At 74.6% G+C, this 227,916-nt stretch carries 206 protein-coding genes, 1 tRNA gene and 2 pseudogenes (1 of these 209 only partly in view); 69 read left to right on the forward strand and 140 right to left on the reverse strand.

Annotation, left to right across the window (positions count from 1 at the left end):
• Nucleotides 1-1,620 precede the first annotated feature (1,620 nt).
• Nucleotides 1,621-1,995 carry an ArsC/Spx/MgsR family protein gene (locus SM577_RS00005; RefSeq protein ID WP_474582391.1) on the forward strand — a complete coding sequence of 125 codons (375 nt, stop codon included), beginning with the start codon at nt 1,621-1,623 and terminating at the stop codon, nt 1,993-1,995.
• A gap of 92 nt (nt 1,996-2,087) precedes the next feature.
• Here the strand turns inward: SM577_RS00005 and SM577_RS00010 are convergent, their stop codons facing one another.
• Nucleotides 2,088-2,444, reverse strand: coding sequence for a VOC family protein (locus tag SM577_RS00010; protein WP_474586011.1), 357 nt, complete (start codon nt 2,442-2,444; stop codon nt 2,088-2,090).
• 160 nt (nt 2,445-2,604) lie between these two features.
• Here SM577_RS00010 and SM577_RS00015 point away from each other — a divergent pair, with 160 nt between their 5' ends.
• Entirely contained in the window at nt 2,605-5,460 is a 2,856-nt protein-coding gene (locus SM577_RS00015; RefSeq protein WP_474586012.1) for an aconitate hydratase, read from the forward strand.
• Between the two features lie 103 nt (nt 5,461-5,563).
• Here SM577_RS00015 and SM577_RS00020 read toward each other — a convergent pair whose 3' ends face one another.
• From SM577_RS00020 to SM577_RS00055, 8 genes are all read right to left on the reverse strand, one after another.
• Nucleotides 5,564-6,166 carry a GTP-binding protein gene (locus SM577_RS00020; RefSeq protein WP_302920387.1) on the reverse strand — a complete coding sequence of 201 codons (603 nt, stop codon included), beginning with the start codon at nt 6,164-6,166 and terminating at the stop codon, nt 5,564-5,566.
• Nucleotides 6,147-6,533, reverse strand: a complete 387-nt coding sequence (locus SM577_RS00025) for a DUF742 domain-containing protein (RefSeq protein WP_088992931.1) — start codon at nt 6,531-6,533, stop codon at nt 6,147-6,149. Before SM577_RS00025 ends, SM577_RS00020 begins: the two co-directional genes overlap by 20 nt.
• Before the next feature lie 5 nt (nt 6,534-6,538).
• Nucleotides 6,539-6,961 carry a roadblock/LC7 domain-containing protein gene (locus tag SM577_RS00030; RefSeq protein ID WP_088992930.1) on the reverse strand — a complete coding sequence of 141 codons (423 nt, stop codon included), beginning with the start codon at nt 6,959-6,961 and terminating at the stop codon, nt 6,539-6,541.
• Nucleotides 6,962-7,053: 92 nt separating this feature from the next.
• Nucleotides 7,054-9,666, reverse strand: coding sequence for a sensor histidine kinase (locus tag SM577_RS00035; protein ID WP_302920388.1), 2,613 nt, complete (start codon nt 9,664-9,666; stop codon nt 7,054-7,056).
• Nucleotides 9,667-9,765: 99 nt separating this feature from the next.
• Nucleotides 9,766-11,409: a prenyltransferase/squalene oxidase repeat-containing protein gene (locus SM577_RS00040; protein WP_474582395.1), complete on the reverse strand. Its 1,644-nt coding sequence runs from the start codon at nt 11,407-11,409 to the stop codon at nt 9,766-9,768.
• Nucleotides 11,406-12,317, reverse strand: coding sequence for a terpene synthase family protein (locus tag SM577_RS00045; protein ID WP_474586013.1), 912 nt, complete (start codon nt 12,315-12,317; stop codon nt 11,406-11,408). Before SM577_RS00045 ends, SM577_RS00040 begins: the two co-directional genes overlap by 4 nt.
• Nucleotides 12,314-13,636, reverse strand: a complete 1,323-nt coding sequence (locus SM577_RS00050; protein ID WP_302920391.1) for a cytochrome P450 — start codon at nt 13,634-13,636, stop codon at nt 12,314-12,316. Before SM577_RS00050 ends, SM577_RS00045 begins: the two co-directional genes overlap by 4 nt.
• A gap of 225 nt (nt 13,637-13,861) precedes the next feature.
• Complete coding sequence (locus SM577_RS00055; RefSeq protein WP_302920393.1) at nt 13,862-14,779, reverse strand: GNAT family N-acetyltransferase; 918 nt, start codon at nt 14,777-14,779, stop codon at nt 13,862-13,864.
• 96 nt (nt 14,780-14,875) lie between these two features.
• Here SM577_RS00055 and SM577_RS00060 point away from each other — a divergent pair, with 96 nt between their 5' ends.
• Nucleotides 14,876-15,130: a DUF2630 family protein gene (locus SM577_RS00060; RefSeq protein WP_172899298.1), complete on the forward strand. Its 255-nt coding sequence runs from the start codon at nt 14,876-14,878 to the stop codon at nt 15,128-15,130.
• A 49-nt stretch (nt 15,131-15,179) separates the two neighbouring features.
• Here SM577_RS00060 and SM577_RS00065 read toward each other — a convergent pair whose 3' ends face one another.
• The 3 genes from SM577_RS00065 to SM577_RS00075 all read right to left on the reverse strand — a co-directional run bounded on the left by SM577_RS00065 (nt 15,180) and on the right by SM577_RS00075 (nt 17,882).
• Nucleotides 15,180-16,115 carry a serine protein kinase RIO gene (locus SM577_RS00065; protein ID WP_474582398.1) on the reverse strand — a complete coding sequence of 312 codons (936 nt, stop codon included), beginning with the start codon at nt 16,113-16,115 and terminating at the stop codon, nt 15,180-15,182.
• Between the two features lie 191 nt (nt 16,116-16,306).
• Nucleotides 16,307-16,951 (reverse strand): HAD family hydrolase, encoded by a 645-nt coding sequence (locus SM577_RS00070; RefSeq protein ID WP_302920394.1) that lies wholly within the window; start codon nt 16,949-16,951, stop codon nt 16,307-16,309.
• A 61-nt stretch (nt 16,952-17,012) separates the two neighbouring features.
• Entirely contained in the window at nt 17,013-17,882 is an 870-nt protein-coding gene (locus SM577_RS00075; RefSeq protein ID WP_474586014.1) for a carbon-nitrogen hydrolase family protein, read from the reverse strand.
• A gap of 105 nt (nt 17,883-17,987) precedes the next feature.
• On the opposite strand from SM577_RS00075, the gene SM577_RS00080 reads away from it, so the two are divergent.
• The 6 genes from SM577_RS00080 to mug all read left to right on the forward strand — a co-directional run bounded on the left by SM577_RS00080 (nt 17,988) and on the right by mug (nt 22,569).
• The gene (locus tag SM577_RS00080; RefSeq protein WP_302920396.1) at nt 17,988-18,560 is read left to right on the forward strand and encodes a TetR/AcrR family transcriptional regulator; all 573 of its coding nucleotides are present in this window, start codon (nt 17,988-17,990) and stop codon (nt 18,558-18,560) included.
• A gap of 149 nt (nt 18,561-18,709) precedes the next feature.
• The gene (locus SM577_RS00085; protein ID WP_302920397.1) at nt 18,710-19,615 is read left to right on the forward strand and encodes a TIGR04222 domain-containing membrane protein; all 906 of its coding nucleotides are present in this window, start codon (nt 18,710-18,712) and stop codon (nt 19,613-19,615) included.
• Nucleotides 19,612-20,430 carry an MbnB/TglH/ChrH family RiPP precursor modification enzyme gene (locus SM577_RS00090; protein WP_474586015.1) on the forward strand — a complete coding sequence of 273 codons (819 nt, stop codon included), beginning with the start codon at nt 19,612-19,614 and terminating at the stop codon, nt 20,428-20,430. Before SM577_RS00085 ends, SM577_RS00090 begins: the two co-directional genes overlap by 4 nt.
• Nucleotides 20,431-20,612: 182 nt before the next feature.
• On the forward strand, nt 20,613-21,047 hold the full coding sequence (locus tag SM577_RS00095; protein ID WP_474586213.1) for an SCO6045 C-terminal-like domain-containing protein: 435 nt from the start codon (nt 20,613-20,615) through the stop codon (nt 21,045-21,047).
• 86 nt (nt 21,048-21,133) lie between these two features.
• On the forward strand, nt 21,134-21,895 hold the full coding sequence (locus tag SM577_RS00100) for an SDR family oxidoreductase (protein ID WP_474586016.1): 762 nt from the start codon (nt 21,134-21,136) through the stop codon (nt 21,893-21,895).
• Nucleotides 21,892-22,569 carry a G/U mismatch-specific DNA glycosylase gene (mug, locus tag SM577_RS00105; protein ID WP_474586017.1) on the forward strand — a complete coding sequence of 226 codons (678 nt, stop codon included), beginning with the start codon at nt 21,892-21,894 and terminating at the stop codon, nt 22,567-22,569. Before SM577_RS00100 ends, mug begins: the two co-directional genes overlap by 4 nt.
• Nucleotides 22,570-22,573: 4 nt before the next feature.
• Here the strand turns inward: mug and SM577_RS00110 are convergent, their stop codons facing one another.
• The 3 genes from SM577_RS00110 to SM577_RS00120 all read right to left on the reverse strand — a co-directional run bounded on the left by SM577_RS00110 (nt 22,574) and on the right by SM577_RS00120 (nt 25,702).
• Nucleotides 22,574-24,550, reverse strand: coding sequence for an ABC transporter ATP-binding protein (locus SM577_RS00110; protein WP_302920442.1), 1,977 nt, complete (start codon nt 24,548-24,550; stop codon nt 22,574-22,576).
• Nucleotides 24,551-24,663: 113 nt separating this feature from the next.
• A complete protein-coding gene (locus SM577_RS00115; protein WP_302920400.1) occupies nt 24,664-25,431 on the reverse strand; it encodes an enoyl-CoA hydratase/isomerase family protein in 768 nt (255 codons plus the stop codon).
• 43 nt (nt 25,432-25,474) lie between these two features.
• Complete coding sequence (locus SM577_RS00120; protein ID WP_007462679.1) at nt 25,475-25,702, reverse strand: helix-turn-helix domain-containing protein; 228 nt, start codon at nt 25,700-25,702, stop codon at nt 25,475-25,477.
• Between the two features lie 291 nt (nt 25,703-25,993).
• Here SM577_RS00120 and SM577_RS00125 point away from each other — a divergent pair.
• A pseudogene (locus SM577_RS00125) lies at nt 25,994-26,512 on the forward strand (cadmium resistance transporter); the annotation flags it as partial.
• A 180-nt stretch (nt 26,513-26,692) separates the two neighbouring features.
• Nucleotides 26,693-27,421 (forward strand): VOC family protein, encoded by a 729-nt coding sequence (locus SM577_RS00130; protein ID WP_302920402.1) that lies wholly within the window; start codon nt 26,693-26,695, stop codon nt 27,419-27,421.
• 178 nt (nt 27,422-27,599) lie between these two features.
• Here SM577_RS00130 and SM577_RS00135 read toward each other — a convergent pair whose 3' ends face one another.
• Both SM577_RS00135 and SM577_RS00140 read right to left on the reverse strand, forming a co-directional pair.
• Nucleotides 27,600-28,802, reverse strand: a complete 1,203-nt coding sequence (locus tag SM577_RS00135) for an MFS transporter (RefSeq protein WP_302920403.1) — start codon at nt 28,800-28,802, stop codon at nt 27,600-27,602.
• Between the two features lie 29 nt (nt 28,803-28,831).
• Entirely contained in the window at nt 28,832-29,548 is a 717-nt protein-coding gene (locus SM577_RS00140) for an SDR family NAD(P)-dependent oxidoreductase (RefSeq protein WP_302920404.1), read from the reverse strand.
• Nucleotides 29,549-29,605: 57 nt separating this feature from the next.
• Between SM577_RS00140 and SM577_RS00145 the strand changes: the two genes are divergently transcribed.
• A complete protein-coding gene (locus tag SM577_RS00145; protein ID WP_302920405.1) occupies nt 29,606-30,124 on the forward strand; it encodes a MarR family winged helix-turn-helix transcriptional regulator in 519 nt (172 codons plus the stop codon).
• Between the two features lie 142 nt (nt 30,125-30,266).
• On the opposite strand, the gene SM577_RS00150 is transcribed toward SM577_RS00145, so the two are convergent.
• On the reverse strand, nt 30,267-31,871 hold the full coding sequence (locus SM577_RS00150) for an ABC-F family ATP-binding cassette domain-containing protein (protein ID WP_302920406.1): 1,605 nt from the start codon (nt 31,869-31,871) through the stop codon (nt 30,267-30,269).
• Nucleotides 31,872-32,117: 246 nt separating this feature from the next.
• On the opposite strand from SM577_RS00150, the gene ypfJ reads away from it, so the two are divergent.
• The gene (gene ypfJ, locus SM577_RS00155; RefSeq protein ID WP_302920443.1) at nt 32,118-33,035 is read left to right on the forward strand and encodes a KPN_02809 family neutral zinc metallopeptidase; all 918 of its coding nucleotides are present in this window, start codon (nt 32,118-32,120) and stop codon (nt 33,033-33,035) included.
• Between the two features lie 95 nt (nt 33,036-33,130).
• On the opposite strand, the gene SM577_RS00160 is transcribed toward ypfJ, so the two are convergent.
• Nucleotides 33,131-34,474: a carbohydrate-binding protein gene (locus SM577_RS00160; protein ID WP_474586018.1), complete on the reverse strand. Its 1,344-nt coding sequence runs from the start codon at nt 34,472-34,474 to the stop codon at nt 33,131-33,133.
• 210 nt (nt 34,475-34,684) lie between these two features.
• Here SM577_RS00160 and SM577_RS00165 point away from each other — a divergent pair, with 210 nt between their 5' ends.
• The gene (locus SM577_RS00165; protein ID WP_302920408.1) at nt 34,685-35,668 is read left to right on the forward strand and encodes a helix-turn-helix domain-containing protein; all 984 of its coding nucleotides are present in this window, start codon (nt 34,685-34,687) and stop codon (nt 35,666-35,668) included.
• A 159-nt stretch (nt 35,669-35,827) separates the two neighbouring features.
• Nucleotides 35,828-36,613 carry a dioxygenase family protein gene (locus SM577_RS00170; protein ID WP_474586019.1) on the forward strand — a complete coding sequence of 262 codons (786 nt, stop codon included), beginning with the start codon at nt 35,828-35,830 and terminating at the stop codon, nt 36,611-36,613.
• Between the two features lie 119 nt (nt 36,614-36,732).
• On the opposite strand, the gene SM577_RS00175 is transcribed toward SM577_RS00170, so the two are convergent.
• From SM577_RS00175 to SM577_RS00190, 4 genes are all read right to left on the reverse strand, one after another.
• On the reverse strand, nt 36,733-38,058 hold the full coding sequence (locus tag SM577_RS00175; RefSeq protein ID WP_474586020.1) for a helix-turn-helix domain-containing protein: 1,326 nt from the start codon (nt 38,056-38,058) through the stop codon (nt 36,733-36,735).
• Nucleotides 38,055-39,404, reverse strand: a complete 1,350-nt coding sequence (locus tag SM577_RS00180) for a helix-turn-helix domain-containing protein (protein WP_474586021.1) — start codon at nt 39,402-39,404, stop codon at nt 38,055-38,057. Before SM577_RS00180 ends, SM577_RS00175 begins: the two co-directional genes overlap by 4 nt.
• Before the next feature lie 86 nt (nt 39,405-39,490).
• Nucleotides 39,491-40,144: an acVLRF1 family peptidyl-tRNA hydrolase gene (locus tag SM577_RS00185; protein WP_474582405.1), complete on the reverse strand. Its 654-nt coding sequence runs from the start codon at nt 40,142-40,144 to the stop codon at nt 39,491-39,493.
• Nucleotides 40,145-40,177: 33 nt separating this feature from the next.
• Nucleotides 40,178-40,735, reverse strand: coding sequence for a TetR/AcrR family transcriptional regulator (locus SM577_RS00190; protein ID WP_474586022.1), 558 nt, complete (start codon nt 40,733-40,735; stop codon nt 40,178-40,180).
• Nucleotides 40,736-40,793: 58 nt separating this feature from the next.
• Between SM577_RS00190 and SM577_RS00195 the strand changes: the two genes are divergently transcribed.
• Nucleotides 40,794-41,771 (forward strand): DsbA family protein, encoded by a 978-nt coding sequence (locus SM577_RS00195; RefSeq protein WP_474586023.1) that lies wholly within the window; start codon nt 40,794-40,796, stop codon nt 41,769-41,771.
• 123 nt (nt 41,772-41,894) lie between these two features.
• On the opposite strand, the gene SM577_RS00200 is transcribed toward SM577_RS00195, so the two are convergent.
• The 9 genes from SM577_RS00200 to SM577_RS00240 all read right to left on the reverse strand — a co-directional run bounded on the left by SM577_RS00200 (nt 41,895) and on the right by SM577_RS00240 (nt 49,586).
• Complete coding sequence (locus SM577_RS00200) at nt 41,895-42,524, reverse strand: LysE family transporter (RefSeq protein ID WP_474582408.1); 630 nt, start codon at nt 42,522-42,524, stop codon at nt 41,895-41,897.
• Between the two features lie 304 nt (nt 42,525-42,828).
• Nucleotides 42,829-43,236, reverse strand: coding sequence for a metal-sulfur cluster assembly factor (locus SM577_RS00205; RefSeq protein WP_302921772.1), 408 nt, complete (start codon nt 43,234-43,236; stop codon nt 42,829-42,831).
• A complete protein-coding gene (sufU, locus tag SM577_RS00210) occupies nt 43,233-43,709 on the reverse strand; it encodes a Fe-S cluster assembly sulfur transfer protein SufU (RefSeq protein ID WP_302921771.1) in 477 nt (158 codons plus the stop codon). The genes SM577_RS00205 and sufU overlap by 4 nt, the downstream gene beginning before the upstream one ends.
• Entirely contained in the window at nt 43,709-45,013 is a 1,305-nt protein-coding gene (locus SM577_RS00215; RefSeq protein ID WP_302921769.1) for a cysteine desulfurase, read from the reverse strand. The genes sufU and SM577_RS00215 overlap by 1 nt, the downstream gene beginning before the upstream one ends.
• A 20-nt stretch (nt 45,014-45,033) precedes the next feature.
• A complete protein-coding gene (gene sufC, locus SM577_RS00220; protein ID WP_302921768.1) occupies nt 45,034-45,807 on the reverse strand; it encodes a Fe-S cluster assembly ATPase SufC in 774 nt (257 codons plus the stop codon).
• Nucleotides 45,807-46,133 (reverse strand): non-heme iron oxygenase ferredoxin subunit, encoded by a 327-nt coding sequence (locus SM577_RS00225; RefSeq protein ID WP_167185851.1) that lies wholly within the window; start codon nt 46,131-46,133, stop codon nt 45,807-45,809. Before SM577_RS00225 ends, sufC begins: the two co-directional genes overlap by 1 nt.
• Nucleotides 46,133-47,275 (reverse strand): Fe-S cluster assembly protein SufD, encoded by a 1,143-nt coding sequence (sufD, locus tag SM577_RS00230; RefSeq protein ID WP_474586024.1) that lies wholly within the window; start codon nt 47,273-47,275, stop codon nt 46,133-46,135. Before sufD ends, SM577_RS00225 begins: the two co-directional genes overlap by 1 nt.
• A gap of 161 nt (nt 47,276-47,436) precedes the next feature.
• Complete coding sequence (sufB, locus tag SM577_RS00235) at nt 47,437-48,867, reverse strand: Fe-S cluster assembly protein SufB (protein WP_302921764.1); 1,431 nt, start codon at nt 48,865-48,867, stop codon at nt 47,437-47,439.
• The gene (locus SM577_RS00240; protein ID WP_474580494.1) at nt 48,864-49,586 is read right to left on the reverse strand and encodes a helix-turn-helix transcriptional regulator; all 723 of its coding nucleotides are present in this window, start codon (nt 49,584-49,586) and stop codon (nt 48,864-48,866) included. The genes sufB and SM577_RS00240 overlap by 4 nt, the downstream gene beginning before the upstream one ends.
• Nucleotides 49,587-49,765: 179 nt before the next feature.
• On the opposite strand from SM577_RS00240, the gene SM577_RS00245 reads away from it, so the two are divergent.
• Nucleotides 49,766-50,731, forward strand: coding sequence for a COX15/CtaA family protein (locus tag SM577_RS00245; RefSeq protein WP_302921761.1), 966 nt, complete (start codon nt 49,766-49,768; stop codon nt 50,729-50,731).
• Between the two features lie 300 nt (nt 50,732-51,031).
• Here the strand turns inward: SM577_RS00245 and SM577_RS00250 are convergent, their stop codons facing one another.
• From SM577_RS00250 to SM577_RS00260, 3 genes are all read right to left on the reverse strand, one after another.
• Nucleotides 51,032-51,952: an ATP-grasp domain-containing protein gene (locus tag SM577_RS00250; RefSeq protein ID WP_474586025.1), complete on the reverse strand. Its 921-nt coding sequence runs from the start codon at nt 51,950-51,952 to the stop codon at nt 51,032-51,034.
• A gap of 2 nt (nt 51,953-51,954) precedes the next feature.
• The gene (locus tag SM577_RS00255) at nt 51,955-52,290 is read right to left on the reverse strand and encodes a hypothetical protein (protein ID WP_088992902.1); all 336 of its coding nucleotides are present in this window, start codon (nt 52,288-52,290) and stop codon (nt 51,955-51,957) included.
• Between the two features lie 324 nt (nt 52,291-52,614).
• A complete protein-coding gene (locus SM577_RS00260) occupies nt 52,615-53,574 on the reverse strand; it encodes a heme o synthase (protein WP_474580493.1) in 960 nt (319 codons plus the stop codon).
• A gap of 266 nt (nt 53,575-53,840) precedes the next feature.
• Here SM577_RS00260 and tkt point away from each other — a divergent pair, with 266 nt between their 5' ends.
• From tkt to pgl, 6 genes are all read left to right on the forward strand, one after another.
• Nucleotides 53,841-55,979: a transketolase gene (tkt, locus tag SM577_RS00265; RefSeq protein WP_302921757.1), complete on the forward strand. Its 2,139-nt coding sequence runs from the start codon at nt 53,841-53,843 to the stop codon at nt 55,977-55,979.
• 15 nt (nt 55,980-55,994) lie between these two features.
• The gene (gene tal, locus SM577_RS00270; RefSeq protein WP_474586026.1) at nt 55,995-57,173 is read left to right on the forward strand and encodes a transaldolase; all 1,179 of its coding nucleotides are present in this window, start codon (nt 55,995-55,997) and stop codon (nt 57,171-57,173) included.
• Nucleotides 57,174-57,231: 58 nt separating this feature from the next.
• Nucleotides 57,232-58,881, forward strand: coding sequence for a glucose-6-phosphate isomerase (locus tag SM577_RS00275; RefSeq protein WP_474586027.1), 1,650 nt, complete (start codon nt 57,232-57,234; stop codon nt 58,879-58,881).
• Nucleotides 58,882-58,883: 2 nt separating this feature from the next.
• Nucleotides 58,884-60,434, forward strand: coding sequence for a glucose-6-phosphate dehydrogenase (zwf, locus tag SM577_RS00280; protein WP_474580578.1), 1,551 nt, complete (start codon nt 58,884-58,886; stop codon nt 60,432-60,434).
• Between the two features lie 49 nt (nt 60,435-60,483).
• Nucleotides 60,484-61,500, forward strand: a complete 1,017-nt coding sequence (locus SM577_RS00285; RefSeq protein ID WP_302921753.1) for a glucose-6-phosphate dehydrogenase assembly protein OpcA — start codon at nt 60,484-60,486, stop codon at nt 61,498-61,500.
• Nucleotides 61,501-61,582: 82 nt separating this feature from the next.
• Nucleotides 61,583-62,347, forward strand: coding sequence for a 6-phosphogluconolactonase (pgl, locus tag SM577_RS00290; RefSeq protein ID WP_302921752.1), 765 nt, complete (start codon nt 61,583-61,585; stop codon nt 62,345-62,347).
• 68 nt (nt 62,348-62,415) lie between these two features.
• Here pgl and SM577_RS00295 read toward each other — a convergent pair whose 3' ends face one another.
• The 8 genes from SM577_RS00295 to rapZ all read right to left on the reverse strand — a co-directional run bounded on the left by SM577_RS00295 (nt 62,416) and on the right by rapZ (nt 69,400).
• Entirely contained in the window at nt 62,416-62,760 is a 345-nt protein-coding gene (locus SM577_RS00295; protein ID WP_474580489.1) for an RNA polymerase-binding protein RbpA, read from the reverse strand.
• Between the two features lie 136 nt (nt 62,761-62,896).
• Nucleotides 62,897-63,157: a preprotein translocase subunit SecG gene (secG, locus tag SM577_RS00300; protein WP_088992894.1), complete on the reverse strand. Its 261-nt coding sequence runs from the start codon at nt 63,155-63,157 to the stop codon at nt 62,897-62,899.
• Nucleotides 63,158-63,250: 93 nt separating this feature from the next.
• A complete protein-coding gene (gene tpiA / locus SM577_RS00305) occupies nt 63,251-64,042 on the reverse strand; it encodes a triose-phosphate isomerase (protein ID WP_474580488.1) in 792 nt (263 codons plus the stop codon).
• Nucleotides 64,042-65,241, reverse strand: coding sequence for a phosphoglycerate kinase (locus SM577_RS00310; protein WP_474586028.1), 1,200 nt, complete (start codon nt 65,239-65,241; stop codon nt 64,042-64,044). The genes tpiA and SM577_RS00310 overlap by 1 nt, the downstream gene beginning before the upstream one ends.
• Nucleotides 65,238-66,242, reverse strand: coding sequence for a type I glyceraldehyde-3-phosphate dehydrogenase (gap, locus tag SM577_RS00315; protein ID WP_302921748.1), 1,005 nt, complete (start codon nt 66,240-66,242; stop codon nt 65,238-65,240). The genes SM577_RS00310 and gap overlap by 4 nt, the downstream gene beginning before the upstream one ends.
• A gap of 264 nt (nt 66,243-66,506) precedes the next feature.
• A complete protein-coding gene (gene whiA / locus SM577_RS00320) occupies nt 66,507-67,487 on the reverse strand; it encodes a DNA-binding protein WhiA (RefSeq protein WP_076467662.1) in 981 nt (326 codons plus the stop codon).
• A 54-nt stretch (nt 67,488-67,541) separates the two neighbouring features.
• On the reverse strand, nt 67,542-68,516 hold the full coding sequence (locus SM577_RS00325) for a gluconeogenesis factor YvcK family protein (RefSeq protein ID WP_302921747.1): 975 nt from the start codon (nt 68,514-68,516) through the stop codon (nt 67,542-67,544).
• Nucleotides 68,513-69,400 (reverse strand): RNase adapter RapZ, encoded by an 888-nt coding sequence (rapZ, locus tag SM577_RS00330; RefSeq protein ID WP_088997526.1) that lies wholly within the window; start codon nt 69,398-69,400, stop codon nt 68,513-68,515. The genes SM577_RS00325 and rapZ overlap by 4 nt, the downstream gene beginning before the upstream one ends.
• Nucleotides 69,401-69,723: 323 nt before the next feature.
• On the opposite strand from rapZ, the gene recQ reads away from it, so the two are divergent.
• Nucleotides 69,724-71,577, forward strand: a complete 1,854-nt coding sequence (recQ, locus tag SM577_RS00335; protein WP_474586029.1) for a DNA helicase RecQ — start codon at nt 69,724-69,726, stop codon at nt 71,575-71,577.
• Between the two features lie 73 nt (nt 71,578-71,650).
• On the opposite strand, the gene SM577_RS00340 is transcribed toward recQ, so the two are convergent.
• A complete protein-coding gene (locus SM577_RS00340; RefSeq protein WP_474586030.1) occupies nt 71,651-72,496 on the reverse strand; it encodes an NmrA family NAD(P)-binding protein in 846 nt (281 codons plus the stop codon).
• A gap of 82 nt (nt 72,497-72,578) precedes the next feature.
• Here SM577_RS00340 and SM577_RS00345 point away from each other — a divergent pair, with 82 nt between their 5' ends.
• On the forward strand, nt 72,579-73,220 hold the full coding sequence (locus SM577_RS00345; RefSeq protein WP_302921744.1) for a TetR/AcrR family transcriptional regulator: 642 nt from the start codon (nt 72,579-72,581) through the stop codon (nt 73,218-73,220).
• Nucleotides 73,221-73,337: 117 nt separating this feature from the next.
• Nucleotides 73,338-75,650: a WD40 repeat domain-containing protein gene (locus SM577_RS00350; RefSeq protein WP_474586031.1), complete on the forward strand. Its 2,313-nt coding sequence runs from the start codon at nt 73,338-73,340 to the stop codon at nt 75,648-75,650.
• A 23-nt stretch (nt 75,651-75,673) separates the two neighbouring features.
• On the opposite strand, the gene uvrC is transcribed toward SM577_RS00350, so the two are convergent.
• The 4 genes from uvrC to rsgA all read right to left on the reverse strand — a co-directional run bounded on the left by uvrC (nt 75,674) and on the right by rsgA (nt 82,959).
• The gene (gene uvrC / locus SM577_RS00355; RefSeq protein ID WP_302921742.1) at nt 75,674-77,731 is read right to left on the reverse strand and encodes an excinuclease ABC subunit UvrC; all 2,058 of its coding nucleotides are present in this window, start codon (nt 77,729-77,731) and stop codon (nt 75,674-75,676) included.
• A gap of 150 nt (nt 77,732-77,881) precedes the next feature.
• Nucleotides 77,882-78,364, reverse strand: a complete 483-nt coding sequence (locus SM577_RS00360; protein WP_302921740.1) for a Rieske (2Fe-2S) protein — start codon at nt 78,362-78,364, stop codon at nt 77,882-77,884.
• Nucleotides 78,365-78,573: 209 nt separating this feature from the next.
• Nucleotides 78,574-81,513: an excinuclease ABC subunit UvrA gene (gene uvrA, locus SM577_RS00365; RefSeq protein WP_474586032.1), complete on the reverse strand. Its 2,940-nt coding sequence runs from the start codon at nt 81,511-81,513 to the stop codon at nt 78,574-78,576.
• Nucleotides 81,514-81,879: 366 nt separating this feature from the next.
• Nucleotides 81,880-82,959, reverse strand: coding sequence for a ribosome small subunit-dependent GTPase A (rsgA, locus tag SM577_RS00370; protein ID WP_474586033.1), 1,080 nt, complete (start codon nt 82,957-82,959; stop codon nt 81,880-81,882).
• A gap of 169 nt (nt 82,960-83,128) precedes the next feature.
• On the opposite strand from rsgA, the gene SM577_RS00375 reads away from it, so the two are divergent.
• Nucleotides 83,129-83,845 carry a maleylpyruvate isomerase family mycothiol-dependent enzyme gene (locus SM577_RS00375; RefSeq protein WP_302921737.1) on the forward strand — a complete coding sequence of 239 codons (717 nt, stop codon included), beginning with the start codon at nt 83,129-83,131 and terminating at the stop codon, nt 83,843-83,845.
• Nucleotides 83,846-83,853: 8 nt separating this feature from the next.
• Nucleotides 83,854-84,507 carry an MBL fold metallo-hydrolase gene (locus SM577_RS00380; protein ID WP_302921736.1) on the forward strand — a complete coding sequence of 218 codons (654 nt, stop codon included), beginning with the start codon at nt 83,854-83,856 and terminating at the stop codon, nt 84,505-84,507.
• Between the two features lie 308 nt (nt 84,508-84,815).
• Here the strand turns inward: SM577_RS00380 and SM577_RS00385 are convergent, their stop codons facing one another.
• Together SM577_RS00385 and SM577_RS00390 are read right to left on the reverse strand one after the other, a co-directional pair.
• A complete protein-coding gene (locus SM577_RS00385; RefSeq protein WP_302921735.1) occupies nt 84,816-85,424 on the reverse strand; it encodes a DedA family protein in 609 nt (202 codons plus the stop codon).
• A 100-nt stretch (nt 85,425-85,524) separates the two neighbouring features.
• Nucleotides 85,525-86,220, reverse strand: coding sequence for a class I SAM-dependent methyltransferase (locus SM577_RS00390; protein ID WP_474586214.1), 696 nt, complete (start codon nt 86,218-86,220; stop codon nt 85,525-85,527).
• A gap of 174 nt (nt 86,221-86,394) precedes the next feature.
• Between SM577_RS00390 and SM577_RS00395 the strand changes: the two genes are divergently transcribed.
• The gene (locus tag SM577_RS00395; protein ID WP_088992880.1) at nt 86,395-86,598 is read left to right on the forward strand and encodes a cold-shock protein; all 204 of its coding nucleotides are present in this window, start codon (nt 86,395-86,397) and stop codon (nt 86,596-86,598) included.
• A 46-nt stretch (nt 86,599-86,644) separates the two neighbouring features.
• Here the strand turns inward: SM577_RS00395 and SM577_RS00400 are convergent, their stop codons facing one another.
• The 5 genes from SM577_RS00400 to SM577_RS00420 form a co-directional block, all read right to left on the reverse strand.
• Nucleotides 86,645-87,952, reverse strand: coding sequence for an MFS transporter (locus tag SM577_RS00400; RefSeq protein ID WP_474586034.1), 1,308 nt, complete (start codon nt 87,950-87,952; stop codon nt 86,645-86,647).
• Nucleotides 87,949-88,524 carry an ArsR/SmtB family transcription factor gene (locus SM577_RS00405; RefSeq protein WP_474586035.1) on the reverse strand — a complete coding sequence of 192 codons (576 nt, stop codon included), beginning with the start codon at nt 88,522-88,524 and terminating at the stop codon, nt 87,949-87,951. The genes SM577_RS00400 and SM577_RS00405 overlap by 4 nt, the downstream gene beginning before the upstream one ends.
• A 213-nt stretch (nt 88,525-88,737) precedes the next feature.
• Complete coding sequence (locus SM577_RS00410) at nt 88,738-89,622, reverse strand: hypothetical protein (protein WP_302921732.1); 885 nt, start codon at nt 89,620-89,622, stop codon at nt 88,738-88,740.
• Nucleotides 89,623-89,780: 158 nt separating this feature from the next.
• Entirely contained in the window at nt 89,781-91,442 is a 1,662-nt protein-coding gene (locus SM577_RS00415; RefSeq protein WP_474586036.1) for a CocE/NonD family hydrolase, read from the reverse strand.
• A 5-nt stretch (nt 91,443-91,447) separates the two neighbouring features.
• Nucleotides 91,448-91,960, reverse strand: coding sequence for a MarR family winged helix-turn-helix transcriptional regulator (locus tag SM577_RS00420; RefSeq protein WP_302921792.1), 513 nt, complete (start codon nt 91,958-91,960; stop codon nt 91,448-91,450).
• Between the two features lie 162 nt (nt 91,961-92,122).
• On the opposite strand from SM577_RS00420, the gene SM577_RS00425 reads away from it, so the two are divergent.
• Complete coding sequence (locus SM577_RS00425) at nt 92,123-94,243, forward strand: MMPL family transporter (RefSeq protein ID WP_302921730.1); 2,121 nt, start codon at nt 92,123-92,125, stop codon at nt 94,241-94,243.
• A gap of 93 nt (nt 94,244-94,336) precedes the next feature.
• Here the strand turns inward: SM577_RS00425 and SM577_RS00430 are convergent, their stop codons facing one another.
• The gene (locus SM577_RS00430; RefSeq protein ID WP_474586037.1) at nt 94,337-95,740 is read right to left on the reverse strand and encodes a DedA family protein; all 1,404 of its coding nucleotides are present in this window, start codon (nt 95,738-95,740) and stop codon (nt 94,337-94,339) included.
• Nucleotides 95,741-95,876: 136 nt separating this feature from the next.
• Here SM577_RS00430 and typA point away from each other — a divergent pair, with 136 nt between their 5' ends.
• Nucleotides 95,877-97,745: a translational GTPase TypA gene (gene typA / locus SM577_RS00435; RefSeq protein WP_302921728.1), complete on the forward strand. Its 1,869-nt coding sequence runs from the start codon at nt 95,877-95,879 to the stop codon at nt 97,743-97,745.
• A gap of 239 nt (nt 97,746-97,984) precedes the next feature.
• Here the strand turns inward: typA and SM577_RS00440 are convergent, their stop codons facing one another.
• Nucleotides 97,985-98,491, reverse strand: a complete 507-nt coding sequence (locus SM577_RS00440) for a tetratricopeptide repeat protein (protein WP_474580475.1) — start codon at nt 98,489-98,491, stop codon at nt 97,985-97,987.
• A 112-nt stretch (nt 98,492-98,603) separates the two neighbouring features.
• Here SM577_RS00440 and SM577_RS00445 point away from each other — a divergent pair, with 112 nt between their 5' ends.
• From SM577_RS00445 to SM577_RS00455, 3 genes are all read left to right on the forward strand, one after another.
• Nucleotides 98,604-99,572, forward strand: a complete 969-nt coding sequence (locus tag SM577_RS00445) for an ArsR/SmtB family transcription factor (RefSeq protein ID WP_302921726.1) — start codon at nt 98,604-98,606, stop codon at nt 99,570-99,572.
• Between the two features lie 99 nt (nt 99,573-99,671).
• Nucleotides 99,672-100,604 carry a serine hydrolase gene (locus SM577_RS00450; protein WP_474586038.1) on the forward strand — a complete coding sequence of 311 codons (933 nt, stop codon included), beginning with the start codon at nt 99,672-99,674 and terminating at the stop codon, nt 100,602-100,604.
• Nucleotides 100,605-100,839: 235 nt separating this feature from the next.
• A complete protein-coding gene (locus SM577_RS00455; protein ID WP_302921724.1) occupies nt 100,840-101,541 on the forward strand; it encodes a lysoplasmalogenase in 702 nt (233 codons plus the stop codon).
• Here SM577_RS00455 and SM577_RS00460 read toward each other — a convergent pair.
• Nucleotides 101,507-102,304, reverse strand: coding sequence for a tyrosine-protein phosphatase (locus SM577_RS00460; protein ID WP_302921723.1), 798 nt, complete (start codon nt 102,302-102,304; stop codon nt 101,507-101,509). The genes SM577_RS00455 and SM577_RS00460 overlap by 35 nt on opposite strands.
• A 124-nt stretch (nt 102,305-102,428) precedes the next feature.
• Here SM577_RS00460 and SM577_RS00465 point away from each other — a divergent pair, with 124 nt between their 5' ends.
• Both SM577_RS00465 and SM577_RS00470 read left to right on the forward strand, forming a co-directional pair.
• A complete protein-coding gene (locus SM577_RS00465) occupies nt 102,429-103,526 on the forward strand; it encodes a mandelate racemase/muconate lactonizing enzyme family protein (RefSeq protein ID WP_474586039.1) in 1,098 nt (365 codons plus the stop codon).
• A gap of 59 nt (nt 103,527-103,585) precedes the next feature.
• Nucleotides 103,586-104,503 (forward strand): C40 family peptidase, encoded by a 918-nt coding sequence (locus SM577_RS00470; RefSeq protein ID WP_474580473.1) that lies wholly within the window; start codon nt 103,586-103,588, stop codon nt 104,501-104,503.
• A gap of 79 nt (nt 104,504-104,582) precedes the next feature.
• Here the strand turns inward: SM577_RS00470 and SM577_RS00475 are convergent, their stop codons facing one another.
• The 3 genes from SM577_RS00475 to pnuC form a co-directional block, all read right to left on the reverse strand.
• Nucleotides 104,583-105,581 (reverse strand): TerC family protein, encoded by a 999-nt coding sequence (locus SM577_RS00475; RefSeq protein WP_302921720.1) that lies wholly within the window; start codon nt 105,579-105,581, stop codon nt 104,583-104,585.
• Nucleotides 105,582-106,092: 511 nt separating this feature from the next.
• Nucleotides 106,093-107,313 (reverse strand): AAA family ATPase, encoded by a 1,221-nt coding sequence (locus SM577_RS00480; protein ID WP_474586040.1) that lies wholly within the window; start codon nt 107,311-107,313, stop codon nt 106,093-106,095.
• The gene (gene pnuC, locus SM577_RS00485; RefSeq protein WP_474586041.1) at nt 107,310-107,963 is read right to left on the reverse strand and encodes a nicotinamide riboside transporter PnuC; all 654 of its coding nucleotides are present in this window, start codon (nt 107,961-107,963) and stop codon (nt 107,310-107,312) included. The genes SM577_RS00480 and pnuC overlap by 4 nt, the downstream gene beginning before the upstream one ends.
• Nucleotides 107,964-108,062: 99 nt before the next feature.
• Between pnuC and SM577_RS00490 the strand changes: the two genes are divergently transcribed.
• Both SM577_RS00490 and SM577_RS00495 read left to right on the forward strand, forming a co-directional pair.
• The gene (locus tag SM577_RS00490) at nt 108,063-108,356 is read left to right on the forward strand and encodes an antibiotic biosynthesis monooxygenase family protein (RefSeq protein ID WP_088992865.1); all 294 of its coding nucleotides are present in this window, start codon (nt 108,063-108,065) and stop codon (nt 108,354-108,356) included.
• A 137-nt stretch (nt 108,357-108,493) separates the two neighbouring features.
• Nucleotides 108,494-109,255 carry an SDR family oxidoreductase gene (locus SM577_RS00495; RefSeq protein WP_302921717.1) on the forward strand — a complete coding sequence of 254 codons (762 nt, stop codon included), beginning with the start codon at nt 108,494-108,496 and terminating at the stop codon, nt 109,253-109,255.
• A 160-nt stretch (nt 109,256-109,415) separates the two neighbouring features.
• Here the strand turns inward: SM577_RS00495 and SM577_RS00500 are convergent, their stop codons facing one another.
• The 4 genes from SM577_RS00500 to uvrB all read right to left on the reverse strand — a co-directional run bounded on the left by SM577_RS00500 (nt 109,416) and on the right by uvrB (nt 113,972).
• Nucleotides 109,416-110,273: a helix-turn-helix domain-containing protein gene (locus SM577_RS00500; RefSeq protein ID WP_302921716.1), complete on the reverse strand. Its 858-nt coding sequence runs from the start codon at nt 110,271-110,273 to the stop codon at nt 109,416-109,418.
• Between the two features lie 164 nt (nt 110,274-110,437).
• Nucleotides 110,438-110,806, reverse strand: a complete 369-nt coding sequence (locus SM577_RS00505) for a VOC family protein (protein ID WP_302921715.1) — start codon at nt 110,804-110,806, stop codon at nt 110,438-110,440.
• Nucleotides 110,807-110,830: 24 nt separating this feature from the next.
• Complete coding sequence (locus SM577_RS00510; RefSeq protein WP_474586042.1) at nt 110,831-111,823, reverse strand: helix-turn-helix domain-containing protein; 993 nt, start codon at nt 111,821-111,823, stop codon at nt 110,831-110,833.
• Between the two features lie 37 nt (nt 111,824-111,860).
• Nucleotides 111,861-113,972: an excinuclease ABC subunit UvrB gene (gene uvrB, locus SM577_RS00515; RefSeq protein ID WP_302921713.1), complete on the reverse strand. Its 2,112-nt coding sequence runs from the start codon at nt 113,970-113,972 to the stop codon at nt 111,861-111,863.
• Between the two features lie 613 nt (nt 113,973-114,585).
• On the opposite strand from uvrB, the gene SM577_RS00520 reads away from it, so the two are divergent.
• Nucleotides 114,586-116,157 carry a hypothetical protein gene (locus tag SM577_RS00520; RefSeq protein ID WP_474586043.1) on the forward strand — a complete coding sequence of 524 codons (1,572 nt, stop codon included), beginning with the start codon at nt 114,586-114,588 and terminating at the stop codon, nt 116,155-116,157.
• Between the two features lie 124 nt (nt 116,158-116,281).
• Here SM577_RS00520 and coaE read toward each other — a convergent pair whose 3' ends face one another.
• Nucleotides 116,282-117,463, reverse strand: coding sequence for a dephospho-CoA kinase (coaE, locus tag SM577_RS00525; protein ID WP_474586044.1), 1,182 nt, complete (start codon nt 117,461-117,463; stop codon nt 116,282-116,284).
• Between the two features lie 480 nt (nt 117,464-117,943).
• Complete coding sequence (rpsA, locus tag SM577_RS00530) at nt 117,944-119,434, reverse strand: 30S ribosomal protein S1 (protein WP_302921710.1); 1,491 nt, start codon at nt 119,432-119,434, stop codon at nt 117,944-117,946.
• A gap of 448 nt (nt 119,435-119,882) precedes the next feature.
• Between rpsA and SM577_RS00535 the strand changes: the two genes are divergently transcribed.
• The 3 genes from SM577_RS00535 to SM577_RS00545 are packed head-to-tail and all read left to right on the forward strand — an operon-like array spanning nt 119,883 to nt 121,371.
• Nucleotides 119,883-120,695, forward strand: coding sequence for a class I SAM-dependent methyltransferase (locus SM577_RS00535; protein ID WP_302921709.1), 813 nt, complete (start codon nt 119,883-119,885; stop codon nt 120,693-120,695).
• A gap of 39 nt (nt 120,696-120,734) precedes the next feature.
• Nucleotides 120,735-120,956 (forward strand): hypervirulence associated TUDOR domain-containing protein, encoded by a 222-nt coding sequence (locus SM577_RS00540; protein WP_302921708.1) that lies wholly within the window; start codon nt 120,735-120,737, stop codon nt 120,954-120,956.
• Nucleotides 120,943-121,371, forward strand: coding sequence for a DUF3140 domain-containing protein (locus SM577_RS00545; protein WP_474586045.1), 429 nt, complete (start codon nt 120,943-120,945; stop codon nt 121,369-121,371). The genes SM577_RS00540 and SM577_RS00545 overlap by 14 nt, the downstream gene beginning before the upstream one ends.
• 36 nt (nt 121,372-121,407) lie before the next feature.
• On the opposite strand, the gene polA is transcribed toward SM577_RS00545, so the two are convergent.
• The 8 genes from polA to SM577_RS00585 form a co-directional block, all read right to left on the reverse strand.
• Complete coding sequence (gene polA, locus SM577_RS00550) at nt 121,408-124,107, reverse strand: DNA polymerase I (protein ID WP_302921705.1); 2,700 nt, start codon at nt 124,105-124,107, stop codon at nt 121,408-121,410.
• 120 nt (nt 124,108-124,227) lie between these two features.
• Entirely contained in the window at nt 124,228-124,941 is a 714-nt protein-coding gene (locus SM577_RS00555) for an ABC transporter ATP-binding protein (RefSeq protein WP_302921703.1), read from the reverse strand.
• Complete coding sequence (locus SM577_RS00560) at nt 124,928-125,866, reverse strand: ABC transporter ATP-binding protein (RefSeq protein WP_302921702.1); 939 nt, start codon at nt 125,864-125,866, stop codon at nt 124,928-124,930. The genes SM577_RS00555 and SM577_RS00560 overlap by 14 nt, the downstream gene beginning before the upstream one ends.
• Nucleotides 125,859-127,016 carry a branched-chain amino acid ABC transporter permease gene (locus SM577_RS00565; RefSeq protein WP_302921700.1) on the reverse strand — a complete coding sequence of 386 codons (1,158 nt, stop codon included), beginning with the start codon at nt 127,014-127,016 and terminating at the stop codon, nt 125,859-125,861. Before SM577_RS00565 ends, SM577_RS00560 begins: the two co-directional genes overlap by 8 nt.
• A complete protein-coding gene (locus SM577_RS00570) occupies nt 127,013-127,996 on the reverse strand; it encodes a branched-chain amino acid ABC transporter permease (RefSeq protein ID WP_474586046.1) in 984 nt (327 codons plus the stop codon). Before SM577_RS00570 ends, SM577_RS00565 begins: the two co-directional genes overlap by 4 nt.
• Nucleotides 127,997-128,058: 62 nt before the next feature.
• A complete protein-coding gene (locus SM577_RS00575; protein WP_302921696.1) occupies nt 128,059-129,207 on the reverse strand; it encodes a branched-chain amino acid ABC transporter substrate-binding protein in 1,149 nt (382 codons plus the stop codon).
• A gap of 349 nt (nt 129,208-129,556) precedes the next feature.
• The gene (locus SM577_RS00580) at nt 129,557-130,735 is read right to left on the reverse strand and encodes a hypothetical protein (protein ID WP_474586047.1); all 1,179 of its coding nucleotides are present in this window, start codon (nt 130,733-130,735) and stop codon (nt 129,557-129,559) included.
• Between the two features lie 54 nt (nt 130,736-130,789).
• The gene (locus SM577_RS00585; protein ID WP_302921694.1) at nt 130,790-131,410 is read right to left on the reverse strand and encodes an ANTAR domain-containing response regulator; all 621 of its coding nucleotides are present in this window, start codon (nt 131,408-131,410) and stop codon (nt 130,790-130,792) included.
• Nucleotides 131,411-131,516: 106 nt separating this feature from the next.
• Here SM577_RS00585 and SM577_RS00590 point away from each other — a divergent pair.
• Together SM577_RS00590 and SM577_RS00595 are read left to right on the forward strand one after the other, a co-directional pair.
• Nucleotides 131,517-131,590: transfer RNA gene (locus tag SM577_RS00590), tRNA-Leu, on the forward strand.
• A 34-nt stretch (nt 131,591-131,624) separates the two neighbouring features.
• Nucleotides 131,625-132,374 (forward strand): terminase gpP N-terminus-related DNA-binding protein, encoded by a 750-nt coding sequence (locus SM577_RS00595; RefSeq protein WP_302921693.1) that lies wholly within the window; start codon nt 131,625-131,627, stop codon nt 132,372-132,374.
• 37 nt (nt 132,375-132,411) lie between these two features.
• On the opposite strand, the gene SM577_RS00600 is transcribed toward SM577_RS00595, so the two are convergent.
• Nucleotides 132,412-133,590, reverse strand: a complete 1,179-nt coding sequence (locus tag SM577_RS00600) for a trans-sulfuration enzyme family protein (protein ID WP_302921692.1) — start codon at nt 133,588-133,590, stop codon at nt 132,412-132,414.
• Between the two features lie 83 nt (nt 133,591-133,673).
• On the opposite strand from SM577_RS00600, the gene SM577_RS00605 reads away from it, so the two are divergent.
• Both SM577_RS00605 and SM577_RS00610 read left to right on the forward strand, forming a co-directional pair.
• A complete protein-coding gene (locus SM577_RS00605; RefSeq protein ID WP_302921691.1) occupies nt 133,674-134,153 on the forward strand; it encodes an Lrp/AsnC family transcriptional regulator in 480 nt (159 codons plus the stop codon).
• Between the two features lie 46 nt (nt 134,154-134,199).
• A complete protein-coding gene (locus SM577_RS00610; RefSeq protein WP_474586048.1) occupies nt 134,200-135,204 on the forward strand; it encodes an LLM class flavin-dependent oxidoreductase in 1,005 nt (334 codons plus the stop codon).
• A gap of 210 nt (nt 135,205-135,414) precedes the next feature.
• Here the strand turns inward: SM577_RS00610 and SM577_RS00615 are convergent, their stop codons facing one another.
• Nucleotides 135,415-137,667, reverse strand: a complete 2,253-nt coding sequence (locus SM577_RS00615; protein WP_474586049.1) for a rhamnogalacturonan lyase family protein — start codon at nt 137,665-137,667, stop codon at nt 135,415-135,417.
• A gap of 221 nt (nt 137,668-137,888) precedes the next feature.
• Between SM577_RS00615 and SM577_RS00620 the strand changes: the two genes are divergently transcribed.
• Nucleotides 137,889-139,313 (forward strand): pyridoxal-dependent decarboxylase, encoded by a 1,425-nt coding sequence (locus SM577_RS00620; protein ID WP_474586050.1) that lies wholly within the window; start codon nt 137,889-137,891, stop codon nt 139,311-139,313.
• Between the two features lie 24 nt (nt 139,314-139,337).
• Here the strand turns inward: SM577_RS00620 and SM577_RS00625 are convergent, their stop codons facing one another.
• The 4 genes from SM577_RS00625 to SM577_RS00640 all read right to left on the reverse strand — a co-directional run bounded on the left by SM577_RS00625 (nt 139,338) and on the right by SM577_RS00640 (nt 142,958).
• Nucleotides 139,338-139,808 (reverse strand): RrF2 family transcriptional regulator, encoded by a 471-nt coding sequence (locus SM577_RS00625; protein ID WP_302921687.1) that lies wholly within the window; start codon nt 139,806-139,808, stop codon nt 139,338-139,340.
• A 78-nt stretch (nt 139,809-139,886) separates the two neighbouring features.
• Complete coding sequence (locus SM577_RS00630; protein WP_302921686.1) at nt 139,887-140,771, reverse strand: acyl-CoA thioesterase; 885 nt, start codon at nt 140,769-140,771, stop codon at nt 139,887-139,889.
• On the reverse strand, nt 140,768-142,216 hold the full coding sequence (gene pyk, locus SM577_RS00635) for a pyruvate kinase (protein WP_302921685.1): 1,449 nt from the start codon (nt 142,214-142,216) through the stop codon (nt 140,768-140,770). The genes SM577_RS00630 and pyk overlap by 4 nt, the downstream gene beginning before the upstream one ends.
• A gap of 376 nt (nt 142,217-142,592) precedes the next feature.
• Entirely contained in the window at nt 142,593-142,958 is a 366-nt protein-coding gene (locus SM577_RS00640) for a YciI family protein (RefSeq protein WP_302921684.1), read from the reverse strand.
• Between the two features lie 208 nt (nt 142,959-143,166).
• Between SM577_RS00640 and SM577_RS00645 the strand changes: the two genes are divergently transcribed.
• Nucleotides 143,167-143,595 (forward strand): hypothetical protein, encoded by a 429-nt coding sequence (locus SM577_RS00645; protein ID WP_474586051.1) that lies wholly within the window; start codon nt 143,167-143,169, stop codon nt 143,593-143,595.
• Entirely contained in the window at nt 143,592-144,203 is a 612-nt protein-coding gene (locus tag SM577_RS00650) for a hypothetical protein (RefSeq protein WP_474580456.1), read from the forward strand. Before SM577_RS00645 ends, SM577_RS00650 begins: the two co-directional genes overlap by 4 nt.
• Before the next feature lie 134 nt (nt 144,204-144,337).
• Here SM577_RS00650 and SM577_RS00655 read toward each other — a convergent pair whose 3' ends face one another.
• Entirely contained in the window at nt 144,338-148,585 is a 4,248-nt protein-coding gene (locus SM577_RS00655; protein ID WP_474586052.1) for a CHAT domain-containing protein, read from the reverse strand.
• A 136-nt stretch (nt 148,586-148,721) separates the two neighbouring features.
• Here SM577_RS00655 and SM577_RS00660 point away from each other — a divergent pair, with 136 nt between their 5' ends.
• Nucleotides 148,722-149,594, forward strand: coding sequence for an aldo/keto reductase (locus SM577_RS00660; RefSeq protein WP_302921680.1), 873 nt, complete (start codon nt 148,722-148,724; stop codon nt 149,592-149,594).
• Nucleotides 149,595-149,647: 53 nt separating this feature from the next.
• On the opposite strand, the gene SM577_RS00665 is transcribed toward SM577_RS00660, so the two are convergent.
• The 3 genes from SM577_RS00665 to SM577_RS00675 form a co-directional block, all read right to left on the reverse strand.
• The gene (locus SM577_RS00665) at nt 149,648-150,049 is read right to left on the reverse strand and encodes an effector-associated constant component EACC1 (RefSeq protein WP_302921679.1); all 402 of its coding nucleotides are present in this window, start codon (nt 150,047-150,049) and stop codon (nt 149,648-149,650) included.
• 14 nt (nt 150,050-150,063) lie between these two features.
• Entirely contained in the window at nt 150,064-152,226 is a 2,163-nt protein-coding gene (locus SM577_RS00670; protein ID WP_474586053.1) for a M48 family metalloprotease, read from the reverse strand.
• 197 nt (nt 152,227-152,423) lie between these two features.
• Nucleotides 152,424-153,212, reverse strand: coding sequence for an esterase/lipase family protein (locus SM577_RS00675; RefSeq protein WP_474586054.1), 789 nt, complete (start codon nt 153,210-153,212; stop codon nt 152,424-152,426).
• A 280-nt stretch (nt 153,213-153,492) separates the two neighbouring features.
• On the opposite strand from SM577_RS00675, the gene SM577_RS00680 reads away from it, so the two are divergent.
• Nucleotides 153,493-154,845: a pentapeptide repeat-containing protein gene (locus SM577_RS00680; RefSeq protein ID WP_474586055.1), complete on the forward strand. Its 1,353-nt coding sequence runs from the start codon at nt 153,493-153,495 to the stop codon at nt 154,843-154,845.
• Between the two features lie 9 nt (nt 154,846-154,854).
• Here SM577_RS00680 and SM577_RS00685 read toward each other — a convergent pair whose 3' ends face one another.
• Nucleotides 154,855-155,430 (reverse strand): TetR/AcrR family transcriptional regulator, encoded by a 576-nt coding sequence (locus SM577_RS00685; protein ID WP_302921675.1) that lies wholly within the window; start codon nt 155,428-155,430, stop codon nt 154,855-154,857.
• Nucleotides 155,431-155,643: 213 nt separating this feature from the next.
• Between SM577_RS00685 and SM577_RS00690 the strand changes: the two genes are divergently transcribed.
• The 3 genes from SM577_RS00690 to SM577_RS00700 all read left to right on the forward strand — a co-directional run bounded on the left by SM577_RS00690 (nt 155,644) and on the right by SM577_RS00700 (nt 158,135).
• Nucleotides 155,644-157,104 carry an MFS transporter gene (locus SM577_RS00690; protein WP_474580450.1) on the forward strand — a complete coding sequence of 487 codons (1,461 nt, stop codon included), beginning with the start codon at nt 155,644-155,646 and terminating at the stop codon, nt 157,102-157,104.
• Between the two features lie 95 nt (nt 157,105-157,199).
• Entirely contained in the window at nt 157,200-157,688 is a 489-nt protein-coding gene (locus SM577_RS00695; RefSeq protein ID WP_302921672.1) for an isochorismatase family protein, read from the forward strand.
• Nucleotides 157,689-157,706: 18 nt separating this feature from the next.
• Nucleotides 157,707-158,135 carry a nitroreductase family deazaflavin-dependent oxidoreductase gene (locus SM577_RS00700; RefSeq protein ID WP_474580449.1) on the forward strand — a complete coding sequence of 143 codons (429 nt, stop codon included), beginning with the start codon at nt 157,707-157,709 and terminating at the stop codon, nt 158,133-158,135.
• A 22-nt stretch (nt 158,136-158,157) separates the two neighbouring features.
• Here the strand turns inward: SM577_RS00700 and SM577_RS00705 are convergent, their stop codons facing one another.
• The 3 genes from SM577_RS00705 to SM577_RS00715 all read right to left on the reverse strand — a co-directional run bounded on the left by SM577_RS00705 (nt 158,158) and on the right by SM577_RS00715 (nt 159,178).
• Nucleotides 158,158-158,487, reverse strand: coding sequence for a hypothetical protein (locus tag SM577_RS00705; RefSeq protein WP_474580576.1), 330 nt, complete (start codon nt 158,485-158,487; stop codon nt 158,158-158,160).
• Between the two features lie 71 nt (nt 158,488-158,558).
• Nucleotides 158,559-158,870, reverse strand: a complete 312-nt coding sequence (locus tag SM577_RS00710) for a hypothetical protein (protein WP_474580448.1) — start codon at nt 158,868-158,870, stop codon at nt 158,559-158,561.
• 89 nt (nt 158,871-158,959) lie between these two features.
• On the reverse strand, nt 158,960-159,178 hold the full coding sequence (locus tag SM577_RS00715) for a winged helix-turn-helix domain-containing protein (RefSeq protein WP_474580447.1): 219 nt from the start codon (nt 159,176-159,178) through the stop codon (nt 158,960-158,962).
• A 256-nt stretch (nt 159,179-159,434) separates the two neighbouring features.
• On the opposite strand from SM577_RS00715, the gene SM577_RS00720 reads away from it, so the two are divergent.
• A complete protein-coding gene (locus SM577_RS00720; RefSeq protein ID WP_474586056.1) occupies nt 159,435-159,659 on the forward strand; it encodes a hypothetical protein in 225 nt (74 codons plus the stop codon).
• On the opposite strand, the gene SM577_RS00725 is transcribed toward SM577_RS00720, so the two are convergent.
• The 3 genes from SM577_RS00725 to SM577_RS00735 form a co-directional block, all read right to left on the reverse strand.
• Entirely contained in the window at nt 159,593-160,450 is an 858-nt protein-coding gene (locus SM577_RS00725) for a hypothetical protein (protein ID WP_474586057.1), read from the reverse strand. The genes SM577_RS00720 and SM577_RS00725 overlap by 67 nt on opposite strands.
• Before the next feature lie 4 nt (nt 160,451-160,454).
• A complete protein-coding gene (locus SM577_RS00730; protein WP_474586058.1) occupies nt 160,455-162,989 on the reverse strand; it encodes a serine/threonine-protein kinase in 2,535 nt (844 codons plus the stop codon).
• Nucleotides 162,990-163,153: 164 nt separating this feature from the next.
• Nucleotides 163,154-163,942 (reverse strand): SGNH/GDSL hydrolase family protein, encoded by a 789-nt coding sequence (locus tag SM577_RS00735; protein WP_474586059.1) that lies wholly within the window; start codon nt 163,940-163,942, stop codon nt 163,154-163,156.
• 218 nt (nt 163,943-164,160) lie between these two features.
• Here SM577_RS00735 and SM577_RS00740 point away from each other — a divergent pair, with 218 nt between their 5' ends.
• The gene (locus SM577_RS00740) at nt 164,161-165,714 is read left to right on the forward strand and encodes a M1 family metallopeptidase (protein WP_474580443.1); all 1,554 of its coding nucleotides are present in this window, start codon (nt 164,161-164,163) and stop codon (nt 165,712-165,714) included.
• Between the two features lie 137 nt (nt 165,715-165,851).
• Here the strand turns inward: SM577_RS00740 and SM577_RS00745 are convergent, their stop codons facing one another.
• The 3 genes from SM577_RS00745 to gltB all read right to left on the reverse strand — a co-directional run bounded on the left by SM577_RS00745 (nt 165,852) and on the right by gltB (nt 173,885).
• Nucleotides 165,852-167,378: an MFS transporter gene (locus SM577_RS00745; protein WP_474586060.1), complete on the reverse strand. Its 1,527-nt coding sequence runs from the start codon at nt 167,376-167,378 to the stop codon at nt 165,852-165,854.
• A 317-nt stretch (nt 167,379-167,695) separates the two neighbouring features.
• Nucleotides 167,696-169,201 carry a glutamate synthase subunit beta gene (locus SM577_RS00750; RefSeq protein WP_302921656.1) on the reverse strand — a complete coding sequence of 502 codons (1,506 nt, stop codon included), beginning with the start codon at nt 169,199-169,201 and terminating at the stop codon, nt 167,696-167,698.
• The gene (gene gltB, locus SM577_RS00755; RefSeq protein ID WP_474586061.1) at nt 169,194-173,885 is read right to left on the reverse strand and encodes a glutamate synthase large subunit; all 4,692 of its coding nucleotides are present in this window, start codon (nt 173,883-173,885) and stop codon (nt 169,194-169,196) included. The genes SM577_RS00750 and gltB overlap by 8 nt, the downstream gene beginning before the upstream one ends.
• 149 nt (nt 173,886-174,034) lie before the next feature.
• Between gltB and SM577_RS00760 the strand changes: the two genes are divergently transcribed.
• Nucleotides 174,035-174,880, forward strand: coding sequence for a GNAT family N-acetyltransferase (locus SM577_RS00760; RefSeq protein WP_474580440.1), 846 nt, complete (start codon nt 174,035-174,037; stop codon nt 174,878-174,880).
• Between the two features lie 6 nt (nt 174,881-174,886).
• Here SM577_RS00760 and SM577_RS00765 read toward each other — a convergent pair whose 3' ends face one another.
• Entirely contained in the window at nt 174,887-176,074 is a 1,188-nt protein-coding gene (locus tag SM577_RS00765; protein WP_302921653.1) for an FAD-dependent oxidoreductase, read from the reverse strand.
• A 10-nt stretch (nt 176,075-176,084) separates the two neighbouring features.
• Nucleotides 176,085-177,290 carry a prolipoprotein diacylglyceryl transferase gene (lgt, locus tag SM577_RS00770; RefSeq protein ID WP_474586062.1) on the reverse strand — a complete coding sequence of 402 codons (1,206 nt, stop codon included), beginning with the start codon at nt 177,288-177,290 and terminating at the stop codon, nt 176,085-176,087.
• Between the two features lie 101 nt (nt 177,291-177,391).
• Here lgt and SM577_RS00775 point away from each other — a divergent pair, with 101 nt between their 5' ends.
• Nucleotides 177,392-177,937: an NUDIX hydrolase gene (locus SM577_RS00775; protein WP_474580437.1), complete on the forward strand. Its 546-nt coding sequence runs from the start codon at nt 177,392-177,394 to the stop codon at nt 177,935-177,937.
• 111 nt (nt 177,938-178,048) lie between these two features.
• Here the strand turns inward: SM577_RS00775 and trpA are convergent, their stop codons facing one another.
• The 3 genes from trpA to trpC all read right to left on the reverse strand — a co-directional run bounded on the left by trpA (nt 178,049) and on the right by trpC (nt 181,006).
• Complete coding sequence (trpA, locus tag SM577_RS00780) at nt 178,049-178,852, reverse strand: tryptophan synthase subunit alpha (protein WP_474586063.1); 804 nt, start codon at nt 178,850-178,852, stop codon at nt 178,049-178,051.
• A gap of 3 nt (nt 178,853-178,855) precedes the next feature.
• On the reverse strand, nt 178,856-180,088 hold the full coding sequence (gene trpB, locus SM577_RS00785; protein WP_302921649.1) for a tryptophan synthase subunit beta: 1,233 nt from the start codon (nt 180,086-180,088) through the stop codon (nt 178,856-178,858).
• Nucleotides 180,089-180,202: 114 nt separating this feature from the next.
• Nucleotides 180,203-181,006 carry an indole-3-glycerol phosphate synthase TrpC gene (gene trpC, locus SM577_RS00790; RefSeq protein ID WP_302921791.1) on the reverse strand — a complete coding sequence of 268 codons (804 nt, stop codon included), beginning with the start codon at nt 181,004-181,006 and terminating at the stop codon, nt 180,203-180,205.
• A gap of 439 nt (nt 181,007-181,445) precedes the next feature.
• On the opposite strand from trpC, the gene SM577_RS00795 reads away from it, so the two are divergent.
• Entirely contained in the window at nt 181,446-181,703 is a 258-nt protein-coding gene (locus tag SM577_RS00795; protein WP_167178436.1) for a hypothetical protein, read from the forward strand.
• On the opposite strand, the gene SM577_RS00800 is transcribed toward SM577_RS00795, so the two are convergent.
• From SM577_RS00800 to SM577_RS00820, 5 genes and pseudogenes are all read right to left on the reverse strand, one after another.
• Nucleotides 181,696-182,277: a Trp biosynthesis-associated membrane protein gene (locus SM577_RS00800; RefSeq protein WP_302921646.1), complete on the reverse strand. Its 582-nt coding sequence runs from the start codon at nt 182,275-182,277 to the stop codon at nt 181,696-181,698. The two genes, SM577_RS00795 and SM577_RS00800, sit on opposite strands and share 8 nt — an antisense overlap.
• Nucleotides 182,278-182,332: 55 nt before the next feature.
• Nucleotides 182,333-183,886: an anthranilate synthase component I gene (locus SM577_RS00805; protein WP_474586064.1), complete on the reverse strand. Its 1,554-nt coding sequence runs from the start codon at nt 183,884-183,886 to the stop codon at nt 182,333-182,335.
• Nucleotides 183,883-184,317, reverse strand: a complete 435-nt coding sequence (gene hisI / locus SM577_RS00810) for a phosphoribosyl-AMP cyclohydrolase (protein WP_302921790.1) — start codon at nt 184,315-184,317, stop codon at nt 183,883-183,885. The genes SM577_RS00805 and hisI overlap by 4 nt, the downstream gene beginning before the upstream one ends.
• A gap of 189 nt (nt 184,318-184,506) precedes the next feature.
• Nucleotides 184,507-185,094: pseudogene (locus SM577_RS00815) on the reverse strand (phosphoribosyl-AMP cyclohydrolase); the annotation flags it as partial.
• A 160-nt stretch (nt 185,095-185,254) separates the two neighbouring features.
• The gene (locus tag SM577_RS00820; RefSeq protein WP_302921644.1) at nt 185,255-185,650 is read right to left on the reverse strand and encodes a MerR family transcriptional regulator; all 396 of its coding nucleotides are present in this window, start codon (nt 185,648-185,650) and stop codon (nt 185,255-185,257) included.
• Between the two features lie 109 nt (nt 185,651-185,759).
• Here SM577_RS00820 and SM577_RS00825 point away from each other — a divergent pair, with 109 nt between their 5' ends.
• The 3 genes from SM577_RS00825 (at nt 185,760) to SM577_RS00835 (ending at nt 187,919) form a co-directional block, all read left to right on the forward strand.
• The gene (locus SM577_RS00825; protein WP_474586065.1) at nt 185,760-186,500 is read left to right on the forward strand and encodes an ABC transporter ATP-binding protein; all 741 of its coding nucleotides are present in this window, start codon (nt 185,760-185,762) and stop codon (nt 186,498-186,500) included.
• Nucleotides 186,497-187,252, forward strand: a complete 756-nt coding sequence (locus tag SM577_RS00830; RefSeq protein WP_474586066.1) for an ABC transporter permease — start codon at nt 186,497-186,499, stop codon at nt 187,250-187,252. The genes SM577_RS00825 and SM577_RS00830 overlap by 4 nt, the downstream gene beginning before the upstream one ends.
• A 70-nt stretch (nt 187,253-187,322) precedes the next feature.
• Entirely contained in the window at nt 187,323-187,919 is a 597-nt protein-coding gene (locus tag SM577_RS00835; RefSeq protein WP_302921641.1) for a TetR/AcrR family transcriptional regulator, read from the forward strand.
• A 418-nt stretch (nt 187,920-188,337) separates the two neighbouring features.
• Here SM577_RS00835 and SM577_RS00840 read toward each other — a convergent pair whose 3' ends face one another.
• Nucleotides 188,338-189,096, reverse strand: a complete 759-nt coding sequence (locus tag SM577_RS00840; RefSeq protein WP_474580433.1) for a DUF2470 domain-containing protein — start codon at nt 189,094-189,096, stop codon at nt 188,338-188,340.
• A gap of 69 nt (nt 189,097-189,165) precedes the next feature.
• Here SM577_RS00840 and rpsD point away from each other — a divergent pair, with 69 nt between their 5' ends.
• Entirely contained in the window at nt 189,166-189,777 is a 612-nt protein-coding gene (gene rpsD / locus SM577_RS00845; RefSeq protein WP_474586067.1) for a 30S ribosomal protein S4, read from the forward strand.
• A gap of 91 nt (nt 189,778-189,868) precedes the next feature.
• On the opposite strand, the gene SM577_RS00850 is transcribed toward rpsD, so the two are convergent.
• Nucleotides 189,869-191,665 (reverse strand): ABC transporter ATP-binding protein, encoded by a 1,797-nt coding sequence (locus tag SM577_RS00850; protein ID WP_474586215.1) that lies wholly within the window; start codon nt 191,663-191,665, stop codon nt 189,869-189,871.
• A gap of 55 nt (nt 191,666-191,720) precedes the next feature.
• Complete coding sequence (locus SM577_RS00855; RefSeq protein ID WP_302921638.1) at nt 191,721-193,607, reverse strand: ABC transporter ATP-binding protein; 1,887 nt, start codon at nt 193,605-193,607, stop codon at nt 191,721-191,723.
• Between the two features lie 201 nt (nt 193,608-193,808).
• On the opposite strand from SM577_RS00855, the gene SM577_RS00860 reads away from it, so the two are divergent.
• The 3 genes from SM577_RS00860 (at nt 193,809) to SM577_RS00870 (ending at nt 197,469) form a co-directional block, all read left to right on the forward strand.
• Nucleotides 193,809-194,438: a TIGR03085 family metal-binding protein gene (locus SM577_RS00860; protein WP_302921637.1), complete on the forward strand. Its 630-nt coding sequence runs from the start codon at nt 193,809-193,811 to the stop codon at nt 194,436-194,438.
• A 125-nt stretch (nt 194,439-194,563) separates the two neighbouring features.
• Complete coding sequence (locus tag SM577_RS00865; RefSeq protein ID WP_474580431.1) at nt 194,564-195,505, forward strand: terpene synthase family protein; 942 nt, start codon at nt 194,564-194,566, stop codon at nt 195,503-195,505.
• 137 nt (nt 195,506-195,642) lie between these two features.
• Entirely contained in the window at nt 195,643-197,469 is a 1,827-nt protein-coding gene (locus SM577_RS00870) for an AMP-dependent synthetase/ligase (protein ID WP_302921635.1), read from the forward strand.
• A 52-nt stretch (nt 197,470-197,521) separates the two neighbouring features.
• Here SM577_RS00870 and SM577_RS00875 read toward each other — a convergent pair whose 3' ends face one another.
• Together SM577_RS00875 and yczR are read right to left on the reverse strand one after the other, a co-directional pair.
• Nucleotides 197,522-198,835 carry a low temperature requirement protein A gene (locus tag SM577_RS00875; protein ID WP_302921634.1) on the reverse strand — a complete coding sequence of 438 codons (1,314 nt, stop codon included), beginning with the start codon at nt 198,833-198,835 and terminating at the stop codon, nt 197,522-197,524.
• 121 nt (nt 198,836-198,956) lie between these two features.
• Complete coding sequence (yczR, locus tag SM577_RS00880) at nt 198,957-200,411, reverse strand: MocR-like transcription factor YczR (protein ID WP_474586068.1); 1,455 nt, start codon at nt 200,409-200,411, stop codon at nt 198,957-198,959.
• A 59-nt stretch (nt 200,412-200,470) separates the two neighbouring features.
• On the opposite strand from yczR, the gene yczE reads away from it, so the two are divergent.
• Both yczE and SM577_RS00890 read left to right on the forward strand, forming a co-directional pair.
• Nucleotides 200,471-201,124 (forward strand): membrane protein YczE, encoded by a 654-nt coding sequence (gene yczE, locus SM577_RS00885; RefSeq protein ID WP_474580429.1) that lies wholly within the window; start codon nt 200,471-200,473, stop codon nt 201,122-201,124.
• Nucleotides 201,125-201,207: 83 nt separating this feature from the next.
• Nucleotides 201,208-201,669, forward strand: coding sequence for a hypothetical protein (locus tag SM577_RS00890; protein WP_302921631.1), 462 nt, complete (start codon nt 201,208-201,210; stop codon nt 201,667-201,669).
• 31 nt (nt 201,670-201,700) lie between these two features.
• Here the strand turns inward: SM577_RS00890 and hisF are convergent, their stop codons facing one another.
• From hisF to hisD, 16 genes are all read right to left on the reverse strand, one after another.
• Nucleotides 201,701-202,468 (reverse strand): imidazole glycerol phosphate synthase subunit HisF, encoded by a 768-nt coding sequence (hisF, locus tag SM577_RS00895; RefSeq protein WP_302921630.1) that lies wholly within the window; start codon nt 202,466-202,468, stop codon nt 201,701-201,703.
• A 73-nt stretch (nt 202,469-202,541) separates the two neighbouring features.
• On the reverse strand, nt 202,542-203,543 hold the full coding sequence (locus tag SM577_RS00900; protein ID WP_302921629.1) for an NADP-dependent oxidoreductase: 1,002 nt from the start codon (nt 203,541-203,543) through the stop codon (nt 202,542-202,544).
• Complete coding sequence (locus SM577_RS00905) at nt 203,540-203,965, reverse strand: organic hydroperoxide resistance protein (RefSeq protein WP_302921628.1); 426 nt, start codon at nt 203,963-203,965, stop codon at nt 203,540-203,542. The genes SM577_RS00900 and SM577_RS00905 overlap by 4 nt, the downstream gene beginning before the upstream one ends.
• A gap of 6 nt (nt 203,966-203,971) precedes the next feature.
• The gene (locus tag SM577_RS00910; protein ID WP_474586069.1) at nt 203,972-204,445 is read right to left on the reverse strand and encodes a MarR family winged helix-turn-helix transcriptional regulator; all 474 of its coding nucleotides are present in this window, start codon (nt 204,443-204,445) and stop codon (nt 203,972-203,974) included.
• A gap of 47 nt (nt 204,446-204,492) precedes the next feature.
• Nucleotides 204,493-206,064, reverse strand: a complete 1,572-nt coding sequence (locus SM577_RS00915; RefSeq protein ID WP_474586070.1) for a hypothetical protein — start codon at nt 206,062-206,064, stop codon at nt 204,493-204,495.
• A 16-nt stretch (nt 206,065-206,080) separates the two neighbouring features.
• Complete coding sequence (locus tag SM577_RS00920; RefSeq protein WP_474586071.1) at nt 206,081-206,626, reverse strand: DUF3558 family protein; 546 nt, start codon at nt 206,624-206,626, stop codon at nt 206,081-206,083.
• 58 nt (nt 206,627-206,684) lie between these two features.
• Nucleotides 206,685-206,963, reverse strand: a complete 279-nt coding sequence (locus SM577_RS00925) for a hypothetical protein (RefSeq protein ID WP_302921624.1) — start codon at nt 206,961-206,963, stop codon at nt 206,685-206,687.
• 46 nt (nt 206,964-207,009) lie between these two features.
• A complete protein-coding gene (locus SM577_RS00930) occupies nt 207,010-209,760 on the reverse strand; it encodes a helix-turn-helix transcriptional regulator (RefSeq protein WP_474586072.1) in 2,751 nt (916 codons plus the stop codon).
• Between the two features lie 66 nt (nt 209,761-209,826).
• Nucleotides 209,827-210,270 (reverse strand): RidA family protein, encoded by a 444-nt coding sequence (locus SM577_RS00935; RefSeq protein ID WP_474586073.1) that lies wholly within the window; start codon nt 210,268-210,270, stop codon nt 209,827-209,829.
• A complete protein-coding gene (gene priA, locus SM577_RS00940) occupies nt 210,267-210,992 on the reverse strand; it encodes a bifunctional 1-(5-phosphoribosyl)-5-((5-phosphoribosylamino)methylideneamino)imidazole-4-carboxamide isomerase/phosphoribosylanthranilate isomerase PriA (RefSeq protein WP_302921621.1) in 726 nt (241 codons plus the stop codon). The genes SM577_RS00935 and priA overlap by 4 nt, the downstream gene beginning before the upstream one ends.
• Before the next feature lie 16 nt (nt 210,993-211,008).
• The gene (locus SM577_RS00945; RefSeq protein WP_474581269.1) at nt 211,009-211,332 is read right to left on the reverse strand and encodes a hypothetical protein; all 324 of its coding nucleotides are present in this window, start codon (nt 211,330-211,332) and stop codon (nt 211,009-211,011) included.
• Nucleotides 211,333-211,386: 54 nt separating this feature from the next.
• Nucleotides 211,387-212,019 (reverse strand): imidazole glycerol phosphate synthase subunit HisH, encoded by a 633-nt coding sequence (gene hisH / locus SM577_RS00950; RefSeq protein WP_302921619.1) that lies wholly within the window; start codon nt 212,017-212,019, stop codon nt 211,387-211,389.
• Nucleotides 212,016-212,189, reverse strand: a complete 174-nt coding sequence (locus tag SM577_RS00955; RefSeq protein WP_302921618.1) for a hypothetical protein — start codon at nt 212,187-212,189, stop codon at nt 212,016-212,018. Before SM577_RS00955 ends, hisH begins: the two co-directional genes overlap by 4 nt.
• Nucleotides 212,190-212,301: 112 nt before the next feature.
• Nucleotides 212,302-212,913 carry an imidazoleglycerol-phosphate dehydratase HisB gene (gene hisB / locus SM577_RS00960; RefSeq protein ID WP_302921617.1) on the reverse strand — a complete coding sequence of 204 codons (612 nt, stop codon included), beginning with the start codon at nt 212,911-212,913 and terminating at the stop codon, nt 212,302-212,304.
• A 35-nt stretch (nt 212,914-212,948) separates the two neighbouring features.
• Entirely contained in the window at nt 212,949-214,019 is a 1,071-nt protein-coding gene (locus SM577_RS00965) for a histidinol-phosphate transaminase (RefSeq protein WP_302921616.1), read from the reverse strand.
• A 22-nt stretch (nt 214,020-214,041) separates the two neighbouring features.
• The gene (hisD, locus tag SM577_RS00970) at nt 214,042-215,364 is read right to left on the reverse strand and encodes a histidinol dehydrogenase (protein WP_474586074.1); all 1,323 of its coding nucleotides are present in this window, start codon (nt 215,362-215,364) and stop codon (nt 214,042-214,044) included.
• Between the two features lie 107 nt (nt 215,365-215,471).
• Here hisD and SM577_RS00975 point away from each other — a divergent pair, with 107 nt between their 5' ends.
• On the forward strand, nt 215,472-216,176 hold the full coding sequence (locus SM577_RS00975; RefSeq protein ID WP_302921614.1) for an LON peptidase substrate-binding domain-containing protein: 705 nt from the start codon (nt 215,472-215,474) through the stop codon (nt 216,174-216,176).
• Here SM577_RS00975 and SM577_RS00980 read toward each other — a convergent pair.
• From SM577_RS00980 to ftsZ, 14 genes are all read right to left on the reverse strand, one after another.
• Complete coding sequence (locus SM577_RS00980) at nt 216,091-217,071, reverse strand: DUF2567 domain-containing protein (RefSeq protein ID WP_474586075.1); 981 nt, start codon at nt 217,069-217,071, stop codon at nt 216,091-216,093. The genes SM577_RS00975 and SM577_RS00980 overlap by 86 nt on opposite strands.
• A gap of 56 nt (nt 217,072-217,127) precedes the next feature.
• Entirely contained in the window at nt 217,128-218,576 is a 1,449-nt protein-coding gene (locus tag SM577_RS00985) for a MinD/ParA family ATP-binding protein (RefSeq protein WP_302921613.1), read from the reverse strand.
• A 101-nt stretch (nt 218,577-218,677) separates the two neighbouring features.
• Nucleotides 218,678-219,685: a hypothetical protein gene (locus SM577_RS00990; protein ID WP_302921612.1), complete on the reverse strand. Its 1,008-nt coding sequence runs from the start codon at nt 219,683-219,685 to the stop codon at nt 218,678-218,680.
• Between the two features lie 43 nt (nt 219,686-219,728).
• Nucleotides 219,729-220,673, reverse strand: a complete 945-nt coding sequence (locus SM577_RS00995; RefSeq protein ID WP_109899121.1) for an RluA family pseudouridine synthase — start codon at nt 220,671-220,673, stop codon at nt 219,729-219,731.
• Entirely contained in the window at nt 220,670-221,293 is a 624-nt protein-coding gene (gene lspA / locus SM577_RS01000; protein WP_302921611.1) for a signal peptidase II, read from the reverse strand. The genes SM577_RS00995 and lspA overlap by 4 nt, the downstream gene beginning before the upstream one ends.
• A gap of 61 nt (nt 221,294-221,354) precedes the next feature.
• Entirely contained in the window at nt 221,355-221,774 is a 420-nt protein-coding gene (locus tag SM577_RS01005; protein WP_088992775.1) for a TraR/DksA family transcriptional regulator, read from the reverse strand.
• A gap of 222 nt (nt 221,775-221,996) precedes the next feature.
• On the reverse strand, nt 221,997-223,499 hold the full coding sequence (locus SM577_RS01010) for a potassium/proton antiporter (RefSeq protein WP_474581265.1): 1,503 nt from the start codon (nt 223,497-223,499) through the stop codon (nt 221,997-221,999).
• 22 nt (nt 223,500-223,521) lie between these two features.
• Nucleotides 223,522-223,821 (reverse strand): DUF167 domain-containing protein, encoded by a 300-nt coding sequence (locus tag SM577_RS01015; protein ID WP_302921609.1) that lies wholly within the window; start codon nt 223,819-223,821, stop codon nt 223,522-223,524.
• 11 nt (nt 223,822-223,832) lie between these two features.
• Nucleotides 223,833-224,456: a hypothetical protein gene (locus SM577_RS01020; protein ID WP_474586076.1), complete on the reverse strand. Its 624-nt coding sequence runs from the start codon at nt 224,454-224,456 to the stop codon at nt 223,833-223,835.
• Between the two features lie 72 nt (nt 224,457-224,528).
• A complete protein-coding gene (locus SM577_RS01025; RefSeq protein WP_167178519.1) occupies nt 224,529-225,329 on the reverse strand; it encodes a DivIVA domain-containing protein in 801 nt (266 codons plus the stop codon).
• A 44-nt stretch (nt 225,330-225,373) separates the two neighbouring features.
• On the reverse strand, nt 225,374-225,679 hold the full coding sequence (locus tag SM577_RS01030) for a YggT family protein (RefSeq protein WP_088992770.1): 306 nt from the start codon (nt 225,677-225,679) through the stop codon (nt 225,374-225,376).
• 29 nt (nt 225,680-225,708) lie between these two features.
• Nucleotides 225,709-226,395 carry a cell division protein SepF gene (locus SM577_RS01035; protein WP_302921606.1) on the reverse strand — a complete coding sequence of 229 codons (687 nt, stop codon included), beginning with the start codon at nt 226,393-226,395 and terminating at the stop codon, nt 225,709-225,711.
• Between the two features lie 192 nt (nt 226,396-226,587).
• The gene (locus SM577_RS01040; RefSeq protein WP_302921605.1) at nt 226,588-227,334 is read right to left on the reverse strand and encodes a YggS family pyridoxal phosphate-dependent enzyme; all 747 of its coding nucleotides are present in this window, start codon (nt 227,332-227,334) and stop codon (nt 226,588-226,590) included.
• 249 nt (nt 227,335-227,583) lie between these two features.
• Nucleotides 227,584-227,916, reverse strand: partial view of a cell division protein FtsZ gene (gene ftsZ, locus SM577_RS01045; protein ID WP_302921604.1) — the 3' portion only. The gene runs 783 nt beyond the window's last position; only the last 333 of its 1,116 coding nucleotides appear in the window; its start codon lies beyond the right edge, outside the window — the gene reads right to left on this strand; its stop codon occupies nt 227,584-227,586.

Here is a 227,916-nt window from a genome sequence, read left to right on the forward strand (position 1 = left end):
CACCAAACGGGGGGCGGTGTGGGCCGCGCGCAAGGAAAGGTCGTGCAATGGAAGGGGGGTCGCTTCCGGCGGCCAGGGGCCTGCTCGGGCGTCCCGGGGTGTAACCATCCGGGCCAGCCCACCATTCCGGCGGCTCCAGCACCCGGCGCCCGGGGGGCCGTGCTCGGCCCGTCGGGGGTGTAACCATCCGGGCTGGCCCACCATTCCGGGGGCTCGGTGCCGGGGGGGCGTGCTCGGCCCGTCGGGGGTGTAACCATCCGGGCCGGCCCGCCATTCCGGGGGCTCCGGCGCCCGGGGGCTTGCTTGGCCCGTCGGGGGGTGTGTCAACGACCCGCAGCGGGCGGGCATTCCACCCGCGATCCGGGCTGGGCCGCTACCCGCGAGGCCAGCACCCCGGGGGTGTGGCGCGGGTCTGCCATGTTCAACGACCCCGACCCGCCACCGATTCCGCCGCCAGGGTGGCCCCGACCACCCCACACCGGCACCCAAACCCCGCACCCCGACACACCAACGGACACCGCGAACCGGACACCCGGCCACTACCGGTCCACGTAGCCCGTCGCAGACAGGCAGCCCGGCACGGACAGGTGGCCCGGTCACGGACAGGGCGGCCCCCCGTCATCGGAACGCGCCGCCTGATCGGACGCCCGGCCCTTGACGACGCTCAGCCCATAGCCGGACAGCCAGCCCGGTCACCGGCACGACCCGCCTTTCCAGGGGGTCGGTGCATAGCCGGGCCGGATCCCGACGCAAGCCTGTGAGCGCACCTTTCGGGGCGGCGCGGTCAGGCCGCCCCGGACCGCCAAGCTTGTGCCGGCCCCCGCCCAGCGGGGCGACCTCTTGCGTTCGGTGGTGGGGCGACGACGGAGCCCACCGGCCACGCCCGGGAGCTGATGTCGCCAACGACTCACCACGCCACCCCGGTGATCCACACCGTGTCCGGGATATCGCGGTGTCCACAGGCTCGGGATGCCGCCATATCCCGGACATGGAGTGGATCAACCCAGCCGAACGCACCCCGGGCCAGGGCGCAGGCCGCCGGCGTCCCGGGGACGGCCATCGCCGTCAATCGCCCGAGGGCGTGATACCTCAGCGGCATATTTATGACGCTCAGGTATCACGCCGGCGCGCAACCGCCCGCCGCGGCCGCGACACGCCCAGCCGACCGACTCCCGACCGCCCCGATCGGCGCGACCGGCCCGCCCCGACCGGCCTGACCGACCCGTCCCGATCGCCCCGGCCCGCCCCAACCGGCGCGACCGGCGCGGACCGACCCACCCGACCGGCCCGACCGACCCGTCCCGATCGCCCCGGCCCGCCCCAACCACCCCCGACCGGCGCGGCCGACCCACCCAGACCGGCCTGACCCGATCCCCCCAACCCGCCCCAACCGCCCCGACCGACCCGGCCCCAACCGGCCCAACCGGCCCGACCGGCCCGGCCCCCAACCGGCCCGACCGGGCCGATCGACCGGTACCCGCCAGGCAGATCCCCGCAACATCCCGCAGGCGGTGGCCTCCCGGGCACCCCGAGGCCCCTATATCCCGGACCTCGTGCGAGCCGATCGGTGGGGGTACCGGGGCGGGCGCGGCTCGACGGGTGGCTGGCACCATGGCGGGCATGGAGATCTGGAACAACCCCGCCTGCTCCAAGAGCGCCGGTGCCCGGTCCGCACTGGACGAGGCCGGTGTCGGCTACCAGGTCCGGCCCTACCTGGACCAGCCGCCGACCGTCGAGGAACTGACCGACGTGCTGCGCCGGCTGGACGCGCGTCCCTGGGACATCTGTCGGCTCCAGGAGCCGGCGGCGGTTTCCCGGGGGATGGCCGACTGGCCGCGCGACACGGCGGCCGAGCCGCGCTGGATCGAGGCGATGGTCGCCTCGCCCGAGCTGATCCAGCGACCGATCCTGCTGCTCGACGACGGCGGCGCGCTGGTCGGTCGTACCCCTGAGGCGCTGGACGAGGCCGTGCGCCGCGCCGCCGGCACGGCCTGAACGGGCGACGCTCCCCCCGCGCCAGGCCGGACGCCGCCGGCGGGCTCGACGCCGGGGCTGCGCACGGCCACCCCGACGCGCCCGCCGCGCAGTCAGTCGAGCGGGGCGAGGAACTCCAGCCGGTTGCCGTGTACGTCCTCGGTGTGGAACCGGCGCATCCCGGGTAGCTCGCCATCGCCCCAGGTGACGGGGTGACCGGCGGCGGCGAGCCGGTCGGCGAGCGCGTCCAGGTCCGGCCGGAGCAGGGCGGGGTGCGCCTTGCGGGCGGGCCGGAAGTCGTCCTCGACGCCCAGGTGGAGTTCGGTGCCGTGTCCGGTGAACCAGCAGCCACCGCGGGCCGCGAGCACCGGCGGCTTGGGCTTCTCGGTGAGGCCGAGCACGCCCACGTAGAAGGACCGGGACGCGTCCTCGGAGCCGCGCGGGCAGGCGAGTTGGACGTGATGGATCATGGTGGTACCTCCTCGTCCCGAACGATGGCACGAGGTTGCGTGTTTAGCAAGACGGACGTACGGTTTTGTTGAAAGCGAGAATCGGCGGTAAGTGTCACCTAACCACGGCGGCACTCCGGCCGGTGCGACAGACTGCTCAGGACTACTCACGGTCGCTGGTGTGAAGGAGTACGACGTGGCGAGCCTCGACACCTTCGGTGCGAAGACCCAGCTACGCGTCGGAGACGCGAGCTACGAGATTTTCAAGATCAGCAAGGTGGACGGCCACGACCGGCTGCCCTACAGCCTGAAGATCCTGCTGGAGAACCTGCTGCGGACCGAGGACGGCGCGAACATCACCGCCGACCACATCCGGCAGCTCGGCGCGTGGGACCCCACCGCCGACCCGAGCGTGGAGATCCAGTTCACCCCGGCGCGGGTGCTCATGCAGGACTTCACCGGCGTGCCCTGCGTGGTCGACCTGGCCACCATGCGCGAGGCGGTACGCGACCTCGGCGGCGACCCGACCAAGGTCAACCCGCTCGCCCCGGCCGAGCTGGTGATCGACCACTCGGTCATCGCCGACCTGTTCGGCCGCGAGGACGCCTTCCAGCGCAACGTCGAGCTGGAGTACGAGCGCAACAAGGAGCGCTACCAGTTCCTGCGCTGGGGCCAGACCGCGTTCAACGAGTTCAAGGTGGTCCCGCCGGGCACCGGCATCGTGCACCAGGTGAACATCGAGTACCTGGCGCGCACCATCATGGAGCGCAACGGGCAGGCGTACCCGGACACGGTCGTCGGCACCGACTCGCACACCACGATGGTCAACGGCCTGGGCGTGCTGGGCTGGGGCGTCGGCGGCATCGAGGCCGAGGCCGCGATGCTCGGCCAGCCGGTCAGCATGCTGATCCCGCGGGTCGTCGGCTTCAAGCTCTCCGGCGAGATGCCCGCCGGCACCACCGCCACCGACCTGGTGCTCACCATCACCGAGATGCTGCGCAAGCACGGTGTGGTCGGCAAGTTCGTCGAGTTCTACGGCCCGGGCGTGAGCGCCGTGCCGCTGGCCAACCGCGCGACCATCGGCAACATGTCGCCGGAATACGGCTCCACCGTGGCGATCTTCCCGATCGACGCCGAGACCGTCCGCTACCTGGAGCTGACCGGCCGCGACCCACAGCAGGTCGCGCTGGTCGAGGCGTACGCCAAGGAGCAGGGCCTCTGGCACGACCCGGACGCCGAGCCGGAGTACTCGGAGCGGCTGGAGCTGGACCTGAGCACCATCGAGCCGTCCCTGGCCGGCCCGAAGCGCCCGCAGGACCGGGTGCCGCTGGGCAGTGCCAAGACGCTGTTCCGCTCGGCCCTGAAGGACTACGTGGCCGCCGACGAGACCGGTGGCGACCGGGGCCGCGCCGCGGGCGTACCGCAGCAGGAGAAGCCGTTCGGGGTGGTCGGCCACGCCGACGAGGCCAGCGCCGAGTCCTTCCCGGCCAGCGACTCCCCCGCCAACGGCGTCAACGACCCGGCCGACGCCCCGCGCGACCTGGAGACGGCAGCGGTGGGGGCCGGCGGCCGGGCCACCAACCCGGTCCGGGTCACCGGCGCGGACGGCACCGAGTTCGAGCTGGACCACGGCGCCGTGGTGATCGCCGCGATCACCTCCTGCACCAACACCTCCAACCCGCAGGTCATGATCGGTGCCGCGCTGCTGGCCCGGAACGCGGTGGAGAAGGGGCTGGCCCGCAAGCCGTGGGTGAAGACCACCCTGGCGCCCGGCTCCAAGGTCGTCATGGACTACTACGAGCGGGCCGGCCTCACCCCCTACCTGGAGAAGCTCGGCTTCCACCTGGTCGGCTACGGCTGCACCACCTGCATCGGCAACTCCGGCCCGCTGCCCGAGGAGATCTCGGCCGCGGTCAACGACGCCGACCTGGCCGTCGTCTCGGTGCTCTCCGGCAACCGCAACTTCGAGGGCCGGATCAACCCGGACGTCAAGATGAACTACCTGGCGTCCCCGCCGCTGGTGGTCGCGTACGCGCTGGCCGGCACGATGGACATCGACCTGGCCAACGAGCCGATCGGCGAGGACAGCCAGGGCAACCCGGTCTTCCTGCGCGACATCTGGCCGAGCAGCGCCGAGATCCAGGACGTCATCGCCTCGGCGATCGGCGCCTCCGGGTTCAGCTCGGCGTACGCCGACGTCTTCGCCGGCGACGAGCGGTGGCAGTCGCTGCCGACCCCGACCGGCGACACCTTCGCCTGGGAGGGCGAGTCGACCTACGTCCGCAAGCCCCCGTACTTCGAGGGCATGGAGCGGGAGCCGAAGGCGGTCACCGACATCGCCGGCGCCCGGGTGCTGGCCAAGCTGGGCGACTCGGTGACCACCGACCACATCTCGCCGGCCGGCTCCATCAAGGCCGACTCCCCCGCCGGGAAGTACCTCGCCGAGCACGGCGTGCCGCGGCACGAGTTCAACTCGTACGGCTCCCGCCGGGGCAACCACGAGGTGATGATCCGGGGCACCTTCGCCAACATCCGGCTGCGCAACCAGCTGGTGCCGGGCGTCGAGGGCGGCTTCACGGTCAACCACCTGACCGGCGAGCAGACCTCGATCTACGACGCCTCGGTGGCCTACCAGGAGGCCGGCGTGCCGCTGGTCGTGCTGGCCGGCAAGGAGTACGGCTCGGGTTCGTCGCGGGACTGGGCGGCCAAGGGCACCATGCTGCTCGGCGTGAAGGCGGTCATCGCCGAGTCGTACGAGCGGATCCACCGCTCGAACCTGATCGGCATGGGCGTGCTGCCGCTGCAGTTCCCGGCCGGCGAGACCGCCGAGTCGCTCGGGCTCACCGGCACCGAGACGTTCTCGATCAGCGGGGTGACCGCGCTGAACGACGGCGAGACGCCGCGTACTGTCAAGGTCAGCACCGACACCGGTATCGAGTTCGACGCGGTGGTCCGGATCGACACCCCCGGTGAGGCGGACTACTACCGGCACGGCGGCATCCTGCAGTACGTGCTGCGCCGCATGATCGCCAGCTGACGGTGACGACGGAAGGGCCCCTTCCCGCGCGAGCGGGAAGGGGCCCTTCGGCGTACGCCTCAGGTTGCCGGCGCCGGGCGACCGGCGGCCGGACCGGGCCGGGTCACTCGGCGCGGCGGCGGGCGTCCCGGACCTTCATGGCGTGCTCCATCAGCGTGATGAGCACCTCCTTGCTGGACTCCCGCTGCCGGGCGTCGCAGAGCAGCACCGGCACCCCCGGGTCCAGGTTGAGGGCCGCCTGCACCTCGTCCAGCCGGTACTGCCGGGCGCCCTCGAAGCAGTTCACCGCCACCACGAACGGGGTGCCCCGCCCCTCGAAGTAGTCGATGGAGGGGAAGCAGTCGGCCAGCCGGCGGGTGTCCGCCAACACGACCGCGCCGATCGCGCCGAGCGCCAGCTCGTCCCAGACGAACCAGAACCGGTCCTGGCCGGGGGTGCCGAACAGGTAGAGCACCAGGTCGTCGCTGATGGTGATCCGGCCGAAGTCCATCGCCACCGTGGTGGTGGTCTTGCTCTCCACGCCGGAGAGGTCGTCGATGCCGACGCCGCTCTCGGTCAGCACCTCCTCGGTGCGCAACGGGCGCGTCTCGCTGACCGCACCGACCATGGTGGTCTTGCCCACGCCGAAGCCGCCCGCGACCAGGATCTTGATCGCGGTGGGCAGTGGGGTCGCTCCCGCCGGCCGCTCAGAGTGCCCGTAGTCCATTGATTACCGCCTCGAAAACGCTGTTGTCGGGAAGGCCGGCCGTGTTCCGCGGCTCGCGGACCTGCACCAGGTTGCGGGCCACCAGATCGCCGAGCAGGACGCGGATGGTGCCCACCGGCAGATCCAGGTGGGCGGCGATCTCGGCGACGGACTGCATCCGCTGGCAGAGCCCGACGATCGCCAGATGCTCCGGGCCCAGGCCGACCTCCGGCGTCACGTCGGCCCGGGTCGCCGTCACCAGGGAGATCAGGTCGAACGTGCCGGTGACCGGGCGGGCCCGGCCACGCGTCACCGCGTACGGACGCACCACCGGACCCGCATGGTCGTCCACCCACTGATGTTCCGCGGACTCTCCCTGCACGGTCATCGCGGCTACTTCTCGCCGGCCGACTGCTCGGCGTTGCGTGTCGGCGAGGCGACGAACTTGCCGACCCGGGTGACCAGCATCGCCATCTCGTACGCGATCAGGCCGACGTCGGCGTCCTCGCTGGCCAGCACCGCGAGGCAGGCGTTGCGCCCGGCGGCTGTGACGAACAGGAACGAGGACTGCATCTCGATGATGGTCTGCTGCACCTGCCCGCCGCCGAAGCGCTTGCCGGCGCCCCGGGCCAGGCTCTGGATCCCGGCCGCCATCGCCGCGAGGTGCTCTCCGTCGTCGCGGCTGAGCCCCTGCGAGGAGGCCATCAGCAGGCCGTCCGTCGAGAGCGCGACCGCATGCTCGGCCTGCTTAACCCGGCCGACCAGATCATCCAGCAACCACGTCAGGTCGGCACTCGAAGCCGTCTTCTGCGCCACTCGTCGTCCTCTTCTCCCCCGGCTGTTGTCGCCGTGCTCGTGTGGGGCTGACCGTCACGTCGCGAGCGGGGTACCCGCACCGCCCGCACCGGTCAGGTCGCTTGTTGCTCGTCGGGGTCGGGCCCGGAGTCCGGCCTGGCGCCGGGCCCGCCGAGCAGTCGCGCCGCGTCCGTACGCCCGCGCCGGGTGCCGGTCTGGTAGGAGCTCATCATCCGGCGTACCTGCTCGGGTGGGCGGACCACGTCCTCGTCGTCGTCCGGGGCGGCCGGCTCGTCGCGCAGCTCGGGCACGATGTTGGCCTGCCGGACCCGGACCGGCAGCCCGGAGTCGGTCCGGGCCGGTCGCGGCTGGGGGACGGCGGCCTCCGGGCCACCGTCGGTCGCCGGCGCGACCTCGCCGGCGGGCGGCGGACCGGCCGGGGAACCGGTCGGCGCGGCGTCCAGGTCGGACCGGGCGGCCGCCATCGGCAGGCCGGTCGGGAAGGTCGGCCCGTCCAGCGCCGCCTGCTCCGACCAGCGCCGGGCGCGGGTGGGCAGCGGGTCCTCGCCGGCCGGCAGGCTCCGGCCCCGGGTCCGGGTGGGCAGCCCGCCGTCCGCACCTCCGTCACCCTCGCCCGCACCGCCGTCGTCGGCACCGCCGTCGCCGCCCACCGTGGCCACCGGGGCCGGTTCCGCCGGCTCGGCGACGACCGGCGGCTCGGCCAGCGCCACCGGCGCCACCAGCGGGGCGGGCGGCTGTTCGCCGGCCGGCGCGGCCGGACCGGCGGTGACGGCGGGCGCCGCCGCCGGGGCACCCACCGGGAAACCGCCGGAGGTGCTCGGGTCGGCGTCGTCGGCGGTGACCAGGTCGGCCGGGATCAGCACGACAGCGGTCGTGCCGCCGTACGCGGACTCCTTCAGCTGCACCCGGATGCCGTGCCGCTCGGTCAGCCGGCTCACCACGTACAGGCCGAGCCGGGCGGCGTTGGCCAGGTTGAGCTCGGACTGGTCCACGATCCGGTGGTTCGCGGCGGCCAGGTCCTCCTCGCTCATGCCCAGGCCACGGTCCTCGATCTCGATGGCGAAGCCGTTGGCCACCATCTGGCCGCGCACCTCCACGGTGGTGTGCGGCGGCGAGAAGGACAGGCCGTTCTCGATCAGCTCGGCGAGCAGGTGGATGACGTCACCGACCGCGCGGCCGGTCAGCGACACCGGCCCGAGCGGCAGCACGTTGACCCGGGTGTAGTCCTCGACCTCGGCGACCGCGCCGCGGACCACGTCGACCATCGGCACGTTGCGCCGCCAGGCGCGGCCGGGCGTGGAGCCGGAGAGCACGATCAGGTTCTCCGCGTTGCGCCGCATCCGGGTGGCCAGGTGGTCGACCCGGAACAGGTCCTCCAGCTCCTCGGCGTCCTGCTCCCGCCGCTCCATCGCGTCGAGCAGGGTGAGCTGGCGGTGCACCAGCGCCTGGGTGCGCCGGGCCAGGCTGAGGAACACCTCGCGGACGTTGCGGCGCAGCTCGGCCTGCTCGACAGCGGTCCGGATCGCCGTCTCCTGCACCGCGTTGAAGGCCTTGCCCACCTGGCCGATCTCGTCGTCGCCGAACTCCAGCGGCGGCGCCTCCTTGGCCACGTCGACCTCCTCGCCGTGGCCGAGCCGCTCGACCACGCTGGGCAGCCGCTCGTTGGCCAGCCGGAAGGCCGCCTCGCGCAACCGCTCCAGCTGGCGCACCAGGGCCCGGGCCGTGGTGATCGACACGATGATCGAGGCGACGACGGCGAGCAGGCCGAGGCCGGCGGCGAGCACCAGCCGGACGATGACGCCGATCGCGATCGGGGTGGCCCGGTCGACGATGTCGTCACCGCCGGCGAGCACCACGTCGCCGATCTCGGTCAGCGCCGGGCCGGTGGTGTCGTTCCACTCCGCCGCCTCGACCGGCGGCCGGGTGCCGGCGTCGCTCTGCATGACCTGGTTCTCCAGGTCGGCCAGCCGGCGGAAGGTCTCGCCGGTGGACATCTGGTCGTAGCGGCGCTGGTCGGCGGCGGGCAGCCGGACGATCGACTGGGCGGCGGTGAACTGCCGGGCACCGACGATCCGGGTGAACTCCGCCCGCTCCGCCGGGGTGATCCGCCCGGCGGCCAGCACACCGGCGAGCAGGGCGTCCTCCTGGGACAGCAGTTCCCGGGCCCGGTTCAGGCCGATCAGCGCGGCGGTGTCCTCGGCGGCCTGCTCGTCGTCGAGGTTGCCGAGCGCGTCGTAGACGCGGTAGATCGACTCGATCAGCTCGGTGAACGCGCCACCGGCCTCGGCCCGGTCGATGCTCTTGTCGTCGACAGCGGTACGGGTGGCCGACAGCTCGTCGAGCCCGCCGACCAGTTCGTCGAGCCGCTGGTCCAGCGTGTCGCTGCCGAGCGCGGCGACCTGCCAGCTGTCGATGGACTCGGTGAACTCGGCGGCCAGCTGGTCGGTGCGCTGCCGCACCTCGGCCAGGGCCGCGCGCTGACCGTCGTCGGGGCGCCCGAGGAAGGTCAGCGACGTCCGGCGTTCCAGCTGCAGCTGCAGCAGCAGCGGCTCGGTGGGGTTGAAGACCTTGCTGTCCAACGCCTGCACGCCGAGCAGGTTCACGCCGTCCCGGATGGTCACCCAGGCGGTGAAGCTCCAGAGCGCGACCAGCGAGGCGAGCAGGGCGACAACCTTGGTACGCAGATTCGAACTGCGGGAACCCATTACACCGTCCCTGGCGTGGCCTGTGTGATCCGTCAGTCAGTGGCGCACGTACGCGCACGCATCGACCCCGGCGCACGCTAGCAGCGTCCGCTTCGTCACTCAAGCGCTCCTGATCATGGAATCGTCCGGGGCGGCCGCGCGCCGCCCCGCCCCACCCGCCCCGAGCAGGTCCGATCTGGTCAGCGCGAGCTGCCGGGCGGCGAGCACGGCCGACCGGACGATCAGCACGGGAGCGTAGAGGTCCTTGTCGTGCCACAGTGGCGGATCGTCGCGCCGGCCGTCCATCGTGGCCAGCTGGTGCAGGCCCCGGCGGGCCGCCTCCGGCACCCCCGGCCGCGCCGGCCGGTCGGCGCCGAGCAGCACGTGCAGCGCGTACGCGGTCTCCTCCACGGTGCCGCTCCAGCGCCCCCACGACCCGTCCGGCCGCTGGGTGGCCACCACCCAGTCCACCGCCCGGTCCACCGCCGCCCCGGCCAGCTCGGCCGGCGCGTACCCGGTCAACGCCAGCACCGCGCACGAGGTGGCGTAGTACGGCGAGGCGTGCCAGCGGTCGGCCCACCGCCCGTCCGGCTGCTGCTGCTCGCGCAGCCAGCCGGCGAGCGCGGTGACCCGCTCGCCGTAGCGGGCGGCGCCGGTCGTGGTGTGCCGGGCGTGCCAGCCCAGCGCCTCCAGCACGTGCGCGTTGGTGGTCACCGACCGCCCGTCCTCGCCGCGCCAGGTGCAGAAGTGGCTGCCCACGTCGTAGTTCAGCAGGCTGGCCGGGTCCACCGGGTGGCCGAGCCGGGCCAGCGCGTACAGGGTGACCGAGGTGGTGTCGGCATCGGCCGGCAGGCCCGGCCCGGTCGGGGTGCCCTGCGGGCCGAGCGCGCCGGCCAGCTCCGCGACCAGCTTCGGCGCCGGCCGTACCGGCACCCCGGCCCGGGCCAGGTTGCTCAGCGCCCAGGCCCGCTCGAAGACCGTGATCGGGGTGCAGCAGGGCACCGGGCCGCCGTGCGGGCGGACCGCCTCGGTCAGGTAGGCCCGCACGGCCGGGTCCGCCGCGTCCGGGGTGCCGCCGACCCACGCGGCGGTGGCGGCCGGCGAGGCACCCACCGCGCCGGCGACCGGCGCGACGTCGGGCCGCCCCCGGGCGGCCGGGCCGAGCACCTCGAAGGCGTGCTGGAGTTTCTGCGGCACCGGCCGGCCACTGGCCAGCAGCGCGCCGAGGCCGTCCAGCCGCCGCCGGTCCACCGCCGGCAGGCGCCGGCCGGCCCAGCCGTCCGGGCCGGTGCCGGGGCGCTCGTCGAACCACTCCAGGTGGGCGTCGATCCGCTCGACCAGCGCCGGCACGATCAGGTCGGCGGCCGGGGTGTCCGGCAGCGGCAGCCCGTCGGCGAGCCACCCGCGGAGCGCGTCCAGCCCGCGCCGGGCCGCGCCGGCCAGATCGGTCCAGGACGGCTCACCCGGCCCGCTGCCGCCGCCGGCGCGCAACGTGGCGAGCAGCGCCTCCACCGCGCTGGCCGTGGGCACCAGGGCGTAGCCGCCGGGCGCACCCCACCCGCCGTCGCGGCGCTGGCTGCCCAGCAGGTACGCCAACCGCCGGTCGTGGCCGGTGAGCCAGGGCGCGTCGGCGACCAGCCGGCCGGTCTCGTACACCGACGCGGTCACCCGGCCGGCCGGCTCCAGGGCCAGCGCGGCGAGCAGTTCCCGGGCCGCCGCGGCGACCTCGGACCCCGCCCTGGTGCCGAGCTCCGAGGCGGTCACAGCGTGCCCCAGAAGTCGGTGGAACGGTAGAAGCCGCTGCTGAAGCCGATCTGCCGAGCCAGGTAGTCGGCCTGCACCGGGCAGCTGTCCCGCAGCGGGGCCAGCAGCTCGCGGGCGCGGGCGACCAGCTCGTCGATCCGCCGCCGCACCACGGCCGGGTCGTCCACCAGCAACAGCGCGTTGAGGTCGCCCCAGCGCAGGTCCCGCTCGTAGGTGCCGAGGTCGTTGACCAGGCGCAGGATCCGCTGCACCTCGGCGCTGGCCACCACCAGCGCGTCCAGGTGGGCGAGCGTCACCGGGTCGTCGGAGTGGATCCAGTGCACGACGTTGACCACCGTGCAGGCCAGGTTGTCGGCGTTGTCCAGGTACTCGTCGAGGGTGGGCAGGCCACCGGCGCCGGCCGCCTGCTTCCAGTCCCACTCCCGCGCCATGGCGTCGAGCACCTTGCGCAGCTCGGCCCGCCACACCGGCGCGTGGGTCCGGTACGCCGGCACGGCGGCCAGCTCGTCGCGCAGCTCGGCCAGGAACCGGCCGAGCGGGTCGTCGCCGGCCGGGGCGGCGCCGTCGGCCACCGCCAGGCAGTTCGCGGCCAGCCGGTCGATCTCGTCCCGGCTCTTGGCGACGTAGTCGACCTGCCAGTCGACGGCGAAGCCCCAGAGCACCGCCCGGTTCGTGATCCGCAGCTGGTCGAGGTCGCACCACGGGGCGCCGAAGGCGATGGCCATCGCGACGTTGCCGAACAACGCCGGGTCGAACGGCCGGGGCGGGAAGAGTTCCGGGTACGCGGCGGCGCGTTCGGCCAGGTCGCGTTGCCCCTTGGCGGCGAGGGCGCAGATCCGGCCCTGTTCGGCGGCCAGCGCGATCTGGTCGCCGCCGTCGGACGGCGGCGACGCGGGTCGGGCGCTCATGCCGCGGCGCTCCGCACCGGGCGCAGGGTCAGCTCGACCCGCTCCAGGGGCCGCAGCGCGGCGGCCACCTTGATGCCGGGCACCGCCGGGCGCTGGAGGCGGAACCGGTAGCGGCTCAGCAGGGTCGCCACGATGAGCGTCGCCTCGAGGTAGAACAGGTGCATGCCGAGGCACTGGTGCGGGCCGCCGCCGAACGGGAAGTGCGCGTACCGGTGCCGGCTGCGGGCCCGCTCCGGGGCGAACCGGTCGGGGTCGAAGACCTCCGGCCGGTCCCAGAACATCGACATCCGGTGGGTGATCAGCGGGCTCACCACGAGGGTGGCGCCGGCCTCGATCCGCACCCCGCCGAGGACGTCGGCCTCGACCGCCCGGCGCGGGAAGAGCCAGCCGATCGGGTAGAGCCGGAGCAGCTCGTCGAGGACCTGCCGGGTGTAGCGCAGCTCGCGCAGGTGCTCGCGGCGTACCGGGGCGTCGCCGACCACCCGGTCGATCTCCTCGTAGAGCCGCTCGGCGATCACCGGGTCCTGCTCGATGTGCGGCCAGAGCCAGGTCAGCACGCTGATCGTGGTCTCGGTGGTGGTGGCCACCATGGCCACCGTGTCGTTGCGGACCTGGCGCTCGTCGAGGCGGCTGCCGTCCTCGGCGCGGCCGCGCCAGAGGGTGGAGATGATGTCGTCGCCGTCGGAGTCGGCGGTCGCCCGGGAGGCCCGGACGATCGGCATCAGCGTGTCGTCGATGAGCCGGACGGCCCGGCGGAACGCGCGGTCACCGGGCATCGGCATGGCCAGCGGGGCCCACGGCACCATGATGCGCGGCATCACCGACCAGGCGATCGCGTCCTGCGCCTCCATGATCTTCATGGCGTCCGGCACGGAGATCTTGTCGGCGAAGAAGACCCGCATGATCGCCGAGCAGACGATCCGGGCCTGCTCGGTGCCCATGTCGACCGGCTGGCCGGCCCGGGCCGGGGCGTCCAGCTCGTCGACCGCGTCCTCGATCGCCTCGGCCAGCCGGTCGACCAGGTTGTCGATCCGCCGCGCGGTGAACAGCGGCTGGAGGATGTGCCGGCTGTTCGACCAGTACTCGCCGTCGCTGAGGATGCCCTCGCCGAACAACCGCTTCAGCGGCCGCCACTGGAGCCCGTCGCCGGCCCGGACGTAGTTGGCGGCCTTCTCCCGGAGCACCTGCTGCAGGTGCTCCGGCCGGGTGACCAGGTAGGGACGGAACGAGCCGAGGTTGAGCTTGACCACCTCGCCCCGGGACCGTTCCCCGAACTCGACCAGCGCCTGCGCCGGGTCACGGAGCAGGCTCGGCACCACCTGGCGCAGTGGGACCGCGTCCGCTCGTCTGGTATGGACCGGCGCGGTGTGTGGCACTCCCACGGTGCTCTGTGCCCCCTTCGGCAACCGTGCGTCGCGGCACGACTGTGTGCAGTAAGCGTTTCGCCGAGCATGCCATTGCCGCGTCAAGTTTCTCTAGTCGTACCAAGAGAAATTTTCGCGGTCGGCATTGCCGCACTCCAGAAGGGATTGACGTGGGAACGCTCAGGGGCGCAGATCCCGCAGGTAGCGGTACTCGGCAGCGATCGGCCGGTAGCCGTGCCACCGGTTGAGGGTCAGCATCGCGTCGTTGCCGGCGTCGTTGACGGTGAGGGCGGTCCGGTAGCCGGCGGCCCGGGCCGCCCGCAACGACGCGTCCTTGACCGCCCGGGCCAGCCCCCGGCCGCGCCAGTCGCGGCGGGTGCCGGTCATCCCCGACTGGTAGCGGTCCCGGCCGTCGGTCAGCGCCACGCTGAAGGCGACCACCGCACCGTCCACCACCGCCACCGTGGTCAGCCCCCGGTCCAGGTCCGGCCGCTCCCAGTACGCCGAGCGCCAGTCGGCGTAACCGACCTCCACCATGCCGACGTCGCCGGGCTCGTCCCGGGCGGCGTCCAGGTCCGCCTCGTAGAGCGGGCGCGGGTCGCCGAGGTCGGCGGCCGTGGCGAGCCGCACCGGCAACGCCAGCGGCGGGGGCTCGGGCAGCACCGCGGCGGCCAGGTCCAGGCCGAGCAGCAACGAACGCCGGCCGCGCTGGTAGCCGTGCCGCTCGGCGAAGGCCAGCGCCGCCGCCTCGTCGACCACCCGGGCGTACGCCCGCCGCACGCCCAGCCCGGCGAGCCGCGCCTCGGCGGCGGCGAGCAGCGCGGAGCCCACGCCGCGACCCCGCCACCCGGGGTGCACGACCAGGTTGACGAAGCCCCAGTCGGGCTCCCCGCTCTCGTGCAGCAGCCCGGTACGGGCCACCCCGGCCGCCTCGCCACCGGCCTCGGCGACCAGCAGCCCGAAGCGTTCCGCGGCCGGCGCGCCGGTGAGCTGCCAGCGGACCAGTTCCGGGGTGGCGATCAGCGGGCTGGCCGCGCGCAGCAGCGCGGCGACCGGCTCCGCGTCGTCGGTGCCGGCGGGGCGGACGGTGACGGTCATGACCCGGCAACCTACCGCAGCGGCCGGCCGGGCCGGGACCGCGCGCGATCGGCCGGGGATGAATCCGCGCGTGTCCCGGCCCCCTGTGCCAGGCTCATGGGCATGGACGACAAGACCATCCTGAACCGGATCTCCGAGCTGGTCGACGAGGAGCACCGGCTGCGCGCGGACGCGCAGGCCAACGAGACGGGCACCGACGACGCGGCCCGCGAGCGGCTGCGCGAGCTGGAGGAGTCCCTCGACCAGTGCTGGGACCTGCTGCGCCGCCGGCGGGCGGCCCGGCAGACCCATGGCGACCCGGACGCCCAGGGCGTACGGCCCAAGCCGGAGGTCGAGCGCTACCTCCAGTGAGACCCCGGCCGCGCGTGCCGGGCGGCGCCCCGCCCGGCACGCGCGCGCCTCAGCGGATGCCGGCCTCGCGCAGCAGCTCCCCGGTCAGCTCGGCCGGGTCGGCCTGCGCGGCCGGCAGGCCGCGCGCCGCGAACCAGGTGCTGACCACCCGGACGTCGCGGGCCAGGAAGTCCGGGCCCTGCGGGTTGGCCACCACGTCGACCACCTGGGGCAGGTCGATCAGCACCAGCCGCCCCCGGTGCACCAGCAGGTTGTACGGCGACAGGTCGCCGTGCGCGTAGCCGGCGCGGGCCAGCACGACCAGCGCGTCGACCAACTGCTCCCACAGGTCGCGCAACTGCGCCGGATCGGGCCGCAACTGGGCCAGCCGGGGCGCGGCCCGCCCCTCCTCGGGCTCGCCCAGGAACTCCAGCATCAGCTCGGTGCCCCGCAACTGCACGGGGTACGGCACGGCGATCCGGCCGTGCGCGGCGCCGATCTCCCAGAGCCGGGCCAGCGCGGCGAACTCGGCCGCCGCCCACTGCCCGGCGATCATCTGCCGGCCGAACGCGGTCCGGCCGGTCATCGCCCGCATCTCCCGGGACCGGCGGACCCGGCGCCCCTCCAGGTAGCCGGCGTCGCGGTGGAACATCCGGTGCTCGGCGTCCCGGTAGCGCTTGACCGCCAACAGGCAGGACCGGTCGGTGCCGGGCACCGCCCGGCGGACCAGGTGGACGTCCGCCTCCTTGCCGGTCTTCAGCACACCGAGTTCGGTGTCCTTGGCGGCCAGTTCGGTGACCAGCCAGTCCGGGTGGGGTTGCGGGCCGTGCACGGCGTCGTCCCAGGAGGACCAGCTCTCCCCGGTCTCCGGGTCCGGCTCGGCGTCCGGGTCGGCGAGGACGGGCTCGGGGGCCCGCCCGCGCTTCAGGAAGGTCGGTTCGTCGTCGTCGAAGCGGCGCTTGCCGCGGGTACGGCGCTCGCGCGCCGGAAGGTCGTGATCGCGCACTGCGGTGGTGATCCCTTGCTCGAGGCTGATGGAGGCAGGTGGAAGCGACCTGCGAAGACGGCCATGACCGACCCCCTCTCCTCGACCGGGCGCGCGCCCGGGTGCACGATGCGCCGACCATGCTCGCGACCCGGGTCGCGCCTGGTCAACCGAATTACCGTCGCGGCGGCCTCGCCGGCCGCGCCGCGGGCTCAGCCGGCGAGCACGGTGGCGACGGCGGCGATCAGGCCGTCCGCCGTCCGGGTCGGCGCGAACCGTGGGTCGGTCCAGGTGCGCCCGCGGTGCAGCCAGACGCTGGGCAGGCCGACGGCGGTGGCGCCGCCGATGTCCGTCTCCGGGCTGTCGCCGACCACCCATGCGCCGCGCAGTGGCATCCGGACCCGCTGGGCGGCCAGCGCGAAGATCCTCGGGTTGGGCTTGCTGACCCCGGCCTCCTCGGAGATCACCCAGTCGGCCACGAACCGGTCCAGCCCGGTCCGCCGGATCATCGCCTCCTGCTGGCGGACCGTGCCGTTGCTGACCACCACCGGCACCCACCCGGCGTCGTCGGCGATCCGCAGCGCGCAGGCCACCAGCGGGTCCAGCCGGACGTTGGCCACCACTCCCTCGTACAGCTCCTCCACCAGGTCGATGGAGGGGATGCGCAGCCCGTACCGGTCCCGGATGGCGTCGGCCACGTCCCACTTGTCGGTGAGCCCGTCGGCGTCGATGGAGATCAGCCAGTCGATGTCGGCCGGCGGCGCGCCGATGCCGTCCAGGAACCGTTCACCCCAGGCGCGGAACGGGCCGGCCCGGTCGAGCAGGGTGTTGTCCAGGTCCAGCAGGAGCAGCGGCACTCGGGCACCCTACGGGACACCGGTGCACGGCCGACAGGGCCCGGCGGGGTGCCGACTCCGGTCAGGCGGTGAGCACCGCACGGGCCGCTCCCTGGTCCGCGAGGCGGTCGACCAGCATGGAGTGGGCCGTCCGGGTGGCCGCCAGGGCGGTCGGGTCGAGCGTCGCGACCAGCACGTCCTCGCCGGTGTCCGCGCCGCGTGCCAGCGGGCGGCCCTCCGGGTCGTAGACCGCCGCGCCGCCGTTGAACCGCCACGGCGGTTCGCCGCCGACGGAGTTGGCGAAGACCACGTACATGGTGTTGTCCAGCGCCCGGGCCGGGTAGTAGAGGTCGCGGCGGTGTTCCGAGCCGGCCAGGTAGCCGCTCGGGCAGAGGTAGGCGTGCGCCCCGTCGGCCGCGGCGGCCCGGCCGTGCTCCGGGAAGCAGCCGTCGTAGCAGATGCCGAGCCCGAACCGCCAGTCGTCGACCAGCAGGGTGGCGCCGCGCCGGCCGGGCACGAACAGCTCCCGCTCGCCGCCCCAGAGCTGCTGCTTGTCGTACCCGACCCGGACACCGCCGGTGCGGTCCACGACGAGCGAGGAGATGGTCCGCCGGCCGTCCGGGTGCCGGACCGCCGCGCCGACCACCACCACCGTGCCGCCGTCGCGGGCGGCGGCCCGCAAGGGGTCCAGCCGCGGGTCGTCGACGCCCGCCGCCGGATCGGCCGCGACGTCCGTGCCGGCCGGGTCGGCCGCCAGCACCGGCGGGTGGTACGCGGGCAGGAAGAGTTCCGGCAGCACCGCCACCCGGGCACCCTGGTCGGCCGCCCGACGGACCAGCCGGCCGGCGGTGGCCGCGTTGCCGGCCACGTCGCCGGGGACGGGTCCGGCCTGGACGGCCGCCACGGTCAGCGGCGCGGCGGGCAGGGCGGTGGGAGCGGGGGGTGGCGTCACGGCGCGATCGTAGCCGGGCCGCGGCGGCGCGGTGATCGACCAACCGCCGGATCCAAGCCGTACGTACGGTTTGCAGTACGCGGGGTGACCTGACACGATCGACCCGTGCCCAGAGTAAGTCAGGACCAGCTCGACGCGCGCCGGCAGGAGATCCTTGCCGCCGCGCGGGCGTGTTTCGCCCGGCACGGCTACGAGGGCGCCACCGTGCGCCGGCTGGAGGAGGCCACCCGGCTGTCCCGGGGCGCGATCTTCCACCACTTCCGCGACAAGGACTCGCTCTTCCTCGCCGTCGCCGAGGACGACGCCGCGGTGATGGTCGAGACGGTGGCCCGCAACGGTCTGGTCCAGGTGATGCGCGACCTGCTGGCCGGGGCGGTCTCCCCGGACACCACCGGCTGGCTCGGCAGCCAACTGGAGGTGTCCCGGCGGCTGCGCACCGACCCGGCGTTCGCCAAGCGGTGGGCGGAGCGGTCGGCCGCCATCGCCGAGGCGACCCGGGAGCGGCTGGCCCGCCAGCGGGAGGCCGGCGTGCTGCGCGAGGACGTCCCGATCGACGTGCTGGCCCAGTTCCTGGAACTCGCCTACGACGGGCTGGTGCTGCACCTGGCCATGGGCCGGCCGGCCGGCGACCTCGGCCGGGTGCTGGACCTGGTCGAGGAGGCGGTCCGCCGGCGCTGACGCCCGGCCTTTCAGCGCAGGGGCGTACCCCGCCGCAGCCGGCGCGGGCCGGAATCGCGCCACGCCGGGCGGGGTGGCACCGGGCGGTGCGGCGTGGCGGTCCTGCTCCACAATGGGGCCGCCGATCCCTCCGGCGACAGGAGCAGCCGATGTCCGTCCTTGCCGCACCGGGCGACACCTGGGGCATCCCCGGTCCGACCTTCCTGCGCTTCTACCTCGCCGCGGCCGTCCTGGTGGCGGTCCTCGGCGCGATCCACCGGGCCCGGGTGCTCGCCGGCTCCCGGCAACCCGGCTACGACCAGCTCAGCCCGGAGCAGGCCGCCTACCTCAACGGCGGCGCGGCGCTGGCCGTGCACGCCACGCTGGGCGCCCTGCGCGGCACCGGTTCCGTCGGCGTCGGCCGGGACCGCCGCCTGGTCACCACCGGGCCGATGCCCGCGGGTGCCACGCCGCTGGCCCAGGCCGTCCACAACGCGGCCGGCCGCCGGACCAGGGTCGCGGACCTGCGCCGGGACCAGTGGGTGGCCTCGGCCCTCACCCAGCTCGGCGGCGACCTCGAACAGCGCGGGCTCGCCCTCTCGCCGGCCGGCCGGGAATCCGCCCGGCGCGGGGCGATGGGTCTGCTGATCCTGCTGGCCGTCGGGGTGTTCCGGCTCTTCGCCGGGCTCTCCGGCGACAAGCCGGTCGGCTACCTGCTGCTCAGCCTGGCGGGGATCTTCGTGGCCTTCCTGATCCTGGTCCGGGCGCCGTACCGGACCCGGGCCGGCCGGGCCGCGCTGCGCACCCTGCGCCAGCGGCACGTCCACCTCGCCCCGGCCTCCTCCCCCGCGTACGCCACCTACGGCGCGGCCGGCGCCGCGATGGGCGTCGCGCTGTTCGGCACCGCCGCGCTCTGGGCGATGGATCCGGGCTTCGCCGAGCAGGCCGAGATCCAGCGGCAGGCGCTGGGCAACAGCGGCGGCACCGGCGGCTGCGGTGGCGGCAGCAGCTCCGGTTGCGGCGGCGGCAGCTCCTGCGGGGGCGGCGGCTGCGGAGGCGGGGGGTGCGGCGGATGACCGGCCCGACCGGGGTGGGCATCGGCTGGCGCCCCGAGATCGCCGGCTTCGTCGCCGAGCTGCCCGGCCTGCGCTTCGTGGAGGTGGTGGCGGAGTCCGTGCCGGCGGCCGGTCCGCTGCCGGTCGGCCTGGCGGCGCTGCGCGAGCGGGGCGTCACTGTCGTACCGCACGGGGTGCGGCTCTCCCTGGGCGGGGCGGAGCCGGTCGACCCGGCCCGGGTCGCCCAACTGGCCGCGGTGGCGCGGCTGGTGGACGCCCCGCTGGTCAGCGAGCACATCGCGTTCGTCCGGGCCGGCGGGCTGGAGGCCGGTCACCTGCTGCCGCTGCCGCGTACCCGGGAGGCGGTCGACGCGGTCTGCGCCAACGTCGACCGCGCCCAGGCCCAGCTGCCGGTGCCGCTCGCGCTGGAACCGATCGCGGCGCTGTTCGACTGGCCGGACGACGAACTGGACGAGGCCGCGTTCCTGACCGAGATCCTGGAGCGCACCGGCGCCCTGCTGCTGCTCGACGTCGCCAACGTGCACGCCAACGCGCGCAACCGCCGCACCGACCCGCTCGCGCTGCTGGACCGGCTGCCCCTGGACCGGGTCGCGTACGCGCACGTGGCCGGCGGCGCCGAGCACGGCGGCTTCTACCACGACACGCACACCGACCCGGTGCCGGCCGAGGTGCTCGACCTGCTCGGCGAACTCTGCGCGCGACACCGGCCGCCGGCCCTGCTGCTGGAGCGCGACGGGCACTACCCGCCCGCCGCGACGCTCCGCGCCGAACTGGACGCCCTCGCCGCGGCCTCGGGATTCCCGGTGGTCACGTGAGCGCCGACCCGCTCCCCGCCGACCCAGCCACCCGGCCGGCACCCGGCCCGAGCGACGACCGCCCCGTGCCGCCGACCGCCGACGTGACCCATGCCCCGGCGGACGACGGCCCGACCGCGCGGCCGGCAGACGACTTCGCGGCCCGTCCCGCCGACGCCCCGGGCACCCGGCCGGCGAAGGATCTGGCGGCTCGGCAGGCGGAGCTGGTGGCGGCGCTGGTGGCCGGCGCCCCGACACCGTCGGGCTTCGACCCGGCGCCCCTGGCCGCGGCCCGGGCGGCGCTGCTGCGCAAGCGCGCCGGCGACGTGGCCCGGCACTGGCCGCTGCTCGCCGCCGGCTTCGGCGCCGACTGGCCGGCGACCTTCGCCGGCTGGGCGGGCGGCCGGCCCACCGCCGGGTCGCTGCGCGACGGCTGGGACCTGGCCCGCGCGCTGCGGGAGCGGGGCGCCCTGCCGCCGCTCGGCGCCGAGGAACTGGCGGTGCGCGAGGCGACCGACCGCTACGACGGGCACCGGCCGCCACGGCCGCGCCGGATGCCGGCGCTCGGGCGCGCCGGCGGCGCCGTCGCTGTGCAGCTCGCCGGTCGGGTACGCCTGCTGCGCCCGGCCCGCCGCTGACCGCCCGAGGGTGGCCGGTCGCCGCGGTGGCCACGGCGGCCGACCCGCGGGGTGGCGGCGGCCGCCGGATGCGGCAGGATCGAGCCATGGATCTCGGACTGACCGATCGGGTGTACGTGCTCACCGGCGCGTCCCGGGGCCTCGGTTACGCCACCGCTGAGTGCCTCGTCGCCGACGGCGCCCGGGTGGTGCTCTCCGCCCGGGACGCCGACGGGGTCGCCGCCGCCGCCGAGCGGCTCGGCGGGCCCCGGCGGGCCGTCGGGCTGCCCGTCGACCTGACCGACCCGACGGCGCCGGAACGCCTGGTGGCCACGGCCCGGGAGCACTTCGGCCGGCTGGACGGTGCGCTGGTCTCGGTCGGCGGCCCGCCGGGCGGCAGCGCCGCCTCGGTCAGCGACGAACAGTGGCGGCGATCCTTCGAGACGGTCTTCCTCGGCACGGTCCGGATGGTGCGGACGGTGGCCGCCGAACTGCTCGACGGCGGCGCGATCGGCCTGGTGCTCTCCACCTCGGCCCGTGGCCCGCTGCCCGGGCTGGGCATCTCCAACGGGCTGCGCCCCGGCCTGGCCGGGGCGGCGAAGGACATCGCCGACGAGTACGGCCCCCGCGGCGTGCGGGTGGTCGGCCTGCTGCCGGGGCGGATCATGACCGACCGGAACCGGGAGCTGTTCGCCGCGACCGGCGACGCCGACCGGGCACGCGTCGAGGCCGAGGCGGGGATCCCGTTGCGCCGCATCGGCGAGCCGGCGGAGTTCGGCCGGGTCGCGGCGTTCGTGCTCTCCCCCGCGGCGAGCTACCTGACCGGGGTCACCGTCCCGGTCGACGGTGGCGCGCTGCGCGGCCTGTGACGACCGGCCCCGGCCGGGGCCGCGGTGACCGGGCACGCCCCGAGCCGGCCGCGCCACCGACCCCCGGCCCCGCGACCCGACCCGCGACCGGTACGCCGACCGGCGAGACCCGGCCGGGCGGTCCCGGGCAGCGGCGGCCCACCCGGGAGGAGTTGGCGGCCGCGGCGGTCCGGACCCTGCCGGACGTCATCGCGCCCGGGCTCGACGTGCTCTTCGTCGGCATCAACCCCGGCCTGTGGTCGGCGGCCACCGGCTGGCACTTCGCCCGGCCCGGCAACCGGTTCTGGCCGGCCCTGCACCGCGGCGGGTTCACGCCCCGGCAGCTGCACCCGAGCGAGCAGGACGAGCTGCCCGGCTACGGGCTGGGCATCACCAACATGGTCGCCCGGGCCAGCGCCCGGGCCGACGAGCTGACCGCCGCCGAACTCGTCGAGGGGGCGGAGATCCTCGCCGGCAAGGTGGGGCGGTACCGGCCGCGCTGGGTGGCCGTGGTCGGGGTGACCGCGTACCGGATCGGGTTCGCCCGGCCGAAGGCCGGCTTCGGCCCGCAGCCGGAGCCGCTGGCCGGCGCCCGGCTCTGGGTGCTGCCCAACCCGAGCGGGTTGAACGCGCACTTCACCCCGGCGACGCTGGGCGCCGCCTTCGCCGAGCTGCGGGCCGCCGCGACCGGCTGACCGGTCAGTTCGCCGCGGCGGGTGGCAGCGCGTCGTCGGGCACGTAGGAGCGCATCGGCAGGGTCACCGGCTCCGGACCGGTCGCGTCCGCGTACGGGGTGGGCGAGTCGGCCACCGCGAACTGGGTGCGGTAGAGCTCGGCGTACAGGCCGCCGACGGCCACCAGCTCGTCGTGCCGGCCGCGCTCCACGATCCGCCCGTCGTCCAGGACCAGGATCTGGTCGGCGTCGCGGACGGTGGAGAGCCGGTGCGCGATGACCAGCGCGGTACGCCCGGTCAGCGCCACCGACAGCGCCCGCTGCACCGCCGCCTCGCTCTCCGAGTCCAGGTGCGCGGTCGCCTCGTCGAGGATCACGATCGAGGGTGCCTTGAGCAGCAGCCGGGCGATGGCGATGCGCTGCTTCTCGCCGCCGGAGAAGCGGTAGCCCCGCTCACCCACGGTGGTCTGCAGGCCGTCGGGCAGCGACCGGACCAGGTCGGCGACCTGGGCGCCGGCCAGCGCCGCCCAGAGCTCGTCGTCGGTGGCGTCCGGCTTGGCGTAGCGGAGGTTGTCGGCGATCGTCTCGTGGAACAGGTGGGAATCCTGGGTGACCACGCCGATCTCGTCGCGCAGCGAGTCGAGGGTCGCGTCGCGGACGTCGACCCCGCCGACCAGCACCTGCCCGTCGGTGACGTCGTAGATCCGGCTGATCAGCATGGACAGCGTCGACTTGCCCGCGCCGGAGGGGCCGACCAGCGCCACCATCTGCCCCGGCTCGACGGCGAACGAGACGCCCTTGAGCACCGGCTCGTTGACCGTACGGTCCAGCGTGGCGACCTCCTCCAGGGAGGCGAGCGAGATCTCGGCGGCGCTCGGGTAGCGGAACCGCACCTCGCGGAACTCCACCCGGCCGTTGCCACGCGGCACCGGGACGGCGTCGGGCTTCTCCTTGATCGCCGGCTCGAGGTCGAGCACCTCGAAGACCCGGTCGAAGGAGACCAGCGCGCTCATCACGTCGACCCGGACGTTGGACAGCGCGGTCAGCGGGCCGTAGAGGCGGGTGAGCAGCAGGGCGAGGGTCACCACGGTGCCGGCGCTGACCGACCCGGTGACCGCCAGCCAGCCGCCGAGGCCGTAGGTGAGCGCCTGGGCGAGCGAGGCCACCAGCAGCATCGCCACGAAGAACGTCCGGGAGTACATCGCCGACTGGATGCCGATGTCGCGTACCCGCTCGGCCCGGCCGGCGAACCGGCGGGCCTCCACGTCGGGCCGGCCGAAGAGCTTGACCAGCAGCGCGCCCGCGACGTTGAACCGCTCGGTCATCGTCGCGTTCATCTTGGCGTCGAGGTTGTACGACTCGCGGGTGATCTCGGCCAGCCGCTTGCCGACCCGCCGCGCCGGGATGATGAAGACCGGCAGCAGCACCAGCGACAGCGCGGTGATCTGCCAGGAGAGGGTGAACATCACCGCGGCGGTGAGCACCAGCTGGATGACGTTGCTGACCACGCCGGAGAGCGTCGAGGTGAACGCGCGCTGGGCGCCGAGCACGTCGTTGTTGAGCCGGCTGACCAGGGCGCCGGTCTGGGTACGGGTGAAGAACTGCAACGGCATCCGCTGCACGTGGTCGTAGACCCGGGTGCGCAGGTCGAGGATGATCCCCTCGCCGATCCGGGCCGAGTACCAGCGTTGGGCCAGCGAGAGCAGCGCGTCGGCGACCGCGAGCCCGGCGATGACCAGGGCGAGCCGGACGACCAGGGAGCCGGCCTCCGCGCCGCCCCGGCTGATCGCGTCGATCACGTCACCGGCGAGCACCGGGGTGGCGACCCCGATCACCGCGGCGAGCACCACGGTGATCAGGAAGACCACGATGTCCCGCCGGTAGGGGCGGGCGAAGGCCACGATCCGGTGGGCCACGCCGCGCTGGAGCCGGTGGGTGGAGATCTCGTCCCGGCTGCGCATCGACCGGAGCATGCTCCAGCCGCCCATGCCGCCGCCGGACATCGGGTTGGACACGCTCACCTCCGGGTCGTCGGGCTGACCACCACCGTCAGGTCAATTCTCCCGACGACTCTGACAACCTCGGCCGTAACCCGGATCTTCCCGAACGGTCCTTACTATTCTCCTCGGCCGGCCAGATCACGCAGCCGGCGGGTCTGCGCCTCGCGTTCGGCCCGCTGCTGCTCGGCCGGGGACCGGCCGCCCGCGCCGGCCAGCAGCGCCTTGATCTCCACCACCGCGTCCCGGTTGTTGGCCAGCAGCCCGGCGGTGAGGTCGCGCACCGCGCCGTCGAGTTCCGCGTTGGGCACGACGAGGGTGGCCAGCCCGATCCGGTCCGCCTCGGCGGCGTCCAGCCGCCGGCCGGTCGCGCAGATCTCCAGCGCGCGGGAGTAGCCGACCAGGTCGACGAGCCGCTTGGTGCCGGCGAGGTCGGGCACCAGCCCGAGGGTCACCTCGGCCATCGAGAACCTCGCATCGGCGGCGAGGACCCGCAGGTCACAGGCGAGGGCGAGCTGGAAGCCGGCGCCGATGGCGTGGCCCTGCACGGCCGCCACGGAGATCACGTCGGGGCGGTGCAGCCAGGTGAAGGCACCCTGGAACTCGGCGATGCGGTCGGCGCACTCCTGCTCGGGCAGGGTGGCCAGCTCAGCGAACGAGCCCGGCCCGGAGGCACCGGCCACCGACAGGTCGAGGCCGGCGGAGAACGCCCGTCCCTCGCCACGGACGACCACCACGCGGACGTCGCCGGGCAGGTCTCGGGCGAAGTCGCTCATCGCCCGCCACATCGCCGGGGTCTGGGCGTTGAGCACGTCGGGTCGGCACAACGTGACAGTCGCGACGGGCCCGTCGCAGTCCAGCCGTACCCCGGTCGCCTCGGCGGTCACCGGGCGGCCCGGGGCGCGGCGCTGGACGACGCTGCTGGGCGGATCACGCCTTCTTGCGGCGCCGGGCGCCGCCACGCTGCCGCAGCTGCACCCCGGACTCGGTGAGCACCCGGTGGATGAACCCGTAGGAACGGCCGGTCGAGGCCGCGAGCGCGCGGATGCTCTCCCCCGAGGTGTACCGCTTTACCAGGTCCTTGGCGAGCGTCTGACGCTCGGCTCCGACGATCCGGCGACCCTTCTCAGTGCTGGTGGCTGTGCCCGTGGCTGCCATGCTGTGTCCTCACGTCCCAGACTGTGCGGTTCGGATACGGTCCCACCTATTAGACCGCCTCGAACGATCATGCGCCAGATATCAACTCTTCGCCAATCGACACGCTATGCGATGTCACCTTCCCGATAGGGTGACGCCGACGAGGGCCGTCCGGCCATTCGACATCGGCGGATCGGGCGGCCGTGGCGGGGACGCCGGACCCGAGGGCGCCGGGTCGGGCCGTACCCTGCCGGGGTGATCGACCTCTTCGGCACCGCGGCCGGCGCGGCCGTGGTGTTCGCCGCCACCGACGTGGACGACATCGTCATCCTGACCCTGTTCTTCGTGGCCGCCCGCACCACCGGCCGGCCCCGGCCGTGGCAGATCGTCGCCGGGCAGTACCTCGGCATCGGCGCGCTCGCGGTGGCCAGCGCGGTGGTCGCGGCCGGGCTGCTGGTGGTGCCCGATCCGTGGACCGGGCTGCTCGGGCTGCTCCCGATCGCGCTCGGCGTACGGGCCCTGCTCGACCGGGACGACGACGAGGCCCCCGCGGTGGTCGGCTCCGCCCTCGGCGTGGCCGGGGTGACGATCGCCAACGGCGCCGACAACGTCGCTGTCTACGTGCCGGTGTTCCGCGCCCTCGGCCCCGCCGACAGCGCGGTGTTCCTGCTGGTCTTCGTGCTGCTGATCGCGCTGTGGTGCGCGGCCGGCGCCTGGCTCGGCAACCACCCCCGGGTGACCCGCCTGGTCGAACGCGCCGGCCACTGGCTGGTCCCGGCCATCTTCATCGCCATCGGCGTGGTCATCCTGACCACCTCCGGCATCCTCCCCCACCTGCTCACCCTCCCCCTGCTGACCCCCACCCGGCCCACCCCCAGCGCAGACCGGGCCGCCGACGGCGCGGTCGATCATGAAGTTGTCGTCGCAACACGCCGGCGCGACCGGCGACAACTTCATGATCAAGGGCGGGGGGTGGGGAGCAGGCGATGGGGAGCACTTAGCATCGGCGGCATGGCGACGCGGCTGGTGCAGATCAACATGAAGGCTCGGGACGACTCCGCGCTGGGCGCTTTCTGGGCGGAGGCGCTCGGCTGGGGAGTCTCCAGCGAGGGACCCGGGGTGACCAACCTCGAACCCGAGGGCTTCGTCTACCCCGACCCGGCCGCCGTCTGCATCGACCTCGTCGCCTACCCCGACCCCAAGACGGTCAAGAACCGCGTGCACGTCGACCTCGCCACCACCTCGGCGGCCCACCATGCCGAGTTGGTCGCCCGCCTGACGGAACTCGGCGCGAAGCCCGCCGACATCGGCCAGGGGGACGTTCCCTGGACGGTCATGGCCGACCCGGAGGGCAACGAGTTCTGCGTGCTGGACTGGCACGACCCGATCCGGGACACCGGACCGATCGCGTCGGTGGTGGTCGACTGCGCGGATCCGCGAGCCATGGCCCGCTTCTGGGGTGAGGCCACGGACTGGACCGTGCACCGGGTGACCGACCAGAACGCGGTGCTGCGCTCCGCCAAGGGCGTCGGCCCGTACCTGCGGTTCGTCCGCACGCCTGACGTGAAGACCGGGTGGAACCGGGTGCATCTCGACGTCCGCCCCTACCCGGGTGACGACCTGGCGGCCGAGGCGGCCAGACTGCTGTCGCTCGGCGCCACCGACATCGACCTGGACGTACCGTGGCGGGTCCTCGCCGACCCGGAGGGCAACGAGTTCTGCCTCCTCACCCCGGCCTGACCGGAACCCTCGTCAGCCGCGCAACGGCCACCGGCCGGCTCCGCACCGCGCCGCTAAGGCGTGTTTCGTAACGCGGTCAGAGCCATTCGGTGATGATGGTGATGGTCCTGACCCGCTCTGACCGGACGGACCGGCGCTGACGGGCCCTGACCGGGCTGATCGGCGGGCCCGGCGGCGGCTACGCCCGCACGCGGGCGCTGGCCCGGATCCGCCAACCGACGAGGCTCGTCAGCGTGAGGGCCGCCGAGGTCGCGGCGAAGAGACCCGTCGACTGCTGGTAGCCGAACCGGTTCCCCACCGCGCCCATGAGCGCGGTGCCGAGCGGGATGGTGGAGAAGGCGACGAGCCGCTTCAGGCTGAGGATGCGCGCACGGGCCTCGGCCGGGGCGGCGTGCAGCCAGACCTGACCGCCGGCCGCGACGAGCACCGAGAACAGCCCACCCACGCAGAACAGGGCGACGACGATGGCCCACGTCGACGCCAGTGCCGCGGCGACGGCGAGCCCCGCACAGATCGACAGGTGGGCGAGGGTCGCCTGCAGCAGCGCTCGGTGCCCGTCGGGCTCGACCGAGCGGGCGCCGATGAGGACGCTGCCGAGGATCATCCCCACGGCGTACGCGGCGAGGGCTCGGCTCGACCAGACGGCCGTCGCCGGTCCGGGGCCCAGCAGGTCGCCGTACCAGGCCGGGAGCATCGCCAGCACCGGCGACACGGCCAGGTTGCTCCATGCTCCGAAGGCGAGCAGGTAACGCAGGTCCGGGCGGGCGGTGACGTACCGCCACACCCGCCTGGTCGACATCTGCGGTCCGGTCGCCCGTGCCGGCCGGGCAGTGCCCGTCCGGCGTCGGAGGCCGAGGGCCGAACTGGTCAGGAGGGTGGCGCCGAGCGCCAGTGCGAGCAGGAGCAGCGCCGCGGGTGCCACCGAGCGGGCGTGCCCGAGGCCGATCAGCCCTCCCGCGAAGACGGGCGAGACGATTCGCTCCAGTTGACCGTGCACCTGACCGAGGAGGGAGAGCCTCCGACGTGGCCAGTGGCCGGGGGCGACATCGACCGTCGTGGTTTCGATCGCCGCGAGGTAGACGATCTCCGCGACGGCCACGGCCAGGTGAAGAAGGACCACACCGACCAGCGCTGCCGGGGACACGCCGCCGGCCAGCGCGACGACGTAGCCCGCAGCGGCGGCGAGGAGCACCACCAGCAGGATCGACAGGCTACGTCGGCGGGGCGTGCGGTCGACCCACCCGCTCGCCAGTGCGTTGGTGACCAGCGCGACGACACCCGTGCCCCCGAGGACCCAGCCGAGGACGAGGCCGTTGGCGTGGGTCGCCAGCCACCAACTGCTGAGGAACAACAGGGCTCCGGTGCCCACGGACGCGATCACGCTTGGCACCCACGAGCGCAGGAAGTCCGTCATCGGGTGGTGACGGCGCCGCCGTTGAGGTGGATCGTCTGGCCGGTGACGTGGCGGGCCTGCGGCGAGAGGAGGAACAGGACGCAGGCGACCGCGTCGGAGAGCGCCCCGACGCGACCCGTCATCGTCTGCCCGCGAAGCTGCTCCTCCCGTTCCCTGGTCATGCCGCCACGGAAGAACTCGGTGCCCGCGACGTACCCCGGAGCCAGGCAGTTGACCGTGATCCCCCGGGCGCCGAGGCGGGCGGCCAGGCCCACGGCGTAGGAGGCGACGGCCGCCTTGGCGGGCCCGTAGAACCCGACCCCACGCTCGGCCGCGATCGACCCGAACAGCACCACGGAGGCCCCGTCGGCCAGGCGGGACTCCAACGCCGCGACGGTCAGCGCGACCGAGCGGACGTTGCTGGCCATGGTCTCGTCGAGCAGGGCGGCGACGTCGGCGAGGCTCTCGGGCTCAGGGCGGCCGATGGCCGGGTTGCCGCCCGCGCACAGGACGAGCCCGTCGACCGGCTCCGTGACCGACTCGGCGAGCCGGCGCGCGTCGGCCGGGTCGGAGTTGTCGCACGCCAGGAACTCGATCCCGCCGCCGGTCTCCCGGGAGAGCGCCTCCAGCGGGCCCGCCCGCCGCCCGGTGACCAGCACCCTGTCTCCCCGCTCGTGCAGCGCCGACGCGACTGCGCGACCGATGCCGGTTCCTCCGCCGGTGACCACGAACATGGCGTCCTCCGTTAAGGTCTAAACGTTCTTGTTAAGAGCTTAACGTACACTGGTCCGGTGAACACAGGCACCGACAGGGCCGGCGGGATCGAGGCGGCCTGGCGACGGGAACGACCCGACCTCGACCCCTCGTCCATCGCGGTCGTGACGCGCATCTGGCAGCTGGCCAAGGTGTTCGCCGACGAGCGGCGCCGCCTGCTCGCCACGCTGGACATCGACCCGGCCCTGCTGGACCTGCTGGGCACGCTCCGCCGGTCGGGCCACCCCTACACCCTGTCCACCCGCGAGCTCGCCGAGCAGACCCTCGTGACGCCGGCGGCGATCTCCCAGCGCCTGACCAGAGCGGAGCGACAGGAGTGGGTCACGAGGACGCCCGGCTCGGGCCGCCGGGTGTTGGTGCGGCTGACCGACGCCGGCCGAGACCTCATCGACCACGTCGCGGGGCAGATCTTCGACCGGGAGCGAGAGCTGCTGTCGGCCCTCACGGGCACCGAGCAACGCCAGCTCGCGACGCAACTGGAGCGTCTCATCCACGCGATCGCCGAACCGGGGCCCATTCCGACAGTAGGCGCCTAGTACTCCACCGTCACTTGGCCTGTTTGCGCTGGTAGTGGGATCGGCGGGCGCGGGCTCGGGAGGTTCGTCTCCAGATCGACGACCCGTGCGGGGTGTGCCCTGGTGGGAGCGTCACCGGCGCGGGACAGGGATGACCTGGGGATCAGGCGAGTTCGACGAGTTCCAGCAGGTCGTCGCTCCAGGCGTCCTCGTCGCCGTCGGGCAGCAGGATGGCCCGGTCGGGCTTGAGCGCCATGACCGCGCCGGGGTCGTGGGTGACCAGCACGATCGCGCCCGGGTAGCGGGCTATGGCGTCGAGCACCTGCTCCCGGCTGACCGGGTCGAGGTTGTTCGTCGGCTCGTCCAGCAGCAGCACGTTCGCGCCCGAGCAGACCAGCGTGGCCAGGGCCAGCCGGGTCTTCTCGCCGCCGGAGAGCACCCCGGCGGGCTTGTCCACGTCCTCGCCGGAGAAGAGGAACGCGCCGAGGATCTTGCGCAGGTCGGTGTCGGTCTGCTCGGCCGCGGCGCTGCGCATGTGCTCCAGCACCGTACGGTCCACGTCCAGCGTCTCGTGTTCCTGGGCGTAGTAGCCCAGCCGCAGCCCGTGCCCCGGGTTGACCTGGCCGGTGTCCGGCTCCAACAGGCCGCCGAGGATGCGCAGCAGGGTGGTCTTGCCGGCGCCGTTGAGCCCGAGGATGGCCACCCGGGAGCCCCGGTCCACCGCCACGTTCACGTCGGTGAAGATCTCCAGCGACCCGTACGACTTCGACAGGCCGGTCGCGGTGAGCGGGGTCTTGCCGCACGGTGCCGGGCTGGGGAAGCGCACCTTGGCCACCTTGTCGGCGACGCGTACCTCCTCCAGGCCGGCGATGAGCCGCTCGGCCCGCCGGGCCATGTTCTGCGCGGCGACGGTCTTGGTGGCCTTGGCCCGCATCTTGTCGGCCTGCGCCATCAGCGCGCCGGCCTTCTTCTCGGCGTTGGCCCGCTCCCGGCGCCGGCGGCGCTCGTCGGTCTCCCGCTGCGCCAGGTACGCCTTCCAGCCCAGGTTGTAGACGTCCACCACGGAGCGGGTGGCGTCCAGGAACCAGACCTTGTTCACCACCGCCTCGAGCAGCGAGGCGTCGTGGCTGATCACGATCAGGCCGCCCTTGTGGTTGGCGAGGAAGCCGCGCAGCCAGGTGATCGAGTCGGCGTCGAGGTGGTTGGTCGGCTCGTCCAGCAGCAGGATGCCGCCGCCGTTCTCGCCGGCGTCGCGGAACAGGATCCGGGCCAGCTCGATGCGGCGGCGCTGGCCGCCGGAGAGGGTGCCGATGGTCTGGGCGAGCGCCCGGTCGGGCAGGCCCAGGTTGGCGCAGATCCGGGCGGCCTCCGCCTCGGCCGCGTACCCGCCGAGCGAGGCGAACTGGTCCTCCAGCACGCCGTAGCGGCGGACCAGCTTCTCGTCCGCGTCGTCGGCGAGCTTGGCCTCGATCTCCTTCATCTGGGCCATCAGCACGTCCAGGCCACGGGCGGAGAGGACCCGGTCCCGGCCGGTGACGTCCAGGTCGCCGGTGCGCGGGTCCTGCGGCAGGTAGCCGATGGCGCTGCGCCGGTCGATCTGCCCGGCGTACGGCTGCCCCTCGCCGGCGAGCACCTTCAGCGTGGTGGTCTTGCCGGCGCCGTTGCGGCCGACCAGGCCGATCCGGTCGCCCGGTTGCACCCGCAGCGTGGTGTCGGACAGCAGGATCCGGGCGCCGGCACGCAGTTCCAGGCCGGTGGCAGTGATCATGTCGGAGAACTCGCTCTCGGGGTCTGGAAGGGCTGACTCAGGGCACGCGAGAGCGCCGGCGGGCCGGAGGGACCGTCGGCGCGGGGCGGTTCAGCCTTCGCAGAGCAGCACGCGGCAAGTGTACCGGGGGACGCCCGGCGCCTCCGCCGGATTACCGACCAAGATCATCGGGTACCCGAATCGGCGTCCGGACCCGGTCCGGTACCGCAACCACCACGACGGATCAAATCGGTGATCGGGGTAGACATGGAGCTGAACGAGAACGCGCGGATCGACACCAGCCAGGTGGACGACCGGCGAGGGTCCGGCGGAGGCGGCGGCCTGGGCGGCATTCCGATCCCGATCGGTGGCGGCCGCGGCGGCCTCGTCGGCATCATCGTCGCCGTGCTGGTCGCCCTGGTCGGCGGCGGCTTCGGGCTGAACGCGGCGACCAACGGCGGCGGCGGCGAGCAGGGCGACAACACCTCGCTGGAGCAGAAGTGCTCCGCCGACGACGCGCTCCAGCAGCTCGACTGCCGCAACACCCTCTACGTGAACTCGATCCAGGCGTACTGGCGGACGGCGCTGCCGGAGGCGTTCGGCGAGCAGTACCGCCCGTCCCGCACCGTGTTCTTCAGCCAGGGCGTGAACACCGCCTGCGGCCAGGCCGACTCCGGCGTCGGCCCGTTCTACTGCCCCGCCGACGACCTGGTCTACATCGACCTGACCTTCTACCGGGTGCTCGCCGAGCAGCTCGGCGCCTCCGGCGAGTTCGCCCAGCCGTACGTGCTGGCCCACGAGTACGGCCACCACGTGCAGGACCTGCTCGGCACCGAGGCGCAGATGCGCCGCCAGCAGCAGCGCGACCCGGACAACGCGAACGCGCTGTCGGTGAAGCTGGAACTCCAGGCCGACTGCTACGCCGGCGCGTGGGCGAAGAACGCCACCGGCACCGCGGACGAGAGCGGCCAGAAGATCTTCACCAGCATCACCGAGCAGGACATCGCGCAGGCCATCGACGCGGCGGAGAAGATCGGCGACGACGCCATCTCCGAGCGGGCGAACCGGCCGGTGAACCCCGAGGAGTTCACCCACGGCTCCTCGGCCCAGCGCAAGGAGTGGTTCACCCGGGGCTACTCCACCGGCGACCCGAAGTCCTGCGACACCTTCGGCGGCGCGCTCTGACGGCGGGTGGGGCGGGATGACCGCCCCGGGGACGGACGCGTGCGGGCCCGGTCGCCACGACGACCGGGCCCGCGGCGTCCGGCAGCGGCGGGGTGTCAGATCCGCTGCCAGAGTGCCGGCACGTTGGGCGGCTCCCAACCCGGCTGGGCGGTGTGCCCCTGGAGGCAGCGGTAGGACACGCCCGCGTAGCTCACCGTCGCGCCGGTGGCGTACGTGGTGCCGACCTGCCAGGTGGTGCCGTCCGGCGGGGTGCCGGTCGCGGTGGGCGTCGGGCTCGGCCCGGGGCCGCCGCCGCTGGTGACCAGCGTCAGCCCGTACGCCGCCAGGATCGGGTTGACCGGCTGGAAGTACATCGTCCCGCCGGTGCTGCAGTTGCCGGAGCCGCCCGAGGTGACCCCCTGGGCCTGGTTGCCGGAGATCCACGAACCGCCGGAGTCACCCGGCTCGGCGCAGGCGTTGCTCCGGGTCAGGCCGGTCACCGTGCCCTCCGGGTAGGTCACCGAGGCGTTCTTCTGCTGGATGGTGCCGCAGCGCCACCCGGTGGTGGAGCCGGAGCGGCAGACCGCCGCGCCCACCGCGGCCTCGACGCTGCCGGCCACCGCCACCGTTCCGCCGCGGTAGTCGTTCACCAGCCCGCGCGGGGTGTTCCCGGCGTCCACCTGCACCCAGGCGTAGTCCCGGCCGGGGAACGTCGAGCCGCGCACCGTGCCGGCGGGCTGCGAGGTGCGGGCCCCGACCCGGCCACAGTGGCCGGCGGTGACGAAGCCACCGTTCACCGAGAAGCCGATCGAGCACCGGCTGCTGCCGGTGTAGTAGGCGTTGCCGCCGATCACCTCGACGTACGGCCGTGGATCCTCCGTGCTGGCCCGGACGCGCAGCACGTCGGCCGGCACCCCGGCGGCGGCGGCGAAGGACCGGGCCGCGGCCGCGCCGCCGTCCCGGGCGAGGACCACGACGGCGTTGCCGGGAAGGTCGGCGTACCAGCCAACGACCGTGGCGGGGGCGGCGGCGGCCCGTCCGTTGAGCCGGTCGACCGCCCGGTCCAGGGCCTGCTCGGGGTGGGTCACCGGCACCGGGACAGCGCCGAGGTTGCGCACCGTGGCGGCGTCGGCGGTGGTGGTGACGCCAACCGACACGGCGTCACCCCGCTCCCCCACCCAGGTGCCGCCGTAGCGGGCGCCGAGGGTGCTGCGCAGCACCTGCTGCACCCGGCTGGCCCGGTCGTCGACGTCGAGCCGGGCCTTGGCCTGGGCCGGAGTCAGCCGCAGGTCCCGTTGCAGGGCGGCGAACACCTCGGGGGCGACGCCGTCGGGGGCGGCGACGGGGGCGGCGGGCGCGGCGGTGGGGTCGGCGCTGGCGTGGGCGGTCAGCGCCACGGTCAGCACCAGCGCGGCGGCACCGAGGGTAGTCGCCGCCACGGTGGTAGTTCGTCGGAGCATGGGGTCTCCTCGCGGGGTCGAGACGATGTGGAGGGTCGAAGCGACCGGCTACGAGCAGGCACGACGTGCCGTCCGGCAGGCTCACCACCGGTGCGCTACAGGAGAGAAAACAGTTGTTGTTAACCCTGTTGCCATCACCGTAGGTTAGACATCCGACGCCGTCAATAAAGACTCTTACCAATTTGCTCACGCCAGTTCAGGGGGCTGCCCGTGTCGCCGTCGCGCTCGCCCGACCCGGCCGCCGGCCGGATCCCGTCCGTCCGATCACGACCGGGCGCCGCCGGTCCGCCACCGGCGCTGCCCCGGCACCACCTGGCCGTACCCGACCAGGACGACCTGCCCTTCGCCGTCGGCACCTTCGACGAGCTCGGTCCGCTGTCCCGCGCCGACTTCCCGCACCGGCACACCTTCTACGAGCTGGTGTACGTGACCCACGGCCGGGCGGCGCACCTGATCGACCTCGACACCCATCCCGTCCGGCCGCCGCACCTGTTCGTCGTCACGCCCGGCCAGGTGCACCAGTGGCGGGACCAGCGCGAGCTGCGCGGCCACGTGCTGCTCTGCACCGCCGAGTTCCTGCTCACCGCCCCGGCGGACCGCGACGCGCTGCACCGCTCGGGCCACCGCTCCTGGCGCCCCCGGGACGCCGCGCAGGCGCGGCGGATCGCCACGCTGCTGCGCTGGGCGACCGCCGAGTACCACCGCCCCGGACCGGGCCGCGCGGGCCCACTCCGGGCCTATCTGCACCTCCTGCTCACCGAGGCGCTGCGGTCCCGCCCCACGGCACCGGCCTCGCACCCGCCCCCGGAGCCGCCGGCCGCCCGAGACCGGCGGGCCGCCGCCATCGCCCGCCACTTCGAGGAACTGCTCGCCGATCCGGACCTGGTCGGCCAGCCGCCCCACGCGTACGCGCGCCGGATCGGCGTGTCGGTGCGCCACCTCAACGACGCGGTGCCGCTCGCCACCGGGACCACTCCCGCCCGGCTGATCCGCCGCGCCCGGGTGCTGGAGGCGAAACGCCTGCTGGCCGGGACGGACCTCACCGTGGCCGCGATCGCCGGCCGGCTCGGCTTCGCCGATCCCGCCTACTTCTGCCGGTTCTTCCGCCGCGAGGTCGGCGACTCCCCCGGCGCGTTCCGGCGGCACGGCGGAAAACACCACGACCCCGTCCGGCCACACATCGACGGATCCTGACGCCGGTCAATAGCGTCGGGTGGCCGGCCCGGCCCCGGGCGGTCCGGGCCGCCACCGGCCATCCGGGGCCGGGAAACCCGTCGGAGACGAGGAGGAACGCTCATGAACGGCGCACCCAGAGACGCAGCGGAGCCGGCCGACCCCCGCCACGGTGGTGGCGTGTCCCGCAAGAGCGTGCTGAAGGCCGCGGCGCTGGCCCTGCCCGTCCCGCTCCTCGCCGCCGGGGCCGCTTCGGGCGCCGGCACCGAGGCGACCACCCTGACGTCCCCGCCCCCGCTCACCCCGTACTGCGACGACGGCGACGACCCGACGCCGGAACAGATGGAGGGGCCGTACTTCAAGCCGAACTCACCCCGGCGCACCTCACTGATCGAGCCCGGCGTGGTCGGCACCCGGCTCACCGTCATCGGCCACGTCTTCGGGCTGGACTGCCGGCCGGTCCCCGGCGTGCTGCTGGACTTCTGGCAGGCGGACGCCAACGGCGCCTACGACAACACCGGCTACCGGCTGCGCGGGCACCAGTTCACCGACGCCTCGGGCGGGTACCGGCTGAGCACCATCGTGCCGGGCCTCTACCCCGGGCGCACCCGGCACATCCACGTCAAGGCGCAGGCGCCCAACCGGCCGGTGCTCACCACCCAGCTCTACTTCCCGGGCGAGCCCCGCAACAACACCGACCCGATCTTCGACGCCGCCCTGCTGATGACGGTCCGGACGGTGGCCGGCGGCCGGGAGGGCAGCTTCGACTTCGTGCTCAACGTGACCTCCGCGCCCACGCCCACCCCGACCGGCACCGCGCCCGGCGGAACCTGGGCGCCCGGCACCGCCTACCCGGCCGGGGCCCGGGTGACCTACGGCGGTCTCGGCTACCGCTGCCTCCAGGCCCACACCGCGCAGGTCGGCTGGGAGCCGCCGCGGGCGCCGGCGCTCTGGGCCGCGGACTGACCCGGGGGAGGGACCGGCCGCCCGCCCCCGGGTCGCGGGCGGGCGGCCGGTCACCGGGGTTCGCACCCGCGGCGCGGGTGCGAACCCCGGTCGGTCCCGCCGGGCAGGCGCCGGCCGGGTCAGGCGGTGGCGCGGGACCCGGTCACCCGCTCGCCGAGCTGCTCCACCTGGTGCAACCCGTCGCGGAGCAGGTCGAGCGCGTCACCCGGCCGGCCCCACCGCTCCAGCCGGTCGGCGAGCAGCAGGACCACCGCCGCCAGTTCCCGGCGCCATCCGGCCGCCCGGAAACCCGCGGCCGCAGCGCGCAGGTGCCGCTCGGCGGCCGCCTGGTCCCCGGCGTCGGCCCGCAGCAGACCGCGTACCCGGTCGGCCCGGGCCGCCACCGCCACGTCGCCGCCCGGATCGGCGGCGTCGCGGAGCAGCGCCTCGGCGTGCTCCGGCTGGCCGAGCGCGTGGTAGACCTCGGCGAGGTCCACACCGGCCTCCCGGGCCAGGGCCCGCTGCCCGGCGTCGGTCAGCGCGGTGTGCGCGGTGGCCAGGTCGGCGAGGGCGCCGGCCAGGTCGCCGGCGGCCCGGCGTCCGTGCCCGCGGGCCCGGCGGCAGCAGGCCAACTGCACCCGCATGGCGACCTGGCGGGCGGCCTGCCGGGCCTGTTCCACGGCGACGGCGGCCTCCGCGGTACCTCCCGCGGCGAGCAGCGATTCCGCCACTGTCAGGTGCAGCTCGGCCACCCGGGCCGGTGCGGGCAGCACGGCCAGCGCGAGGGCCTGCCCGGCGGCCTCGGCGGCCGCCTCCCCGTCGCCGAGCGCGACGTGGCAGAGCACCAGGTCCGCGCACAGGGTCAGCAGGGCAGACGGGTCCGGAAAGCCGTCCCGGGTCAACGCGTCCCGCGCCTCGGTGAGCAGGTAGCGGGCGTACCGGGGGTCACCGGTGTGGTACGCCACCGCGGCCCGGCCGGCGGCCACCTCGGCGCGGACCGGCGGCGGCGCCCCGGCCAGCAGCGCCTCCGCCCGGTCGAGCTGGGCCGAGGCGGTGTCCGGGTCGTCCCGGCGCAGCGCCACAGTGGCCAGTCCGAGCCGGGCCCGGGCGGCCACCACCGGCTCGTCCAGCTCCGCGGCGGCGGCGGCCACCCCGTGCAGCACGGTGGCCGTCTCGCCGGTGGCGCCGGCCAGGTCCGCCCGGACCAGCCGGACCCGCAGGCGGAGCACGTCGGCCGGCGAGCGGCCGGTGGCCAGGTCCGCCGGGGTGACGCCGAGCCGCTCGGCGAAGTGGGCGACCGCGTCGGCGGAGGGCACCCGCCGCCCACCCTCCACGGCGGAGACGTAGGCAGCGGTGTACCGGGGCTCGGCCAGGGCACGCTGGGTGAGCCCCCGGGCCGCGCGCAGCCGCTGGATCCGCGCGCCCAGCGCCGTCGCCCCCGGCGTACCGGGCTCCGGCCCGGTCACGACAGCCGCTCCGCCGCACGCAGCCCGCGCCGCAGCACCGCCGCGGCCGCGTCCCGCTCGGCCCCGGCCAGCAGCAGCTCGGCGAGGTGGCGGCAGGTGATCACCACGTCGCCCATCAGGCCGGCCCGCTCGTACCGGTCGACCGCCCGTAGCAGCAGCCGCCGCGCCTGGTCGGCGTCGCCCTGGGCGGCCCGCACCAGCCCGCGTACCCGGTCGGCCTCGGCCATCAGCTCCCGGTGGTCGCAGGCCGTCGCCGTCCGGGCGGCGTGCTCGGCCAGCTCGCCCGCCTCGTCCAGTACGCCCTCCCGGCGGCGCGCCTCGGCCAGCTCCAGGGTCGCCCCCGCCTCGTCGAGCACCGCGCCGACGGCGCCCAGGATCTCGCGGGCCCGGCGCAGCTCGGTGCCCGCCTCCCCCGGGCGGCCGGCCCGCAGCAGCACGTAGCCACGGGCCCACCGGCACAGCCCGATCTCCCGGGTCAATCCCAGCTCGGCGTAGCGGCGACCGGCCTCCCGCAGGTGGTGGTCCGCCTCGGCCAGCTCGCCGTCGCGGCGCAGCTGCCCGGCGATGGCGTGGAACTGCGCCACCCACTCCTGGTTGGCCACCCGATCCAGCAGCGGGGAGACGTCCCGCTCCAGCCGCCGGGCCCGGTCCCGCCAGCTCAGTTCGAGGAAGGTGTACATCAGTGCGTTGGTCAGCCGCAGCTCGGCGTCGGCGTCCACCGGCGGGGTCGCCCGGAGCGCCCGCAGGCCGCCCTCGAGGATCGCCACCGCCCGCGGCGCGTCCCCGGTGACCAGCAGGCAGTACGCCTGCCGGGCCAGCACCGCCGCGCGCAGCGCCGGGCACCCGTCGGGGACCGCACGGGCCAGCTCGTCGTAGCGGGCGGCGGCGTCCTCGGTCAGCCCGCGGTGCAGCTGCGCCTCCGCCAGGTGGTAGCCGGCCCAGCCGGCCAGTTCGGGGAGGCGGTAGTGGTCGGCGCGGCGGCGGATCCGGGTCAGCGCCCGCTCGGCGGCGGCCACCTGTCCGGCGGACAGGGCCCGCCGGGCGGCCGCGTGCTCGGCCGCGAGCTGATCGGCCACCCCGGGTGGCCGGCCGTACCGCAGGTCGTCCACCGGCACCCCGAGCCGCCGCGCGACGTACGCCAGCGCCTCCGGGCTGGGTGCGCGGGCGCCCGACTCCACCGCGCCGAGGAAGGCGCGGGTGTAGCGGGTGCCGACGACCTGTTGCTGGGTCAGGCCCAGGGCCACCCGCAGCCGCCGGATCCGCTGGCCCAGGCTCTCCACGACCAGGTCGTCGTCCGGGGCGTCGTCGCCGATCACGACGACGTCGGCCGCGGCCGTCTCCGCCATCCCGGCTCCTTCCCGACCGTCGCGCCCAGCCTAGTGCGCCCGCCGCGCGGTCGACCGCCCTCGGCGGCGCTGCCGAGGCCGGGGGGTCAGGTGGGCTCGGGGTCGCGGACCAGGATCCGCACCGCCCGGGCGGCGGCGATCGCGCCGACCAGCACGGCGTGCCGGGGTTCGGGCACGTCGAGCAGGCGCTCGGCGCGCAGCGCGGCCAGCGGGGCGAGCCGCCGGTCGGCCAGCACGGTGTCCACCGCCCGCCGGTCACCCCCGCAGACCAGCGCGCTCAGCGTCGACGCGGCCGGCAGCAGCAGCCGTACGGCCAGCTCGGCGGCGTCGGCCAGCGCCGCCTTCGCCTGGTTGTCGCGGCGCCGGGCGAAGCGCTGCTGGGACCAGCCCCCGGCGGCGGTGCGGCCCTGCACGTAGCGGGTGTCCACCTTGGAGACCTCCAGCTCCTCCCCCGCCGCGACGCCCACCGCCACCGCGCCCTTGCGGGCGAGCAGCAGGCCGATCCGGCGGGGCGCGGTCGCGGCGGCCACGAACCCGGCCAGGTCGGCGGTGGCCGGGGCGCCCGGTGGGGTGTGCAGCTCGGCGGTCGCGCCGTCCGGGGCGGCGAGTCGCAGGCCGTAGCCCTCGGCGGTGGTGACGGGCGGGCCGTGCCGGTCGGTGAAGCCGGTGACCCAGCGGCCCACCCGGCCGGGGTCCACCTCGACCCACCGACCGCCGCCTACCGCCGGCCTGCCGACCACGGCAACCTCCCGAATGACGTAACGCGAACCGGCTCAACCACGGAGCAACCGCCACGTCGCGAGTGCCGTGTCGGCCGCGCCGGCGGGGGCCCGCGCCGCCGTCCAGGTGGCGATGACGCCGGTGAGGGCGCCGGCGAGGTAGGCGGCGTGGACGTCCACCGGCACTTCGTCCACTCCCCGCGGCCGTGCCCGCGTCGCCAGGCTGCGCCGCAGTTCGGCGGCGAGCCGGTCGCGCAGGCCCGCCGCGAAGCGGGCGCTGCCGTGCGGGGACAGCATCCTGCGGTAGAGAACCGCGTTGGCGGCCACGATGTCGAAGAGGTCGCGCAGCGGCTGCGGCGGCTCGTCGCGCGGGGCGTCCAGCGGGCAGAGCGCCGCGGCGCGGGCCACCTGGGCGACGGCCTCCTCCATCGCGTCGGTGACGAGCGCGTCCAGGTCGGGGAAGTGCAGGTAGGTCGTCGCGCGGTTGACCCCGGCCCGCTTGGCCACCTCGGCGATCGTGATGTCGCCCAGCTCCCGCTCGGCCGCCAGTTCCAGGACGGCCGCGCGCAACCTGGCCCGGGTCCGCAGGACGCGGGGGTCGGAGGAGTTCACCCCGCCACTATACGACACCCGTGGTTTATACGACACGTGTCGTGTAACCTCTCGGCCCATGCGGATCGAGATCTGGGCGGACGTCGTCTGCCCGTGGGCGTACATCGGCAAGCGGCGGCTGGAGCGGGCGCTGGCGTCCTGGCCGGGCGACCCGGTCGAGGTCGTCTGGCGGCCGTACCGGATCGACCCCGCCGCCCCCACCCCCGGTGAGCCCCTGGCCGACGTGCTCCGCGACCCGACGGTGGACGCCGCCCTCCGCGGGTGCGCGCCGGGCCTCACGCCCGGCGAGAACCGGGAACGCGTGTCCCGCATCGCGCTCGCCGAGGGTCTCGGCCCCCGCTGGGGGGCCGGCTGGCGGGCCAGCAGCCACGACGCCCACCGCCTCATCGCCCTCGCCCACGACGCCGGCGGCCCGCGGCTGCAGGACGCGGTCGCCGAGGAGGTCATGCGGGCGCACTTCGTCGACGCCCTGGACATCAGCCTCCCCGGCGTGCTGGACGAGGTGTGCCGCCGGGCCGGGTTCCCCGCGGGCGGCGGGCTGCTCGCCGACGGCGCGGGCGACACGACCGTCCGGGAACTGGTGCTGCGGGGCCGGGCCACGGGGGTGGCGACGTCCCCGACGTTCGTCGCGAACGGCGCGGCCCTGCGCGGCGCGCAGCCCCCGGAGGTGATCCACGCCTTCCTGGCCGGGGCCGCCGGCCGCAGCCCGCGCCGGGTCCCCGAGGAGGTCGAACGCCTCCGGCACGCCGAGGCGCTGCTGGACCTCGGTGATCCCCTGGGCGCCCTCACCCTGCTCCGGCCCCTGCTCGACAGCCACGGCGACGATCGCGGCACCCGACTGCTCGCCGCCCGGGCCTACTTCCACTCCGCCCAGCTCAACCGGGCGCTGCGGATCCTGGAGCCGCTCGCGGCGCAGGCGCCGGACGACTCGTACGTGCGGTTGCTGCTGGGGCGGACCCTCCAGCGGCAGGGCGATCCCCGAGCCACCGCCCACCTGCGCCTGGCGGCGGCGATGTCCCCCGGCTACGCCGGCTGACCGCCGGCGCCGGCTCGGCGGGCACCTCGGTCGAGGGTGCCCGCGACCGGTTGGCCGCACGCCCCGGTCGGGCCGCCCGCACACGCGTCGTCTGGCGGGCGCCACGGGGCGGTGGTGGCGGCCTCATCCTGGCAGCAGCATGGCTGTCGCCAGGGCCGCGATCAGGGCGCTGGAGACCAGGGCCGTGACGCGGCGGCCGCGCGGCCCGGTCAGCAGCCGCCCGACCAGGGTGCCCCCACCGGCGATCAGCAACTGCCAGCTGGCCGAGGCGAGGAAGGCGCCCACCACGAAGAGCAGCGCGTCGGCCGCGCCCGGATCCGCACCGCCCTGCCGACCGATGACGAGGGCGGCGAAGTAGACCACCGTCGCCGGGTTCAGCAGGGTCAGCGCCAGCACCCCGGCGAAGGCCCGGGTCGGGGTGTCCAGTCCCCGGCGACCGTCGGCGGGACCGGCTGGCGCGGTTCGGGGTCGCAGCGCCCGCCAGGCGCCGTGGCCGGCGATGGCGAGCAGCACGAGCGCGGCGGCCAGCCGCAGCGGGCCGGCGACCGGGGCGATCAGCCCGGCGACCACCGCCCCGCCGAGGGCCGCCACCGCGGCGTAGAGGCCGTCGGCGGTGGCCACCCCGAGCGCGGCGGCCGCGCCGACCCGGAACGACGTCCGGGCGCTGAGCCCCAGGATGAGCACGGCGATCGCGCCGACCGGGATGGCGACGCCGTAGCCGGCGACCAGGCCGGCCAGGAACGCGCCGGTCACGACCGTCGGCGGCGGGTCGAGGCGCGACCGGGCGCCGTGCGCTGTCGACGCGCGACGACGGTCGCGGCGACAGGGACGGGCTTCATCCGGTACGTCTCGAACACCCGCCCATCCTGCGCCCGCTCCCCCACCCCCGCCACCGATTTCCGCGGCCCTGTGACCCCGTGATCGTCTGCTGCTGGACAGGGCTGCCCGCGCCCGCTCACCAGCAGACGATCGTGGAGCCCCAGCGAGCGCGGCGGGGGTGAGACGCGTCGAGCGCGGCGCCCCGAGGGGGCGCCGCGCTCGACGGTGACCGGACGGGTCAGACGTTGAAGCCGAGGGAGCGGAGCTGGTCGCGGCCCTCGTCGGTGATCTTGTCGGGGCCCCACGGCGGGAGCCAGACCCAGTTGATTCGGATGTCGCTCACCAGGCCGCCACCCGGGCCGGTGGTCAGCGCCTGCCGGGCCTGGTCCTCGATCACGTCGGTGAGCGGGCAGGCCGCCGAGGTGAGCGTCATGTCCAGGGTGGCGACGTTGTCGTCGTCGACGTGCACGCCGTACACCAGGCCCAGGTCGACCACGTTGATGCCCAGCTCGGGGTCGACGACATCCTTCATCGCCTCCTCGATGTCGGCGACGGCGGCCTTGCCGCCCGCCGCGCCGGCGACCGGCGTGCCGGCGGCACCCTCGGTCGACGGCGTCGCCGCGGTGGCGGTGTCCTCGCTACTCATGCCTTAACCTCCGAAGGGCTCGCGCCCACGCCGGCGCGTGCCGCGGCGTCCTTGAACGCCATCCACGGCAGCAGCGCGCACTTCACCCGGGCCGGGTAGCGGGCGACACCCGCGAACGCCACCCCGTCGCCGAGCACGTCCTCGTCCGGCGTGACCTGACCACGACCGGACATCAACTGCACGAACGCCTCGTGCACCACGAAAGCTTCCCCGGCGCGCCGGCCCGTCAGCAGCTCGTGCAGCACGCTCGCCGACGCCTGGCTGATCGAGCAGCCCATCCCGTCGTACGAGACGTCGTGCAGCACGTCGCCGTCGGTGGCGACCCGGACGGTGACCTCGTCACCGCAGGTGGGGTTGACGTGGTGCGCCTCGGCGACCTGGTCCGCCGGGTCGTCCGCGTCGCGCAGGCCGCGCCCGTGCGGGTGCTTGTAGTGGTCCAGGATGATCTCCTGGTAGAGCTGGTCGAGCTGCATCAGCCGAACACCTTCCGCACCTGCTCCAGGCCCGCCACCAGGGCGTCGATCTCCTCGGTGGTGGTGTAGAGGTAGAACGAGGCCCGCGTGGTGGCCGGCACGCCGAACCGGGTGCAGACCGGGCGGGCGCAGTGGTGGCCGACCCGCACCTGCACGCCGAGCGAGTCGAGCACCTGCCCCACGTCGTGCGGGTGCACGTCGCCGAGGGCGAAGGAGATCGTCCCGCCCCGGCCCACCGGCACGGTCGGCCCGAAGATCCGCAGGCCGGGCACGGTGGCGAGGGCGTCCAGCGCGTACGCCGTCAGCTCCTTCTCGTGCCACTGGATGGCCCGCATGCCGATGCCGGAGAGGTAGTCCACCGCGGCGCCGAGCGCGACCGCCTCGGCGATCGGCGGGGTTCCCGCCTCGAACCGGGCCGGCGGCGCGGCGAAGGTGGAGCCACCCATCGCCACCGTCTCGATCATCGAGCCGCCGCCGAACACCGGCGGCATCGCCGCCAGCAGCTCGGCCCGCCCCCAGAGCACGCCGATGCCGGTCGGCCCGCACATCTTGTGCCCGGTGAAGACGATGAAGTCGGCGTCGTAGTCGACCACGTCCATCGGCATGTGCGGCACCGACTGCGAGCAGTCCAGCAGCAGCAGCGCCCCCACCTCGCGGACCCGCTCGGTGATCCGCGCGGTGGCGTTGACCGTGCCGAGGATGTTCGACATGTGCACCAGCGAGACGATCTTCGTCCGCTCGGTGACCAGGTCGTCCAGGCCGGACTCGTCCAGCCGCCCCGAGTCGGTCACCGGGAACCAGCGCAGGGTCGCGCCGGTGCGCTCGCAGAGCAGCTGCCACGGGACGATGTTCGAGTGGTGCTCCATCTCGGAGATCACCACCTCGTCGCCGGGGCCGAGCCGGAAGCGCGGGTCGCCGTCCGGGCGCAGCGAGGCGTTCGAGAAGGCGTACGCCACGATGTTGATCGCCTCGGTGGAGTTCTTGGTGAACACCACCTCGTCCACGCTCGGCGCGTTGATGAACGCGGCCACCTTGGCCCGGGCGCCCTCGTACGCCTCGGTGGCCTCGGTGCCCAGCGTGTGCACCGAGCGGGACACGTTGGCGTTGTGCCGGGCGTAGTGCTCGGCGAGCACGCCGAGCACCTGCCGCGGCTTGTGCGAGGTGTTGGCGCTGTCGAGATAGACCAGCCGGTGCCCGTTGACCTCCCGGTCCAGGATCGGGAAGTCGGCGCGCACCGTGGCCACGTCGTAACGCGGCACGTCGTCGTACTGCGGCATCCCGGATGGGATCGCGATGGTGGTCATCTCAGCGACCCTTCCGCGCCTCAGGCCCGCGCCGAACCGGCCCCGGCGACGTACCGCTCGTAGCCCTCTTCCTCGAGCTTGTCGGCCAGCTCCGGGCCGCCCTGCTCGACGATCCGGCCGGCGACGAAGACGTGCACGTGGTCCGGCTTGATGTAGCGCAGGATCCGGGTGTAGTGGGTGATCAGCAGCAGGCCGGTGTCGCCGGTGTCGCGGACCCGGTTGACCCCCTCGCTGACCACGCGCAGCGCGTCCACGTCCAGGCCGGAGTCGGTCTCGTCGAGGATGGCCATCTTCGGCTTGAGCAGCTCCAGCTGCACGATCTCGTGCCGCTTCTTCTCACCGCCGGAGAAGCCCTCGTTGACGTTGCGCTGGGCGAACGCCGGGTCCATCTGGAGCCGCTCCATCGCCCCGCGCAGCTCGCCGCCCCAGGTGCGCAGCTTCGGCGCCTCGCCGTCGATGGCGGTCTTGGCGGTACGCAGGAAGTTGGCCACCGAGACGCCGGGCACCTCGACCGGGTACTGCATGGCCAGGAAGAGGCCGGCGCGGGCCCGCTCGTCGACGGACATGTCCAGCACGTCCTCGCCGTCGAGGGTCACCGAGCCGCCGGTGATCTCGTACTTCGGGTGGCCGGCGATCGAGTAGGCCAGGGTGGACTTGCCGGAGCCGTTCGGGCCCATGATCGCGTGGGTCTCGCCCGAGCGGACGGTCAGGTCGACGCCGTGCAGGATCGGCTTGAGCTCACCCTCGGGCAGCTTGACCGACACCTGCAGGTCACGGATCTCCAGGGTGCTCATTATCGGGTCACTCCATTGCTCGGCGTGAGGCTGACGTAGATGTCGCCGTCGCGGACTTCGACGGGGTAAACGGGTACGGGTTCGGTGGCGGGCAGCCCGGTGGGCTCGCCGGTGCGCAGGTCGAAGCGGGAGCCGTGCAGCCAGCACTCCAGCGTGCAGCCCTCCACCTCGCCCTCGGAGAGGGCGACCGCGGCGTGCGAGCACTCGTCGTAGACGGCGTAGAACTCGCCGTCCTCGCCGTGCACCAGCGCGATCTGGGTGCCGTCGACGTCCGCGCTGATCGCGGTCCCCTTCGGCACGTCCTCGGTGGAACAGATCCGGATCATCAGGCGCCCGCCTTGGCCAACCGCGCCTCGATGGCCTCGCCGAGCCGCTCGCGCAGCTCCTCGACCGGGATCTTGTTGATCAGCTCGGCGAAGAACCCGCGCACCACCAGGCGGCGCGCCTCGGCCTCCGGGATGCCCCGGGCCATCAGGTAGAACAGCTGCTCGTCGTCGAACCGGCCGGTCGCGCTCGCGTGCCCGGCGCCGGCGATCTCGCCGGTCTCGATCTCCAGGTTCGGTACGGAGTCCGCCCGCGCGCCGTCGGTGAGCAGCAGGTTCCGGTTGATCTCGTACGTGTCGGTGCCGGTCGCCTCGGCCCGGATCAGCACGTCGCCCACCCAGACGGTGCGCGCACTCTCGCCCTGCAGGGCGCCCCGGTAGCCGACGTAGCTGCGGCAGTCCGGCACCGCGTGGTCGACCAGCTGCCGGTGCTCCAGGTGCTGGCCGGAGTCGGCGAAGTAGAGGCCGTACAGCTCGGCCTCGCCGCCCCGCTCGGTGTACTCCACGCTGGTGTACTGCCGCACCAGGTCGCCGCCGAGGCTGACCTGGACGTGGATCACCTTGGCGTCCCGGCCCAGCTTGACCTTGAGGTGCTGCGCCTGCACCGCGTCGTCGGCCCAGTCGGCGATGGTGACCAGGGTCAGCTTCGCCCCGTCGGCCACGCTCACCTCGACGTTGTCGGCCAGCGTGGCCGAGCCGACGTGCTCCAGCACCAGGGTCACCTCGGCGAACCGGCCCACCTCGACGAAGGTGTGCCCGAAGGCCAGGCCGTCGACGCCCGAGCCGACCACCCGCACGGTCGCCGGCTCGGCGACCACGGCGTCCCGCGCGACCTGCACCAGCAGCGCCTGCTCGGCCCCGCCGTAGGCCAGCGCGCTGATCCGGTCGAACGGGGTGAGCACGCTGCCCACCCGCGGATCGTCCTTGCCGACGCGCGTGACGGTGACGCCCGCCGGCAGGTCGCCGTGCTCGTGCCGGACCGTGCCGGCGGCGGCCTGCGCCCCACCGGCCAGCCCACGCAGGCGCTTGAGCGGAGTGAAGCGCCACTCCTCCTCCAGGCCGGTCAGGGCCGGGAAGTCGGCGACGTCGTACGAGCGGAGCGCCTGCGACTTGGTGCTGGGCGGCGCGGAAGCCTGGGTAGTCATCTCTTCCTTGGTCTGTTCTGCGAACGACGGTGTCATTGGTCGGAGGGTCGGTCGGTGTTCGCGCGGCCCGGCCAGACGGTCGGCGTCCGCGCGGCCCCGCAGTGGGCCGGCGTCCGCGCGGCCCCGCAAGCGGGTCGGGCTGGTCGCCGCCCGGGTCGGGGTCAGCCGACCGCGCCCTCCATCTGGAGCTCGATCAGGCGGTTGAGCTCCAGGGCGTACTCCATCGGAAGCTCCTTGGCGATCGGCTCGATGAAGCCGCGCACGATCATCGCCATCGCCTCGTCCTCGCTCAGGCCCCGGCTCATCAGGTAGAAGAGCTGGTCCTCGCTGACCTTGGAGACGGTCGCCTCGTGCCCCATCGACACGTCGTCCTCACGGATGTCGACGTACGGGTAGGTGTCGGAGCGGGAGATGGTGTCGACCAGCAGCGCGTCGCACTTCACCGTGCTGGCGCTGTGGTGCGAACCCTCCAGCACCTGCACCAGGCCCCGGTACGAGGTGCGGCCGCCGCCGCGGGCGATCGACTTGGAGACGATGGTGCTGCTGGTGTGCGGCGCGGCGTGCACCATCTTGGCGCCGGCGTCCTGGTGCTGGCCCTCACCGGCCATGGCCACCGAGAGCACCTCGCCCTTGGCGTGCTCGCCGGTCATGTAGACCGCCGGGTACTTCATGGTGACCTTGGAGCCGATGTTGCCGTCGATCCACTCCATGGTCGCGCCCTCGTGGCACACGGCGCGCTTGGTGACCAGGTTGTAGACGTTGTTCGACCAGTTCTGGATGGTCGTGTAGCGGCACCGGGCGTTCTTCTTGACGATGATCTCCACCACCGCGCTGTGCAGCGAGTCGGAGGAGTAGATGGGCGCGGTGCAGCCCTCGACGTAGTGCACGTACGCGCCCTCGTCGACGATGATCAGCGTCCGCTCGAACTGGCCCATGTTCTCGGTGTTGATCCGGAAGTAGGCCTGCAGCGGGATCTCCACGTGCACGCCCTTGGGCACGTAGATGAACGAGCCACCGGACCAGACGGAGGTGTTCAGCGCGGCGAACTTGTTGTCGCCGACCGGGATGACCGTGCCGAAGTACTCCTTGAACAGGTCCTCGTGCTCCTTGAGGGCGGTGTCGGTGTCGAGGAAGACGACACCCTGCTCCTCGAGGTCCTCACGGATCTTGTGGTAGACCACCTCGGACTCGTACTGGGCCGCCACGCCGGCGATCAGCCGCTGCTTCTCGGCCTCGGGGATGCCCAGCTTGTCGTAGGTGTTCTTGATGTCCTCGGGCAGGTCCTCCCAGCTGGTGGCCTGCTTCTCGGTGGACCGGACGAAGTACTTGATGTTGTCGAAGTCGATCCCGGTGAGGTCGGCGCCCCAGGACGGCATGGGCTTGCGGTCGAACAGCCGCAGGCCCTTCAGCCGCAGGTCGAGCATCCAGGCCGGCTCGTTCTTCTTGGCCGAGATGTCCCGCACCACCGCCTCGTTGAGGCCGCGCTGGGCGGAAGCCCCGGCGACGTCCGGGTCGGCCCAGCCGTACTCGTAGCGGCCCAGGGCGGCGAGCTGCTCCTCCTGGGTCAGGGGCTGGACGATCTGCTCGGTCATCTATCTGTCCTCACAGTGGTGACGGTCTTACCGGACTGGGCACGCCCCGGCTGGGTCGGGATGTGCGTGGTGCACACCCCGTCGCCGTGCGCGATGGTGGCCAGGCGCTGCACGTGGGTGCCGACCAGACGGGAGATCACCGCGGTCTCGGCCTCGCACAGCTGGGGAAACTCGGCGGCCACGTGCGCCACCGGGCAGTGGTGCTGGCAGAGCTGGCCACCCGAGGCGATCGTGGACGCGTTGGCAGCGTAGCCCTCGGCGGTCAGCGCGGCGGCGAGCGCCTCCGCCCGGGCGAGCGGGTCGTCGCCGGCGTCCTCCATCGCCGTGCGGCAGCGCGCCTCCAGGGCGGCGACCTGCTCGGCGGCGAACGCCGCGACGGCCGCGGACCCGCCGTTGCGGGCGATCCAGCGCAGCGCGGCGGTGGCCATGTTGTCGTAGTGGTGGGTGCCGCAGCGGACCCGGGCCGCGTCGGTCAGCAGGAACACCTTCGCCGGGCGGCCGCGGCCGCGGTGGCCGCGCACGGTCTGCTCGCGGGCGACCACGTCACCCTCGGCGAGCATGGCGTCGAGGTGCCGGCGGATCGCCGCCGGGCTGAGCCCGAGCGCCGAGCCGAGCTGCGCGGCGGTGGTCGCGCCCCGCTCCAGCAGCAGCTGGGTGACCCGGTCGCGGGTGGAAAGATCCGTGGCGGACGCGGACGACTCCAGCTCGGCGCGTCTCACGCCGCGCGGCGACCTGGCGCCGTCGCCGGCGACCGGAGCGGTCGCCGGCTGGTGCCCGGGAAGGCTCGCCGCGTTTTTCACAACGCCAACGTTACGTAATTCGCTGGGGGCCCGCAAACCCGGGTCCCGGTGATCCGAACCACCGTCCGGGCGGAGTCGTACGATCCTCGATCACTACGGTGCGTAGGATTTGCGCCGTGAAGCGTCCCGTCCGGTTTCCGGTGTCCGCCGCCCTGCTGCGCCGACTCGCCCTCGCGTCCATCATCGCGAACGTGGGGATCGTGGTCACCGGCGGGGCCGTCCGACTGACCGCCTCGGGCCTCGGCTGCCCCACCTGGCCGCGGTGCACCGACGCGTCCTACGTCGCCACCGCCGAGATGGGCGTGCACGGGGCGATCGAGTTCGGCAACCGGCTGCTCACCTTCGCGGTGGGGATCATCGCGGCGGCCGTGGTGCTGGCGGTGCTGCTGCACCGGCCCCGGCGCCAGGGGGTGCTGCCGCTCGCGGTCGCCGTGCTGTTCGGCATCCCGGCCCAGGCGGTGATCGGCGGGTTCACCGTGCTGAGCAACCTGAACCCCTGGGTGGTCGGGCTGCACTTCCTCGCCTCGATGGTGGTGATCGCGGCCGCGTACGCCCTCTGGCGGCGGATCAAGGACCCGGACGTGCCGGCGGTGCCGGTGGTGCCCGCCCCGCTGCGCACCCTGACGCTGCTGACCACGCTGGCGAGCGTGGCGGTGCTCGTGGTCGGCACCTGGGTGACCGGCAGCGGCCCGCACGCGGGCGACCAGGGAGCCAGCCGCAACGGCCTGGACCCGGAGACCATCTCGCAGGTGCACGCCGACGGGGTGTTCCTGCTCATCGGGCTCTCGGTGGCGCTGATCTTCGCATTCCGGGCGGTTGGCGCCCGGCGCGCCGAGCGGGCCGCCGTGGTGCTGGTCGCCGTGGAACTCGGGCAGGGCCTGATCGGCTTCGTGCAGTACTTCACCCACCTGCCGGCGCTGCTGGTCGGCGCGCACATGCTCGGCTCCTGCCTGGTGCTGCTGGCCACGCTCTCGGTGCTCTGGTCGACCCGGGAACGCCGCCCGGTCACCGTCGAGCCCGTTCCCGCCGCCCCGGCCGCCGAACCGGTCCCCGCCACCGCCTGACCCCGCGCCCGGCGCGGCCCCACGCTCACCGGCCGCCTCAACCGGGCTCCCCCGCCCGGCCGGCGACCACAGGGCGGCCCTCGCGTTGGCCGCTCACCCGACCCGGAAACGCGCACCGGCGGAACATCACCACATCCGCGATGTTGCGGACTCCCCCGCCGTCGAGGCCGCTACATCCGGCACGTGGTGCGGCGGCTGTGACGGCGGAAGCCGGCCGAACGTGGGCCGGCCCCGCCGGTCCGCGGCGGGGCGGACCGGCGGGGCCGGTGGGTGTGCCTGGCGCCGGTCAGGGCCGGCGGGTCAGGGCCGGCGGTCGAGGTGGGTGCGGATGGCGGCGGCCAGCCGCTCGGGGGCGCCGTCGGCGTGGCCGAGGAAGAGCGACGGCTCGGTGAGCTCCAGCTCGACCAGGACCGGCGCGCCGTCCGCGCCCGGAATCAGGTCGACCCGGGCGTAGAGCAGCCGCTCCGCGCCACCCGGCACCGCCGCCAGGGTCTTCTCCGCCACCGCCAACTGCTCCTCGGTGGCGGTTCGCGCGGTGATCTCCTCGGGCCTGTAGAGCCCCGCCACGCCCAGGTCCGGGCCGGTGAGCATCGGCCCCTTGCGGATCGCGTGGCTGAACGCCAGGCCGTCCGGGCCGGCCAGGAAGAGCAGCGCGGTCTCGCCGGCGGTGTCCACCGCCCGCAGGTACGGCTGGACCATGCTCACCCGGCCGGCGGCGGAGAGCCGCCGGACGTGCGCCACGGCCAGTTCCCGGTGCTCGGGGTCGGCCAGGTCGTACCGGCCGGTGTCCTGGCTGCCGGCGCTCACCGCCGGCTTGACCACGTACTCGCCGGAGTCGGCGGGCGGCTGCCAGCTCTCCCCGGGCGCGACCCAGGACGTGGGCACGGTGGGCACCCCGGCCGCGGAGAGCTCGGCCAGGTAGCGCTTGTCGGTGTTCCAGCGGACCACGTCGGCCGGGTTGGCCAGGGCGGGCACCGTGGCGGCCCAGGCGACGAACTCGTCGCGGCGCAGCGCGTAGTCCCACGGGGAGCGCAGCACGGCGAGGGCGTAGCCGGCCCAGTCGACGGCCGGGTCGTCCCAGACCACCGGCTCGGCGGCGACGCCGTGCCGGGCCAGCGGGGCGAGCACCAGCCGGTCGTCCGGGTCGAGGTCGTGCAGTTCGGTACAGGTGACGAGAGCGACCCGGGGTTCCCCCCGGGTCGACTGGTGGTGGTCGGTCAAGGTCAGCGGGCCATCGTGCGTCGTGCCATGGACCGCCAGAGGTCGTTGCTCGGACGCATCTGGTCCATCAGCTCACGCTCCCAGGCGTTCTCGACCGCGACCCCCGCCTTGGCGCAGGCCTGCCGCGCGACGACGGTGTCGTCGGCGAACTGGTCGCCCCACGCCCCGTCCGCGCCCACCAGGACGATGCGTGCGCCCCGCTTGCCGACGTACTCGATGACCGCCTTCGCGCCGCCGTGCCCGGCGGCGAACGACTTGATCCCCGCGACCAGGCCGTTCGGGGCCTGCTCGGGAGCGGTCTGCTCGGCCGTCAGCGTCGTATCGGAACCATCTGCCATGACGCGAAGCCTAAGCAGACTTCCACCCGGGCGGGCGAGAACCATGAACCTTTTGTGATGCCAATTACCTCGAGGTTTAAGGAGAACCACAGGCGATTCGCCCGGTTATATCCGGACTTCCGCTGGCAAAGCGGCCCGGCAAACCACTGCGGCCCGGTACAGGTTGAGCCCATCGGACTCATGCCGAAAGTTACTCGGATGTGACGTGATACCCGGACAACTCATCCATGATGGTGATTTGTCGAGCCCTGCTCGCCCGCCCGGAAAGGGTCCAGCCGCCCCGCGGCCCGGCCGACACGGGCCGGTCGGCCCGTCGGGCGTGGGTCAGATCAGGGCGTCCAGCGCGACGGCCGCGAAGAGGATGGTCAGGTAGGTCGTCGACCAGTGGAACAGCCGCATCGGCTTGACCGCCTGCCCCCGGGCGCTCCGGCGGGCCAGCTTGTGCGCCTCGACCAGGAAGATCGCGCCGACGACCAGGGTGGGCAGCCCGTAGATCGGGCTCATCCCCAGCGGCCAGACCGCCAGCGACGACGCCACGGTGAGCCAGGCGAAGATGATGATCTCGGCGTTCACCCGGCGGGTGGAGGCCACCACCGGCAGCATCGGGATGCCGGCCCGGGCGTAGTCGTCCTTGTACTTCATCGCCAGCGGGTAGAAGTGCGGCATCTGCCAGAAGAAGACCACCGCGAACAGCGCCCACGCCGCCGGCGCCAGCGACCCGGTCACCGCCGCCCAGCCGATCAGCACCGGCGCGGCCCCGCAGGCGCCGCCCCAGAACGTGTTCGCCGTGGTGGTGCGCTTGAGCCAGAGGGTGTAGACCACGTCGTAGTAGACGATCGCGGCCAGGGTGAGCCCGGCGGCCAGCAGGTTGGTGAACGCGGCCATCAGGGCGACCGAGACCGCCGCCAGCACCAGCCCGAAGATCAGCGCGTTGCGCGGGGTCACCGTGTGCGCCGGCAGCGGGCGGCGCTTGGTGCGCCGCATCACCTGGTCGATGTCGCGGTCGATGTAGCAGTTGATGACGCTGGCCGCGCCGGCCGCGAGCGAGCCGCCGACCAGCACCACCGCGACCAGCCAGAGCGACGGCAGGCCGCCGTCGGCGAGCATCATCGCCGGCACGGTGGTGACCAGGAGCAGCTCGACGATCCGCGGCTTGGTCAGCGCGACGTACGCCGACAGCACCGCCCGGATGTCCCGGGGCGCCGCCACCGCCTCCTTGGCCGCCGTGCGCACCGGCTGCTGCCCGGCAGGGGTGCTGACGGGGCGGTCGGTGATCATGCTCACGGATTGCCACCTTCCGGCGTCGGCAGGGGAGGTCGGTCGGCCGGGCCCGGTTCGGGTCCACACACCGCCCCACACACTACGCGCTGTCGTTTTGGCTGCCCGGCCGACCCGGCAACGGTGCCAGCCGTCACACCGTCGCGGGATCGAACGTCGATCCGCCCGGACACGTACAGACCAGCATGCAGAGATCCCCGGGCGGACGTTTAGGACCGCTCGATAGGGTCATCAGTGAGGGTTCCGCCCATCTGCCGAGGAGCACAACCATCGTGGCTGCCAACCGTCCCGAGCACCCCGCACTGAACTGGTCCGACCTCGACCGCCGGGCCGTCGACACCGTCCGCGTGCTGGCCATGGACGCCGTGGAGAAATCCGGCAACGGCCACCCGGGCACCGCGATGAGCCTGGCGCCCGCGGCGTACCTGCTCTTCAACCGGGTCATGCGGCACAACCCGGCCGACCCGAACTGGCCCGGCCGGGACCGTTTCGTGCTCTCCGCCGGCCACTCCAGCCTCACCCTCTACATCCAGCTCTTCCTCTCCGGCTACCCGATGAGCCTGGACGACCTGAAGTCCCTGCGGCAGTGGGGTTCGCTCACCCCGGGCCACCCGGAGCACGGGCACACCCCGGGCGTGGAGACCACCACCGGCCCGCTCGGGCAGGGCCTGGGCAACGCGGTCGGCATGGCCATGGCGGCCCGCCGCGAGCGCGGCCTCTTCGACCCGGAGGCCGAGCCGGGCACCTCGGTCTTCGACCACGACATCTGGTGCATCGCCTCGGACGGCGACATCGAGGAGGGCATCAGCCACGAGGCCAGCGCGCTGGCCGGGCACCAGCAGCTGGGCAACCTCTGCGTGATCTACGACGACAACGAGATCTCCATCGAGGACGACACCCGGATCGCCAAGAGCGAGGACGTGGCGGCCCGCTACGAGGCGTACGGCTGGCACGTGCAGACGGTCGACTGGCGCCGCGGCGACGCCGACCAGGGCGACTACCACGAGGACGTGGAGGCGCTCCACCGGGCGCTGCTGGCGGCGAAGGCGGAGACCACCCGCCCCTCCTTCATCGCGCTGCGCACCATCATCGGCTGGCCCGCCCCCAACAAGCAGAACACCGGCAAGATCCACGGTTCGGCGCTCGGCGCCGACGAGGTGGCCGCCACCAAGCAGATCCTCGGCTTCGACCCGCAGCGCACCTTCGAGGTGGACGAGGAGGTCCTCGGGCACGCCCGCCGGGTGATGGAGCGCGGCGCGGAGGCCCAGCGCGCGTGGACCGGGGCGTTCGACGCCTGGGCGCAGGCCAACCCGGAGCGCCGGGCGCTGTGGGACCGGCTGGCCACCCGGACGCTGCCGCAGGGCTGGGCGGACGCCCTGCCGGAGTTCCCGGCCGACGCCAAGGGCATCGCCACCCGGGCCGCGTCCGGCAAGGTGCTGGAGGCGCTCGCGCCGGTGCTGCCGGAGCTGTGGGGCGGCTCGGCCGACCTGGCCGAGAGCAACAACACCACCATGAAGGGCGAACCCTCCTTCATCCCGGCCACCCACGCCACCAAGGACTTCCCCGGCCACGAGTACGGCCGCACGCTGCACTTCGGCATCCGCGAGCACGCCATGGGGGCGATCCTCAACGGCATCGCCCTGCACGGCGGCACCCGCCCGTACGGCGGCACCTTCCTGGTGTTCAGCGACTACATGCGCCCCTCCGTCCGGCTCGCCGCGCTGATGAAGCTGCCGGTGGTCTACGTCTGGACGCACGACTCGATCGGCCTCGGCGAGGACGGCCCCACCCACCAGCCGGTGGAGCACCTGACCGCGCTGCGGGCCATCCCGGGCCTGGACGTGGTCCGCCCGGCCGACGCGAACGAGACGGCCTGGGCCTGGCGGCAGGCGTTGGAGCACACCGACCGGCCGACCGCGCTGGCGCTCAGCCGCCAGGCGCTGCCGACCTTCGACCGGTCGACGCTGGCCGGCGCGGAGGGCGTGGCCAAGGGCGGCTACGTGCTGGCCGAGGCGTCCACCGGCAAGCCGCAGGTGATCCTCATCGGCACCGGCTCCGAGGTGCAGCTCTGCCTGACCGCGCGGGAGCGGCTGGAGGCGGACGGCACGCCCACCCGGGTCGTCTCGATGCCCTGCCAGGAGTGGTTCGCCGAGCAGGACGAGGCCTACCGGGAGTCGGTGCTGCCGCGCGGGGTAAAGGCACGGGTGAGCGTGGAGGCGGGCATCGCCATGTCCTGGCGCGCGATCGTCGGCGACTGCGGCGAGAGCGTCAGCCTGGAGCACTACGGGGCGAGCGCCCCGCACTCCGTGCTCTTCGAGCAGTTCGGGTTCACCCCTGACCGGATCGTGGCCGCCGCGCACGCGGCCCTGACCCGGGTGGGCGACATCACCGGTTTCACCACCGGCAACTGAGGGAGCGTGGACGGCATGACGGACAGACTGGGCGAGCTCAGCGCCGCGGGCGTGGCGATCTGGCTCGACGATCTTTCCCGGACGCGACTGAGCTCCGGCGGGCTGGACCAGCTCCGGCGGGAGCAGCACCTGGTCGGGGTGACCACCAACCCGACCATCTTCGCCAAGGCGCTGAGCGACGCGGACGAGTACAACTGGCAGCTCAAGGACCTCGCCATCCGTGGGGTGGACGTCGAGGAGGCCGTCCGCATGCTCACCACGTACGACGTGCGGTGGGCCTGCGACGTGATGCGGCCGGCGTACGACGCGAGCGGCGGGGTGGACGGCCGGGTCTCCATCGAGGTGGACCCCCGGCTGGCGCACGAGACCGAGAAGACCGTCGCCGAGGCCGGTGCGCTGTGGTGGCTGATCGACCGGCCCAACCTCTTCATCAAGATCCCGGCCACCGAGGCCGGCCTGCCGGCGATCACCGCCACCCTGGCCCAGGGGATCAGCGTCAACGTCACGCTGATCTTCGGGCTGGACCGCTACTCCCAGGTGATGGAGGCGTTCCTGGCCGGTCTGGAGCAGGCGAAGGCGAACGGCCACGACCTGTCCAAGATCGGGTCGGTGGCGTCCTTCTTCGTCTCCCGGGTCGACACCGAGGTCGACAAGCGGCTGGAGAAGATCGGCTCCGAGCAGGCCAAGGCGCTGCGCGGCAAGGCCGCCGTCGCCAACGCCCGGCTGGCGTACGAGCGGTACGCCGAGGTCTTCTCCTCCGACCGCTGGCAGGCGCTGGCCGACGCCGGCGCCCACCCGCAGCGGCCGCTGTGGGCCTCCACCTCGACCAAGAACCCGGACTACCGGGACGTCATCTACGTCGAGGAGCTGATCGCCCCGGGCACCGTCAACACCATGCCCGAGCCGGTGATCCACGCCTACGCCGACCACGGCGAGACCCAGGCCGACACCGTCACCGGGGCGTACGACGACGCCCGGAAGGTCTTCGCCGACCTCGAGTCGGTGGGCGTCGACATGTCCGACGTGATCGCCGTGCTGGAACGCGAGGGCGTGGAGAAGTTCGAGGCCAGCTGGCAGGAGCTGATCGACGGCGTGCGCAAGTCGCTGGCCGCCGCCGGGCAGGGCACCGGCCACCCCGGCCGGGCCGCCAAGGACAACGCCCGGGCCGCGCAGCAGGCGGGGGGCAACGCGTGAGCGAGCGGACCATCAGTTCGGTGCCGCACGCCGCCGCCGAGCGAAGCGAGGCGGCGGCATGAGCGACCTGCTGGCCGGGCCGGTGGAGGCGGCCGCCGGGGTCGCCGTGCACGGGGCGGACGCGGTCGACCGGTCGGCTCCCGCCTCCACCCGGCAGGCGCTGGTCGCGGGCGGCGTACCGGGCCGGCTGGCCGCGAAGGACGCCACCCTGTGGGGCCCGGACGCCGAGGCCGAGGCGAAGATCCGCCTCGGCTGGGTGGACACCCACCGCCGCAGCCGGGAGCTGCTCCCCCAGCTCGCCGCGCTGAAGGCGGAGCTGGCCGACCTGGACCACGTGGTGCTCGCCGGGATGGGCGGCTCCTCGCTGGCCCCCGAGGTCATCGCGCGCACCCTCGGCAAGCAGCTGACCGTGCTGGACACCACCGACCCGGGTCAGGTGCGCGCCGCGCTGGCCGACCGGCTGGAGCGCACCGTCGTGGTGGTGGCCAGCAAGTCGGGTTCGACGGTGGAGACCGACAGCCACCGCCGGGCGTACTGGCAGGCGTTCCTCGACGCCGGGATGACCGAGGCGGAGGCCGGCCGGCACTTCGTCATCGTCACCGACCCGGGCTCGCCGCTGGAGCAGACCGCCGTCGAGATGGGCGCGATGACCGTGCTGGCCGACCCGGACGTGGGCGGCCGCTACTCGGCGCTGACCGCCTTCGGGCTGGTCCCGTCGGCGCTGGCCGGGGTCGAGGTGGCCGAGCTGCTGGACCAGGCGGAGGCGCTGTCCGAGGCGCTCGGCCGGGACACCGACAACCCCGGCCTGGCGCTCGGCGCCGCGCTGGGCGCGGCGGCCACCACCGGCCGGGACAAGGTCGCGCTGATCGCCGACGGCACCGGCATCGACGGCCTGGGCGACTGGGCCGAGCAGCTCATCGCCGAGTCCACCGGCAAGGCCGGGGTCGGCATCCTGCCGGTGGTGGTCGAGTCGCCGCGGAGCCCCGGCGCCACCGGGCCCGACGTGCTCACCGTCAGCTACGGCGGCGCGCTCGCCCCCGGCGACCAGCCGGGCGGCGGCGCCACCCCGGACATCGCGGTCAACGGCCCCCTCGGCGCCCAGTTCCTGACCTGGGAGTACGCCACCGCGGTCGCCGGCGTGGTGCTCGGCATCGACCCGTTCAACCAGCCGAACGTCACCGAGAGCAAGGAGAACACCAACGCGATCCTGGCCTCGGGCCCGCCGGCGGAGACGCCGTCGTTCACCGAGGGCGCGATCGAGGTGTACGCCCCGGCGGGCGCCCCGGGAGACCTGGCCGGGGTGCTGCGCTGGCTGGTCGACGGGCTGGGCGACGACGGCTACCTGGCGGTGATGGCGTACCTCGACCGGTTCGCCGACGCCGACGCGGCCCGGCTGCGGCCGCTGCTCGCCGGCGCCAGCGGACGCCCGGTCACCTTCGGCTGGGGTCCCCGGTTCCTGCACTCCACCGGCCAGTACCACAAGGGCGGCCCGCAGGTCGGCAGCTACCTCCAGCTGACCGGCGCGGTCACCGAGGACCTGCCGGTGCCGGGCAAGCCGTACACCTTCGGCGAGTTGCAGGCGGCGCAGGCCGCCGGCGACCGGCAGGCGCTGGCCGGGCGGCAGCGCCCGGTGCTGCGGCTGCACCTGACCGACCGGTCGGCGGGGCTGGCCCAGCTGCTCGATGCGACGGGGGCGCTGCGGGCGTGACGATGAACGACGTGGACCACGCGGAGCGAGGAGGCGGCGTGAACCCGCTGCGCGACCCGCAGGACCGGCGGCTGCCGAGGATCCCGGAGCCGTGCGCTCTGGTGATCTTCGGGGTCACCGGTGACCTGGCGCGGAAGAAGTTGCTCCCGGCGGTGTACGACCTGGCCAACCGCGGCCTGCTGCCGCCGGGTTTCGTGGTGCTCGGGTTCGCCCGCCGGGACTGGGGCGACGGCGACTTCGAGACGCTGGCCTGTGAGGCGGCGAAGAAGCACGCCCGCACCCCGTGGCGGGAGGAGGTCTGGGCGCGGCTGGCCGGCAACATCAAGTTCGTCGGCGGCTCGTTCGACGACGACGCCGCCTTCGACCACCTGGCCCGCTGCCTGGACGAGCTGCGCCAGTCGCACGGCATTCCCGGCAACGCGGCCTTCTACTTCTCCATCCCGCCGGCCGCGTTCCCGGTGGTGCTCAAGCAGCTGGCCCGTACCGGGCTGGCCGACAACGAGAAGTCGGGCGGCTGGCGCCGGGTGGTGGTGGAGAAGCCGTTCGGCCACGACCTGCCCTCGGCGAAGGCGCTCAACGACCTGGTCGACGACGTCTTCACCCGCCGGGACGTCTTCCGGATCGACCACTACCTGGGCAAGGAGACGGTCCAGAACATCCTCGCCCTGCGGTTCGCCAACAACCTGTTCGAGCCGCTGTGGAACTCCAAGTACGTCGACTCGGTGCAGATCACCATGGCCGAGGACGTCGGCATCGGCACCCGGGCCGCGTTCTACGACTCGGTCGGCACCGCCCGGGACGTGCTCCAGAACCACCTGCTCCAGCTGCTCGCGCTGGTGGCGATGGAGGAGCCGACCAGCTTCGACGCCGACGAGATCCGCACCGAGAAGCTCAAGGTGCTCAAGGCGATCACGCTGCCCAAGGACGTCTCCCAGGGCACCGTGCGCGGCCAGTACCTGCCCGGCTGGGTGGGCGGCCAGCGGGCGGTGGGCTACCTGGACGAGGAGGGGGTCCCCCCGGACTCCACCACGGAGACGTACGTGGCGGTGCGGCTGGGCATCCAGAACCGGCGCTGGGCCGAGGTGCCGTTCTACATCCGGGCCGGCAAGCGGCTGCCGCGGCGGGTCACCGAGGTGGCCATCATGTTCAAGCGGGCGCCGCACCTGCCGTTCAACCCGGCCGACATGGAGTCGCTGGGCAACAACCAGCTGGTCATCCGGGTGCAGCCGGACGAGGGAGTGGTGCTGAAGTTCGGCGCCAAGGTGCCGGGCACCACGATGGAGGTCCGCGACATCGCGATGGACTTCCAGTACGGCGAGGCGTTCACCGAGTCCAGCCCGGAGGCGTACGAGCGGCTGGTGCTGGACGTGCTGATCGGCGACCGCACCCTCTTCCCGGACGCCGCCGAGGTCGAGCAGAGCTGGCAGGTGGTGGACCCGCTGGAGCACGCCTGGGCGGGCACCAAGCCGGAGCCGTACCGGGCCGGCGAGTGGGGTCCGCGGGCCGCCGACGAGATGCTGGCCCGCGAGGGCCGCGCCTGGCGGCGGGCATGACCGCGCGGAGCGAGCGAATCATCGGGCACGGACGGACCGGGAGGCTCCAGTGATCGGCCTGTGGGACACCACCGGCAACGAGGTGGTCAAGGCGCTGGCCGCCGAGCGTCGCAGCGCCGGCGGGGTGGCCAGCGGGATGGCCCTCACGCTGATCGTGGTGGTGGACGAGAAGCGGGTCCGCGAGGCGGAGGCGGCGGCGACCATAGCGTCCGCCGCCCACCCGTGCCGGCTGGTGGTGGTGGTCCGCTCGGACGTCGAGCGGGACCGCAACCGGCTGGACGCGGAGATCGTCGTCGGCGGCCGGCTCGGCCCGGGCGAGGCGGTGGTCACCCGGATGTACGGCCGGCTCGCGCTGCACGCCGAGTCGGTGGTGATGCCGCTGCTGGTGCCGGACGTGCCGGTGGTGACCTGGTGGCACGGCGAACCGCCGGAGGAGATCGCGACCGACTTCCTCGGCGTGGTGGCCGACCGGCGGATCACCGACACCGCGCAGGCCGCGGACCCGATCGAGGCGCTGCGGCAGCGCGCCCGGGACTACGCGCCGGGCGACACCGACCTGGCCTGGACCCGGATCACGCCGTGGCGCACGCTGGTGGCCGGGGCGTTCGACACCACCCAGGCGCGGGTCACCGAGGCGACAGTGGTCGCGCCGGGCAGCGACCCGACGGCCGCGTTGATGATCGGCTGGCTGGGCAGCCGGCTGGGCATCACCCCGCGTTGGGAGACCACCGACCAGTTCCCCCGGATGCGTGAGGTGCAGCTGCGCTGCGCCAACGGCGACGAGCTGACGCTGACCCGGGACGACAGCGTGGCCACGTTCCGCCGGACCGGCCAGGAGGACCGTCAGCTGCCGCTGGTGCGCCGCCCGCTCGGCGACGAGCTGGCCGAGGAGCTGCGCCGGCTCGACGCCGACCAGGTGTACGCGGAGGCGCTCGGCGCCGCCGCCGGGCTGACCGGCCTGGAGCAGCGCCCGGGCCAGCGGGTGCACGTCTGGAAGGATCCGGCCACCGCGCAGCGCGCCGAGGCGGGGGTCACCGCGCACGCCGGCACGAGCGCCGAGCACTGAGCGCCCCGACGGCCGGGCCCGGCCCCGGGGGCGGGGATCATGGACAGCGACCGCCGAGCGGTCGGGAAACGAAGGCACACGAATGAGTGAGGCGAGTGTCGCCGTCCACGCCGACGCCGACCTGCTGGCGCAGACCGTGGCGGCCCGGCTGGTGGTCCGGCTGCTCGACGCGCAGGCCGCGCGGGGGCAGGCGGCGATGGTGCTGACCGGGGGGCGGATCGCCGCGGCGGTCTACCGGGCGGTGGCGGCGCTGCCGGCCCGGGACGCGGTGGACTGGTCCCGGGTGGACGTCTGGTGGGGCGACGAGCGGTTCCTGCCGGCCGGCGACCCGGAGCGCAACGAGACCCAGGCCCGGGCGGCGCTGCTGGACGCCGTGCCGCTGGACCCGGCCCGGGTCCACCCGATGCCGGCCTCGGACGCCGGCGCCGACCCGGAGGAGGCCGCCGCCCGGTACGCCGCCGAGCTGGCCGCCGCGGCCCGGCCGGGCACCGCCCTGCTCCCCCACTTCGACGTGCTGCTGCTCGGCGTCGGCGAGGACGGGCACGTCGCCTCCGTCTTCCCGGAGCACCCGGTGCACTACGAGAGCCGGCCGGTGAGCGCGGTCCGGGGCAGCCCGAAGCCGCCGCCGGTGCGCACCACGCTCACCCTGCCGGCGATCAACACCGCCGAGGAGGTCTGGCTGATCGCCAGCGGGGCGGACAAGGCCCACGCGGTCGGCATGGCGCTGGCCGGCGCGGGGCCGGTGCAGGTGCCGGCGGCCGGGGTGCAGGGCACCGGCCGTACCCTCTGGCTGCTCGACCGGGCCGCGGCGGCCGACGTGCCGGCCCGGCTGCGCAGCCTGCGCTGAGCCAAGCGGCGACCCCGCCGGGCCGTCGCGGCCCGGACAGACGGCTCGGACAGGGTGGCGGGCCCGGGTCAGCCGGCGCCGCGGCGGCGGCGCAGCGCGGCGAGCGCCTCGGCCAGGATGGCCTCGCCCTCGGCGTCGGTGCGCCGCTCCTTCACGTACGCCAGGTGGCTCTTGTACGGCTCGGACCGCGCCCGGCCGGGCGGGTTCTGCGCGTCCTGGCCGGCCGGGTGGCCGCAGCGCGGGCAGTCCCAGACCGGCGGCGCCTCCGCCTCGGCGGCGATCCTGATCTGTGTCTGGTGCCCGTTGCGGCACCAGTAGGCGACCGGCCGGCAGGGAGCCGGCTCGTAGCGTTCGGCGGGGCGGACGGGTGCGGACCCGACCCGCGAGCCCCGGATGACGTGGCCGTTCGGCACGGCTGCTCGCTCCTGTCGTCGGAGGGGACCGCCGCTCGGGAGGGCGGCGGGCGACGCGGTGCAGCGGGGTGAAACGAACTGCGCGCGGCCCGTCGGGGGACGGACCGCGCGCAGATTGTACGACTTGACGGGCTGCTCAGGCGGCGCCGTCGAGTTGCAGCCGGAGCCAGAGGCCGAGCCCCACGATGCAGGCGAACCAGACGATGCCCACCAGAACGGTGTAACGGTCCAGGTTCTTCTCGGCCACCGACGACCCCGCCAGGCTGGAGCTGACGCCGCCGCCGAACATGCTCGACAGCCCGCCACCCTTACCTCGGTGGAGCAGGATCAGCAGGGTGAGCAGGACGCTCGTGATGATCAGCAACACGATCAACGTGTATGCGAACCAGATCGGCATGGCTGGGGTCAGTCCTCTCGTAGCGATCCTCGCCCGGCAGGTCGGGCACGCGGCACCGACCGGCGGACGGGCGGAGTCAAGGATAGCGAGCGATCAGCGGGCGATGTGCTCCGGGAACCGGCAGATCTGCGCGAATTCCTCGGCATCGAGGCTCGCCCCGCCGACCAGGGCCCCGTCCACGTCCGGCTGGGCCATGATCGCCGCGACGTTGGACGCCTTGACCGAGCCGCCGTAGAGGATCCGGACCTGGTCCGCGGTGTCCTGACCGAAGGTCTCCACCAGCCGGGTACGGACCGCGCCGCACACCTCCTGGGCGTCCTCCGGGGTGGCCGTCTTGCCGGTGCCGATCGCCCAGACCGGCTCGTACGCGACCACCACCCGGGTGACCTGCTCCGGGGTCAGCCCGTGCAGCGCGGCGTCGAGCTGGTCGCAGCAGTGCGGCACGTGCTCGCCCCGCTCGCGGACCTCCAGCCCCTCCCCCACGCAGAGGATCGGGGTCAGCCCGTGGCTCAGCGCGGCCTGCACCTTGGCGTTGACGATCGCGTCGTCCTCGTGGTGGTAGGCCCGCCGCTCGGAGTGCCCGACCACCACGTAGGTGCAGCCCAGCTTCGCCAGCATCGGGCCGGCGATGTCCCCGGTGTAGGCCCCGGCGGCATACGGCGAGAGGTCCTGCGCGCCGTAGCCGATCAGCAGCTTGTCGCCGTCCACGGCGGTCTGCACCGTGCGCAGGTCGGTGAACGGCGGCAGCACCACCGTCTCGACCTCGCTGAGCTGCTTCTCGCTGAGGCTGGCCGCCAGCTTCTGCACCAGCAGGTTCGCCTCGAGGTGGTTCAGGTTCATCTTCCAGTTGCCGGCCATCAGCGGCCGGCGGGTGGCGCTCGCCATCAGTTCTCCAGGGCCGCGATGCCGGGGAGGGTCTTGCCCTCGAGGTATTCCAGGGAGGCGCCGCCGCCGGTGGATATGTGATTGAAAGCGGACTCGTCCAGGCCTAGTGCACGGACCGCCGCCGCGGAGTCACCGCCACCGACCACGGTGAACGCGTCGGACTTGGCGATCGCCTCGGCGATCCCGCGGGTGCCGTTGGCGAAGGCCGGCATCTCGAACACGCCCATCGGGCCGTTCCAGAAGATCGTCTTCGCGCCCTTGAGCGCGGCGGCGAACCCGGCCACCGTCTCCGGGCCGATGTCCAGCCCGACCCGCTTGCTCGGGATCCCGGTGGCCGGCACGGTGTCGTGCGCGGCGTCCGGGGCGAAGGCGTCAGCGGCCACCACGTCGACCGGGAGCAGGATCTTGCCGCCCGAGCGCTCGATCAGGTTGCCGCAGGTCTCGACCATGTCCTCCTCGAGCAGCGAGCTGCCCACCTCGTGACCCTGGGCCTTGAGGAAGGTGAAGCACATGCCGCCGCCGATGAGCAGCCGGTCGACAGTGGGCAGCAGCGCCTCGATCACGGCGAGCTTGTCGGAGACCTTCGAGCCGCCGAGCACCACCACGTACGGGCGGGCCGGGTCGCCGGTGAGCGTGGAGAGTACCTCCACCTCGCGCAGCACCAGCCGGCCGGCGACGTGCGGCAGCCGGGCCGGCACGTCGTAGACGCTGGCGTGCTTGCGGTGCACCGCGCCGAAGGCGTCGTCGACGTAGGCGTCGCCGAAGGCGGCGAGCTGGTCGGCGAAGGCGCCCCGCTCGGCCTCGTCCTTGCTGGTCTCGCCGGCGTTGAAGCGCAGGTTCTCCAGCAGCGCGACCTCGCCGTCGGCGAGCGCGTCCACCGTGGCGCGGGCGGACTCGCCGACCGTGTCGGTGGCGAAGTGCACCGGGGCGCCGAGCAGCTCACCGAGGCGCCCGGCCACCGGCCGGAGGCTGAACTGCGGGTCGGGCGAGCCCTTGGGACGACCCAGGTGCGAGCAGACGACCACCTTCGCGCCGGCCCCGGTGAGCGCGCTCAGGGTGGGCAGCACCGCGCGGATCCGGCCGTCGTCGGTGATGTCGCCGGACTGCTTGTCGAGCGGGACGTTCAGGTCGGCGCGCACCAGCACGCGCCGACCCGACACCCCCTCGGCGAGCAGGTCGTCGAGGGTCCGGATGCTCACAGCGACTGACCCACCAGCTTGACCAGGTCCACCAGGCGGTTCGAGTAGCCCCACTCGTTGTCGTACCAGCCGACGACCTTGACCTGGTTGCCGACCACCTTGGTCAGCGGCGCGTCGAAGATGCACGACGCCGGGTCGGTCACGATGTCGGAGGAGACGATCGGGTCCTCGTTGTAGACCAGGATGCCCTTGAGCGGGCCGTCGGCGGCCGCCTTCATCGCGGCGTTGACCTCGTCGACCGTGGTCTCCCGGTTGAGGTTCACGGTCAGGTCGGTGGTCGACCCGGTGGGGATCGGCACCCGCAGCGCGTAGCCGTCCAGCTTGCCCTTCAGCTCCGGCAGCACCAGCCCGATCGCCTTCGCCGCGCCGGTCGAGGTCGGCACGATGTTCAGCGCGGCGGCCCGGGCCCGGCGCAGGTCCTTGTGCGGGGCGTCCTGCAGGTTCTGGTCCTGGGTGTACGCGTGGATGGTGGTCATCAGGCCGTGCTGGATGCCGAACGTGTCCTGCAGGACCTTCGCCATCGGGGCGAGGCAGTTGGTGGTGCAGGAGGCGTTCGAGATGATGGTGTGCTTGGCCGGGTCGTACTGGTCCTGGTTGACGCCCATCACCACGGTGACGTCCTCGTTCTTCGCCGGCGCGGAGATGATGACCTTCTTGGCCCCGCCGTCGATGTGCGCCTTCGCCTTGGTGGCGTCGGTGAAGAAGCCGGTGGACTCGATGACGACGTCCGCGCCGACCTCGCCCCACGGCAGCTTCGCCGGGTCCTTCTCGGCGTACGCCTTGATGGTCTTGCCGCCCACGGTGATCTCGTCGGCGGTGGCCTTGACCTCCTGCGGGAGGCGACCCAGGATGCTGTCGTACTTGACAAGGTGGGCGAGCGTCCCGTTGTCGGTCAGGTCGTTGACCGCCACGACCTCGACGTCAGCGCCGGACGCCAGCACTGCCCGGAAGAAGTTGCGGCCGATCCGGCCGAAGCCGTTGATGCCAACCCGGATGGTCACAGGTCCCATCTCCTCGCGTTCTGTCCGCCGGCGTGGGATCACCGCCGGCGAAGTGGTGTGCGCCGACCGTTGGAGCCGGCCGTTGACGGTTCATCTCGGCCACCCCGCCGCGGTCGTTGGAGACCTGACCGCCCGAGGCGGTGAGCACGGCGAGGAGAACCGGTGCCGGCCCCCTTGCCGTACGCAGCGACCTTATCCGAGCACACGGCGGCGCGCTGCGTCGGGTGGTGATCCCGCACGCGACCGCGACGCCTCACCGTCCTATCAGACCACGAGCATGTCGGGCGTGACGGCCGCTTCGGTATCCGGGATGCCCAGGTCCCGGGCCCGCTTGTCGGCCAGCGCCAGCAGCCGGCGGATCCGCCCGGCGATGGCGTCCTTGGTCAGCGGCGGGTCGGCCAGCGCACCCAGCTCCTCCAGCGAGGCCTGCCGGTGCTCCAGCCGCAGCCGGCCGGCCGAGGTGAGGTGGTTCGGCGCGTCGTCGGCGAGGATCTCCAGGGCCCGGGTCACCCGGGCGGCGGCGGCGACCGCCGCCCGCGCCGAGCGGCGCAGGTTGGCGTCGTCGAAGTTGGCCAGCCGGTTCGCGGTGGCCCGCACCTCGCGGCGGACCCGCCGCTCCTCCCAGGCCAGCACGCTGGAGTGCGCGCCGATCCGGGTGAGCAGCGCGGCGATCGCGTCGCCGTCCTTGACCACCACCCGGTCCACCCCGCGCACCTCGCGGTTCTTGGCGGTGATGCCGATCCGCCGGGCCGCGCCGACCAGGGCGAGCGCCGACTCCGGCCCGGGGCAGGTGATCTCCAGCGCGCTGGAACGGCCCGGCTCGGTCAGCGAGCCGTGCGCCATGAACGCACCGCGCCAGGCCGAGACCGCGCAGCACACGTTCGCCGCGACCACGTGCGGTGGCAGCCCGCGTACCGGCCGGCCGCGCACGTCGAGCAGGCCGGTCTGCCGGGCCAGCGCCTCGCCGTCCTTGACCACCCGGACGATGAAGTGGCTGCCCTTGCGCAGCCCGCCCGAGGCGAGCACGTGGATCTCGCTGGGGTAGCCGTAGACCTCCGCGATCTCCCGCCGCAGCCGGCGGGCCACCGCACCGGTGTCGAGTTCCGCCTCCACGACCACGCGGCCGGAGACGATGTGCAGCCCACCGGCGAAGCGGAGCAGCGCCGCCATCTCCGCCCGCCGGCAGCAGGGCTTGGGCACGTCGACCCGACTCAGCTCGTCCTTGACCGCAGCCGTCATCGCCATTGTGCGTCCCCTCACGGACCGGTTCCGGCGTGTCGCCGGAGATTACGTACGTGTCTAACGATCGGCGCCCAGGACGGGCACCAGTGCGGCGCCCAGGGCGGCCGGATCATGACGGGGAGTGCCGTCGGTGACCGCGACGGGGGCGAGGACCAGTCGGGCACCCAGCGATTCTGCCGCACGTTCGACCGGTTCGGGGTCACCCACCGCCTTGGAATCCGCCAGCACGAAGTCGACCTTGAGTTCCGGCAGGTACCAGCGCAACGCGGCGAGATGGTCGGCCACCGACAACCCGAGGGTCTCCTTCTCGGCCGCCAGGTTCAGGGTGACCAGCCGGCGGGCCGGGCTGCTGACGATCGCCCCGGCCAGCTCCGGCACCAGCAGGTGCGGCAGCACGCTGGTGTACCAGCTGCCCGGCCCGAAGATCAGCCAGTCCGCCGCGCCGATCGCGGTGAGCGCCTGCGGGCAGGCCCGCGGCGCGGCCGGGGTGAGCCGCAGCGACTCCACCCGGCCGGCGGTCACCGCTACCTGGTGCTGACCGGTGACGGTCCGCACCTCGTCCGGGTGCTCCGGATCGACGCCGCGGACCCGCGCCTCGATGCCGACCGGCTCGCAGGACATCGGCAGCACCCGGCCCACCGCCCCGAGCATCGCGCCGGCGTGCTCCAGGGCGGCCACCGGGTCGCCGAGCAGCTCCATCAGCCCGTGCAGGACCAGGTTGCCCACCGCGTGCCCGGCCAGCGCGTCGCCGTCCGGGCTCGCCGGCACCTCGGCGAAGCGGTGCTGGAACAGCCCGGCGCTGCGCCGCGTCGCGGGGTGGTCGCCGGCCAGCGCGACCAGCGCCTGACGCAGGTCGCCCGGCGGCAGGCCGCCCCGTTCGGCGCGCAGCCGGCCGCTGGAGCCGCCGTCGTCGCCGACGGTGACCACCGCGGTGATGTCCAGGTCGAGTTCGGGGGCGCAGCGGCGCAGCGCGCGCAGGGACGCGGACAGGCCGTGCCCGCCGCCGAAGGCCACCACCTTCGCCGTCGTCATTCCCGCCCCAGGTCCCGGTGCTGCGCGTTGGCGGCGAGGCCGGACTGGCGCAGCCGGGCGGCCAGCTCCTCGGCGATCGCCACGCTGCGGTGCTTGCCGCCGGTGCAGCCCACGGCCACGGTCAGGTAGCGCTTGCCCTCCCGCTCGAAGCCGGTGGTGGTGGCGTTGACCAGGTCGGCGTACGAGGCCACGAAGGCGTCCGCGCCCTCCTGGCCGAGCACGTACGAGCTGACCGCCTCCTCCCGCCCGGTGTGCTCACGCAGTTCCGGCACCCAGTACGGGTTGGGCAGGAACCGGGCGTCCAGCACGAAGTCGGCGTCCGGCGGCAGGCCGTACTTGAAGCCGAAGGAGAGCACGGTGACCCGCAGCCGGCGGGCGTCCTCGCCGCCGAACAGCTCCTCGATCCGGCGGCGCAGCTGGTTGACGTTCAGGTGGCTGGTGTCGATGATCACGTCGGCCTGGTCCCGGGCCTCCTCCAGCAGGCCGCGCTCGACGGCGATGCCGTCGGCCAACCGCCCGTCGCCCTGCAACGGGTGCGAGCGGCGGACGCTCTCGAACCGGCGGATCAGCACCTCGTCGTCGGCGTCGACGAAGACCACCCGGGGCGAGAAGCCGCGCTCCTTCAGCTCCCGGATCGCCCCGGCCAGGTCGGTGGAGAAGGCGCGCGAGCGGACGTCGAGCACCATGGCGGTCCGCCGGGCCGCCCCGCCGGCCTTGAACGCCAGCTCGGCCATGTCGAGCATCAGCGCCTGCGGGAGGTTGTCCACCACGTAGTAGCCGACGTTCTCCAGCGCCCGGGCCACCGTGCTGCGGCCGCCCCCGGAGAGCCCGGTGACCACCACCAGTGTGGTGTCCGACTCCGCCGGAGCGGGCTGCCCGGCGATCCCCGCCGGGATGCCGTCCCGCTCCTCGGCCGTGCGCGCCTCGCTCACCCCTACCCCCAAGCCGTGGCGCCGCGGCCGGCTGGTCCCGGCCGCGATGTGGTCAAACAGCGACTCTATCCCGCCCGGTCGACCGGCCCGGCGGACGCCCGTCCCGGGGTGTCCCCCGCTGTCCGGGTCCGCTCCCGGCGCGCCCGGCGGCGCGGGGCCGGCCGGCTGTGCGCCCGCGCCCGTCCCCCCGGGGTGTCCCCCTGTCCGGTCCGCTCCCGGCGCGCCCGGCGGCGCGGGGCCGGCCGGCTGTCGGCGGCCGCTCGTAGAATCCGCGGATGGCTTCCCCCACCGACCTGCGCACCGCCGACCCGGTCGAGGTGCTGCGCCGGGTGTTCGGCTACGACGCCTTCCGCGGCTTCCAGCAGGAGGTGATCGAGCACGTGGTGGCCGGGGGCGACGCGCTGGTGCTGATGCCCACCGGGGGCGGCAAGTCACTGTGCTACCAGATCCCGGCACTGGTCCGCCCCGGCGTGGCGGTGGTGATCTCGCCACTGATCGCGTTGATGCAGGACCAGGTCGACGCGCTGACCGCGGTCGGCGTACGCGCCGGGTTCCTCAACTCGACCCAGGATCCCGACGCCCGCCGGCGGGTCGAGGCGGCGTTCGTCGCCGGCGAGATCGACCTGCTCTACCTCGCCCCCGAGGCGCTGGGCACCCGCTCCGCCCAGGCCCTGCTCGACCGGGGCGAGATCGCCCTGTTCGCCATCGACGAGGCGCACTGCGTGTCGCAGTGGGGGCACGACTTCCGCCCCGACTACCTGGCCCTGTCGATGCTGCACGAACGCTGGCCCGACGTGCCCCGCATCGCGCTGACCGCCACCGCGACCAGCGCCACCCGCGCCGAGATCGCCACCCGGCTCAAGCTCACCGACGCCCGGCACTTCGTGGCCAGCTTCGACCGGCCCAACATCCAGTACCGGATCGTGCCCAAGCGGGAGCCGCGCAAGCAGTTGCTCGCCCTGCTGCGCGACGAGCACCCCGGCGACGCCGGCATCGTCTACTGCCTGTCCCGGGCCTCGGTGGACAAGACCGCCGAGTTCCTCACCGCCAACGGCATCCCGGCGCTGCCCTACCACGCCGGCCTGGACGCGGCCACCCGCGCCCGCAACCAGCAGCGGTTCCTGCGCGAGGACGGGCTGGTCATGGTGGCGACGATCGCCTTCGGCATGGGCATCGACAAGCCGGACGTGCGGTTCGTCGCGCACCTGGACCTGCCGAAGTCGGTCGAGGGCTACTACCAGGAGACCGGCCGCGCCGGCCGGGACGGCCTGCCGTCAACCGCCTGGCTCGCGTACGGGCTGCAGGACGTGGTGCAGCAGCGCAAGATGATCGAGACGTCGGACGGCGACCTGGCCCACCGCCGGAACCTGGCCGCGCACCTCGACGCGATGCTGGCGCTCTGCGAGACGGTCCGCTGCCGCCGCGCCCAGCTGCTCGACTACTTCGGCGAGCGGCGGACGACCGAGTGCGGCAACTGCGACACCTGCCTGAACCCGCCGGAGTCCTGGGACGGCACGGTCGCCGCGCAGAAGCTGCTCTCCACGGTGTTCCGGCTCGACCGGGAGCGCAACCAGCGCTTCGGCGCCGGGCACTGCATCGACATCCTGCTCGGCCGGGCCACCGACAAGGTCACCCAGTACGGCCACGACTCGCTGACCGTGTTCGGCATCGGCGGTGAGCTGCGCGAGGCCGAGTGGCGCGGGGTGGTCCGCCAGCTGCTGGCCGAGGGCCTGCTCGCGGTCGAGGGCGACTACGGCACGCTGGTGCTCACCGACGCCAGCGCCGAGGTGCTCGGCCGCCGCCGGACGGTGATGATGCGCCGCGAGCCGGAGAAGGTCGCCCCGTCCCGGGCCGCCAAGCCGCGCGGGTCGGCCACCGTCGTCGCCGAGCTGTCCCCGGCGGCGACAGCGGTCTTCGAGCGGCTGCGGTCCTGGCGGGCGGCCACCGCCAAGGAGCAGGGTGTCCCGGCGTACGTGATCTTCCACGACGCGACGCTGCGGCAGATCGCCACCGACGCGCCGGCCTCGCTGGCGGAGCTGTCCCGGGTCAGCGGCGTCGGGGAGAACAAGCTGGCCAAGTACGGCGAGCAGATCCTGACTGTCCTGGCCGACGGGGCCGGCCCGGCCTGACCCGCCCTCGACGCCGGCCGGGCGTCGCCGGCCCCGGCCCGGGCCACCGGGCAGCCCGGTGGCCCGAGGTGCGTCAGCGGAACCGGTCGGCGTGCGCGGTGACGAAGTCGGCGAGCGTACGAGGCGGCCGACCGGTCAGCTCGCGGACGGCACCGGTCGTGCTCGCCCACCGGCCGTCACCGACGAGGCGCATCAGGGTGGCGAGGTCGTCGGCGGCGGCGGCCGGCATCCCGGCCGCCCGGAGTCGCTCGGCCATGGCGGGCACGGTGAGGTCGACGTACCGCACGGGCCGGCCCAGGGTCGGGGTCAGCACCTCGCCAATCTCCTCGTGCGTCGGCGCCTCGGACCCGGTCAGCACCAGCGTTTCGTTCTCGCCCACGGGCCGGGTCAACAGGACGGCGGCCACCTCCGCGACGTCCCTGGCGTCGATGTAGCCCACCCGGCCCGGGCCGTAGGAGCCGTGGAACCGCCCCTGTTCGTCGCCGTCGAAGGCGACCTCCGTGAAGAGGTTCTGCATGAAGCCGACCGGCTGGAGGATCGACCAGGCCAGCCCGGAGCGCTTCAGGTGTGCCTCGACCTCCCCGTGCATACCGAGGCCGAGCAATCCACCGGGGGTGGCGCCGCGCACCGACACCTTCACGACGTGGGCGACGCCCGCCTCGGCGGCGAGGTCGACGAGCTTCCGCTGTTGCCTGACGAAGTCCGGCCCGAGGGAGCTGTTCAGCAGTAGCCGCGCCCCCGGCTCGAGGGCCTTCCTGATCGAGTCCGGGTCGTCGAAGTCGCCGACGACGTAGCTGCCGCCCAGCTCCGCGCCCTGCCGGTGCTGGCGCACCACCGCGCGGCGGCGTACGCCCCGCCGGTCGAGTTGCCCGATCAACGCGCGGCCGATCTGCCCGGCCGCCCCGGTCACCACGATCATGCCCACCTCCTAAGCGGAATGCGTCCCTCCGGTTATGTGGGTTACCCTAACCGGAAGAAGACGTTCCGGATAGGGGTCGGCATTGAAGATCGGTGACGCGGGGCCGGAGCAGTTGCGGGCGGACGCCGCACGGAACCTCGGCAAGATCCTCGCCGCCGCCCGCACGGTGATGGCCGAGCAGGGACTTGCCGCCCCGATGGACCTGATCGCCCGTCGGGCCGGCGTCGGCATCGGCACGCTCTACCGCCGGTTCCCGACCCGCGAGGCGCTCATCGCCGCCGTCGCCGAGGAATACGTGACGGACCTCGTGGCCGTCACCCGCCGCCTCGGTGAGAGCAGCCGGGACGCCCGGACGGCGCTGCGCGGACTGGTCCACTGGTGTGCGGACCCCGGCCGGGGCGCCCTCGCCGCCGCGTTGGCCGACCTGTCGACGGCGAGCTTCCATGCCTCGCCGTCGTTCGCCCGGGCCCGCCAGGAGTGGCTCGAACTGCTCGACGACCTCGTCCGTCGCGGGCAGCGGGACGGGCTGGTCCGCCACGACGTCGGCACCGGCGACGTCGTCCTGCTGCTGAACGTCTTCGCCTGCCATCCCGACCGCCTGCCGGGGCACGTCGCCGCGCAGCCCGCACGGTATCTGCACCTCGTGTTCGACGCGCTCATGACCGGCCCGCCGGCCCCGGACGCCCTCCCGGGCGCACCCGTCGACCTCGACGCCGTCCGGTAGGACGGGAAACGGACACCCGGCCGCTGCTCTCACGGCCTGCGCGTCATCCGCGACGCCCCACCAGCGTGTCGAAGCGACCCGGCACCGGTCGCCCGCGGTCTGTCGGTGCTGCCGCCTATGTTCCTCTCCATGGATATGCCGGGCAGCGCTCCGCGGAGCGACGTCACTCGCCGCGCACCGAGCTTTGTGGATCTTCGCCCGTCAGCTGCGGATCCCGATGCGTACCTGACGGTGCTGCGTGCGGCGGACTGGTCGGCGTTCACGCCGGTGCGTGACCTGCCGCCGTTGCGCGCCGCGTTGGTCGCGCTGGAGCAGGCGTACGGGGTGACCGAGGCGCATCGGTTCGCGACCGCGCGGGTCAGGGCGGCCGGCGCGGTCCTGCGTCATCCCGACGTGCATCCCAGGGAGATTCACGCCTTCGCGTTGAGCCCGTGCGGTCGTTACCTGGCAGTCGGCAGTCACTGCGGTGACGACTACGAGCGCGGCGCGGCGTTGCAGATCTGGGAGGTGCCCACCGGCCGCTGCGTCAACGTGCTCGACGGCATCCGTGGTGGTGTCGGCTGGCCCGGCCACCCGGGGCTGTTGCAGTGGTCCGCCGACGGCCGGCGCATCACGGCGGCCTTCGACACCAACGTGGTGGGGGCGTGGGATCCGTTCGGCGAGAGCGTCGAGCCGATCGGGGCCGCGGCCGTGACCGACGGGTCCGGGCGGCCGCCCGGGTTCGCCCTGGCCCCGGACGGCACCCGTGCGTACGTGCACGTCGGGTTCGACCGGCAGGTGTCGGGCTGCCTCGTCTCCCTGACGAACGGCTGGGTCTACGACGACGAGATACCCGACGGCGGGGAGCACGACGGCGGTGACGAGCAGGCGTCGGTGCTGTTGCTGGCCGACACGCTCCCCGACTGGGCCGAGGACGCATCCGAGCCCAGATGGCTCTACCCCGAGCAGTCCGTGTGGTCGCGGGACGGAACGCGGATCTTCGCCCGCGCCGAAGCGGGCGAGGTGTACGCGATCGACGTCGACAGCCGGCAAGTGTGCTGGCTCGTTGACATCGCAACGCCGGGAGCGGCGGTGTCGTGGAGCCCCGACCAGCGGCTGGTGGCCTACCGGTCGCAGGGCCGACTCGTGATCGCCGAAACGACGACCGGCCGACCGGTCGCCGACCTGCCCCAGCGCCCCGGCGCCGGCGAACTGCGCTGGGCGGACCGCAACGGCCTGAGCCGACTGGCAGTCGTGATCCCCGCCGGCAACGAACCCGGCGCTCGACCCGCCGTCGCCATCTACGACAACGGCGAACACCGCTACGACCTCGACGTGGCGCTCCCACACATCGACACCGCCGAAGAAGATCACACCGCCTGGGCGTGGGCGCCCGACGGCGACCGCGCGGCATGCCTCACCACCGGCGGCCACATCGAAATCTGGTCGCTGGCCGGAGAGCCTGAACGGCAGCACGTCGTCGACGCGGCCGAAGACACCAGCGGAGTGCTCTGGGGCGCGGACGACGTCATCATCGCCACCGGCGGGACGACCCTACGGTTCATCCGGCCCGCAACCGGCGACATACCCGGAGACGTCACGTTCCTGCGCCAACCACCCGGCCCCCGCCCGCTGGAGCTCGACCGCGTCGACACCGGCGACGACATCCGCCGCGACCTCGGTCTGGACCCCACCTTCGCCCTGACCGCCGACACCTGGGCGGTCGCCTTCGAAACCGGACTCGTCATCGCCCCCGAGACACGGCGCGACGCCCTCGACAAGGCCCTCACCTGGACCATCGACCGCCGGCACGCCTGGCCGACCCGTTGGGGCGACCTCGACATCGTCCCCGACGCCGCCACCGCCGCCGACCGCCTCGGTCCGCCGCTGGCACCGTACCTCGACCGCTTCCGCGGCCGGCCCGCACCGGCCACCACACCATGGCCACCACCGAACACCGCCACCCTGGAGGACCTGTACCGGGTAGCCCTGGAATCGGTACGGCACCTCGCCGCCGGGTGGCACACCATCGTCAGCGAGAACCTCATGGTCGCGGCACTGCTGCGCGCCCGTCGTGGCGAGGCGACCGGCGCCCTGGAACTGGTGGCGGCGATCCCGATCGACAACCTCCGGGTCACGGCCGCGAAGCGGGTGGAACGGCTCCTGGCCGCCGCCAGCGGCAACCCAGGCACCGTCCAGCAGGTCGAGCCGGCGTCCCGGCTCGGCCAGGCGGAGATCAACTCTCTCGCGGAGGCCTACGCCACGCTCCAGGCTCTCCCCCGAAGCCAGCGTCGTCACCCGACCAGACAACTGATCGACCAGGCTGCGCGGTGCCGCCACATCAGTGCCGTGCTCGATCTGCTCGCGCGGCTGCCCGACGACGACTTCAACGACCGGCCCGGCGCCGCATTCCGAGCCCTCCGGACGCTCACCCGGGAAAACGCCTCCTGATACGCATCTGCCCTGCCGTGAGGTTACGGCGACTCCGGCTCGGCGCCGCCGCGCTGCTCCGGCCCGGCGGCTGCGTCGTGTTCCCCCGACCCGGCGGTTCTGCCGCGCTCCCCCGACGCGCCGTCGTTGCCGGCCAACCGCGCGAGGATCGCCTCGGCGGTGCGCCGGCCCACGCCGGGCACCTCGGTGATCTCCTCCACCGTGGCGGCCGAGAGCCGCTTGAGCGAGCCGAAGTGCCGCAGCAGCGCCTTGCGCCGCACCTCCCCCAGGCCGGGGACCTTGTCCAGCGCCGACTCCGTCATCCGCTTGGAGCGCCGCTGCCGGTGGAAGGTGATGGCGAACCGGTGCGCCTCGTCGCGGACCCGTTGCAGCAGGTAGAGCCCCTCGGAGGTGCGCGGGAGGATGACCGGGAACTCGTCGTCGGGCAGCCAGACCTCCTCCAGCCGCTTGGCCAGCCCGCAGAGCGCCACGTCGTCGATGCCCAGCTCGGCGAGCGCCTGCGCGGCCGCCGCGACCTGCGGCGCCCCGCCGTCGACCACCACCAGCTGCGGCGGGTACGCGAACTTGCGCGGCCGGCCGGTGGTCGGGTCGACCAGCGCGCCCACCCGGGGCTCGTCGCCGTCGGTCTGGCCGGCGGGGGCGCCCGGGTCGTCGGCCGCCTCCACGCCCGCCTCGCCGGTCTCGGCACGGGAGTCCAGGTAACGGGCGAAGCGGCGGCGCAGCACCTCGGACATCGCGGAGAGGTCGTCGGTGGCGCCCCGGATGATGAACCGGCGGTACTCGCTCTTGCGCGGCAGCCCGTCCTCGAAGACGACCATGCTGGCCACCACGTCGGTGCCCTGGATCTGCGAGATGTCGAAGCACTCGATCCGCAGCGGCGAGGTCCGCATGCCGAGCGCCTCGCTGATCTCGTCGAGCGCCTTGCCGCGGGTGGTCAGGTCGCCGGCGCGGCGCAGCTTGTGCCGGGCCAGCGCGTCCTTGGCGTTGCGCGCCACCGTCTCCAGCAGAGCCCGCTTGTCGCCGCGCTGCGGCACCCGCAGGCTCACCCGGCTGCCCCGGTGGCTGCCGAGCCAGTCGGCCAGCGCGTCGGCGTCGGCGGGCAGCTCGGGCACCAGCAGCTCGCGCGGCACGTCGGCCTCGCCCTGCTCGCCGCCGTAGACCTGGGTGCAGAAGTGGTGCACCAGGTCGCCGGTGGTCAGGTCCTCGGTCTTCTCCACCACCCAGCCGCGCTGGCCGCGCACCCGGCCGTCGCGGACGTGGAAGACCTGGACGGCCGCCTCCAGCGGGTCGTCGGCGAACGCCACCACGTCGGCGTCGGTGCCGTCGCCGAGCACCACCGTCTGCTTCTCCATCGCCCGGCGCAGCGCGGCGATGTCGTCGCGCAGCCGGGCCGCCCGCTCGAACTCCAACTGCTCGCTGGCCTCGGCCATCTCGCGCTCCAGCTTGCGCACCATGGTGTCGGTGCGGCCGGCCATGAAGTCGCAGAAGCCGTCGACGATCTCGCGGTGCTGCTCGGCGGAGACGCTGCCCACGCAGGGCGCCGAGCACTTGCCGATGTAGCCCAGCAGGCAGGGGCGGCCGACCTGGCCGGCCCGCTTGAACACCCCCGCCGAGCAGGTACGCGCGGGGAAGACGCGCAGCAGCAGGTCGAGCGTCTCGCGGATGGCCCAGGCGTGCGAGTAGGGCCCGAAGTAGCGCACCCCCTTGCGCTTGGCGCCGCGCATCACCTGCAGGCGCGGGAACTCCTCGTCGAGGGTGACCGCGAGGTAGGGATACGACTTGTCGTCGCGGTAGCGGACGTTGAACCGGGGGTCGTACTGCTTGATCCAGGTGTATTCGAGCTGGAGCGCCTCGACCTCGGTGCCGACGGTGACCCAGTCGACCGACTCGGCCGTGGTGACCATCTGCTGGGTGCGCTGGTGCAGGCCCCAGAGGTCGGCGAAGTAGGAGTTGAGCCGGCTGCGCAGGTTCTTCGCCTTGCCGACGTAGATCACCCGGCCGGTGCCGTCGCGGAAGCGGTAGACCCCGGGCGACTCCGGAATGGTGCCGGGCGCGGGACGGTAGGTCGAGGGGTCAGCCACGGCAGCAAGCCTAGTCCGCACCCCCGACAGCCCTCGGCCGGCGCGGCGGACGCCCCGGTTGGCCGCCCGTCGGCCGGGAGGCGGCAGCCCGGGGCGTCGCCCCACCGGGGACACCCCGGGCTGCCGCAAGGGCCGGTCGCGCCCGGGCGGTCAGGCGAACGAGATCTGGTCGCCGGTGACCTTGACGTCCTTCGGCGCCAGCGGCTTGGTGGCCGGACCGGCCTTGACGGAACCGTCGGCGATGGAGAACTTGCTGCCGTGGCAGGTGCAGTTGATGGTGCCGCCGTCGACGTTCGTCACCGGGCAGCCCTGGTGGGTGCAGATCGGGTCGAAGCCCTTGAACTCGCCGGCGGACGGCTGGGTGATCACGACGCCCTCCGCGGCGAGGACCACGCCGCCGCCGACCGGGACGTCCGCGGTCCGGGCCAGCGACTGCGCCCCCTGCCGGTCGCCGCCGCCGGCGTCGCCGGAGCTCGGTACGGCCGGCCCGCCGCTGGTCGGCGCGGACCCGTCACCGGAGTCCTCGCCGCCGCAGGCCGCCAGGACCACCGCCGCCCCGACCGCTCCCGCGCCGGTGAGCAGGGCCCGCCGGGTCTGGGTGACCGGCCCGGTCAGCTCCTGATCGTCACTCATGCCTCGCCTCTCTCTCGGCTGCCGCCGCCCCTCATGATCCCGCGGCCGCACCTGGTGACACGCACCACGGTCCCGACCGGTTCACCCGATCGGGACGGCCGCTGCCCCTCCCCGCGCGGGACAGGGTCCGTTGATCACGAGATTAGCCGCGGGTCGACGGCGGTGACGGCCGTCGATCCCGTGGCCACCGTGGGATCCGTGGTGGCGGGTCAGCGGGCGGAGGCCGCCGCCTTGCGGGGGGTGCGCTTGGTGCCGTTGGCCTTGGCCGCCCGGGTGGTGGCCGCAGTCGCGCCCTTCGCCGCGCCGTCGAGCTTGAGCACCTGGCGCAGGAACTGCCCGGTGTGGCTCTCGGCGACCTCGGCGACCTCCTCCGGGGTGCCGGTGGCCAGCACCGTGCCGCCCCGGTGCCCGCCCTCGGGGCCCATGTCGATCAGCCAGTCCGCCGACTTGATCACGTCGAGGTTGTGCTCGATGGTGATCACCGTGTTGCCCTTGTCGACCAGGCCCTCGAGCACCATCAGCAGCTTGCGGATGTCCTCGAAGTGCAGGCCGGTGGTCGGCTCGTCGAGCACGTAGACCGTCCGCCCGGTGGAACGCTTCTGCAACTCGGAGGCGAGCTTCACGCGCTGCGCCTCGCCGCCGGAGAGGGTCGGCGCCGGCTGCCCGAGCCGGACGTAGCCGAGGCCGACGTCGACCAGCGTCCTGAGGTGCCGGTGGATGGCCGGGATGGCGGAGAAGAACTCGGCCGCCTCCTCGATCGGCATCTCCAGCACGTCGGAGACGGTCTTGCCCTTGTAGTGCACCTCCAGGGTCTCCCGGTTGTAGCGAGCGCCCTTGCAGACCTCGCAGGGGACGTACACGTCGGGCAGGAAGTTCATCTCGATCTTGATGGTGCCGTCGCCGGAGCACGCCTCGCAGCGGCCGCCCTTGACGTTGAACGAGAACCGGCCGGGGCCGTACCCCCGGACCTTGGCCTCGGTGGTCTCGGCGAAGAGCTTGCGGACGTGGTCCCAGACCCCGGTGTAGGTGGCCGGGTTGGACCGTGGCGTCCGCCCGATCGGCGACTGGTCGACGCCGACGACCTTGTCGACGTGCTCCAGCCCGGAGACCCGGGTGTGCCGGCCGGGCACCAGCCGGGCGCCGTTGATCTGGTTGGCCAGTACGGCGTAGAGAATGTCGTTGACCAGGGTCGACTTGCCGGAGCCGCTGACCCCGGTGACCGCGATCAGCTGGCCGAGCGGGAACGACACCGTCAGGTTGCGCAGGTTGTGCTCCCGCGCGCCGTGCACCACCAGCTCGCGGCCCGGGGTCTGCGGGCGGCGCGTCGACGGCGTCGGGATCGACTTGCGGCCGGACAGGTACGCCCCGGTCACCGAATCCTGGTTCTCCAGCAGCGCCGGCACCGAGCCGCTGTGCACGATCTTGCCGCCGTGCTCGCCGGCGCCCGGACCGATGTCGACGATCCAGTCGGCGGTACGGATGGTGTCCTCGTCGTGCTCGACGACGATCAGCGTGTTGCCCAGACCGCGCAGCCGGACCAGGGTCTCGATCAACCGGTGGTTGTCGCGCTGGTGCAGCCCGATGGACGGCTCGTCCAGCACGTAGAGCACGCCGACCAGGCCGGAGCCGATCTGGGTGGCCAGCCGGATGCGCTGCGCCTCGCCGCCGGAGAGGGTGCCGGCCGGCCGGTCCAGGGAGAGGTAGTCCAGGCCGACGTCGAGCAGGAACCGCAGCCGGGCGTTGATCTCCTTGAGCACCCGCTCGGCGATCATCTTCTGCCGGTCGGTCAGCTCGATGCCGGCCAGCAGCTCGGCGCACTCACCGACCGAGAGGTTGCAGACCTCGGCGATGCTCTTGCCGGCGATGGTGACCGCGAGCACCTCGGGCTTGAGCCGGGCGCCGCCGCAGGCCGCGCAGGGCACGTCCCGCATGTAGCCCTCGTACTTGTCGCGTGACCACTCCGACTCGGTGTCGGCGTGCCGGCGCTCGATCCACTGCACCACGCCCTCGAAGCCGGTGTAGTAGGAGCGCTCGCGGCCGTACTTGTTGCGGTAGCGCACGTGCACCTGGTCGTCGGAGCCGTGCAGGATGGTCTTCTGCGCCCGGGACGGCAGGGCCCGCCACGGCGTGTCGACGTCGAAGTGCTCGGCCTCGCCGAGCGCCTCCAGCAGCCGCAGGAAGTATTCGAGGTTGTGCCCGGTGGCCCAGGGCTGGATGGCGCCCTCGCGCAGGGTGCGCTCCGGGTCGGGCACGACCAGCTCCGGGTCGACCTCCTTCTTGGTGCCCAGGCCGGTGCACTCCGGGCAGGCGCCGTAGGGGGCGTTGAAGGAGAAGACCCGGGGTTCCAGGTCCTCGATGGCGAGCGGGTGGTCGTTCGGGCAGGCCAGGTTCTCCGAGAAGCGGCGCTCCCGCTCCGGGTCGTCCTCGGGCAGGTCGACGAAGTCGAGCAGGACCAGCCCACCGGAGAGGCCCAGGGCCGCCTCGACCGAGTCGGTGAGCCGCTGCTTGGCGCTCGGCTTGACGGTGAGCCGGTCGATCACCACCTCGATGGTGTGCTTCTCCTGCTTCTTGAGCTTCGGCGGCTCGGTCAGCGGGTGCACCACGCCGTCGACCCGGGCCCGGGCGTAGCCCTTGGCCTGGAGCTCGGCGAAGAGGTCGACGTACTCGCCCTTGCGGCCGCGGACCACCGGGGCGAGCACCATGAACCGGGTGCCCTCGGCCATGCCGAGCACCCGGTCGACGATCTGCTGCGGGCTCTGCCGCGAGATCCGTTCGCCGCAGACCGGGCAGTGCGGCTCCCCGATGCGGGCGAAGAGCAGGCGGAGGTAGTCGTAGACCTCGGTGATCGTGCCGACGGTGGACCGCGGGTTGCGCGAGGTGGACTTCTGGTCGATCGAGACGGCCGGGCTGAGGCCCTCGATGAAGTCGACGTCCGGCTTGTCCATCTGGCCGAGGAACTGCCGGGCGTACGAGGAGAGCGACTCGACGTAGCGGCGCTGCCCCTCGGCGAAGATCGTGTCGAAGGCCAGGCTCGACTTGCCCGACCCGGAGAGCCCGGTGAAGACGATCAGGGCGTCCCGGGGTAGGTCGAGACTGACGTCACGCAGGTTGTGTTCGCGCGCGCCACGGATGATCAGTCGGTCGGCCACTGCCGTGTACTCCCGGTGAGGAAGAGGAGGAGGATCTGTCCGCTCCGTGATGGTTCTGAGCGGTTGTGCGGGCGCAGAAAAGCGCCTCGGCAACTCTAGCCCCGAGGTACGACACTTTTCTCCGCCGGCACATTCCCCCAGCTCAGACCGGTCGGCCGCGCCCACGGTCCGGCGGCGCCGGGAGGCTCCGGGGGCACCTCGCGCCGACTCGGGAGTGACTCACTCCGCCCCGCCCGACACACCCCGGACCCGGCCCACCCGACGCCGGCACGCGCCAGACCCGGCATACCCCGGACCCGGCCCACCCGACGCCGGCAGGCGCCGGCCGCCGGCAACGCGCCGGGGCGTCGGGATGCGTCGGGCGGCTCAGAGGCCGCCGGGCGAGGGTGGGCGGGCCGGCCGGTTCACCCGTCGGCGGGCGCCGCGCCAGCCGCCCCGGCGCTCGGCGGCCAGCCGGGTCTCCCGCCGCCGGGTCTCGTACGCCACCTCCCGTTGCAGCCGCCGCCAGCTCTCCCAGCGCCGGGGCGGCAGCTCCCCGCTCTCCAGCGCCTCGCGCACCGCGCAGCCGGGCTCCCCGTCGTGCCCGCAGTCGCCGTAGCGGCAGCCGGTGGCGAGTTCGGCGATGTCGGCGAACGCCCGGTCGAGCCCGGCCGAGCCGTCGAGCAGGCCGACCGCGCGCACCCCGGGGGTGTCCAGCACGGCCCCGCCGCCGGGCACCGGGACCAGGGCCCGCCAGGTGGTGGTGTGCCGGCCCTTGCCGTCGACCCGGCGGATCGCCTGGGTGGGCATCACCACCGTCCCGGCCAACGCGTTGACCAGGCTCGACTTGCCGGCGCCGGACGGGCCGAGCAGGGCCAGCGTGCGGCCGGGCGCCACCTCGGCGCGCAGCGGTTCCAGCCCGGTGCCGCGCTCGGCGCTGACCGGCAGCACGGGCACCCCGGGCGCGACCGCGGCGAGCTGCCGGGCGACCGCCGCCGGGTCGGCCGCCAGGTCGGCCTTGGTGAGCACCACCAGCGGCCGGGCGCCCGACTCGTGGGCGAGGGAGAGCAGCCGCTCGATCCGGCCGACGTCCGGCTCGGGGTGCACCGGTTCTACCACGGCGGCGGCGTCCAGGTTCGCGGCGAGCACCTGGCCGCTGGCGTCCTTGCCGGCGGTCCGGCGGATCAGCGCGGTACGCCGGGGCAGCACCGTCTCGACGGTGATCCGCCCGTCCGGCCAGGTGCCGAGCAGCACCCAGTCCCCGGCACAGGGCAGCCGGGTCAGGTCGTGGGCGGCGGCGGCCAGCACCGGCCCGCCCAGGGTGGCGCGCACGGGGCCGTCCGCGCCGAGCACGGTGCACACGCCGCGGTCGACCCGGGCCACCCGGCCCGGGCGATGGTCGGTACGGCGGTGCGGGTGTGCCGCCCGGTCGGCGTCCCAGCCGAGGGCGGTCAAATCGATGGTCATGCAGTCCTCATCGGTGTCGGAGTGGGTGACGCACGGGCGCTGAGACCGGCATGATCACCACCTCCTCCGGGTCCCGGTGCCGCGTTGGAGCCGACGGTAGGGGCCCCGGCGACGCGCCGAAAGCGATTTCCCCGGCGACGGGCGGGCGCCCGACGGATAGGGTCGGACCGTGACCACGGATCCGCTCCTGCTGACCGGTGAGGTGGACGACGCCACGGCGCGCCTGCTGCGCACCGCGGCCACCTTCGACAGCGCGGACATCGCCGCCGCGTCGCTGCTGCCGGGCTGGACCCGCGGGCACGTGCTGACGCACCTGGCCCGCAACGCCGACGGCTTCGTCAACCTGCTCACCGCGGCCCGGACCGGCGAGCAGGTGCCGATGTACGCCTCGGCGGCGGCCCGGGCCGCCGACATCGAGGCCGGCGCCGGCCGCCCGCCCGAGGCCCACCTGGACGACCTGCGCCGCTCGGCCGACCGGTTCGCCGAGGCGGTGGCCGCGATGCCCACCGAGGCGTGGACGGCGACCGTCGACACCCCGCGCGGCCCCAAGGTGGCGGCCCTGCTGGTGTGGGGCCGGCTGCGGGAGTTGGAGGTGCACCACGTCGACCTGGCCGCCGGGCACCGCCCGGCCGACTGGCCCGAGGCGTTCGGTCACCGGCTGCTGCACGAGGTGGCCACCGACCTGGCCGAGCGCGGCGACGCGCCGCCGATGGTGCTGCGGTTCGACGGCAGCCGGCACGAACTGGTGATCGGCGACCGGGCGCACGCGCCGGTGGTCACCGGCGCCGCCCCCGAACTCGCCGCCTGGCTGATCGGACGCAGCCGCGGCACCGTGCTGACCGTCACCCCGGACGGTCCGCTCCCCGAGCCACCGGAATGGATATAGACACCGTCATGACCTACCGCGGAGACGTCTCACCCGGCGGCGCGCCGGCCGTACGCGAGCTCGACCGGCTCACCATCACCAAGGTGTCGGTGGGCCCGATGGACAACAACGCCTACCTGCTGCGCTGCCGGGCGACCGGCGAGCAGTTGCTGATCGACGCCGCGAACGAGGCGCCGCGCCTGCTGGAGCTGGTCGGCGACGCCGGCCTGGCCACCGTGGTCACCACCCACCAGCACATGGACCACTGGGTGGCGCTGGAGGAGGTGGTCGCCAAGACCGGCGCCCGCGCCCTGGCCCACGCCGACGACGCGGCGGGGCTGCCGATCGAGTCGGAACCGCTCGCCGACGGCGACACGGTGCGGGTCGGTGACTGCCCGCTGGAGGTCATCCACCTGCGCGGGCACACCCCTGGCTCGATCGCGCTGCTCTACCGCGACCCGGCCGGCATCCCGCACCTGTGGACCGGTGACAGCCTCTTCCCGGGTGGGGTGGGCAACACCAACAAGGACCCGCAGCGGTTCGGCACGCTGATCGACGACGTCGAGCACAAGCTCTTCGACCGGCTGCCCGACGAGACCTGGTTCTACCCGGGCCACGGCAAGGACAGCACCCTCGGCGCCGAACGCCCCGCCCTCCCCCAGTGGCGCGCCCGCGGCTGGTAGTCCCGCGGTCATGACGCGGCCTCGGGACCGGTCCCTGGTCGGCGCTGCGTGTCCGGGATATGGCGGCATCCCGAGCCTGCGGACACCCCGATATCCCGGACACGGTGTGGGTCACCAGTACCTGGCGAATCGCCAGCGACACCAGCCCCACAACCCCGTCGGCCCGGCTCGCCCGACCCGGCGGCGACGGAACCCCACCCGGGCGGACGACCTCGGCCACGCCGGGGAGGGGCTCGCCCGCGACCGGCGCGGGGATCAGGCCTGACCGCCCGGAGCCGGGCACGGGGCCCCCACCCGCCAAGCGCAGCTCAGGCGGTCAGCGACCGCAGCCGCCGCCGCGTGCCCAGCAGCACCAGCGTGGCCAGCAGCAGACCGACCCCCATGGTCACCAGCATCGGGCTGGCCGAGCCGGGCAGCAGCCCGGCCAGCGACCGGGACGCGGTGCCGAGCACCAGGTAGAGGCCGGCCCAGGCGGCGGCGCCGAGGGTGGCGCAGCCGAGGAAGCGCCGGTACGACATCCGCAGCCCGCCGGCGGCCAGCGGCAGCAGCGCGTTGAACACCGGCAGGAACGGGGCGATCAGCACCATCCGGCCACCCCCGCGGCGCAGGATCCCCTCGGCCGCCGCCCAGCGCGACTCGCCGATCCAGCCGCCGACCCGGCTGCGTCGCAGCCGGTCACCCCACCGGCGGCCGGCCAGGAAGCTCAGCGACCAGCCGGCGAGGCAACCGACCACCACGGCGGTGAACGTGGCCAACCCCGTCGCCGGCCGCCCCACCCCGACCGCGGCGAGGATCGCCACGTCGCCCGGGACCAGCACCCCGAGCAGCGGCACGGCGTCGAAGAGCATGACCACTCCGAGCACCCCCATCAGCAGGGTGATGGGAAGCTCTCCGACCTGGGCCAGCCAATCCGCCATGCCCCGTACGCTATGACCCGCGGACCATCTTGGACATCGGGTTTGCTCCCCCACCCGCCCCTGAGTCCCGCTCGGGGTCGTCCCTGAGTCGGTCCCCGCCTCAGCGGGGGCGCAGCACCTGCACCCGGCGCACCGGCGAGTCGACGCTGGGCTCGGTGGTGGGCACCGGATAGTCGGCGACCACCCTCAGGCCGTCCGCCGGCAGATGCCCCCGGCCGGGGTCGCCGACCAGCACGTCGGCGCCGGTGGCGGCGACCCGGCGCAGGAAGGCCAGCATCCGCGCCGCCAGCGGCCCGTCGTAGAGCACGTCCCCGGCCACCAGCAGGTCCACCCCGGCGCCGTCGGTGTCGAGCAGGTCGCCACCGGTGGCCGCGACGGCGACCCGGTTGGCCCGGGCGTTGACCGTGACCGCCGCCACCGCGTACGGGTCGATGTCGTTGGCCACCACCCGACGGGCGCCGGCGAGCGCCGCGGCGATGGCCACCAGGCCGGAGCCGGCGGCCAGGTCGAGCACCCGGCGTCCGCTGGCCAGTTCCGGGTGGTCGAGCAGGTAGCGGGCGAGGGCCTGCCCGCCGGCCCAGACCGACGCCCAGTACGGCGGCGGAAGGTGGCGTCCGGCGTGCGCCTCCATCCGGGCCCACCAGACGATCGCGTCCTCGGCCAGGTGCAGCCGCACCTCGGGGACGAAGGGCGTACGCACCAGCCGGAGCCGGTCCAACCCACCGCCGGGGGCGAGGATCTCCCGCTCCAGGTCGGTCAGGGCGGCGTGCGCGGCGTCGGTCACCGGCGCAAGCATGCCGTAGCGGGCCGGCCGCCGGGCGGCTTTCACGATGCCGGCCGGCGGAACTGTCGACACCACCTGCGGCACTTCGCCCGGCAGATCGGGGTTTGGCCGGTTACTGTCGACAAGGTACAGGGCGATCATCGGCCGAGACGGCCGGCGGTCAGCCGCTTCGAACAGGAGAGATGCATGGCAACCGGCACGGTCAAGTGGTTCAACTCGGAAAAGGGCTTCGGCTTCATCGAGCAGGACGGCGGGGGTCCGGACGTGTTCGTCCACTACTCGGCGATCGCGACGAGCGGTTACCGGGAGCTGAGCGAGGGCCAGAAGGTCGAGTTCGAGGTGACCCAGGGGCAGAAGGGTCCGCAGGCGGACAACGTCCGGCCGATGTGACCGGAGCCGGTGGCGGCGGCCGTGGCCCGGCCGCCGCCCCGGCACGTCAGCGTCGTTCCGGCCCGGCGGGCAGGTCGCGCCGCCGGCGCAGCGGACCGACCAGCAGGATCAGCGGGGTGAGCGCCAGCCAGCCGGTCATCACCCCGAGCGCGGCGCGGGTGCCGAAGGCGGCGCCGAGCGCACCGGCGGCCACCGCGGCCAGCGGGATGGTGCCGTAGTTGAGCAGCTGCATGCTGACCGTCACCCGGCCGAGCAGGTGGTGCGGCGGGTACGCCTGCCGGAAGCTGCTCTTGAGCACGTTGCCCACCGCCACCCCGAGGCTGACCAGCACCCCGCCGAGCGCCGGCCAGGCCAGCCCGGCGCCCGGCCCGGCCAGCGGGATCAACAGCGCGGGCGGTCCGGTCAGCGCCGCCGCCAGCAGCATCGTCCGCGCCGTGCCGACGCGACGCCCGAGCGCGGTGGCCAGCACCGCGCCGACGACACCACCGAGGCTCATCACCGCCACCAGCACGCCGACCGGGCCCGGCGCGACGTCCACCTCGCGGACCAGGAAGACCACCAGGACTGCCTGGTAGCCGACCAGTCCGATGTTGCTGGCCGCGCCGAACAGCGTCAGCACCCGCAGGTACGGATCACCGGCGACGAACCGGACCCCCTCGGCGATCTCCCGGCGCAGCGAGGACGTCCGCCCGGCCCGCTCCGGCCGAGGTTCGACCCGGCGGATGCGCAGCAGGCAGGCCGCGGAGACCAGGAAGCTCAGCGCGTCCAGCAGCAGCGCGGTGACCGCGCCGGCGAGCTGTGCCACCAGGCCGGCGATCCCGGGGCCCAGCACGTAGCTGGCGGTGTGGGTGGCCTGGATCCGGGCGTTGCCCGCCGGCAACTGCTCCGGGCGCAGCAGGACCGGTAGGTAGACCTGGTCGGCGGTCTCGAAGAAGACCCGGGACACCCCACCACCCAGGGCCACCACCAGCAACTGCCCGACGGTGAGCACCTCCAGCACGGCGGCCAGCGGCACGCTGAGGAACAGCAGCGCCGAGGCCACGTCGCAGACGATCATCACCGGGCGGCGGCGCAGCCGGTCCACCCAGGCCCCGACCGGCAGGCCGATGAGCAGCCAGGGCAGCCAGGCGGCGGCTGTGAGCACCGCGACGGCGAAGGTGCTCGCGTCGAGCACGGTCACCGCGACCAGGGGCAACGCCACCGCTGTGACGTTGCTGCCGAGACTGCTGACCGTCTGCGCGGCCCAGAGCAGCCGGAAGTCGCGGTGCCCGCGCAGCCCGCTGGCCGGGCGGGGGTCGGCGTCCCCCGCCCGCTGGTCCGGGACGGCGGGTCGGGTCGCTGCCGGCGGGCTCACGGCCGGGCCGGGATGCCGTGGGCGAACAGGAAGACCGGTTCGCGGTCGCGGCCGTCGTCGAGCGCCTTCCGCTCGGCCCACCGGGCCAGCAGGTCGGTCAGCTCGCGGCCCAGCTCGGCGAGCTCCTCCGGAGTGAGGTGCAGCCAGCGGTCGACGGAGAACGGGCCCTCACCCCAGGCGTCGTGCGCGTCGTCGCCGGCGGCGTGCCAGGCCCGGGCCAGCGCGACGTGCCGGTCGAGGTTGAGCGAGGTGGCGGCGTCGGCCACCGCCCGGGCGGCCGGGTCGTCGTCGAAGTCGGCGCTGGACCAGGCCACTGACCGGCTGACCAGGCGCCACCACCGCTCGCGGCGGTCGCGCGCCAGCTCCGGCGCCTCGGCGACCAGGTCGGCGGCGGCGAGCACCTTGAGGTGGTGGCTGACGTTGGCCGGAGCCTGTTCGGTGCGCTCGGCGAGGGCGCCGACCGTCGACGGCCCGTGCACCTTCAGCACATCCATCAGGCGCCGGCGCAGCGGGTGGGCGAGCGCGGCCAGGACGCGCGAGTCGGTCACCTGGCGTACGTCGGGGTTGGGCATGCCGCCAGCCTGCCATTGGCAAGAGCAGTTACGCAAGAGGTATTGCGCAACTGTTCTTGCTGACTCGTGCTCCGGTCGGCGGTCGGGGTGGCGGCGAGCGGCGGGAAGCAGGCGGGACCGGGCCTGATGCCGCGGAGTTCGTCGGGCCGACTCCGCGGCATCACGCTCGCCGGACACCGGGCACGACCGCCCCACGCCCTGCCCGGGGTCGGGTCAGGAGGCCAGCCGACGGGCCAGTTCGTCGGCGACCTGCCGGGCCATCGTGGGTGGGATCGCCGCGGCGATCTTCTCCGGGGTCAGCCCGGCCAGTACCCCCGCGATGATCGCCGGTTCGTCGGTGACGTCCCGGCCGGCGAGTTGGCTCAGCGCCGTCTGCACCGCGCTGAGCTGCGCGCCGAGACTCTTCAGGCTGGGGTGCGGCACGACGTAGCTGGTGTTCAGGTGGTCCTCCCCCATCGCCATCCGGGTGTAGATCTGCCCGACCGGGTTGCGGCCGTCGAGCACTGTCAGGTTGCGGTGGATGGTTTCCAGCCAGGCGTGTTCCTGCGGGGTCATGTCGTCTCCCTCGATCAGGCCGATGGTGGTCAGGTAGCGGCGGAACAGCGGGGTCTGGTCCCGGCCCGCCTTGATCGCGTCGCGGAAGAAGCTGAAGTGGGTGTGCCACAGGTGGGAGTCGTCGCCGGTGCTGCGCCGCCCGAGCCGGTCCCACCGCCGGACGACCCTGCCGTCCGGGGAGTAGATGATCTCCCGGATGTCCCGGGTGTCCGGGGCGTTGGCCGCGCACTGGCCGACGCACCAGACGGAGAAGCTGCGCAGGTCGTGGGTGCGTCCGCCGGAGCTGACCTGGAACTGCCCGACGTCGAGCGCCGCGGCGTCCAGGGTCAGCCCGTTGCGGTCCCGGGGCGACTCCACCACGGAGTAGTCGCCGGCGACCACCCGGTCGGAGCCGCAGTGGTAGCCGCCGCGGTGTGCCGAGTCGCCGACGATGCCGACCTCGGCCGGTTCGAGGTCCTGGCTCCGTACCCGGTTCGGATCGACGTTGAGATGGGCGAGCAGCAGGTTGCGCACTGTCAACAGATTGGTGGGTGCGCGCGTCATGGGTCCCCCTCGTCGGGTCGGGGGCCGGGCACGACTGTGACGCCGCGTATGCGGCGAGGGGGCTGCACGCGCGAGCCCGGCCAACTGGTGCACAACGCCGGGCGTTGCCCAACCATAGCTCGGTCGATGGACGAACGCCCAGTTCAGGACGGGTCTGTTCAGCGTGGACGGAGCGGCGGAGGGGACTCCAGCACGGGCAGGACGATCGCCGAGGGGTGCTCGGGGTCGTGCAGGACCTCCCGGCGACCGGCACGCAGCGTGACGGCGGTACCGAGCGGTTCCCCGGTGCCGGGGTTGCGCGCGTACCGGGGGTGCGCGCCGCCGGAGACCTGGACCCGCAACCGGTGCCCGGGCGCGAACCGGTGGGCGGCGGGCCACAGCTCCACCGGCACCCGTACGACGCCGGCCTGGTCGGCCGGGTAGCGGCCGGGCTCGATGCGGACCAGCCCGTCGCAGACGTTCCAGGACCGGCCGCGCCGGTCCACGTCGCACAGTCGCACGAAGACGTCGAGATGGGACAGCTCGCTGCGCACGTGCACCTCGGCGTGCACCGGGCCGGCCACCTCGACCGGGTCGGCGAGCGGCGCGCTGGTCCAGGTGAGCACGTCGGGCCGGGCCTCCACCGGGCGGTTGTCGACCGGCCCGGCGCGCTGGGCGACGAGCAGCGGGCCGCCGAGGGAGGGGGTGGGGTCGGCCGGGTCGTACCAGAATCCGTCCGGCGCGGACGGCACCGGCGCACCGGTGGTCAGCGCGCCGGCCGGGTGCAGGTGCCACCGGGTGGGGGTGGCCGGCGGCGGCCAGTCCGGCAGGTCCCGCCAGCCGCCGCCGGCGCCGCCGACGTGCACCCGCACCGGCGCGGTCCGGCTCCCCGGGCGGCCGGCGAGGTGCTCGTCGAGCCAGTCCAGCCCGTCGCGCAGGGCGGCGACGAACAGGCCCGGGCTGCCGTGGGTCCACGGCCCGACGGTCAGCCGGGGCGCGGCGCCGGCCGCGCGCAGGGCGGCGAAGTCACGCAGCTGCGCCGGCAGGAAGATGTCGTGCCAGCCGCTGACCATCGTCACCGGCGCGCGCACCTGGGCGATCCGGTTGTCGAAGACCCGGGTACGCCAGTAGTCGGCGGCCGGCGTGTGGTGGCGCAGCCACTCCTGGAAGAACGGCACGGTGACCCCGGTGGCGATCCGGTCCGCCTCGGCCAGCGGCAGGTGGCTTAGCGCGGCGACCAGCCGGGGCTGCCCGCGTTTGAGTTCCCACTGCCGGGCCAGCCACGGCACGGTCTGCGCCTGCAGCAGCTCGGCCCAGGTGAGCACGGTGTCCAGCGCGAACGAGTCCCCGGCGTAGGTGGAGTCGCGGGTGGCCGAGGCGGTCACCACGGCCACCATCGCGCGCAGCTCGTCGCCCGCGTCGGCGGCCAGGGCCCACTGCACGAACCCCTGGTAGCTGGCGCCGAACATGCCGAACGCCCCGGTCCACCAGCGCTGGCGGCGCAGCCAGTCCAGGGTGTCCAGGCCGTCGTCGCGCTCGTGCACCAGGGGCTCGAACGCCCCGCCCGAGCCGTACGTGCCGCGGCAGGACTGGATCACCACGTGGAAGCCCCGTTCGGCGGCGAGGCGGCCGAGCAGCCGCATCGGCCCGCCCCGCCCGTACGGGGTGCGGATCAGCACGACCGGCGCGCCGGGCAGGTCGGGGGCGTAGTGGTCGGTGCGCAGCAGCACCCCGTCGCGGACCCGCACCGGGAGGTCCCGGGTCAGGGTGACCCGCCGGGTGCGCGCGGCGGGCAGCCGCAGCACCGCGGTGGCGGCCCGGGTGGCCAGCCGGTCCAGCACCACGGTCAGCCCGGGCGACGGGCCGGGGCCAGACGGGCCGAGCGGACGCTGTCGCGGTGTTCGCGCATCGAGGCGCTCATCGCCGACATGAACCGGTGCACCACCGCCAGCTCGTCGTCGGTGAACCCGGACATCACCTCGTCGGTACGCCGCCCCAGCGGCCGGAAGAAGTCCGTCGCCAGCTCGGCGCCCCGGTCGGCGTAGCGCAGGAAGACCTTCCGCCGGTCGGCGGTGTCGCGGTCGCGGCGGATGTGCCCGGCCCGTTCCAGCCGGTCGATCAGGGCGGTGACCGAGCCGGAGGAGAGGTTGAGCTGCTCGCCCAGGCGCCCGGGGGTGATCGGCTGGTCGGCCAGTTCGGCGTCCATCACCGCGATCAGCGCCTGCAGGTCGGTGGCGTTGAGCCCGTGCAGGTTGGCGAAGGCGTGCCCGATGTGCTGGGCGTCGCTGGAGTAGCGGCGCAGCTCCGCGGCGATCTCCGCGACCAGCCGTTCGCGTCGGGTCTCCCGCCGCCGGTACATGCCGTGCGTCGCCACGTCCGCCTTCCCTGCCCCCGTCGGTGTCGAGTTGCAGCATAACTCAGCGGTCGATAATCTCGGTTGTCGAGATACTTGGCAGCCGGGAGAAGGTGCCGCCGCGTCCGCGGCCGCCGCCCGCCGGCCGCAGACCGGGAGGCGCCGCCCATGTCCCTGTTCACCCGCGTCGCCCGTGGCCGGCTGGCCGCGTGGCTCACCGTGGTCGCCGCGATCGTCGTCGGCGCCGCCGTCTTCGGGCTGCCCAAGCCGGACAACCCGGAACCGGTCTCGGCCACCGGCCTGTCCGTGCAGTGGCAGTCGACCCAGGTCGAACGGCTCCAGGACCAGCTGCCCTCCCGCGACGTGCAGCCGGCGATCGTGGTCACCAGCCGCGCCGACGGCGGCCCGCTCACCGAGGCCGACCGCGCGGCGCTCGCCGGCCAGGCGGGCGAGCTGGGCGGGTTCGCCGCCGGCGGCCGGGTCAGCCCGCCGCAGGTCTCCCCGGACGGCACCGTCGCCCTGGTCGTCGTGCCGCTGTCGACCGCCGGCGGGCAGGAGGAGGTCGCCGGCCGGGTCGACCAGCTCCGCGCCGCCCTCGACGACGTGCCCGAGACACTCACCGTCTCGGTGACCGGTGGGCCCGCCTTCACCACCGACCTGACCAAGGTCTTCGACGGCGCCGACACCACGCTGCTGACCGTCACCGCCGCCGTGGTCGCGCTGCTGCTGCTCGTCACCTACCGCAGCCCGTTCCTGTGGATCGTGCCGCTCGTCGTCGTGGCCGCCACCGAGCAGCTCACCCTGCGCGCCCTGGACACGATCGTCCCCGCGGTCGGCATCAACATGCCCGGCGGCGCGGTCACCGGCATCGCCAGCGTCCTCGTCTTCGGTGCCGCCACGGACTACGCGCTGCTGCTCATCGCCCGCTACCGGGAGGAACTGCGGCGCGAGGAGGACCGCTTCGTGGCGATGCGCGCCGCCCTGCGCCGCACCGCCGAGCCGATTCTCGCCAGCGGCTTCACCGTCGTGCTCGGCGTGCTCACCCTCCTGCTGTCCGAGCAGGAGCTCAACCGGGCCCTCGCGGTGGCCTGCGCCACCGGCGTCGTGCTCGCCATGGCGTCGGCGCTGTTCGTCCTCCCCGCCGCCCTGGTGATCTTCGGACGGGGCCTGTTCTGGCCGTTCGTGCCCCGGGTCGGTGGCGCGGTGCGCGAGGGCCGGCTGTGGGGCCGGCTCGGCGCCGCCGTCGAGCGCCGGCCCGCGCCGGTGGCGGCGCTGTCGGTGCTGCTGCTCGCCGCGCTCGCCCTGGGCGGGCTCGGCATCCGCACCGGCCTGTCGGAGACCGAGCAGTTCCGGGTCAAGCCCGAGGCGGTCGCCGGCGCGGAGATCCTCGCCCGGGCCTTCCCCGCCGGCACCACCCAGCCGGTCGCCGTGCTCACCACGCCCGCGGCGGTGCCGGCCGTCACGGCGGCCGCCGCGGCCGTGCCGGGCGTCGCGTCCGCGCGCCCCGGCGAGGCGGGCGCCGCGGTGGCCCAGGTCGACGTGGTGCTCGAGGACGAGCCGGGCACGGCCGGCTCCGACCGGACGGTCGAGGCGCTGCGCGACGCGGTCGCCGCGGTGCCCGGCTCCGCCCCGCCCGCGGTCGACGGCGCCGACCCCTTCACCGGGGCGGTGGTGGGCGGCACGGTCGCCGCCACCTACGACTCCGACGAGGCCAACGGCAAGGACCTGCGGCTGATCCTGCCGATCATCCTGCTGCTCGTCGGCGCCGTGCTCGTGCTGCTGCTGCGCGGCCTGCTCGCCCCGGTGCTGCTGGTGCTCACCGTGATCGCCTCGTTCTTCGCCAGCCTGGGCGCGGCGTGGCTGCTCTTCGACCACGTGCTCGGGTTCCCGGCGCTGGACAGCCAGGTGCTGCTGCTCGCCTTCGTGTTCCTGGTGGCGCTCGGGGTGGACTACAACATCTTCCTGGTCACCCGGGCCCGCGAGGACGCCCGCGCCACCGGCACCCGCGCCGGCATGCGGTCCGCGCTGGGGGTCACCGGCGGGGTGATCACCAGCGCCGGGGTGCTGCTCGCCGCGGTCTTCGCCGTGCTGGGCGTGCTGCCGCTGATCCTGCTCACCCAGATCGGGATCATCGTCTGCATCGGCGTCCTGCTCGACACCCTGCTGGTCCGTACGGTGCTGGTGCCGGCGCTGGCGTTCCTGCTCGGCGACCGGTTCTGGTGGCCGGGCCGGATCGAGCGGACCGAGCCGGCCCCGGCCCACCCCGACCCGGTCGCCGCCCGGCGGTGAACCCGCGGCGGGGTCGGGCGCCCGCCCGGCCCCCACCGCCCCGCCCGGGGTGCGCCGGGGGCGTCGCCGCGCCGGAAGCCGTGGACGCCGCCGCTAGCAGGGCTGGACCGGCCGGCGGGGCTCCGACGGCAGCTCCTCCGGCCCGTCCACCGGCTCCCGGGCGCCGCCCACCGCCCGGTCCCGGGTGGCCCAGGCCACCATGAACACGGTCGTCCAGGCGATGCCGAGCAGCACCGACCCGAGGGTGCCGCTGGCGGTGCTGAAGCCCAGGTAGAGCCGGGCCCCGCCGAGGCCCACCACGCCGGCCGCGGCGGCCGTCCAGGCGGCGACCGCCACCGGCCAGCGGGCGTGCCGGGACACCAGCCAGGCGAGGGTGGCCAGGCTCGCCGTCACCACCGCGGTCTGGGTCGGGAAGACGACAGCCCCGCCGCCCGGGCCGGTGAGGTCGGTCACCACGGCCAGCACCACCAGCGGCATGAACGCCCCGGCCGTGCCGACCACGCTGAGCAGGTCGGCCTGCCAGGGCCGGTGCCGCCAGGCCAGGACCGCGGCCAGCACCGCCACCACCGCGATCAGGACCGAGCCGCGCAGCACCGAGACCACCGCGAGGGTGGCGTCGGCAGTGCCGGGGGTACGCCGGTCGGCGAACCAGCCGGCGATCGCCCCGTCGACCACGGCCAGCCCGCTGTGCCGCACCACCGCCCCGAGCAGCCAGGCGATGGCCAGCCCGGCGACGAAGAGCAGCAACAGCCCGGCGGCCAGGTTGAGCAGCAGCGTCCAGGCCGGGCCGATCCGCATGGCGAGCAGGAAGAACAGGATGCCGTAGCGGGCGCTGAGCCAGCGCACCGGCGGCAGCCCGGCGGCCCGGGACAGCAGCGCCCGGGCCGGGTCCGGGTTGCGCCCCAGCCACCGCCCGGCCAGCACCACCGCGACCAGGCCGGCCAGCAGCACCAGCACCGCGCCGGTGGCCCGGCCGAGCAGCCGGGAGACCGTCTCGTACGACTCGCCGGCCAGGTAGCCGACCAGCACCGACCCGCCCACCCAGCTGGCCACCCCGGCCGCGTTCCACGGCGCGAACCGCCGGTACGGCATGCCCGCCGCGCCGGCCAGCCGGGGCACCAGGGTGCGGGCGAAGGCCACCCAGCGGGCGGTGAACACCCCCCGCCCGCCGAGCCGGCCGAGCATCGCCTCCGCCCGGCTCCACCGGTGCGGGCCGACCCGGGCGCCGAGCCGGCTGGCCCGCAGCCGCGGCCCGTACCGCCGGCCGGCGCGGAACGCGAGTGTGTCGCCGATCACGGCGGCGCCCACCATCACCAGCAGCGCGGGGGCGAGCCGTAACGTCCCCGCGTACGCTAGGAAGCCGACCAGCAGCAGGGTCGCCTCGCCCGGCACCAGCAGCCCGAAGATCACGGCGGTCTCCGCCGCGACGATCAGCGCGGCGACCAGGTAGATCAGCAGGGCCGGCAGGCTCTGCAGAGACGTCAGCAGGTCGTGCACTCGGCCCCCATGAACACGAGGGTCAGCATGCCAGCCGTCCGGACGGCTGGGACAGCAGTTTCGCCACAGACCGGGGCCATCTGGGGGTTGACCCCGACCCGACCCCGGCAACCGCAGACAGGAGAGTATGGAGGGTATGCAGCTTCGCACCGACCTCCGCAACGTCGCCATCATCGCCCACGTCGACCACGGCAAGACGACCCTGGTCGACGCCATGTTGCGGCAGGCCGGCGCGTTCAGCGCCCGGGCCGAGATGGCCGACCGGGTGATGGACTCCATGGATCTGGAGCGGGAAAAGGGCATCACCATCCTGGCCAAGAACACCGGCGTGCGGTACCTGCCGGCCGACGGCTCGGACCCGGTCACCATCAACATCATCGACACCCCCGGGCACGCCGACTTCGGCGGCGAGGTGGAGCGCGGCCTGACCATGGTCGACGGCGTGGTGCTGCTGGTGGACGCCAGCGAGGGCCCGCTGCCGCAGACCCGGTTCGTGCTGCGCAAGGCGCTCAAGGCCCGCCTGCCGATCATCCTGGTGATCAACAAGGTGGACCGGCCGGACGCCCGGATCAAGGAGGTCGTGGACGACACCTACGAGCTCTTCCTCGACCTGGACGCCGACGAGGAGCAGATCGACTTCCCGATCGTCTACGCCTGCGCCCGCGACGGCATCGCCTCGCTGACCCAGCCCGCCGACGGGGCCGTCCCGGACGACAGCCACAACCTCGAACCGCTGTTCCGCACCCTGCTGGACACCATCCCGCCGCCCGCGTACGAGCAGGACGCGCCGCTGCAGGCGCACGTCACCAACCTCGACGCCTCCCCGTTCCTGGGCCGGCTGGCGCTGTGCCGGGTGCGCCAGGGCACCATCAGCAAGGGCCAGACCGTGGCCTGGTGCCGCACCGACGGCAGCACCCAGCGGGTACGCATCTCCGAGCTGCTGATGACCGAGGGCCTGGAGCGCAAGCCGGCCGACTCGGCCGGCCCGGGCGACATCATCGCCGTCGCCGGCATCCCCGAGATCATGATCGGCGAGACCCTCGCCGACGCGGAGAACCCGCAGCCGCTGCCGTTGATCACGGTCGACGAGCCGGCCATCTCGATGACCATCGGCACCAACACCTCGCCGCTGGTCGGCCGGGTCAAGGGCGCCAAGGTCACCGCCCGGATGGTCAAGGACCGCCTCGACAAGGAACTCGTCGGCAACGTGTCGCTGCGGGTGCTGCCCACCGAGCGTCCGGACGCCTGGGAGGTGCAGGGCCGCGGCGAGCTGGCGCTGGCCATCCTGGTCGAGCAGATGCGCCGCGAGTCCTACGAGCTGACCGTCGGCAAGCCGCAGGTGGTCACCAAGGAGATCGACGGCAAGACCTGCGAGCCGGTCGAGCGGCTGACCATCGACGCCCCGGAGGAGTACCTGGGCGCGATCACCCAGCTGCTGGCCAGCCGCAAGGGCCGGATGGAGCAGCTGGTCAACCACGGCACCGGTTGGATCCGGATGGAGTGGCTGGTGCCCGCCCGCGGGCTGATCGGCTTCCGCACCGAGTTCCTCACCGAGACCCGGGGCACCGGCATCCTGCACCACGTCTTCGAGTCCTACGAGCCGTGGTTCGGCGAGCTGCGGACCCGCAACAACGGCTCGCTGGTCGCCGACCGGTCCGGCGCGGTCACCGCCTTCGCGATGACCAACCTCCAGGAGCGCGGCCAGCTCTTCGTCGAGCCGGGCACCGAGGTGTACGAGGGCATGATCGTCGGGGAGAACTCCCGCTCCGACGACATGGACGTCAACATCACCAAGGAGAAGAAGCTCACCAACATGCGCTCGTCGACGGCCGACGAGACCGAGAAGCTGATCCCGCCGCGCAAGCTGTCGCTGGAACAGGCCCTCGAGTTCTGCCGCGAGGACGAGTGCGTCGAGGTGACCCCGGTCGCGGTCCGGATCCGCAAGGTGGTGCTCGACCAGACCGCCCGCGCCCGGGCCGCCGCCCGCCGCAAGCACGCCGGCTGAGCGGCCACCGCACCGACCGACCGGGGCCGGTCCGCCACGCGCGGGCCGGCCCCGGCCTCGTCGCCGCCCCTCCTCCGGCCCCGGCCGGACGGCAACACTCCGACCGGCCCCGGCCGGCCGGCAACACACTGACCGGCCCTGGCCGGACGGGCCACACCTCCCCCGGCCCCCGGCCGGACGGCCGCACCTCCCCCGGCCCCAGTCCGGACGGCCGCACCGCTACCAGCCCGTTCGGCCGGTCAGGTGGGCTCGACCAGGAGCCGGGCGTAGTTGGCCATCGACCGCTGGTAGCGCGGCAGGTGCCGGGCGAGCGCACCGACGGCGATCGACACCGCCTCCCGCTCCCGGCCGACGCTGGTCAGCGCCAGCGCGAGCGTCGCGCTGACCGCGTCGTCGAGCTCGTCCGAGCCGCGCTCGCGCTCCTCGGTCAGCAGCCGGACGCTCTCCGCGGCCTGCCCGATGTTCCGCAACGAACTGGCCAACTGGATGACCGAGCGGCGCCGGCGGATGCCGTCGATGCCCAGTTCCAGCGCTCTGCGGTAGAGCGGGACCGCCCGGTCCGAGTGACCGGTGGAGTCCCAGGCGCAGGCCCGCTCGAACGCCGCCACCGGATGATCCGGGCCCAACTCGTCGGCGAGGGCGCCGACCCGCCCGCGGAACTCCTCCGCGTCCCAGTCGTCGGGTGCCGCGTTGAAGGACGCCCACAGCTCCGCGCTGCGCTGCTCCCAGTCGGCGCTCGGGTTCATCGTCGTTCTCCTCGTCAGTCGTCGGTCCAGGCGGAAGGCACTCTGCGAGCGCTGGTACCGTCGCCGCCAGTGATTCGGCGACCGCCGAATCTTCCGGCGGAGGGTGGAGCGGATGGCGGTGACCCTGCGGTTCAGCCCCGCCGACCTGCTGCGCTGCCGCTTCGCCAGCTCGCCCCTTCTCGAGACGTTGTTCGCGGTGCGCCTGCTCTCCCCACGCGAGGGCGCCGGCCCCCACCGCCGCTGGCTCGACACCCTCGACACGCGGGACCTCGACCTGCGGCCGATCACCCTGCTCCAGCCGCGGCGGGGCTACACCCCCGACTTCCTCTCGCCGCCACCGATCAGCCCGCACGCCCGGTTCGCCGACGAACTCGCCGCCGTGGCCGCCACCGACCCTGACCGGGTGCGCGCGGAGGTACGACGATCACTGGCGGACACTCCCGGCGCGGCCGAGTCGGCGACCGGCCGGCTGCTGCTGGGCGACCCGGCAGTGGTGCTCCGGACGCTGGTCGCCCTCGTCCGGCGGGCCTGGGAGGTGCTGGTCGAACCGATCTGGCCGACCGTACGCGGGCTGCTCGACGCCGACGTGGGCTTCCAGACCCGACGCCTCGCCGAGGGCGGCCTGGACCGGCTCTTCGCCGAACTGCATCCCCGACTGCGCTGGCACAACGGCCTGCTGACCCGCGACTACGGCGACGACGAGCACCGCGAGCTGCGCGGCGAGGGGCTCGTGCTGGTGCCCAGCGCCTTCAAGTGGGACCAGGTCGTCGTCATCGTGGACCCGCCGTGGCAGCCCACGGTGATCTATCCGGCGCGTGGGCTCGGCACGCTCTGGCAGCCGCAGCCCACCGACCGGCACGCGGCGCTGGGTCGGCTGATCGGCCGGACCCGGGCGGCGCTGCTGGTCAGCCTCGACGAGCCGGCCAGCACGACCACGCTGGCCCACCGCCACGCGCTGGCCGCCGGCACGGTCTCCGAGCACCTGACGGTGCTGCGCGACGCCGGGTTCGTCACCGGGGAACGGCACCGGCACGAGATCCGCTACCGGCGTACGCCGCTCGGCGACGCCGCGCTGCGCTGAGCCGCCACCGCGAATCGCGCGACCACCCGCCGCCGACTTGACCGCGTGCCGGGTCGTCCGCCGCCGGCGCCGATCCGGTCATCGGCTACGGTCACCGGCATGACCTGGGATGACCTCGACGCCCGACTGGACCGGGTGCCCGGCACCGTCTCGGCGTACGTCGGCCGGCTCGACGCGGCGCCGACCTGGACCCGGCTGCCCGACGCCACCCACTACGCGGCCAGCACCATGAAGGTCGGCGTGCTCGCCGCCCTGCACCGGGCCGCCGAGGCCGGCACCCTCGACCTGGACGCCCCGGTCCCGGTGCGCAACTCGTTCGACTCGGCGCTGCCGGGCGCTCCCCGCTTCACCTGCGCCCAGCACTACGACAACGACGACGCCGTCTGGGACCGGATCGGCGGCACCGCCACGCTGCGCTGGCTCGCCCACCGGATGATCGTGCGCTCCAGCAACCTCGCCACCAACCTGGTCATCGGCCACGTCGGCCTGCCCGCCGTCGCCGAGGTCTGGACCCTCGCCGGGGCCCGGAACGCGGTCACCGGGCGCGGCATCGAGGACTTCGCCGCCCGCGACGCCGGCATCACCAACCTGGTCACCGCCGCCGACCTGGCCGCCCTGCTCGGCGCGCTGGCCACCGGCGCCACCCGGCCCGGCCCGCTGGCCTCCCCCGCCGGCTGCGCCGCCATGCTCGACGTGCTCTTCGCCCAGGAACACCGCGAGGACCTCGCCGCCGGGCTGCCCCCGGGCACCCGGATCGCGCACAAGAACGGCTGGGTGCGCGGGGTGCGCCACGGCGCCGGCGTGGTCTTCCCCGCCGACGCGCCCCCGTACGCGGTGGTCGTCTGCACCACCACCGACCTCGCCGACGGCGGCCCCACCGGCGAGGAGGTCGAGGACGACGCCTGCCGCCTGATCGCCGACATCTCCGCCGCCGTCTGGGCCGCCCGCCACGACCTCCGCGCCGCCGGCCAACCCGACGGCGCAAACGACACCGCCGGACAACCCGACGGCGCACCCGGCACCGCCGGATAACCCGCCGGCGCACCGGCACCGCCGGCCAACCCGGCGGCGCACCTCACACCGCCGGCCAACCCGCCGGCGCACCCCGACGACAGCCGGGCAGCGCACCCGCACCGACGACCCGGACCGCGCCGCCGGCCCGCCCGGCACCGACCCGCACCGCATCGCGGCACAACCCTCGCTCCGGCGGATGGCCTGCGGCCGCCGCACCGCCTACGCTGCTGGCCACCCCCCGGAGGAGCCGCCGATGCCCCGCAGCCGCACCATCCTGACCGCCTTCGTCGTGGCCACCGCGGCGAACCTGCTCGCCAACGCCACCGGCAGCGACCTCGGCGTGCTGCTCAGCAAGCCGCTGCTGATGCCGCTGCTGGCCGCGTACCTCTGGCGGGTCGCCGCCGACCGCGGCGTCGCACCGACCCGGCTGGTCCTCGCCGCGCTGGCCTTCTCCACCGGCGGCGACGTCGCGCTGCTCGGCGACGGCACCGCCGCCTTCCTCACCGGCATGGCGCTCTTCCTCGCCGCGCACCTCTGCTACATCGCGGCCTTCACCCGCGCCGGCGCGGCGACCGCGCTGCGCCGCCCGCCGCTGCTGGCCGTCGCCGTGGCGTACGCGGTGCTGACCGTCGCCGCGCTGGCCTGGATGTGGGACGGGCTCGCCGACGCCGGGCTGGCGGTGCCGGTCGCCGGCTACGCGGTCGCGCTGGCCGCCATGGCCACCACCGCCGCGGCACACGGCTGGCGGGTCGGCGTCGGCGGCGCCCTCTTCCTCGGCTCCGACCTGCTCATCGCGACCGGCGTGGCCGAGGTGGCCACCCTGCCCGGCCCGCCCATCTGGGTGATGGCGACCTACGCCGCCGGGCAGGCCCTGATCGTCACCGGCTGGGCCGCCCGCGACACACCGCACCCGGCGCCGGTCACTCCAGCAGGTGCGCCCGCAGCGACCCGATGAGCTCGTCGGTCAGCCCGAGCCCGTCGCGCAGGTACGCCCCGAACGAGCCGTGCACCCGGCGCACCTCCCCGTACGCCGCGTCGAGGTACTCGGGGCGCACCTCCAGCACCGGCCGCACGGCCGCCTCGTCCAGCGCGGGCTGCCGCTGCCGCATGGCCTCCAGGATCACCTCCCGCAGGCTCGCCGTCAGCGGGTTGTTCGCCAGGTAGTCGGCCCGGATCACCGCCTCGTCCACGCCGAGCGCGTGCAGCAGCACCACGGTCAGCCAGCCGGTGCGGTCCTTCCCGGCCGAGCAGTGGTAGAGCAACGGCAGGTTCTCCGGCCGGGCCGCCGCCCGCACCGCCGCGGCGAAGTTCGCCCGGGCCGCCGCCCCGGTGACGAACCAGCGGTAGATGGCCGCCATCGCCGCCGGCGTGCCCTGCCGGGCCAGTTCCGCGTACGCGGCCAGGTCGTGGCCGAGCAGCACCGCCGAGACGTACGTGAAGACCGGGTGCTCCGCGTCGTGCACCGGCAGGTGCAGCACCCGCGGCTCGCCGGGCAGCCGGTCCGGCGGGGCGACCGCCTGCTCCGAGTGGTGCCGCAGGTCGATCACGCAGGCCGGGCCGAGCTTGGCCAGCACCGGCAGGTCCTCGTCGGTCAGCCGGCCCAGCGCCGGGGTACGGATCAGCACCCCGGGCCGCACCCGCCGGCCACCGGCGCCGACCATGCCGCCGAGGTCACGCGCGTTCGGCGCGCCCACCAGTGCCCAGTCCCGCTCGCTCACGCCGCCGCCCCGCTCCACTCGCCGCCGGCGCGACACCTCGCCGCGCCGCGTCGATGACCCGCCCGGTGACCCTGGCTCATCCGGCCTCCCCTGTCGCCAACCCTGCGCATATAGGGTGCCGCACATGACGATCGCCGCGGTACGCACCCACCGGCTCAGCGCCCCCTTACACACCCCGTTCGTCACCGCGTTGCGCCGGACCACCACCGTCGAGACCCTGGTCGTCGAGCTGGTCGACGGCGACGGCCGGTCCGGTTTCGGCGAGGCGCCGCAGGTCTGGCAGGTCACCGGCGCCTCGGTGGCCGGCGCCGAGGCCTGCGTCCGGGACCTGCTCGGGCCGATGCTCACCGGCCGGGACCCGGACGACCTGGTCGCCCGCTGCGCCGAGGTGCAGCGCGCGGTGGCCGGCAACGAGGCCGCCAAGGCCGCCGTCGACGTGGCGCTGCACGACCTGGCCGCCCGACGGCTCGGCGTACCGCTGGTGCGGCTGCTCGGCGGCACCACCCTGCGGGTGCCCACGGACGTCACGCTCGGCGCCGGCGACGCCGTGGACCTGGCCGCCGCGGCCCGGCAGCGCACGGCCGAGGGCTTCGGGGTGCTCAAGCTCAAGGTGGGCACCGACGCCGCCGGCGACCTGGAGCGGGTCCGGGCGGTACGCGCCGCCGTCGGCAACGGGGTACGGATCCGGCTGGACGCCAACCAGGGCTGGACCCCGCGCGAGGCGGTCCGGGTGATCCGCGGCATCGAGGACGCCGGCCTGGACGTGGAACTGGTCGAGCAGCCGGTGCCCCGCTGGGACCTGGACGGGCTGGCCTGGGTCAGCGACCGGGTGCAGGTGCCGATCCTCGCCGACGAGGCGGTTTTCGGCGTACGCGACCTGGTCGAGGTGATCCGCCGCCGCGCGGCCGACATGGTCAACGTCAAGCTCGCCAAGTGCGGCGGCCTGCACCCGGCCCGGACGCTGCTCGACCTGGCCGCCGCGCACGGCCTCGGCACCATCGTCGGATCCATGATGGAGAGCCAGGTGGGCATCGGGGCGGCCGCGAGCCTGGTCGCCGCCTACCGCACCACCGCCGTCTCCGACCTGGACGCCGCCTGGTGGCTGGCCTGGTCACCGGTGCGCGACGGGATCCGGTACGAGGGCGCCACCGTGCTGCTGCCGGACGCGCCGGGCCTCGGGATCAGCTCCGTTACTGAAGCAAAAGTGCAGTCACGTGGTTGATGGTCGTTGGAATCTTTCATAGGGTCGCGGTGACAGGCGGCGCGAGGTGGGGGTGGACCGTGGAGCTGCAACCGGGCCGCGAGGCCGTGGTCCGGGTCGCCGTCGCGACCCTGTGGACCTCCCCCGAGGCGGTACGCCCGATCGACCGGCCCGCCCTCGCCGCGCGCACCGACATCCCGGCCTGGATCTCCGGCATGAACACCGACCAGCAGGTCGGTGACTGCGTGCTGAGCCAGCTGCTGCTCGGCGAGCGGGTGCTCGTCACCGAGCTGCGCCCGGACGGCTGGGCGCACGTCGTGGCGGTGCAGCAGCCGGCGGCCAAGCTCGACCCGCGCGGCTACCCCGGCTGGCTGCCGGCCGACCAGCTCGCCCCGGCCGGCCCGGCGACCCACGCCGACCCGCTGGTGGTCGACGCCACCGTCACCGCGCTGCGGGCCACGCCGGACGGCGAGGTGGTCCTCCCCGACGTGATCCTCGGCACCCGGCTGACCCCGGCCGGACCCCCCGTCGACGGCTGGCGCCCGGTGCACGCCCCCGGGCACCCCGACCCGCTCTGGCTGCCCGCCACGCACGCCGTCCCGGTGCCCAGCACGCCGCCGACGGCCGGCGACGTGCTCGCCGTCGCCGCCCGGCTGCTCGACGTCGTCTACATCTGGGGCGGGGTGTCGGCGTACGGGATCGACTGCTCCGGGCTGGTGCACCTGGCCTGGCGGCGGTTCGGGGTGGTGCTCCCCCGCGACGCCGACGACCAGGCCCAGGCGACCACCCCGGTACCGCTGGGCGCGGAACGCCCCGGCGACCTCTACTTCTTCGCCCGCCCGGGCCGCAAGATCCACCACATCGGCATCGTCACCGCCGCGCCGCGCCCCGGCGACGACCGCCGGATGCTGCACGCCTGCTACCGGCGGCGACGGGTGCTGGAGGAGCGGCTGCCCGCCGACCGCACCGCCACCCTGGTCGGCGCGCACCGGGTCTGACCCACCCGGTACGGCCGAGGGGCGCTCCCGGGTGGGAGCGCCCCTCGTTCACGTCTCGGCCCGCCTCAGCGGCGCGCGGTCACCGGCGCGCCTCGGCCAGCACCCGGCGCCGGTCCCGGGACGACTTCACCAGGCTGGCGATGGTCGCCACCAGCAGGGTGCCGAGGATGACCGTCAGGGAGAGCCAGATCGGGATGTGCGGGGCCCAGCCCACGTGCTCGCCGTTGTTGATGAACGGCAGGTTGTTGTCGGCCAACGCCTCCAGCACCAGCTTGACGCCGATGAAGCCGAGCACCACGGCCAGCCCGTAGCTGAGGTAGATCAGCCGGTCCAGCAGGCCGCCCAGCAGGAAGTAGAGCTGCCGCAGCCCCATCAGCGCGAACACGTTCGCGGTGAAGACCAGGTACGGCTCCTGGGTGATGCCGAAGATGGCCGGGATCGAGTCGAGCGCGAAGATCAGGTCGGTGGTGCCGATCGCGATCATGACCACCAGCATCGGGGTGAACAACCGCCGGCCGTTCTCGTGCGTGGTGAGCTTCGCGCCGTCGTAGTCCTTGGAGATCGGCAGCGCCTTGCGGCTCCAGCGGATCAGCACGTTCTCGGTGAACTCGTCCTCGTCCGGCTCACCCTGCCGGGCCAGGTTGACGGCGGTGTAGATGAGGAACGCGCCGAAGATGTAGAAGACCCAGGAGAACTGGGAGATCAGCGCCGCGCCGGCGGCGATGAAGCCGCCGCGCATGACCAGCGCCAGCACGATGCCGATGAGCAGCACCTTCTGCTGGTACTGCCGGGGGACCGCGAAGCGGGCCATGATGATCACGAAGACGAAGAGGTTGTCCACCGAGAGGCTGTACTCGGTGAGCCAGCCGGTGTAGAACTGGCCGGCCGCGCTCGGGCCGGAGGCGAGCCACACCCCGGCGCCGAAGATCAGCGCCAGGGCGACGTAGAAGCCCACCCACAGGCTGGATTCCCGCACGCTCGGCTCGTGCGGCCGCCGACCGATGATCAGCAGGTCGACGAGCAGGATCGCGGTCAGTGCGACGAGGGTCCCCGCCCACACCAGTCCGGACACGTCCAAGGTTCATTCCTCCGGCAGACACGCAACGTCCGGCACACCGTACGCCCCCCAGGGGCGCGGCGTACCGGCGACGCTGACTCTGGTGACTGTCGGAGGTCTCTTCCGTCACCGTCCCGGGGGCGGGGCGGTGACCGACGGGGCCGGGTCGCGCCACCGGGGGGCCGGCGCTCGACCGTGCTGACGACTCCGTCGCGGGGGAATACTCCCCTCCTCAAGCATCATTCTTCACCACTGCGACCAGTGACCGCACCCTGGGCGGTCGGTGTCCTCCCCCACGCCGGCCCCGGCACCATCGCGAATCGCCGCAGATCCGGTCGTAGCGCCACGACGGGCGTGGGCCACGGGGGCGCGATACCCGTGGGGGCCGGGGCGTGATGCACGCCTGCCGCCCTGGGCGGGGTGGCTGCGGACACCCCTGAGTCGTGCGCCGCCGTCGGCGCCATGCGCCCGCCAGCCACCGTCCCGGCATCGCGGTCGGCCGGGTGTCGGGGCACACACCGCGTAAGGCATCCTAGGAGGCTAGGTGCTCCGGGTCGGTCGGCGCGGCGAGTGGGTCGGCCAGCGACCAGCCGGCGGCCAGCAGCTCCTCGCAGGCGGCCACCGCCCGGGCCAGCCGCCGCCCGTGCGGGCCGCTGAGCTCGACCACCGGCACCCCGCAGCCGGCCAGCTCGGTGCGGAACCGGTCGGTCATCCAGGCCCGCAGGTGCTCGCCGTCGCGTAGCCCGTCGTCGGCGAAGGGCACCCCGACGTGGTCGGTCAGCAGGTAGAGCGCCGGCCGCCGGGCCGCCGCGCGCACCCGCGCGGACGACGAGCCCAGGTAGCGCTCCTCCCAGACCGCCGTCGCCCGGGCGTCGGTGTCGCAGAACAGCAGCGGGCCGCTGGACCGGGCCGCCGCGTCCTCGGCCGCCTGCTGCTCCCGGACCACCTCGGCGAAGTCGTCGCGATCCCAGCTGACGTCGAAGACGGTGGCCGCCGGGTCGCGCTCGCGCAGCCGGGCCAGCTTCCGCGCGGTCAACTCCCGGCCGTACTCGGGAACCCAGCGGGTGCCGAAGTGCGCGGCGAGGGCGGCGGCCATCGTGGTGGTGCCGGTGGACTCCGCGCCGACCACCACCACCCGCCGGACGAACCAGGCCCGCACCGGCGCGCTGAGCCGGTCCCAGTGGCCCACCGGGTCCGCACGGACCGCGGTGCCGGAGACCGGCACCCGCCGCCGGGCGGGATCCACCGCGACGGGTACGGCGTCGAAGCGCCGGGCCAGCTCGGCGCCGTACGCCTCGGAGGAGAAGACCGCGTCGACCGGCCGGCCACCCAGCGCCTCCCGGAACACGGCGCAGTGCAGGTCCCACACCGCCGGATCGGCGTAGTCCACCGGATGGTCGTCGTACCGGCCGACGAAGCGGACCCACGGGGTGTCCGCGTGCACCTCGCGCAGCCAGTCCAACCGGGACGCGAGCGGGATCGACTCCCGGCGCGACGGCGCCACCACCACGGTGACGGCGGCGCACCGGGCGGCGGCCGCCCGGATCAACGCGTGGTGGCCGGCGTGCGGCGGGTAGAACTTGCCCACCACCATCCCGTGCCGGAACTCCGGCGCCGCCGGCCCGGCGTCCGGCGCGGGCCGCTGCGGGCCGACCGCTGCCGCCGCAGCCACGCCGTGGGCGCGGTCCACCGGGCGCCTCGCCACCGACGCGCCGTCGGCGACCGCCGGAGGTCGGGGCGTCGCGTCGGTCATGCCGCCACCGGGGCCGGGCCGGGCGGCACCGGCGTCGCGGTGCCCTGGCGGCGCAGGTCCGCCCGCCACTCGCGCAGGCCGAGCACGCAGAGCCCGAGGAAGACCAGGTAGAGCAGCGCGGTGAGGTAGAGGCCCTTGTAGGCGTAGAGCGGGATGTAGACCAGGTCAGCGGTGATCCACAACCACCAGCTCTCCACCCGCTTGCGGGTCTGCCCGTACGTGGCCAGCAGCGAGAGCGCGGTGGTCAGGGCGTCCGGCAGCGGCACGGTGGAGTCGGTGGCCCGGGTCAGCAGTGCCCAGAGCCCGACGGTCAGCGCCAACCCGCCCGCCGCCAGCGCCCACCACTCCCCGGGACCGGTCCGGCTGACCGTGAGCCGGGAGCGCCGCTCGCCGCCGTACAGCCACGCCCACCACCCGTACAGGCCGAGGGCGACGTAGACGAGCTGGAGGCCGGCGTCGGCGTACAGGCCGGCCGTCCAGAACAGCAGCATCAGCAGCAGCACGTTGGCGATGCCGACCGGCCAGTTGGCGATCCGCTGCCGGGCCACCAGCCAGACGTTGAGCGCACCGGTGGCGAAGCCCAGCAGCTCGGCCCAGGTGGTGCCGGTACCCGCCACGGTGAACGCCGTGCCGGTCAGCCAGTCGATCATGCCGCTCCCCTTTCCGCGCGCCCACCCTAGGCGGGTCCGGTCCCCGGGAACAGACCCCCGCGCCACTGCCCCGCCGGGGTGCCGTGAAAGGCTTCCGGCATGGTGCTTGAGGTCGCGCTCATCGACGTACTGCCCGGACACGAGGACGAGTTCGCCGCCGCGTACGCCAAGGGGCATCCGGTGCTGGCCGGCACCCCCGGCTGCCGGTCGGTGCGGATGACCCGGGGCGTGGAGTCGCCGTCGCGGTTCGTGCTGCTGGTCGAGTGGGACTCGGTCGAGGCGCACAACGAGAACTTCCGCGGCAGTGACCGGTTCACCCGGTGGCGGGAGCTGATCGGGCCGTACTTCGCCAACCCGCCGCTGGTCGAGCACTTCGTGGACGTGCCGGCCTGAGGCTGTCGTACCCCTGTCCTATCGTCCGCCTGCACGCGCCGGTCGCCGGTCCCGACGGGCTCGGGGGCGCCGGGCCCGGCGACTCGCGCGGCGATATCGGTTGATCTTCGGCCGTCGGTGCCGGTTGACTGTCGGGCATGACGCAACGGGTGGCTCTGGTAACCGGCGTGAGCCGGCGGATCGGCATCGGCGCGGCGGTCGCCCGCACGCTCGCCGCGGACGGCTGGCGGCTGCTGCTCACCGGGCTGCCGGAGTTCGACGAGGCGCAGCCCTACGGTGGCGATCCCGACGGCGTGCCGGCCCTGCTGGCCGAGTTGGGCGACGTGGCGGCCTACCACCGGGCCGATCTGCTCGATCCGGCGGCGCCGGCCGCGCTGGTCGGCGAGGCGGTGAGCCGGTACGAGCGGCTCGACGCGGTGGTGGCCGTGCACGCCTACTCCACGCACACCCCGCTCGGCGCGCTGGAGGCCACCGAGATCGACCGGCACCTGCTGGTCAACGTGCGGGCCACGCTGCTGCTCGCCCAGGCGTTCGCTGCGGCGTTCACCGCCGGATCGGGCGGCCGGCTGGTGCTCTTCTCCAGCGGGCAGCGCCTCGGCCCGATGCCCGGCGAACTGGCGTACGCGGCCAGCAAGGCGGCGGTGGAGAACCTCACCGTCCAGCTCGCCCCGCTGCTGATGCCCGGCGGCATCACCGTCAACTGCGTCAATCCGGGGCCTACCGACACCGGCTACGCCCCGCCGGAGGTCCAGGAGGCGGTGGCGCGGCTCTTCCCCGGCGGCCGCTGGGGCACTCCGCAGGACGCCGCCCGGCTGGTCCGCTTCCTCTGCTCGCCGGACGCCGGATGGATCACCGGCCAGGTGATCGACTCCGAGGGCGGCTTCCGCCGCCACACGTGACCCTCGGTCGGGCCGTTGCTCGCCTGCCCGCCGAGGTGCCGCCACGCGCGACCCGCGCCCGGCCCACTCCCCGTCCGGTCAACCGCCGGCATGCCGCTGCGTCGGCGGGCGCGCCGCCCGCCCGGGCGCCGTGGCCCGCGCCCGGCCGCTGCGTGCCTGCTCAGTCGGCGGCGCGGCGGGCCAGCTCCGCGACACTCTCCTCCGCCGGCAGGGCCGCGCCCAGCAGCCAACCGGTGATCCGCTCGTACCGGTCGACGTCCGGTGTGGTCACCAGGCGCACGTCGGTGGTCAGCGCCTCCAGCATCACCGTGCGCGGGTCGGCCGGGTCCGGAAAGGAGTAGCACGAGTACGGGGTGAGCGGCTGCACGCCCTGCGCGGCGACGCCCCGGGGCAGCAGCCGGATCGTCACGTTCGGCAGCCCGGCCACGTCGACCAGGTGCCGCAGCTGCTCCTGCCACACCTCGGGCGGGGCGTCGGCGGGGTCGCAGGCGGCCTCGGCGAGCAGCGCTGTGTAGCGGGGTGGCTCGGGTCGGCGGAGCACCTCGTGCCGGGCGATCCGGGCCCGCACGTCCGCCTCGACGTCCACGCCGCTGTCCAGCAGCCGCCCGGCGGCGATCCGCAGCCGGGCGTACGCCGGGGTCTGCAACAGCCCGGGCACCACCGCCGGTTGGTAGTCCACGATGCTCGCCGCGCCCGCCTCCAGCTCCGCGTACGTGCGCTGCCGCTCGCTCATCTCGCCGAGCGCCTTCCACCAGCCCCGGCTGGTGGCCGCGTCGCGGGCGATGACGATGAGCGCGTCCCGCTGCGGTGCCGGCACCTGGTAGACGTCCAGCAGGTCGAGCACGTCGGCGAGGTCCGGCCGGCTCTGCCCCAGCTCGATGCGGGACAGCTTGGAGGTGGAAGCCCAGCCCAGCCGGTCGCAGACCTGTTCCAGGGTGAGCGCCTCCCGCCGGCGCAGTTGGCGCAACTCGGCGCCGAGCCGCGCACGTCGAATGACCGGACTCGTTGGCAACGGCATCCCGCCTCCCCACCGTGGGAGAGTACGCAGGACGATCACCCAGCGCAATACCGTGCTCGCTCACCGCAATCGCAGCCGCCCTCACCGCTCACCCCGACCCCGCCCCGGGCCTCGCCGCCGCCGGGCGCCCTCGGGCGGCCCGACCCGGGCCGGCCACCGCCGGGTCAGGGCCGGTACGTGCCGAAGGACCAGACGTTGCCGGCCAGGTCACGGGCGGTGTAGTCGCGGGAGCCGTAGTCGGTGTCGAACGGCTCCCGGACGATCTCGGCGCCGGCCGACCGGGCCCGGGCGCAGTGCGCGTCGACGTCGGCGACCGCCACGTAGACCGACCAGTCCTCGTCGCCCGGCCGGGGCCGCGGGTCGGGCCGCTCGCCCACCATCACCATGCCGGTGTCCAGGGTGAGTTCGGCGTGCGCCACCGAACCGTCGGGCGCGTCGTACCGCGCGTGCACGGTGAAGCCGAAGGCGGTGCAGAGCCAGTCGATGGCCGCCCCGGCGTCCGGGTAGCGGAAGATCGGATAGATGGTTCGCATGCCCCGAGTCTGCCGCCGGCCCGGTCACCCGGGATTGGACGGATGTGACCCGAGCGCGGTCGGGGTGCCGCCGGCGAACTCGCGGAAGTCGCGGATCAGGTGGGACTGGTCGTAGTACCCGCACCGGGCGGCGACCTCGGCCCAGCCGCCCGCCGGCGGACCGGACCACCCGCCCGGGCCACCGGTGCCACCCTGGCCGACCGAGCCGCTCTCGCCGCCCGGACCGGCCTGGCCGTTCGGACCGGCCTGGCCGTTCGGACCGGCCTGGCCGTTCGGACCGGCCTGGCCGTTCGTACCGGCCGGCGCCGGGTCGACGCCGAGGGCCGGGCCGGCGGCCAGCGTCGCGTAGGCGCGCTGGAACCGGAGCAGCCGGGCGGTGGTCTTCGGCGGCAGCCCGATCTCGTCCCGGAACCGGGCGGCCAGGTGCCGGCGGCTCCAGCCCAGCTCGCTGGCGAGGGCGCCGACGGCGACCCGGCCACCGCTGCCGGCGAGCCGTTGCCACGCCCAGGTCAGCCGCGCGTCGACCGGCTCGGTCGCCGCCAGCCGGGCGGTCACCGCGGCGTCGAGCAGCGCGAACCGGGCCGGCCAGTCGGCGGCGGTGGCCAGCCGGACGCGGAGCCGGTCGAGCCAGCCACCCGGCAGTGCCGCCACCCCCACCGCCCGGTTGGTCAGCTCGGCCAGCGGCAGGCCGAGGATCCGGCGGGCGGCCAGCGGGGCCAGCAGCAGCTCCACCCCCTCGCCGACGCCGACCAGCCGGGTGGTGCAGGGGCCGTCGAACGTGCCGGCGACGAAGGAGTCGACCCGGTGCGCGCCCCGGGCGGGGTCCCGCGGATCGACCACGTCCAGCGGAGCGCCCCAGCCGAGGATGACCACCACGAAGGCACCGGCCACCTCCCGGCGGACCAGGGGCAGATCCGCCCGCTCGCGATAGCCGATGTAGCGGTCGACGAAGGGCCGCAGCCGGGCGTCGGGCACGCCGAGGACGACTTCGTCGACCGCTGTCGCGACCGCGTCCATCCCCGACCGCCCGTCCGTCCCGGCGACCGCCCGGGCGTCACTTCACGCCGGCGGCGTCCATTCCCCGCAGTTCCTTCTTCAGGTCTGCCACCTCGTCGCGGATCCGGGCGGCCAGCTCGAACTGCAACTCCCGCGCGGCGGCCAGCATCTGGTCGTTCAGCTCCTGGATGAGCTGGGCCAGCTCGGCCCGGGCCATGCCCTCGCGCGCCGGGGCGGCGGCGCCGGCCCGGCCACGGCTGCGGGTCTCCTTGACCGGCGCCTTGCCCCGGGAGAGCTGCCGCACCGCGCCGCCGACCCGGGTGTTCTGCTCGGTGTCCTCGGCCTCGCGGTAGATGTCGTCGAGGATGTCGTGGATCTTCTTGCGCAGCGGCTCCGGGCTGATCCCGTGCGCCTCGTTGTGCGCGATCTGCTTGGCCCGCCGCCGGTTGGTCTCCTCGATCGCGTCCGCCATCGACGGCGTGATCTTGTCGGCGTACATGTGCACCTGGCCGGAGACGTTCCGGGCCGCCCGACCGATGGTCTGGATCAGCGACCGGCCGCTGCGCAGGAAGCCTTCCTTGTCGGCGTCGAGGATCGCCACCAGCGACACCTCGGGCAGGTCGAGACCCTCCCGCAGCAGGTTGATGCCGACCAGCACGTCGTAGTCGCCCTTGCGCAGCTCGCGCAGCAGCTCGACCCGGCGCAGCGTGTCCACCTCCGAGTGCAGGTAGCGCACCCGGATGCCGTTCTCCAGCAGGTAGTCGGACAGGTCCTCGGCCATCTTCTTGGTCAGCGTGGTGACCAGCACCCGCTCGTCCCGCTCGGTACGCAGCTTGATCTCGTGCATGAGATCGTCGATCTGGCCCTTGGTCGGCTTGACGACGACCTCCGGGTCGATCAGGCCGGTCGGGCGGATCACCTGCTCCACGAACTCGCCCTGGGACTGCTCCAGCTCCCACGGGCCCGGGGTGGCGGAGAGGAAGACCATCTGGCCGACCCGCTCCAGGAACTCGTCGAACCGCAGCGGCCGGTTGTCGGCCGCGCTGGGCAGCCGGAAGCCGTGGTCGATGAGCATCCGCTTGCGGGACGCGTCGCCCTCGTACATGCCGCCGATCTGCGGGATGGTCACGTGCGACTCGTCGACCACGGTGAGGAAGTCGTCGGGGAAGTAGTCGAGCAGGCAGTGCGGCGGGCTGCCGGGCAGCCGCCCGTCGATGTGCATTGAGTAGTTCTCGATGCCGGAGCAGAAGCCGACCTGCCGCATCATCTCGATGTCGTAGGTGGTGCGCATGCGCAGCCGCTGCGCCTCCAGCAGCTTGCCCTGCCGCTCCAGCTCGGCCAGCCGCTCGCCCAGCTCGGTCTCGATGTCGCGGATCGCCCGCTCCATCCGCTCCGGCCCGGCAGCGTAGTGCGTGGCGGGGAAGATCAGCAGGTGGTCGACTTCGCGGACCACGTCGCCGGTGAGCGGGTTGAGGTAGTAGAGCTTCTCCACCTCGTCGCCGAAGAGCTCGATCCGGACGGCGAGCTCTTCGTACGCCGGGATGATCTCCAGCGTGTCGCCGCGGACCCGGAACGTGCCCCGGTTGAAGGCCATGTCGTTGCGGGTGTACTGGATGTCGACCAGGCGGCGCAGCAACTGGTCGCGGTCGAGCTCCTGGCCGACGGCGACCCGCACCGCGCGGTCGAGGTACTCCTCCGGGGTGCCCAGGCCGTAGATCGCCGAGACGGTGGCCACCACGATCACGTCGCGCCGGGTGAGCAGCGACATGGTCGCCGAGTGCCGCAGCCGCTCCACCTCCTCGTTGATCGAGGAGTCCTTCTCGATGTAGGTGTCGGTCTGCGGGATGTAGGCCTCGGGCTGGTAGTAGTCGTAGTAGGAGACGAAGTATTCGACAGCGTTGTGCGGCAGCAGCTCGCTGAACTCCTTGGCCAGCTGCGCGCAGAGCGTCTTGTTGGGCGCGAGCACCAGCGTCGGCCGCTGCAACCGCTCGATCAGCCACGCGGTGGTGGCGCTCTTGCCGGTGCCGGTCGCGCCGAGCAGCACCGTGGCGCGGTCGCCGCCGCGAACCCGACGCTCCAACTCGTCGATCGCGGCCGGCTGGTCGCCGGCGGGCTGGAACTCGCTGACGACCTGGAACCGGCCGTCGAGTCGGGGAATGTCGAGCGCCATGACCCCAACGGTACGCCGGGGGTCCGACACTCCGCCGCGACTACGGTCGGTCCCTGATCGGCTTCGATATTCCCATTGTGTGGCCCATCTCACCCGGCTAGGCTCTTCGTGTAGGCCGCTCGCGGCGGCCGACCGGGCAGGCGGCCAGGCATCATCAGCCGGCCCGCCGCCGGCACAGGGGTCGCAGCACCCGGCACTCCCGGCGTGCGCACCCGAGTGGTCGCGCGTGACGCGCAGACCGGCCGCCGCGAGCGCCCCTGCCCGTCACCCCGACCCGCCGGTCGCCGCCGCCTCCCAGCCCTGACCGGCGGCACAGCCCGGCGCGGGATCGCCGGCCCGGCCGGCTCGTCACCCCGGCCCGCTCCGGCCCGTTCAACTACCTGTGGAGACCTCACGACCGGCAGGTGGCAGCCGCGAGGCCGACGGCAGGCCCGATGCCCGGGATCCGTCCGGCGGCCAAGGCCCCGACGACCCCGTACCGCCGGAGCCGGCCGGTCGCTGGACGGCGCCGCTGCGCCGGTGGGCGGCCCGCCGCCACCGCGACCCGGCGCCCACCCGCACCGGGCGCGCCGCGGCGGTGACCTCGGGCACCGCCCGTCCGGATCCTGACCCCGTGACCGGCCGCACCGGGCCCGCCCGGGCCGCGGGCCGGGGCGCGGCGCGCCGCCGTCGCGCCCCGGCCGCCACTCCCGCCGCGCCGCCCGACGCCGTGACACCCGGTGCCGCCCGGCGGCTGTTGAACCGGGACCAGGAGGCGATCCGCCGGGTGCTGGACGGCGGGCCGGACCGGGTCCGGCGCGGCCCGGGCGGCCTGCGCCGGGGTCTCGTCCGGCGCCGCCGGACCGCCCTGCTGGCGCTCGCCGTGGTCGCCACGGTCTCCGCCGCCGCGCTGGTCGTCGGGCTGCTGAGCTGGGCCCCCGACCCGCCGGAGCAACCGCGGACGCTCACCGCGGCGGAGCACGAGCGGCTCGCCGCCATGCGGGTCACCAACTACCGGGACCTGCGGTCCGGGCTGCACGTGACGACCGGCGAGGGGGCGGCCCGCACCGAGCTGATCGGCTGGGTGGACTGGTCCCGCCCGCTGGTCTACCTGGACGTGGGCGGGCCGGGCGCCGGCGCCGAGCGGGGCCTGCTCCAGGCCACTCCGACGGTGGTGCTGCTGCGTCCCGACCCCACCGCCGTGCCGACGCCCGCCCCGCCGCCACTGGTACCCCCGGCGGACCGCTGGCGGCTGCACGACCTGCCCGCCGGGCACGGCCTCGCCCGCCTGCTCGACCTGCTCTTCCGCCTCGCCGCCGACCGACCCGAACCGGCCGGCCCCGACGCCGCACGCTGGGTGGGGCGGGACATTGTGGGAGCGGAACCGGTGGACATCCTCCAGGCTCCGGCGCCCAGTGGGGTCACCACCGCCGAGCACCCGCGCTACTGGCTCGACCAGTCCGCCCGACTGCACCGGTTGAAGACCCGGCTGAGCGGCGTCGGCCCGGTGACGGTGCAACTGAACCGGACCAACCGGCCCACCCTGCGCCCGGTCGACGCGCTGGGCGGACGGCCGGGTCTGCCCCGGGCACTCACCGCCGCCGAACAGGATCGGCTGGACCGCCTCGCGGGCCGGCTGCGCGACCGGGGCGGCGCCACCGTCACCCTGACCGCGCCCGTGGGCGCCGACACGAACCTGCGCGGCATCGGCTGGCTGAGCTGGGCCCGGCGCAGCGCGTACCTGACGGTCGCCGACCTGAACCGGCCGGACCGCCGGACGCTGCTGCACCACGGCCCCGCCGGCACCGCCCGGGCGGACCTGCCGGCCACCGCGGTGCCCGGCCCCGCCGAGAAACCCGGCCGGCCGCCGCTGCCGTCGCCGACCGGCGGCTGGCGCGCCGGCCCGGCCCGGGCCGACGACCTCGACCTGCTGGTCGACGCGGCGCTGCGGGCCGGTGCCCCGACCGGCCAGCGCGGCGACGCGGTACGGGTGCGGGGCGACAGCCTGGACGGCCGGACCGTGGACGTGATCGAGGTACGCACCTCCCGGACCCTGCTGCGCTACTGGATCGACCGGTCCGGGCTGCTGCGCCGGCTGGAACTGCGGACCCGGCCCGGCGCCTGGGCCCAGCTCGACCTGACGCCCGCCCCGGTGCCCGGGTGGACCGCCCCCGCCCCGGGCCGCACCCGCGCCGCCGACCGCTGAGCACCCACGTGCCGCTGCCCCGGACGGGCGCCGGCGAGCGACCGCACCCGGTCAGGCCGGCGCGGGTGCCGTCGGGGGTGCGCCGTGGTCGGGGTGCGTTGCGGGGCGGACCGGGGAGGTGCCGTCAGGGCCGCCACCCGGTCTGCTGGGCCCAGGCCTCGGCCCGCAGGTGCTCCTCGTCGAACCAGGGGTCCTTCGCGGTGCTGTAGGTGGCGCTGTCCGGCGCGGCGGCCGCCAGGTCGCGCTTCACCTGCAGGTACGCCGCCCGCTGGTCCGGGTCGGCGCGCAGGTGGTCGCGCATCAGCAGGGCGTACCGCCAGCCGGGCGAGTCCACCTCGCGGATGTGCAGGTAGACCGGGCGGGCCGGGTCGGCGCTACCGTGCAGCCGCTTGGGCCACCGGCCGCTGCCGGGCGGACGCGGGTTGTCCCACCACTCGCCGGGCACCCGCGGGAAGCCCGCCTCGGCCAGCCGCTCGGCGAACGCCCCGTCCGCGTCGGCGAGGGTCGGCACGGCGAGTTGGATGTCGATCACGTCCTTGGCGGCGAGTCCCGGCACGGCGGTGGACCCGATGTGGTCGATCCGCGGCTCGGCCGGGGCGAGCGCGTGCCGGATCCGGGCGGCCAGCCGGGCGTACTGGCGCGGCCAGGTGGGGTCCGCCTCGGACAGCTCGACCCGCGCCGGCCGGACCACCCGCCGGTCGCGCAGGTTCGCCGCGAAGGGCAGCAGCCGGTCGTACCAGAGCGCGTCGACGGCCGCGTGCAGGTCGGCCAGGCTGCCGTCGTTGCTCAGCAGCACGTCCGCCACGGCCCGGCGGCGGTCGTCGTCGGCCTGCGCGGCGATCCGCCGCTGGGCCTCCGCCCGGTCCATCCCCCGGTCGCGGGCCAGCCGCTCCAACCGCACCGACACGGCCGTCTCCACCACGACCACCAGGTGGTACGTGGGCGCCAACCCCACCTCCACCAGCAGCGGTACGTCGTTGACCACTATCGCGTCGGATCCCGCCGCGGCGGCCAGTTCGGCGGAACGCGCCCGGACCCGGGGGTGGGTGATCGCCTCCAGCCGGCGGCGGGCCGCCTCGTCGGCGAAGACCACCGCGCCGAGGGCCGCCCGGTCCAGCGCCCCGTCGGCGTCGAGCACCCGCTCGGAGAAGGCGGCGACGATCTCGGCCAGCCCCTCGGTCCCCGGGGCGACCACCTCCCGGGCGATCCGGTCCGAGTCGATCACCACCGCGCCGCGCTCGGCCAGCCGGGCCGCCACGGCGCTCTTGCCGGAGCCGATTCCTCCGGTCAGTCCCACCCTCAGCACGGCACCAGTCAACCTGATCACGATCAGGCCGCCAAGTCAGGGCACCCACCGCCCCTTCCCCGCCCCGCCCCCCGGCCGCGCCCTGCCCGTCGCCCCCGGGTCCGCCCACCACCCTGGCTCCGACCGGCGCGCTCTCCCGAGGTCGCGCAACATCCTGGATGTAGTGGCCTCCAGGACGCTCCGAGGCCACTACATCCAGGATCGGGCACGATCACGCAGGCGGAACCCGGCACGGGGGTGACAGTGGCCGGCCAGGCGAGGCGGCGGACCACCCGGGGACGCCGGCGGCCCGGCGAGAACGACGGGCCAGGACGGCGACGGCGTGCCCGGCAGAAACGGCAAGGGCGGCGGGAGCGGAGGCTGGCAGGCCGGGCGAGGCCGGCGGGGTTACGGGATTAAGGGTCGGGCGGGAAACGGCGAGGGCCCCGCCCCCGGCGATCTCACGGATCGCGGGGACGGGGCCCTTCGTCGTTCAGCGGGTCACTTGCCGCCGGCGAGCTTCTCCCGCAGTGCGGCGAGCGCCTCGTCGGTGGCCAGGGTGCCGGCCGGCTCCTCGGCCTGCCGGCTCGGGGCCGGGGTGGTCGAGGTGGCGCCGCCACCGCTGACCGCCGGAGCCGGGTTGGCAGCGGCCTCGGCGTCGGCGGCCCGGGAGGTCTGCACCTGCTTGGTGTGGGCCTCCCAGCGCTGACGCGCCTCGGCGTACTGCTGCTCCCAGGTCTCGCGCTGCTTCTCGTACCCCTCGAGCCACTCCCCGGTCTCCGGGTCGAAGCCCTCCGGGTAGATGTAGTTGCCCTCGGCGTCGTAGGTCGCGGCCATGCCGTAGAGGGTCGGGTCGAAGTGCTCCTCGCCCTCGACGAAGCCCTCGTTGGCCTGCTTGAGCGACAGCGAGATCCGGCGGCGCTCCAGGTCGATGTCGATGACCTTGACCATGACCTCGGAGCCGACCTGGACGACCTGCTCCGGGATCTCCACGTGGCGCTCGGCCAGCTCGGAGATGTGGACCAGGCCCTCGATGCCGTCGTCCACCCGGACGAAGGCGCCGAACGGCACCAGCTTGGTGACCTTACCCGGCACGATCTGCTGGATCGCGTGGGTGCGGGCGAACTGCCGCCACGGGTCCTCCTGGGTCGCCTTCAGCGACAGCGAGACCCGCTCGCGGTCCAGGTCGACGTCCAGGACCTCGACCTCGACCTCCTGGCCCACCTCGACGACCTCGGACGGGTGGTCGATGTGCTTCCAGGAGAGCTCGGAGACGTGCACCAGACCGTCCACGCCGCCGAGGTCGACGAACGCGCCGAAGTTGACGATCGAGGACACGACGCCCTTGCGGACCTGGCCCTTCTGCAGCTTGTTGAGGAACTCGGTGCGCACCTCGGACTGCGTCTGCTCCAGCCAGGCCCGGCGGGACAGGACCACGTTGTTGCGGTTCTTGTCCAGCTCGATGATCTTGGCCTCGAGCTCGCGGCCGACGTACGGCTGCAGGTCACGCACGCGCCGCATCTCGACCAGGGAGGCGGGCAGGAAGCCGCGCAGCCCGATGTCGAGGATGAGGCCACCCTTGACCACCTCGATGACCGAGCCGCGGACGACACCGTCCTCGTCCTTGATCTTCTCGATGGTGCCCCACGCCCGCTCGTACTGCGCGCGCTTCTTCGAGAGGATCAGACGCCCCTCCTTGTCCTCCTTCTGGAGGACAAGGGCCTCGATGTGGTCGCCGACCGAAACCACCTCGGCCGGGTCCACGTCGTGCTTGATCGACAGCTCCCGAGAGGGGATGACGCCCTCGGTCTTGTAGCCGATGTCGAGCAGGACCTCGTCCCGATCGACCTTGACGACGGTGCCTTCGACAATGTCGCCGTCGTTGAAGTACTTGATGGTCTCGTCGATCGCGGCGAGGAAAGCTTCCTCGGAGCCGAGGTCGTCGACGGTGACCTTGTTGGCGCTCGAGGGGGCCTCGATGCTGCTCGTCATGTGGGCGGTTGCTCCGGTCGGATGATGTGTCATCGCAGGCTTGCGTCGCGGTGACCTGTTCGCGCCAGCGGATCCGTCGCCGGGCACACCGAACGATCGCCAAGTGAGATCATGATGTGGCTCCGGAGACCGCGCACCTGCTCCCTGCCGAGGCACACGATCCGCGAGCGCATCGTCTAGCCTACCGTGCGCATTACCACAGCGTGCAAGCCCTCCCGTCTCCTCGCCGCCTGGTGACCTGCGAAAGCCGAGAAATCGCCCGGAAAGCACCTCGACTGTCTCGTGCGTCACAGCCGCCCCATCCACCTCGGGGCGGAGCCGGGCTCGGCCACCCGGACCCGGCCCCTCGCCCGCCCGGACCGCCCGCCCGGACCGTCCGGCCACCGGCACCCCCGGTGCGCCCGAGCCCGAGCGTCGGTGGGCTGACGCCGGGGCCTAGCGTGAGCGGGTGGACGACGACGACAGCCGGGTGACCCGCCGCCGGGTCGGCGACGCCGAGGCGCGCCGGGCCAACCGCCGCTGGTGGGACGCCGACGCCGACGACTACCAGGCCGAGCACGGCGGCTTCCTCGGCGACGTCGACTTCGTCTGGTGCCCGGAAGGGGTGCGCGAGGCCGACGTCGGGCTGCTGGGCGAGCTGGCCGGACGGCGGGTGCTGGAGCTGGGCTGCGGGGCGGCCGCGGCGGCCCGCTGGCTGGCCAGCCAGGGTGCCCGGCCGGTCGCCCTGGACCTCTCCGCCGGCATGTTGCGCCACGCCGCGCGCGCCGCCGCCCGCACCGGCGTACGGGTGCCGCTGGTGCAGGCCGACGCGCTGGCGCTGCCCTTCGGCGCCGAGGCGTTCGACACCGCCTGCACGGCGTTCGGCGCGATCCCGTTCGTGACCGACTCGGCGGCGGTGATGCGCGAGGTGTTCCGGGTGTTGCGCCCCGGCGGCCGCTGGGTGTTCTCGGTCACCCACCCGATGCGGTGGATCTTCCTGGACGACCCGGGCGAGGGCGGGCTGACCGCCGTGCACTCGTACTTCGACCGCTCCCCCTACGTGGAGCAGGACGAGACCGGCACGGCCACCTACGTCGAGCAGCACCGCACCCTCGGCGATCGGATCCGCGAGCTGGTCGGCGCCGGGTTCCGCCTGGTCGACCTGGTGGAACCGGAGTGGCCGGAGGGGCACGAGGGGATCTGGGGGCAGTGGAGCCCGCTGCGCGGCCGGCTCTTCCCGGGCACCGCGATCTTCGTGGCCGAGAAGCCCGCGCGCCGGTAGCCGCCGTTTCCGCCCACCGGCGCCGGGTAGCCAGGGCGTATGGCCGAGAAGAGGGAATTCCGCGAGGGCGACCACGTCTCCTGGGCCAGTCACAGCGGCCGGGCGTACGGCGTGGTGAAGGAGAAACTCATCGACCGGACGCACGTGCGCGGGCACGCCGTCAACGCGTCCCCGGAGCACCCGCAGTACCGGATCCGCAACGACGACTCGGGCCGGGACGTCGCCCACCGACCGGAGGTGCTGCGCCGTGAGCCGAAGTGAGGACCCGCAGCAGACGTACCGGGAGTTCACCGAGGCGGTGAACATGAAGCCCGGCGAGCTGAAGTCGTGGCTGGAGACCGACGAGTCCAGGCACGTCGGGTGGCGCAAGGGCAGCAAGGGCGGCGAGTCGGTGGGGCACGAGTCGGGCCGCCGGATCATCGACCTGCTGCGCCGCAAGCGCGGTGAGCTCTCCGAGACCGACTACCGGCACATGCGCAAGGTGGTCGGGTACGTCCGGCGGCACATGGCGCAGCGGCCCAGCGGCGACGTACGGCGGACCCGCTGGCGGTACTCGCTGATGAACTGGGGCCACGACCCTCTCAAGGCCCCGCTGCCGGCGCCCGGCGGCCGGTCCCGGCAGGCCCTGGAACGGCGCGGCAAACCGCCGGAGGCGCGCCGGGGACCGGGCCGCTGACCGTCCGCCGGGCGGGTGCCCGGCGGACGCGGCGGGTCAGTGGTCGGCGCTGTTCCAGTCGCGGCCCTCGCCGACCGACACCTCCAGCGGCACCGACAGCGGGTAGGCCCCGCCCATCTCGCGCCGCACGAGTGTCTCCAGCGCCTCCCGCTCGCCGGGGGCGACCTCGAAGACCAGTTCGTCGTGCACCTGCAGCAGCATCCGCGAGCGCAGCCCGGCCTCGCGCAGCGCGGTCTCCACGTGCAGCATGGCGACCTTGATGATGTCGGCCGCGGAGCCCTGGATCGGGGCGTTGAGCGCCATCCGCTCGGCGATCTCGCGGCGCTGCCGGTTGTCGCTGACCAGGTCGGGCAGGTAGCGCCGGCGGCCCAGGATGGTGGAGGTGTAGCCGTCGTGGCGGGCCCGGGCCACCACCTCGTGCAGGTAGTCGCGTACCCCGCCGAAACCGGCGAAGTAGTTCTCCATCAGCCCGCGCGCCTCCTCGGTGCTGATCCCGAGCTGCTGGGAGAGGCCGAACGCGCTCAGCCCGTACGCCAGGCCGTAGTTCATCGCCTTGATCTTGCGCCGCTGGTCGGCCGTGACCTCGGCGACCGGCACCCCGAACACCGACGACGCGGTGGCGGCGTGGAAGTCGGCCCCGGAGTTGAACGCCTCGATCAGCGCGTCGTCCGACGACAGGTGCGCCATGATCCGCATCTCGATCTGGCTGTAGTCGGCGGTGAGCAGGCACTCGTAGCCCTCGCCCACCACGAAGGCGCGCCGGATCCGCCGCCCCTCCTCAGTGCGGATCGGGATGTTCTGCAGGTTGGGCTCGGTCGAGGAGAGCCGGCCGGTGGCCGCCACCGTCTGGTTGAAGGTGGTGTGGATCCGGCCGTCGTCGGAGACCGACTTGAGCAGCCCGTCAACCGTGGACTTCAGCTTGGCCACGTCGCGGTGGCGCAGCAGGTGCGCCAGCACCGGGTGCGGGTTCTGCGCGTAGAGCCACTGCAGGGCGTCGGCGTCGGTGGTGTAGCCCGTCTTGATCTTCTTGGTCTTGGGCAGCCCCAGCTCACCGAAGAGGATCTCCTGCAGCTGCTTGGGCGAGCCCAGGTTGAACTCCCGCCCGACCGCCGCGTACGCGCCCTGCGCGGCGGCCTTCACCTCGGCCGCGAAGTGCGCCTCCAGCTCCGACAGGTAGTGCGTGTCGGCGGCGATGCCGGTGCGCTCCATGCCGGCCAGCACCCGCATCAGCGGCAGCTCGACCCCGGCCATCAGCCGGGCCGACTGCTCGCCGTCGCGGGACAGCTCGGCGTCGATCGCGTCGGCCAGGTCGAGGGTGGCCCGGGCCTGGAGCATCAGGTTCTGCTCGACCTCGCCCTCGTTGCCCAGCCCGTCGAGGGTGAGCTGACCGTCGTCGGGCGCGTCGACCCGCAGCTCGCGGTGCAGGTAGCGCAGCGCCAGGTCGGTCAGGTCGTAGGAGCGCTGGTCGGGGCGGGCCAGGTAGGCCGCGATCTGGGTGTCGCGGACGATGCCCTCCAGCGACCAGCCGTGCGCCGCGAACGCGAGCACTGCCGGCTTGCTGTCGTGCAGCACCTTGGGCCGCTCGGCGTCGGCCAGCCAGCCGGCGAGCGCCGCCTCGTCGCCGGCGTCCAGCCGGGCCGGGTCGACCCAGGCCGCCGCCCCGGCGGCGGTGGCCAGCGCCAGGGCGGTCACCGTGGCTGTGTGCCGCCGGTTGGGGCCGGTGTCGAGGGTGACCGCCACGCCGACCGGGGTGCCGGCCGGCGCGTGCGCGCCCAGCCACCGGGTCAGCGCGCCCGGCTCGGTGAGCACCTCGCCGGCCAGGTCGAACCCGGCCTCGGCCTCCGGCTCCACCGCCTCGAGGTACTGGTAGAGCCGGTCGCGCAGGATCCGGAACTCCAGGGTGTCGAAGACCTGGTGCACCGCCTCGCGGTCCCAGCCGGCCCAGCGGGCGTCCTCCGGGCGCAGCGGCAGCTCCAGGTCGGAGACCAGGCAGTTGATCTCGTAGTTGCGGATCACGTCGGCGAGCCGCTCGCGCAGGCTGTCGCCGGCCTTGCCCTTGATCTCGTCGGCCCGGGCGACGACGCCCTCCACCCCGCCGTACGCGGTGATCCACTTCGCCGCCGTCTTCGGGCCGACACCGGGGACGCCGGGCAGGTTGTCGCTGGTCTCGCCGACCAGCGCGGCCAGGTCGCGGTAGCGCTCCGGGGGCACGCCGTACTTCGCCTCGACCGCGGCCGGGTCCATCCGGGCCAGGTCGGAGACGCCCTTGCGCGGGTAGAGCACGGTGATGCTGTCGCCGACGAGCTGGAACGCGTCGCGGTCGCCGGTGGTGATCAGCACCGACATGCCCTGGTCGCGGGCCTGGCAGGCGAGCGTGGCGATGACGTCGTCGGCCTCGTAGCCCTCCTTCTCCACCACCGGGATGCGCAGCGCCGCCAGCACCTCCTTGACCAGGCTGACCTGGCCCTTGAAGTCGGTCGGGGTCTCGCTGCGGCCGGCCTTGTACTCGGCGTACTTCTCGGTGCGGAAGGAGCGGCGGGAGACGTCGAAGGCGACGACGATGTGGGTGGGCTGCTCGTCGCGGAGCACGTTGATCAGCATCGAGGTGAAGCCGTAGACCGCGTTGGTCGGCTGACCCGTCGTGGTGGAGAAGTTTTCCACCGGCAGGGCGAAGAAGGCCCGGTATGCCAGGGAGTGTCCGTCGACGAGGAGCAGGCGCGGCGTCGTAGCTGTCACGGAGGCGACTCTAGTCCGTACGACCGACAACCCCGACCCGGCGGCACCGGGCCCGGGCGGAAAAGCGCCGGCGGCCGCCCGCCCCCTCGGGGACGGACGGCCGCCGGCGGTACGACGCGGTCAGGCCACGCCGAGGTACGCCTCCTTGACCGCCGGGTCGTGCAGCAGGTCCTGGCCGGACCCCTCCTTCACGATCCGACCGGTCTCCAGCACGTACCCCCGGTGCGCCCGGGACAGCGCCTGCTGGGCGTTCTGCTCCACCAGCAGGATCGTGGTGCCCTGCTGGTTGATCTCCGTGATGATGTCGAAGATCTGCCGGATCACCATCGGGGCCAGACCCATCGACGGCTCGTCCAGCAGCAGCAGCTTCGGCCGGCTCATCAACGCCCGGCCGACCGCGAGCATCTGCTGCTCACCGCCGGAGAGCGTGCCACCGGCCTGCTTGCGCCGCTCGGCCAGCCGCGGGAACAGCGTCAGCACCCGGTCCAGGTCGGCGGCGATGCCGGCGGCGTCCCGTCGGGTGTACGCCCCCATGTCCAGGTTCTCCATCACCGTCATGCCGGGGAAGATCTGCCGCCCCTCCGGGGACTGGCACAGCCCCCGGACCACCCGCAGGTCGGCCCGGAGCTTGCTGATGTCCTCCCCGTTGAAGGTGATCTTCCCGCCGGAGAGCGCGCGGGTACCGGAGATGGCCCGCATGGTGGTGGTCTTGCCGGCGCCGTTCGCGCCGATCAGGGCCACCACCTCACCCTCGTTGACGGTGAGACTGATGCCGTGCAGCGCCTCGATCCGGCCGTAGGCGACGGTGACGTTCTCGAGCTCAAGCAGCGTCATCAGTGGACTCCCCCAGGTAGGCCGCGATCACCTTCGGATCCCGGCTGACCTCGGCCGGCGCGCCGTCGGCGATCTTCCGGCCGAACTCCAGCACCACGATCCGGTCGGTGACCCCCATGACCAGCTTCATGTCGTGCTCGATGAGCAGCACGGTCAGCCCCAGGTCACGGATCCTGCGGATCAGGCCGAGCAGGTCCTCCTTCTCGGCCGGGTTGAAGCCGGCGGCCGGCTCGTCCAGGCAGATCAGCTTCGGCTCGGTGGCCAGCGCCCGGGCGATCTCCAACCGGCGCTGGTAGCCGTACGGCAGGTTGCGCGCCGCGTCGTTGGCCCGGTCGGCGATGCCGACGAAGCGCAACAGCTCCAGCGCCTTGGCCTCGGCCGCCCGCTCCTCCAGGATGTGCCGGGACAGGCCGAAGGTCTTGGCGAACGTCCGCCGCACCTGCTGCCAGCTCCGGACGATCCCGGACTCGGCGGTGACCTGCGGCAACTCCTCCGGCTTCGGGCGCACCCGGTAGAGCCGGAACAGCGCCCCCGGCACGCTGGTCTTGTGCCGGGAGTCCGTCCCGACCATGACGTTCTCCAGCGCGGTCATCTCCGGAAAGAGCCGGATGTTCTGGAACGTCCGGGAGATGCCCATCCGGCTGATCTGGTGCGGCTTGCGGCCGGTCACCCGCTGCCCGCGGAACCGGACCGCCCCGGAGGTCGGCTTGTACACCCCGGTCATCACGTTGAACGTGGTGGTCTTGCCGGCGCCGTTCGGGCCGATCAGGCCGAGGATCTCGCCCTCGTTGATCTGGAAGTTGATCCCGTCGAGGGCGACCACGCCGCCGAAGCGCAGCGTGACGTTGTCGACCTCGAGCAGCACGGGCCGCGGCCCGGCCTGGGTCGGGATCTTCGGCGCCGCCGTGGTGGTCTGGTCAGACATGAGCGGGCGCCTCCTCTGCCTCCGCCGCGCGGTCCTTCAACTCCCGGGCCCGCCGCCGGCTGGGGATCAGACCCTGCGGACGCAGGATCATCACCAGCACCATGGCCAGGCCGAAGGCCAGCCACCGGTAGTCGGCGATCTCCCGGAACCGCTCCGGGAGGTAGGCCAGCAGCACCGCGCCGAGCGACACCCCGACCATGTTGCCGGAGCCACCGACCACGACCATCGCCACGAAGAGGATCGACAGGTTCACGTTGAACTGCGTCGGGTCGATGAACGCGTTCCGGCTGGCGAACAGGAAGCCGGACAGGCCGCCCAGCGCCGCGCCGATGGCGAACGCCCACAGCTTGAACTTGAACGGGTAGACACCCATCACCGCCGCGGCGTCCTCGTCCTCGCGGACGGCCAGCCAGGCCCGGCCCACGCGGCTGTGCTCCAGCCGGCGCACCGCGATGACCATCAACAGCACCATCGTGATCGCCAGCCAGTACCACGGCTTGGCGTCGATCAGACCGAAGATCTCGTTCTCCGCCGAGGGCGGACCCTCCGGACCGGGGATCGCCGAGATGCCCTGCGGGCCGTTGGTCACGCCGGTGGCGTTCCGCGCGAAGATCCGGATGATCTCGCCGAAGCCGAGCGTGACGATGGCCAGGTAGTCGCCGCGCAGCCGCAGCGTCGGCCAGCCCAGCAGCACGCCGGAGATCAGCGTCAGCACCAGCGCGATGAACAGGCAGATGGCCCAGGTCACCGCCCAGGTCGGCGGCAGGTCGAACTCCTGCTGGATCCACTTGACCACCGGCGAGTTCACCGAGCCGAACAGCGCCACGCTGTACGCACCGATGGCGAAGAAGCCGATGTAGCCGAGGTCGAGCAGGCCGGCCAGACCCACCACCACGTTCAGGCCGATGGCGACCAGCACGTAGATGGCGCAGACGAACAGCACACCGGCCCAGTTGTTGCCACCGGCGATCGAGTCGGTACGCAGCCAGGTCAGACCCGGAATGCCGAGCAGCGGCAGGTAGTAGAGGAACGCCACCAGGGCGGCGAGCCCGATCGCCTGCTGCCAGCGCGGCAGCGCCCGGACGCGGTCGCCGACGGAGGTCAGCAGGCTGACCCGGCGGCGGTCCGCGGCACGAATCTTGTCAATCATGCGCGGGCCCTCCCGAGCGACTCACCCAGCAGGCCGGTCGGACGGAACATCAGCACCACGATCAGCACCACGAAGGCGATGACGTCCTCCCAGTTGGAGGCGAACAGGGTGGCGCCGTAGACCTCGACGATGCCGAGGAAGAGGCCGCCCACCAGCGCGCCCCGCAGGTTGCCGATACCGCCGAGCACCGCCGCGGTGAACGCCTTCAGACCCAGCACGAAGCCGATGCTGTTCTGGGTGAAGCCGAACCGCATGCTCCACAGCAGCGCCGCGGCGCCGGCCATGATGCCGCCGAGCACGAAGATCAGCATGATCACGCGCTCCTGGTTGACGCCCATCAGGGCCGCCGTCTCCGGGTTCTGCGCCACCGCCCGCACGCCCCGGCCGTAGCGGGTGCGGTTGATGAACCAGTCCAGCGCCGCCATCATCACCACGGCGGAGATGAACACGATCAACTGGATGTTGGTGATCGCCGTGCCGCCGATGGTGAAGAGCGTCTCCTGCTGGATGATCGTCGGCATACCGACGATCTGCCGGGCCCGACCGAACATCGTCGGCAGCGCGCCACCGGCGATGTCCGGCAGCAGCAGGCCGAAGACCTCGACCAGCACCAGCGAGAGCCCGATCGCGGTGATCAGGAAGATCAGCGGCGGCGCGTTCTTGCGCCGCAGGGGGCGGTAGGCGATCCGTTCGATCGCCAGTGCGGTGCCACCGGAGGCGATCGCCGCGGCCACCAGACCGAGCACCAGGAAGAGCACCGCCTGCCCGATCGGCGGGTTGTTCTGCACCCCGAACGCGGTCCACACGCCCAGCACCGCGAAGGTGCCGACCATGAAAACCTCGGAGTGGGCAAAGTTGATCAGGCGCAGGACGCCGTAGACGAGCGTGTAGCCCAGGGCGATCAGGGCGTAGATCGCCCCCTTGGACAACCCGTCGACGGTGTGCTGGCCGAGATGGCCGAATAGTTCGTCGAAATTCACCGGGGTCTCCTTGCATCGAGTACGGCCGGGGCGAACACCCCGGCCGTACTCCAGTGCTGTCGTCAGCTGAGCTTGAGCTCCTGCAGCGGCTCGATCGCCGTGCCCTTGATCTGGTACGCCCAGATGACGACCTTCGTCGGGTCGACGTCACCCTTGTCGTCGAACTTGATGTACTTCGACACGCCCTGCTTGTCGTAGGACTTCACGTAGGCCAGGATGTCGGCCCGGCTCTTCTTGCCGTCCTTGAACGCGTCCAGGTAGATCTGCGCGGCGTCGAAGCCCTCCGCACCGTAGGAACCCGGCGCCTGGCCGTACTCCTTCTGGTAGTCGGCGGAGAAGGTGCCGCCGGCCTTGTCGGCCGGGAGGCACGGGCAGGTGATGATCGCGCCCTCGGCACCGCCGGAGGCACCCTGCGGGAACGCCGGGTCGTAGAGACCGTCCGGGCCGACGAACTTGGCCTGGACACCGGCGGCGCGCATCTGGCGCACCAGCGGAGCGGCCTCACGGGTGTAGCCGCCGTAGAAGACGAAGTCGGCCTGCGCCGCCTTGATCTTGGAGATGGTGGCGTCGAACTGCGACTGCCGCTCCTGGATCTTGTCGCTGCCGACCAGCGTGCCGCCGAGGTTCTTGCCCAGCTCGGCGGTGATGCCAGCGCCGTAGGCGCTGCCGTCGTCGATCGCGAAGACCTTCTGCGCGTTCTGCGCCTTCATGTAGGTCGCCACCGCGCCGGCCTGCGTGCCGTCGTGGCCGACCACCCGGAAGAAGGACGTGTTGCCCTTCTGGGTCAGGTCGGTCCGGGTGGCCGACGGGGCCACCATCGCCAGGCCGGCGGCCTGGTAGATCGGCATGGTCGCGTCCGACTCACCGGAGAAGTGGCCACCGATGACGCCGAGGAACGAGTTGTCGCCGGCGATCTGGTTCGCGAACGGAGTCGCCACCGCCGGGTCGCCCTGGGTGTCGAACTCCTGCATGGTGACCTTGCAGTCCGGGTTCTTCTCGTTGTGCTGCTTCACGGCGAGCTTCGCGCCGTTCAGCGACGGGATCACCAGACCCGCGTTGTCACCGGTGAACGCACCGAAGATCGCGATCTTGCCGCCGCAGTCGCCGGACGCGGTGCCGCCTTCGCCGCCCGAGTCCTGGCAACCAGCTGCGACAACCAGGGTCGCGGCGAGCGCGGCAGTGCCGAGCGCCCGTACATAGCTTCGCCTCACGGCTTCCTGACCTCCTCCAGATGCGGGCCCGACCAACCCCACCGACGGGGACAGCCAGCAACCCGCAGTTCCACCCACCCCGCAGGGACGCCCCCTGCGTTACGGCTCGTGATGGCGGAGCGTACCGACACTCATACGGTCTCGGAAGGCCTAGAGCCGGGGTCTGCGAAACCGTTACGAAGGCGCGCGGGATCCAAACATTTCCCGTAACAGGTCAATCCCCTGACCGGTCCTTAGGCGGTTGGCTGACCGAATAGCGGGACGGCCGGAACCCCCGCCAACCGGTCGACTCCCGGCTGGTCAATGACCCGAATCGATCACCCGGCAGCGGCCGGCGACCGGCCTCGCGTCACCCCGGCGCCGGGGCCGCCGGAGCCCACCAGAACCCGCTGCGGGTGCCGTCGTCCGCCACCAGCCACCAGCGCTCCCCCACCGCCAGGAGGCTGACGTCCCGATCCGCCCCGGCCGGCAACTGCGTCGCGGGGACCACCTCGTGCCACGACCCGCCGAGGTCCGACGACGCCCACACGCTGTGCCGCGCCCCGTCGGAGACCGCCGCCAACAGCCACCCGCCGGAGGCCACCAGCGAGCTCACCGACGGCACCCCACCCGCGCCGAGCGCACCGAAGCCACCGGCTGCCGCCCAGTCGGCCCCCGGCGCCTGCCGCCACGCCCCGAACGCCCGGCCCCGCAACCCCACCGCGACAGCGGTGTCGCCGGCCATCACCACCCGCTGCAACTCTTCGTAGTCGCTGGTGCCCGGCAGGGTCGTCCGCCGCCAGGACCGCCCGTCCGCCGACGTCCAGGCCGCCGGATCCCGGTCGATCCGGCCGCGCGGCAGCACCCCGCCCACGGCCAGCCAACCCCCCGGCCCGGCGACCGCGTCGAACGCCCAGCTCACCCCGCGGGTGTCGGACGCCAACTCCGGCGCCGCCTCGACCAGCACGAAGTCCGCCGCGTCCGGCGACACCCAGGCCGCCGCGCCGCTGGACCGGTTACCCACGATCAACCAGCCCGCCGGCCCGCCGGCCAACCGGGACACGTTGACCGCCTTCGGCCCGCCGTAGGTCTCGAACGACGCCGCCACCTCGACCAGCGTGCCGTCGCCGCGCTGCCGCCAGGTGCTCACCCGCGGATAGCCGTGCGCGCCGCCGACCTTCGCGCCGACCACGGCGGCCACCCCGTCGCGGCAGCCGACCGAGTAGAGCACGTTCTGCTTGCCGTAGAAGGAGTCCGCGGCGATCGGCAGCGAGGTCCACGAGGTGCCGTCCCCGCTCGTCCAGGCGGCCGGCCGGGTCGCGCGCGTCGCGTCGGCCACCCCGCCGACCAGGTACCACCGGCCGGCGCAGGCGACCATGTCGCGCAGGATCAGCCGCCCCGGCGGGCCCGGCGGCGCCGGCAGGGTCAGTTCCTGCCAGGTCGGGCTGACCGGCTGCGGGTTGTCGCCGTCGTGGGCGGTGCCATCCTCGCAACCGGCGAGCAGCACGGCCGACACACCGAGCACCGCCACCAACCGCCGACCACCCATGGATCCGATGCTATCGATCACCGGCCCGTCGCGGTGCCCCCCGAACCGGCGACCTCAGGAGGTCGGCTGGGCCACCTCGCCGCCGGCGGTCTCGGCGAGGATCCGCTCGGCGACCTCCTTCATGGTCATCCGGTGGTCCATCGCGGTGCGCTGGATCCACTTGAACGCCTGCGGCTCGGTCATCCCGTACGTCGTCATCAGCGCGCCCTTGGCGCGCTCGACGGTCTTGCGGATCTCCAGCCGGTCGGTCAGCCCGGCGACCTCCGCCTCCAGCGCGGCGATCTCCGAGTAGCGGGAGAGCGCGATCTCCACCGCCGGGACCAGGTCGCTCTTCTGGAAGGGCTTGACCAGGTACGCCATCGCGCCGGCCGCCCGGGCCCGCTCCACCAGGTCGCGCTGGCTGAACGCGGTCAGGATGATCACCGGGGCGATCCGCGCGCCGGCGATCCGCTCGGCGGCGGCCAGGCCGTCCATGATCGGCATCTTGATGTCGAGGATGACCAGGTCCGGCTTGAGCTCCTCGGCGAGCCGGACGGCGGTCTCGCCGTCGCCGGCCTCCCCGACCACCTCGTAGCCCTCTTCGGCCAGCATCTCGGCGAGGTCCAGCCGGATGAGCGCCTCGTCCTCGGCGATCAGTACCCGCCTGCGCTCGGCATCCGTCTGCGTCTCGGCCACGAGCCCTACCCCCACCAGTCAGAACCCGACACCCGCCCAGCCGGATGTCGCCGCCCTTAGCGTAGTGGGTACCCTGTGAGGGGCCGCCAGAGCGTTCCGCGAGTACGTCCCCGTATTCCAATCGGTAGAGAAACGGAGCTCAAACCTCCGACAGTGTGGGTTCGAATCCCACCGGGGACACGAAACTGTCGTACGGACGTTCGACACTCATCCCGTGCATCCACCCGAGGTCCGCGCTCACGCCCGGCGGCTCTACCTGTCCGGAGCCCGGGTCTCCGAAGCGGCCCGTAGCGTCGGGCTCGCCTACCGCACCGTCTGGGAGTGGTGCCGCGAGCGGCCGGAGGCAGTCGTCCAGGGCACCGGGCTGCGGTGCTTCCGTTGCCGACCCGAGGTCGCCAATCCGACAGATCAACCGGCCTACTGCTATCTGCTCGGTCTCTACCTGGGCGACGGGCACCTCGTGGCCACCGCGCGCGTACCGGTGCTGAGGATCAGTTGCGGCAACGTCTGGCCCGGCCTGATCGACGCCTGCGAGACGGCCATGCGCGACGTGCTCGCCGCTCGGGTGCGGCGGGTCCAGCAACAGGGCTGCGTCAGCGTGCAGAGCTACGGCAAGCACTGGCCCTGCCTGCTACCGCAGCACGGGCCGGGCAGGAAGCACGAGCGCCCCATCGTTCTCACCGACTGGCAGCGGGAGATCGTCGCCGCGCACCCCGGTCATTTCCTGCGCGGGCTGTTCCACTCCGACGGGTGCCGGTTCGCCAACCGGGTGGTCGTCCGCGGCAAGGAGTACGTCTACCCGCGCTACATGTTCACCAACGAGTCGGCGGACATCATGAGCCTCTGCCAGTGGGCGCTGGACCTGCTCGGCATCGCCTGGCGGATGAACCGCCGCAACTCGCTGTCGGTGGCGCGGCGGGAGGCGGTCGCCGCGCTGGACCGGCACGTCGGCCCGAAGTCCTGAAGGGAGGCGCACCGGCCGCCGGCGACCCGGCCGCCGGTCAGCCCAGTTCGGCGAGCGCCCGGGCGAGGTCGTCGCGCAGGTCCTCCGGGTCCTCCAGGCCGACGGAGACGCGCAGCAACCCGCCGGCGGGCTTCGCCTCGCCCTCGACCGGGCGGTGGGTCAGCGAGGCCGGGTGCTGGATGAGCGTGTCGACGCCGCCCAGCGACACCGCGTGGGTGATCAGCCGGCAGGCGTTCGCCACCGCCGCCGCGGCGGGGGCGCCGCCGCGTACCTCGAAGGCGAGCAGGCTGCCGGTGCCGGTCAGTTGCCGGCCGACGAGCCCGGCGGGATCGTGCAGCGAGGGGTGGTGCACGCGGGTCACGGCGGGGTGGTCGGCGAGCCAGCCGGCCAACTTCTCCGCGCCGGCCTGCTGGGCGCGCACCCGCACGGGGAGGGTCTGCAGGCCGCGGTGCAGCAGGTAGCCGCCGAGCGGGTGCAGGATCGCGCCGGTGAGGGCGCGCACCTGGCGCAGCCGGGTGGCCCAGCCGGTGTCGCAGGCGACGACGCCGGCGAGGACGTCGCCGTGGCCGCCGATGCTCTTGGTGGCGCTGTGCAGGACGAGCGCGGCGCCGTGCCGGGCGGGTTGCTGGAGCACCGGGGTGGCGACGGTGTTGTCGACGAGCAGCGGTACGTCGCCGGCGGCGTGGGCGACGGCGGCGATGTCGACGAGGTCGAGGGTGGGGTTGGCCGGCGTCTCGAGGACGACCAGCGCGGTGTCGGGGCGGACGGCGGCGGCGACCTCGTGCGGGCGGGCCCAGGTGACGGTGGTGCCGAGCAGGCCGGTGGCGAGGACGTGGTCGGTGCCGCCGTAGAGGGGGCGGACGGCGACGACGTGGCGGCGGCCGTCGGAGGTGGCGGCGAGCAGGGTGGCGGTGAGGGCGGCCATGCCGCTGGCGAAGGCGACGGCTTCGGCGGTGCCTTCCAGGGTGGCGAGGGCGGTCTCGAAGCGGGCCACGGTGGGGTTCCACAGCCGCTGGTAGACGGCGCTGGCGCCGGACGGGAGGGTGCCGCCGGTGGCCAGGCTCTCGTAGGCGTCGCCGCCGGCGTCGACCGAGGGCAGCGGGTTGGTGGTGGAGAGGTCGATCGGCGGCACGTGGACGCCGAGGGCGGCGAGGTCGTCGCGGCCGGCGTGCACGGCTCGGGTGTCCACGGTCGTCATGCGGAGAGCATCGAACATAGCGCCGATTAGTGGCAACACTTCCGCAGATGATTCGGCGAATCCCGTTGGCGCACCGCAGGGATTCGGTGGAGGATGCTGTCATGCCCCCTGTAGCGAATGATGTGCGGCGCTTCGCGGCGCTGGACGACGTCGACCGCGCGATCCTGGCCGAGCTGGCCGCGGACGGCCGGTTGCCGAACAACGCCCTGGCCGAGCGGGTGGGCGTGGCCCCGTCGACCTGCCTGGCCCGCACCCGCGCGCTGCGCGAGTGCGGGGCGATCCGGGGCTTCCACGCGGAGGTGGATCCGGCGGCGGTGGGCCTGCCGTTGCAGGCGCTGGTGTCGGTGCGGCTGACCGCGCACGAGCGTCCGGTGGTGGACGCGTTCCGGGCCCGGTCGGTGCGGCTGCCCGGGGTGGTGGCGGTGTTCCACGTGGCCGGCGCGGACGACTACGTGCTGCACGTGCGGGCGGCGTCGGCCGACGCGCTGCGGGACTTCGTGCTGGACCACCTGGCGGTGGATCCGGCGGTGCAGCACACCCAGACCAGCCTCATCTTCGAGCAGGCCCGCGGGGTGGGCTGAGTCGCTGTCGGGAACAAATCCGGCGGGCCGGGGGTTGGCCAGCCGTGTGATCGACGTACCGCTCTCTGTTCTTGATCTTGCTCCGGTCGCGGCCGGCGCCACCGCCGGCGAGGCGCTGCGGCACACCACCGAGCTGGCCCGGCGGACCGAGGAGCTGGGTTACCACCGGTTCTGGGTGGCCGAGCACCACAACATGCCGGCGATCGCCTCGTCGGCGCCGGCGGTGCTGCTCGCCCACCTGGCCGCGCACACCGGCACGATCCGGCTGGGTTCGGGCGGGGTGATGCTGCCCAACCACGCGCCGCTGGTGGTGGCCGAGCAGTTCGGCACCCTGGAGGCGCTGCACCCGGGCCGGATCGACCTGGGCATCGGGCGGGCGCCGGGCACCGACCAGATGACCGCGCTGGCGTTGCGCCGGACGATGGAGGGGCTGTCGGCGGAGGGCTTCCCGCAGGAGCTGGCCGACCTGATGAACTACTTCAGCGGGGAACGGCCGGGGCCGATCGTGGCGACGCCGGGGCGCGGCCAGCAGCCGGCGATCTGGCTGCTGGGTTCCAGCGGGTTCAGCGCCCGGCTGGCCGGGCTGCTCGGGCTGCCGTTCTCCTTCGCGCACCACTTCAGCGCGCAGAACACGCTGCCCGCGCTGGCGCTGTACCGGGAGAGCTTCCGGCCGTCGCGCTGGCTGGAGCGGCCGTACGCGATGGTCGCGGTGAACGCGGTCTGCGCGGAGACCGACGAGCGGGCCGAGTGGCTGGCCGGGCCGAGCGCGCTGTCGTTCCTGAAGCTGCGCTCGGGTCGGCCGGAGCCGCTGGCCACCCCGGACGAGGCGGCGGCGTACCCGTACACCGAGATCGAGCGGGAGTTCGTCGAGCAGCGCCGGGAGGGCCAGGCGATGGGCTCGCCGGAGACGGTCCGCCGGCAGCTGACCGACCTGCTGGCCCGGACCGGCGCGGACGAGCTGATGCTGACCACGTTGGTCTACGACGTCGCCGACCGGGTGCGGTCGTACCAGTTGATCGCCGAGCAGGTGGCCGGCGGCCTGCGCCGCTGAAACACGATCTTCACGCCGGCGTCACCCCCGCGACGCGGTGGGTGCCTAACGTTGGTGCCGGTGGTGGTACGGCATTCCCGGTCGGGACGGGTCGGGGATGCCGCGGTGTGGCGCACCGGGCCGCGGCTGGGCGGATTCCGCGGCCGCGGCCCGGTGCCAGCCGCCGGCCCGGCGGGGCCGGGCCGGCGGGCGCGGGTCAGCGGGCCCGGGTCAGCGGAGGTAGACGTTCGGGGTGGGCGGCGTGGGCATGGCGTCGCCGATGAAGAAGCTCGGGTGCGGGGGCTGGTTGTAGGCGGTGTTCTGCCAGGCGACCGCCACCCGGTACTGCGGGTCGTGCATCAGGGTGTGGATCCGGGTGCCGGTCGGCGTCGGGGTGCTGTAGATCCGCAGCGCCCGGCTGTCGGTGGTGCGCCAGACGACCTCCTCGCGCCAGTCGCCGACCAGGTCGGCGGAGAGCGCCGGGGTGGCCTTGGTGCCGTTGTTCGCCGCCACCCCGCTCGCGGTGAGCAGGCGGGTGTCCCCGCCGGTGCCGTACTTGTCGATCCGGGTGCCGTCGAGCAGTTCCCGGACCGGGTCGCCGTCCCACCAGGCGAGGAAGTTCGCCGAGGAGGGGTTGCGCCCGATACTGCCGCCGGAGCCGTTGTAGAGGTTGCCCATGTTGGTGCCGGCGCCCCAGAACTCGGCGCCCGCGCTGCCGGCGTGGATGTCCGCGGCGACCCCGCGCCCGGGGCCCTCCGCGCCGCCGTTGTTCGGCCGCTGCCAGAGCACCTGGCCGGTACGGGCGTCGTGCAGGTCGGCCGCGGGGGCGCTGCCGGACTCGTGGATGGTGAACACCTCCAGGCCGGCGCGGCCGGGCAGGAGGTCGCCGACGTGCAGGGCGTCGCCGTGGCCGAAGCCGGTGGCGTACCGGAGCCGGCCGTCGTCGTCGATGGTGGCGGAGCCGTAGACGATCTCCTGGCGGCCGTCGGCGTCGACGTCGGCCACCGAGAGGTTGTGGTTGCCCTGCCCGGCCGCGGCGGCGTTGCCGGCGGCGTTGGAGTCGAAGGTCCACCGCTTGCGCAGGGTGCCGTCGCGGAAGTCCCAGGCGGCGACGACGGCCCGGGTGTAGTAGCCGCGCGCCATCACCAGTGACGGCCGCTGCCCGTCGAGGTAGGCGGTGGCGGCGAGGAACCGGTCGACCCGGTTGCCGTAGTTGTCGCCCCAGGAGGAGACGGTGCCGCGCGGCGGGTCGTAGTCGACGGTGGAGAGGACGGCGCCGGTGCGGCCGTCGAACATGGTCAGGTACTCCGGGCCGGTGAGCACGTAGCCGCTGGAGTTGCGGTGGTCGGCCGCGGCGTTGCCGATCACCTGGCCGGTGCCGGAGCGGGTGCCGTCGGCGGTCTTCATGGCCACCTCGGCCCGGCCGTCGCCGTCGTAGTCGTACACCTGGAACTGGGTGTAGTGGGCGCCGGCGCGGATGTTGCGGCCCAGGTCGATCCGCCACAGCCGGGTGCCGGTGAGGGTGTACGCGTCGACCTGCACGGTGCCGGTGTACCCGGACTGGGAGTTGTCCTTGGCGTTGGACGGCTCCCACTTGAGCACTATCTCGTAGCGGCCGTCGCCGTCGAGGTCGCCGACGGAGGCGTCGTTGGCGGAGTAGGTGTAGGCCTCGCCGCTCGGGGTGGTGCCACCGGCCGGCACCTGCAACGGCACGTCGAGGTAGCCGCCGGGGAACTGGAGCGCGGGCGGCGACGCGGGCTGTTCCGCGCCGCCGACCACGGCCCGCACGGTGTACGTGGCCCCGGCGGGCGCGCCCGCGTCGAGGTGGTTGGTGGCGCCGGTGATCGGGGTGCTGTTCACCCGGGTGCCGCCCCGGTAGAGGTTGAACGCGACGCCGGTGGTCTCGGTGCCGAGCAGCCGCCAGGAGACCAGGTTGCCGGTGCCCGCGCGCACGCTCACCAGGCCCCGGTCGAGGTCCTCCACCTGCACGGCCCCGGGCGGCGGGTTGGTCGGTGGCGGGCTGCTCGGTGGCGGGCTGGTGGGCGGTGGGCTGGTGGTCGGCGGCGCCGAGGTGGGTGGGGCGCCGGTGCAGGTGGTGCCGTTGAGGGCGAAGCTGGTCGGGGCCGGGTTGCCCCCGGTCCAGCTGCCGACGAAGCCGAAGCCGGCGGTGCCGCCGGTGCCGAGGGCGGCGTTCCAGTCGACGTTGCGGGCGGTGACCTCGGCGCCGGACTGGCTGACCGTGGCGTTCCACGCCTGGCCGACCCGCTGGCCGGCGGGGAAGGTCCAGGTGAGCGTCCAACCGGTGATCGGGTCGCCGAGGTTGGTGACGGCCACGTCGGCGCCGAAACCGTCGGGCCACTGGTTGGTGACCCGGTAGTCGACCCGGCAACCGGCGGCGGCCGCCGCGGCGGTGAGGCTGGTCAGGGTGCCGGCGGCGAGAGCGGCCGCGGCGAGCAGCGCGACGCGGCGGGGGGTGACAGGCATGCGGAGCCCTCCGGAGAGGTGGGGGCGCGCGGCGGCCGGACACCGCCGGCCTGCCCGGGGCCGGCGGCGAGGGCGTACGCCGTGCTGACGGCAAGAGGCCCGACGCGCGTGGCGGGCGTCGGGAAGGCGGCTCCGCGCCTCTGCGATGCTACGGCCGTGGTGGACCCGGCACAATCGGTCACCCTCTTGCCGGCCGGGCGGTTTATTGATCGACTCGTCGGGTGGCCGAGCACATGACCCCCGAGGAGTTCCGCCGCGCCGGGCACGCCGTGGTGGACTGGATCGCCGACTACTGGGCGACGCTGGAGCGGCGCCGGGTGACCTCGCCGGATCCGCCCGGTGCCCTGACCGCGGCGCTGCCGCCCGGCCCGACCGAGCACGGGGAGCCGGTCGACGCCGTCCTGGCCGACCTGGACGCGCTGGTCGCCCCCCGGCTGACGCACTGGCAGCATCCCGGGTTCTTCGGCTACTTCCCGGCCAACACCAGCGGCCCCAGCGTCCTCGGCGACCTGGTCAGTTCGGGGCTGGGCGTGCAGGGCATGCTCTGGGCGACCGGGCCGGCCGCCACCGAGCTGGAGACGGCGATGCTGGACTGGCTGGCCGACCTGCTCGACCTGCCGAAGCGGTTCCGGTCGACCGGCAGCGGCGGCGGGGTGATCCAGGACTCGGCGTCCTCGGCGACGCTGGTGGCGACCCTCGCCGCGCTGCACCGGGCCGGCGGCGGCCGGTGGCGGCGGGCCGGGGTGGACCGGCGCTACCGGGTCTACACCTCGACCCAGGCGCACTCGTCGGTGGAGAAGGCCGCGCTGATCGCCGGGCTCGGGGAGGAGGGCGTCCGCCCGGTCGAGGTCGACCCGGCGACGCTGGCCATGGATCCGGCCGCGCTGCGCACCGCGATCGAGGCGGACCTGGCGGCCGGTGAGGTGCCGGCGCTGGTGGTGGCGACCATCGGCACCACCTCCACCACGGCGGTGGACCCGCTGCCGGCGATCGGGGCGATCTGCGCCGAGTACGGCGTCTGGCTGCACGTCGACGCCGCGTACGCGGGCGCGGCGGCGGTCTGCCCGGAGCTGCGCTGGTCGCACGCGGGGCTGGAGTACGCCGACTCGTACTGCTTCGACCCGCACAAGTGGCTGCTCACCGGCTTCGACTGCGACGCGTTCTGGGTGGCCGACCGGGCTTCGCTGATCGAGGCGTTGACGGTGCTGCCGGAGTACCTGCGCAACGCCGCCAGCGAGTCCGGCGCGGTGATCGACTACCGGGACTGGCAGGTGCCGCTGGGCCGCCGGTTCCGGGCGCTCAAGCTGTGGTTCGTGCTGCGCTGGTACGGCGTCGAGGGGCTGCGGGCGCACATCCGCACCGGAGTGGCGCTGGCCGCCCGGTTCGCCGACCGGGTCCGTGCCGACGAGCGGTTCGAGCTGGCCGCGCCGCACCCGTTCTCGCTGGTCTGCTTCCGGCTGCGGGCCGGTGACGAGGCGAGCGCCCGGCTGCTGGCCCGGGTCAACGCCGCCGGCCGGGTGCACCTGACCCAGACCCGGGTGGCCGGCCGGTACACGCTGCGGCTGGCCGTCGGCTCCCCGTTCACCGGGCAGGCGCACGTCGACGAGGCGTGGGAGCTGCTCAGCGCCGCCGCCGACGAGGAGTGAGCGCCGCCGCCCGGGCGGCGGGGCTCAGGTCCAGGCGCGCGGGTCGGCGACCAGTTCGGTGATCCGCCCGGGCAGGGTGCCGCTGGCCACGTCGGCCACCGTGACCAGTTCGAGGATCTCCCGCTCGGTGGCCCGCAGGGCGATCCAGACGTCCTGCAACGCGCGGGCCGCGCCGTGGTAGCCGAGCTGCTCGGGGCGCTGCCCGCGGACGTGCGCCAGCGGGCCGTCGATCACCCGGATCACCTCGGCCAGCGAGATCTCCTCGGCCGGGCGGGCCAGCCAGTAGCCGCCCTCGGGGCCGCGCTGGGCCTGCACGATGCCGCCCCGGCGCAGCTGCAGCAGGATGCTCTCCAGGAACTTCGGCGGGATCTCCTGGGCGCGGGCGATCTGCTCGGCGGTGACCGGCCGACCCCGCCCGACGCCGGCGCCGCCGGTCACCGAGGCGAGCTCGACGACCGCTCGAAGGGCGTAGTCGACCCGGGCGGAGAGGCGCATGCCGGCAAGGTTAGCTGCCGCTCCCCCCACCCGGACGATCACCCCTCGGCCGATCGCCGGACACGCCGCCGGCCGGGCTCACGCCCCGACGCGGCGCAGCAGACCCTCCTGGACGGCGCTGGCGATCTGCCGGCCGTCGCGGGTGAACATCCGGCCGGTGGCCAGCCCCCGGGCGCCGGACGCCGACGGGCTCCAGCAGTCGTAGAGGAACCACTCGTCGGCGCGGAACGGCCGGTGGAACCAGAGGGCGTGGTCGAGGCTGGCGCCCACCACCCCGCCCGGGCCCCAGACCTCGCCGTGCACCGAGAGCACCGAGTCCAGCAGGGTGAGGTCGCTGGCGTAGGCCAGCGCGCAGGCGTGCAGCAGCGGGTCGTCGGGCAGCTTGCCGTCGATGCGCATCCAGACCCGCTGGTGCGGATCGGCGGGCCGGTCGCCGGGGCGTACCCAGCCGGGCTCGCCGACGTAGCGCACGTCGATCGGGCGCGGGATCTGCCCCCAGATGCCCAGCCGCTCCGGGTAGCGGGAGAGCCGGTCGGTCATGGTCGGGACCTCGTCCGGACCGGGCACGTCCGGCGGCAGCGGGGCGTGGTGGTCCAGCCCCTCCTCGGTCCGCTGGAACGAGGCCGACATGAAGAAGATCGGCTTGTCGTGCTGGAGCGCGACGCAGCGGCGCACCGAGAAGGACCGGCCGTCGCGGATGTTCTCCACCTCGTAGGCGATCGGCTCGGCCGGGTCGCCGGCCCGCACGAAGTAGCCGTGCAGCGAGTGCACGAAGCGCTCCGGGTCGACGGTCCGCCCGGCGGCGACCAGCGCCTGGCCGGCGACCTGGCCGCCGTACACCCGCTGCGGGCCGACCGGCGGGCTGATCCCCCGGAAGGTCATCTCGCCGGTCGGGGTGAGGTCGAGGACCTCCAGCAGCTGGTCGACGGCGGCCTGGCCGACCGCGACCTGGTCGGCGGTCACTGCAGCGCCCGCGCGGACGCCGCGTCGACCAGCGACCCGAGCTGGTGTACGCGCAGCGTGTTGGTCGAGCCGGGGGTGCCGGGCGGGCTGCCGGCGACGATCACCACGTAGTCGCCGGGGTTGGCCCGGTTGAGCCCGAGCAGCGCCTGGTCGACCTGGCGGAACATGTCGTCGGTGTGCTCGACGAACGGCATCAGGAAGGTCTCCACGCCCCAGGAGAGCGCCAGCTGGTTGCGCACCTCGGGCACCGGGGTGAAGGCCAGCAGCGGCAGGTCGCAGTGCAGCCGGGACAGCCGCCGCACGGTGTCGCCGGTCTGCGAGAAGGCGACCATCGCCTTGGCGCCGATGGCCCGGGCGATCGAGGAGGCGGCGACGGTGAGCGCGCCGCCGTGGGTACGCGGGTCGTGCTGGAGCCGGGGCACCCCGATCGAGCCGGACTCGGTGGTGGTGACGATCTTGGCCATGGTGCTGACGGTGAGCACCGGGTACTTGCCGACGCTGGTCTCGCCGGAGAGCATCACCGCGTCGGCGCCGTCGAGCACCGCGTTGGCCACGTCGGAGGCCTCCGCGCGGGTCGGCCGGGAGTTCTCGATCATGGAGTCGAGCATCTGGGTGGCGACGATGACCGGCTTGGCGTTCTCCCGGCACAGCTGCACCGCGCGCTTCTGCACCAGCGGGACCTGGTCCAGCGGCAGCTCGACGCCGAGGTCGCCGCGGGCGACCATGACGCCGTCGAAGGCCAGCACGATCGCCTCGAGGTGGTCGACCGCCTCCGGCTTCTCGACCTTGGCCAGCACCGGCCGGTGCACCCCGACCTCGGTCATGATCGCGTGCACCAGCTTGATGTCGTCGGCGGAGCGGACGAAGGAGAGGGCGACCAGGTCGACGCCGAGGCCGAGGGCGAAGCGCAGGTCCTCGGCGTCCTTCTCGGAGAGGGCCGGCACGCTGACCGCCACGTTGGGCAGCGACACGCCCTTGTTGTTGGAGACCGGTCCGCCCTCGGTGACCAGGCAGCGGATGTCGTTGCCGGTGACGTCGGTGACCTCCACCGCCACCCGGCCGTCGTCGATCAGCAGCCGGTCACCGGGCTTCACCTCCTGCGGCAGCTTCCGGTAGGTGCAGGAGACCCGGTCCTTGGTGCCCATCACGTCGTCGCCGGTGATCACCACCGAGTCGCCGGTACGCCACTCGTGCGGGCCGTCGGCGAACCGGCCCAGCCGGATCTTCGGCCCCTGGAGGTCGGCCAGCACCGCCACCGGCCGGCCGGCCGCGTCGGCCGCCTCGCGCACCAGCCGGTACACCGCCTCGTGGTCGGCGTGGCTGCCGTGGCTGAAGTTGAGCCGGGCCACGTTCATGCCCGCCTCGACGAGCCCTCGGATCCGTTCCGGCGACGAGGTGGCGGGGCCAAGGGTGCAGACGATCTTCGCGCGGCGTGTCACGCCCATCAGGCTAGTCTCTCCTCCGGGTCGCACTTCGGGCCGACCCCTCGCGGGACTGCGGAACAAATTGTCCAACGACGCGCGATCCGCGCGCAGCCGGCGGGCGGAACCCGCGCCGGGAACGTTGAGGTGGCGGGCATCGGCGACCGCGCGCCGGGAATCGTACGCCCCCGCCGCGAGCGCGCCCCCGGGTGCTCCCGGCGGGCCCGCTGGCCGGCGCGCCCGGTTGCGGCGGGGTGTCCGGCGGCGGTCATGGCGGCTCCTGGACCGGGGCCGGCCGCCGGCGCCCGGCGCGTCGGGCGGCGGTCCTGACCCGGCGACGGTAGCAGCGGGCGCCGGCCCGGCGCCGTCGCGATGACGACAACCGTCGCTGGTCGCCGGCTCAACCCTCCGTCTTGACCAGCGGAAACTCCAGCGAACCGGCCGGGCAGAGGAAGGTCATCACGTCCACCCGGTAGAGCCCCGCCTGGACCGCCGGGTCGGCCTCCATCACGCTGCGCACGTCGTCCACCGAGCCGGTACGGGCCAGGCCGAAGCCGATCGGCGGTTCCGGGTTGCGGGCCGGGCCGTCCACCGAGCCGGCGACCAGCACGATCCCCCGCCGTTGCAGCGCCTGCATGTGCTCGGCGTGCTCGGACTGCAACCGCTGGACCGTCTCCGCCGGCAGCGCCCGCCCGGCCGCGCCCGGATACAGCACGATGCACTCGTACGTGTCGAGCGCGAAGTCGACCTGCGGCACTCCGGCCATGACGCCCCCTGCTCCGCCGGATCTCGGTAACCTGCGCCCAGCGTCCCACGCGCGGTCGCGGCGCGCGGTCGCTCGGGCCAACTGGCGCCCACCCGGGCGGACCCGGTGCGGTGCGGGCCGCCGGTCCGCCGGCCGGTCGGCGGACCGGGATGCGCCGGACGACTACCGTGGACGGTCCGGTCACGGGTCTGGTCATCGGAGGTCGCGGATGGACGATCGGGCACGGACGCAGCCGGCGCCGCTGCCGTACGCCGAGGTCACCGACGAGGCGTACGCCCTGGAGGCGGCGGCCACCTTCACGGTGCGCGAGTTCGGCACGGCCGTCGTGCTCAGCGGCGGCTGCCCGCGCTGCCAGGATCCGATCACCTTCACCCTGGTCGACTCGGTGTTCCGCCGGGAAGCCCCGCCCGCCCCGCCGCTCGACCCGGACGGGCCGGCCGGCGGCACCCCGGCCGGGTCGGCGGCCAGCGCGGCCGTCGAGCCGGCCGGGGTGCCCGCGCCCCGGGGGTCGACCGGGCCACCCCCACCGAGCTACCGGACGATCTTCTGCACCTGCGAGGTCGCCCACCCGTACCGGGCGGAGGGGCAGGTCGGCTGCGGCGCGTACTGGACCCTGCGGCTGGACGTCGAGCCGTGATCCGGCTGCGCCCCGGGCCGCCGGCCACGGTGGCGGACCTGCGCCAGGCGCAGGCGCTGGCCGGGCTGCTGCGCGCCGAGTTGGAGCGGGTCCGGTCCGCCGCGCTGGCCTGGCGCAACGGGCTCGGCGCCCTGCTGCTCGCCCTGGTCGGCTTCAGCCTGATCCGGGGCCGCACCGACGTGGGCACGCTCGCCCCGGGCTGGGCGACGCTGGTCGGCGTGCTGCTGCTGGCCGCGCTGGTCACCGGCGCGGTGGGCGCGCTGGCGCTGCTGCGCGCCGCGCACGGGCGGCTGGCCGTCACGCCGGTGGCCACGCTGCCGCCCCCGCCGATGGGCGACCACCAGGAGGCGGTGGCCGCGGTCCGCGCCCTGCGCACCGGGGTGGGCCTGGTGCTGCTCTGCGCCGCGCTGCTGGTCGCCGCGGTCGGCGTGACCTGGTACGGCCCGCCGCGCACCGGCCCGTTCGTGCAGGTGGGCGGTGGCGCCGGTCCGGTCTGCGGGACGGTCACCGCGACGACCGGCGGGACGCTGACGGTCCGCACCGCGACCGGACCGGTCCAGGTGCCGCTGACCGACACCACCACGATCAAGGCGGTACCGGCCTGTTGAACGGGACGGGCCGGACCGGCACCCAACGGCCGGTCGGTCACGACCCGCGGCCGGCGGCCCGGCCACGGGACCCGACGATCCGTGGACCGCGCACGGCCCCGGCGACGGGAGGCGGGGAGCTGGCGGGTCGGGGGTCAGGGGCCGACGTGCACGTAGGCGGCCCAGAGTTCGGGGGCCTCGCGCAGCGCGTGCCGGGTCTCGCGGACCGCGCCGTGCAGGGCGACGGCGGCCCGCTCCGGGTCGATCCGGCCCGGCCCGGCCGCCAGGCCGGCGTAGAGGCGGTCGCAGAGCCGGACGGTGACCGCGTCCGAGATGGACCAGAGCGAGCCGATCACGTGCCGGAAGCCGGCGAGCTGGAAAGCGGTGCCGAGGCTGATCGTCTCGTCGGGCAGGGCCGCTCCGCCGCGTACCGTCTCGCAGGCGGAGAGCACCGCCAGCCCGGCCGGCGCGGTCGCGTGGAGCTGCCACAGGTCACGCACGTGCAGCGGGCCGTCGGCGAGCGCGAGCCGGCCGAGGGCCGGGGCGGCCAGGTCCTGGGTGCCGTGGCAGGACAGGTGGGCGACCGGGCGGCCGGCCAGCGCGGCGAGCACCGCCTCCCGGGTAGCCGCCGGGCCGGTCAGCGGCCGCACCCGGGCCAGGTGCCGGGCCACGATCTCCTGCTCCCGCGCGACGCCGGGCAGGTCGGCCAGGCCCGGGGTCTGCGGCAGGCCGACGAAGAGCGCCGCGTCCACCGCGGCGGAGCCGGCGGCCCGGCCGTCGTCGGCGCGCAGCAGCTCCCGCAGCGAGGCCGTGTACGACGGGACGACCCGGTCCAGCGCCCCGTCGCCGGTGGGCGGGCCGGCGGCGTGCAGGGGCAGCAGGCTGAGCAGCCCGGTCGGGCACCACCAGAGGCGGGTCAGGTCGGTGCGGCCGGCGGTCGCCGGGCCGAGGTCGTCGAGCACCGGGCGGGCCACCGCCTGCCACAGCCAGTCGAGGGTCCCGGTGATCGTCCGCCGGGCCGCCAGCCGGCGCCGCTGGTCGGCCAACGCCTCGCCCGGCCCGCCACCGGGCGCGCCGGGTGCGGTGGGCGTGGCGCCCGGACCCGCAGGTGCGCCGCCCGGCCCCGCAGGTGCGCCGCCCGAGCCCGCGGGCGCGGTGTCCGATCCGGCGGGCGCGGTGCCCGATCCGGCGGGCGCGGTGCCGGGAGGCGCGGTGGCCGTGCCGATCGCGGTGAGGAAGGTGACCACCCGGTCGACCAGGTCGGCCGAGGTCAGCTGCGGCAGCGGGACCACCCGGACGCCGCCGCCGTCGACCACCAGCGCGTCGCAGCGGCGCCGCGCCACGTTGACCAGCACGACCGGACCCCGGCCGGCGGCCCGGGCCAGGTCGGCGAAGACGGGTGGGCGGAGGAAGTCCGCGAAGCCGGGCAGCCGGCGGATGTCGGCCAGCAGCTCCCGCCGCCGGACGGCCAGCTCGTGCCGCCGCTCGGGGTTCCCGGCCGGCGCTTCGCTGTCGCCGCCGATGGCCGGCCCGCCGACCGCCGCGCCGGTGGCCGGTGCGGCACCCGCGGTTGTGGTGGCCAGGGTCCAGTTCTGGCTGAGGCCGTCCAGTTCGGCCTGCACCTCGGCGAACCGGTCGGCCAGCTCCGGCGCCCGGTCGCGGAGCGCGTCGAGGCTGACCCGGGCGTCGCGGACCCGGGTGAGCAGCACTCCCCGGCCGTACTCCAGCAGCTCCACCGCCCGCTCCGGCCGCCCCGCGTCGACGGCGCACGCGGCGGCCGCCCCGGCCAGCCCGGGGAACAGGGCCAGCAGCCGGGCCTGGTCGTCCGGATTCATGCCGTGCCAGGCGACCAGGTCGATCAGCTCGATGGCCGAGGCGTACCCGGTCAGGGCGGCGGGCAGGTCGCCGAGGTGCTCGGCGAGGGTGGCGTACCGCCGGGCGGCGGTGGCCCGCAACAGCGAGGGCGCGGCCTCGACGGCGGCGGCCTCGCGCAGCGCGGCGAGCGCCTCGGCGCGCAGCGCGCCGGGCGAGGTGCCCGACCACTCCCCGGCGGGCGCGGTCGCCGCCGGGTCGGGTTCGGCCGGCCGCGCGCCGCCGCCGAGGACCGGGACGCCGCCGCCGGCCCGGGCGGCCGCCTCGTCCAGCGCGACGGCCAGGTTGAGCAGGCACATCGCCCGGTCGGGGTGCCCTGCCGGACGCCCGGCCACCGTCTCCCGGTAGGCCCGGATGGCCGCGGCGAGGTCTGCGGAGCGACCGATCCGGCAGAACCGCAGCAGCAGCATGTTGCCGAGGTTGATCGACAGCCGGTGCCGCTCCGGGCCGCTCCCGTCGGTGACGTCACGGGCCGCCACCAGCGCGTCGACCGCCTCGTCGAGCGCCGCCGGGTCACCGGTCACCTGGTGGCGCAGCTGGTTCGCCAGCGCCAGCGTGCCGAGGGCCAGGCCGATCTCCCGTGCCTCCGCGCCCCGCCGTGCCAGGTCCGCCGCCTCGCGCAGCGCCGCCACCGCCGCCACCACGTCCGGCCTGGCAGGTTCGACCACGCCCCCCGGGGCGGCGAGGGTCACCTCGACCCGGCGGTTGAGCGCCGAGCCGTAGTTGGTCAGGGCGAGAAAGCGGTCCGGGTGCTCGGCCGGGCTCGTGGCGACGGCCCGGTGCAGCACCTCGACCGCCTCGGTCAGGGTGGCCAGGTCCTGGGTGCGGGCGAACAGGGTCTGCAACACCAGGCCGAGGTTGGACAGGTACACCGGCAGCTCCGGTGAGTCGGGCCGGGCCGTGGCCACCGCCTCCCGCAGCACCGCGGCGGCCGGCTCCAGCCGGTCGGCCGCGCCCGTCCGGTCGGCGATCTCCCGCCACAGGTCGCCGAGGTTGTTCAGCACGTTCGGGCGGTCGGGGTGCCCGGCCGGCAGCAGCCGCTCCGCTTCGCGCAGCGCGTCCTCGGCGGCGCGCAGCGCGTCGAACCCGTCCAGAGCGGCGTGCCAGCTGTGCAGCGCGTGCGCGAGGTCGGCGAGGCGGACCGCCCGCTCGGTGTCGTCGGAGGCGCCGGCGACCCCGAGCCGTAGCAGGTGGATCGCGCTGTCGAGGTCGGCGGCGCGCCGGTCCCGGGCGTACCGCTGTTCGAGCAGCTTGCCGGCGGCGTGGCGCAGGCCGTCCGGGTCCGGCCCGTCGGCGACGGCGGCCAGGTGGGCGTCGATCGCCGCGTCCAGGTCGGCGGGGTCGCCGTCGGCCTCGTGCCGGGCGCCGAGCAGCGCGGCCAGGCCGACCCGGGCCACGCCGGCCAGTTCCCGGTCGAGCCCGCCGGCGGCCAGCGCGGCGCGGTACGCCTCGATCGCGGCGTCCCGGTCGGCGGCGGCCTGGGCGCGTACGAACCGGTCGGCCAGGACGCTGCCGAGCAGCACGGTCAGCCGCGGGTCGTCCATGCCCTCGGCGGCCGCGGTGAGGGCCTCGACCGCCCGCTCCAGGTCGGCCGGATCGTGGCGCGACCGCCACCGGTCGCGCAGCCGCTGGCCGAGGTTGGCCCGGGCCATGGCCCGGATCCGGGGGTCCGCCCCGGCGGCCCGGGCCGCGTCGCCGAGCAGGGTGATCGACCTGTCCAGCGCGGCCCGGTCACCGCTGAGCTCGTAGCTGTCGCCGAACACGTTGCCGAGGTGGAACATCCGCACCGGGCGTTCCCGGTCACCCGCCGGCGTGGATTCCAGGCTCTCCCGGTGCGCCTCGACCGCCCGCCGCAGGTGCTCCGGCGACCGGCCCCGGTGCAGGAACAGGTCCCGGTGTGCCTTGCCGAGCGCGGAGAGGTAGTGCAGCCGGGCGGGGTCACCCGCGGGCGTGCCGGCGACGGCCCGGCGCAGCAGGTCGGTGGCGCGCTCGGCGGCCGAGTAGTCGCCGCTGCGCTCGGCCCCGCCCATCAGCCGTACCGCCTCCAGGAACAGCCCCATCGCCTCCTCGCCGGACGAGCCCGGACCGGCGGGCGAACCCGCCCGACCGGGCGAGCCCGAGCGGGCGCCCGCGTCGGGGGGCGCGGACCGCTGCCCCGGCACGCCGCCACGGGCGGCGGTGGACCGGGGGCCGTGCACCCGCAGCATCGCCGCCAGCGAGGGCGGCACCTTGTCGGGGGCGGCGGCCAGCAGCATCTCGGTGAGCAGCACCGCGTGGTCCAGGTCGGCCTGGTCCTGGCCGGCCGGCAACACCTGGTACCGGTACCAGTGCAGGCAGGCGATGAGGAAGACGGCCTCCGCCGTGGCGTCGTCGACGCGGTCGCGGCGGGCCGCCCCCGCGACGAGGTCGGCGACCGCGTCCGCGTCCCGCATCGCCGCCGGGTCGAGCACGTGCCGAGGGTCCATGGTGGAGCCGAACGCGTCCAGCCGCCGGCGCAGGCGACCTACTGGATCGGTGTTCCGTCGCCACATCGGGCCTCCCCCGGTCGGCTCCCGCCGTGCTCCCTCAGGGGTAGCAGAACGGTACGACGGCCCGCGAGCGCAAAGCCGACATCGCGCCCGGCGGCGGTGGCTAGATTGGCCGCAGGCGACGAGAGGACCACGACTGATGGCAGGCGACGGCGGCCGGCCGCCCGCGAAGGCGTCCGGCACCTACCGGATCGGCGGCGACCTCCAGGTCGACCGGCTCGGCTACGGCGCGATGCAGCTCACCGGCCCCGGCGTGTGGGGTGACCCGAAGGACCCGGCCGAGGCGGTGCGGGTGCTGCGCCGCGCGGTCGAGCTGGGCGTCACCTTCATCGACACCGCCGACTCGTACGGGCCGTTCGTCAGCGAGCTGCTGATCCGCCAGGCGCTGCACCCGTACCCGGACGATCTGGTGATCGCGACCAAGGCCGGGTTCACCCGCGCCGGGCCCGGCGACTGGCGACCGGTCGGGCGGCCGGAGTACCTGCGCCAGCAGACCGAGCTGAGCCTGCGTCACCTCGGCCTGGACTGCATCCCGCTGCACCAGCTGCACCGGATCGACCCGAAGGTGCCGCTGGAGGACCAGCTCGGCGAACTGGCGCTGTTGCGGGAGGAGGGCAAGATCCGGCACATCGGGCTCTCCGAGGTGACGGTCGAGCAGATCGAGGCGGCCCGGACGATCGCCCCGATCGCCTCGGTGCAGAACCTCTACAACCTCGCCGACCGCGGCGCGGAGCCGGTGCTCGACCACTGCGAGCGCAACGACCTGGCCTTCATCCCCTGGTACCCGATCGCCACCGGCAACCTGGCCCGGCCGGGCGGTCCGCTGGACGCGATCGCCGCCGAGCACGGCGCGACGCCCGCCCAACTGGCGCTCGCCTGGCTGTTGCGGCGGTCGCCGGTAATGCTCCCCATCCCCGGTACGTCGTCGGTGGCGCACCTGGAGGAGAACGTGGCAGCGGCCGGGGTGACGCTGACCGACGACGAGTTCGCCGCGCTGTCCCGGGCCGCTTGAGCACGGCCCGCCCCGGGGGTGCCCGGCCGCGCCGCCGGACACCCCCGGGCGGGTCAGGCCGGGGTGTCGGGCAGCTCGCCCGGTTCGCGGGCCGCGCGCAGCGCCTCGGTCGCCTGGGCCAGCAGGCGGGCCGAGTCGGTCCGGCCGTTGACCTGCAACTCCACCTCGGTCTCGCCGGACTGGATCCGGATGCTCGCCTCGGTGCGCTGCTGGTCGACCCAGGTCTGCAAAAGGTTGAACAGCCCCGGCAGCAGCCCCTGCGCCAGCACCGCGATGATGACCGCGTCGCTGAACCCGGGCCGGCCGCCGCCCGCTCCGCCGGCCGGGCGGACCGCCGGCCGGTACTCCGGCCGCCGGTGGATCCAGTCCAGCAGGGCGACCTGGGGCGGCTGCCGGTGCCGGGGAACGATGGTCAGCCGCACCGGCTGCCGCGTCGCGTTGTCCACGTCGGTCACGTCGGGTCTCCCGATCAGTCGCCGGTCTGGAAGGTGAGGCTGTCACCGGTGGCGGTGAGGACCCCGTCCACCACCAGTTCCTGCTCGTCGGTGAAGGGGGTCGTGCCACCGAAGTAGCCGGTCGAGGTGCCGGTGGCGCGGATCCGGCCCCGGCCCTCGTACGGGGTGGTGACCCGGGCCGTGTCCGGGCCGGTCAGCTCCACGCTGATGCGAGGGTAGTCGAGCACCTGCCAGGTGATCTTCCGTACCCCGTCGCCGTAGTAGCGGAACGGGCAGCCCTCCGGAGCCGCGACGGCCTTCTTGGCGCACTCGTCCAGGTAGGCCCGGACGCGCTCCTCGGCGGCGGTGGTGGCCGCCGGCTTGACCACCGGGTTCAGGCCGAGCGGGACGGCCTGCGGCTGCCCCGGGCCCACCTGCACCGGCTCCGGGGGCACCTCGCTGAGCGCGCTGCCCGGGCCGGTCGCCGTATAACCGCCGGCCGGCAGCGCCAGGACCCCGCCGCCCTCGCCGGTGGCCGGGATCGGCACCCCGTTGAGCGCCAGGCCGGTGCGGCCGGGCGGCACGTCGAGCGGGGTCAGGCCGTCCAGGACCCGCCAGCCGTGGAACAGGCCGGCGGTGGCCGACGTCTCGCGTCGCAGGGCGAGGGCGCCGGTACGCCGCTCGCCGCCGAGCCGGTAGGAGACGGTGGCGGTGGCGCGGTCCTCGTCCCGTTCCAGCCCGGTGATCTCGACGTCGGTCGGCGGCTGGTAGCCGTCGGCGCGGAGCACGTCGGCGAGCAGTTTCCGGTCGGCCACGGTGGTGCGCTCCTCCGGGGTCAGCCAGTCGAGCGCCGCGTCGAGGTCCCGGTCCGCGAGGGCGGAGAAGTATCCGTCCACCGCCGCCTGGGGCCGGAAGAAGGCCCACTGCACCACGCCCAGCCCGGCGATGCCCACGCACAGGGCCAGCGCCGCCGCGCCGGCGACCAGCCAGCCCTTCGGGGTGCCGATCGGCCCGGACTTGCCGAAGATCAGCTCCGGGGTGACCGGGGCGTCGACGGTCGCCGGGGCGGACGCGCGGTCGAGCCGGTCCAGTCGCAACTCGTGCGGCGGGTGGGTGGCGCAGACCGCCTCGTCCCAGCCGCTGCGCCCGGTCTCGAACGACCGGCGCCGCTCCAGGATGGCGCGCAGCCCGTCGACGTGGCCGGTGAGCACCGCGCCCAGGTCCGCCCGGTACTCGGCCGCCCGGACGTCGCGGGCGTGCAGCGGCAGCACCACGTACTTCATGGTCAGCAGGACCGGCCAGAAGAACAGGAACACCACGAAGTTGGTGGCCGGATGCGGGAAGGTCCGCATCAGCCACGCCGGGACCGCGTGCACCAGGGTCAGCGGCAGCGCGACGCCCCGGACGAAGGCGCTGGTCACCTCGTCTCCGGCCCGCCAGTGCACCAGTTCGTGGCTGAGCAGCGCGGCGACCTCCTCGTCCGGCTCGGTCAGCACGCTGGTGGTCACCACGATGTGCCGGGCGTACGTCCGGGCGTTGGCCAGGACGGGGTCGTCCTCCATCAGCAGCCGCGGCACGGTGGGCAGGCCGAGCCGGTGGGCGCACTGCTCCAGCACGGGGCGCAGCCGGGCCTCCTCCCGCCGGCTCGGCTCGCGGGCTCCGGAGACCACCAGCAGGCGGGGTTCCAGCAGCACCCGGTAGAGGGTGTAGAGCAGGCCGATCAGGGCGGCGGCGGCCACCATGCCGAGCAGGCCGGTCAGCAGCGCGACCGGCTCGTCGAGCGCGGCGTGCCAGGGCAGCAGCAGCACCAGGAGGAAGCCGGCCAGGAAGCCGACGGCGAACCCGAGGAAGCCGCCGAGCACCCCGCCCGAGCGGCTGAGGAAGGCGTCGACCAGCGGGCCGACCACCGGGGTGTCCCGCACCTCGGCGGGGAGCTGGTCGGCGACGCCGAGCGCGCCGGCGAAGAGGCCGGTGACGGCGAACGAGATGCCGCCCCAGACCGCGGCGAGCAGGGCCAGCGGCAGGTAGAACCAGGTGGCGACGAAGGCGCCCAGCACGCCCCGCCAGTCGCGCAGGATCCCGGCGCGCAGCCAGACCAGCGCGCTCGGGTAGCCGGGCGGGCGGTGGGCGATGTCCCGGCCGGACGGCGGCGGTTCGGTGGGCGGCTCGGCGGCGCGTACCACCGGAGAATCGGTCATGGTCGCGGCTCCTCGGCGGGTGCCGTCGTGCACCCGGTGAGTCGTGTGTGGACAGCGACGCAGGTTATCGAGCAGGGCCGATCGTTGTCAGCCCCGCCCGGTGTCGGTCATCCGACCGCGCCGGCCCGTGCCGACCGCGGGGGCGCCGCGCCCGCACCGGGATCGGCGCGGGCGCGGAACCGTCGCGGGCGGCGCCGTCAGAGCGCGTAGCAGTTGGGTCGCACCGGGGCGTCGGTCAGCGCGCCGCGGACCACCGTGTAGGTGGTGCCGTCGAGCACCAGCCCGAGGTGCCCGACCACCCGCAGCGGGCAGTACGACTGGATCAGCACGTTGGTCGACCCGTCGTTGAGCAGCGCGTTGTCCACCGGCCGGACCAGTTCGTCCTGGAGCGTGCGGACGGTGGTGTACCGGAGCGTGCCGGGGGTGTCGTCGCCGGCGTTGAGGTCGGCGAGGAACGCCGAGCCGATCGACATCTGCTGGCAGGCGACCACGCCGGCGCAACTGCCGAGGCCGAGGAACTTCAGGATGTTGGCCACGTAGGTGCCGTACTGGGGTGAGCCGAGGCTGACGTAGCGGCCGACGACGCCGGTGCCGCCGAGCCGCTTGAGGAAGTAGCGGGAGACGAGCCCGCCCTCGGAGTGGCCGACCAGGTCCACCCGGGCCGCGCCGGTGGCCGACCGGACCTGGGCCACGTAGCCGGCGAAGGAGCGGGCGGAGGCGGGGATGTCGCCGAGCCCGAGGCCGGGCAGTTGGTAGATGAAGACCCGGTACCCGTCGGCGCGCAGGCGAGCGGCGAGCGGTTCGTAGGCGACGGCGACGCCGCTGAGCCCGCCGACGACGATGACCGGGTTGGCGGCGGCGGTGCTGGCGGTGGCGGCGGGCGCGGCGTCGGCCCGGTCCGGTGCGGCGACGGCGGCGGTGGCCGGGACGAGCAGGGCGGTGGCGGTGGCGAGGGCGGCGGCGGTGGCGATCTTTCGGAGCAGCATGGCTGCACCTCCGGCGGGAGGCACCCGGCGAACCGGGGAGACGGGTGGGTTTCCGATCGACCGTGCGACGATGATGCGCGTCACAATCCAGAAACGTCAATGCAAAGTTACGCGCTGGTAACCCGTTGTTCCGCGAAGCATGGAAACCGGCATTTCGCCTCGCGAGTCTCCACAAGGGACGGCGGCTTTCCCGTGCCCGGCAGGGGATTGCCGGGCCGCGGCAAGCGGTCGGCCGCGACGGGCACCCGGGGTGGCCGGGCCGGATGGCATGCTGTGGGCCGTGCCCGAGACTCCACCCCGCGACGAGCGCCTACGGGTGATGCCGTGGTGGCTGGTCCTGGTCGGCCTGCTCCTCGCCGCCCTGCTCGGCTGGCTGGTGCTGGACTGGCTGCTCGGCGAGGCCGACCGGGCCGCCCAGCCGGACACCCGGGCCAGCCTGCGGATCGACGCCATCCGCACCGGGCTGACCGTGGTGGCCGGCACCGGCGGCGGGCTGGCGCTGCTGCTCGCCGCCCGCCGGCAGTGGATCGGCGAACGCGCGCAGCGCCACCAGGAGGCGGTGGCCGCGCGGGACCAGGCGCACCGGGAGCGGGTGCAGGCGCACGCCGAGTCGGTCGCCGAGGCGGCCGCGCGGCACCAGGACCGCCAGGCCGAGGCGGCCGAGCACGACGCCGCCGAGCGACGGCTCACCGAGCTCTACACCCGCGCGGTCGAGCTGCTCGGCAGCGACACCGCCGCGGTCCGCCTCGGCGGCCTGTACGCGCTGGAGCGGCTCGGGCAGGACAACCCGGCGCAGCGGCAGACCATCACGGCGGTGCTCTGCGCGTACCTGCGGATGCCGCCGCCGACCGACGACCCGCGCGAGGACGAGGTGCGGCGCACCGCGCAGCGACTGCTCACCCGGCACCTGCGGGCGGACGACCCGGGGCACTGGCCCGGCGTCACCCTGGACCTGGCCGGGGCGCGGCTGGCCGGCTTCGACGCGAGCGGCTGCACCCTGGTCGACGCGGACCTCACCGGCGCGGTCTGCGCCGGCACCACCAGCTTCGCCGGCGCGAGCGTGCACGGCCGGCTCGCGCTCGGCGCCAGCTTCGACGACCTGGTCTGCGACGACCTCGCCGGCGACGCGGAGATCGTCCTGGACGGCGCCCGGGTGACCGGGACGGCCAGCTTCACCGGCGCCACGGTCGGCGGCGCGCTCTCGGCCCGCCGGGCCGAGTTCCACCGGGTGTCGGCCCGCGGCGCGACGTTCCACCGGCCGGTGACCCTCGACCGGTCCCGGTTCACCGGCAGCGCCACCTTCCGGGAGGCGGTGTTCCACGGCGGCGTCTCCGTCGAGCGGGCCGAGTTCGCCGGCTACGCCGGGTTCCGCCGGGCCCACTTCGCCGACCTGGCCCTGTTCCGGTGGGCGGTGTTCGGCGCGGAGGCGTGGTTCGAGGGGGCCCGGTTCGCCGGGGCGGCCAACTTCGGCCGGGCGCGGTTCCTCGGCCCGGTCAGTTTCGACGCGGCGACGCTGGCCCGCCGGCCGCTGGTCGACCAGGCCCGGGCGACCGCCACCGGGCCGCACACCTGGCCCGAGGGGACCGTGGTGCGCCGGCTCGACGACGAGTGGCTGCTGCTGGTCGACCCCTGAGCTGCGGGGTCAGCCGGCCGGCCGCCGCAGGCCGTCGAGGGCGATGCCGAGCACCCGGTCGCGCTGCTCCGGCGCGGTGAACTGGGCCATGGTGAGGCCGCTGATCAGCCGCAGCACGTCGTCGAAGGAGACGTCCGACCGCACCGCGCCGGCGGCCTGCGCCCGGCGCAGCATCGGCTCGCCGGCCGCGTAGATCTCGGTCCGGCAGGTACGGAAGACCTCCGAGTCGTGCACCAGTTCCTCGGCGAGCGCCCGCTTGGTGGCCACGTAGCCGACGAACCGGTGCAGCCAGGCCACCAGCGCGTCCCACGGCGGCAGGCCGGCCAGGTCGGCCGCGGAGCGGGACAGCGCCTGGACCTCGTCGACGTAGACCGCCTCGAAGAGTTCGCGCCGGGTCGGGAAGTGCCGGTAGAGGGTGCCGATGCCGACCTTGGCCCGCCGGGCGACCTCCTCCAGCGAGGCGCCGGCCCCGGCCTCGGCGAACGACTCCCGGGCGGCGGCCACCAGGGCGTCGTAGTTGCGCCGGGCGTCGGCCCGTTTGGGGCGCCGCGCGAAGACCGCCGGCAAGTCTTCACCGCTGGTCATGGCGTACGTCACCCCTCGTCGGTTGCATCCGGAGGAACCCCTCCGCTAGTTTAATGGAGGCACCCCTCCGGAACTGACCGGAGCCGTGCCTCCGGATAGCTTACTCCGGCTCCGGCCCGATCCCCGCGCGCGATCGACGGCCCACCGACCACACGACCACGCCGGCCGACCGCCGTCGCCCGGCTCCCGTACCTCGACTCCTGGAGTCCCACCGTGGCAGTGACACTCCGACGCGGCTCGCGTCGGCTGACCTTCCTCGTCCTCGCCGCCGGCACCGGGTTCTTCGCGATGCTCCAGTCGCTGATCACCCCGGTGCTGCCCACCATCCAGCACGACCTGCACACCTCACAGAACACCGTCACCTGGGTGCTGACCGCGTACCTGCTCTCGGCCTCGATCTTCACGCCGATCCTCGGCCGGGTCGGCGACATGGTCGGCAAGGGGCGGATGCTCGTCGTCTCGCTCGCCGCGCTCGCCGTCGGCTGCCTGCTCGCGGCGGTCGCGCCCAGCATCGGCGTGCTGATCGCCGCCAGGGTCGTGCAGGGCATCGGCGGCGCGGTCTTCCCGCTCTCGTTCGGCATCATCCGCGACGAGTTCCCCGCGGCGCGGGTCTCCTCGGCCGTCGGCGCCATCTCCGCGATCATCGCCGCCGGCAGCGGCGTCGGCGTGGTGCTGGCCGGGCCGATCGTGGCCGCGCTCGACTACCGCTGGCTGTTCTGGATCCCGATGGTGGTCGTCGGCCTGACCGCGCTGGCCGCGCACCGCTTCGTGCCCGAGTCGCCGGTCCGCACCCCGGGCCGGATCAGCTGGCTCGCCGCGGTGCTGCTCTCCGCCGGGCTGGTGGCGCTGCTGCTGCCGATCAGCAAGGCCACCACCTGGGGCTGGACCTCGGCCCCGGTGCTCGGGCTGCTGGCGCTCGCCACCGTGTTGCTGGCCGGCTGGCTGGTGGCCGAGGTGCGCTCCCGGAACCCGCTGATCGACATGCGGATGATGCGCCTGCCGGCGGTCTGGACGACCAACCTGGCCGCTCTGCTCTACGGCGGGTCGATGATGGCCCTCTTCGCGTTCCTGCCGCAGTTCGCACAGACCCCCACCGTCGCCGGGTACGGCTTCGGCGCCAGCGTCACCGAGGCCGGCCTGCTGATGCTGCCGATGCTGGTCACCATGTTCCTCGCCGGGGTGGTCAGCGGCCGGCTGGAGGCCCGGTTCAGCGCCAAGGCGCAGTTGGTCAGCGGCGCGGCGATCAACGCCGTCGCGCTCGCCCTGCTGACCGTCGCGCACGACGCCCGCTGGCAGGTGGCCCTCACCGCCGGCCTCTTCGGGATCGGGGTCGGGCTGGCGTTCGCCTCGATGGCCAACCTGGTGGTGCAGAACGTCCCGGCCGGGCAGACCGGCGTGGCGTCCGGGATGAACGCCAACATCCGTACCATCGGCGGCGCGATCGGCGCGGCAGTGGTCAGCGGCATCATCACCGCCCACCCGCAGGCCAACGGCCTGCCCCGGGAGGCCGGGTTCACCCTCGGCTTCCTGGTCCTCACCGCACTGGCCCTGGCCGCCATGGCCGCGGCCCTGGCCGTCCCGTCCGGCCGCCGGCGCCGGATGACCGAGCAGCCGACGGCCCTGGGCGTGCCGGCCGGCGCCGACGAGCTGGTGCCGGTCCCGGCGTCGCAGTGACCACACCCCCGGGCCACGGTTGCCCCGTGGCCCGGGTCCGGTCCCGGCAACCGGGCGCGGCGAGCGGGCCGAGACCGACGACATATGATCATCAGGTGACCCGTGCCCTCGTGCTGATCGACCTGATGCCCCGGATCATCGCCCTGGACCTGGCTCCGCACACCGGCGCCGAGGTCCTCGACCGGTGCCGGCGGCTCGCCGCCGCGTTCCGGGCCGCGGGCGAGCCGGTGGTGCAGGTCCGGGTCGAGCGGCCGGGCGTCGCCGAACAGCCACCCGGCAGTGACTTCGCCGAGGACCTGGTCGCGCCCGGCGACATCGTGGTGGTCAAGCGCACCGTCGGCGCCTTCCACGGCACCGACCTGGACGAGCGGCTGCGCCAGCGCGGGGTCGACACCGTCGTGCTCGCCGGCCTGGTGACCACGATGGGCGTCGAGTCGACCGCCCGCGCGGCCAGCGACCACGGCTACGAGCTGGAGTTCGTCGCCGACGCGATGTCCGGCTTCGCCGCCGACGAGCACGACTTCGCGGTCGGCCGGATCTTCCCCCGGTTCGGTGCCGTCCGGAGCACCGCCGACTACCAGTAAGCCGGCTACCCTGGTCCGATGGCCGAGACCATTGAGGACAGCCCGGTCGGGTGGGTCGCCAGCCACGTGCGCCGCTACCTGGAGACCGACGGCGCGGACGGCGGGAAGTACCACGGCTACGACACCCTGCTGCTCACCACCCGGGGACGCCGGTCCGGCACGCTGCGCCGCACCGCGCTGATCTACGGCCGCGACGGCGACCGCTACCTGCTGGTCGCCTCCAACGGCGGGGCGACGCGGCACCCGAACTGGTACCTGAACCTGTGCGCCGACCCGGAGGTGCGGGTGCAGGTCGGCGCGGAGAAGTTCGTCGCACGGGCGCGGACCGCCACCGGCGCGGAGCGGCAGCGGCTGTGGCAGGTGATGACCGGCGTCTTCCCGACGTACGCCGGCTACCAGCAGCAGACCGACCGCGAGATCCCGGTGGTGGTCGTCGAACCGACCTGACCGGTGCCGCTCCTCGTGCCCGTCAGGCCGGAAAGGCGATCACCGGCAGGTCGCCGCCGTCGCCGTACGCCTTGGCCTCACTGGTGAGCACGCACGCGTCGTGCTCAAGGACGGCCATGACCGCCGCGGCGAGGTCGACCCGGCCGGTGACGGTGCGCCAGTACGCCAGCTCCTGCCAGTCCTCGCCCCAGGTCGGCAGCACCGCGCAGGCCGAGCCGTCGAGCAGCCGGTGCAGCACCGCTCGGTCGGCGGAGTCGTCGACCATCGCCAAGGTCTCGGCGACGACAACGGCCGGCACGCCGAACCGCACTCCGTCCTGGGCGACCTCGTGGATGGGCTCGGCGACGTCCATCGAGCCGGCGAGGTAGGCCAGCAACGCCGACCGGTCCAGTACCAACCGCACCGGTGCCAGTTCCGGCCCGATCACGCGGCCGGAGCCTGGCGGTCGGCGCCGTCCAGCATTTCCTGCGCCGCCCGACGGGACCGGTCCCGCAACGCCGCCCGCCGGCCGGGCGACCACTCCTGCTCCACCTGAGCCCGCCGCGCCCGGGCCCGGGCCCGACCCTCCGCCGAGACGGTCATCCCGCGGCGGGCAAGCTCCGCATCGAGTTCCTCGGCCCGCATCCGGGCCCGGACCGCCTCGACGACGTACGCGCTGGCGTTCGGCTCGCGCTCCAAGCGCTCCGCGACGTCCTGCGGCAGCGAGAACGACTTCTTGCTCACCGGTCCGGTCATACCAGCGATCCTATCCGATCGCACCGGGTAGTTGGGCGTTGCGACGCGCCCACTCGAAGGCCGTCAACCGGAACCGACGTCGGGCAGCCTCAGCGGTCCGCGACGAAGACGCCGACGCCAGGCACGCCCACCACCAGACCCTCGGCTTTGAGGGTCAGCATCGCGTTGCGCACCACGATCGCGGAGACGGCGTGGATTTGGCAGAGCTGCGAGGTTGACGGCAACTTCTCCCCGGGCGACAACTCACCCGAGGCGATCTGCTTGCGGATGTGCTCAGCAAGCTCAACCCACTTGGGGCTTGGCGGCATGGCGGTACTCCCTGGTCAGCACCGCCATTTGACCACTCCTCATCTTGTTATCGCAAGTAATACCTTGACCTCCGATAGCTTGTTATCCTAAGCTCCGAACTGACCGGCTCCCTGGTCAGCACCCTTGGAGTTGGTTCTTCCCCACCGCGCAGAGCGCCCGGTCGGTCGACCCCCGAACGGCCGGCCGGGCGTGCCGTGGCCCACTCGGCCACGCCGACCGACGTCAGCAGCACGGAGACCTCGCAGGAGCCCAACCGTGGACGACCTCCCCCACCACGACCGCGCTTCCCCACCGCCAGCCGACGACGCCACCACCGCCCTCGCGTCCGAAGAGGACATCGCCGACGCCGACGACATCCTCTTCTGCCATCCGCCCCGGGTGGTGACCCGCTGGCTCTGCGGCTGCGGCGAGGACTACCCGTGTCCCGACGTGCGCTTCGCCCGGCTGGTCAAGACCGCCCGGGTCAGCACCGTCCGCTGACGGTCGTCCGGCCCGGTCACCGCCGGCCTCCCCCACCGCCGCAGCACCAGCCACCCCACGACCGGCGCCCCGGCGACAAGCCACCCGGCGTCGCGCGGCGCCACCCCGGCGACCAGCACCACGGCGACCAGCACCAGCGCCGCGATGCCGGCCGCGACCAGGTGCACCACCGCCGCCCGGGCGACCGGCGACCAGGCCGGCAGCAGCGCCGGCCGCCGGGCCAGCAGCTCGGCCTGCTGGCCGTACCGGTCGGCCTCGTCGGCGCAGCGCCGGGCCAGCTCCAGCTCGACCGCCGGGTCGGCCTCCGCCGGGGTCTCCCCCACCCGGGCGTACGCCCCGACGCCCGGCCGCCCCGGCCCGTCGGCTGCGCCGCCGGCCTTCCCCGCCCCGGAGGCCGGGCCGGCGGTGCCCGGCGAACGGGCCGGCGCGGGCGGGACCGTGGAGTCGGCGACCTGCACGAGAACCGGTGCCGGCGAAGCGGCGGCCGGCTCGGCCGGCGATGCGGAGCCGGTGGCGGCGTCGGAGAGCGCGGCACAGCCGTTGGCCGGGTCGGCCGGCTGGGCAGAGCCGGTGGCCGGGTCGGCCGGCGGTGCGGAGCCGGTGGTCGGCGGTGGGGTGGCGGGCGGTTGCCCGATGGCGCGGCCGAGCTGGTCGAGGCGCTCGCCCTGGGCGGTGAGCCGGCGTTCCAGGTGGTCCGCCGCGGCGTGCAGGTTGCGGCGGCGACCCGCGCCACCCGCCGGCCGCCGCTCGGCCAGTTGCCGGGCCAGCGCCGCGTACTCGGCGAAGGACATCCGCTCAGCCCTCCCCCGGCTCGCGGCCGTCGCCGGTGAACGGCACGATCAGCCGGGTGCGCTGGTCGTGCCGGTCGACCAGCAGCGCCCGGCCGGGCCGGGGCGACCCAAGGTCGGGCACGCCGAGGCAGGCACCCAGGTCGGCGCCGGGCACGTCCAGCGCGACCAGGCAGGCGAGGTCCTCGGGCGCCCGCGCGTCACCGAGGTCACGGGCGAGCGGGCCCAGCCCGCGCCACCAGCCGAGCAGGTGCCTCCCGTGGCCGGGGCCGTGCCGCAGCAGGGCGCGCAGGTCCTCGTGGCCGGTGCGACCGGTCTCCGGGTCGACGGTGGCCAGCACGGGGTGCGCGGCGTCCACCCCGAACACCACGAGGTAGGTCCGGCCGGCAGCGGGGGCCGAGGCGGCAACGCCCCCGGCCGACCCGGATCCGGCGGGCGGGCTCGCGGTGGTTCCGGGGCAGGCCGCGAGGGCGGCGCGCAGGCCGGCGGCGTCGAGCCGCTCGACGGGGTGGCCGGTGGCGGCCAGCGTCGCGACGGTGTCCTCGGCGGCCGGGTCGGCGGCGGCGGTCAGCGGAGCGAGCAGGAACCGGGCATCGCCCGGGGCGTGCTGCCGGGCCAGGCTCAGCGTGGCCGCGCGGAGCACCTCCGCACCGGTCGCCGCGGCGCCGACCACGGCCAGGTGCCGACCGGGGGTGGCGTCCATGATGAACAGCGCGGAGGTGCCGTCCACGTCGACGGTCCGGCCGACCAGGGCCAACGGCCGCCGTCCGCCCGGCCGCAGCCCGGCGAACGTGGCGTCCTCCTCGACGCGGGCGGTCGCGTACCCGGCGAAGACTGCCGGCGGGCGCGCGCCGGGCGGGCGGGCCTGCCACAGCTCGCGGCGCAGTCGGGCCAGCTCGCCGGCGGCGGCGTGCGCGTCGGGGAACCGAGCGGCGATGCCCGCGCCGGGGGGCCGGCCGGCGATGACGCGTGCGGTGGGCAGGACCGAGCCGCCGAGCGGTCCGGCGACGGACGCTTCGCGCGACTCTTCCCGCACCATCACGCGCAGCGCGTGCCGCGCGAGGACCGCCGCGATCCGGCTGGGCAGCGCCCCGCGCGGGGTCGGGCCGGCCAGCACCAGGTGCATCCCGACCGCGCCGCCCGCCCGGGCCAGGTCGACCAGCAGGTCGGCCCCCTCGCGGGCCAGCGCGTCGTCCCCGGCGAGCAGCACCTCGAACCCGTCGACCACCGCCACGATCCGGGGCCGGTCCGCCGGCGCGGCGACGCCCGGCCGCTTCCGGGCCGCGGCCCGCCGACGCAGTTCGCGGCGCAGGTCGCGCAGCACGGCGAGGCCGTACTCGCGGTCGGGCTCGACGCCGACCGCGCGGGCGTGCGGCAGCCAGGACGGGTCGCCCGGGGTGGGTGCCAGCTCGGCGAAGCCCGCCCGGCCGGTGACGTCGAGCAGGTGGAACCGCAGTCCGGTCGGGGGGTAGCGGGCCGCCAGCCCGTGCACCACGGCGAGCAGGAAGGACGCCCGGCCGGCCGACCCGTCGACCAGCCAGTGCGGGGTGGCGTGGTCGAGGGCGGCGGTGACGGGTTCCGGGCCGGCCCGGCCGATCACCGTACGTAGGCCGCCGGCCGCCGAGCCGGTCCAGCGAGACCTGGGCAGCAGGGCGGCGAGCCGCACCGTGTTCCCGGATCCGCCGAGGCGCTCGGCGAGGGCGGCCACCTCGGCGGCCGGCGGGTCACCGTCGAGCAGCACCGGCGCGGCCAGCCCGCTGCCGTCGGCGCTGAACGGGGTGCCGGGCGGGTCGCCGAGGTGGGCGTACGTCTCGGCCAGCCGGACCTGGGTGGTGCCGCCCAGCACCGGCCGGTCGGCCGGCGGTGGCCAGCCGGCGGCCAGGACGCAGACCGCGCCGGCCGGGCCGGCCCGGGTGAGCGCGGCGAGCCGGGCCGCCGCCTCCGGTGGCGGGCTCGCGCCGACGACCACGACCAGGAGTTCCTGGTCGGCGCGGCCGGCCTGCCGGGCGGCGCGGGCATGCCGTTCCGCGACGTCGAGCAGCGCGCTGACGCCACCGGTCACCGACAGGACGCCGGCGGCGACCAGTGGGCGCAGCGGGCCGACCGCCAGCCCGGCCGGCAGCGAGCCGGCGGCGTCCGGGCTGGTGGCGTCGAGGCCGGCGACCCGGACGGCGCCGGGCGGGGCTGCGGCGAGCAGCCGCAGCACCACCGCGCGCAGCAGCCCGGCGACCCGGGGATCGCCGGCGTCGGCGTCGACGGCCAGGTGGTGACCGCCACCGAGCGGCACCAGGGCCGGGAAGTCACCGTCGGGGGTGGACGCCGTGCCGATCCGGATGGCGACCGGAGTGCCGGCGATCGGGGCGGGCTCGGGGGCGGCAAGGGTGTCGCCGAGGCGGGCCAGCCGGCCGACCAGCTCGGCGGTCCCGGTCGGCGGGCCGGGCGCGGCGGTCGTGGCCATCGCCCGGCGGGCGGCATCGAGGTGCGCCCGGGCGGCCCGGTGCGCGGCGACCGCCTGCCCGTACCCCGAAGCGAGCCTGCCCACCGTTGCTCCCGTCGCCGACGTCCGGTCCCCGCGACGCCTAACTGAGCTGGGCCGCGACGGTCGCGGACGGGGCCGGTGTCGGCTCGCCGACACTGCGGCGGACCGCCGCCGGCCGGGGCGGCCGACGCTCCGGGTGGAGCGCCGGCCGCCGCCGGTGGTACGGCTCAGCCGGTGACGGAGGTCAGCGCGGGCAGGTAGCCGTCGGCGTCCGGGTGGTACGCCTCGATCACCCCGCTGACGTCGCGGATCCACGGGTCGGCGCCGCAGACCCCGTGCCCGGCGAAGTACGGGCGGGTGTCGACGAAGGTGGCCCCGGCGGCGCCCGCCCGGCCGGCGATGACGGTGGCGAGCAGGTCGGCGGCCTCGTTGAGGATGGTGCGCTTGTAGACGCTCATCGCCAGCCAGCCGCAGCTGGTGGTCTCGAACAGCCGCGGGTAGCCGAGCACGATCAGCCGGGCGTTCGGCGCCCGCTGCCGGATCGCGGCGTACGTGGCGTCGAGCCGGCCGGGCAGCGTCGCGGTGGCGAACGCCTTCGCGTCGTTGACCGCGTCGGTGCAGGTCGAGGTGCTGCCGAACCGGCAACTGGTGATCACGTCGGCGAAGCCGGCGTCGTTGCCGCCGATGGTGATGGTGACCATGGTGGTCGTGCTGGAGAGCGCGGCGACCTGGTCGGCGATGACGTCGGCGGTGACCGCGCCGCCGCAGGCGGCGAACCGGAAGCTGGTCACCGCGTGGGACGCGGCCCAGAGCGGGGCGTACGACTTCTGGCTGCGCAGGCAGCCGGACCAGTCGTACGGGCCGGCGCCCACCCCGGAGGAGTAGGAGTCGCCGAGGGCGACGTAGTTGACGGTGGCGGCGGCCTGCGCGGGGGCGGGCAGGAACACCGCGCCGAGAGCGGCGGTGAGCAGGGCGACCAGCGCGGCCAGGGCGCGGGCCAGCGGGCGGTGGGGCATGACGGGACCTCCACAGGACTCAGGTGGTGGGGCCCTGTGACCGCGCGCGTGGCCAGGGGTGTGACAGTTGTTACTAGCCGGTAATGCTATCGAAATATTTCCATCAGGGGAACCGTCGCCGCCATCCCGGGACGGAAACGTCCGACCCCGCGGCGCGGCGGCATGGCGGACGCGACATGTTCACATGCGTCGATTAGGTTGACCGTGCGAACACCCCGATGGAGGGAGTCCACCCCGTGCGACGAGCGCTCACGGCGGCCATCGCCGCCCTGACCGTCACCACCGCCGGCACCCTGGTCGCCGGCACCCCCGGCCACGCCGCCCTACCGGGCTGGGGTCGGCCGGTCCTGCCCACCGCCGCGCCGCAACCCGGCGGTCCAGGGCTCGGTGACAGCTACTTCCCCGACTACGGCAACGGCGGCTACGACGTCGAGCACTACGACGTCCGGCTGCGCTACGACCCGCAGACCGACCTGCTCACCGGCACCACCACCATCCTGGCCCGGGCCACCCGGGACCTGTCCCGGTTCAACCTCGACTTCCTGCTCGACGTCGACTCGGTACGGGTCAACGGCTGGCAGGCCACCGCCACCCGCGAGGGGGTGCACGAGCTGGTGGTCACCCCGCGCCGGGCGGTGACCGCCGGCCAGCAGCTCACCGTGGTGGTGCGCTACTCGGGCGTACCGTCCGAGACGCTGGTGGGCGGCTACACCGGCTGGACCCGTACCGACGACGGGGCGATGGCGGTGAACGAGCCGGAGTCGGCCTGGTGGTGGTTCCCCAGCAACGACCACCCGACGGACAAGGCCACCTACGACATCTCGGTCTCGGTGCCCACCGGCGTCGAGGTGATCAGCAATGGCGTCCAGCCGCGGCCGCCGGTCGCCGAGGCCGGCAACCGCACCCGGTGGAGCTGGCGCACCACCTCGCCGACCGCCACCTACCTGGCCTTCCTCGCCATCGGCCAGTACGACATCGTCAGCGACACCGCGCCGAACGGCCAGCCGGTGGTGAACGCGTACAGCACCACGCTGGGCGAGCTGGGGCCGGCCGCGCGGGCCAGCATCGAGCGCACCGCCGAGATCGTCGAGTGGGCCAGCGGGATCTTCGGCCCGTACCCGTTCGAGGCGCAGGGCGGGGTGGCCGGGCCGGTCGACGGCATCGGCTTCGCGCTGGAGACGCAGACCCGCTCGGTGTACGGCCCGGGCTTCTGGCGTCGCGGCGCCAACACCTACGTGGTGGTGCACGAGAACGCCCACCAGTGGTTCGGCGACTCGGTTTCGGTGGCCGACTGGAGCGACATCTGGCTCAACGAGGGCTTCGCCACCTACGCCGAGTGGCTCTGGTCGGAGGAGCAGGGCGAGGGCACCGCGCAGGAACTGTTCGACTTCACCTACGCCAGCTACCCGGCCGACGACGAGTTCTGGCAGGTGCCGCCGGGTGAGCCCGGCCCGAACCGGATCTTCGACGACGCCGTCTACGACCGGGGCGCGATGGCGCTGCACCAGCTCCGGCTGGCCGTCGGCGACGACGCGTTCTTCGCGATCCTGCCGGCCTGGACCGCCGAGCACCGGCACGGCAACGCGAGCATCGAGCAGTTCCAGGCCCTCGCCGAGCGGATCTCCGGCCTAGACCTGGACGACCTCCTGACCACCTGGCTACTCACCCCCACCCGCCCCGACCTCCCCACCACTGCCCGCAAGACCACCCCACCCACCCAACCCAAGTCCTGGCCCCACATCCACACCTCCCACACCCTCCTAACCCACTAACCCCCACCCACCCCCACCCCGGGCCGGCTCGTTGATCATGAGGTTGGCGGTGCGACACGCCGACGCGACCGCCGCCAACCTCATGATCAACGGCAGTGGCGGGCGGGTCGGAGGGGCGGGCCGGAGGGGCGGGTTGGTTAGCGGGGTTCGGGGGTGGGGGTGGAGCGGGCGCAGGCGACCGGGGGGCCGGCCGGGTGGGACGCGGCGGCGAAACCGGGGCGGCGGCGGGCCCGGCGCGGGGCGCCGGCGGCGTACTCGTCGGCCGGCGGGCGCAGCCGGGCGCCGTGCGGCCGGGGCGGTGCCCAGCGGGCGGTGGGGACGCCACCCACCGGGCGGACGGCGGCGACCGGCACCGGGCGGACCACCGTCGACGCCGGCCGGACGACCCGGGCGGCGGTCGAGGCGGCCCGGCGCACCCGGGGCGCGGCCAGCGCGCGGGTGATCCGCCCGTGCAGGCGACGGCCTCGCAGCCCATCCAACGCCACCCCGGCCACCGCGGTGGCGACCGCCGTGGCCGCGCCGGCCAGCACCAGCGTCTGCCGGGGGCCGGCCTGCTCGGAGAGCCAGCCGAGCAGCGGGGCGCCGACCGCAGCGGAGACCGAGCCGGTGACCGCCAGCGCGGCCAGCACCCGCCCGCGCATCGCGTAGTCGGTGTCGAGCTGGGCCCGGGTACCGACGGTGGTGTCGATGACCACCGCGGCGGCGGCGACCGGCAGGATCACCGCGGCGAAGCCCAGCGTGCTCGGCGCCAGGCCGGCGCCGATCTGCAGCGTGCTGGCCAGCAGCCCCGCACCGACCAGGACCCCGTAGCCCAGGTGCCGGCGGCGGGCCGCGACGAACGCGCCGAGCACCGTGCCCACCGCGAAGACCGTGGACAGCAGTCCGTAGCCGGCCGCGCCGCCGCCCAGCGGCCCGTCGCTCATCGCCGCCATGGTGACCTGGTAGTTGCGCCCGAGGCTGCCGAGCACGAACGACAGGGCCAGCGCGACCAGCACCACCGGCTGGCGCAGCAGGTAGCGGAAGCCGGCCCGGATGCCGCCGTCCGCGGGCTCCGCGTCGGCCGCCGGCTCGTCGGTGTGCAGCTCCCGCTCCCGTACGGCGAACAGCGCGACCAGCACCGCGACGAAGCTGGCCGCGTTGATCGCGAAGAGCAGGGCCGGGCCGACGGCGGCGACCAGCACGGCACCGGCGCTCATGCCCAGGATGCGGCCGGCGGAGTGGGTGAGCGATCCGAGCGCGAGCGCGTTGCCCAGGCTCTCCCGGTCCACCAGGGTCGACGTCCAGCGGCCCATCACCGGTCCCTCGATCGCCGAGACCGCGCCGGTGGCCAGCGAGATCGCGTAGATCGCCGGCAGGCCGCCGGCGCCGGTGACGGCCACCACCGCCAGCCCGGCGGCCAGTGCCGCGTGCGCCGCCTGCGCGGCGATCAGCAGCGGCTTGGCCCGCAGCCGGTCGGCCAGCGCCCCGCCCCAGACGCTGAGCAGCAGCGTGGGCAGGGCCTGGAGGAGGACGGCGAGGCCCATCGAGGTGGCCGAGCGGGTCTCGGCGAGCACGTACCAGTTGACCCCGAGCACCTGCATCCAGGTGCCGACCACTGACACGAACCCGGCAGCGGCCCAGATCCGGTAGTTGCGGTGGCGCAGCGCTGCGAACGTGGCACCCACGGCCACGACCTCCCCGTACGACGGCGACGGACGACGCCGACCCGCTCGGTGGTTCGGCGGTCGCCAAGTCTGGCGGCCGGCAAACCGATCCGCCGCTGTTGGTGAGGGGGTTCACCAGCCGCCGTCGCAGCGGGCCGCAGACCGGGAGAAACCGGGCAGCCGTCCGGTCCCCGGCACCTCCCCCGATCGACCGGGCCACCGGCCCGGACGGCCGACCGGACTTCCGCCGCCCGACGCCGTCGCCGCGACCGCCGATCGGGCGCCGGAAGCGGCCCCCGCGGGGGCCGCTTCCGGCCCGGATCCGGCGTCGCGACCGGTCAGCGGGCGGCGAGCGGTTCGGTGGCCGGGTGCACCGGAGCGGGCAGGGCTCCGGGGGCACCGAGGTAGGCGTGGATGGCGGCCGCCGCGGCGCGGCCCTCGGCGATCGCCCAGACGATCAGCGAGGCGCCCCGGTGCATGTCGCCGGCGACGAAGACCCCGTCCGCGCCGGTCTGCCAGTCCGGCCGGGCGTCCACCGCGCCGCGGGCGTTGCGGCTCACCCCGAGCTGCGCCAGCAACGGCTGCTCCTCGGTGCCCTCGAAGCCGATCGCCAGCAGCACCAGGTCCGCCGGGAGTTCCCGCTGGGTGCCGGGCAGCGCGGTGACGATCCGGCGGCCGTCCCGCTTCTCCACGGTCACCTCGGCGATCCGGACCGCGCGGACCGCGCCGGTGCCGTCGTCGACGAACTCCTGCACCGCCACCGCGAAGACCCGCTCGCCGCCCTCCTCGTGCGCCGGGTAGGTGCGCAGGATCCACGGCCAGGTGGGCCACGGGTCGCGCGCCTCGTCCCGGGCCTGCGGCGGCTGCGGGTAGAGGTCCAGCTGGTGGACGCCGGCGGCGCCCTGCCGGTGCGCCACGCCGAGGCAGTCGGCAGCGGTGTCGCCGCCGCCGATGATGACCACGTGCTTGCCGGCGGCGTCGATCGGCGTGCCGTCCGGCAGCACGGCGAGCGCGGGTCGCCCCTCGCCGGTGGCCGCGACCACCCGGTTCGCCGCGACCAGGTGCGCCATCGCCTGGTGCACGCCGCGCAGCTGCCGCCCCGGCGTCTCCGGGGTGTCCCGGCCCTGCAACGCGCCGCAGGCCAGCAGCACCGCGTCGTGCTCGGCGCGCAACTGCTCGGCGGTCACGTCCACGCCCACGTTCACCCCGGTGCGGAACCGCACCCCCTCGGCGGCGAGCTGGGCCAGCCGCCGGTCGATGTGCTCCTTCTCCAGCTTGAAATCGGGGATGCCGTACCGGAGCAGACCGCCGAGCGCGTCGTCGCGCTCGTACACGGTCACCGCGTGACCGGCGCGGACCAACTGCTGGGCGGCGGCCAGACCGGCGGGCCCGGAGCCGACCACGGCGACCGACCGCCCGGACGGCGCGGGCACCGGGCGCGGCACCAGCCCGCGCGCGACGGCCGCGTCGGCGATCTCCACCTCGACCTGCTTGATGGTGACCGGCTCACCGCCGGCGATGCCGAGCACGCAGGCGGCCTCGCAGGGCGCCGGGCAGAGCCGGCCGGTGAACTCCGGGAAGTTGTTGGTGGCGTGCAGCGACTCCACCGCCGCGTCCCAGTTGCCGGTGCGGACCAGGTCGTTCCAGTCCGGGATGCGGTTGCCCAGCGGGCAGCCGTCGTGGCAGAACGGGATGCCGCAGTCCATGCACCGGGTGGCCTGCTCGCGGATCAGCTCCTCGCCGGCCGGCGGGTAGACCTCCCGCCAGTCGCTGATCCGCACCGGCACCGGCCGCCGGGCCGGCAGCCGCCGGTTGTAGCGCAGGAAACCGTTCGGGTCAGGCACGAGCCACCTCCTGGGCCGCCGCCCGCTGCACGGGCGTGGTCGTAACGGACGACGGACCCGGTGCCGCCAGGGCGGTCATCACCGCGTCGTCGACGTCGCGGCCGGCGGCTTCGGCGGCCCGCATGATCTCCAGCACCCGGCGGTAGTCCCGGGGCACCACCGCGGTGAACTCCGCCACCGCCTCCGGCCAGCGCTTGAGCAGCTCCTCGGCGACCGCCGAGTCGGTCTCGGCGAAGTGCCGCTGCACCAACTCGTGCAGCACGGCCTGCTCCTCCTCCGACAGCGACGCCAGGTCGACCAGCTCGGTGTTGACCCGACGCCGGTCGAGCTGCCAGACGAAGGCGGTGCCGCCGGACATGCCGGCGGCGAAGTTGCGGCCGGTGGGACCGAGCACCACCACGGTGCCGCCGGTCATGTACTCGCAGCCGTGGTCGCCGACGCCCTCGACGACGGCCGCCGCGCCGGAGTTGCGCACCGCGAACCGCTCCCCCACCCGGCCGCGCAGGAAGACCTCGCCGGCGGTGGCCCCGTACAGGATGGTGTTGCCGGCGATGATCTGGTCCTCGGCCCGGTCTCCCGGCGCGGCGTCGCCGTCCACGAACGGCGCGGCGGCGTCCGGCCGGACGACCAGCCGCCCGCCGGAGAGGCCCTTGCCGACGTAGTCGTTGGCGTCGCCGTGCAGCCGCAGGGTGACCCCGCGCGGCAGGAACGCGCCGAACGACTGGCCGGCGGTGCCGCGCAGGGTGAACTCGATGGTGTCGGCGGGCAGGCCGGCCCCGCCGTAGCGGCGGGTCACCTCGCCGCCCAGCATCGCGCCGACGCTGCGGTGCTCGTTGCGCACCGCCACCTCGACCCGTACCGGGGTGCCGGCGGTCAGCGCCGGCTCGGCCAGGGCGATCAGCTCGTTGTCCAGGGCCAGCTCCAGGCCGTGGTCCTGGGCGCGGACGCCCCGCCGGGCGGCGCCGGCCGGCAGCTCCGGCAGGTGCAGCACGGGGGTGAGGTCGAGGCCGCCGGCCTTCCAGTGCTCGATCGCCGGGGTGACGTCGAGCAGTTCGGCGTGCCCGATCGCCTCCTCGATCGACCGGAAGCCCAGCTCGGCCAGGTAGCCGCGGACCTCCTCGGCGAGGAAGAGGAAGAAGTTCTCCACGAACTCCGGCTTGCCGGTGAAGCGTTCCCGCAGCACCGGGTTCTGGGTGGCGATGCCGACCGGACAGGTGTCCAGGTGACAGACCCGCATCATCACGCAGCCCTCGACGATCAGCGGGGCGGTGGCGAAGCCGAACTCCTCGGCGCCGAGCAGCGCCGCGATCAGCACGTCCCGGCCGGTCTTGAGCTGGCCGTCGACCTGCACGGTGACCCGGTCGCGCAGCTTGTTGAGCAGCAGCGTCTGCTGCGCCTCGGCCAGCCCCAGCTCCCACGGGGTGCCGGCGTGCTTGAGCGAGTTCAGCGGGGACGCGCCGGTGCCGCCGTCGTGGCCGGAGATCAGGATGACGTCGGCCTTGAGCTTCGCCACGCCCGCCGCCACGGTGCCCACGCCGACCTCGCTGACCAGCTTGACGTGCACCCGGGCGGCCGGGTTGACGCACTTCAGGTCGTGCACCAGCTGGGCGAGGTCCTCGATGGAGTAGATGTCGTGGTGCGGCGGCGGGGAGATCAGGCCGACGCCCGGGGTGGCGTGCCGGGTACGCGCGATCCACGGCCAGACCTTGTTGCCGGGCAGCTGCCCGCCCTCGCCGGGCTTGGCGCCCTGCGCCATCTTGATCTGGATGTCGTCGGCGTTGACCAGGTATTCGCTGGTCACCCCGAACCGGCCGCTGGCGATCTGCTTCACCGCGGAGCGGCGGGCCGGGTCGTGCAGCCGCTCGACGTCCTCGCCGCCCTCGCCGGTGTTGGACTTGCCGCCGAGCCGGTTCATCGCGATCGCCAGGGTCTCGTGCGCCTCTGCGGAGATCGAGCCGTACGACATGGCGCCGGTGGCGAACCGCTTGACGATCTCGGTGGCCGGCTCGACCTGATCGATCGGCACCGCCGGCCGCACCCCGGTACGCAGGGTGAACAGTCCGCGCAGCGAGCCGGCCCGGGCGGCCAGCTCGTCAACCTTGGCCGTGTACTGGCGGAAGACGTCGTACTGCCGGCTGCGGGTGGCGTGCTGGAGCAGGAAGACCGTCTCCGGGTTGAACAGGTGCAGCTCGCCCTCGCGGCGCCACTGGTACTCGCCGCCCACCTCCAGCCGGTCGGTGGCCGCGGTGCCCGGCGCCGGCCAGGCCCGGGCGTGCCGGGCGGCGACCTCGGCGTGGATGCCGTCCAGCCCGATCCCGCCGATCTTGCTGGGGGTGCCCCGGAAGTAGCGCTCGACCAGCCGGGCGTCCAGCCCGACCGCCTCGAAGACCTGGGCGCCGCAGTACGAGGACACCGTCGAGATGCCCATCTTGGACATGATCTTCAGGACGCCCTTGCCGAGCGCCTTGACGTAATTGCGTACCGCCGTGCCCGGTTCCACCCCGGCCAGGGCGCCAGTGGAGATCATGTCCTCCACCGACTCGAAGGCCAGGTACGGGTTGACCGCCGCGGCGCCGTACCCGATCAGCACCGCCGCGTGGTGCACCTCGCGGCAGTCGCCGGACTCGACGATCAGCGCCACCTGGGTGCGGGTCTGCTCGCGGACCAGGTGCTGGTGCACCGCCGCGGTGAGCAGCAGCGACGGGATCGGCGCGAGGTCGGCGTTGGAGTCCCGGTCGGAGAGCACCAGGATCCGCACGCCGTCCTCGATCGCCTCGGAGACGTGCCGGCAGATCTCGGTCAGCCGGGCCTTGATGCCCTTGGCGCCCTCCCGGATCCGGTACAGCCCGGAGACCCGGACCGCCTTGAAGCCGGGCAGGTCGCCGTCCTCGTCGATGGAGAGGATCTTGGCCAGCTCGTCGTTGTCGATCACCGGGTAGGGCAGCACGATCTGCCGGCAGCTGGCCGGGCCCGGGTCGAGCAGGTTGCCCTCCGGGCCGATGGTGGAGGCCAGGCTGGTCACCAACTCCTCCCGGATGGCGTCCAGCGGCGGGTTGGTGACCTGGGCGAAGAGCTGGTGGAAGTAGTCGTAGAGCAGCCGCGGCCGGGTGGACAGCGGGGAGATCGGGGTGTCCGTGCCCATCGAGCCGATCGGCTCCGCGCCGGCCCGGGCCATCGGGGCGAGCAGGATCTTCAGCTCCTCCTCGGTGTAGCCGAAGGTCTGCTGGCGGCGGCGTACCGAGTCGTGGGTGTAGACGATGTGCTCGCGGGCGGGCAGGTCGGTCAGCTCGATCAGCCCGGCGTGCAGCCACTCGCCGTACGGCCGCTCGGCGGCCAGCTCGGCCTTGATCTCGTCGTCGTGCACGATCCGGCCGGCGGCGGTGTCGACCAGGAACATCCGCCCCGGCTGGAGCCGCCCCTTGGCCACCACCCGGGCCGGGTCGAGGTCGAGCACGCCCGCCTCGCTGCCGAGCACCACGAGGCCGTCGTCGGTACGCCACCAGCGCCCTGGGCGCAGCCCGTTGCGGTCGAGCACCGCGCCGACGATCTCGCCGTCGGTGAAGGCGACCGAGGCCGGCCCGTCCCACGGCTCCATCAGGCTGGCGTGGAAGCGGTAGAACTCCCGCTTGTCGGCCCGCATGTCCGGGTCGTTCTCCCAGGCCTCCGGGATCATCATCAGCACCGCGTGCGGCAGGCTGCGCCCGGCCAGGTGCAGCAGCTCCAGCACCTCGTCGAAGTTGGCCGAGTCGGAGGCGGCCGGGGTGCAGACCGGGAAGATCCGCCGGATGTTGCCCGGCAGGTTCGGGGTGCGCAGCAGCGCCTCCCGGGCCTGCATCCAGTTCCGGTTGCCACGGATGGTGTTGATCTCGCCGTTGTGCGCGATGAAGCGGTACGGGTGCGCCAGCGGCCAGGACGGGAAGGTGTTGGTGGAGAACCGCGAGTGCACCAGGGCGATCGCGCTGACCACCCGCTCGTCGGTCAGCTCCGGGTAGAACGCGGGCAACTGGTCGGGGGTGAGCATGCCCTTGAAGACCATGGTCCGCGCGGACAGCGACGGGAAGTACGCCGGCACGCCCCGCTCGGCGGACTCCCGCTCGGCCTGCTTGCGGACGCAGAACGCCACCCGGTCCAGCTCGATGCCGCGCAGCGGGGTACCGGCCGGGCCGGCCGGGGCGTCGGTGAGCCGGTGCGCGGCGAGGAAGAGCTGCCGGATCCGGGGCATCGCGGCGAGCGCGGTCTCGCCCAGGCCGGTCGGGTCGATCGGCACCTCCCGCCAGCCGAGCAGCTCGGCCCCCTCGACCAGGGCGTACTTCTCCACCACCCGGCGGGCGCGGGCCTCGGCGGCGTCGTCGTCAGGGAGGAAGACCAGGCCGGTGGCGTACTCGCCGGCCGGCGGCAGCGGGAAGTCCACCACGGCACGCAGGAACGCGTCCGGCACCTGGATCATGATGCCCGCGCCGTCGCCGGTGTTCGGCTCCGCGCCCCGGGCGCCCCGATGGTCCAGCCGGCAGAGCGCGGCGAGGCCGTTGGCGACCACCGCGTGCGAGCGCCGCCCGTGCAGGTCGGCCACGAAGGCCACGCCGCAGGCGTCGTGCTCCTGGGCAGGGTCGTAGAGCCCGGCCGCGGGCACACCGGGGCCGTGCGGCGCGGCCGGCTGGGGGCGATGAGGGTACGGAAAAGCCACCGGGCCTCCTGTCGTCGCTCAGGGATGGTTCACGGGATCGGGACGACGTCGGCCCTTGTGGGTTTATTGAGTCTACGTTAGGGCGCGCTCCGCAAGGCCAGTGCGGATTGATCACACCTTCCAGAGTCTGGGACGTGTAGTCTCGCGCGGTGGATCCCCAGCACAAGGAACTCTTCGACCGGTTGGAACGCTTCTACGACGCGGTGCCGCGGGACGCGGCCCGGGCCGAGGAGCACGGCGGCCTGGTGCTCTTCGTACGGGAAGGGACCGGCTGGCCGTTCTACGCCCGGCCCCGGCTCGACGCCGACGAGACCCCTTCGCTCGCCGACGTCTCCCAGGTGCGCGAGCGGCAGCGCGAGCTGGGCCTGCCGGAGGCCTTCGAGTGGGTGCACGAGACCACCCCGGACCTGCTCGCGGTGGCCCGCTCGGCGGGGCTGTCCGTACTCGAGGCGCCGCTGATGGTGCTCGACCCCGCCGCACTGCCCGACCCGGCGACGCTGACCGACGTACCGGTGCGGCTGCTCGACTCCGACGCGCCGGACCTGGCCGCGGACGTGGCGGCCCGGCGGGCCGTGGCGGCGGTCGGCTTCTCCGCCCCCGGCACCGGCCGGGGCGGCGCCGGCCCGGCCGAGCGGGACGCCGCGATGACCGGGCTGGACGTGGCCGCGCTGGACGAGGAGCGGACCCGCATCGCCGACGGCCGGCGGCTCTCCGTGCTGGCCGGCACGCCGGAGGAGGGCCCGCTGGCCAGCGGGATGGCGATGCGGGTCGGCGACGTCGCCGAGATCGCCGGGGTGGCCACCCTGCCGGCCGCCCGCCGCCGGGGCCTGGGCGCCGCGGTCACCGCCACGCTGGCCCGCGAGCTGCTGGCCGCCGGCGCCGACCTGGTCTTCCTCTCCGCCGGCAGCGAGGAGATCGCCCGGGTCTACCTGCGGGTCGGTTTCCGCCGGATCGGCACCGCCTGCATCGCCGAGCCGGCCCCGGTGCTGGCCTGACCGCGGTCAGCTCGGCGGCCGCCAGGCCGCCGCGGTGGTGGCGGCGCTGGAGAGCAGCCGGGGGCTGATCGTGCCGAGGGCCGCGTCCCGGGCCCGCAGGGCGAGCCGGCCGCGGGTGCGCAGCACCGCCGACATCCGGCGGGCCTGCCGGACCACCGACGCCGCCCGGGGCCGGCGCGTCCGGTCGTACGCGGCCAGCGCGTCGGGCAGCCGGGACTCGCGCAGCAGTGTGGCCAGGGTGGCGGCGTCCTCGAAGGCGAGGCAGGCGCCCTGGCCGAGGTGCGGCGGCATGGCGTGCGCGGCGTCGCCGAGCAGCACCACCCCGCCGGGGCCGGCCGGGAAGGCGTACGTGCGGGGCAGCGGCCGCAGCTCGCGGATCTCCTGCTGCACCAGGTCGGCCGGGTCGGTGGCGTCGAGCAGCTCGGTGACCGGGGACGGCCAGCCGGCGTACCAGCGGCGCAGCAGGGCGAGCTGGGTCTCGGGGGGCTCCGGCCGGGGCGCGCCGGCCGCGGTGGCCACCCAGTAGATGCCGCCCCGGCTGGAGCCGCCCGACGAGCCGCGCTCGCCCAGCGAGGCGGAGACGAACCGGTACCCGGCGCCGAGGGTCTCGCCACCCACCGGCACCTCGTCCGGCAGCCGGGGCGCCCGGTACCAGGGGATCACCGCCCGCCACGCGGCGCACCCGGAGCTGACCACGCCGGCCTCCGGGGCGAGCTGGCGGCGCAGCTCGCTGTCGGTGCCGTCCGCGGCGACCACCAGGTCGGCCTCCAGCGTGTGCCGGCCGTCGCCGACCGCCGGGCGGGCCCCGGCGGCGGCGCGTACCGTCCGCACGGTCACCCCGGTGCGCAGCTCCACCCCGTCGCCCAGTCCGGCGATCAGCGCGTCGTGCAGGTCCTCCCGGTGCACCACCACCGGCATCCGGTCGGCCGGTGTGGGGCGGGGCTGCACCAGCCAGTGCCCGTCCGGGCGGCGGATGCCGCCGTCGGGCACCGGTGTGGCGATCGCCTCCAGGCCGGCGCCCAGGCCGAGGGCGCGCAGCGCGCGTACCCCGTTGGGCCAGAGCACCACGGCCGTCGGCTCCGGACGGATCCGGTCGGCCCGCTCCAGCAGGGTGACCTGCCAGCCGGACCGGGCCAGCGCCCCGGCGACCGCGAGGCCGCCGATCCCGGCGCCGACCACCACCGCGCTACGCATGGTTCTCCGCTCAGCTGTCGCGGTCGGCGGGGCGGGCGCCGGCCGCGCCGGCCCGCTCGTCCCGCGCCGTCGTCTCCCCGGTCTCCGGGTCGCCGCTCTCCGGGTCGCCGGCCGCCGCCGCGTCCCCGGTCTCGGCGGAGTCCTCGGGTGCTCCGGTCGCGTCCCGGTCGGTCTGCCCGGCCGGCGCGGCGTCCGGGTCGGCCGGCACCTCGCCGGTCTCCCGCCAGCTGCGGTACTGCTCCTCGCTGACCACCCGGTAGCCCTCCGGCGCGGCCGGCTGCGCGCCGGCCTCGGTGGCGGAGAGGTCGACCTGCGAGACGTCGGACTCCGGCGGGGTCGGCGCCGCCGCCGCGCCGACCGGGACGAGGTACTCCCGGGGGCCGCGGACGCGCACGAAGTAGACCAGGGCGCCGAGGAACACCAGCGCGGCGGTCCACACGTTGAGCCGGACGCCGAGGATGGTGTTGGCCTCGTCGGTGCGCATCAGCTCGATCCAGAACCGGCCGGCGGTGTAGCCCATCACGTAGAGCGCGAACGCCCGGCCCCGGCCGAGGCGCAGCTTGCGGTCGAGCACGAAGACCAGCACCGCGACGCCGACGTTCCAGAGCAGCTCGTAGGCGAAGGTCGGGTGGTAGAGGCCCGGTTCGAGGATCGGTCGCCCGGCGTCGTCGCGCAGCGCGTGCCCGGGGTTGTCCGGGTCCATCCGGTGGATCTCCAGCCCCCAGGGCAGCGTGGTCCGCCCGCCGTAGAGCTCGTTGTTGAACCAGTTGCCGAGCCGGCCCACCGCCTGCGCCAGCGGCAGGCCGGGCGCGAGCGCGTCGGCCACCACGGCGAACGGGATGCCGAGCTGGCGGGCGGCGATCCAGGCGCCGAGCGCGCCGCCGGCCACCGCGCCCCAGATGCCGAGACCACCCTCCCAGATGGCGAACGCCTTCATCGGGTCGCCGCCGGTGCCGAAGTACTTCTCCGGCGAGGTGATCACGTGGTAGATCCGGGCGCCGATGATGCCGGCCGGCACGGCCCAGACCGCGATGTCGAGCACCGCGCCCGGGGCGACGCCCCGCCGGCGCAGCCGGTACTCGGTGACCACGCAGGCCACCACGATGCCGAGGATGATGCACAGCGCGTACGCCCGGAGCGGCACCGGGCCGAGCTGCCAGACGGCGGTGCTGGGACTGGGCAGGGCCGCCTGGGGGGACAGCGAGGCGAGATTCACGGATGCACACGCTACCGCTGCGGGCCCCTTCGGTGGCACCCCGGTCGGGCCGGGCGGCGTCGCGGTGACTTCTGGTTTGCACCGACGTAGGCTCTTTGTCCATGAGCGCGCTCACCTGGGCGGTGGCCGCGGTCGTCACCGACGGGGCCGGTCGGGTGCTGCTCTGCCGGCAGGGTCGGGGCGAACGCCGCTACGCGCTGCCCGGCGGGCGGCTGTGCCGGCCGGAGAGCCCGGTGCCGGCGGTACTGCGCGACATCCGGGCCGAGACCGGGTGGGAGATCGAGGTCCTCGACCTGGTCGGCCTCTACCACGTCGCCCAACCGGCGGCCGGCCCGGCACCGGCCGGGCGGGCCGGGCCGCTGCCGGACGTGCTGGTGCACGTCTTCCGGGCCCGGGCAATCGGTGCCCGGCCGGCGGGCGAGCCGCTGGCCGGCTGCCGGCTCTCCTGGCACGACCCCGCCGACCTGCCGGCGGCGCTCACCCCCACCACCCGGGCCGCGCTCGCCGACGCGCTGGCGGGCCGCTCCGGCGTGCTCGTCGACTGCCCCGCACCGGCCGGGCCGGCACCCGGACAACGCTCGCGGCAGCCCGCGGACCGCCGGGCCGAGGACGGTCACTCCGGCGCCGACGCGCCCGCCCGGCACTGACCGCGCCGCGGGCGCACCGGCCGGGCACCGACCGCACCGCCGGGGGCGGGCGACGTGCGGCGCCAGCGCGGGCGCCGGCCGCCGGACCGAACGCCGCGGACGGGGCGGTGGTCAGCGGGCGGGGTTGCGGACGCCCTCGGCGAGTTCGGCGCTGAGCGCGCGGAGCGCGGCCAGTCCGGTGTCGAGGTCCGGCACGTCGAGCAGGCAGCGGACCAGCGCGCTGCCCACGATCACGCCGTCGGCGTAACCGGCGACCGTGCCGGCCTGCGCGCCGGTGCCGACGCCGAGGCCGACGCCCACCGGCAGGTCGGTGACCGCGCGGACCCGGGAGACCAGTACCGGCGCCGCCTCGGAGGTCTGCGCCCGGGCCCCGGTGACGCCCATGATCGCGGTGGCGTAGACGAAGCCGCGGCAGTGCTCGACGGTCATCGCCAGCCGGGCGTCGGTGGAGGACGGGGCGACCAGGAAGGTGCGGTCCAGCCCGTACGCGTCCGAGGCGGCCAGCCACTCGTCGGCCTCGTCGGGGATCAGGTCAGGGGTGATCAGCCCGGTGCCGCCGGCCGCGGCCAGGTCGCGGGCGAAGGCGTCCACGCCGTACCGCTCGATCGGGTTCCAGTAGGTCATGGTGACCACCGGGGCGCCGGTCGCCGCGACCGCCTCGACGATGCGCAGCGCGTCGGCCGTCCGTACGCCGCCGGCCAGCGCGATGTCGCTGGCCCGCTGGATCACCGGGCCGTCCATCACCGGATCCGAGTACGGGATCTCCACCTCGATCACGTCGACCCCGGCCTCGACCATCGCGGTCATCGCCGCGATGCTGCCCTCGACGGTCGGGAACCCGGCCGGCATGCAGCCGACCAGCAGGGCCCGCCCGTCGGCGCGCGCCTTGTCGAACGCCACCCCGATCCGGCTCATCAGTCACTCCTTGTCAAGGACGCCGAAGTAGTTGCCGGCGGTGTGCACGTCCTTGTCGCCCCGCCCGGAGAGGTTGACCACGATGGTGGGTTCGCGGCCGAGGTCGGCGGCGAGCTTCGGGGCGATCTTCAGGGTGCCGGCCAGGGCGTGCGCGCTCTCGATCGCCGGGATGATGCCCTCGGTGCGGCAGAGCAGCTCGAACGCGGCCATCGCCTCGTCGTCGGTGACCGGGGCGTAGGTGGCCCGCCCGGTGTCGTGCAGCCAGGCGTGCTCGGGCCCGACGCCCGGGTAGTCCAGGCCGGCGGAGATCGAGTGCGACTCGCAGGTCTGCCCGTCGGCGTCCTGGAGCACGTACGTGCGGGTGCCGTGCAGCACCCCGGCGGAGCCGCCGGTGATGCTGGCCGCGTGCCGGCCGGTCTCCACCCCGTCGCCGCCGGCCTCGAAGCCGTACAGCCGCACCTGCGGGTCACCCACGAACGCGTGGAAGATGCCCAGCGCGTTGGAGCCGCCACCGACGCAGGCGGTGACCGCGTCCGGCAGCGCGCCGGTGAGGTCGAGGCACTGCTGCCGGGCCTCGTCGCCGATGCCCCGGACGAAGTCGCGGACCAGCGCCGGGAACGGGTGCGGCCCGGCCGCGGTGCCGATCAGGTAGTGGGTGTTGTCGACGTTGGCCACCCAGTCGCGCATCGCCTCGTTCATGGCGTCCTTGAGGGTGCGCGAGCCGGTGGTGACCGGCACGACGGTGGCGCCGAGCATCCGCATCCGGGCCACGTTCAGCGCCTGCCGCTCGGTGTCGACCTGGCCCATGTAGACCACGCACTCCAGGTCGAACAGGGCGGCGGCGGTGGCCGTGGCCACCCCGTGCTGCCCGGCGCCGGTCTCGGCGATCACCCGGGTCTTGCCCATCCGCCTGGTGAGCAGCGCCTGGCCGAGCACGTTGCGCACCTTGTGCGCGCCGGTGTGGTTGAGGTCCTCGCGCTTGAGCAGCACCCGCGCGCCGGCCTTCGCGGAGAACCGCCGGGCGGCGTAGAGCAGCGACGGGGTGCCGGCGTAGTCGCGCAGCAGCGCGGCGAACTCGGCCCGGAACGACTCGTCGGCCATCGCCGCACGGTGCGCGGCGTCCAGCTCGTCCAGCGCCGCGACCAGCGCCTCCGGCACGAACCGGCCGCCGAAGCGGCCGAAGTGGCCCGCCGCGTCCGGGAACGCGGTCTCGGCGGCCAGGGCGTCGGCGCTCATGCCGGCACTCCGCTCCGCTGCGTGCCGTCATGAGGCACCCCCGCGCTGAGCCTGACGATTCGCTCGCTCCGCTCGCTCATCGGAATCCTCTCGCTGGACGAGCCGGCGCGCGCCTCAGCGCACCGGGCGGGGCGTGGCCGGGTGGTTGCCGGCGTTGACCAGCTCGGCCACCGCCTCCCGAGGGCTCTTCTGGGTGACCAGGCCCTCGCCGACCAGGACCGCGTCGGCGCCGGCCGAGGCGTACCGGATGAGGTCGTGCGGGCCGCGCACGCCGGACTCGGCGATCTTGACGACGCTGCTGGGCAGGCCGGGCGCGATCCGCTCGAACACCGAGCGGTCGACCTCCAGGGTACGCAGGTCACGGGCGTTGACGCCGATCACCTGCGCGCCCGCCTCCAGGGCCCGGTCGGCCTCCTCCTCGTCGTGCACCTCGACCAGCGCGGTCATGCCGAGCGACTCGATCCGCTCCAGCAGGCCGACCAGGGCGTTCTGCTCCAGGGCCGCGACGATCAGCAGCACCAGGTCGGCGCCGTGCGCCCGGGCCTCGTGCACCTGGTAGCTGGAGACCACGAAGTCCTTGCGCAGCACCGGGATCGGCACCGCGGCGCGGACCGCGGCGAGGTCGTCCAGTGAGCCGCCGAACCAGCGCCCCTCGGTGAGCACGCTGATCGCCCGCGCGCCGCCGGCGGCGTACTCGCCGGCCAGGTCGGCCGGGTCGGCGATCTCGGCCAGCTTCCCCTTCGACGGGGAGGAGCGCTTGACCTCGGCGATCACCGCGACGCCGGGCCGGCGCAGCGCCGCGTACGCGTCCAGCGGCGGCGGCGCGGCGGCGGCCAGCTCGCGGATCCGCTCCAGCGGCACCTGCTCCTGGCGCCGGGCCACGTCCTCGCGCACGCCGGCCAGGATCTCGTCGAGCACGCTTGCGGACGCCGCCGGACCGGCCTCGTCCCCCTCCGCGTGCGCATGCTCAGCAGTCACCAACGGACTCCCCTCTCCGGGTGTCATGGGCCGATGCTAGGGGGCGCCACCCGAGGCCGGGAGGTGGGGGTATGGCGCTGCTCACGGAACGGCCTGGGGCATAATGGCCGACTTCGGTGAAGGCCAGATCACGTAGCGCCACCGTCCGCATCGACGAGTACCCATGCGCCATTGGACCACGTGATCCCGCCCGGGCGCACCCGGCGGGCGCCTGTGACGAAGCTCAAGGACGAACGGCCCTGTGCAGGTGGCGGCCCCGGACGCAGAGTTGACGCGTAGGTCACCACGGCGAAACGTGAGCCGGCCAGCATCTTCGTCGGGCAGACTCGACGATGCGCCTGCCCCACCCGTTCGCCGACGATCCTCGCGCGGAGAGATCATGAGTACTGCCGGGCCCCACCAGAGCATCGGACTGACCACCATTTCCCGTACCGTCGCGTCGCTCGCCGTCGGGGTGGTGCACACCCTGGAGCGGGCCGTGGTCGGCGAGGCGCGGATGCGGACCGCCCGGGGCAACGCCTGGGAGGCGGTCTGCGCCGACCGGGCCCGGGCCGACCAGCGGGCCGAACTCGACCGCCTGGTGGCGGAGCTGGCGGCCGCCCGGGCCGCCGCCCGCGACCGGCAGCCGGTCAGCTGACCGTCGGGTCCTCGCCCCGGTCCAGCGCGTCCCACGCCTCGGTGGTGCGCCGCCCGGTGACCGGTCCGGCCCCGGCCGGCGCGGCGGGCGCGGCCACCTTCCGGGCCGGCCGTTCGTAGCGGGCGCCCATCGCCGGCCACCGCTGGCCGCGCAGCGCGGTGAGCACCCCGCCGGCGGCGGCGACCAGCCCGCCGAGCAGGCAGAGCGCCGGCCAGTGCCGGCTCACCTCGCCCGGGAAGGACGCCGACAGCCCGTAGCCCCCGCCGGCCGCCACGGCGAGCCCGAGCAGGGCCAGCAACCCGCCGAGCAGCCGCCGCAGCCGACCCCGGGTGGCCAGCACCGCGCCGCCGCCGGCCAGCCCGACCACGGCCAGCGCCGGCAGCCACGGCAGCAGGCCCGCGCCGGTGTGCGCGTCCCGCACCGGGGGCAGCGGCGCCGGCCGGGCGGCCAGCTCCACCGACCAGGTGCGGGTTGCCGCCCACAGCGCCAGGCCCGCGCCGGCCAGGCAGAGCAGCACGGCGTACGTCAGCTCGCGCCGCCCCGCGCCCGGCCGCGCCCCCTCGGCCCCGCTCACCGGGCCGGCCTTTCCTTCGCGACTGCGGGGCTCCGCTGCGCTGCACTCCTCGCGCTCACCGGGCCGGCCTCAGGGTTTCGGCGGCGGCGATGGCGGCGAGCACGGCGGCCGCCTTGTTGCGGGTCTCCTGGTCCTCCGCGGCCGGGTCGGAGTCGGCCACCACCCCCGCACCGGCCTGCACGTACGCCCGGCCGGCGCGGATCAGCGCGGTGCGGATGGCGATCGCCATGTCGAGGTCGCCGCCGAAGCCGAAGTAGCCGACCGTGCCGCCGTACAGGCCCCGCCGGACCGGCTCCAGCTCCTCGATGATCTCCATGGCCCGCACCTTGGGCGCGCCGGAGAGGGTGCCGGCCGGGAAGGTCGCGGCCAGCGCGTCGAACGCGGTGCGGTCGGCGCGCAGCGTGCCGACCACCGTCGAGACGATGTGCATGACGTGGCTGTACCGCTCGATGGTGGCGAACTCGGGCACCTCGACGGTGCCCGGGCGGCACACCCGGCCCAGGTCGTTGCGGCCCAGGTCGACCAGCATCACGTGCTCGGCCCGCTCCTTCGGGTCGGCGAGCAGTTCGGCGGCGAGCCGGGCGTCGGCGGCCGGGGTGGCGCCGCGCGGCCGGGTGCCGGCGATCGGGTGCAGCAGCGCCCGGCGCTGTCCGTCGGCCTCGACGGTCACCTTCAGGTGCGCCTCCGGCGACGAGCCGACGATGTCGAAGTCGTCGAAGCGCAGCAGGTACATGTACGGGCTGGGGTTGGTGGTGCGCAGCACCCGGTAGACGTCGAGCGGGTCGGCGTGGGTCTCCCGCTCGAACCGCTGCGCCAGCACGATCTGGAAGCACTCGCCGGCCCGGATCGCCTCCTTGGCCGCCTCCACCGCCTTCGGGTAGCCACCGTCGGGCGTACGGCTGCGCACCTCGCCGGCCGGCGGGCGCTCCACCGTCGAGATCATCGGCGGGATGGGCCGGGACAGCGCGGTGGTCATCGCGTCGAGCCGGCCCACCGCGTGGTGGTACGCGGCGGCGACCGCCGCGTCCCGGTCCGGCGCGTCCGGCGGCGGCAGCACCGCGTTGGCGACCAGGATCGCCGAGCCCTCGTAGTGGTCGAGCACCACCAGGTCGGTGGCGAGCATCATGCCCAGCTCGGGCAGGTTCAGGTCGTCCTCGGTCAGCTCGGGCAGCCGCTCGAAGCGCCGGACCAGGTCGTAGCCGAGGTAGCCGACCATGCCCCCGGTCAGCGGCGGCATGCCGGCGGCCGGCTCGGTGGCCGGGCCGGCGAGCGCCTCGACCGTGGCCCGCAGCACCTGCACCGGGTCGCCGGAGGTCGGCAGCCCGGCCGGCGGCTGCCCCAGCCAGGTCGCCCGGCCGTCCCGCTCGACCAGCGTGGCGCTGCTGCGCACGCCGATGAACGAGTACCGCGACCAGGCCAGGCCGGCGGACCCGACGCCCTGCTCGGCGGACTCCAGCAGGAAGGTGCCCGGGCCGCCGGCGAGCTTGCGGTAGACCCCGACCGGGGTCTCCGCGTCGGCCAGCAGCCGGCGGGTGACCGGGACGACCCGCCGGTCGGCGGCCAGCGCGGCGAAGGTGGCGGCGTCGGGGCTCACCCGGCCGTCGGTCACGACCGGTCCCCCGCCGCGTCGACCGGCAGCTCGGTGAAGAAGCAGCTGCGGTGCCCGGTGTGGCAGGCGGCGCCCACCTGCTCGACGCTGACCAGCAGCGCGTCCCCGTCGCAGTCGAGGGCGACCGAGCGGACGTACTGGTGGTGGCCGGAGGTGGCGCCCTTGACCCAGTACTCGCGCCGGCTGCGCGACCAGTAGGTGGCCCGGCCGGTGGTCAGCGTGCGGTGCAGCGCCTCGTCGTCCATCCAGGCGACCATCAGCACCTCGCCGGTGTCGTGGGCGCGGACCACGGCGGCGACCAGGCCGTCCGGGGTGCGGCGCAGCCGGGCCGCGATGGCCGGGTCGAGCCGGGACGGGCGGGCCGGGCCGCCGTCCGCCGGCCCGCTCGGGCGGGTGTGGGCGCCGGTCACCGGCGCGTCAGGTACGGACACAGTGACCCATTGTCCCGCACGCGGCGCGGGCACCGGCGACGGCTCCCGCCGGGGGCGTGGCGGCCGGCCGGCGGGCCGGGTGAGCTGGGCGACGTAGCGGTCCAGCCGGCCGTCGACCAGCGCCTCGGCCAGGTCCGTCCCGGCGACCTCGGCGATCTCGGCCGCGTACCGGCGGACCAGCGGCAGGACGCCGGTGACCAGGCGGGCCGCGGCCGCGCTGAGCTGGCCGGTGGAGCCGGGCCGCAGCCCGAGGCAGAGCAGCATGTCGTCGCGGTAGCCCGGGGGTGCGACCGGCAGGGCGAGCGCGGCGGCGAAGGCGGCCCGGCGGGAGACCACCCGGACCGAGGCGTTGGCGAGCCGGAGCACGGACGGGCAGAGCCGGGCCAGGTCGGCGGCGGCCAGCCGGACGCCGAGGTGGTCGCCGGCGTCCCGGGCCGCGGCGACCTTACCGAGCGTGGCGACCAGCTCCTCCAGCTGCGGCTCGCCGGCCGGCTGGCAGAGCACCGGCAGGTCGATCCGGGGCCGCCAGTGCGGGTCGGCCCAGAGCAGCCGGGCCGGCGCGGCGACCGGCAGCCCGAACGCCCAGTCGGCCGGTTCGCCGAGCCGGCTCACCCAGGACCGGACGTCCCGGGCGGCCACCGACACGTGGGTCAGCCGGCCGGCGTGCTCGGCCAGGTAGGCCCGGCGGGCGGCGTACGGGGCGCCGCCGAGCAGCACGTCGACGTCGACGTCGCTGTGCGCGGTGGCGGCCCGCCGGGCATGGCTGCCGCGCAGCATGATGCCGACCACGGGCCGCTCGGCCGCCGCCCGCAGCCGGGCGGTCCAGTCGGCGAGGAACCCACTGTCCGGTGACGGAGGGTAGTCCACCGCGACATCGTGCCGTACGCCCTGATCAGGGCGCAATGCCCGATGGCGGACGCGGTGTCCGGTCCGGGGCCTATGACCCCTCGCAGCGGCCCTCCGCCCGCCGGTACGCGTCGATCTTGTGGTCGAGCACCCTCAGGTCCTCCCCCAGCTCGGCCATCCGCGCCAGCACCCGGGCCCGGTGCGCCTCGAACAGCGCCCGCCGGGCGCCGAGCGTGCTGTCGCCCTGGCGGGCCAGCTCGGCGTAGCGGCGCATGTCCCGCACCGGCATCCCGGTGCGCCGCAGCCGGGTGAGCAGGAACAGCCAGTCGACGTCCCCGGTGGTGTACCGGCGCCGCCCGGCCGAGTCCCGCCCGACCGGGGCCACCAGCCCCTCCTGCTCGTACCAACGCAGCGTGTAGGTGGTGAGGCCGACCCGCTCGGCCGCCTCGCCGACGGTGAGCGTGTCCTGCCGCGTGCTGATGTCCACGGTCCCAGGCTTCCAGTTCGAGCCCACTCGAAGTCAAGCCCGTTGCGCGCACGGCGGTATCTCATCTAGCGTTGAGTTCATCAGGCGTTGAGTTTTGGGGAGGTGGGCGATGGACGACGCGATCGCCGTCCGCGACCTGGTCGTCGACCGGGGCGGGCGGCGGGTGCTGCACGGGATCAGCGCCACGGTGCCGCGCGGCGCGGTCACCGGGCTGCTCGGCCCGAGCGGCAGCGGCAAGACCACGCTGATGCGCGCGGTGGTCGGGGTGCAGGTGGTCACCGCCGGCACGGTGACCGTGCTGGGCCGGCCCGCCGGCTCGGCCGAGCTGCGCCGCCGGGTCGGCTACCTGACCCAGGCGCCCAGCGTCTACGCCGACCTCACCGTGCGGGAGAACGCCCGCTACTTCGCCGCGCTGCACGGGCGCGGCCGGGCCGACGCCGACCGGGCGGTGGCCGACGTCGGGCTGGCCGACGCCGCGACCCAACTGGTCGGCACCCTCTCCGGCGGCCAACGCAGCCGGGCGTCGCTGGCCTGCGCCCTGGTCGGCGACCCGGAGCTGGTCATCCTCGACGAACCGACCGTCGGGCAGGACCCGGTGCTGCGGGCCGACCTCTGGGCCCGGTTCCACGAGCTGGCCGCCGGCGGGACGGCCCTGCTGGTGTCGAGCCACGTGATGGACGAGGCGGCCCGCTGCGACCGGCTGCTGCTCATCCGGGAGGGGCGGCTGATCGCCGACGACACCCCGGACGCGATCCGGGCCGCCGCCGGGGTGACCGACCTCGACGAGGCGTTCCTGCGGCTGATCAGGGCGGGCGAGACGGCCGGCGCGGCCGGAGGGGAGGGGTCGTGAACCCGAGGATCCTGGCGGTCACCACCGGCCGCATCCTGCGCCAGCTGCGCCACGACCGGCGCACCGTGGCCCTGCTGCTGGTGGTGCCGGCCCTGCTGCTCACCCTGGTCTACTACATGTACGCCGACCAGCCCGCCGCGCCCGGCCAGCCGTCCGCCTTCGACCGGATCGCGCTGATCATGCTCGGCTTCTTCCCGTTCATCGTGATGTTCCTGGTGACCAGCATCGCGATGCTCCGCGAGCGCACCACCGGCACGCTGGAGCGCCTGCTCACCACGCCGCTGGCCAAGGCCGACCTGCTCTTCGGCTACGGCATCGCCTTCGGGCTGGCCGGCGCGGTGCAGGCCACCGTCGCCTCGGCCGTGGCGTACTGGCTGTTCGACCTGGACACCGCCGGCAGCAGCGGGCTGGTCATCCTGGTCGCCGCGCTGAACGCGGTGCTCGCGGTGGCGCTGGGCCTGTTCTGCAGCGCCTTCGCCCGCACCGAGTTCCAGGCCGTACAGTTCATGCCGGTCGTGGTGGCCCCTCAGCTGCTGCTCTGCGGGCTCTTCGTGCCCCGGGGCGAGATGGCCGGCTGGTTGCAGGCGGTCAGCGACGTGCTGCCGCTGTCGTACGCCGTCGAGGCGTTGCAGGAGGTCGGCGCGAACGCCGAGCCGACCGGCACCATGTGGCGGGACGTCGCGGTGGTCGCCGGCGCGGCGGTGCTGGCGCTGGTGCTGGCCGCGGCCACCCTGCGGCGGCGCAGCGGCTGACCGGCGCCCCGTCCCGGCCCCGCGGCGGGCCGGGGCGGGGCGACCTGACGAGTACGAGCGAAGGGCGGCGATGGCACGGCGGACCGGCCGACGACCAGGCAAGCCGGACACCCGGGAGGCGATCCTCGACGCGGCGCGCACGGCGTTCGCGGAACGGGGCTTCGACGCGGCCTCCATCCGGGCCATCGCCGCCACGGCCGGGGTCGACCCGGCCCTGGTGCACCACTACTTCGGCAGCAAGGACCAGCTCTTCCTGGCCGCGATGAACGCGCCCGTCAACCCGGGCGAGCTGATCCCGCGGATCGTCGCCGGCGACCGCGACGGCATCGGCGAGCGGCTCGTCCGGCTCTTCCTGGGGGTCTGGGACTCCCCGGCCGGCACGGCCGGCGTGGCGCTGCTGCGCTCGGCGATGAGCAACGAGTGGACCGCCCGGCTGCTGCGCGAGTTCCTGGTCACCCAGGTGCTCCGCCGGGTGCTCGACCACCTCGACGTGGACCCGGCCGAGCTGCCGCTGCGCGGCTCGCTGGTGGCCAGCCAGCTGATCGGGCTGGCCGTCATGCGGCACGTGGTACGGCTGGAACCGATCGCCTCCGCCCCGGCGGAGACCCTGGTCGCCGTGGTCGCCCCCACCGTGCAGCGCTACCTCACCGGCGACCTGCCGACCTGACCCCGAGCCCCGCTCCGCGCGCGGGCAGGCGGTGTCTGGAGCCGCACCGTTGAGGGCGCGCGTCGTTTCGCCGACGTGGCGGTATCGAGTCGTCGTGGACGGCCCCATATCGGCGGCGTGGAGTCGATCATGCCGGCTACCGGGCACCCCGGAACATGGCCGCCGTGCCCGCCCGGAACCGCCGGCCGCCGCGCACCGGTTTCGGGCGCAGACCGGTGTCGCCCACCAACCACAGACCCACCCAGACCTCGGGCAAGCGGGCCAAGCGGCTCCGCCGGCAGGCCCGACCGCCGCTGGCAGCGGTGCGCACCACAGGCGGTCACAAGCGGCCGGCCAGCTGTGGGTGCACCTGTTGTCGCCCCCGCGACCACACGTGCACCCGAACCCGGGGGCACCGGACGCGGAGGGCGGGTGGTGGTCAGGCGGGTTCGGCGTGGCCGGTCGCGGCGGCCCGGCACAGCATCGGGTGCAGCAGCCGGGCCAGTTCGGCGTGGTCGGCGACCGGGTGCGGGAAGGTCAGCCGGGCCCGTCGCCGGGCGCCGGGCCGGCCGTACGACACCATCAGGCCGTACCGGTCGATCCGCACCACCCGGGGCACGCCGTGACCGCCGCCGTCGACCAGGCCGAGCTGCCGGCGCAGGTAGCCGGTCACCTCGGCGGCGTGGTGCTCGGCGAGGTCGGCCAGCAGCTCCCCCTCGACCGGGTGCAGCGGATCCGGCTCCGCCTCGGCGTACACCTCGGGGTCGATCCGGCGCACGGAGCCGGCGCGGTCCCAGCGGGCCTCGGCCACCTCGAAGCGGAACAGCCGGAACCGGGTGCCGACGTCGAGCAGGTCACCGGTCGGGTCCACGGCGGCGAAGTCGAGGGCGGCCTGCCGGGCCTCGTCGCCGTCGAGCCGGGCCGCCCAGCCGGAGACCCAGGCCCGGCCGAGCGACGGCGCCCCGGCGGACGGAGGGAGGTCGAGCACGTCGAGCACCGCCGGGACGTCGGTGTCGCCGTCGGCCGGGCGCAGCGCGGCGGCGAGGTCGCTGACCACCGGCACCAGGAGCAGCACCCGCCCCTCCGGATCGGTGACGTGCCGGACGTGGTGCGGGCCGGGCCGGTGCGCCACGTGGACGAGGCCGGGCAGTCGACCCGCCACCAGGGTTCGGACGATCTCCGCCGGGCTGGGCCGCATGGCACGACCTCCTTAATAGGTTAGGCTTACCTAAGTGCAGGCTAGAGCACCGGAACGGAGACGTCCAGCGTGAACCACCCCAGGCCCAAGGCCCGGCTCTCCCGGGCCCTCGGCATCCCCCTCACCCGCAAGTGCGTGAAGTACTTCGAGCGCCGGCCCTTCCCGCCCGGTGTGCACGGCCGGCAGCGCCGCAAGACCTCGGACTACCAGGTGCGGCTGCTGGAGAAGCAGCGCCTGCGCCACCAGTACAACGTCAGCGAGGCGCAACTGCGCCGGGTCTTCGACGAGGCGGCCCGCGGCACCGGCAAGACCGGCGAGAGCCTGATCGCGCTGCTGGAGCGCCGGCTCGACGCGGTCGTGCACCGGGCCGGGCTGGCCCGCAGCATCTACCAGGCGCGGCAGCTGGTCAGCCACGGGCACTTCACGGTCGACGGGCGCAAGGTCGACCGCCCCTCCTATCGGCTGCGCCCCGGCCAGGTGGTGGCGGTGCGCGAGCGCAGCCGCGAGGCGCTGCCCTTCCAGCTCGCCGCCACCGGCGCCAACGCCGGCGACGGCCCGACCCGGCCCTACCTGTCGGTCGACCTGACCGAGCTGCGCGCCACCCTGCTGCGCGAGCCCGCCCGCACCGAGGTGCCGGTGATCTGCGACGAGCAGCTCGTGGTGGAGTTCTACTCCCGCTGACCGCACGCCCCGCGATCGCGCGGTCGGCGCCCCTGATCCGCGGCATTCGCCGCTGTCGCCGGGGCGGAAACTACGCGATCGCGGGGCGGAGTCAGCGGGTCTGCTCCAGCCAGGAGGCGTAGAGCAGGGCGTAGACCGAGTCGGGGTCGCGGAGCAGCTCCTCGTGCGGGCCGCGCTGCACGATCCGCCCCCGGTCCACCACGATCACCTCGTCGGCGGACTGCGCGGTGGAGAGCCGGTGCGCGATGGCGAGGGTGGTCCGGCCCCGGGTCACCGCGTCCAGGGTGCGTTGCAGCCGTACCTCGGTGGCCGGGTCGACCGCGCTGGTCGCCTCGTCCAGCACCAGCAGGTCCGGGTCCGCCACGTACGCCCGGGCCAGCGCGACCAGCTGCCGCTCCCCCACGCTCAGCGCCTCGCCGCGCTCGCCGACCGGGGTCCGCAGCCCGGACGGCAGCCCGTCCATCCAGTCGGCCAGGCCCAGTTCGGTGAAGGCCGCGGCGAGCTGCTCGTCGGTCAGCTCCGGTCGGGCGAACCGGACATTGTCCGCCACCGTGGCGTCGAACAGGAACCCGTCCTGCGGGACCATCACCACCCGGGACCGCAGCGAGTCGAACCGGACCTGGTCCAGCGGCACGCCGGAGAGCAGCACCGTCCCGGCGGTCGGATCCATCAGCCGGGTGAGCAGCTTGGCGAAGGTGGTCTTGCCGCTGCCGGTCTCGCCGACCACCGCCACCCGGCTCTTCGCCGGGATCTCCAGGTCGATGTCGTGCAGCACCGGCGGGCCGCCCGGGTAGGCGAAGCGCACGCCGGAGAAGCGGATATCCAGCGGGCCCGGCGGCAGCTCCCGGCCCTGCTCCCCCGGGTCGGCCACGTCCGGCGCCACGTCGAGCACGTCCAGCACCCGCCGCCAGCCGGCGATCGCGTTCTGCGCCTCGTTGAGCACCTCGGTGGCGATCTGCACCGGCTGGATGAAGAGCGTCACCAGGAACAGAAACGCGGTCACCTCGCCGATGCTCAGCGTGCGGTCGGCGCCCAGGCTCACCCCGAGCACCACCACGCCGGCCAGTGCCAACCCGGCGGCCAGCTCGCCGACCGAGCTGCCCATGATGCTGATCCGGATCGCTCGCTGCTGCGCCCGCCGCTGGCCGTCGATCGCCTCGTCCAGCCGCCGCGCGGTCCGCCCGGAGATCCCGTACGCCCGGATCACCGGCGCCCCGACCACGCTCTCCCCGATCGCGCCGAGCAGCGCGCCGGTGCGCTGCCGGACCACCCCGTACGCCGCGCCGAGGCGGCGCTGGAGCACCCGGATCACGAACACCGCCGGCAGGAAGGCGGCGAAGACCACCAGGGTCAGCTGCCAGGAGTACGCCAGCATCACCACCGTGGTGACCGCCAGCTGACCCAGGTTGATCACCAGGATCACGCCGCCCCACTGGAGGAACTGGGTGATCTGGTCGACGTCGCTGGTCACCCGGGAGACCAGCGAGCCGCGCCGCTCGGCCTGCTGGTGCAGCATCGACAGGTCGTGCACGTGCCGGAACGCCCGGATCCGCACGTTGGCCAGCGCCGTCTCGCTGACCGTGAACAGCCGGCGCATCATCAGGTAGCCGCAGAGCGTGGTCACCACCAGCACCGCGGCGGTGATGCCGACCACCGTCCAGACCACGTCGAGGTCGAGCCCGCCGACGATGCCCCGGTCGATGCCCTGCTGCACGGCCACCGGCACGGCCGCCCGCCCCACCATGTAGACCAGCGCCAGGGCCAGCGTGCCGGCCAGGCCGACCCGCAGCTCCGGCGAGAGCGCCAGCCCGCGCCGCAACGTCCGCCACGTCGTCTCGACCGGCTCGGCCTGCGCGGCCGCCTCGGCCCGCTGCTCGGACGCCGTCACACTCACCGGGCCTGCCTTTCGTTCGCGACTGCGGGGCTCCGCTCCGCTGCACTGCTCACCGGTCCACCTCGATCTCCAGGCCCGAGGCCAGCGGCGGCGTGGCCTCGTCGTCGTACGGCCGTTCCTGCGCGCGGTCGACCTCGGCCTGCTCGTAGGCGGTGACCAGGTCGGCGTAGCCGGGCACGGTGGCGAGCAGGTCGGCGTGGGTGCCCCGGGCCACCACCCGCCCCTGCTCCAGGTAGATCACCTCGTCGGCCAGCGCGATGGTGGCCCGGCGGTAGGCGACCACCAGGATCGACGCGGCCGGCGTGGCGGAGTCGGCCGCCGAGGAGCGCAGCCCGGCCAGGATGGCCGCCTCCACCCGCGGGTCGACCGCGCTGGTCGCGTCGTCGAGCACCAGCAGGCGGGGCCGGCCGGCCAGCGCACGGGCCAGGGTGAGCCGCTGCCGCTGGCCACCGGAGAGCGACGTGCCGCGCTCGCCGACCCGGGTGTCCAGCCCGTCGGGCAGCGCCGCGACGAACCCGTCCGCCTCGGCCAGCCGCAGCGCCGCCCAGACGTCGTCGTCGCCGATGCCCGGCCGGTCCAGGGTGATGTTGGCCCGGACGGTGTCGTCGAAGACGAACGGCACCTGGGCCACCAGCGCGGCGGTACCGGCCAGCGAGGCGGCGGTCAGCCGGCGTACGTCCACCCCGTCCAGGGCGACAGTGCCGGACCGTGGGTCGACCAGCCGGACGGCCAGCGACGCGATCGTCGACTTGCCCGCGCCGGTCGGCCCGACCAGGGCGACGGTCTTCCCGGCGGGCACGGTGAAGGAGACCTCGCCGAGCACCTCGGTGCCGGGCAGGTGCGCCTCGGCCGGCTCGTAGCCGAAGCAGACGTCGGTGAAGGTGAGCGTCGCCGGCCGGGGGTCGGCCGGGTCGAGCACGGTGTCCCCGTACGGCATCTCGCCGGTGGCGTCGAGCACCCGGCGCACCCGGTCCCAGCCGGCGACGCTGCGCGGCAGCTCGGCCAGCACCCAGCCGATGGCCCGCACCGGGAACGCCAGCACGGTGAACAGGAAGGCCACGCTGACCAGCTCGGCGACGCTGATCGCGCCCTGGCGCAGCCGGAACGTGCCGACCACCAGCACGGCGAGCGTGCCGAGGCTGGGCAGCGTCTCCAGCATCGGGTCGAAGACGCCGCGCAGCCGGCCCACCGAGACCAGCGCGTCGCGCAGCTCGCCGGCCCGCTCGGCGAACCGGCGGGTCTCCTGCGCCTCCCGGCCCATCGTCTTGACCACCAGGGCGCCGTCGAAGCTCTCGTGCGCGATGCCGCTCACCTCGGCGCGCAGCCGCTGCGCCCGCGCCTGCCGCGGCGCCATCCGGCGGGAGTAGACCACGTTGAGCGCGAACAGCGCCGGGAAGACGGCCAGCCCGACCAGGGCCAGCGCCCAGTCGGTGACGAAGAGCGAGGCCACCGCGCCGACCAGCATCACCAGCGTGCCGACCGCGAACGGCAGCGGCGCGATCGGGTACCAGGCGGCCTCCACGTCGGAGTTCGCGTTGGACAGCAGGGTGCCGGTGGCGTTGCGGTGGTGCCAGGACAGCGGCAGCTCCAGGTAGCGCCGGGTGACCCGGCGGCGGTACGCGGCCTGGAGGCGGTACTGCATGTAGCCGGCGCCGAGGCGGCGGCCGACGATGCCGGCCACCCGCAGCACGCTGATCCCGAACAGCGCGGTGGCGGCGAGCGCGAGCGTGCCGACCCCCACCGAGCCGCGGGCGATCGCGGGCACCACCACGTCGCCGACCACCGTGCCGACGACGTACGCGCTGGCGATCACCATGCTGCCGAACAGCACGCTGCCCGCGACCGCGACCGCGAAGATGCGCGGCTGCTCCCGGATCGCCCGACCGAGGACCGCCAGCCCCCGACCGAGCACGTCCCGACTCGTCCTGCTCGCCACGCTCTCCCCCGCCGTAAGCCGCAATTATCCCCCTCATCCTTACCGTTCGGGGCGAGCTCCGCCGACCCGGACCGGTATGGCCGGCGTCACGCCCGCCGCGCCGCCCGGCCGCCGCCAACCCGCCGCCAACCCTGCACCGGCCCTCCGACAACCCGCCGCCGGCCGGGCACGGCCCGGGCGGGTTCGGCCTAGGATCGATCCATGTCGCGGTACGCCCGATCGGAGCGCGAGGCGCTCGCCGACCTGATGTTGACGCTGGGACCGGACGCACCGACGGTCAACACCGGGTGGACCACCCGCGACCTGGCCGCGCACCTGGTGGTCCGGGAGCGCCGGCCGGACGCCGCCGGGGGCATCGTGCTCGCGCCGCTGCGCGGGTACGCCGAACGGGTCCGCCGGCGGATCGCCGCCCGCCCCTGGCCGCAGCTGGTCGGCCAGCTGCGCCGCCCGCCGGTGTGGAGCCCGGTGAGCAACCCGGTGACCGACGAGCTGGCCAACACCCTGGAGTTCTTCATCCACCACGAGGACGTCCGGCGGGCCGGGGAGCGGTGGCAGCCGCGCGACCTGCCGGCCGGCCTCTCCGCGGCGCTGTGGCGGCGCTGCGCGCCGCTGGCCCGGCTGGCGCTGCGCCGGTTCCCGGCCGACCTGTTCGTCCAGGCGCCCGGGCACGGCGAACTCAGCGTGGGGCGCGGCGGCGAGCCGGTGCGGATGGTGGGCGCCCCGGGCGAGCTGGCGCTCTTCCTCACCGGCCGGCAGCGGGTCGCCCGGGTGCAGATCGACGGCACGCCGGAGTCGGCCGAGCGGCTTCGCGCGGCCCACCTGGGCTTGTGACCCAGTGTGCACAATCGGTCACGCAGAGACATGAAAGTCCGACCACCCGAACGATGGGTGCCGATCCCTGCTCCCGTAGGCTTTGCCGCGTCGTCCCGTGGGGGGACGGCGCGACTGGGGGCGGCATGCGGACCTTCGCGGTCTCGGCGCTGCGGGAACCCCCCTTTCCCGCCGGGCGTCATGACAGCACGGACCTGGTGGCCCGACAGAGCATCGAGTGGGCGCGCGACTTCGGGCTGATCGATAGCGGGCAGCGGCTGCGCCGCGCCGACGTCGCCGGGCTGGCCGGCCGGGCCTGCCCGGACGGCCCGGTCGAGCGACTGCGCCTGCTCTCCGACCTGGTCGCCTGGTTGTTCGTGGTGGACGACGCCTGCGACGAGGACGGCCTGGGCGAGGCGCCGACCCGGCTCGCGCCGACGGTGGCCGCGCTGCTCGACGTGCTGGACCGGCACGGCGACCCGGCGGCGCCGCTGCCGACCGCCGCCGGCCCGCTCGGCGACGCGCTGGACGACCTGTGCCGGCGGGTCCGGGCGGCCGGGGCGCCGGCGATGCTGCTGCGCTTCGCCGCCCAGGTGCGCGACTACCTGCTGGCGCTGCTCTGGGAGGCGGCGAACCGGGAGCGGGAGCGGGTGCCGGGATTGGCGGAGTACGTGCAGATGCGCCGGCACACCGGCGCGGTCGGCCCCAGCCTCACCCTCACCGAACTGGCCCTCGGCGGGCACCCGGCGGCGGACCGGCGGACCGAGCCGGCGCTGGTCGCGCTGGACCTGCTCGCGATGGACCTGGTCTGCTGGTGCAACGACGTCTTCTCGTACGGCAAGGAGCGGCGGTCCGCGCCGGACGGGCACAACCTGGTCACCGTGATCGCCCGGGAGACCGGCGGCGACGAGGAGGCGGCGCTGCGGGCCGCGGCCGACCGGTTCAACGACGCGCTCGCCGCCTACCTGGCCGCGGAGGCGACGCTGCGCTGCCAGGGCGACCCCGAACTGCACCCGGCGCTGGTCGCACGGCGTAACTGGATCCGGGCCACCTACGACTGGTCACTGGTGGCCGCCCGGTACGCCTGAATCCGCGTCCCACCAGCCGGGATGGAGCCGACCGACGGTCGGGGGGCTAGCCGACGCCACGAGGCAGGCAATACTCTTCGGTAACGAACACCGACGTGACGACCGTCACGCCTCCACCCCCGAAGGCGGCTACAGCGATGGCTCTCGATGTACCGTACCGCTCCATCCCGGAAATGTTCCTCAAGCGCGTCGCGGCCACCCCCGACCGTGACGCCTTCGCCCATCCGTCCCCGGACGACTCCGGCCCGGTCTGGCTGAGCTGGGCGCAGGTGGCGACCCGCGCCAAGGCCATCGCGGCCGGCCTGCACGACCTCGGCGTCGGCCAGGAGGACCCGGTGGCGATCCTGGCCAACACCCGGCTCGACTGGGTGCTCGCCGACCTGGGCATCATGTGCGCCGGTGGCGCCACCACCACCGTCTACCCGACCACCGAACCCGACGACGCGACGTACATCATCGCCGACTCCGGCTCCCGGGTGCTGTTCGCCGAGAACCCGGCCCAGGCCGCGAAGATCGCCGGAGCGCAGCTGCCGGCGCTGACCCACGTGGTGCTCTTCGACGGCGAGCCGGACCCGGCCGCCGCCGTACCCCAGCTCACCCTGACCCAGCTGGAGGAGCGGGGCGCGGCCCGGCTCGCCGCCGAGCCGGAGCTGATCGAGAACATCGTCGCCGGGCTCGGCCCCGACCACCTGGCCACGCTCATCTACACCTCGGGCACCACCGGCCGGCCCAAGGGTGTGGAGCTGCTGCACGGCGGGTGGTGCTGGGAGGGCGTCGCGCAGGCCGAGCTCGGGCTGCTCCGCGACGACGACCTGCAGTACCTCTGGCTGCCGCTGTCCCACTCGTTCGGCAAGACCCTGCTCTGCGGCGCGATCCACGTGGGCCTGCCGACGTACGTCGACGGCCGGGTGGACAAGCTGGTCGACCTGCTGGCGGTGGTCAAGCCGACGCTGATGTGCGGCGCGCCGCGGGTCTTCGAGAAGGTCTACAACAAGGCCGTCACCACGGCGCAGGACGCCGGCGGCGCGAAGGCGAAGATCTTCGCCTGGGGCGTCCGGGTGGGCAAGGAGAAGGTCGCCCTCGAGCAGGCCGGCAAGCCGGTCCCGGCCGGGCTGAAGCTGCGCTACGCGGTCGCCGAGAAGCTGGTGTTCAGCAAGCTCCAGGCCCGCCTCGGCGGGCGGATCCGGGTGCTCGTCTCCGGCGCCGCCCCGCTCAGCCCGGACATCGCCACCTTCTTCGCCGCGGCGAACCTGCCGATCTCGGAGGGCTACGGCCTCACCGAGACCAGCGCCGGCAACTTCGTCAACCCGCCGGAGGGGTTGCGCATCGGCACCGTCGGCAAGGCGATGGGCGACCTGGAGTGCAAGATCGACACCGACGGCGAGATCCTGGTGCGCGGCCGGCCGGTGATGCGCGGCTACCACAACCTCCCCGAGGAGACCGCCGCGGCGTTCACCGAGGACGGCTTCTTCCGCACCGGTGACATCGGCACGCTGGACGCCGACGGCTATCTGAAGATCACCGACCGGAAGAAGGACCTGGTCAAGACCTCCGGCGGCAAGTACATCGCGCCCTCGCACATCGAGGGGATGTTCAAGGCCACCTGCCCGTACACCTCGCAGGCGGTGGTGATCGGCCAGGCGCGCAACTACTGCACCATGCTGGTCACCCTCGACCCGGACGCGATCAAGGGCTGGGCGGCCGGCACTCCGCTGGAGGGCCGCAGCTACGCCGAGATCGTCGCCTCGCCCGAGGCGCAGGCCATGGTCGAGGAGTACGTCGCCCAGCTCAACAGCAAGCTCAACCGCTGGGAGACGATCAAGAAGGTCACCATCCTGCCGCGCGACCTGACCATCGAGGACGGCGAGATCACCCCGTCGCTGAAGATCAAGCGCCGGGGCGTGGAGACCAACTTCGCGACCGAGATCGAGAAGATGTACGCCGGCACCCTCGCCGAGATCTGAGCGACCGGCGGTCCCGCGCCCGGCTCCCCCGACCGGGCGCGGGACCGCCGGCTCACAGGTGGTGCCCCCGCCACCTGGTCTGCTCCGCCTCGGCGGCGAGCTGCTCCTCCAGCGCCACCTGGCGGACCTGCCGCCGGCGCGGCGCGTCGACCACCGTCTGCGCCCCCACCACCGCCACCGTGGCGACGGCCAGCAGGGCCAGTGCCACCAGTTCGGGCAGTTGCCCCGCCACCGGCACCAGCAGGAGCAGCAGCAGCACTCCGCCGACCGTCGGCCAGCGCGCCGCGCCGAGCATCCGGCCGCCGAGCACGATCAGGGCGAGCAGGTAGAGCGCGACCCCGCCGTAGAGCGCCAGCAGGTCGAGGCCGGGGAGCGTGACCCCCCAGGTCGGGGTCGCCGGGTCGGCCCCCTCGTAGATCAGTCCCTTGAGCCCGAGCGCGAAGAGGATGACCCCCGCGACGACGGGCAGGTGCAGGTAGGTGTAGGCGTCCCGGGCCAGCACCGCGCGGGCGGTCCGGTCCCGGGTGCGGTGCAACGCCTGCTCCATGGCGAGCGCCAGGGTGTCGAAGTACGCCCACCACATCGCCGCGACCACCGCGATGCCGAGCACCGCACCGATGAGCACCGGCCAGGTCAGCGGCAGGTTGACGGTGCCGCTGGGACCGAGCCCGAGCGCGATGATGGTCTCGCCCAGGGCCACCAGGATGATCTGGGCGTGCCGTTCCGCCCAGTGCCCGGCGGAGAGCACCGTCCACCCGGTGCTGCGCAGCGCCAGCCCCGCGCCGTACTCCACCATGATGGCGGCGATCCAGCACCCCAGCCGGACCAGCGACTCGACAGTGCCGTCGAAGAGCCGTTGCGGCAGCAGCGCGGCGGTGACGACGAGCGACGTGGCCAGCAGCACCGGCAGCGCCATCAGCAGCCACCGCTGGCGCAGGTCGCGGTTGCCGCGGCCGACCCACAGGAAGATCGACACCTGGCTGGCCCGGACCAGGAAGTAGCAGGTGGCGAAGACCAGCGGCCCGGACAGGCCGCCCGGCCGGTCGACGAACGCCTTCGGCAGGGTGAGCGCCAGCACGAAGGCGGCGGCCATGGTGACGAAGCCGACCAGCGGCACCACCCCCTGGTCGGTGCGGACCACGTTGCCGAGCGCCGCGAAGCCCGTCCAGCACCACCAGAGCAGGGCCAGCACCACCAGCGCCTGGATCACCCCGCGGACGGTGGGGTTGCCGGCCGCGGCGGTGGTGACGTTCAGGAAGGCGAAGACGAAGACCAGGTCGTAGAAGAGTTCCAGCCGGGTGGCACGGGAGCCCGGCGCGCTCCGCTGGACCCCGCTCGCCCGCCGGCCCCCGTCCGCGCGTCCCACCAGGGCAGTCTGGCAGCCGGTACCGGACCGAAGGGATGTTCCGGGCGATGACCGGCCAACCTCCGCCTTCCGGGTAGCGCCGGCGGTGGGCGGCCGGCGTCCGTGGCCTTGTCGGGCCGGCTCAGGCGATGACGGCGGGCTCCCGCCACCGGGGCCGGCCGCCGCGGTCCAGGTCGTACCGCACCGCGGCGATCCGGCCGACCGCCTCGACCAGGTCGGCGGCGGGCAGCGTGAACGGCAGTCGCAGGAACCGCTCCAGCGTGCCGTCCAGCCCGAACCGGGGCCCCGGGGCCAGCCGTACGCCGACCTCCTCGGCGGCCCGGGCGAGGGCGCTGGAGATCGGCCCGTCCAGCTCGGCCCAGAGGGTCACGCCGCCGCGCGGCACGGTGACCCGCCAGTCCGGCAGCCGCTGCGCCAGCGCGCCGAGCAGCGCGTCCCGCTGGGTGGCGAGCTGGGCCCGGCGGGCCGCCACGATGCCCGGCGCGTCGGTGAGCAGGTGCACCGCGACCAGTTGGTCCAGCACCGGGCTGGCCATGTCCACCCCGACCCGGGTGGCGGCCAGCCGCTGCACCTGCGGCGCGGACGCGCGCACCCAGCCGATCCGCAGCCCGCCCCAGAACGGCTTGCTCAGCCCGCCGATGGTGACCACCCGGGAGTGCCGGTCGAAGACGGCGGCCGGGGGCGGCACGACCGTGCCGTCCAGCGGCAGGTCCACGAACGACTCGTCGACGACCAGGTCGGTGCCGACCGCGTGCGCGGTGGCGACCAGCCGCTCGCGCAGGTCGGCCGGCATCAGGTGGCCGGTGGGGTTCTGGAAGTCCGGGATCAGGTAGGCCAGCTTCGGGCGGACCTGGCGCAGGCTGCCGAGCAGCAGGTCGGCGTCCCAGCCGGTGTCGGCGGCCAGCCCGTGGGTGGTGATCCGGGCCCGCCGGGCGGCCAGCGCGGCCAGCGCGTTGGGGTAGCTCGGCGACTCCACCAGCACCCCGGCGCCCGGCGCGAGCGCCAGGCGGAGCACCAGGTCCAGGGCGTGCTGGGTGCCGTTGGTGACCATGATCTGGTCGGCCGAGGTGGGCAGCCCGCGCTCGGTGTACGCCTGCGCCACCGCCTCGCGCAGCTCGACGATGCCGGTCGGGTGGTAGCCGGCGCCGCCCAGGTAGCGGGGCAGGTCCTCGGCGGCGGCCCGGGCGGCCGGCACCAGCTCGGGCGGGGCGGCCAGCGCGGCCACCCCGAGGTCGATCATGTCGTGGTCGTCCTGCGGGGTCCACAGCCCGGTGCTGGCCACCCGGTGGGTGCCGGGCAGCATGGTCCAGCTGCCGGCGCCCCGGCGGCTGGCCAGGTGGCCGCTCTCGCGCAGTTCCCGGTAGGCGGCGCTGACCGTGGTGCGGCTGATCCGCAGCGCCTGGGCCAGTTCCCGTTCGGCGGGCAGGCGGACGCCCAGCGGGAGCCGGCCGTCGGCCAGCAGGCCGCGTACCGCGCCGGCCAGGGCGGCGTAGTCGGGGCTGCGGCGGCGACCCGGGAGAGCGTGCCACTGGCCGAGCAGCCGGGCCAATTGGACCCCCCGCACCTGGCTCGTCATGCCACTCCTCCGATATTGGCTCTCTTCCGTGCGCCCGATTGGCCCCTAGGGTGGCATGCATGGCAGCGATTGGCAATCTCCGGTACCGCCCCGTCCGGCGGCTGACCCAGCTCTACGCGGGCCTGGTCCTGTACGGGGTCAGCATGGCCCTCATGATCCGTTCGGGGCTGGGCCTGGACCCCTGGGACGTCTTCCACCAGGGGCTCGCCCGCCGCACCGGATTGTCCTTCGGCGCCGTGACCATCGCGGTCGGCGCGCTGGTCCTGCTGCTCTGGATCCCGCTGCGGCAGCGCCCCGGCATCGGCACGGTGAGCAACGTGGTGGTCATCGGGCTGGTGGTGGACGCCACGCTGGCGCTGCTGCCGGCCGGCGGGCCGCTCGCCGTCCGGATCGGCCTGCTGGTCGCCGGCATCGTGGGCAACGGCGCGGCCACCGGTCTCTACATCGGCGCCCGGCTCGGCCCCGGCCCCCGTGACGGGCTGATGACCGGCCTGGTCGCCCGCCGGCCCGGCTGGTCGATCCGGGTGGTCCGCACCGGCATCGAGGTGACCGTGCTGGCGGTCGGCTGGCTGCTCGGCGGCACCGTGGGCGTCGGCACGGTGGCGTACGCGCTCGCCATCGGGCCGCTGACCCAGCTGTTCCTGGCGCGGTTCACCGTTGCCGAACCGGTGCCGGTTCCCGGCCGGACCGCCCCGGTGCCGGCCGCCGGCTGACCCGCGTACCCGGGTCGTCGCGCAGGGTGCGGGCGGCGGTCCGGGTGTTCCCTTTTGGCAGTGGTGCCCGGCAGAATCTGCGCATGGGGGAGAGCGGATGGCGCTGGAGCGACGCCTGGATCTTCGTCTCGTTGGTGATCGCGAGCGGCGCCGGCCGGCACCGCCGGTCGCCGTCCAGCCGCCGGCCCGAAGGGGTCCGGCTGGCCGACGTGCTCTCCACCGCCGACCACCTCAACCAGGCGATTCCCGAGCGGCACGAGGTCGAGGAGGCGGTCCGCCGGCTGGTCGGCGCCGGCCTGGTCGACGTCGCGGACGGCTGGTTCCGGATCACCCCCGACGGTGAGCGGCTGTGGCGCACCCGGCCGAGCGCCGGGCTGGCCACCACGGTGGACACCGTGCAGGGGGTGCTCAGCCGCCGGCAGCCGCCGGTCCGCGCGGAGTGGCACCTCGACGAGGCCGACCACGCCGCCGCGGTGCAGGAGTACCTGGTCCGCTCGATCCCGGCGCCGCGCCGCTCCCCCGAGAACCGCGCCCACCGGGACTGACCCCCGGCCGGCGGCGGGTGAGGGGGGCGGTTCAGCGGACGGCGTGCCCCGCGCCGCGCAGCGCGTCCTTGACCTGCGCCACGGTCAGCTCGCCGAAGTGGAAGACGCTCGCGGCGAGCACCGCGTCAGCGCCGGCGTCGACCGCCGGCGGGAAGTGCGCCACCGCGCCGGCGCCACCGCTGGCCACCACCGGCACGTCGACCACCCGGCGTACCCGCCCGATCAGTTCCAGGTCGAACCCGGCCTTGGTGCCGTCGGCGTCCATCGAGTTGAGCAGGATCTCGCCGGCGCCCAGCTCGGCGCCGCGGCGGGCCCACTCGACCGCGTCCAGCCCGGTGCCCCGCCGGCCCCCGTGGGTGGTGACCTCGAAGCCGCTGGGCGTGGTGCCGGCCGGCGCCCGCCGCACGTCCAGCGAGAGCACCAGCACCTGCCGGCCGAACCGGTCGGCGATCTCGGCGATCAGCTCCGGGCGGGCGATCGCGGCGGTGTTCACCCCGACCTTGTCGGCGCCGGCGCGTAGCAGGGTGTCGACGTCGGCGACCTGGCGGATCCCGCCGCCGACGGTCAGCGGGATGAACACCGACTCGGCGGTGCGCCGGACCACGTCGAGCATGGTGCCGCGGTCGCTGGCGGAGGCGGTGACGTCGAGGAAGGTCAGCTCGTCCGCGCCGGCCCGGTCGTACGCCGCCGCCAGCTCGACCGGGTCGCCGGCGTCGCGCAGGTCGAGGAAGTTGACCCCCTTGACCACCCGCCCGGCGTCCACGTCCAGACACGGGATCACCCGTACCGCCACCGTCATGCCGCGAGCCTATCCGGTGCCGCCGCGGCGGTGGCCGACCCGGACGGGCCGGCCACCGCCGGGGAGGCCCGGGTCACAGCCGGACGAGCATCTTGCCGAGGTTCTCGCCGCGCAGCAGGCCGAGGAACGCCTCCGGGGCCTGCTCGATCCCGTCGACCACCGTCTCGTCGTAGCCGATGCTGCCGTCGCGCAGCCAGCCGGACATCTCCCGGACGAACTGCCCGCGCAGCGCGCCGTGGTCGCCGACCAGGAAGCCGCGCAGGGTCAGCCGCTTGCCGATGACCAGCGCCAGGTTGCGCGGCGCGGCCGGCGGCTCGGTGTCGTTGTACTGGGCGATCATGCCGCAGATCGCGGCCCGGCCGTGCGGCCGCATGGCGGAGATGGCGGCCTCCAGGTGGTCGCCGCCGACGTTGTCGAAGTAGACGTCGATGCCCTCGGGCGCGGCCGCCTTCAGGGACCGGCGCACCGGACCGTCGTGGTAGTCGAACGCGGCGTCGAAACCGAGCGCCCGCAGCCGCTCCACCTTGGCCGCCGAGCCGGCGCTGCCGATCACCCGGGCGGCGCCCTTGAGCTTGGCGATCTGCCCGACCAGGCTGCCCACCGCGCCGGCCGCGGCGGAGACGAAGACCGTCTCCCCCGGCTTCATCCCGGCCACCTCGAGCAGCCCGGCGTACGCGGTCAGCCCGGTCATCCCGAGCACGTGCAGGTAGCTGGTCACCGGCGCCAGGTCGGGGTCGACGGCCCGCGCGGAGGCGGCGTCGACCAGCGCGTACTCCCGCCAGCCGAGCCCGTGCAGCACCCAGTCGCCGGGGGCGAAGCCGTCGACCTCGCCGGCCACCACCTCGCCGACCGCGCCGCCGTCCAGCGGCGCGTCGAGCCGGAAGGGCGGCACGTACGACTTCACGTCGTCCATCCGCCCGCGCATGTAGGGGTCGACCGACATGTACCGGTTGCGGACCAGCAGCTGACCGGGCCCCGGCTTCGGCACCTCGGTCTCGACCAGCCGGAAGTTCTCCGCCGTCGGCCAGCCCTGGGGCCGGGACGCCAGGTGGATCTCCCGGTTGGCCGTTGTCACGCGGCCTCCCGCACGGTGAGCGCGACCTCGATGTTGCCCCGGGTGGCGTTGGAGTAGGGGCAGACCTGGTGCGCCTGGGCGACCAGCTGCTCGGCCGTGGCCCGGTCCACCGTCGGCAGGTCGACGACCAGCGTCACGGTCAGCCCGAAGCCGCCCGCGCCGTTGGGCCCGATGCCCACCTCGGCCTCGACCACCGAGCCGGTCACGTCCGCCTTGGCCCGGCGGGCGACCACGCGCAGCGCGGAGTGGAAGCAGGCCGCGTAGCCGGCGGCGAAGAGCTGCTCGGGATTGGCGGCGCCGCCGGCCCCGCCCATCTCCTTCGGCACCGCCAGGTCGAGGTCGAGCGTGCCGTCGGAGGTCTGGACGTGGCCGTCCCGGCCGTCACCGGTGGCCCGGGCGGACGCGGTGTAGAGGACCTGCATGAGGGGTCACTGCTCCTTCTGTCGGTGGATGGTCTCGGTGACCCGGGTGAGGGTGTCCCGGATGGCGACCAGCTCCGCCGCGGTCAGCCCGGTGGCCCGGGCCACCCGCAGCGGCACGTCCGCCATCCGTTCCCGCAACGCCCGGCCCTCGGCGGTCAGGCCCACCTCGACCCGCCGCTCGTCGCGCGCCGACCGGCGCCGGACCACCAGGCCCGCCCCCTCCAGCCGCTTGAGCAGCGGGGAGAGGGTGCCGGAATCCAGTCGCAGGCGCGCGCCCAGCTCGGAGACGCTGGGCGCGCGGCCGTCCGGTGCGCCGCTGGGCGGCTCGTCGTCGTGCTCCCAGAGCACCAGCAGCACCAGGTACTGCGGGTAGGTGAGCCCGAACCGGTCGAGGATCGGGCGGTAGACGTCGGTCAGCGCGCGCGACGCCGCGTAGAGCGCGAAGCACACCTGCCGGCCCAGCACCAGATCGTCGGTCACCGGAAAACCGTAGCGCCCAATTAGGTTGTGCGCAATTTATACGTGGTTCAGACCACGCAGAGCGGCACGTTCGGCGGCACGGTCTCGGCCCGCTTCAGCACCACGACCTCGTCGCCGAGTTCGCCCTTCTGTCTGATCGGCTTGGTCTTGAACACCTTGAGGAAGAAATTGACCACGTCGGCCACCACCTTGGGGATCGAGTAGCCGAGCCCGTAGCGCATGGTCACCCCGAGTCCCGCGCCCCGGCAGACGATCAGGCCGGCCCCCGAGCCGAGGCTCGCCCCCACCGAGGCGCGCAGGGCGACGTACAGCCCGGCGGTGAACCCGAGCGCGCCGATCCCGACGCTGAACTTCACGTCGTACGTGACGAGCAGCCCGCTCGCCCCGATGGAGATGCCGGTGATCGAGTTGGTCAGGCTGTTGCGGACCCGGAAGCCGCTCGGCTCGATCGGTCCCCAGTACGGGCGGTGGTAGCCGTAGCCGATCGCGCCGCTCAGCGCGTACTCGCCGGCGGCGTCGAGCCGGCCGTCCTTGGCGCTGAACGCCGTCTTGATCTCCAGCAACTGGTCCACGGTGGCCGAGAAGGGCACCCCGAGGATGCTCCCGATCGGGATGCTGAACTGCGTCGGCACCACCACCGACCGGGCCAGGTTGCGGGTGTTGCCGACGCTGGTCGCCGCCTTGACCGCCACCCGGAGGCCGGCGCCGCCGGTGACGCTGAACTCCGCCCGGGTCACCGTGCCGCCGGAGATGGCGAGGTCGAAGGTGGCCTTCGGCTTGTCCAGCAGCAGGGTGACCGCGCCGGTCATCCGGATCTCGCCGTCGTCGTGCTCGAACCGCGCGGTGACCCCGTCGGAGCAGCACTCGGTGCTCACCTGGAGGGCGCCGGCCCGCGCCGCCTGCTGGCCGCCGACCTTCGCGGGCGGCGCCGGCGGGCGGGGCGCGGGCGCCGGCGCCCGGACCGGGACGAGCCGGGTCCGGCCGATCGGCGCCCCGCCGCCGGTGCCGCCGGCGGCCTCCCCCGGCGGGCCGCCACCGGTCGCCGCGCCCGGGCCGCCCGGCGGGGCGCCGGTGTCCGCACCGGACGCTCCCCCGCCCGTGCCGCCACCGGGCTCGGGTGGCAGGTCGGCGGCCACCCAGGGCGGCGTGCCCGCGGAGTAGACGATCGGGCGGTCCAGCGGCACCGGCTCGGCGGTGCGGAAGGTGCCGTCCCGGATCACCTCGGTCAGCTCCACCGGGCCGATGGTCACCGCCAGGTCGCCACCGTCGCGGCGGACGTCCACCACCCGGCCGACGGCCCGGGAGGTGAGGAACATGACCTTGCCGGGGGCGAGGTCGTCGGCTCGCTCGGCGTCCGGGTCGATCCGCCAGGTCAGCCCGTCGTCGGTCACCGACCGCACGGCGGCGCCACCGCCGCCGACCAGGACCACGTCCGGCTGGTACGTCACCTCGGGGTGCGGCCGCGGCGCGAGCCCGTACCGGACCGCGTCGGCGTGGTACGGGTCGGTCGGCCCGCCGCCCGCCGGCCGGTCGCCCGAGCAGGCCCCGGTCGAGGCCAGTACGGCCAGCGCCGTCACCACGGCCAGCCAGCGGCCACCGGCGCAGCGGTTCGTTCTCATCGCCGCCGCACCCCGCTCAGAGCCGGCCGGCCACGGTACGCGCCACCCTCTCCAGCGGCGCGCGGTTCTCCGCCGGGTCGTTGAGCCGGACCAGGCGCACCGACACCCAGACTCCCGAGCGGTTCACGAAGACCGCCTCGTGGCTCGCGTACGCCTCGTCGCCGACCCCGGCCAGCGGGCGCAGCTCGTGGCCGAGATCCCGCTCGATGTCCAGGAACTTCTTGGCCCCGTCGCCGACGAAGACCTCGACCTGGGCGGTCGGCCCGCCGACCGGCCCGACGTAGGTGCAGGTCTCGCGCACCGGCTGGGGATCCTCCAGCCTGGTGCCGGCGAGCTGTTCCGCCTCCTGCTGGGACACCAGCGCGCACGGGTCCACCGCCGCCGCCGGTGTCGGGGACGGCTCGGCGGCCGCGCTCCCGGTGGCCACCACCTCCGGCGGCGCCGGATCGCCGGCCGCCGGCGGGGGCTCCTCCGTGCCGCCGCAGCCGGCGACCGTCCCGGCCAGGCCGAGCAGCCCGGCCAGCAGCAGCCCGGACCGCCGGGCACGACGAATCTGCTTCACCTCGACATCCCTCCTCCATGGACGAACGGCGGACGCCCGCACCGGGGCCGGCGGCCCGTCACGACGGGTCCGCCCCGGCGGCTGGCGCCGGGCACTCCGGCGCGACGATCCACTCGGCCGGCCCGAGCCGGTCCACCCGCCAGCCGGCGGCGGCCGCCACCGCCGCCACCGTGTCCGCGTCGGGGCCCTCGACCAGCGCCAGCACCACGTCGTCGGCGGGGATCCGCAGCGCGCCCCGCAACCGGGTGGTGCCGGTGGTCAACCCGCCGACGGGCTCGTCGGCGCACTCCCCCGGACCCCGGTCGTAGCGTTCGAGGACGAACAGTCGAGCGGCCATGCGTCGACGCTAGGGCGGCGCGTCGCCCGGGTAATCGGGTGTTTCCCTATCCTTCGACGTCGGCGCGCGCCATCACCGCGCCCAGCTCGGCCCGGCTGGCGACGCCCAGCTTGCGGTAGACCCGGGCGAGGTTCGCCTCGACCGTCTTCGGGCTGATGAACAGGGTGTCGGCGATGACCCGGTTGGTCCGCCCGGCGGCGGCGAGCCGGGCCACCTCCAGCTCGGTGCCGGTCAACTGGCGGGGCGCCAGCGGGCGGCCACCGGTGCGGTCCGCCTCGGCCCGGGCCCGGGCCGCCAGGGCCGCCGCGCCCAGCGCGTCGAACTCGGCGGCGGCGGCGGTCAACGCCTCCCGGGCGTCGCGGCGGCGCCGCAGCCGCCGGTACGCCACCCCGGCCACCAGCAGGCAGCGGGCCCGGTCCAGGGGAAGCACGTCCGCCGGCACCGCGGCCCGGGCGGCGGCCAGCTCGGCCAGCGCGTCCGACGGATCCCGGCCGAGCGCGCCGGCCAGCAGCACCCGGCAGCGGGCCAGCCCCAGCGTGGTCCACGGGCGCGGCAGCCGCCGGTGCCGGATCGCCAGCCGGTCCAGCGCCGCCTCGGCGGTGGCCAGCTCGCCGGCCCCCACACAGGCCTCCAGCCAGTCCGGTTCGAAGCGCTGGGCGATCGGCTCCACCAGGCCCAGCTCGTCGACGGTCACCGCCAGCTCGCCGTAGTGCCGGGCGGCCTCGGGCATCCGCCCCGCGCTCAGCGCCACGAATCCGGCCAGCTGGGCGTAGAGCCGCCGCCGCCAGCGGTCGTCCAGCTCGGCGGCCCGGCGCAGCCCGTCCGCGGCGATCCGGTCGGCCTCGGCCAGCCGCCCCCGGTACGCCAGCAGCATCCCGTCCAGCCAGTGCTCGGCGGCCGAGTCGGTGCCGTACTGCTCGCCCAGCTCCCGGGCGGCGGCGATGTGCGCCGCGGCGTCGGTCCACCGGCCGGCGAGCAGCTCGGTGTCGCCCAACTGGGTCAGCAGCTCGTGCTGGGACGGCTCGTCGCCGCGGGCGACCGCCCGGGCCAGCATGTCGTGCAGCCGGTCGCGGGCCCGACCGTGCTCGTCCACCGACCGCCACCAGATCGCCGGCACCGTGCCGGCCAGCCAGGACGGCTCCTCCCCCTCCAGCTCCAGGGCCCGCTCCAGCAGCCCGGTCCGGGCCGGCAGCCCCGCGCGGACCTCGTTGAAGAAGAGCAGCGCCAGCGCCGCGGCGTACACCGGCCGGTCGTCCGGGCGGTCGGCCAGCAGGGCGATCGCCGCCTCCGCGTGCCGGCGGGCCGGGTCCGGGGCGTCCCGGAACAGGCTCAGGTGGGCGTGGATCCGGCCGGCCAGCGGAGAACCGGCCGGGGCCGACGCCAGCGCCCGCTCGCCGGCCGCCCAGGCCGTCTCCACCGGCTCGTCGGAACTCCACGCGATGATCGCCCGCAGCAGCAGCGCCTCCGCGCGGTCCGGGCCGGTCAGCTCCTCGGCCGCGCGTTCCGCGGCCACCCGTGCCGCGGGGTAGTCGCCGCTGTCGAACCGGCACTCGGCCGCGGCCAGCCGCCACCGGGCCTGCTCGGCGGTGCCGGGCGGGGTCAGCCGGACCGCGCCGTCGTACAGGCCGGCGGCGGTCTCCGGCGCGCCCCGGGCGCGTTGCCGGGCGGCGGCCGCCGCGACCTCCGCCGCCGCCGACCCGTCCGGCCCGGTGACGCAGCCGGCCAGCTGCCGGGCCCGCTCGTCCGGATCGAGCGTGGTGTCGGCGAGCAGCCGGTGCAGCCGGCCGCGGACCCCGGGCGGCACGTCGGCGCGGACCGCCGCCGCGTACACCGGGTGGGCGAAGCCGACCGCGTCCCCGCGTACGGCGACCAGGCCGGCCTCCTCGGCCGCGTCGAAGGCGGCCGGCGGCACCCCGGCGCGGGCCAGCCCGGCCAGCGTGGGTACGCCGGAGAGGGCGGCGAGGCGCACCGCGTGCCGGGTGTCCGGGGGCAGCGCGGCCACCCGGCCGGCGACCAGTTGCCGCAGCGACGGCGCGGCCGGCAGGTCGGCGCCCGGGGCCGGCAGCTGCGGCAGCCGGAGCACCGCCCGGGCCAGCTCGATGGCGAGCAGCGGGTTGCCACCGGCCTCCGCGGCGATCCGCACCAGCAGCGGCCGGGGTAGCGCCGTCCCGGTCTCGGTGCGCAGCACGTGGTGCAGCGCCCCCACGCCGAGCGGCCCGAGCCCGATCCGGTCCAGCCGGGTGCCGCCGGCGCCGTGGTCGAGCCCGAGCGGGGCCGGGTCACCGCCGGCGCGGTCGGCCCGGGCGGTGACCAGCACGGCGATCCGCGGCACCAGCCGGCGCACCGCGAACCGGAGCGCCCGCTCGCTCGGCGGATCGAGCCACGGGGCGTCGTCGACGGCCACCAGCAGCCGGGGCGCCGGGCCGTCGGCGGCGACCTCCAGCAGGGACCGGGTGGCCGCGCCCACCGTCCGGTCGTCGATCGGCTGCCCCGGCTCGTCGCCGGTGAGCAGCACCCCGGCCAGCGCCGCGCGCTGCGGCGCCGGCAGCTCGGGCACCCGGTCGGCCAGCGGGGCGAGCAGGTCGGCCAGCGCCGCGAACGGCAGCGCCGACTCCGCCTCGGTCGGCGCGCAGCCGAGCACCAGCCAGCCGGCCCCGCGGGCCGCGGCCAGCAACTCCCGGTGCACGACCGTCTTGCCGATCCCGGCCGGGCCCTCCACCAGCACCGGCCGGCCCTCGTCCAGCGACCGCCGGGCACGGTCGACCAGCACGTCCCGACCGACGGCCGCCCCGCTCACCGGGTCAGTCTGGCACCCACCGGCCACCCCGGTCGAGGACCGGACGGCGGACGCGCCGCACCCCGCTCAGCGGTCGCCGAGGTAGGCCTCCAGCTCCACCTCGACCAGGTGGTCCGGGTCGATCAGGCCGGCCACCACCACCATCGTGGCGGCCGGGCGGACCGCGCCGAAGACCGTGTTGTGCGCGCGGCCGACCTCGTCGGCGTGCGCCCGGTCGGTGACGTACATCCGGGTCCGCACCACGTCGCCGGGTTGGGCGCCGACCTCGGCCAGCGCGGCCAACCCGATCCGCAGGGCCTGCGCGGTCTGCGCGGCGGCGTCCCCGACGTGGGTCACCACCCCGTCCACCGTGGACGTGCAGCCGGCCGTCCAGGCCAGGTCGCCGGCGCGGACCACCCGGGAGTAGCCGTAGGCGGCCTCCCACGGCCCGCCGGAGCCGAGCCGGGTGACGGTGCGGCTCTCCTCGACGCCGCGCGGGCTCACGATGGTCCGCTCGCCGCGCTCGCTCACGCCGCCGCCAGGGTGCGCAGGGCCTCGGCGACCGTGAAGGCCCCCGCGTAGAGCGCCTTGCCGGCGATGACGCCCTCCACGCCGAGCGGCTCCAGGGTGGCCAGCGCCCGCAGGTCGTCCAGGGTGGAGACGCCGCCGGAGGCGATCACCGGGGCGTCGGTGCGGGCGCAGACCTCGCGCAGCAGCTCCAGGTTCGGCCCGCGCATGGTGCCGTCCTTGGTGATGTCGGTGACCACGTACCGCGCCGCGCCGGCCTTGTCCAGCCGCTCCAGCACCTCGTACAGGTCACCGCCGTCGCGGGTCCAGCCCCGGGCGGAGAGGGTACGGCCGCGCACGTCCAACCCGATCGCCACCCGGTCGCCGTACTCGCCGACCACCCGGTCGCACCAGACCGGGTCCTCCAGCGCCGCGGTGCCGATGTTCACCCGGGCGGCGCCGGTGCCGAGCGCGGCGGCCAGCGACTCGTCGTCCCGGATGCCGCCGGAGAGCTCCACCTTCACGTCCAGTTGCCGGACCACCTCGGCCAACAGGTGGGCGTTGGAGCCCCGGCCGAACGCGGCGTCCAGGTCGACCAGATGGATCCACTCGGCGCCGTCGCGCTGCCAGGCCAGCGCGGCCTCCACCGGATCGCCGTAGCTGGTCTCGCTGCCGGCGGCGCCCTGCACCAGCCGGACGGCCTGGCCGTCGGCGACGTCCACGGCCGGTAACAGGGTCAGGCTCACGGTGCTTCTCCTCGGTTCAGGTACGACGGTCCAGGGCGATCACCACGATCGCCGGCAGTACGAGCAGCAAGAGCACGACCAGCGCGAGGCGCAGCGCCAGGTCGTCCACGAGCGACCAGATCAGGATGATCGCCGCCAGGGTGAGCAGCACGATCGCCGCACGTTCGCCCCGGCTGTGCCGGGGCAGCCGGCCGGTGCGCCCGCGCCGCACGGTGGGGGTGACCCGGCGCAGCAGCGCCCGCCGCCGGGCCCGCCGGGCCGACCGCCGCTGCCGGACGGCCCGCTCGCGGGCCAGGGTCGCCTCCCGCTCGGCCCGCCGCCGGGCCCGCTCCTTGCTCACCGGGCACCCCGCCGGCGCGCCCCGGCGGGCCGGCCGGCCGGGCGGCGGACCGGCTCAGCCACCGGTGCCCAGCGTGCCGAGCCAGTTGCGCAGCAGCGCGGCACCGGTGTCGGCGGACTTCTCCGGGTGGAACTGGGCGGCCGACAGCGCGCCCCGCTCCACCGCCGCGACGAAGTCCACCCCGTGGTGGGCGGTGGTGACGGTGGCGCCCGCCGCGGCCAGCGCGCCCGGATCGCCGACCGCGTACGAGTGGACGAAGTAGAACCGGCTGTCGGCGGGCAGCCCGGCGAAGAGCGCCGAGCCGGCCGGCGCCTGCACGGTGTTCCAGCCCATGTGCGGCAACCGGGCGGCGGGCAGCCTGGTCACCCCGCCGGGCAGCAGGCCGAGCCCCTTGGTCACCACGCCGTGCTCGTCGCCGTGCTCGAAGAGCACCTGCATGCCGACGCAGATGCCCAGCACCGGACGGCCCGCGGCGACCCGCTCGGCGATCACCGGCCCGGCGCCGAGGGCCTCGATCCCGGCCATGCAGGCCGCGAAGGCGCCGACGCCCGGCACCACCAGGCCGTCCGCCTCGGCGGCGGCGGTCAGGTCGTCGGTCACCCGCACCGTCGCACCGGCCGCGACCAGCGCCCGCTCGGCCGAGCGCAGGTTGCCCGACCCGTAGTCCAGCACCACGACGTCGCTCATGCCCCCACCTCCGGCAGCAGCCAGAGCACCCCACCCGCGGTGGCCAGTACGGCGAGCAGCGCGGTGATCACCACCGCGCCGCGCGGCGCGCCCTGCCGGTGCAGCGAGATGACCCCGCCCAGCAGCACGCCGGCCAGGGCCAGCAGCAGGATCGGCAGTACCGCCCCCATCAGCTCCGCCTTCCGTTCGCGACTGCGGGACTCCGCCGCGCTGCGTTCCTCGCGCTCACAGCGCTTGCTTCGTTCGCGACTGCGGGACTCCGCTGCGCTGCGTTCCTCGCGCTCACAGCGCCCCCTTCGTGCTGGGGATCGCGCCGGCCGCGCGCGGGTCGATCGAGGTGGCCTCGCGCAGCGCCCGGGAGACCGCCTTGAACTGGGCCTCGACCACGTGGTGCGCGTCCGGGTGGCCGCCCGGCCGGGCCGCCCGCAGCACGTCGACGTGCAGGGTGATCCGGGCCGACTGGCCGAAGGACTCCCAGATGTGCCGGGTCATGCTGGTCGGGTAGACCGGGCCGATGTACGGGGCCAGCGCCGGCTCGTCGTGCACCACGTACGGTCGGCCGGACAGGTCGACCGCCGCCCGGACCAGCACCTCGTCCATCGGCACGGTGGCCGAGCCGTACCGCCGGATGCCGGCCTTGTCGCCCAGCGCCTGGTCGAACGCGGTGCCCAGGGCGAGCGCGGTGTCCTCCATGGTGTGGTGCGCGTCGATCTCCAGGTCGCCCACCGTGCGCACGGTCAGGTCGAAGCCGCCGTGCCGGGCGATCTGGTGCAGCATGTGGTCGTAGAAGCCGACCCCGGTGCTGATCTCGGCCCGGCCCGTGCCGTCGAGGTCGATCTCGACGAGGACCTTCGTCTCCTTGGTGATCCGCTCCACCCGGGCGGTCCGGCTCATTGCTCGCCTCTCGGTCGCGGGGCTTGCGCGCCCATCTACAGCTTGTCCATGGCGGTGAGGAAGGCATCGGTCTCGGCGGGGGTGCCGGCGGTGACCCGCAGCCAGCCGGCCAGCCCCACGTCGCGGACCAGCACGCCCTGCTCCAGCAGGGCCCGCCAGGCCACGCTCTGGTCGCCGCCGACGGAGAAGAGCACGAAGTTGGCGTCGCTGTCGGCGACCCGCAGGCCCCGGCCGCGCAGCTCGGCGACGATCCGGTCGCGCTGCGCCATGATCGCGGCGACCGTGCCGAGCAGGGCGTCCCGGTGGGCCAGCGCCGCCCGGGCGGCGGCCTGGGTGAGCGCCGAGAGGTGGTACGGCAGCCGGACCAGTTGCACCGCCGCCACCACCGCCGGGTCGGCGGCGAGGTAGCCCAGCCGGCCGCCGGCGAACCCGAACGCCTTGCTCATCGTCCGGGTCACCACCAGCCGCGGGTGCCCCGGCAGCACGGCGAGCGCGCTCACCGTGCCCGGCCGGGCGAACTCGGCGTACGCCTCGTCGACGATCACCATGCCGGGGGCCGCGTCGAGCACGGCGGCGACCACCGCCGGGTCGAGGGCGGTGCCGGTGGGGTTGTTCGGCGAGCAGAGGAAGACCACGTCCGGGGCGTGCTCGCGGACCTGGGCCACCGCCTCGTCGGCGGTCAGGCCGAAGTCGACCCCGCGGCGGGCCGGCACCCACCGGGTGCCGGTGCCCAGCGCCAGCAGCGGGTGCATCGAGTACGCCGGGGTGAAGCCCAGCGCCGTCCGGCCGGGACCGCCGAACGCCTGGAGCAGCTGCTGCTGGATCTCGTTGGAGCCGTTGGCCGCCCACACCTGCTCGACGGTGAGCCCGTGGCCGAGGTAGCCGGCCAGGTCGGCGCGGAGCGCCACCGCGTCCCGGTCCGGGTAGCGGTTGAGGTCGCGCAGCTCGGCCGCGAGCGCCTTGCCGATCGCCTCCACCACCGGCTCGGGCACCGGGTAGGAGTTCTCGTTGGTGTTCAGCCGCACCGGCACGTCGAGCTGGGGCGCCCCGTACGGGCTCAGCCCGCGCAGGTCGTCCCGGATCGGCAGGTCGTCGAGACTGGTCACGCCGTCACCCCGCTCCGCCGGCTCACGACCCGGACCCCGGGAAGCGCACGCTGACCGCCTGCCCGTGCGCGGGCAGGTCCTCCACGCCGGCCAGGGTGACCACGTGCGGGGCCACCTCGCGCAGCGCCTCCCGGGAGTACTCGACCAGGTGGATGCCGCGCAGGAAGGACTGCACCGACAGCCCGGAGGAGTGCCGGGCACAGCCGCCGGTGGGCAGCACGTGGTTGGAGCCGGCGCAGTAGTCACCCAGCGACACCGGCGACCAGGCGCCGACGAAGATCGCCCCGGCGTTGCGCACCCGCAGCGCCCACTCCCGGGCGTCCCGGGTCTGGATCTCCAGGTGCTCCGCCGCGTACGCGTCCACCACCCGCAGGCCGGCGCCGAGGTCGTCGACCAGCACCACGCCGCTCTGCTCGCCGGTGAGCGCGGTGCTGACCCGCTCGGCGTGCTTGGTCGCCGGCACCTGCCGGGCCAGCTCACGCTCGACCGCCTCGACCAGCTCGACCGACGGGGTGACCAGCACGCTCGCCGCGAGCGGGTCGTGCTCGGCCTGGCTGATCAGGTCGGCCGCGACGTGCGCCGGGTCGGCGGTGTCGTCGGCCAGGATGGCGATCTCGGTCGGCCCGGCCTCGGCGTCGATGCCGACCACCCCGCGCAGCAGCCGCTTGGCGGCGGTCACCCAGATGTTGCCCGGGCCGGTGATCATGTCGACCGGGTCGCAGTGCGCGCTGCCCGCGGCGTCCACCGCCGCCCCGTAGGCCAGCATCGCCACCGCCTGGGCGCCGCCGACCGCGTAGACCTCGTCGACGCCGAGCAGCGCGCAGGCGGCGAGCACCCGCGGGTCGGGCAGGCCGCCGTTGTCCTTCTGCGGCGGGCTGACCACCACCAGCGAGCGGACCCCGGCCGCCTGGGCCGGCACCACGTTCATCACCACTGTCGACGGGTACATCGCCAGGCCGCCGGGGACGTAGAGGCCGACCCGGTCGACCGGCACCCAGCGCTCGGTCACGGTGCCGCCCGGCACCACCTGGGTGGTGTGGTCGGTGCGGCGCTGGTCGGCGTGCACCTTGCGGGCCCGGGTGATCGACTCCAGCAGCGCGGCGCGGACCTGCGGGTCCAGCGTGCCCTCCGCCGCGGCGATCGCCTCGGCGGGCACCCGCAGCACCTCCGGGGACACCCCGTCGAACCGCTCGCTCGCCTCCCGGATCGCCGGGTAACCATGCTCCCGGACCGCCTCCACGAGGGGACGGATCCGCTCGACGGCCACCGACACGTCGAGTTGGGCACGGGGCAGCAGGCGGCGCGGGTCGCGCACGCCGCCACGCAGGTCGATCCGATTCAACACCCTTGCGAGTCTAGGCGGCCGACCACGGCGGCGACCGGCACCGCCCGTACGCCGGGACGGTGAGCCGGGACACGCCGCCGGGGCGGGGCCGGGCTACCCTCGACGGCGTGACTGCGCGGCTGCCGGTGTTTCCGCTCGGGACGGTGCTCTTTCCCGGTCTGGTGCTGCCGTTGCACATCTTCGAGGAGCGGTACCGGGCGCTGGTGCGGCACCTGGTCGGGCTGCCGGCCGGGGCGCCGCGCGAGTTCGGCGTGGTGGCCATCCGGCAGGGGTGGGAGGTCGCCCCGACCGGGCCGGACGGCAAGCCGACGCCGGGCGGCGGCGAGGTCACCCTGCACGAGGTCGGCTGCACCGCCGAGCTGCGCCAGGTGACCGAGCTGGCCGACGGGGGCTTCGACATCGTCACCGTCGGCAAGCGCCGGTTCCGGATCGCCGACGTCGACGCCCGCTCCGCGCCCTACCTCACCGCCGAGGTGGAGTGGCTGCCCGAGCCGGGCGGCCCGGACGAGACCGCCGAACTGCTCGCCGCCCGGGTGATCGCGGTCTTCCGGCAGTACCTGGGCCTGGTCCGCGCCGACCCGGAGGAGATCTCCGAGCAGCTGCCGGAGGACCCGACCGTGCTGTCGCACCTGGTGGCCGCGACGGCCGCGCTGACCGTGGCCGACCGGCAGCGGCTGCTGGCCATCGACGACACCGCGGCCCGGCTCCGCGCCGAGCTGCGCCTGCTCAATCGCGAGGCGGCTCTGCTGCGCCAGGTGCGGGCGGTTCCGGTGCCGCTGGCGGAGCTGGCCTCACCACCGACACCGAACTGAGCCCGGCCGCGCCGAGCTCCGGCTCCGGGCGCAACGACGGCCACCGGGACCAGCCGGCCAGCAGGGTGTACGTCACCGCGGCGCCGAACGCGGGCAGCAGCAGGTTGCCGTGCGGCACCGGCAGCACGCCGAGGACCAGGTCGACGCCCCCGGCCCGCAGGTCGGCCGGCTTGGTGAAGGCCCGCCCGTCCGGCGCGGTCTCCAGCAGCCGCTGGAACGTGGCCAGCCCGATCCGGCGCCCGACCTGCCAGGCGACCAGCGCGGCGCCGAACGCGCCGAGGGTGGCGGCGAAGAGGCCGACCGGCCCCCGCAGCCGGCGCAGCAGCACCCAGAGCGCGATCGCGGCGAGCACCCCGAAGCCGAGCCCCAGCAGGCTGAACCAGCCGTCGGCGGCGATCGGCTGCTCGGGCTGCGGCTGGGCGTAGACGGCGCCGTCGGGCGCCTTGACCACCGGGGTGTCCGGCGCGAGCGCCGCCCAGAGCAGCCCGAGCGGCACCCCGAGCAGGGCCAGCGCGCCGGCGGCGAGCGCGCCGAGCCGGAGCGCCCGGCGGCGCGGCAGCTCCGCCTCGTCCGGCTGCCCGCCGGCCGGCCACACCCGCGGCGCCCCGCCCGGCTCCGCCTGCCACACCTCCGCCGCCTCGCCGGAGTCCACGTACCGCGGCCGGTCCGCACCGGCGGGCTCCGGCGCTCGCGGCCCGTCCGGGTCGACGCCGTCGACGTACCGCGGCCGGTCCGCACCGGCGGCCGGCTGCTCCGGCCCGCCGGCGGGGACGGGCCGGTCGGTGGCCGGGTGCGCCGGGGCGGCGGGCGGCGGGCCGGCGTCGGTCGGTGTGGTCGGGGCCGCCTCGTCGTGGCGGGTGCCGGGCCGGTCGCGGTCGGGGGTGTCCGGGCTCACCCGGTGATCCTCTCAGGCCGGGCGGCGCGCCGGGTCGCCGGTGGCGACAGACCCGCTCACCGGGCGAACGGCTCCAGCATCACCGCCGCGGCCCGCAGCCACGCCTGCCGGGTCTCCGGCTGGAGCTGGTGGTACTCGATCGAGGAACCGGTCTCCAGCGCCGGGTCGTACGGGACCACGGCGACCGCCCGGGTGCGGCTGGCGAAGTGCTTCTCCAGGTCGTCCTGCAACGGCGATCGGCCCGGCGTGGGGCAGGAGATCAGCGTCACCGCGTTCTCGGCCAGCTCCCCCATGCCGACCTCGTGCAGCAGGTCGAGCATCCAGTCGGCGCTGAACGCGGCGTCCTCCCGGGGCACGGTGGTGACCACCAGCTGGTCGGCGGCCTGCATCACGGTGCGCCAGTTGTCGCTCTCCACGTTGTTGCCGGTGTCCACACAGACCACCTCGTGGGTACGCCGCAGCAGCTCCAGCACCCGCCGGACGGTGAACTGGTCGAGCCGCTGGGCGAACCGCGGGCTCTCCTCGCCGGCCAGCACGTCGTAGGAGCCGTCGGAGGCGTGCCGCAGGTAGTCGTCGAGGCTCTCCAGCAGGTCGTTGCCCTCCCGGATCTCGATCTGGGCGAGGTCGGTGACCAGGTGCCGGATGGTCCGGGCGTGCCGGGCGCTGCCGGCGCGCAGGCCGAGCGTGCCGCGCAGCTCGTTGTCGTCCCAGGCGAGCACGCCCCGGCCGCGGACGCTGCCGACGGTGGCCGCGGCGAGCACGGTGGCGGTGGTCTTGTGCACGCCGCCCTTGGGGTTGGCGAACGCGAGCACCCGCGGGGTGCCCAGGTCACGGCGGAGCACCCCGGCGGCCCGCTCCAGCTCGGACTCGGCGCTCTGCGGCCGCCACTCGACCCGCGCCGGATAGCCCCGGTCGGCGGTCACGGGCGGGGCGGGTGCGGGCGGGGGTGCGGGCGCCGGCGGCGGGTAGCCCGGATCGGGGCGGTAGGCCCCCCGTTGGAGCAGCGCGTAGCGGGACTCCAGCGGCGGCGGTTCGGGCCGGTAGCCGTTGTCCAGCAGCGCGTACCGGGATTCCGGCGGCTCGGGCCGGCGCGGCTCCGGCGGCTCGGGCCGGCGGGACTCCGGCGGTTCGGGCCGGCGTGGCTCCGGCACCCGGTAGCCGGGCTCGCCCGGGTACCCCGGCTCGGGCCGGTACGCCGGCTCCGCCCGGTACGCCGGGTCCACCCGGTAGGTCGCCTCCGCCCGGTAACCGGGATCCGTCCCGTACGACCGCTCGCCGGGATGGTTCACCGGCCGCGCCGACCCGGAGTAGCCGTTGCCGGCCGGGCGGCGGGGCAGGGCCTCGGGCGGGGACAGCGGCCCGGGCGGCGGCAGCGGCTCGTCGACCCGCCGCTCGGGCTCCGGTTGCTCGGCGCCCCGGCCGGCGTGGCGGGCGCGGTCGAGCAGCGCCCGCCACCGCGGTGCTGGTTCGGCCGGCCGACCCCAGCCGGTCTCGCTGCCGTCCAAGGCTCGCCCTCCCCAGCGCCGTCGAACTCCGCCTGACAGGCTACGAACCAAACCCTATGCGGACCACACCCGTCCGCGCACCTTCCCCCCGTACCCGATTGTCACGGTGACGATGCCGTGGGACTACCCTCCGTCGCATCGACCGAGGTCGGCGGGGTGGCCGACCGGGTCACCGGGGGCGCGGGCGGCGACGGCGCCCGGGTCGGATCCGTCACCGGCGGTGCGGGTTCGGACGAATCGCCCGGCGACGGCGCGGCGGCCGGGCCGCGGCTGCCCTGCTCGGGCGCGCCGGTCGGGGCCGGCGAGGCGAGGCCGGCGTCGGCTGGCGGGCGGGCCACGTCCCGCTGTTCGGGCAGCGGCGGGGTGAAGACGGTCCGGTCCAGCCGGCGCACCTCGGGGGCCGGGTCGACGACCCGGACGTCGGGCCGGGCGGCCACCCCGCGCAGCGCGGCCGGTTCGGCGCGGACCACCGCCGCGTAGACGCAGGCGCACCCCGACCGGTACGCGGCCGCCTCCGCCGCCGCCACCTCGGCGCCGCTGGCGTACACCTGGCGCAGCTCGGGGTCGGCGGCGCCGGCGGCCCGGGCGCGGTAGTCGGCCGCCTCCCGGTCCTTGCGGGCGGCGACGTCGGCCATCGCGCCGACCACGTCGTCGGGCAGCCGCTGGGCCGGGATGCGGACGATCTCCGTCTGCCGGTCGGGCAGCGGCACCCGCCCGAAGACCTCGGCGACCGACACGTCCCCGACCAGCGCCGCCAGCCGCTGCGGGGTCAGGTAGGTCGAGAGCGACACCAGGGCGTACGTGCCGTCGCCCGGCGTCGCGGCGGCGCTCGGCAGGGTGGCCAGGTCGGCCGTGGCGGCCCGCAGGTAGCCCGGGATGGACTCGCCGTTGGCCACCCCGACCCGGGTCACCTCGCCGACGGTCCGGTCACCGACCGGCTGGTCGTCGGTGGCCCAGACCGCGGTGAGCAGCACCGCCGCGCAGGACAGCAGCGCCACCGACGGCAGCAGGCGCGGCCGGGCCGGGCCGTGGCCGAGCCGGGCCACCGCCGTGGCCAGCCGCGGCAGCAGCCGTTGGTCCAACTGCCGCAGCAGATCGCCGGCGCGCACGGGTGGAGGTCCCCTCGTCGGATCGTTCTCGGGCGGGCGCCGCTCAGTCGCGGAGGATCTCGAGCGCGCGCTCCAGGTCGTCAGGGTAGTCGCTGACGAAGCTGACCTCGTCCCCCGTTCGGGGGTGCAGGAAGCTCAAGGCGCGGGCGTGCAGCCACTGTCTGGCCAGGCCGAGCCGGGCCGAGAGGGTGGGGTCCGCGCCGTAGGTGAGGTCGCCCACACACGGGTGGCGCAGGGTGGAGAAGTGCACCCGGATCTGGTGCGTACGCCCGGTCTCCAGCCGCACGTCGACCAGGCTCGCCGCCGGGAACGCCTCGACCGTGTCGTAGTGGGTGATGCTGGGCTTGCCGCCGGAGACCACCGCCCAGCGGTAGTCGTGGGTGGGGTGCCGGTCGATCGGGGCGTCGATGGTGCCGCGCAGCGGGTCCAGGTGGCCCTGCACCACCGCGTGGTAGCGCTTGTCCACCTCGCGGTACTTGAAGGCCCGCTTCAACGCGCTGTACGCCTGCTCGCTCTTGGCCACCACCATGATCCCGGTGGTGCCCACGTCGAGCCGGTGCACCACGCCCTGCCGCTCGGCGGCGCCGCTGGTGGAGATGCGGTGACCGATCGCGGCCAGCCCGCCGATCACGGTCGGGCCGGTCCAGCCGGGGCTCGGGTGGGCGGCGACGCCGACCGGCTTGTCCACCACCACGATGTCGTCGTCGGCGTAGACCACCCGCAGCCCGGGCACCGCCTGCGGCACCACGGTCGGCGGCGCGGCCGGCGCGGGCAGCGTCACCTCCAGCCACGAGCCGGCCTTGACCTTGTGCGAGTTGGGCCGCCGCACGCCGTCGACCAGCGCGTCCCCGGCGTCGACCAGGGCCGCGGCGGCGGTGCGGGAGAGCCCGAAGAGCCGGGACACCGCCTGGTCCAGCCGCATCCCGTCGAGGCCGTCCGGGACGGGCAGCGAGCGGTGGTCGCCGCCGGCGGCGAACGCCGAGGTCATGCCCGCTCCCGCTGCTCGGCGCCGGCCGTCGCCGGGTCGCCGGCCGGGTCGACCGGCCGGCCGTCGCGGCCCACCCGCCCGCCGTCGCGCTGGCGGCCGGTGAGTTCCAGCAGGACGGCCAGCACCACGCCGCAGACCAGGGAACTGTCGGCCACGTTGAACACCGGGAAGTACTCGCCGTACGGCCCGAAGACGCTGACCATGTCGACCACGTGGCCGTGGAACGGGGCGGGGGCCCGGAAGATCCGGTCCATCAGGTTGCCGAGCGCCCCGCCGAGCACCAGGCCGAGCGAGACCGCCCAGGGGGTCGAGCGCAGCCGCGACGCCATGAAGATGATCCAGCCGATCACGCCGATGGTGATCAGCGGGAAGACCCAGGTGTGGCCGGAGCCGATGCTCCAGGCGGCACCGCTGTTGCGGACCAGGCTCAGGTAGACGGCCCCACCGAGCAGCCGGACCGGCTCGCGGTCGGTCAGGGCGGCCAGGGCCCAGTGCTTGGTGAGCACGTCGGCCACCAGAGCGACCAGCGCGACGGCGCCGAGCAGCGCCACGGCCCGGGGTCGGAGCCGGCGGCCGCCCGGCTCGGCGCTGCCGGGTCCGGCGGACGGTGCTGCGGTCATCTGCTCCCCATCGAGTCGGCGGTGATCGCTCACCGTCTCCGGCGCCGCCGGGGAGCGGGTCTCAGCGCCGCTCCTCCAGCTGCTTGCAGGTCACGCAGAGGGTGGCCGACGGGAAGGCGGCGAGCCGCTCCACCGGGATCGGGTTGCCGCACCGCTCGCACCAGCCGTAACCACCCTCGTCGAGCCGCTCCAGCGCGCGCTCGACCTGCGTGATCCGTTCCAGGATGCTGTTGGCGAGGGAGATCTCCTGCTCCCGCTCGAACGTCTTGGTGCCGGTGTCGGCCTGGTCGTCCCCGGCCGAGTCGGTCAGGCGGTCGCGCTGCAGCTCGGTGATCTCGCTCAGCGTCTGATCGTACTCGGCGCGCAACTCGTCACGCCGCGCCGCCAGGGCCGCCCGGATCTTCTCGGTCTCCGCCGCGCTGCGGGTGGCCTTGGCCACCGGCTTGCGGCCGGCGGTCCTGGTCTCGGCTGGCTTCGCCATCGTCGCTCCCTCGGCCGCGGAACCGCGGCGGTCCGCGGCGCCTGGACGGGGGTCGCCGGCATTGGCGCCCCCAGGTACAAAACGGGCGCGCGGCGACGGGGCCGCGCACTCCGGAGGTTGGCAAGAATACGGAACGTACAGGCGTCCGACAACGTGCCGCACCGACGCTCCGCTTTTCAGCCCCGAGTCATGCGGTATCGGGACAAAGGGAACGCTAGCAGATCAACCGTCACGATCCTCGCCGTACTCGCCAAACCAGCGGGCCAACCGACCCCGCCGGCTGACCGCCCGCAGCCGCCGCTCCGTCTCGTCGCGCACCCCGTGGGTGGCCACGATCAACAGGCTGTCGCCGGTCTTGAGGCGGAAGTCCAGCCCGGGCACGAAGCCCACCCCGTCGCGCAGCACCAGCGTCACCGCGGCCCCCAGCGGCAGCCGCAGCTCGTCGATGTGCACCCCGGCCAACCGCGACCCCGGCGGCACCTCCAACTGGAGCAGGTCGGCCCGCATCCGCTCCAGCGGCGCGGTCTCCACCAGGATCTCGGTCGCCTCGGCCGGCGCGGTCACCCGCAACCAGCGGGCGACCGGGGCCAGGGTCCCGGTCTGCAACAGCGTGAAGATCACCACCAGCACGAAGACCGCGTCGAAGAGCCGGTCCGCGCCCGGCACCCGCTCCGACAGCGGGATGGTGGCCAGCACGATCGGCACCGCCCCGCGCAGCCCCGCCCAGGACAGGAACGCCTGCTCGCGCAGGCCGAACCGGAACGGCAGCGCGGACGCCGCCACCGACAGCGGCCGGGCCAGCAGCACCAGCGCCAACCCGGCGACCACCGCCGGCAGCACCGCCGCGTCCAGCCGGCTCGGCGTGGCCAGCAGGCCGAGCAGCACGAAGAGCCCGATCTGGGCCAGCCAGGCCAGCCCGTCGGCGAAGCCGAGGATCGCCTGCCGGTGCGGCAGCCGGGCGTTGCCCAGCAGCACCCCGGCGACGTAGACGGCGAGGAAGCCGGAGGCGTGCAGCACCGCGCCGGCCGCGTACGCGAGCACTGTCAACCCGACCGCCGCGATCGGATAGAGCCCCGCCGAGGGCAGCGCGGCCCGGCGCAGCGCCCACCGCCCGCCGAACCCGGCCGCGAACCCCACCAGCGCGCCGACGGCCAGCTCGTAGCCGACCAGGCCGACCTCGTACCACCAGGGGTGGGCGGCGCCGGCCTCCCGGGAGAGCAGCACCACCAGCAGCACCACCGGGGCGTCGTTCATCCCGGACTCGGCCTCCAGGGTGGCCACCAGCCGGGGTGGCAGCCGCAGCCGGCGCAGGGTGGCGAAGACCGCCGCCGCGTCGGTGGAGGAGAGCACCGCGCCGTAGAGCAGCGCGAGCCGCCAGTCCAGCCCGAGCAGCAGGTGTACGGCCAGCCCGACGACCAGGATGCTGACCACCACGCCCACCGTGGACAGCGCCGCGGCCAGCCCGAGCACCGGACGCAGCGTGCTCCACCGGGCGGAGAGGCCGCCCTCGGCGATGATCACGATGAGCGCGCAGAAACCGAGCGTCCGGGTCAGCTCGGCGTCGTCGAAGCGGATGCCCAGCCCGGCCTCGCCGATGCCCACGCCGAGCGCCAGGTAGACCAGCAGGCTCGGCACCCCGAGCCGGGTGGAGAGCCGGACCGCACCGACCGCGACCAGCAGGACGGCCGCCCCCAGCAGGAGCGCGACGTCCAGCCCGGGGGTCACTGTCGCCTGCCCCGGGCGTCGCTCACCCGGCAGTCCCGTCGCGCAGCTGTCCGAGCCGCTCGGTCAGCCCCGGATCGGGGCGCTCGATCAGGAAGAGCTTGTCCCGGCTGGCCGCGCCGGCGCGCAGCGAGACCACCGCCGGGCGGACGCCGAGCGCCTGCGCCAGGGCGCGGCGGGCGGCCTCGGTGGCCCGGCCGTCGACCGCGGGCGCGTGCACCGCGATCACCAGCGCGGGGCCGTGCGGCCCGTCGAAGCGGCCGCCGACCCGGGCCCGGGCGGAGCCGGGCTTCACCCGCACCGCGACGGTGAGCGTGTCGTCCATGGGCCGCCGGGTCAGATCCGGTGCGCGTCGGCGAGCAGTGCGGTGGCCGGCGCGCAGTGGGCGCACGGGGAGAAACCGAGTTCGACCGCCTCGGCCACGGGCAGCGGCTCGGACGCGCGCCCGACCAGGTGCGCGCAGCCGGCCAGGTGGTAGCGCGGCCGGCCGTCGACCACCCGCACCGCGGTGGTCAGCTCGGCCAACCGGGCGGCCTGGTCCGGGGTGAGCTGCTGGGCGGCCGGTTCGTCGTCGTACGCCACGACCGGCCCGACGCCCGGCGTCGCCGGCGGGTCGGGCTCGGTCACCGGCGGCTCGGGTGGTTGCCGCCACCCGGCACCGCCGGCGTCGACCGTCGGAGGAACGTGCTGGACGGGGATGTCCGGCTCCCCCGCCGGCGGCCCGTACGCGGACCCGGCCGGGGTGGTCGGACGGGTGCCCGTCCGCACCCGCTGCGCGGACCCGTCCCGGTGGGCCGTCGCCCGGTCGGCGGCCGCCTGGCGGGCACCGGCGACCAGTGCGACGGCGGCCAACAGGCTGGCCGCGATGGAGATGATCAGGAGCAGGCTGGAGCCACCGGCCAGGCCCAGCACCAGCAGCACCACCGCGACGAGGATGAGCAGGAGACTGGCGACTATCACGGCTCACCCCCGCCGCGTCCGTACCGATGAGCGAGGCCGGCGACCGCCGTCAGGGGCGGTCGCCGACCGGTGTCAGCGACCGGCTTCCAGCGCGCCGGAGCGACCGCCGCCGTAGGAGCCGGCGAGACCCGCCGCGGCCAGACCGTTGCCACCGGCGGCCCGGTTGCCCTCGGTGCGGGTCAGCTCGGCCTCCAGGCCCTGGCCACGACCGTCGAGGTCGCGCAGCTGGCTCTCCAGGTATGCCTTGAGGCGGGTGCGGTACTCCCGCTCGAACTGCTTCAGCTCCTCGATGTGCTTCTGCAGCGCGGTGCGCTTGGCGTCCAGGCCGCCCATGGCCTCCTGGTGCCGCTGCCGGGCGTCCCGCTCGAGCGCGTCGGCCTTGGCGCGCGCCTCACGGGTGACCTCCTCGGCCTTCGAGCGGGCCTCGGAGAGCAGCTGGTCGGCCTCGCGACGGGCGTCCGAGACGTGGTCGTCGGCCGTCCGCTGGGCCATCATCAGCACCCGCAGCGCCTGCTGCTCGCCGTCGCCGACGGCCGCCGGCCCACCGGCCGCGCGCACCTGCTCCAGCTCCGCCTGCATCGCCCGGGCGGCCTGCTCGGCCGCCGCCTTGTCGCGCTGCACCCGGTCGAGCTGGGCCTTGACGTCGTTGAGCTCCGCCGCGAGTCGGGCGTCGCCGCCGGGGCCCGCCGGAGCGCCGCCACGGCCGCCGCGCTCCACCTGGGCGCGCAGCTCGTTGTTCTCCTCGATGAGACGGGCGAGCTCGCGCTCGACCTCGTCCAGGAAGGCGTCGACCTCCTCCTCGTCATAGCCCCGCTTGCCAATCGGCGGCTTCTTGAAGGCGACGTTGTGCACGTCGGCCGGGGTCAGCGGCATCGAAACTCCTCGGGTCAGTTGCGGCCGCGATAGCGCGTCGGTCATCAGGCGGTCCTGATGATCGCCGGCTCTAACACAAACCTCATCAGCACGAACAGGATAACCAGGAGCACAAGGGAGGCCAGGTCGATGCTCACGGTACCAATTCGCAGCGGAGGGATCACACGCCTCAACGCGCTGAGAGGGGGATCAGTGACGCTCCACACGGATTCCAGTCCCGCCGATGCCCCACGCCCCGGCTGCCACCGGCGGCCGTACTGGAGCACGGCGCTCAGGACAAACCGGGACAGAAGAAGGAGCAGGAAGACATAGACGATCAGGTACAGGACCTGCAACAGGATCGACAACACGACAGGCGACGTCCCTCGGTTGGCCGGGGTCAACTCAGACTGAAAAAGCCACCCTCAGCGATCTTGGCCTTGTCCTCCGCGGTGACCTGGACGTTGGCCGGTGAGAGCAGGAACACCCGGTTGGTCACGCGCTCGATCGTACCGCGCAGGCCGAAGGCCAGCCCGGCGGCGAAGTCCACCAGACGGCGGGCATCCGCCTCGTCCATCTCGGTGAGGTTGATGATCACGGGAACGCCGTCGCGGAAGTGCTCGCCGATGGTGCGCGCCTCGCGGTAGGTGGTCGGGTGCAGCGTGGTGATCTGGTACCGCTGCTCCTCCTCGGCCACCACGGCCCGCTCCCGGGGCTGCACCTGCGGCGCCAGCGCGAGGTTGTCCCGGGTGTGGTAGGTCAGCGCCCCGGAGGGCTCGCCCGCCGTCGACCGGGTGATCGACCGTACGCTGGACCGCTCCGGCCGCTCGGCCTCGGCGCGCTCGGTGTCGCCGGCCCGCCCGCCGGACCGCTCGGCGAGCCGGCCACGGTCGCTCGACCGGGGCCGCGGCGCCGGCGGCTCCTCGGCGTCGTCCTCGTCGTCGTCGGCGAACTCCTCGGCGTACCGGCTCTGCCGGTAGCGCGATTCGCGGTAGCCACCCTTGTCGTAGCCACCGTCGTCGTAGGCCCGCTCGTCGTCCTCCTCGACCAGACCGAGCCAGACCCCCGCCTTGCGCAGTGCACCCATCCCGCGCCCTTCCGTCCGCCGTGCGGCACACGCCCCCGTGCCGTGTCGCCTTGTCGCGAGTGGAACATTCCTGCCCACCGGACCGGAACGGCAATCCCCTGGCACGCGATTCGCGTCGCGTGTCACGACCCCCGGCAAAGGAAAGCCGTTCCCGAAACAACACCGATGTAATTTGCTTCTTCCGCGGTCAGGCTACCGCAGCGTGGGGCGCATTCCGAGCAACGCGCTACCCACGCGGACATGTGTCGCGCCGTATCCGATCGCGACTTCCAGGTCGCCACTCATTCCGGCCGACAACGCGGTGGCTCCCGGATGGACCGACCGGAACGCGGCGGCCAGCTCGGCCAACCGGGCGAACGCCCGCTCCGGTTCCCAGCCCAGCGGCGCCACCGCCATCAGGCCGGTCAGCCGCAGCGCGTCGGCGCCGGCGACCGCCTCGGCCACCCGGTCGAGCCCGACGTCCGGGTCGGCCGAGCCGGGCAGCGCGCCGCCCCGGGCCGCGTCGCCGTCGATGCTGACCTGGACCAGCACGCCCAGCGGCCGGTCCCGGCCGGCCGCCGACGCCGCGTCCAGCGCCCGGGCCAGCCGGACGCTGTCCACCGAGTGCACCGCGTCGGCGTACCGGACCACCGAGCGCGCCTTGTTGCGCTGCAACCGGCCGACGAAGTGCCAGCGCGGGGTCACCCCGGCGGCGGCCACCTCGACGGCCTTGGGCGCCGCCTCCTGGTCCCGGTTCTCCCCCACGTCGGTGACGCCGAGCCCGGCCAGCGCGACCACGTCGCCGGCCGGGTACGTCTTGGTCACCGCGATCATCGTGATCTCGGCCCGGTCCCGCCCCGCGGCGGCGCAGGCGTCGGCGATCCTGGCCCGCACCCGAGCCAGGCCGGCCGCGAGTTCGGCGCGCCGGTCGGGGCGCACCGAGGCGTTGCCGTCGCTCATGCCGGCACTCCGCTGCGCTGCGTGCCGGCACGAGGCACCCTCGCGCCGAGCTTGATGATTCGCTCGCTGCGCTCGCTCATGCCGGCACTCCGCTGCGCTGCGTGCCGGCACGAGACACCCTCGCGCCGAGCTTGATGATTCGCTCGCTGCGCTCGCTCATGCCGGCACTCCGCTGCGCTGCGCGCCGGCACGAGACACCCTCGCGCCGAGCTTGATGATTCGCTCGCTGCGCTCGCTCATGGACCCGGCTCAGGACCCGTTCTTGAGGAAGTCGGGCACGTCGACGTCGTCGAAGAGCACCCGGCGCGGCGACTGCGGCGGCGCCGGCATGGTGGCCGGCGGCGAGACCGGGGCGCTCTGCTGCGCGGGCTGGTTCTGGTTGGTCTTGCGGGCCGGCTCGGCCGCCTTGTACGCCGGCGCACCGCCGTCGAACCCGGCCGCGATGACGGTGACCCGCACCTCGTCGCCGAGCGCGTCGTCGATCACCGCGCCGAAGATGATGTTGGCGTCCGGGTGGGCCGCGTCGGTGACCAGCTGAGCCGCGTCGTTGATCTCGAACAGGCCCAGGTCGGAGCCGCCCGC

Source organism: Micromonospora desertarenae, from assembly GCF_056150265.1.

Excerpts from the sequence above, each read along its gene's own strand:
- SM577_RS00005 (WP_474582391.1), top strand. The coding sequence starts at position 1,621 with ATGGAGATCTGGAACAACCCCGCCTGCTCCAAGAGCGCCGGTGCCCGG.
- SM577_RS00010 (WP_474586011.1), bottom strand. The coding sequence starts at position 2,444 with ATGATCCATCACGTCCAACTCGCCTGCCCGCGCGGCTCCGAGGACGCG.
- SM577_RS00020 (WP_302920387.1), bottom strand. The coding sequence starts at position 6,166 with ATGGACTACGGGCACTCTGAGCGGCCGGCGGGAGCGACCCCACTGCCC.
- SM577_RS00025 (WP_088992931.1), bottom strand. The coding sequence starts at position 6,533 with ATGACCGTGCAGGGAGAGTCCGCGGAACATCAGTGGGTGGACGACCAT.
- SM577_RS00035 (WP_302920388.1), bottom strand. The coding sequence starts at position 9,666 with ATGGGTTCCCGCAGTTCGAATCTGCGTACCAAGGTTGTCGCCCTGCTC.
- SM577_RS00045 (WP_474586013.1), bottom strand. The coding sequence starts at position 12,317 with ATGAGCGCCCGACCCGCGTCGCCGCCGTCCGACGGCGGCGACCAGATC.
- SM577_RS00055 (WP_302920393.1), bottom strand. The coding sequence starts at position 14,779 with ATGACCGTCACCGTCCGCCCCGCCGGCACCGACGACGCGGAGCCGGTC.
- SM577_RS00060 (WP_172899298.1), top strand. The coding sequence starts at position 14,876 with ATGGGCATGGACGACAAGACCATCCTGAACCGGATCTCCGAGCTGGTC.
- SM577_RS00085 (WP_302920397.1), top strand. The coding sequence starts at position 18,710 with ATGTCCGTCCTTGCCGCACCGGGCGACACCTGGGGCATCCCCGGTCCG.
- SM577_RS00090 (WP_474586015.1), top strand. The coding sequence starts at position 19,612 with ATGACCGGCCCGACCGGGGTGGGCATCGGCTGGCGCCCCGAGATCGCC.
- SM577_RS00100 (WP_474586016.1), top strand. The coding sequence starts at position 21,134 with ATGGATCTCGGACTGACCGATCGGGTGTACGTGCTCACCGGCGCGTCC.
- SM577_RS00110 (WP_302920442.1), bottom strand. The coding sequence starts at position 24,550 with ATGTCCGGCGGCGGCATGGGCGGCTGGAGCATGCTCCGGTCGATGCGC.
- SM577_RS00120 (WP_007462679.1), bottom strand. The coding sequence starts at position 25,702 with ATGGCAGCCACGGGCACAGCCACCAGCACTGAGAAGGGTCGCCGGATC.
- SM577_RS00130 (WP_302920402.1), top strand. The coding sequence starts at position 26,693 with ATGGCGACGCGGCTGGTGCAGATCAACATGAAGGCTCGGGACGACTCC.
- SM577_RS00140 (WP_302920404.1), bottom strand. The coding sequence starts at position 29,548 with ATGTTCGTGGTCACCGGCGGAGGAACCGGCATCGGTCGCGCAGTCGCG.
- SM577_RS00150 (WP_302920406.1), bottom strand. The coding sequence starts at position 31,871 with ATGATCACTGCCACCGGCCTGGAACTGCGTGCCGGCGCCCGGATCCTG.
- ypfJ (WP_302920443.1), top strand. The coding sequence starts at position 32,118 with ATGGAGCTGAACGAGAACGCGCGGATCGACACCAGCCAGGTGGACGAC.
- SM577_RS00160 (WP_474586018.1), bottom strand. The coding sequence starts at position 34,474 with ATGCTCCGACGAACTACCACCGTGGCGGCGACTACCCTCGGTGCCGCC.
- SM577_RS00180 (WP_474586021.1), bottom strand. The coding sequence starts at position 39,404 with ATGGCGGAGACGGCCGCGGCCGACGTCGTCGTGATCGGCGACGACGCC.
- SM577_RS00195 (WP_474586023.1), top strand. The coding sequence starts at position 40,794 with ATGCGGATCGAGATCTGGGCGGACGTCGTCTGCCCGTGGGCGTACATC.
- SM577_RS00205 (WP_302921772.1), bottom strand. The coding sequence starts at position 43,236 with ATGAGTAGCGAGGACACCGCCACCGCGGCGACGCCGTCGACCGAGGGT.
- sufU (WP_302921771.1), bottom strand. The coding sequence starts at position 43,709 with ATGCAGCTCGACCAGCTCTACCAGGAGATCATCCTGGACCACTACAAG.
- SM577_RS00215 (WP_302921769.1), bottom strand. The coding sequence starts at position 45,013 with ATGACCACCATCGCGATCCCATCCGGGATGCCGCAGTACGACGACGTG.
- sufC (WP_302921768.1), bottom strand. The coding sequence starts at position 45,807 with ATGAGCACCCTGGAGATCCGTGACCTGCAGGTGTCGGTCAAGCTGCCC.
- SM577_RS00225 (WP_167185851.1), bottom strand. The coding sequence starts at position 46,133 with ATGATCCGGATCTGTTCCACCGAGGACGTGCCGAAGGGGACCGCGATC.
- sufD (WP_474586024.1), bottom strand. The coding sequence starts at position 47,275 with ATGACTACCCAGGCTTCCGCGCCGCCCAGCACCAAGTCGCAGGCGCTC.
- sufB (WP_302921764.1), bottom strand. The coding sequence starts at position 48,867 with ATGACCGAGCAGATCGTCCAGCCCCTGACCCAGGAGGAGCAGCTCGCC.
- SM577_RS00255 (WP_088992902.1), bottom strand. The coding sequence starts at position 52,290 with ATGGCAGATGGTTCCGATACGACGCTGACGGCCGAGCAGACCGCTCCC.
- tal (WP_474586026.1), top strand. The coding sequence starts at position 55,995 with ATGACGGACAGACTGGGCGAGCTCAGCGCCGCGGGCGTGGCGATCTGG.
- SM577_RS00275 (WP_474586027.1), top strand. The coding sequence starts at position 57,232 with ATGAGCGACCTGCTGGCCGGGCCGGTGGAGGCGGCCGCCGGGGTCGCC.
- zwf (WP_474580578.1), top strand. The coding sequence starts at position 58,884 with ATGAACGACGTGGACCACGCGGAGCGAGGAGGCGGCGTGAACCCGCTG.
- pgl (WP_302921752.1), top strand. The coding sequence starts at position 61,583 with ATGAGTGAGGCGAGTGTCGCCGTCCACGCCGACGCCGACCTGCTGGCG.
- secG (WP_088992894.1), bottom strand. The coding sequence starts at position 63,157 with ATGCCGATCTGGTTCGCATACACGTTGATCGTGTTGCTGATCATCACG.
- tpiA (WP_474580488.1), bottom strand. The coding sequence starts at position 64,042 with ATGGCGAGCGCCACCCGCCGGCCGCTGATGGCCGGCAACTGGAAGATG.
- whiA (WP_076467662.1), bottom strand. The coding sequence starts at position 67,487 with ATGGCGATGACGGCTGCGGTCAAGGACGAGCTGAGTCGGGTCGACGTG.
- SM577_RS00325 (WP_302921747.1), bottom strand. The coding sequence starts at position 68,516 with ATGACGACGGCGAAGGTGGTGGCCTTCGGCGGCGGGCACGGCCTGTCC.
- recQ (WP_474586029.1), top strand. The coding sequence starts at position 69,724 with ATGGCTTCCCCCACCGACCTGCGCACCGCCGACCCGGTCGAGGTGCTG.
- SM577_RS00340 (WP_474586030.1), bottom strand. The coding sequence starts at position 72,496 with ATGATCGTGGTGACCGGGGCGGCCGGGCAGATCGGCCGCGCGTTGATC.
- SM577_RS00350 (WP_474586031.1), top strand. The coding sequence starts at position 73,338 with ATGTTCCTCTCCATGGATATGCCGGGCAGCGCTCCGCGGAGCGACGTC.
- SM577_RS00360 (WP_302921740.1), bottom strand. The coding sequence starts at position 78,364 with ATGAGTGACGATCAGGAGCTGACCGGGCCGGTCACCCAGACCCGGCGG.
- rsgA (WP_474586033.1), bottom strand. The coding sequence starts at position 82,959 with ATGACCATCGATTTGACCGCCCTCGGCTGGGACGCCGACCGGGCGGCA.
- SM577_RS00380 (WP_302921736.1), top strand. The coding sequence starts at position 83,854 with ATGACCTACCGCGGAGACGTCTCACCCGGCGGCGCGCCGGCCGTACGC.
- SM577_RS00385 (WP_302921735.1), bottom strand. The coding sequence starts at position 85,424 with ATGGCGGATTGGCTGGCCCAGGTCGGAGAGCTTCCCATCACCCTGCTG.
- SM577_RS00390 (WP_474586214.1), bottom strand. The coding sequence starts at position 86,220 with ATGCTTGCGCCGGTGACCGACGCCGCGCACGCCGCCCTGACCGACCTG.
- SM577_RS00395 (WP_088992880.1), top strand. The coding sequence starts at position 86,395 with ATGGCAACCGGCACGGTCAAGTGGTTCAACTCGGAAAAGGGCTTCGGC.
- SM577_RS00405 (WP_474586035.1), bottom strand. The coding sequence starts at position 88,524 with ATGCCCAACCCCGACGTACGCCAGGTGACCGACTCGCGCGTCCTGGCC.
- SM577_RS00410 (WP_302921732.1), bottom strand. The coding sequence starts at position 89,622 with ATGACGCGCGCACCCACCAATCTGTTGACAGTGCGCAACCTGCTGCTC.
- SM577_RS00420 (WP_302921792.1), bottom strand. The coding sequence starts at position 91,960 with ATGTACCGGCGGCGGGAGACCCGACGCGAACGGCTGGTCGCGGAGATC.
- SM577_RS00425 (WP_302921730.1), top strand. The coding sequence starts at position 92,123 with ATGTCCCTGTTCACCCGCGTCGCCCGTGGCCGGCTGGCCGCGTGGCTC.
- typA (WP_302921728.1), top strand. The coding sequence starts at position 95,877 with ATGCAGCTTCGCACCGACCTCCGCAACGTCGCCATCATCGCCCACGTC.
- SM577_RS00440 (WP_474580475.1), bottom strand. The coding sequence starts at position 98,491 with ATGAACCCGAGCGCCGACTGGGAGCAGCGCAGCGCGGAGCTGTGGGCG.
- SM577_RS00445 (WP_302921726.1), top strand. The coding sequence starts at position 98,604 with ATGGCGGTGACCCTGCGGTTCAGCCCCGCCGACCTGCTGCGCTGCCGC.
- SM577_RS00450 (WP_474586038.1), top strand. The coding sequence starts at position 99,672 with ATGACCTGGGATGACCTCGACGCCCGACTGGACCGGGTGCCCGGCACC.
- SM577_RS00455 (WP_302921724.1), top strand. The coding sequence starts at position 100,840 with ATGCCCCGCAGCCGCACCATCCTGACCGCCTTCGTCGTGGCCACCGCG.
- SM577_RS00465 (WP_474586039.1), top strand. The coding sequence starts at position 102,429 with ATGACGATCGCCGCGGTACGCACCCACCGGCTCAGCGCCCCCTTACAC.
- SM577_RS00480 (WP_474586040.1), bottom strand. The coding sequence starts at position 107,313 with ATGACCGACGCGACGCCCCGACCTCCGGCGGTCGCCGACGGCGCGTCG.
- pnuC (WP_474586041.1), bottom strand. The coding sequence starts at position 107,963 with ATGATCGACTGGCTGACCGGCACGGCGTTCACCGTGGCGGGTACCGGC.
- SM577_RS00490 (WP_088992865.1), top strand. The coding sequence starts at position 108,063 with ATGGTGCTTGAGGTCGCGCTCATCGACGTACTGCCCGGACACGAGGAC.
- SM577_RS00495 (WP_302921717.1), top strand. The coding sequence starts at position 108,494 with ATGACGCAACGGGTGGCTCTGGTAACCGGCGTGAGCCGGCGGATCGGC.
- SM577_RS00500 (WP_302921716.1), bottom strand. The coding sequence starts at position 110,273 with ATGCCGTTGCCAACGAGTCCGGTCATTCGACGTGCGCGGCTCGGCGCC.
- SM577_RS00505 (WP_302921715.1), bottom strand. The coding sequence starts at position 110,806 with ATGCGAACCATCTATCCGATCTTCCGCTACCCGGACGCCGGGGCGGCC.
- SM577_RS00510 (WP_474586042.1), bottom strand. The coding sequence starts at position 111,823 with ATGGACGCGGTCGCGACAGCGGTCGACGAAGTCGTCCTCGGCGTGCCC.
- uvrB (WP_302921713.1), bottom strand. The coding sequence starts at position 113,972 with ATGGCGCTCGACATTCCCCGACTCGACGGCCGGTTCCAGGTCGTCAGC.
- rpsA (WP_302921710.1), bottom strand. The coding sequence starts at position 119,434 with ATGACGAGCAGCATCGAGGCCCCCTCGAGCGCCAACAAGGTCACCGTC.
- SM577_RS00540 (WP_302921708.1), top strand. The coding sequence starts at position 120,735 with ATGGCCGAGAAGAGGGAATTCCGCGAGGGCGACCACGTCTCCTGGGCC.
- SM577_RS00555 (WP_302921703.1), bottom strand. The coding sequence starts at position 124,941 with ATGACGCTGCTTGAGCTCGAGAACGTCACCGTCGCCTACGGCCGGATC.
- SM577_RS00560 (WP_302921702.1), bottom strand. The coding sequence starts at position 125,866 with ATGTCTGACCAGACCACCACGGCGGCGCCGAAGATCCCGACCCAGGCC.
- SM577_RS00565 (WP_302921700.1), bottom strand. The coding sequence starts at position 127,016 with ATGATTGACAAGATTCGTGCCGCGGACCGCCGCCGGGTCAGCCTGCTG.
- SM577_RS00580 (WP_474586047.1), bottom strand. The coding sequence starts at position 130,735 with ATGGGTGGTCGGCGGTTGGTGGCGGTGCTCGGTGTGTCGGCCGTGCTG.
- SM577_RS00600 (WP_302921692.1), bottom strand. The coding sequence starts at position 133,590 with ATGTTCGATGCTCTCCGCATGACGACCGTGGACACCCGAGCCGTGCAC.
- SM577_RS00605 (WP_302921691.1), top strand. The coding sequence starts at position 133,674 with ATGCCCCCTGTAGCGAATGATGTGCGGCGCTTCGCGGCGCTGGACGAC.
- SM577_RS00615 (WP_474586049.1), bottom strand. The coding sequence starts at position 137,667 with ATGCCTGTCACCCCCCGCCGCGTCGCGCTGCTCGCCGCGGCCGCTCTC.
- SM577_RS00625 (WP_302921687.1), bottom strand. The coding sequence starts at position 139,808 with ATGCGCCTCTCCGCCCGGGTCGACTACGCCCTTCGAGCGGTCGTCGAG.
- pyk (WP_302921685.1), bottom strand. The coding sequence starts at position 142,216 with ATGGGCGTGACACGCCGCGCGAAGATCGTCTGCACCCTTGGCCCCGCC.
- SM577_RS00640 (WP_302921684.1), bottom strand. The coding sequence starts at position 142,958 with ATGGCCGGAGTGCCGCAGGTCGACTTCGCGCTCGACACGTACGAGTGC.
- SM577_RS00645 (WP_474586051.1), top strand. The coding sequence starts at position 143,167 with ATGGACGATCGGGCACGGACGCAGCCGGCGCCGCTGCCGTACGCCGAG.
- SM577_RS00655 (WP_474586052.1), bottom strand. The coding sequence starts at position 148,585 with ATGTGGCGACGGAACACCGATCCAGTAGGTCGCCTGCGCCGGCGGCTG.
- SM577_RS00660 (WP_302921680.1), top strand. The coding sequence starts at position 148,722 with ATGGCAGGCGACGGCGGCCGGCCGCCCGCGAAGGCGTCCGGCACCTAC.
- SM577_RS00670 (WP_474586053.1), bottom strand. The coding sequence starts at position 152,226 with ATGACCGATTCTCCGGTGGTACGCGCCGCCGAGCCGCCCACCGAACCG.
- SM577_RS00675 (WP_474586054.1), bottom strand. The coding sequence starts at position 153,212 with ATGCTGCTCCGAAAGATCGCCACCGCCGCCGCCCTCGCCACCGCCACC.
- SM577_RS00685 (WP_302921675.1), bottom strand. The coding sequence starts at position 155,430 with ATGACCAGCGGTGAAGACTTGCCGGCGGTCTTCGCGCGGCGCCCCAAA.
- SM577_RS00700 (WP_474580449.1), top strand. The coding sequence starts at position 157,707 with ATGGCCGAGACCATTGAGGACAGCCCGGTCGGGTGGGTCGCCAGCCAC.
- SM577_RS00705 (WP_474580576.1), bottom strand. The coding sequence starts at position 158,487 with ATGGACGTCGCCGAGCCCATCCACGAGGTCGCCCAGGACGGAGTGCGG.
- SM577_RS00710 (WP_474580448.1), bottom strand. The coding sequence starts at position 158,870 with ATGACCGGACCGGTGAGCAAGAAGTCGTTCTCGCTGCCGCAGGACGTC.
- SM577_RS00715 (WP_474580447.1), bottom strand. The coding sequence starts at position 159,178 with ATGCCGCCAAGCCCCAAGTGGGTTGAGCTTGCTGAGCACATCCGCAAG.
- SM577_RS00725 (WP_474586057.1), bottom strand. The coding sequence starts at position 160,450 with ATGTCCTTCGCCGAGTACGCGGCGCTGGCCCGGCAACTGGCCGAGCGG.
- SM577_RS00735 (WP_474586059.1), bottom strand. The coding sequence starts at position 163,942 with ATGCCCCACCGCCCGCTGGCCCGCGCCCTGGCCGCGCTGGTCGCCCTG.
- SM577_RS00740 (WP_474580443.1), top strand. The coding sequence starts at position 164,161 with ATGGAGGGAGTCCACCCCGTGCGACGAGCGCTCACGGCGGCCATCGCC.
- SM577_RS00765 (WP_302921653.1), bottom strand. The coding sequence starts at position 176,074 with ATGCGTAGCGCGGTGGTGGTCGGCGCCGGGATCGGCGGCCTCGCGGTC.
- SM577_RS00775 (WP_474580437.1), top strand. The coding sequence starts at position 177,392 with ATGAGCGCGCTCACCTGGGCGGTGGCCGCGGTCGTCACCGACGGGGCC.
- trpA (WP_474586063.1), bottom strand. The coding sequence starts at position 178,852 with ATGAGCCGGATCGGGGTGGCGTTCGACAAGGCGCGCGCCGACGGGCGG.
- trpB (WP_302921649.1), bottom strand. The coding sequence starts at position 180,088 with ATGAGCGCCGACGCCCTGGCCGCCGAGACCGCGTTCCCGGACGCGGCG.
- SM577_RS00795 (WP_167178436.1), top strand. The coding sequence starts at position 181,446 with ATGAGTACTGCCGGGCCCCACCAGAGCATCGGACTGACCACCATTTCC.
- SM577_RS00825 (WP_474586065.1), top strand. The coding sequence starts at position 185,760 with ATGGACGACGCGATCGCCGTCCGCGACCTGGTCGTCGACCGGGGCGGG.
- SM577_RS00835 (WP_302921641.1), top strand. The coding sequence starts at position 187,323 with ATGGCACGGCGGACCGGCCGACGACCAGGCAAGCCGGACACCCGGGAG.
- SM577_RS00840 (WP_474580433.1), bottom strand. The coding sequence starts at position 189,096 with ATGCGGCCCAGCCCGGCGGAGATCGTCCGAACCCTGGTGGCGGGTCGA.
- SM577_RS00860 (WP_302921637.1), top strand. The coding sequence starts at position 193,809 with ATGTCGCGGTACGCCCGATCGGAGCGCGAGGCGCTCGCCGACCTGATG.
- SM577_RS00865 (WP_474580431.1), top strand. The coding sequence starts at position 194,564 with ATGCGGACCTTCGCGGTCTCGGCGCTGCGGGAACCCCCCTTTCCCGCC.
- SM577_RS00870 (WP_302921635.1), top strand. The coding sequence starts at position 195,643 with ATGGCTCTCGATGTACCGTACCGCTCCATCCCGGAAATGTTCCTCAAG.
- yczR (WP_474586068.1), bottom strand. The coding sequence starts at position 200,411 with ATGACGAGCCAGGTGCGGGGGGTCCAATTGGCCCGGCTGCTCGGCCAG.
- yczE (WP_474580429.1), top strand. The coding sequence starts at position 200,471 with ATGGCAGCGATTGGCAATCTCCGGTACCGCCCCGTCCGGCGGCTGACC.
- SM577_RS00890 (WP_302921631.1), top strand. The coding sequence starts at position 201,208 with ATGGGGGAGAGCGGATGGCGCTGGAGCGACGCCTGGATCTTCGTCTCG.
- hisF (WP_302921630.1), bottom strand. The coding sequence starts at position 202,468 with ATGACGGTGGCGGTACGGGTGATCCCGTGTCTGGACGTGGACGCCGGG.
- SM577_RS00905 (WP_302921628.1), bottom strand. The coding sequence starts at position 203,965 with ATGCAGGTCCTCTACACCGCGTCCGCCCGGGCCACCGGTGACGGCCGG.
- SM577_RS00915 (WP_474586070.1), bottom strand. The coding sequence starts at position 206,064 with ATGAGAACGAACCGCTGCGCCGGTGGCCGCTGGCTGGCCGTGGTGACG.
- SM577_RS00925 (WP_302921624.1), bottom strand. The coding sequence starts at position 206,963 with ATGGCCGCTCGACTGTTCGTCCTCGAACGCTACGACCGGGGTCCGGGG.
- hisH (WP_302921619.1), bottom strand. The coding sequence starts at position 212,019 with ATGAGCGACGTCGTGGTGCTGGACTACGGGTCGGGCAACCTGCGCTCG.
- SM577_RS00955 (WP_302921618.1), bottom strand. The coding sequence starts at position 212,189 with ATGGGGGCGGTACTGCCGATCCTGCTGCTGGCCCTGGCCGGCGTGCTG.
- hisB (WP_302921617.1), bottom strand. The coding sequence starts at position 212,913 with ATGAGCCGGACCGCCCGGGTGGAGCGGATCACCAAGGAGACGAAGGTC.
- SM577_RS00995 (WP_109899121.1), bottom strand. The coding sequence starts at position 220,673 with ATGACCTCGGCGTTCGCCGCCGGCGGCGACCACCGCTCGCTGCCCGTC.
- lspA (WP_302921611.1), bottom strand. The coding sequence starts at position 221,293 with ATGACCGCAGCACCGTCCGCCGGACCCGGCAGCGCCGAGCCGGGCGGC.
- SM577_RS01005 (WP_088992775.1), bottom strand. The coding sequence starts at position 221,774 with ATGGCGAAGCCAGCCGAGACCAGGACCGCCGGCCGCAAGCCGGTGGCC.
- SM577_RS01015 (WP_302921609.1), bottom strand. The coding sequence starts at position 223,821 with ATGGACGACACGCTCACCGTCGCGGTGCGGGTGAAGCCCGGCTCCGCC.
- SM577_RS01025 (WP_167178519.1), bottom strand. The coding sequence starts at position 225,329 with ATGCCGCTGACCCCGGCCGACGTGCACAACGTCGCCTTCAAGAAGCCG.
- SM577_RS01035 (WP_302921606.1), bottom strand. The coding sequence starts at position 226,395 with ATGGGTGCACTGCGCAAGGCGGGGGTCTGGCTCGGTCTGGTCGAGGAG.
- SM577_RS01040 (WP_302921605.1), bottom strand. The coding sequence starts at position 227,334 with ATGAGCGACGGCAACGCCTCGGTGCGCCCCGACCGGCGCGCCGAACTC.